Annotated in this window: 189 protein-coding genes, 3 tRNA genes and 3 riboswitches (1 of these 195 cut by a window edge); of the genes, 80 read left to right on the forward strand and 112 right to left on the reverse strand. The window is 47.3% G+C overall.

What is annotated here, in order from left to right; genetic code table 11:
- From QZT80_RS12160 to QZT80_RS12170, 3 genes are all read right to left on the reverse strand, one after another.
- The coding region (locus QZT80_RS12160; RefSeq protein WP_295122109.1) for a hypothetical protein at positions 1-325 on the reverse strand (325 nt) is incomplete at its 3' end.
- Positions 326-354: 29 nt separating this feature from the next.
- Positions 355-624, reverse strand: a complete 270-nt coding sequence (locus QZT80_RS12165; RefSeq protein ID WP_295122110.1) for a hypothetical protein — start codon at positions 622-624, stop codon at positions 355-357.
- A gap of 121 nt (positions 625-745) precedes the next feature.
- On the reverse strand, positions 746-2,344 hold the full coding sequence (locus QZT80_RS12170; RefSeq protein ID WP_295122112.1) for an ABC-F family ATP-binding cassette domain-containing protein: 1,599 nt from the start codon (positions 2,342-2,344) through the stop codon (positions 746-748).
- 271 nt (positions 2,345-2,615) lie between these two features.
- Between QZT80_RS12170 and QZT80_RS12175 the strand changes: the two genes are divergently transcribed.
- On the forward strand, positions 2,616-4,298 hold the full coding sequence (locus QZT80_RS12175) for a helix-hairpin-helix domain-containing protein (protein WP_295122114.1): 1,683 nt from the start codon (positions 2,616-2,618) through the stop codon (positions 4,296-4,298).
- 1,300 nt (positions 4,299-5,598) lie between these two features.
- Here QZT80_RS12175 and QZT80_RS12180 read toward each other — a convergent pair.
- Entirely contained in the window at positions 5,599-6,513 is a 915-nt protein-coding gene (locus QZT80_RS12180; RefSeq protein ID WP_295122116.1) for a type IX secretion system membrane protein PorP/SprF, read from the reverse strand.
- Positions 6,514-6,563: 50 nt separating this feature from the next.
- Positions 6,564-16,649, reverse strand: a complete 10,086-nt coding sequence (locus QZT80_RS12185; protein WP_295122118.1) for a Calx-beta domain-containing protein — start codon at positions 16,647-16,649, stop codon at positions 6,564-6,566.
- A gap of 663 nt (positions 16,650-17,312) precedes the next feature.
- Between QZT80_RS12185 and ahcY the strand changes: the two genes are divergently transcribed.
- Both ahcY and QZT80_RS12195 read left to right on the forward strand, forming a co-directional pair.
- A complete protein-coding gene (ahcY, locus tag QZT80_RS12190) occupies positions 17,313-18,641 on the forward strand; it encodes an adenosylhomocysteinase (RefSeq protein WP_295122119.1) in 1,329 nt (442 codons plus the stop codon).
- A gap of 105 nt (positions 18,642-18,746) precedes the next feature.
- Positions 18,747-19,478, forward strand: a complete 732-nt coding sequence (locus tag QZT80_RS12195) for a pyridoxine 5'-phosphate synthase (protein ID WP_295122121.1) — start codon at positions 18,747-18,749, stop codon at positions 19,476-19,478.
- A 76-nt stretch (positions 19,479-19,554) separates the two neighbouring features.
- On the opposite strand, the gene QZT80_RS12200 is transcribed toward QZT80_RS12195, so the two are convergent.
- The 7 genes from QZT80_RS12200 to QZT80_RS12230 all read right to left on the reverse strand — a co-directional run bounded on the left by QZT80_RS12200 (position 19,555) and on the right by QZT80_RS12230 (position 29,924).
- A complete protein-coding gene (locus QZT80_RS12200) occupies positions 19,555-21,240 on the reverse strand; it encodes a hypothetical protein (RefSeq protein ID WP_295122123.1) in 1,686 nt (561 codons plus the stop codon).
- An 11-nt stretch (positions 21,241-21,251) separates the two neighbouring features.
- Positions 21,252-22,028: an ABC transporter ATP-binding protein gene (locus QZT80_RS12205; RefSeq protein WP_295122125.1), complete on the reverse strand. Its 777-nt coding sequence runs from the start codon at positions 22,026-22,028 to the stop codon at positions 21,252-21,254.
- Between the two features lie 12 nt (positions 22,029-22,040).
- Positions 22,041-23,111, reverse strand: a complete 1,071-nt coding sequence (gene porQ / locus QZT80_RS12210; protein ID WP_295122126.1) for a type IX secretion system protein PorQ — start codon at positions 23,109-23,111, stop codon at positions 22,041-22,043.
- An 862-nt stretch (positions 23,112-23,973) separates the two neighbouring features.
- Positions 23,974-26,334, reverse strand: a complete 2,361-nt coding sequence (lon, locus tag QZT80_RS12215) for an endopeptidase La (RefSeq protein WP_295122128.1) — start codon at positions 26,332-26,334, stop codon at positions 23,974-23,976.
- Between the two features lie 258 nt (positions 26,335-26,592).
- Positions 26,593-27,204 (reverse strand): porin family protein, encoded by a 612-nt coding sequence (locus QZT80_RS12220; RefSeq protein ID WP_295122130.1) that lies wholly within the window; start codon positions 27,202-27,204, stop codon positions 26,593-26,595.
- 162 nt (positions 27,205-27,366) lie between these two features.
- Positions 27,367-28,278 carry a hypothetical protein gene (locus tag QZT80_RS12225; protein ID WP_295122132.1) on the reverse strand — a complete coding sequence of 304 codons (912 nt, stop codon included), beginning with the start codon at positions 28,276-28,278 and terminating at the stop codon, positions 27,367-27,369.
- Positions 28,279-28,658: 380 nt separating this feature from the next.
- The gene (locus QZT80_RS12230; protein ID WP_295122134.1) at positions 28,659-29,924 is read right to left on the reverse strand and encodes a metallophosphoesterase; all 1,266 of its coding nucleotides are present in this window, start codon (positions 29,922-29,924) and stop codon (positions 28,659-28,661) included.
- 330 nt (positions 29,925-30,254) lie between these two features.
- Between QZT80_RS12230 and QZT80_RS12235 the strand changes: the two genes are divergently transcribed.
- The 8 genes from QZT80_RS12235 to QZT80_RS12270 all read left to right on the forward strand — a co-directional run bounded on the left by QZT80_RS12235 (position 30,255) and on the right by QZT80_RS12270 (position 37,015).
- Positions 30,255-31,076, forward strand: coding sequence for an AAA family ATPase (locus QZT80_RS12235; protein ID WP_295122136.1), 822 nt, complete (start codon positions 30,255-30,257; stop codon positions 31,074-31,076).
- Positions 31,060-31,977: a ParB/RepB/Spo0J family partition protein gene (locus QZT80_RS12240; RefSeq protein ID WP_295122138.1), complete on the forward strand. Its 918-nt coding sequence runs from the start codon at positions 31,060-31,062 to the stop codon at positions 31,975-31,977. Before QZT80_RS12235 ends, QZT80_RS12240 begins: the two co-directional genes overlap by 17 nt.
- Complete coding sequence (locus QZT80_RS12245) at positions 31,967-32,689, forward strand: DUF5683 domain-containing protein (RefSeq protein WP_295122140.1); 723 nt, start codon at positions 31,967-31,969, stop codon at positions 32,687-32,689. The genes QZT80_RS12240 and QZT80_RS12245 overlap by 11 nt, the downstream gene beginning before the upstream one ends.
- Positions 32,690-32,741: 52 nt before the next feature.
- Positions 32,742-33,458, forward strand: a complete 717-nt coding sequence (gene dapB, locus QZT80_RS12250; protein ID WP_295122141.1) for a 4-hydroxy-tetrahydrodipicolinate reductase — start codon at positions 32,742-32,744, stop codon at positions 33,456-33,458.
- 79 nt (positions 33,459-33,537) lie between these two features.
- Positions 33,538-33,951, forward strand: coding sequence for an Rrf2 family transcriptional regulator (locus tag QZT80_RS12255; RefSeq protein WP_295122142.1), 414 nt, complete (start codon positions 33,538-33,540; stop codon positions 33,949-33,951).
- A 124-nt stretch (positions 33,952-34,075) separates the two neighbouring features.
- Positions 34,076-34,810 carry a phosphoadenylyl-sulfate reductase gene (locus QZT80_RS12260; RefSeq protein WP_295122144.1) on the forward strand — a complete coding sequence of 245 codons (735 nt, stop codon included), beginning with the start codon at positions 34,076-34,078 and terminating at the stop codon, positions 34,808-34,810.
- 30 nt (positions 34,811-34,840) lie between these two features.
- Positions 34,841-35,746, forward strand: coding sequence for a sulfate adenylyltransferase subunit CysD (cysD, locus tag QZT80_RS12265; protein WP_295122146.1), 906 nt, complete (start codon positions 34,841-34,843; stop codon positions 35,744-35,746).
- A gap of 21 nt (positions 35,747-35,767) precedes the next feature.
- Positions 35,768-37,015 (forward strand): GTP-binding protein, encoded by a 1,248-nt coding sequence (locus tag QZT80_RS12270; protein WP_295122148.1) that lies wholly within the window; start codon positions 35,768-35,770, stop codon positions 37,013-37,015.
- Between the two features lie 238 nt (positions 37,016-37,253).
- Here QZT80_RS12270 and QZT80_RS12275 read toward each other — a convergent pair whose 3' ends face one another.
- Positions 37,254-38,198: an L-threonine 3-dehydrogenase gene (locus QZT80_RS12275; RefSeq protein ID WP_295122150.1), complete on the reverse strand. Its 945-nt coding sequence runs from the start codon at positions 38,196-38,198 to the stop codon at positions 37,254-37,256.
- A gap of 190 nt (positions 38,199-38,388) precedes the next feature.
- On the opposite strand from QZT80_RS12275, the gene kdsA reads away from it, so the two are divergent.
- Together kdsA and QZT80_RS12285 are read left to right on the forward strand one after the other, a co-directional pair.
- Positions 38,389-39,204 carry a 3-deoxy-8-phosphooctulonate synthase gene (gene kdsA, locus QZT80_RS12280; protein WP_295122152.1) on the forward strand — a complete coding sequence of 272 codons (816 nt, stop codon included), beginning with the start codon at positions 38,389-38,391 and terminating at the stop codon, positions 39,202-39,204.
- 137 nt (positions 39,205-39,341) lie between these two features.
- Positions 39,342-39,728, forward strand: a complete 387-nt coding sequence (locus QZT80_RS12285) for a hypothetical protein (protein WP_295122154.1) — start codon at positions 39,342-39,344, stop codon at positions 39,726-39,728.
- 152 nt (positions 39,729-39,880) lie between these two features.
- On the opposite strand, the gene QZT80_RS12290 is transcribed toward QZT80_RS12285, so the two are convergent.
- A complete protein-coding gene (locus tag QZT80_RS12290; protein WP_295122155.1) occupies positions 39,881-40,102 on the reverse strand; it encodes a PspC domain-containing protein in 222 nt (73 codons plus the stop codon).
- A 249-nt stretch (positions 40,103-40,351) separates the two neighbouring features.
- On the opposite strand from QZT80_RS12290, the gene QZT80_RS12295 reads away from it, so the two are divergent.
- Positions 40,352-42,625, forward strand: coding sequence for an aconitate hydratase (locus QZT80_RS12295; RefSeq protein WP_295122157.1), 2,274 nt, complete (start codon positions 40,352-40,354; stop codon positions 42,623-42,625).
- Between the two features lie 55 nt (positions 42,626-42,680).
- On the opposite strand, the gene QZT80_RS12300 is transcribed toward QZT80_RS12295, so the two are convergent.
- Positions 42,681-43,100, reverse strand: a complete 420-nt coding sequence (locus tag QZT80_RS12300; RefSeq protein WP_295122159.1) for a hypothetical protein — start codon at positions 43,098-43,100, stop codon at positions 42,681-42,683.
- Positions 43,101-43,211: 111 nt separating this feature from the next.
- On the opposite strand from QZT80_RS12300, the gene QZT80_RS12305 reads away from it, so the two are divergent.
- Positions 43,212-43,838 (forward strand): hypothetical protein, encoded by a 627-nt coding sequence (locus tag QZT80_RS12305; protein ID WP_295122161.1) that lies wholly within the window; start codon positions 43,212-43,214, stop codon positions 43,836-43,838.
- A gap of 4 nt (positions 43,839-43,842) precedes the next feature.
- Here the strand turns inward: QZT80_RS12305 and QZT80_RS12310 are convergent, their stop codons facing one another.
- The 8 genes from QZT80_RS12310 to QZT80_RS12345 form a co-directional block, all read right to left on the reverse strand.
- Positions 43,843-44,919, reverse strand: coding sequence for a DUF4421 domain-containing protein (locus tag QZT80_RS12310; RefSeq protein WP_295122163.1), 1,077 nt, complete (start codon positions 44,917-44,919; stop codon positions 43,843-43,845).
- A 42-nt stretch (positions 44,920-44,961) separates the two neighbouring features.
- Positions 44,962-45,453 carry a metallophosphoesterase family protein gene (locus QZT80_RS12315; protein WP_295122164.1) on the reverse strand — a complete coding sequence of 164 codons (492 nt, stop codon included), beginning with the start codon at positions 45,451-45,453 and terminating at the stop codon, positions 44,962-44,964.
- Positions 45,454-45,474: 21 nt separating this feature from the next.
- The gene (gene hutG, locus QZT80_RS12320) at positions 45,475-46,464 is read right to left on the reverse strand and encodes a formimidoylglutamase (RefSeq protein ID WP_295122166.1); all 990 of its coding nucleotides are present in this window, start codon (positions 46,462-46,464) and stop codon (positions 45,475-45,477) included.
- Positions 46,461-47,693 (reverse strand): imidazolonepropionase, encoded by a 1,233-nt coding sequence (gene hutI, locus QZT80_RS12325; protein ID WP_295122168.1) that lies wholly within the window; start codon positions 47,691-47,693, stop codon positions 46,461-46,463. The genes hutG and hutI overlap by 4 nt, the downstream gene beginning before the upstream one ends.
- An 8-nt stretch (positions 47,694-47,701) precedes the next feature.
- A complete protein-coding gene (gene hutU, locus QZT80_RS12330) occupies positions 47,702-49,372 on the reverse strand; it encodes a urocanate hydratase (protein WP_295122170.1) in 1,671 nt (556 codons plus the stop codon).
- On the reverse strand, positions 49,350-50,918 hold the full coding sequence (gene hutH / locus QZT80_RS12335; RefSeq protein ID WP_295122172.1) for a histidine ammonia-lyase: 1,569 nt from the start codon (positions 50,916-50,918) through the stop codon (positions 49,350-49,352). The genes hutU and hutH overlap by 23 nt, the downstream gene beginning before the upstream one ends.
- 5 nt (positions 50,919-50,923) lie before the next feature.
- Complete coding sequence (locus tag QZT80_RS12340; protein WP_295122174.1) at positions 50,924-51,409, reverse strand: MarR family winged helix-turn-helix transcriptional regulator; 486 nt, start codon at positions 51,407-51,409, stop codon at positions 50,924-50,926.
- Between the two features lie 789 nt (positions 51,410-52,198).
- Entirely contained in the window at positions 52,199-52,600 is a 402-nt protein-coding gene (locus tag QZT80_RS12345) for an SET domain-containing protein (protein WP_295122176.1), read from the reverse strand.
- A 128-nt stretch (positions 52,601-52,728) separates the two neighbouring features.
- On the opposite strand from QZT80_RS12345, the gene QZT80_RS12350 reads away from it, so the two are divergent.
- A complete protein-coding gene (locus tag QZT80_RS12350; protein WP_295122178.1) occupies positions 52,729-53,598 on the forward strand; it encodes a bestrophin family protein in 870 nt (289 codons plus the stop codon).
- Positions 53,599-53,652: 54 nt separating this feature from the next.
- A complete protein-coding gene (gene mgtE, locus QZT80_RS12355; RefSeq protein ID WP_295122180.1) occupies positions 53,653-55,029 on the forward strand; it encodes a magnesium transporter in 1,377 nt (458 codons plus the stop codon).
- Here the strand turns inward: mgtE and QZT80_RS12360 are convergent.
- Entirely contained in the window at positions 55,007-55,606 is a 600-nt protein-coding gene (locus QZT80_RS12360; protein WP_295122182.1) for a histidine phosphatase family protein, read from the reverse strand. The two genes, mgtE and QZT80_RS12360, sit on opposite strands and share 23 nt — an antisense overlap.
- A 97-nt stretch (positions 55,607-55,703) precedes the next feature.
- Here QZT80_RS12360 and QZT80_RS12365 point away from each other — a divergent pair, with 97 nt between their 5' ends.
- From QZT80_RS12365 to QZT80_RS12385, 5 genes are all read left to right on the forward strand, one after another.
- Positions 55,704-58,058: a prolyl oligopeptidase family serine peptidase gene (locus tag QZT80_RS12365; protein WP_295122184.1), complete on the forward strand. Its 2,355-nt coding sequence runs from the start codon at positions 55,704-55,706 to the stop codon at positions 58,056-58,058.
- A gap of 111 nt (positions 58,059-58,169) precedes the next feature.
- Positions 58,170-61,808 carry a TraB/GumN family protein gene (locus tag QZT80_RS12370; protein WP_295122186.1) on the forward strand — a complete coding sequence of 1,213 codons (3,639 nt, stop codon included), beginning with the start codon at positions 58,170-58,172 and terminating at the stop codon, positions 61,806-61,808.
- A 139-nt stretch (positions 61,809-61,947) separates the two neighbouring features.
- Positions 61,948-63,789, forward strand: a complete 1,842-nt coding sequence (gene glmS / locus QZT80_RS12375) for a glutamine--fructose-6-phosphate transaminase (isomerizing) (RefSeq protein WP_295122188.1) — start codon at positions 61,948-61,950, stop codon at positions 63,787-63,789.
- Positions 63,790-63,806: 17 nt separating this feature from the next.
- Positions 63,807-66,005 carry a DUF4954 family protein gene (locus tag QZT80_RS12380; RefSeq protein WP_295122190.1) on the forward strand — a complete coding sequence of 733 codons (2,199 nt, stop codon included), beginning with the start codon at positions 63,807-63,809 and terminating at the stop codon, positions 66,003-66,005.
- Positions 65,993-66,565 (forward strand): DNA-3-methyladenine glycosylase I, encoded by a 573-nt coding sequence (locus tag QZT80_RS12385; RefSeq protein ID WP_295122192.1) that lies wholly within the window; start codon positions 65,993-65,995, stop codon positions 66,563-66,565. The genes QZT80_RS12380 and QZT80_RS12385 overlap by 13 nt, the downstream gene beginning before the upstream one ends.
- A gap of 110 nt (positions 66,566-66,675) precedes the next feature.
- Here QZT80_RS12385 and QZT80_RS12390 read toward each other — a convergent pair whose 3' ends face one another.
- From QZT80_RS12390 to QZT80_RS12435, 10 genes are all read right to left on the reverse strand, one after another.
- Positions 66,676-67,089 (reverse strand): septal ring lytic transglycosylase RlpA family protein, encoded by a 414-nt coding sequence (locus QZT80_RS12390; protein WP_295122194.1) that lies wholly within the window; start codon positions 67,087-67,089, stop codon positions 66,676-66,678.
- Positions 67,090-67,188: 99 nt separating this feature from the next.
- Positions 67,189-68,226, reverse strand: a complete 1,038-nt coding sequence (locus QZT80_RS12395; protein ID WP_295122196.1) for a cytochrome c peroxidase — start codon at positions 68,224-68,226, stop codon at positions 67,189-67,191.
- On the reverse strand, positions 68,223-68,978 hold the full coding sequence (locus QZT80_RS12400) for an MbnP family protein (protein ID WP_295122198.1): 756 nt from the start codon (positions 68,976-68,978) through the stop codon (positions 68,223-68,225). The genes QZT80_RS12395 and QZT80_RS12400 overlap by 4 nt, the downstream gene beginning before the upstream one ends.
- A gap of 122 nt (positions 68,979-69,100) precedes the next feature.
- Entirely contained in the window at positions 69,101-70,399 is a 1,299-nt protein-coding gene (gene fucP / locus QZT80_RS12405) for an L-fucose:H+ symporter permease (RefSeq protein WP_295122200.1), read from the reverse strand.
- 39 nt (positions 70,400-70,438) lie between these two features.
- Positions 70,439-71,221 (reverse strand): SDR family oxidoreductase, encoded by a 783-nt coding sequence (locus tag QZT80_RS12410; protein WP_295122202.1) that lies wholly within the window; start codon positions 71,219-71,221, stop codon positions 70,439-70,441.
- Between the two features lie 20 nt (positions 71,222-71,241).
- Entirely contained in the window at positions 71,242-72,060 is an 819-nt protein-coding gene (locus QZT80_RS12415) for an amidohydrolase (RefSeq protein ID WP_295122204.1), read from the reverse strand.
- 67 nt (positions 72,061-72,127) lie between these two features.
- On the reverse strand, positions 72,128-72,463 hold the full coding sequence (locus QZT80_RS12420; protein ID WP_295122205.1) for an L-rhamnose mutarotase: 336 nt from the start codon (positions 72,461-72,463) through the stop codon (positions 72,128-72,130).
- Positions 72,464-72,473: 10 nt separating this feature from the next.
- Complete coding sequence (locus tag QZT80_RS12425; protein ID WP_295122207.1) at positions 72,474-73,328, reverse strand: fumarylacetoacetate hydrolase family protein; 855 nt, start codon at positions 73,326-73,328, stop codon at positions 72,474-72,476.
- Between the two features lie 5 nt (positions 73,329-73,333).
- On the reverse strand, positions 73,334-74,080 hold the full coding sequence (locus QZT80_RS12430; RefSeq protein ID WP_295122209.1) for a hypothetical protein: 747 nt from the start codon (positions 74,078-74,080) through the stop codon (positions 73,334-73,336).
- An 18-nt stretch (positions 74,081-74,098) separates the two neighbouring features.
- Complete coding sequence (locus QZT80_RS12435) at positions 74,099-74,881, reverse strand: SDR family NAD(P)-dependent oxidoreductase (RefSeq protein WP_295122211.1); 783 nt, start codon at positions 74,879-74,881, stop codon at positions 74,099-74,101.
- A 113-nt stretch (positions 74,882-74,994) separates the two neighbouring features.
- Between QZT80_RS12435 and QZT80_RS12440 the strand changes: the two genes are divergently transcribed.
- Positions 74,995-75,687 (forward strand): M15 family metallopeptidase, encoded by a 693-nt coding sequence (locus tag QZT80_RS12440; protein ID WP_295122213.1) that lies wholly within the window; start codon positions 74,995-74,997, stop codon positions 75,685-75,687.
- A 37-nt stretch (positions 75,688-75,724) separates the two neighbouring features.
- Positions 75,725-76,591: an alpha/beta hydrolase gene (locus tag QZT80_RS12445; protein WP_295122215.1), complete on the forward strand. Its 867-nt coding sequence runs from the start codon at positions 75,725-75,727 to the stop codon at positions 76,589-76,591.
- 113 nt (positions 76,592-76,704) lie between these two features.
- Here the strand turns inward: QZT80_RS12445 and QZT80_RS12450 are convergent, their stop codons facing one another.
- The 5 genes from QZT80_RS12450 to leuC are packed head-to-tail and all read right to left on the reverse strand — an operon-like array spanning position 76,705 to position 82,142.
- The gene (locus tag QZT80_RS12450; RefSeq protein ID WP_295122217.1) at positions 76,705-78,210 is read right to left on the reverse strand and encodes a 2-isopropylmalate synthase; all 1,506 of its coding nucleotides are present in this window, start codon (positions 78,208-78,210) and stop codon (positions 76,705-76,707) included.
- Between the two features lie 33 nt (positions 78,211-78,243).
- Positions 78,244-79,323: a 3-isopropylmalate dehydrogenase gene (gene leuB / locus QZT80_RS12455; RefSeq protein WP_295122219.1), complete on the reverse strand. Its 1,080-nt coding sequence runs from the start codon at positions 79,321-79,323 to the stop codon at positions 78,244-78,246.
- A gap of 34 nt (positions 79,324-79,357) precedes the next feature.
- Positions 79,358-79,957 carry a 3-isopropylmalate dehydratase small subunit gene (gene leuD, locus QZT80_RS12460; protein ID WP_295122221.1) on the reverse strand — a complete coding sequence of 200 codons (600 nt, stop codon included), beginning with the start codon at positions 79,955-79,957 and terminating at the stop codon, positions 79,358-79,360.
- A gap of 16 nt (positions 79,958-79,973) precedes the next feature.
- Positions 79,974-80,735, reverse strand: coding sequence for a class I SAM-dependent methyltransferase (locus tag QZT80_RS12465; RefSeq protein ID WP_295122223.1), 762 nt, complete (start codon positions 80,733-80,735; stop codon positions 79,974-79,976).
- A gap of 9 nt (positions 80,736-80,744) precedes the next feature.
- Positions 80,745-82,142: a 3-isopropylmalate dehydratase large subunit gene (gene leuC / locus QZT80_RS12470; RefSeq protein WP_295122225.1), complete on the reverse strand. Its 1,398-nt coding sequence runs from the start codon at positions 82,140-82,142 to the stop codon at positions 80,745-80,747.
- A gap of 183 nt (positions 82,143-82,325) precedes the next feature.
- On the opposite strand from leuC, the gene QZT80_RS12475 reads away from it, so the two are divergent.
- The 6 genes from QZT80_RS12475 (at position 82,326) to QZT80_RS12500 (ending at position 92,530) form a co-directional block, all read left to right on the forward strand.
- The gene (locus tag QZT80_RS12475; RefSeq protein WP_295122227.1) at positions 82,326-83,879 is read left to right on the forward strand and encodes a hypothetical protein; all 1,554 of its coding nucleotides are present in this window, start codon (positions 82,326-82,328) and stop codon (positions 83,877-83,879) included.
- 222 nt (positions 83,880-84,101) lie between these two features.
- Positions 84,102-84,318, forward strand: a riboswitch (cobalamin riboswitch).
- Positions 84,319-84,439: 121 nt separating this feature from the next.
- The gene (locus tag QZT80_RS12480; RefSeq protein ID WP_295122229.1) at positions 84,440-85,411 is read left to right on the forward strand and encodes a ribonucleoside-diphosphate reductase small subunit; all 972 of its coding nucleotides are present in this window, start codon (positions 84,440-84,442) and stop codon (positions 85,409-85,411) included.
- 57 nt (positions 85,412-85,468) lie between these two features.
- Entirely contained in the window at positions 85,469-87,841 is a 2,373-nt protein-coding gene (locus QZT80_RS12485; RefSeq protein ID WP_295122231.1) for a ribonucleoside-diphosphate reductase subunit alpha, read from the forward strand.
- A gap of 341 nt (positions 87,842-88,182) precedes the next feature.
- On the forward strand, positions 88,183-89,883 hold the full coding sequence (locus QZT80_RS12490; RefSeq protein WP_295122233.1) for an arylsulfatase: 1,701 nt from the start codon (positions 88,183-88,185) through the stop codon (positions 89,881-89,883).
- Positions 89,884-89,917: 34 nt separating this feature from the next.
- A complete protein-coding gene (locus tag QZT80_RS12495; protein WP_295122235.1) occupies positions 89,918-90,409 on the forward strand; it encodes a GNAT family N-acetyltransferase in 492 nt (163 codons plus the stop codon).
- Between the two features lie 81 nt (positions 90,410-90,490).
- Positions 90,491-92,530, forward strand: a complete 2,040-nt coding sequence (locus QZT80_RS12500) for an ATP-binding protein (RefSeq protein WP_295122237.1) — start codon at positions 90,491-90,493, stop codon at positions 92,528-92,530.
- Positions 92,531-92,578: 48 nt separating this feature from the next.
- Here QZT80_RS12500 and QZT80_RS12505 read toward each other — a convergent pair whose 3' ends face one another.
- The 3 genes from QZT80_RS12505 to QZT80_RS12515 form a co-directional block, all read right to left on the reverse strand.
- Entirely contained in the window at positions 92,579-93,484 is a 906-nt protein-coding gene (locus QZT80_RS12505; RefSeq protein ID WP_295122238.1) for a leucine-rich repeat domain-containing protein, read from the reverse strand.
- Between the two features lie 99 nt (positions 93,485-93,583).
- Complete coding sequence (locus tag QZT80_RS12510) at positions 93,584-94,768, reverse strand: homoserine dehydrogenase (protein ID WP_295122240.1); 1,185 nt, start codon at positions 94,766-94,768, stop codon at positions 93,584-93,586.
- A 2-nt stretch (positions 94,769-94,770) separates the two neighbouring features.
- On the reverse strand, positions 94,771-95,949 hold the full coding sequence (locus QZT80_RS12515) for a PLP-dependent aspartate aminotransferase family protein (RefSeq protein WP_295122242.1): 1,179 nt from the start codon (positions 95,947-95,949) through the stop codon (positions 94,771-94,773).
- A 154-nt stretch (positions 95,950-96,103) separates the two neighbouring features.
- Positions 96,104-96,216: riboswitch (SAM riboswitch) on the reverse strand.
- 121 nt (positions 96,217-96,337) lie between these two features.
- Here QZT80_RS12515 and QZT80_RS12520 point away from each other — a divergent pair.
- A complete protein-coding gene (locus QZT80_RS12520) occupies positions 96,338-97,636 on the forward strand; it encodes a DUF2851 family protein (RefSeq protein ID WP_295122245.1) in 1,299 nt (432 codons plus the stop codon).
- Positions 97,637-98,115: 479 nt separating this feature from the next.
- Here QZT80_RS12520 and QZT80_RS12525 read toward each other — a convergent pair whose 3' ends face one another.
- Positions 98,116-98,523, reverse strand: a complete 408-nt coding sequence (locus QZT80_RS12525) for an OsmC family protein (RefSeq protein WP_295122247.1) — start codon at positions 98,521-98,523, stop codon at positions 98,116-98,118.
- Between the two features lie 161 nt (positions 98,524-98,684).
- Between QZT80_RS12525 and QZT80_RS12530 the strand changes: the two genes are divergently transcribed.
- Both QZT80_RS12530 and lipA read left to right on the forward strand, forming a co-directional pair.
- A complete protein-coding gene (locus QZT80_RS12530) occupies positions 98,685-99,512 on the forward strand; it encodes a hypothetical protein (RefSeq protein ID WP_295122249.1) in 828 nt (275 codons plus the stop codon).
- Between the two features lie 30 nt (positions 99,513-99,542).
- The gene (lipA, locus tag QZT80_RS12535; RefSeq protein WP_295122251.1) at positions 99,543-100,436 is read left to right on the forward strand and encodes a lipoyl synthase; all 894 of its coding nucleotides are present in this window, start codon (positions 99,543-99,545) and stop codon (positions 100,434-100,436) included.
- A gap of 779 nt (positions 100,437-101,215) precedes the next feature.
- Here lipA and QZT80_RS12540 read toward each other — a convergent pair.
- On the reverse strand, positions 101,216-101,695 hold the full coding sequence (locus tag QZT80_RS12540; protein ID WP_295122253.1) for a CPCC family cysteine-rich protein: 480 nt from the start codon (positions 101,693-101,695) through the stop codon (positions 101,216-101,218).
- Positions 101,696-101,816: 121 nt separating this feature from the next.
- On the opposite strand from QZT80_RS12540, the gene QZT80_RS12545 reads away from it, so the two are divergent.
- Positions 101,817-102,740, forward strand: a complete 924-nt coding sequence (locus QZT80_RS12545) for a phosphodiester glycosidase family protein (RefSeq protein ID WP_295122254.1) — start codon at positions 101,817-101,819, stop codon at positions 102,738-102,740.
- Here the strand turns inward: QZT80_RS12545 and QZT80_RS12550 are convergent, their stop codons facing one another.
- Together QZT80_RS12550 and QZT80_RS12555 are read right to left on the reverse strand one after the other, a co-directional pair.
- Positions 102,741-103,121 carry an SdpI family protein gene (locus QZT80_RS12550; protein WP_295122256.1) on the reverse strand — a complete coding sequence of 127 codons (381 nt, stop codon included), beginning with the start codon at positions 103,119-103,121 and terminating at the stop codon, positions 102,741-102,743. It lies immediately after the preceding gene.
- Positions 103,122-103,218: 97 nt separating this feature from the next.
- Positions 103,219-105,942: an AsmA-like C-terminal region-containing protein gene (locus QZT80_RS12555; protein WP_295122258.1), complete on the reverse strand. Its 2,724-nt coding sequence runs from the start codon at positions 105,940-105,942 to the stop codon at positions 103,219-103,221.
- A gap of 124 nt (positions 105,943-106,066) precedes the next feature.
- Between QZT80_RS12555 and QZT80_RS12560 the strand changes: the two genes are divergently transcribed.
- Complete coding sequence (locus tag QZT80_RS12560; protein WP_295122260.1) at positions 106,067-106,672, forward strand: RNA methyltransferase; 606 nt, start codon at positions 106,067-106,069, stop codon at positions 106,670-106,672.
- 45 nt (positions 106,673-106,717) lie between these two features.
- Complete coding sequence (locus tag QZT80_RS12565; protein WP_295122262.1) at positions 106,718-107,197, forward strand: TlpA disulfide reductase family protein; 480 nt, start codon at positions 106,718-106,720, stop codon at positions 107,195-107,197.
- On the opposite strand, the gene QZT80_RS12570 is transcribed toward QZT80_RS12565, so the two are convergent.
- From QZT80_RS12570 to QZT80_RS12585, 4 genes are read right to left on the reverse strand one after another with little or no spacing between them, the layout of a single operon-like run.
- Positions 107,192-107,770: a Maf family protein gene (locus tag QZT80_RS12570; protein WP_295122264.1), complete on the reverse strand. Its 579-nt coding sequence runs from the start codon at positions 107,768-107,770 to the stop codon at positions 107,192-107,194. The genes QZT80_RS12565 and QZT80_RS12570 overlap by 6 nt on opposite strands.
- Positions 107,770-108,711 (reverse strand): geranylgeranylglycerol-phosphate geranylgeranyltransferase, encoded by a 942-nt coding sequence (locus QZT80_RS12575; RefSeq protein ID WP_295122266.1) that lies wholly within the window; start codon positions 108,709-108,711, stop codon positions 107,770-107,772. Before QZT80_RS12575 ends, QZT80_RS12570 begins: the two co-directional genes overlap by 1 nt.
- A gap of 46 nt (positions 108,712-108,757) precedes the next feature.
- Complete coding sequence (locus QZT80_RS12580; RefSeq protein WP_295122268.1) at positions 108,758-109,279, reverse strand: HAD family hydrolase; 522 nt, start codon at positions 109,277-109,279, stop codon at positions 108,758-108,760.
- A gap of 52 nt (positions 109,280-109,331) precedes the next feature.
- Complete coding sequence (locus QZT80_RS12585; protein ID WP_295122270.1) at positions 109,332-110,114, reverse strand: Rossmann-like and DUF2520 domain-containing protein; 783 nt, start codon at positions 110,112-110,114, stop codon at positions 109,332-109,334.
- A gap of 211 nt (positions 110,115-110,325) precedes the next feature.
- Between QZT80_RS12585 and topA the strand changes: the two genes are divergently transcribed.
- Together topA and QZT80_RS12595 are read left to right on the forward strand one after the other, a co-directional pair.
- Positions 110,326-112,683 (forward strand): type I DNA topoisomerase, encoded by a 2,358-nt coding sequence (gene topA / locus QZT80_RS12590; RefSeq protein ID WP_295122272.1) that lies wholly within the window; start codon positions 110,326-110,328, stop codon positions 112,681-112,683.
- A 100-nt stretch (positions 112,684-112,783) separates the two neighbouring features.
- Positions 112,784-113,653 carry a transglutaminase-like domain-containing protein gene (locus tag QZT80_RS12595; protein WP_295122274.1) on the forward strand — a complete coding sequence of 290 codons (870 nt, stop codon included), beginning with the start codon at positions 112,784-112,786 and terminating at the stop codon, positions 113,651-113,653.
- Between the two features lie 339 nt (positions 113,654-113,992).
- Here the strand turns inward: QZT80_RS12595 and QZT80_RS12600 are convergent, their stop codons facing one another.
- The 6 genes from QZT80_RS12600 to prmA all read right to left on the reverse strand — a co-directional run bounded on the left by QZT80_RS12600 (position 113,993) and on the right by prmA (position 118,831).
- The gene (locus QZT80_RS12600; RefSeq protein ID WP_295122275.1) at positions 113,993-114,685 is read right to left on the reverse strand and encodes a hypothetical protein; all 693 of its coding nucleotides are present in this window, start codon (positions 114,683-114,685) and stop codon (positions 113,993-113,995) included.
- A 9-nt stretch (positions 114,686-114,694) separates the two neighbouring features.
- On the reverse strand, positions 114,695-115,672 hold the full coding sequence (locus QZT80_RS12605; protein WP_295122277.1) for a hypothetical protein: 978 nt from the start codon (positions 115,670-115,672) through the stop codon (positions 114,695-114,697).
- The gene (locus QZT80_RS12610) at positions 115,669-116,151 is read right to left on the reverse strand and encodes a hypothetical protein (RefSeq protein ID WP_295122279.1); all 483 of its coding nucleotides are present in this window, start codon (positions 116,149-116,151) and stop codon (positions 115,669-115,671) included. The genes QZT80_RS12605 and QZT80_RS12610 overlap by 4 nt, the downstream gene beginning before the upstream one ends.
- Positions 116,152-116,296: 145 nt before the next feature.
- On the reverse strand, positions 116,297-117,100 hold the full coding sequence (locus tag QZT80_RS12615; protein WP_295122281.1) for a M48 family metallopeptidase: 804 nt from the start codon (positions 117,098-117,100) through the stop codon (positions 116,297-116,299).
- A gap of 128 nt (positions 117,101-117,228) precedes the next feature.
- On the reverse strand, positions 117,229-117,888 hold the full coding sequence (plsY, locus tag QZT80_RS12620; RefSeq protein WP_295122283.1) for a glycerol-3-phosphate 1-O-acyltransferase PlsY: 660 nt from the start codon (positions 117,886-117,888) through the stop codon (positions 117,229-117,231).
- Positions 117,889-118,006: 118 nt separating this feature from the next.
- Positions 118,007-118,831: a 50S ribosomal protein L11 methyltransferase gene (gene prmA / locus QZT80_RS12625; protein WP_295122285.1), complete on the reverse strand. Its 825-nt coding sequence runs from the start codon at positions 118,829-118,831 to the stop codon at positions 118,007-118,009.
- A 181-nt stretch (positions 118,832-119,012) separates the two neighbouring features.
- Between prmA and QZT80_RS12630 the strand changes: the two genes are divergently transcribed.
- Positions 119,013-119,582 (forward strand): hypothetical protein, encoded by a 570-nt coding sequence (locus tag QZT80_RS12630; RefSeq protein WP_295122287.1) that lies wholly within the window; start codon positions 119,013-119,015, stop codon positions 119,580-119,582.
- A 28-nt stretch (positions 119,583-119,610) separates the two neighbouring features.
- Positions 119,611-120,120, forward strand: coding sequence for a YfbM family protein (locus QZT80_RS12635; protein ID WP_295122289.1), 510 nt, complete (start codon positions 119,611-119,613; stop codon positions 120,118-120,120).
- A gap of 317 nt (positions 120,121-120,437) precedes the next feature.
- Here the strand turns inward: QZT80_RS12635 and QZT80_RS12640 are convergent, their stop codons facing one another.
- From QZT80_RS12640 to QZT80_RS12650, 3 genes are all read right to left on the reverse strand, one after another.
- Positions 120,438-122,798 (reverse strand): polyribonucleotide nucleotidyltransferase, encoded by a 2,361-nt coding sequence (locus QZT80_RS12640; RefSeq protein ID WP_295122291.1) that lies wholly within the window; start codon positions 122,796-122,798, stop codon positions 120,438-120,440.
- An 86-nt stretch (positions 122,799-122,884) separates the two neighbouring features.
- Positions 122,885-123,157, reverse strand: a complete 273-nt coding sequence (gene rpsO, locus QZT80_RS12645) for a 30S ribosomal protein S15 (RefSeq protein ID WP_295122293.1) — start codon at positions 123,155-123,157, stop codon at positions 122,885-122,887.
- Between the two features lie 158 nt (positions 123,158-123,315).
- Positions 123,316-124,011, reverse strand: a complete 696-nt coding sequence (locus tag QZT80_RS12650) for a cell division ATP-binding protein FtsE (protein ID WP_295122295.1) — start codon at positions 124,009-124,011, stop codon at positions 123,316-123,318.
- A 164-nt stretch (positions 124,012-124,175) separates the two neighbouring features.
- On the opposite strand from QZT80_RS12650, the gene QZT80_RS12655 reads away from it, so the two are divergent.
- Complete coding sequence (locus tag QZT80_RS12655; RefSeq protein ID WP_295122296.1) at positions 124,176-124,538, forward strand: BlaI/MecI/CopY family transcriptional regulator; 363 nt, start codon at positions 124,176-124,178, stop codon at positions 124,536-124,538.
- 6 nt (positions 124,539-124,544) lie between these two features.
- Complete coding sequence (locus tag QZT80_RS12660) at positions 124,545-126,587, forward strand: M56 family metallopeptidase (protein WP_295122297.1); 2,043 nt, start codon at positions 124,545-124,547, stop codon at positions 126,585-126,587.
- Positions 126,588-127,385: 798 nt separating this feature from the next.
- On the opposite strand, the gene QZT80_RS12665 is transcribed toward QZT80_RS12660, so the two are convergent.
- Positions 127,386-128,564, reverse strand: coding sequence for an AIR synthase related protein (locus tag QZT80_RS12665; RefSeq protein ID WP_295122298.1), 1,179 nt, complete (start codon positions 128,562-128,564; stop codon positions 127,386-127,388).
- Between the two features lie 142 nt (positions 128,565-128,706).
- Here QZT80_RS12665 and QZT80_RS12670 point away from each other — a divergent pair, with 142 nt between their 5' ends.
- Positions 128,707-129,639 carry a bifunctional riboflavin kinase/FAD synthetase gene (locus QZT80_RS12670; protein WP_295122300.1) on the forward strand — a complete coding sequence of 311 codons (933 nt, stop codon included), beginning with the start codon at positions 128,707-128,709 and terminating at the stop codon, positions 129,637-129,639.
- Here QZT80_RS12670 and holA read toward each other — a convergent pair.
- Both holA and QZT80_RS12680 read right to left on the reverse strand, forming a co-directional pair.
- A complete protein-coding gene (gene holA, locus QZT80_RS12675; protein WP_295122302.1) occupies positions 129,626-130,624 on the reverse strand; it encodes a DNA polymerase III subunit delta in 999 nt (332 codons plus the stop codon). The two genes, QZT80_RS12670 and holA, sit on opposite strands and share 14 nt — an antisense overlap.
- Before the next feature lie 3 nt (positions 130,625-130,627).
- Positions 130,628-131,356, reverse strand: coding sequence for a ribonuclease H-like domain-containing protein (locus QZT80_RS12680; RefSeq protein ID WP_295122303.1), 729 nt, complete (start codon positions 131,354-131,356; stop codon positions 130,628-130,630).
- Between the two features lie 95 nt (positions 131,357-131,451).
- Here QZT80_RS12680 and QZT80_RS12685 point away from each other — a divergent pair, with 95 nt between their 5' ends.
- Both QZT80_RS12685 and QZT80_RS12690 read left to right on the forward strand, forming a co-directional pair.
- The gene (locus QZT80_RS12685) at positions 131,452-132,420 is read left to right on the forward strand and encodes a hypothetical protein (protein WP_295122305.1); all 969 of its coding nucleotides are present in this window, start codon (positions 131,452-131,454) and stop codon (positions 132,418-132,420) included.
- Positions 132,421-132,776: 356 nt separating this feature from the next.
- Positions 132,777-133,169: a response regulator gene (locus QZT80_RS12690; RefSeq protein WP_295122307.1), complete on the forward strand. Its 393-nt coding sequence runs from the start codon at positions 132,777-132,779 to the stop codon at positions 133,167-133,169.
- A gap of 76 nt (positions 133,170-133,245) precedes the next feature.
- Here the strand turns inward: QZT80_RS12690 and QZT80_RS12695 are convergent, their stop codons facing one another.
- The 9 genes from QZT80_RS12695 to QZT80_RS12735 form a co-directional block, all read right to left on the reverse strand.
- On the reverse strand, positions 133,246-134,886 hold the full coding sequence (locus QZT80_RS12695; protein WP_295122309.1) for an ABC-F family ATP-binding cassette domain-containing protein: 1,641 nt from the start codon (positions 134,884-134,886) through the stop codon (positions 133,246-133,248).
- A 126-nt stretch (positions 134,887-135,012) separates the two neighbouring features.
- Positions 135,013-135,834 (reverse strand): mechanosensitive ion channel domain-containing protein, encoded by an 822-nt coding sequence (locus QZT80_RS12700; RefSeq protein ID WP_295122311.1) that lies wholly within the window; start codon positions 135,832-135,834, stop codon positions 135,013-135,015.
- 176 nt (positions 135,835-136,010) lie between these two features.
- Positions 136,011-138,077, reverse strand: a complete 2,067-nt coding sequence (locus QZT80_RS12705) for a S9 family peptidase (RefSeq protein ID WP_295122312.1) — start codon at positions 138,075-138,077, stop codon at positions 136,011-136,013.
- Between the two features lie 182 nt (positions 138,078-138,259).
- On the reverse strand, positions 138,260-139,009 hold the full coding sequence (locus tag QZT80_RS12710; protein ID WP_295122313.1) for a succinate dehydrogenase/fumarate reductase iron-sulfur subunit: 750 nt from the start codon (positions 139,007-139,009) through the stop codon (positions 138,260-138,262).
- A gap of 69 nt (positions 139,010-139,078) precedes the next feature.
- Entirely contained in the window at positions 139,079-141,049 is a 1,971-nt protein-coding gene (locus tag QZT80_RS12715; RefSeq protein WP_295122315.1) for a fumarate reductase/succinate dehydrogenase flavoprotein subunit, read from the reverse strand.
- A gap of 14 nt (positions 141,050-141,063) precedes the next feature.
- Complete coding sequence (locus QZT80_RS12720) at positions 141,064-141,753, reverse strand: succinate dehydrogenase cytochrome b subunit (protein WP_295122317.1); 690 nt, start codon at positions 141,751-141,753, stop codon at positions 141,064-141,066.
- A 173-nt stretch (positions 141,754-141,926) separates the two neighbouring features.
- Positions 141,927-142,490, reverse strand: coding sequence for a hypothetical protein (locus tag QZT80_RS12725; RefSeq protein WP_295122319.1), 564 nt, complete (start codon positions 142,488-142,490; stop codon positions 141,927-141,929).
- Between the two features lie 164 nt (positions 142,491-142,654).
- Positions 142,655-143,467, reverse strand: coding sequence for an N-acetylmuramic acid 6-phosphate etherase (gene murQ / locus QZT80_RS12730; protein ID WP_295122321.1), 813 nt, complete (start codon positions 143,465-143,467; stop codon positions 142,655-142,657).
- Positions 143,468-143,536: 69 nt separating this feature from the next.
- Positions 143,537-144,391: an N-acetylglucosamine kinase gene (locus QZT80_RS12735; protein WP_295122322.1), complete on the reverse strand. Its 855-nt coding sequence runs from the start codon at positions 144,389-144,391 to the stop codon at positions 143,537-143,539.
- Between the two features lie 157 nt (positions 144,392-144,548).
- On the opposite strand from QZT80_RS12735, the gene QZT80_RS12740 reads away from it, so the two are divergent.
- Positions 144,549-146,153, forward strand: a complete 1,605-nt coding sequence (locus tag QZT80_RS12740; RefSeq protein ID WP_295122324.1) for a S41 family peptidase — start codon at positions 144,549-144,551, stop codon at positions 146,151-146,153.
- Between the two features lie 52 nt (positions 146,154-146,205).
- Here QZT80_RS12740 and QZT80_RS12745 read toward each other — a convergent pair whose 3' ends face one another.
- The 6 genes from QZT80_RS12745 to QZT80_RS12770 all read right to left on the reverse strand — a co-directional run bounded on the left by QZT80_RS12745 (position 146,206) and on the right by QZT80_RS12770 (position 151,799).
- On the reverse strand, positions 146,206-146,640 hold the full coding sequence (locus QZT80_RS12745) for a hypothetical protein (RefSeq protein WP_295122326.1): 435 nt from the start codon (positions 146,638-146,640) through the stop codon (positions 146,206-146,208).
- Between the two features lie 532 nt (positions 146,641-147,172).
- A complete protein-coding gene (locus QZT80_RS12750; RefSeq protein ID WP_295122328.1) occupies positions 147,173-147,373 on the reverse strand; it encodes a hypothetical protein in 201 nt (66 codons plus the stop codon).
- Positions 147,374-147,464: 91 nt separating this feature from the next.
- Positions 147,465-148,781 (reverse strand): ribosome biogenesis GTPase Der, encoded by a 1,317-nt coding sequence (gene der, locus QZT80_RS12755; RefSeq protein WP_295122330.1) that lies wholly within the window; start codon positions 148,779-148,781, stop codon positions 147,465-147,467.
- Positions 148,782-148,810: 29 nt separating this feature from the next.
- A complete protein-coding gene (gene era, locus QZT80_RS12760) occupies positions 148,811-149,686 on the reverse strand; it encodes a GTPase Era (RefSeq protein WP_295122332.1) in 876 nt (291 codons plus the stop codon).
- A gap of 148 nt (positions 149,687-149,834) precedes the next feature.
- Positions 149,835-149,906: transfer RNA gene (locus QZT80_RS12765), tRNA-Met, on the reverse strand.
- Between the two features lie 1,500 nt (positions 149,907-151,406).
- Complete coding sequence (locus QZT80_RS12770) at positions 151,407-151,799, reverse strand: single-stranded DNA-binding protein (RefSeq protein ID WP_295122334.1); 393 nt, start codon at positions 151,797-151,799, stop codon at positions 151,407-151,409.
- Positions 151,800-151,997: 198 nt separating this feature from the next.
- A riboswitch (TPP riboswitch) is annotated at positions 151,998-152,091 on the forward strand.
- Positions 152,092-152,214: 123 nt separating this feature from the next.
- On the opposite strand from QZT80_RS12770, the gene QZT80_RS12775 reads away from it, so the two are divergent.
- Positions 152,215-154,575 (forward strand): TonB-dependent receptor, encoded by a 2,361-nt coding sequence (locus QZT80_RS12775; protein ID WP_295122335.1) that lies wholly within the window; start codon positions 152,215-152,217, stop codon positions 154,573-154,575.
- 181 nt (positions 154,576-154,756) lie between these two features.
- Here QZT80_RS12775 and argH read toward each other — a convergent pair whose 3' ends face one another.
- The 9 genes from argH to QZT80_RS12820 all read right to left on the reverse strand — a co-directional run bounded on the left by argH (position 154,757) and on the right by QZT80_RS12820 (position 165,685).
- The gene (gene argH, locus QZT80_RS12780; RefSeq protein WP_295122337.1) at positions 154,757-156,088 is read right to left on the reverse strand and encodes an argininosuccinate lyase; all 1,332 of its coding nucleotides are present in this window, start codon (positions 156,086-156,088) and stop codon (positions 154,757-154,759) included.
- 22 nt (positions 156,089-156,110) lie between these two features.
- Positions 156,111-157,178 (reverse strand): M20 family metallo-hydrolase, encoded by a 1,068-nt coding sequence (locus tag QZT80_RS12785; RefSeq protein ID WP_295122339.1) that lies wholly within the window; start codon positions 157,176-157,178, stop codon positions 156,111-156,113.
- 2 nt (positions 157,179-157,180) lie between these two features.
- The gene (gene argB, locus QZT80_RS12790) at positions 157,181-157,972 is read right to left on the reverse strand and encodes an acetylglutamate kinase (RefSeq protein WP_295122341.1); all 792 of its coding nucleotides are present in this window, start codon (positions 157,970-157,972) and stop codon (positions 157,181-157,183) included.
- Between the two features lie 5 nt (positions 157,973-157,977).
- Complete coding sequence (locus QZT80_RS12795; protein ID WP_295122343.1) at positions 157,978-158,934, reverse strand: N-acetylornithine carbamoyltransferase; 957 nt, start codon at positions 158,932-158,934, stop codon at positions 157,978-157,980.
- Positions 158,935-158,977: 43 nt separating this feature from the next.
- A complete protein-coding gene (locus tag QZT80_RS12800) occupies positions 158,978-160,102 on the reverse strand; it encodes an aminotransferase class III-fold pyridoxal phosphate-dependent enzyme (RefSeq protein ID WP_295122345.1) in 1,125 nt (374 codons plus the stop codon).
- A 34-nt stretch (positions 160,103-160,136) separates the two neighbouring features.
- Positions 160,137-161,126: an N-acetyl-gamma-glutamyl-phosphate reductase gene (gene argC / locus QZT80_RS12805; RefSeq protein ID WP_295122347.1), complete on the reverse strand. Its 990-nt coding sequence runs from the start codon at positions 161,124-161,126 to the stop codon at positions 160,137-160,139.
- Between the two features lie 27 nt (positions 161,127-161,153).
- A complete protein-coding gene (gene argG, locus QZT80_RS12810; RefSeq protein WP_295122349.1) occupies positions 161,154-162,356 on the reverse strand; it encodes an argininosuccinate synthase in 1,203 nt (400 codons plus the stop codon).
- Between the two features lie 40 nt (positions 162,357-162,396).
- Positions 162,397-163,176 (reverse strand): GNAT family N-acetyltransferase, encoded by a 780-nt coding sequence (locus QZT80_RS12815; RefSeq protein WP_295122350.1) that lies wholly within the window; start codon positions 163,174-163,176, stop codon positions 162,397-162,399.
- A gap of 448 nt (positions 163,177-163,624) precedes the next feature.
- The gene (locus tag QZT80_RS12820) at positions 163,625-165,685 is read right to left on the reverse strand and encodes an alpha-L-fucosidase (protein ID WP_295122352.1); all 2,061 of its coding nucleotides are present in this window, start codon (positions 165,683-165,685) and stop codon (positions 163,625-163,627) included.
- 257 nt (positions 165,686-165,942) lie between these two features.
- Between QZT80_RS12820 and QZT80_RS12825 the strand changes: the two genes are divergently transcribed.
- Complete coding sequence (locus QZT80_RS12825; protein ID WP_295122354.1) at positions 165,943-167,340, forward strand: Gfo/Idh/MocA family oxidoreductase; 1,398 nt, start codon at positions 165,943-165,945, stop codon at positions 167,338-167,340.
- 76 nt (positions 167,341-167,416) lie between these two features.
- Here QZT80_RS12825 and galK read toward each other — a convergent pair whose 3' ends face one another.
- A complete protein-coding gene (galK, locus tag QZT80_RS12830; protein ID WP_295122356.1) occupies positions 167,417-168,580 on the reverse strand; it encodes a galactokinase in 1,164 nt (387 codons plus the stop codon).
- A gap of 448 nt (positions 168,581-169,028) precedes the next feature.
- Entirely contained in the window at positions 169,029-170,330 is a 1,302-nt protein-coding gene (locus QZT80_RS12835) for a sugar MFS transporter (RefSeq protein ID WP_295122358.1), read from the reverse strand.
- A 195-nt stretch (positions 170,331-170,525) separates the two neighbouring features.
- Here QZT80_RS12835 and QZT80_RS12840 point away from each other — a divergent pair, with 195 nt between their 5' ends.
- The 8 genes from QZT80_RS12840 (at position 170,526) to QZT80_RS12875 (ending at position 182,281) form a co-directional block, all read left to right on the forward strand.
- Complete coding sequence (locus tag QZT80_RS12840) at positions 170,526-171,959, forward strand: MFS transporter (protein WP_295122360.1); 1,434 nt, start codon at positions 170,526-170,528, stop codon at positions 171,957-171,959.
- Positions 171,931-172,899 carry an ROK family protein gene (locus QZT80_RS12845; protein WP_295122362.1) on the forward strand — a complete coding sequence of 323 codons (969 nt, stop codon included), beginning with the start codon at positions 171,931-171,933 and terminating at the stop codon, positions 172,897-172,899. Before QZT80_RS12840 ends, QZT80_RS12845 begins: the two co-directional genes overlap by 29 nt.
- 7 nt (positions 172,900-172,906) lie before the next feature.
- Positions 172,907-173,974 carry a N(4)-(beta-N-acetylglucosaminyl)-L-asparaginase gene (locus tag QZT80_RS12850; RefSeq protein WP_295122364.1) on the forward strand — a complete coding sequence of 356 codons (1,068 nt, stop codon included), beginning with the start codon at positions 172,907-172,909 and terminating at the stop codon, positions 173,972-173,974.
- A complete protein-coding gene (locus QZT80_RS12855) occupies positions 173,974-174,726 on the forward strand; it encodes a copper homeostasis protein CutC (protein ID WP_295122366.1) in 753 nt (250 codons plus the stop codon). The genes QZT80_RS12850 and QZT80_RS12855 overlap by 1 nt, the downstream gene beginning before the upstream one ends.
- A gap of 72 nt (positions 174,727-174,798) precedes the next feature.
- Positions 174,799-175,689, forward strand: a complete 891-nt coding sequence (locus QZT80_RS12860) for an alkaline phosphatase (protein ID WP_295122368.1) — start codon at positions 174,799-174,801, stop codon at positions 175,687-175,689.
- Between the two features lie 88 nt (positions 175,690-175,777).
- A complete protein-coding gene (locus tag QZT80_RS12865; protein WP_295122370.1) occupies positions 175,778-176,551 on the forward strand; it encodes an endonuclease/exonuclease/phosphatase family protein in 774 nt (257 codons plus the stop codon).
- 449 nt (positions 176,552-177,000) lie between these two features.
- Entirely contained in the window at positions 177,001-179,916 is a 2,916-nt protein-coding gene (locus QZT80_RS12870; RefSeq protein WP_295122372.1) for a GH92 family glycosyl hydrolase, read from the forward strand.
- 64 nt (positions 179,917-179,980) lie between these two features.
- Positions 179,981-182,281, forward strand: coding sequence for a family 20 glycosylhydrolase (locus tag QZT80_RS12875; protein ID WP_295122374.1), 2,301 nt, complete (start codon positions 179,981-179,983; stop codon positions 182,279-182,281).
- A 117-nt stretch (positions 182,282-182,398) separates the two neighbouring features.
- Here QZT80_RS12875 and QZT80_RS12880 read toward each other — a convergent pair whose 3' ends face one another.
- Entirely contained in the window at positions 182,399-182,809 is a 411-nt protein-coding gene (locus QZT80_RS12880) for a hypothetical protein (RefSeq protein ID WP_295122376.1), read from the reverse strand.
- 352 nt (positions 182,810-183,161) lie between these two features.
- Between QZT80_RS12880 and nagB the strand changes: the two genes are divergently transcribed.
- From nagB to QZT80_RS12900, 4 genes are all read left to right on the forward strand, one after another.
- Positions 183,162-185,105 (forward strand): glucosamine-6-phosphate deaminase, encoded by a 1,944-nt coding sequence (nagB, locus tag QZT80_RS12885; RefSeq protein ID WP_295122584.1) that lies wholly within the window; start codon positions 183,162-183,164, stop codon positions 185,103-185,105.
- A gap of 158 nt (positions 185,106-185,263) precedes the next feature.
- On the forward strand, positions 185,264-186,694 hold the full coding sequence (gene rmuC, locus QZT80_RS12890; RefSeq protein ID WP_295122378.1) for a DNA recombination protein RmuC: 1,431 nt from the start codon (positions 185,264-185,266) through the stop codon (positions 186,692-186,694).
- Positions 186,695-186,700: 6 nt separating this feature from the next.
- The gene (locus QZT80_RS12895; RefSeq protein WP_295122379.1) at positions 186,701-187,405 is read left to right on the forward strand and encodes a phytanoyl-CoA dioxygenase family protein; all 705 of its coding nucleotides are present in this window, start codon (positions 186,701-186,703) and stop codon (positions 187,403-187,405) included.
- A gap of 36 nt (positions 187,406-187,441) precedes the next feature.
- A complete protein-coding gene (locus QZT80_RS12900) occupies positions 187,442-188,368 on the forward strand; it encodes an NAD-dependent epimerase/dehydratase family protein (protein WP_295122381.1) in 927 nt (308 codons plus the stop codon).
- Positions 188,369-188,418: 50 nt separating this feature from the next.
- Here QZT80_RS12900 and QZT80_RS12905 read toward each other — a convergent pair whose 3' ends face one another.
- Positions 188,419-189,498, reverse strand: a complete 1,080-nt coding sequence (locus QZT80_RS12905; RefSeq protein WP_295122383.1) for an acyl-CoA desaturase — start codon at positions 189,496-189,498, stop codon at positions 188,419-188,421.
- A 262-nt stretch (positions 189,499-189,760) separates the two neighbouring features.
- Between QZT80_RS12905 and QZT80_RS12910 the strand changes: the two genes are divergently transcribed.
- Positions 189,761-190,441, forward strand: coding sequence for an amidotransferase (locus QZT80_RS12910; protein ID WP_295122385.1), 681 nt, complete (start codon positions 189,761-189,763; stop codon positions 190,439-190,441).
- A gap of 4 nt (positions 190,442-190,445) precedes the next feature.
- Complete coding sequence (locus tag QZT80_RS12915; protein ID WP_295122387.1) at positions 190,446-191,420, forward strand: YpdA family putative bacillithiol disulfide reductase; 975 nt, start codon at positions 190,446-190,448, stop codon at positions 191,418-191,420.
- Here QZT80_RS12915 and murB read toward each other — a convergent pair.
- On the reverse strand, positions 191,413-192,429 hold the full coding sequence (gene murB / locus QZT80_RS12920; RefSeq protein WP_295122389.1) for a UDP-N-acetylmuramate dehydrogenase: 1,017 nt from the start codon (positions 192,427-192,429) through the stop codon (positions 191,413-191,415). The two genes, QZT80_RS12915 and murB, sit on opposite strands and share 8 nt — an antisense overlap.
- Before the next feature lie 58 nt (positions 192,430-192,487).
- Here murB and QZT80_RS12925 point away from each other — a divergent pair, with 58 nt between their 5' ends.
- Together QZT80_RS12925 and QZT80_RS12930 are read left to right on the forward strand one after the other, a co-directional pair.
- Positions 192,488-193,159, forward strand: a complete 672-nt coding sequence (locus QZT80_RS12925) for an oxidoreductase (RefSeq protein WP_295122391.1) — start codon at positions 192,488-192,490, stop codon at positions 193,157-193,159.
- A 41-nt stretch (positions 193,160-193,200) separates the two neighbouring features.
- Positions 193,201-195,189, forward strand: coding sequence for a DUF3857 domain-containing protein (locus QZT80_RS12930; RefSeq protein WP_295122394.1), 1,989 nt, complete (start codon positions 193,201-193,203; stop codon positions 195,187-195,189).
- Positions 195,190-195,326: 137 nt separating this feature from the next.
- Here QZT80_RS12930 and priA read toward each other — a convergent pair whose 3' ends face one another.
- Both priA and QZT80_RS12940 read right to left on the reverse strand, forming a co-directional pair.
- Complete coding sequence (gene priA, locus QZT80_RS12935) at positions 195,327-197,771, reverse strand: primosomal protein N' (RefSeq protein WP_295122396.1); 2,445 nt, start codon at positions 197,769-197,771, stop codon at positions 195,327-195,329.
- On the reverse strand, positions 197,768-198,532 hold the full coding sequence (locus tag QZT80_RS12940) for a 1-acyl-sn-glycerol-3-phosphate acyltransferase (protein ID WP_295122398.1): 765 nt from the start codon (positions 198,530-198,532) through the stop codon (positions 197,768-197,770). The genes priA and QZT80_RS12940 overlap by 4 nt, the downstream gene beginning before the upstream one ends.
- 108 nt (positions 198,533-198,640) lie before the next feature.
- Here QZT80_RS12940 and mtaB point away from each other — a divergent pair, with 108 nt between their 5' ends.
- The 4 genes from mtaB to QZT80_RS12960 all read left to right on the forward strand — a co-directional run bounded on the left by mtaB (position 198,641) and on the right by QZT80_RS12960 (position 201,109).
- The gene (gene mtaB, locus QZT80_RS12945; RefSeq protein WP_295122400.1) at positions 198,641-199,921 is read left to right on the forward strand and encodes a tRNA (N(6)-L-threonylcarbamoyladenosine(37)-C(2))-methylthiotransferase MtaB; all 1,281 of its coding nucleotides are present in this window, start codon (positions 198,641-198,643) and stop codon (positions 199,919-199,921) included.
- Positions 199,922-200,118: 197 nt separating this feature from the next.
- Positions 200,119-200,193, forward strand: a tRNA-Val gene (locus tag QZT80_RS12950).
- 48 nt (positions 200,194-200,241) lie between these two features.
- Positions 200,242-200,316, forward strand: a tRNA-Val gene (locus QZT80_RS12955).
- A gap of 385 nt (positions 200,317-200,701) precedes the next feature.
- On the forward strand, positions 200,702-201,109 hold the full coding sequence (locus tag QZT80_RS12960) for a DoxX family protein (protein ID WP_295122402.1): 408 nt from the start codon (positions 200,702-200,704) through the stop codon (positions 201,107-201,109).
- Here QZT80_RS12960 and QZT80_RS12965 read toward each other — a convergent pair.
- Complete coding sequence (locus QZT80_RS12965) at positions 201,103-203,265, reverse strand: cation:proton antiporter (RefSeq protein WP_295122404.1); 2,163 nt, start codon at positions 203,263-203,265, stop codon at positions 201,103-201,105. The genes QZT80_RS12960 and QZT80_RS12965 overlap by 7 nt on opposite strands.
- A 150-nt stretch (positions 203,266-203,415) precedes the next feature.
- Between QZT80_RS12965 and QZT80_RS12970 the strand changes: the two genes are divergently transcribed.
- Both QZT80_RS12970 and aat read left to right on the forward strand, forming a co-directional pair.
- Positions 203,416-203,724 carry an ATP-dependent Clp protease adaptor ClpS gene (locus QZT80_RS12970; protein WP_295122406.1) on the forward strand — a complete coding sequence of 103 codons (309 nt, stop codon included), beginning with the start codon at positions 203,416-203,418 and terminating at the stop codon, positions 203,722-203,724.
- 1 nt (position 203,725) lies between these two features.
- The gene (aat, locus tag QZT80_RS12975; RefSeq protein ID WP_295122407.1) at positions 203,726-204,370 is read left to right on the forward strand and encodes a leucyl/phenylalanyl-tRNA--protein transferase; all 645 of its coding nucleotides are present in this window, start codon (positions 203,726-203,728) and stop codon (positions 204,368-204,370) included.
- A gap of 67 nt (positions 204,371-204,437) precedes the next feature.
- Here aat and QZT80_RS12980 read toward each other — a convergent pair whose 3' ends face one another.
- Together QZT80_RS12980 and icd are read right to left on the reverse strand one after the other, a co-directional pair.
- Positions 204,438-205,667, reverse strand: a complete 1,230-nt coding sequence (locus QZT80_RS12980) for an NADP-dependent isocitrate dehydrogenase (RefSeq protein ID WP_295122409.1) — start codon at positions 205,665-205,667, stop codon at positions 204,438-204,440.
- Positions 205,668-205,820: 153 nt separating this feature from the next.
- Positions 205,821-207,086: an NADP-dependent isocitrate dehydrogenase gene (icd, locus tag QZT80_RS12985; protein WP_295122411.1), complete on the reverse strand. Its 1,266-nt coding sequence runs from the start codon at positions 207,084-207,086 to the stop codon at positions 205,821-205,823.
- Positions 207,087-207,209: 123 nt separating this feature from the next.
- On the opposite strand from icd, the gene QZT80_RS12990 reads away from it, so the two are divergent.
- The 5 genes from QZT80_RS12990 (at position 207,210) to QZT80_RS13010 (ending at position 211,305) form a co-directional block, all read left to right on the forward strand.
- Positions 207,210-207,848, forward strand: a complete 639-nt coding sequence (locus QZT80_RS12990) for an SGNH/GDSL hydrolase family protein (protein ID WP_295122413.1) — start codon at positions 207,210-207,212, stop codon at positions 207,846-207,848.
- 546 nt (positions 207,849-208,394) lie between these two features.
- Positions 208,395-209,096 carry a DUF5668 domain-containing protein gene (locus QZT80_RS12995; protein ID WP_295122415.1) on the forward strand — a complete coding sequence of 234 codons (702 nt, stop codon included), beginning with the start codon at positions 208,395-208,397 and terminating at the stop codon, positions 209,094-209,096.
- A 48-nt stretch (positions 209,097-209,144) separates the two neighbouring features.
- A complete protein-coding gene (locus QZT80_RS13000) occupies positions 209,145-209,498 on the forward strand; it encodes a DUF4288 domain-containing protein (RefSeq protein ID WP_295122416.1) in 354 nt (117 codons plus the stop codon).
- Between the two features lie 17 nt (positions 209,499-209,515).
- Positions 209,516-210,559 (forward strand): sensor histidine kinase, encoded by a 1,044-nt coding sequence (locus QZT80_RS13005; RefSeq protein WP_295122418.1) that lies wholly within the window; start codon positions 209,516-209,518, stop codon positions 210,557-210,559.
- The gene (locus QZT80_RS13010) at positions 210,556-211,305 is read left to right on the forward strand and encodes a LytTR family transcriptional regulator DNA-binding domain-containing protein (protein ID WP_295122420.1); all 750 of its coding nucleotides are present in this window, start codon (positions 210,556-210,558) and stop codon (positions 211,303-211,305) included. The genes QZT80_RS13005 and QZT80_RS13010 overlap by 4 nt, the downstream gene beginning before the upstream one ends.
- A 2-nt stretch (positions 211,306-211,307) precedes the next feature.
- Here the strand turns inward: QZT80_RS13010 and QZT80_RS13015 are convergent, their stop codons facing one another.
- The 3 genes from QZT80_RS13015 to QZT80_RS13025 are packed head-to-tail and all read right to left on the reverse strand — an operon-like array spanning position 211,308 to position 214,286.
- Entirely contained in the window at positions 211,308-211,700 is a 393-nt protein-coding gene (locus tag QZT80_RS13015) for a hypothetical protein (RefSeq protein ID WP_295122422.1), read from the reverse strand.
- Positions 211,701-211,706: 6 nt separating this feature from the next.
- Positions 211,707-213,587: an Nramp family divalent metal transporter gene (locus QZT80_RS13020; protein ID WP_295122424.1), complete on the reverse strand. Its 1,881-nt coding sequence runs from the start codon at positions 213,585-213,587 to the stop codon at positions 211,707-211,709.
- A 39-nt stretch (positions 213,588-213,626) separates the two neighbouring features.
- Positions 213,627-214,286: a metal-dependent transcriptional regulator gene (locus tag QZT80_RS13025; RefSeq protein ID WP_295122426.1), complete on the reverse strand. Its 660-nt coding sequence runs from the start codon at positions 214,284-214,286 to the stop codon at positions 213,627-213,629.
- 132 nt (positions 214,287-214,418) lie between these two features.
- On the opposite strand from QZT80_RS13025, the gene QZT80_RS13030 reads away from it, so the two are divergent.
- Entirely contained in the window at positions 214,419-215,366 is a 948-nt protein-coding gene (locus QZT80_RS13030; protein ID WP_295122428.1) for a hypothetical protein, read from the forward strand.
- Between the two features lie 54 nt (positions 215,367-215,420).
- Here QZT80_RS13030 and QZT80_RS13035 read toward each other — a convergent pair whose 3' ends face one another.
- From QZT80_RS13035 to QZT80_RS13060, 6 genes are all read right to left on the reverse strand, one after another.
- Entirely contained in the window at positions 215,421-216,974 is a 1,554-nt protein-coding gene (locus QZT80_RS13035) for a L,D-transpeptidase family protein (protein WP_295122430.1), read from the reverse strand.
- Positions 216,975-217,290: 316 nt separating this feature from the next.
- Positions 217,291-218,151, reverse strand: a complete 861-nt coding sequence (locus QZT80_RS13040; protein ID WP_295122432.1) for a hypothetical protein — start codon at positions 218,149-218,151, stop codon at positions 217,291-217,293.
- Between the two features lie 9 nt (positions 218,152-218,160).
- On the reverse strand, positions 218,161-218,706 hold the full coding sequence (locus QZT80_RS13045; protein ID WP_295122434.1) for a heavy metal-associated domain-containing protein: 546 nt from the start codon (positions 218,704-218,706) through the stop codon (positions 218,161-218,163).
- A gap of 85 nt (positions 218,707-218,791) precedes the next feature.
- On the reverse strand, positions 218,792-219,184 hold the full coding sequence (locus QZT80_RS13050) for a hypothetical protein (RefSeq protein WP_295122435.1): 393 nt from the start codon (positions 219,182-219,184) through the stop codon (positions 218,792-218,794).
- Between the two features lie 381 nt (positions 219,185-219,565).
- Entirely contained in the window at positions 219,566-221,515 is a 1,950-nt protein-coding gene (locus QZT80_RS13055) for a putative porin (protein ID WP_295122437.1), read from the reverse strand.
- Positions 221,516-221,558: 43 nt separating this feature from the next.
- Positions 221,559-222,380, reverse strand: coding sequence for a purine-nucleoside phosphorylase (locus QZT80_RS13060; protein WP_295122439.1), 822 nt, complete (start codon positions 222,378-222,380; stop codon positions 221,559-221,561).
- Between the two features lie 159 nt (positions 222,381-222,539).
- Here QZT80_RS13060 and sucC point away from each other — a divergent pair, with 159 nt between their 5' ends.
- The 3 genes from sucC (at position 222,540) to QZT80_RS13075 (ending at position 226,600) form a co-directional block, all read left to right on the forward strand.
- Positions 222,540-223,754 (forward strand): ADP-forming succinate--CoA ligase subunit beta, encoded by a 1,215-nt coding sequence (gene sucC, locus QZT80_RS13065; RefSeq protein ID WP_295122440.1) that lies wholly within the window; start codon positions 222,540-222,542, stop codon positions 223,752-223,754.
- A gap of 143 nt (positions 223,755-223,897) precedes the next feature.
- Positions 223,898-224,932, forward strand: coding sequence for a DUF4407 domain-containing protein (locus QZT80_RS13070; RefSeq protein WP_295122441.1), 1,035 nt, complete (start codon positions 223,898-223,900; stop codon positions 224,930-224,932).
- 87 nt (positions 224,933-225,019) lie between these two features.
- Positions 225,020-226,600 (forward strand): DUF4139 domain-containing protein, encoded by a 1,581-nt coding sequence (locus tag QZT80_RS13075; protein ID WP_295122443.1) that lies wholly within the window; start codon positions 225,020-225,022, stop codon positions 226,598-226,600.
- Between the two features lie 41 nt (positions 226,601-226,641).
- On the opposite strand, the gene QZT80_RS13080 is transcribed toward QZT80_RS13075, so the two are convergent.
- The 7 genes from QZT80_RS13080 to QZT80_RS13105 all read right to left on the reverse strand — a co-directional run bounded on the left by QZT80_RS13080 (position 226,642) and on the right by QZT80_RS13105 (position 229,989).
- The gene (locus QZT80_RS13080) at positions 226,642-227,205 is read right to left on the reverse strand and encodes a hypothetical protein (protein ID WP_295122445.1); all 564 of its coding nucleotides are present in this window, start codon (positions 227,203-227,205) and stop codon (positions 226,642-226,644) included.
- Between the two features lie 52 nt (positions 227,206-227,257).
- On the reverse strand, positions 227,258-227,809 hold the full coding sequence (locus tag QZT80_RS13085; protein ID WP_295122446.1) for a hypothetical protein: 552 nt from the start codon (positions 227,807-227,809) through the stop codon (positions 227,258-227,260).
- A gap of 56 nt (positions 227,810-227,865) precedes the next feature.
- Entirely contained in the window at positions 227,866-228,492 is a 627-nt protein-coding gene (locus QZT80_RS13090; protein WP_295122448.1) for a SprT-like domain-containing protein, read from the reverse strand.
- Between the two features lie 12 nt (positions 228,493-228,504).
- Positions 228,505-228,891, reverse strand: a complete 387-nt coding sequence (locus tag QZT80_RS13095; RefSeq protein WP_295122450.1) for a hypothetical protein — start codon at positions 228,889-228,891, stop codon at positions 228,505-228,507.
- Complete coding sequence (locus tag QZT80_RS26720) at positions 228,881-229,114, reverse strand: AtpZ/AtpI family protein (RefSeq protein WP_367112867.1); 234 nt, start codon at positions 229,112-229,114, stop codon at positions 228,881-228,883. Before QZT80_RS26720 ends, QZT80_RS13095 begins: the two co-directional genes overlap by 11 nt.
- On the reverse strand, positions 229,071-229,502 hold the full coding sequence (locus tag QZT80_RS13100; protein WP_295122452.1) for a polymer-forming cytoskeletal protein: 432 nt from the start codon (positions 229,500-229,502) through the stop codon (positions 229,071-229,073). Before QZT80_RS13100 ends, QZT80_RS26720 begins: the two co-directional genes overlap by 44 nt.
- A gap of 91 nt (positions 229,503-229,593) precedes the next feature.
- Complete coding sequence (locus QZT80_RS13105; protein ID WP_295122453.1) at positions 229,594-229,989, reverse strand: hypothetical protein; 396 nt, start codon at positions 229,987-229,989, stop codon at positions 229,594-229,596.
- A 161-nt stretch (positions 229,990-230,150) separates the two neighbouring features.
- On the opposite strand from QZT80_RS13105, the gene QZT80_RS13110 reads away from it, so the two are divergent.
- On the forward strand, positions 230,151-230,686 hold the 5' portion of the coding sequence (locus QZT80_RS13110; protein WP_295122455.1) for a tetratricopeptide repeat protein. The gene runs 2,479 nt beyond the window's last position; the window shows 536 of its 3,015 coding nt (coding positions 1-536); it begins with the start codon at positions 230,151-230,153; the stop codon falls past the right edge of the window.

Genomic DNA, 230,686 nt, shown 5'->3' on the forward strand with positions numbered 1-230,686 from the left:
CACATCCTTTTAATTCTTTTAATTCAATAGCATATTCCGCACTCCACCAGTCCTTCACAAGAACAACTTCCTTTTTTTCATATTGATCCAATCCACCGGGTGTATATTCATCGCCTATAAAAATCAGTGGAAAATCACGTCCACAGAAGAACACCTGACTACCCTCCCTGTTCATTACATTGATCCAGGCGTCGCCTTCGTCGTTGGATGAATATTCGAGCTGGTTTTCGGTAACGAGGGTGTCGATGAAGTGGAGCCAGGCGGCGGGCTCATAATCATTCTCTGTATAGGTACAGGCGGTATTAATTGTTTCGGTCAGGTTCATGGTGAAATCTTTTCAATGTAAAGAATTGCTTACTGCTCGTTCTTTCTAAAAATGCGTTTAATTTTCCATATCCATTCTTTTTTTATGCCCCAAATCAGGAAGACGACACCCGTAACTGCCAGCGCCGGGGCGGGGATTTTGATCACCGAATTATAACGGCGCATGTCGTAATACTGAATAGAGCCGGCTTCTTTCAAAACTAATAGCAACGCCGAAGTAAGCAGGTATAATCCAATTAGTAAAACGATGATGTGGCCGTATTTTTTGCTCGCTTTTGTGATTGATTGTATCAGGGCCATTCTTCCATTTGTCTTGAAATAACGTTTACAAAAGTAGGCAATACAAAATTAACCTGTTAAGAGTTTAAAAGCGGAATAAGTGCTTACATAAAAAGGCAGTTCGCGGGGAACTGCCTTTTGGCTATTCTGCTAATTGCACTTCTTCTGTTATCCCCGCCTCCTCCAAAAAACCTGTATCATGCGAAATAACGATCAACGTTCCTTTATACCCGGCAAATATCTTTGCCAGCATTTGAATGTTCGTTAAATCGAGGTTGTTTACCGGTTCATCCAGAAAGATGATATCAGGCGTACGGTCCTGAAGCACCATACAACACAGGGCCAGCCTTAAGGTTTCGCCGCCGCTTAATACGGCGCAGGGTTTATCCCAACTGCCGGGCAAAAACAGGAAGTTGGCCAGCAGTGTGTGTACCATCGGCATTTCCAGTTTGGCGTCGTTAAACGCGACAGCCTGCTCCAGCACTGTCTTGTTTCTGTCTACGAGACTATAGTCCTGATCGAGCAGCAGCGTATTACAAGGTGCCAGTTGAATGTTGCCTTGTGTGGGGGCGATGTTGCCCTGCAGCAGGTTAAACAACGTTGTTTTCCCGCTGCCATTGCCGCCTGATACGGACAGGCGGTCGCCACTACGGATGGTAAGCGTTAAAGGGACAGTCCACAAAGCATGCCCCGGCCGGTAACTAAAATTGACCTCCGTTGCCTGCACCAGCACCTTACCCTGGGGCATAGGCGATTGACCGAAGTAACCTTTCATGATACGCTGCACCTGCGCCATAGCTGCTGCTTCCTGCAGGTTGGCCCGTAGTTCGCTCACTTTGGCTTTATGCACCTCTTTCAGTTTCGATGTACTTACCTCCGCTGCGTTCTTCCGCGAATTCAGTAGTATCTTTGGTCCACCGCTTTTTGCAGCTGTCCTCTTGGCCTGCGAGTCGGCCCGCTGCTTTCGTTCCATCGCCTGCTGCTGTTTTTGCCGGGCCTCTTTAAGGGCTTTTTCATGATGTGATAACTGGTGTTCTGCGGCCAATGCTTCCGATTCTTTCTGTGTTTCGTACAGATCGTAATTGCCGCCATACACTTTGACCCCATCTGCCTGTAACTCCCAGGTTGGTTCGCATACACGTAACAATTGCCGGTCGTGACTGGTGAGCAGCAACGTACATTTCGTGTGTTCCATCCAGTCGTACAGTTGCGCGCGGGCTTTGCGGTCGAGATGGTTAGTGGGCTCGTCCAGCAGCACCACCGGCGGATCAAATATATCTATCCCTGAAAGGAAAAGCCGGGTCTTCATGCCTCCGCTTAACTGCCGTAAGGGTTGATCTAAAGTAATACCTGCAATACCCCATTTCGCGAAAGCCTCTTCGCAACGGGCAGCGATGTCCCAGTTGTTCTCCAGCAGATCGTAATAATGCTGATTGGTGGCGCCGTTCTCCACTTCCTGCAAAGCGTTCAGTAATGGCGCTATGCCCAGGGCTTCTGCTACGGTAAGCTGGTTAAAGTGTCCGTAATGCTGTGGCACATAATGAAGCGGGACATTTACCCGTAAAACGCCTGTGTAGTTGGGTTCCTGGCCTGCAATCATTCTTAGCAGGGTACTTTTCCCTACCCCGTTGTTACCTACGATAGCAGCCTTATCACCCTTTTGCAGGGTAAAATTAACATCCGTAAAAAGTGGTTCGCCGTTGGGGGTGTTGTAATTGATATGTTGTGCGTTGATAAGCATGTAATGTTCGTTGTGGGTGGGAAATGAGGTGGATAGTCCATGGGCAGGATGTAAGTTTCATGTCTGTAATGTTTAATGAAAAAATGGTGTTTAATGAACAATCCTTACGGGCGGGGAAGCCTGTAATAAATCAGCGGGCGCTGTATATATGAGACGGGTTATAATTTCATGATGATGCAAAGGTAGGAATTCCGGGTAAATTGAACAAGTACCCCGCCTGTCTCTTTAGTACGGTGTTCCAACTTTTCCTTTTTTGCCCTAACTTTCCGCCATGGATAACTACGCAATTGCAGACAATTTCTCGCTCCTGGCCAAGCTCATGGACATACACGGCGACAATCCCTTTAAAGCCAAATCCTTTGCCAATGCAGCTTTCCAGATCGAAAAACTGACGGTCCAACTGAAAGAAACCACCCCCAACGACATATTCCGGATCAAAGGTATAGGCGAATCTACCGGTAAAAGCGTGTTGGAAATGCTGGCTACCGGCCGCAGTGCCATATTGGACGAATACATAGGAAAAACCCCGGCCGGCATCCTCGAAATGATGCGTATTAAAGGCCTGGGCCCCAAGAAAATCGCGACGATCTGGAAAGAAATGGAGATCGAGGACCTTGGAGAGCTGCTGTATGCCTGCAACGAAAACAGGCTGCTGCTGCTGAAAGGGTTCGGGCAAAAAACACAGGAAAGCATCCGCCAGAGTATAGAGTTCTTTTTATCGAACCGCGAACGTTTCCTGTATGCAGAAGTAGTATCGTTCGCTCAACAGCTGGAAAGCGCGCTGCAAAAACTGTTCGCTCCTGCACAGGTAGCATTGTCTGGGAGCTTCAGGCGTAACCAGCCGGTAATCGACGAACTCGATGTAGTGATCGCCGCCGGACCGGTGACCATACTCGACAAAGTAAAAGACCTGCAGGGGTTAACCATCCTCGAAAACACCGACAGTACCGTAATCGTGCGCCACGACCATGGCGTAAAGGTTACATTACACGGTGCCGCCCCACAATGGTTCGCACAGCAGTTGTTTATCACAACAGGTACAGCGGCATTCCTGGACAGCTTTTATGCCATCGCCGGCAGAGATGTCCTCACGGGCGTCAGCTCCGAGGAAGAGATATTCGCTAAAGCCGGCATGCAATTCATTGCTCCCTGCCTCCGCGAAGGCGGCGATATAATAGAGCGTGCTAAAAACCAGCAACTCCCTGTACTCATCGATGTAAAAGATATTAAGGGAATCGTACACTCGCACAGCCAGTGGAGCGATGGTCTTGAAAGCCTTGAAACCATGGCAGCCACTGCCAAAGAGAAAGGGTTCGAATACCTGGTCATCAGTGATCACTCCCGCTCTGCCTTCTACGCAAACGGCCTGTCTATCGAGCGAATAATGGCCCAACACCAGCAGATAGATGAGCTGAACGCCAGGCTTGCACCCTTTAAAATATTCAAAAGCATAGAGGCTGATATCCTTAACGATGGCAGCCTCGACTACCCCGACGAAGTACTGAAAACCTTCGACCTGGTCATCGCATCGGTACACTCTAACCTGAAAATGCCGCAGGAAAAGGCCATGGCGAGGCTCTTAAAGGCTATTTCCAACCCTTATACTACCATCCTGGGACATATGACAGGCCGCCTGTTATTAAGCCGTAACGGCTATCCTGTAGATCATGAAGCGATCATCGATGCCTGCGTGGAAAACAACGTTACTATCGAATTAAACGCTCACCCCCGCCGCCTCGACATCGACTGGCAATGGATATCTCTGGCTATCAGCAAGGGCGCGCTGCTCTCCATCGATCCGGATGCGCATGCTATCAGTGGCTATAACGATATCTATTACGGTACGCTGGCCGGGCAAAAAGGCGGCATGAGTAAAGCCGACAACCTCAGCAGCTTTTCCCTGGACGAGTTGGAAGCTTTTCTGGCGAAGCGACGTGCATTAAAGAACATATGATCCTGTATAGATAAGAAGTCCTGCAGTTGCGACTGCAGGACTTCTTCGTGTAGTATATCCCGCGAATGCGTTAGCTAACCGGAAGCCCCTGCAAAACGTTCCTACTTTGCGTTATCCGGAAACACTTTAAGCAAGCCCCATCATTAAAGGACATAAAAAAACCCTGCCGTACTACGGCAGGGTGATATATTCATTACGTGAAGTATTACCTGTTTTAATAATCAGCCCGACTTGACAATCAGGCTCTATTAATTTAACTAGTAATGCAAAGTGGATAAAATAATAGCCTAAGACGGTTTAAATGATAGGCATCTCCATTTTGCTATCAGATAAGTTAAAAAAACAAGAGCCCGACACGACCATCAGGCTCCTTCTATTTCTCCAATTTAGCTTAAGACAAAATTTTTATTCAGTAGATGTATCGGTAATCAGGTTGCTAGTACATTATAACTACTCAACACTTTAAACAGTATTACACTCTTGTCTCTCCTAAAAAAAACGGGAGCCCGACACGACCATCAGGCTCCTTCTTTTCTCCAATTTAGCTTAAGACAAAAACTTTATATCAGGAACGATAATTATAATATTGATGAGTTCAGAATTCGAACGCTACTTGTATAACACCTTTTACCACACAATTGTTTGACACTAATCTAAAAATCACATTGGCCTGATCAACCGCCGGATGTTATTTTCATCTTCTCACAAAATCATTTAAAGATCATCATTGTGTCGCTTATCCAAATCTAAAAAAAATAATTGAAAGTTTATTAGGAAGCCTAACTTTTTTATTTTCTTTTTTATCTCACCCTTTTTAATGATGTTGAAAACAGTGGCCCGATAGGACTATCGGGCCAATTAACCAAGTTAACTATTAAAAGACACAACTAATTCGAATTTAAATTATGTTGATGCCTGAAGCAACTCATCATCGCGCGATGTAGGAACTTCGAGACAGGCTATACAAAGCGTCTGTTTTAAATTGCCACCATAGCGGTAAGCAATCCCCAAATTCTGCAACAAGCAAAGAACATCATCCTGCCAGATTTCCCTCAACACCTAATCACTCATTAACAATCTTTAGGACCACTCTCTTTATATGAACGTAATTATTTCGGGTCTGGATTTAGATTCTCTAAAAAAAATATTCCTACAAATTACCTTATTAGATAATTCGTAGGAATATTATAATCAATAGTTAGGACTTCTAAGTGCGCTAAACTGTTATAGGAAAATCACTTAATGAGTAAAAAATTGAGAATATTAGGAGATAAAACTATCTGTTTTATTACCACTGCTTCTAAAAATAACGCTGCCCGAATTCCTGGCCCTTTTTCCAGGAGAAGCGATAGTTAAGCATCATTTCATGTGTGCCCGACTGTCCGCCTTTCAGGTATTTGGCCGAGGCGAAGTCGTAAGCATACGCAAACTGGAAGTTCCTGCTCACCTGCACCTGGGTAAAAACACCCATTGTTTTCTCCGTCCGCCAGGTGCCACCTACCCAAATCATATTCTTAATTAACAACGAAGCATTCAGGTCGGCCTGCACACCCGCCCCCTTTACCTGCCTTATCAGCAGCCCGGGCTTCACCTTAAAATCGTCATTTATATCGTGCAGATAGGCGCCATGCACATAAATAGCCCTTTTAAACTCCAGTTTGTTCACCGAAGTACCCATATCGAACTTCTGGAACGAGGGCGACGACAACCCGATCTGGAACTTCTCATTAAAGATCATGAACCCGAAACCCACGTCCGTTTTCCAGTAGCTCTGGTTCTGGCTGAACACGGGATCGTCGGTACCGAGGGACGTGTTATCCTCTTTTGTTTGTTCCATTCCCACCTTCAGGCCCATCGACAAGTACAGGTTCTCGTCCAGTTTTATCTTTTGAGCTACGTTGGCGTTAAGGCCCGTTTGTGTGTAAACCGTTATTTTATCCTGTATGGCGGTAAAACCAAGAGAGGTATTAGATGCCTTCAATGGGGTATAAAAAGCAAAAGTGGCCGTTTGTGGCGCGCCTTCCACTCCCATCCACTGGTTACGGGCCTGTAGCGTGGCGCTCGACGCACTGTCGGTAGCCGGATAAGCCGGGTTTATGATCATCGTGTTAAAATGATATTGCGACGTTTGCGCATTCTGCTGCGCGTTTACCTGTGCTGAAAAGCACCAGCAGGCGGAGCAGAGGATCAAAATCTTGTTAAGCTTTGTTTTCATTTTTAATAGCTTAAAATGTAACTAATTCTTTTTCGGTATACATTTTCGTCCTATCGTTTCAACACCACAAACCCTGTAGTCCGGTGTGCCTTGCCGTTATTATCGTATACAATCACTACGTAGAAGTAAGAGCCATCCGGCAGTTGGCTGCCCGCACCCATACCCGTGTTTGACTTGCCCTTAAAGGCGAACGACTGGTTATCGTACCTGTTCGATTTATATACCACTCCCCCAAACCTGTTCATCACTACTACTTCATGTTTCGGATACTTCAGGATGTTTTCGATCATCATTACCTCGTTTCCTTTACCATCGCCGTTCGGTGACAGGGCAGGGTGTACGCGGATATCGCCACGGTTGTCGTTTGTACCGCGACCATCGCGGATGTAACGCTCTGTAGCATCAGGCACACCGTCGTTGTCAGAGTCAAGGTCCAGGTAGTTCGGGATACCATCGTTATCAGTATCATCGTCTGTTGGATCGAGGTTTTTATTGATATCTTCTTCTCCGTCCGTCAATCCGTCGCCATCTGTATCGCAGGTGAGACAGAATGCATCGTCGTTCACAATTACACCTACACCCTTGTTCCATGGACCGATTGCCGGTACACTATGACCGGAAGGAACATCGGCTTTTACCAGTTTCACCGTAAAGAACTCATTCGCCTCTGGCTTTTCATCCCCGTTGATCGGTACGATAATGTCACGTTCCAGGGTCAGGGCAGGTATCACCATCGTTACGGTAGACGGATCAAAGTCCTCGCCTGCCGTTGCGCGGCGTTTATTCATTACAACACCTTCACCTTCAAATGCGTCGCTGAATGCGTAACTGAGTGTGATATCCGCAGAGCTTCTCCTGTTCAACTGTACGGTAAAGTGCATCGGACTGGTACCGCTGTTACCTTCGGTCACCTTCACAGAATCCTGTTTGAAGATGATGGTGATAGCGTCGTTATCGCGCACTTCTGTATTGGTAGTTATAGCTGTACCTCTTGCGTAGTAAGGCGTTGGCCCTGTAACGTAAGGCTGCAGTTCAAGTCTCACATAACCATTTTCATCATTGATATCATTATCCGCTACGTTCACCTGGAAGTCCACACTGGACGATCCCGCAGGTATCGTTACCACCAGGGACGGGCCGCTTGGGGTATAATTCCTGAATGCGTCGTGGTCCAGTGTGATAGTAACTGGCATATCTACCGGCACTACAGAAGATGATTTTAATGTAAAATGCACCGGATCACCTTCCGTTACGCTGGTTTCCAGCGCCGTCAACTCCATCGTGAGCAGATCATCGTCGCCGATGTTAAGCGTAGCCGAGTTAGGCGTACCAGCCTCCCACAGGATGCCAGTGAGTGCAGAGGAAATATTATCCAGTGTTACAATTACCGTTTCTGCACTTTCCTGTTGTGCGTCGTTGATCGGGTATACCGTGATAGTGGCGCTGTTATGACCCGCTGGGATCATCACGCTACCAGAGAGCGCAGTGTAATCGGAACCCGCAGTAGCAGTACCGGCAACCGCGTAATCCACTTTCACGTCCGCAGCAGCAGTGATGGCGCTGTTAGCGAATCTTACAGTAAAGTGACCGGCAGTACCAGGTTCGGCAGCATCGTCCACTTTAGTAATGATCACCCTCCTATCTGCCACATTTGCACTTTCATCGTCGGTCAGCAGCACAGTTACCGGCGTGTTATCCACCGTTACATTTACGGTATTACCATTCATGATCGTGGTAGCAGACTGCAGGCTTAAGCTGATATCCTCAGTTACCTCTACTATCTGGTCGTCTTTAACCGTCACATCCACATCCACCGAGTTTGCACCGGCCGGGATGGTTACTGTTGTTGCAGACACCACATCGTAATCGGCACCCGTAGTAGCCGTACCATTGATAACATAAGTTACCTGTACCGCTTTTGTTGCAGTGGCGCTGCCCGAAAGCCTGATACGGAAGCGGCCATTGGTGCCCGGCTCTGCCGCATCTGTCACTTTCTCTGCCAGCAATGTGTAAGATGGTACATCATCGCCTGGAATAAGTATAGAAGCACTGTTGATGGTAAACCCGGCAGAAGTACCTTCTATTACCAGGGTTTCATCGTCTTCCTCCGTATTATCCTGGATAGCCGTAATCGTGAAGCTGACTTCATTATCGCCCGCATTAATCGTAATAGTGGCAGGCAAACCGCTATAATCAGCCGCTGAAGCAGTAGTGGCAACACCAGCAGCCAGGTTAATCACAATCGGATGGTCCGCTGTAATACCGGCCGGCAGTTGCACAGTTACCTGAGCGCTGTTGCCTTCTTGCAGGGAAGTAGCGTCGATGGTTAACTGGATGTGCTGGTTAGCAGGCACCAGGCTGGTTGCATCATCTATTGTTACCGTGGTAGTGAGGCTTTGGGTATTACCGTAAACAGTAGCTGCGAGTCCGATCTCCAACGTTTCATTCGCTTCCAGCACATTGTCATCCGCAGTAGCGGTCAACGTAAAGCTCACTTTATTTACACCCTGCGGGATAGTTACCGTAGCAGGGAAGTTATATTCTGTAGCGGTCAGTGAAGAACTGGATCCAGCACCGCGCGACAGTGTAACCGTAATATCATCCGTTGCCAGTATACCCGCAGGCAGTGCTACCCAAATATCGGTAGACTCCCCTTCTTTAATACTGCTATGGTCCGGAGTGATGGTGAGCTCCGTATTATTTACATCCAGGCTGGTAACATCATTGATCGTAAGGGTGGCCGGATTAACCGTGAACCCGGTTACTGCACCTTGTACTACGATCGTTTCTGCTATTTCCAGCAAATTATCAGTATTTGTATTGATGCCCACCGCTGCAGATGCATTAGCACCAGTATTGATACGGATCGTTGCGGGCAGGCTGCTATGGTCCGCAGGAGTAGCCGTAGATGCAAAACCTTTGCTGATCGTTACATCTATATCATAACCTGCAGTGTAGCCAGCAGGCAGGCTCGCCGTAAGCGAAGTACTTGTGCCTTCCGACACGGTACCAGGTGTTACCGCCAGCGTGATAGCCGCTACATCATTATCTACTATATCAAGATCGATTGTTGATTGAGAGAAGGTATAACCAGATGCAGTTGGTACCAGTTGCAGTTTCTCCAGCAGTTCAATCACCTGGTCTGCAGATGCAGTCAGCGTGACAGAAGCATCCGCATCGCCAGCGGCGATTGTTACTGATGTCGGGATAGTGGCAGAGAAGTCTGCATCCACGGCAGCAGGTGTTACTGCACCTTTTGCAAGGTTGATTACCGTATTGCTCGCAGAGGTTACACCACCTGCGAACGCAAACGTAATCGTAGTCGAGCCGCCTTCTGTTACAGAAGCGGAGGACACTGTTACATCTATTACAGGCGTAGCTGTTGCATCAGTCACAGATACAGTGGCACTAGTAGAAGTGCCATAAAGCGTAGCATCTGCTACAACTTCCAGCGCTTCCGTAGCTTCAACACTTGCATCCGTATTAGCTGCCACATTAAACGTAGCACTGCTGCTATTAGCGGCAATCGTTACACTGGCTGGCAGCACATATTCTGATGCACCCAGTGTAGTGCCCGCACCACTGCTCAGCGCAATTACCAGCGGGGCTTCCGTAGTAATACCAACAGGCAGCGATACCGTCAGTGTAGTGTTACCACCTTCAGCAATCGTTACTGTAGCCGGACTAAGGGTGATCGCTGTATTGGCAGGGATCGTGCTGGTAACATCATCAATGGTTACAGTAGTCGCATTCACAGTGAAGCTACCCAGTAAACCTTCTATTACCAGGGTTTCTGATGTTTCAAGAATATCATCTGTAGCGGTTGTTATTGATACAACTGAAGATGCGTTTGCACCAGCAGCTATCTGGATCGTAGCAGGCAGGCTGCCATGATCACCAGCTGCTGATGTAGAAGCAGCGCCTTTGCTCAGCACCACATCCAGATCATAACCGGCCGTGTAGCCAGCAGGCAGGCTCGCCGTAAGCGAAGTACTTGTGCCTTCCGACACGGTACCAGGCGTTACTGCCAGCATTATCGCCGCTACATCATTATCTATTACGTCAATATCAATTGTTGATTGCGAGAAGGTATAACCTGAAGCGGTTGGCACCAGTTGCAGTTTCTCCAGCAGTTCAATCACCTGGTCAGCAGATGCAGTCAGCGTGATAGAAGCATCCGCATCACCCGCCGCGATTGTTACTGATGTTGGAATAGTGGCAGAGAAGTCTGCATCCACGGCAGCAGGTGTTACTGCACCTTTCGCAAGACTAATCACTGTATTGCTCGCAGAGGTTACACCACCTGCGAATGCAAACGTAATCGTAGTCGAGCCGCCTTCCGTTACAGAAGCGGAGGATACTGTTACATCTATTACTGGTGTACCCGTAGCATCGGTTACAGATACAGTCGAAGCAGCCGAAGTACTGTAAAGTGTAGCATCAGCTACCACTTCCAGTGTTTCAGTTGGTTCAACACTTGCATCCGTATTAGCTGCCACGTTAAACGTAGCACTGCTGCTATTGGCGGCAATCGTTACACTGGCTGGCAGCACATATTCTGATGCGCCCAGTGTGGTACCCACACCACTGCTCAGCGCAATTACCAGCGGAACTTCCGTAGTAATACCAACAGGCAGCGATACCGTCAGTGTAGTGTTACCACCTTCAGCAATCGTTACTGTAGCCGGAGTAAGGGTGATCGCTGTATTGGCAGGGATCGTGCTGGTAACATCATCGATGGTTACAGTAGTCGCATTTACAGTGAAGCTACCCAGTGAACCTTCTATTACCAGGGTTTCCGATGTTTCAAGAATATCATCTGTAGCGGTTGTTATTGACACAACTGAAGATGCGTTTGCACCAGCAGGTATCTGGATCGTAGCAGGCAGGCTGCCATGATCACCCGCTTCTGATGTAGAAGCAGCGCCTTTGCTCAGCACCACATCCAGATCATAACCTGCAGTGTAGCCAGCAGGCAGGCTCGCCGTAAGCGAAACACTTGTGCCTTCCGACACGGTACCAGGCGTTACCGCCAGCGTGATAGCCGCTACATCATTATCTACTATGTCAAGATCGATTGTTGACTGAGAGAAAACATAACTGCCGGAAGTAGGTATCAGTTGTAGTTTCTCTAATTGCTCGATTACCTGGTCAGGCGATGCTGAAAGGGTAATAGAGGCGGAAGTGCTTCCTGCCAGTATCGTTACTGAAGTAGGGATAGCTGCCGTAAAATCAGCATCTATCGCAGCAGGCGTCACCACTCCTTTTGCAAGACTGATCACGGTGTTGCTGGAAGAGGTTACCCCGCCTGCAAAAGTGAATGTAACCGTAGTCGAACCACCTTCCGTCACGGAGGTAGACGATACGTTTACATCGATCTGTGGAAGTGTAGTAGCATCTGCAATGGCAATAAGCGTAGACGCGTTTTCCACGTTGCCATAAACTGTTGCCTGTGCCGTCACATCCAGCTGCTCCGCACCCTCAATTTCACTATCGTTTTCAGCAGTTAATGTAAATGTGGCGCTATTGGAACCTGCATTGATCACCACTGTAGCAGGCATATCATAATCGGATGCCGCAATACCTAAACTGCTTCCTATACCGCTGCTCAGCACTACCGATATATTAGCAGCCGCCGTAATGCCTGTTGGCAATGATACGGTGATATTAGTGCTGCCACCTTCTGTAATGCTGGCCGAAACCGGCGTTAATGTAAGTTTGGTATTCAGCGGGTTCGTGCTGGTAACATCGTCAATGGTCAGTGTAGCCGGAACAACATTGAAACCTGTAACAGTACCCTCGGCAACCAGCGTTTCTGCTGCTTCCAGTACGTTATCGGTAGCGGTTGTTACGGTAACTGCGGATGAGGCATTGCTGCCCGCAGGTATTTGTATACTGGTTGGCAAACTTCCATGATCTGCAGTTGCAGCGGTAGAAGATGCTCCTTTATTAATAGTAATATCGATCGGATAGCTGGCCACCAGTGTACCTGGCAGTTTGGCTGAAACTGTTGCAGAGGTCCCCTCGTTTACTGTGCCTGGCGTAAAGCTCAGGGTAACTGGCATCGTAGCGCCTGTGTAATCTGCATCTATCACATCCAGGTCGATGTTGGTAATATCAAAGGTATAACCGCCGCCGGCAGATGGCGTGAGGCGTAATTTCTCCAGCAACTCGATAGTCTGGTCTGCGCTAGCACTCAGTGTTAAAGTGGCAGATGGATTACCAGCCAGAATGGTTACTGAGGCCGGGATAGCCACCGTAAAATCAGCATCCTCCGCAGCCGGGGTAACTGTTCCTTTTGCAAGGTTAATAGTTACATCAGTTGATGGTGCAGAAGGCAGGGTAAATGTATAGGTAATACTATTACCCTCTGTTACGGAAGCCGCTGGAACGGTTACTGCTATTTCCTGTGAGCCCACAGGATCTTCCACATACACAGCAACAATATCAAACTCGCCCGTTGTATAGTTCATCGCATACACCTGGAGCTCTTCGGTACCATCGCGCACCCCGTCATCAGTGGTGGTTACGTCAAATGATACGCCATTAACACCAGGAGGAATAGTTAAATTAGGCGGACAAACAAAATCAGTGAATGTAGCTGAACCAGCAGCCACATCATCAATATAATAATTCATACCTGTACCGGTATATACACCGGCAGGCAGGCTTAAAAAGAAAGTAAATGTTTCACCTTTTTTAATGGTCGACTGAACGGGTGTAAGTTTTAATGCCTGTTTGGTGAAATCATCGAGCGTATTATCTGCAATGTTTATTGAAGTAGAATTATCAATGAAATTAGTAGCAGATGCCTGCAACGACAAAGATTCCGTTATTTCCAGCGAATCGTCCAATACAGGTGTAAGATAAAAATCTACACTGTTGGTACCCGCCAGAATTGTAACGGTAGATACTAAACCGCTAAAGTCGCCGGTACCTGCTGTAGAACCTGGATCGCGGGTAATGGTTACAGGCATGTCGTTGCCTGTGATAGCACCGCCTGGCAAACTTACCGTCACCTTCACGGGTGAACTGATTTCGCTCACGTTCGGATTGTCGGCCACAATTGAAATAGGCTGACCGGGGGCGCTGTCGTCGCCTTCTATCCTTAACTCTACATTCGGAACGCTAAATGTGTAACCTGCCGCTGTAAAGGAAAGTCTGAGATTTTCAATCGCTTCGAACAGGTTATCGTCAATAGTATTAAATGTATAAGTAACGTTTGGCTGATTAGCCAGTATAGTTAATGATGTAGGGATGGGTTGCGTGAAATCCGCATCAACCGCCACATCTCCGGTACTGATATCACTTAAGGTAATTACCACCGGGGTCGTTTCTGTATAACCATCTAACGTAAACGTAAGTGTGCTGGAAGTACCCTCCAGTATCTGGGCAGGGCTCAAACTCACCAGGATGTTTTTAGACGGCGGCACCACAACGGTATTGGTATCTAATACTGTAACAGCACCCATCGACTGCGTTTCGGTATAACCGAAATAATCGATAGAAGCCTGTATATTCAGCGTTTTAGTACCATCTAATAAAGCATCGCCATGGAACACTACATCAAAGCTGGTATAGCTTTCATTTTTCTTGATCAGGATGGTAGCCGGAATGGTGTATTCAGACGGGTCAAGGTCGGGCGAGGTAGCCGTAAGTGTTACCACCATATCCTGTTCCGGCATCAGCCCTGAGTTCAGGTCGATGTTGACTGTCATGGTTTCACCTTCATTGTAGGTGTATGTCCAGGTATTAAAGGTGAACGGTCTTAACGCAGGGTTGGGCGACTGAAGATCTTTCACTTCAACCGTTACCGGTGTTACCGTAAAACCGGTAGCCGTTCCTTCGAGTATCATTTGCTCTGTAGGCTCGTACCGGTTATCATCTTCAAAAGTTAAAGTACCTGTAACCGAATGTTCGCCCGGAGCAATGTAAACGGTGGTAGACAAATAATTATAATCAAAGTTATCTGCCGTAGAAGCAGCTCCCCTGTTAATAGTCACCATGATCGTTTCACCAGCCACCAGGCTGCCTGGCAGGCTGGCCGTAAAGGTGACTGTTTCATCCTCGTTCACTGAAACTTTATCAACAGTGAGGGTGATGGACATACCAGGAGTATAGTCGTCATCTATAATATGTGAAGTACTTCCGTTTATGGTAAAGCCATTGGACACACCACCAAACGCAAACTCTTCCAGCAGCTCCAGTTCATTATCATCCGCTGTTGCCAGGTTATAGGTAATGGAGTTGGTGTTGGCAGGTATCACTATATCTACAGAATCGGTAGGATCAATGTTAAAATCTTCCAGAAGTGTAGTGACATGCGAAAACGCGACCCTTACAGTTACTGGTTCTTCAGAAGTAACTCCGGTGGGCAGTGCTGCGGTAAGTACCACATCGCCGCCTTCTGTTACATCGGGAGCCGAAAGGGTAATTACCTTGTTAGCAGGAATGGTGCCGGTAACGTCTGTAATCTTCATATACACCGCAAAAGTTTTTGGCAAACCTCCTACGGTAGCTGTAGCCACCAGCTGAATAGAATCCACAACTGGTTCCAGTATATTATCGGTTACTGCGGTAAAGTTAAAGGTGGCCTCTTTACTACCCGCCGGAATAGTTACGGTGAATGGGAACGTGGATGGCAGGTAGTCGCCCGCTTCCGCATTACCCAATCCACGGTTAATTGTCACTATTAAAGGAGATGATGGCGCCGGACCGTTCAACTGCACTTTTATGGAAGTAGTGGCACCTTCGGCCAGGGTGGTAACAGTCGGTATCAGTTTAATATCAGCGGCATCATCATCTTCAATGGTGTAGGTAGCTGTAGGATTGGGTCCCATTACAATATAAGGCGAACAATCGGTAGATAACGTAAGCCGGAAAGTACGGTTGGCTTCAATAATGCCATTGCCTTTTATTAATATATTACTAAGGTCAATTTCTGCCGGGGTAATATTATATGCACCACGCGGAATAATAAGGCTACCCAATACTTCATAGTCTGCACCCAATACAGCCGGATCGGCCCCTTCGGGTGTACAAAGAATTTTAACTAATAACGGAACCCCCACGATACCATCTGATATCCTGAGTTTTAAGCCGGTCAGCTTATGGTCGAGTTCTGTTTCAAAATCACCGGCACTGTCTACGGAAAATCCGATTACGGGCGGGAAGTCCTGGTACTGAAATGCGTCGAATACGGGTTCAGAAATATCAACGCTGGCAAAATCACTGTTCTCAAAACCTACCAGTATTCTCCTGTTCCTGATCTCATCACCCGGCAGGCCTGCGGGCAACGCATCTACTTTAATGGCTTTATGTACTGTAATCCCTTTCGATTCTACTGGCACCATCGATGCGTTGGTAATATCCTGAAGGCGGTAGCCATTACCCACCTTTACATCTCTAAGATCGTCCTGGGCAGCAAAATAAGAAGTAAACCCAGTAGCGGTTTTAAATACGTGCGCACCAGAAACGGGTGAGCCGCAATCTCCGGCGTCTTTATATACACCTACTATCGTGGGCAAACTAACGCCGGCACGATAGGCATCCATTGTCACATCGTTCAATTTGTAACCCAGGCCGCAATCTGCCCCTGCAATGGCAGAGTGTTCAGATAAATATAAATGTACCCAGGCCGGCTCCGCTCCTTCTGGTCCCAGCACTACCTGGTCCAGCAGGAAGTAAGCATTCCCCTGTACATATGTAAGTATGGTCTGAAACGTATATTGTTTGCCATCCTGGTCGGGCGCGTACGAAGTGGTAATCACCTTCCATGGATCACCTGCTGTACCCGTACCGGAAATGGCCGATATATTACAGGCCTTCAGGTAATGCGGGGTGGTAGAAGCAGCAGCCGTCAGGTAAGGTTCAATAATAACATAGGTGCGAAGGCCTCTGTCGTAAGCCGGATCGGCCGGATCCAGATTGGTTTCCCAATGCCCGTTCTTTTTAACCAGATATCCCGTATCTGTAACTACGATCATTAACCCGTCCGAAGCGGTATTACCACCGGTTGGATTGATAGTAACGGAAGGTGCCTGCGCCCTGGCCTGTCCGGCCAGCATCATCATGCCCGAAATTAAAAGCCATAAAGGCCAGGTGCGCAGCTTGCGTGCGAGTAGAATTTGTTTCATAGGACAGGATAGGAATACTGAATAATGGTTAAATGATATTACCTATACTAAATTTTTCTCTGTGTACGTTGTATATATCAGCCTCCCTCCTCCTTTCAACCGTTCACTCATTCTTCTGGGGAGAAAAACCCGGGGCGACTCGTTAAGCCCACCCTTATATCTTATTTTCTCTCAATTATTTACTTATGCTATCAGGTACGGCGATCTATAATATGCAAATAGGGATTACGCTTTTTCCTGTCTGTCTTTCCTGCAACAGTTGGTACTTTGTGCCTATAAGTTGGAGAAATAACATGTGGAAATAATATGTAAAACAATAATTTCCACACCTAACAATAAGCAAATCTATATTATTTATAATATTAAAACAAATAAAACAGTAAATATTTTTCATATATCAGTTTGATAAGCAGGACTTAGGAATGAAGGCGCTAAATCGGCTATAGGGAAGGGCTTGACTTGCAGCGGTAATAGTGATGCAATATTCACAATTAACTACGGGGAAAGTAAATGATGGAGGCATGATCGTGCAACAATGCCTAAAAGTGGTAGCAAACGGCAATAACACCCTGAAAATCATTTTACTCAGGTTTAACAATTGTCCCAAACAAAACACTATGTCAAAAGTTAAAATAAAGGTAGATTTGCAAAAATTAATTAAGAATGTCTACCATTATTAAATCTAACATTGACTTTGACCTCAAATATAAGGTGAAAGATATGTCACTGGCCGAGTGGGGCCGTAAGGAGATTGAACTGGCAGAAGCAGAAATGCCCGGTCTGATGGCTATCCGCGAAGAATTTGGCCCGTCTCAGCCCCTTAAAAACGCCCGTATAGCAGGTTGCCTGCACATGACTATCCAGACTGCTGTGCTGATCGAAACCCTTGTTCACCTTGGTGCCGAGGTTAGGTGGAGCTCTTGCAATATCTTCTCTACCCAGGACCATGCCGCTGCTGCTGTTGCTGCTGCCGGTGTTCCGGTTTTCGCCTGGAAAGGTTTGAATGAAGAAGACTTTAACTGGTGTATCGAACAGACTTTGTTCTTCGGTGGTGCAGACCGTCCGTTGAACATGATCCTGGACGACGGTGGTGACCTTACCAACATGGTACTGGACACTTACCCTGAGCTGATCCAGCACATAAAAGGCCTGAGTGAAGAAACTACTACCGGTGTTCACCGCCTGTACGAAAGAATGAAGAACGGCACCCTCCCGATGCCGGCTATCAATATCAACGACTCCGTTACCAAATCTAAATTCGACAACAAGTACGGTTGCCGCGAATCCTGTGTAGATGCGATCCGTCGCGCTACAGACGTGATGATTGCCGGTAAAGTTGCTGTTGTTGCTGGTTTCGGCGACGTAGGTAAAGGTTCTGCTGAGTCACTGCGTGGCGCGGGCGCTCGTGTAATCGTTACTGAAATAGATCCGATCTGCGCACTGCAGGCCGCTATGGAAGGTTACGAAGTAAAGAAAATGTCTACTGCCGTTCAGGAAGCTGACATCATCGTTACTACCACCGGTTGCCGCGATATCATCACCGGCGAACACTTCAAAGCAATGAAAGATAAAGCGATCGTTTGTAACATCGGTCACTTCGATATCGAGATAGACGTTGCCTGGCTGAACAGCAACTATGGTAAAACCAAAGTTGAGATCAAACCACAGGTTGATAAATATACCATCGACGGTAAAGACATCATCCTGCTGGCCGAAGGCCGCCTGGTTAACCTGGGTTGCGCTACAGGTCACCCTTCTTTCGTAATGAGTAACTCCTTCTCCAACCAGGTACTTGCCCAGTTGGAAATTTGGACGAATACTGATAAATACGAAAACAAGGTGTATGTACTGCCTAAACACCTGGATGAGAAAGTTGCCCGCCTGCACCTGAAAAAAATCAGTGTAGAGCTGGACGAACTTACTACCGTTCAGTCTGAATACCTTGGTATCGCAAAAGCAGGTCCTTACAAACCTGATTATTATCGCTACTAGTAATGGCTTTACTATATCGTTTGAAAGCGGCTCCTTATGGTGCCGCTTTCTTTTTTTAAGGTGATTTTATTTCATCGTGGGCCAACAATACTTTAATTTTGCGGCATGACGAAGCTGAGTGTAAACATCAATAAGATTGCTACCCTGCGTAATGCCCGCGGCGGTAATCTTCCCGACCTGTTAAAAGTAGCAGCCGATTGTGAGCGTTTCGGAGCAGACGGCATTACAGTACACCCCCGCCCCGACGAGCGCCACATCCGTTACCAGGATGTAAGGGACCTTAAACCATTGGTGACCACGGAATTCAACATCGAAGGTTATCCCTCTAAAGACTTCCTCGACCTGGTGCTGGAAGTTAAGCCGGAGCAGTGTACCCTGGTACCTGACCCTCCAGGCGCCATTACATCCAATAACGGCTGGGACACCAAACAATACCAGACCTTCCTTAAAGATGTGATCAGCACGCTGAAGAATGCGGGTATTCGTGTATCCATCTTCCTGAACCCGGATGTTAAGATGGTGGAAGGCGCTAAATCTGCAGGAGCCGACCGTATCGAGCTATATACAGGCCCGTACGCCGAGGAGTATCACAACTCACTCACACAACCGCAGAATTTCGCCCTGTTCAACGATTATAAAAACACCGCAAAAACAGCCTCTGATATTGGGCTCGACATCAATGCAGGCCACGATCTAAACCTCGACAACCTGCGTTTCTTTAAACTGCATATTCCGCAGCTTAAAGAGGTATCTATCGGTCACGCCCTCATCTGCGATGCCTTGTACTTCGGGCTGGAGAATACCATTCAGCTGTATAAACGCCTGCTGGTAGATTAATTAGCTTATTGGTAAGGATTATAAGAAAAGGCGCGGTGTTGAACACCGCGCCTTTTCTTATACAGAAAGCGAAAACTTACTCCGCCTGATCGATCTTCACCCAGCCGGTATCCCGGTAATGACTATATATCAGCCAGGCCAGTACACCCGACAACACGATGAATATGTATAATATCGGCATGCTGTAAGTTGCAAAGTAGTGCATCCCACCGAAAAAGCCCGGTACAATCAGCATCACGATACCAATCACCCATTTGTTACTGCCCTGCTGCATATTCAGCTCCTTCGAAAACGGGAACTTCTTCAGGAACATCAAAGCAAAAACCAGGCATACCACGGTGATATTCACCAATGCCAGCACCAGGCTGGGTATTACCGCCGGCCCCCATACCCACAGAATGAAGGCGCAGATAACCATGTAATACGGAACAAAAAACTTAACCATGGCCGACTTGAAGGCTCCTGTCAGAACCTGCCCCGGATGCTCCAGCGGTGCGGTATAATACACCCAGGCCGATTTATACCTGGACGAATACACGAGATTGGAAATAGCCGTAATAAAGGCGAAGCAGCTCATATACAGCAGCACCAGGTACATCCTGGTTTCGGGCAGTTCCTGCCAAACCTTTCCTGGCTTTCCATTACCACCTCCTAATATCCAGTAAGCGAAATAGATGAACGCATAGGCAAGTGAAGGATATACCTTCAGCTTAAACTCCCTGCTGCGACCTGTTAACAGCCATACAACCTCAAACGCCATCTGCTCTGTTTTGCCCTTCGAAAACCATTTTGCCAGTGTGCGGTAACCCCGCTTTCTCCCCTGCTTTACCGCTTTTACAGGAGCCTCTGCCCCACTGCCCGACATCATACCAAGGCGCTTATTAAAACTTGGCGCTAACACCCGCACTACCAGCCACAGGCTTACCAGGGGAAGAATGATCTCCGCCGCCAGTAAACCAATATAAACAGCGCTCCATTTTCCTTCTGTAATAGCCACCCAGCCACCTGCAAACCACATTGGGGGCGCCAGGTAAAGGTATTTTTTCTGCATCAGGTCAATGTCCTTCAGCGTAGCACTGTTTACCAGCCTGGGCACCAGGTAATACATCGCAAATATGGCCACCGAAAATAAAATCTGCAGGTAATTAATGATCTCCTTAAAACGCTCGGGAGTGGTAATATGCAACACCGCCAGATACAACGCATTGATCAGGAAGATGCTGAATAATGTGAGTAACACGATCAGCAATACAAATGCCAATGCACCTGCAACACCGGCCTTAACTGCGAGGAAAATAAGTGCGGGCAGGGCCATGGGCACCACGATCTTTGATACGTGTATGAGAATGTGCAGTAACCGGGAAAGCAGTACTGTACGGTCGTTTACCGGCTTTGGCAGTAAGATGTAATTATCTTTTACGTCGATGAGTACATAGGTAAAGTCCGCTATCAGCGTAAGCGCAAGCATGGTCATAAAAGCGGCGCAGTATACGAACATAGGCAGTATCCAATCGTTGCCCAGCCCGAAAACAAAGAGGTAAAAGCAACCCATCAGGAACGATATCAGGAACAGGATAAACGATCCGCCCTTGCGGTCTTTCTTCGTTTGCTGCTGCCCACGTGTGAGGGTTAACGCATTAGGCCGCCTGTCATCCATCATCAGTTTTGTACGCAGGATGATAGTCAAATGCGGTATGCTGGCGCCCAGCTTTTCCCATAAAGGGCTAAAAAGCATTACGAGCTTTAGTAAAAACTTATTCATGCAACAACGGATTATTGCCCCAGGGCGTTAATGAAATCGTCAGCTACGCCGTGCAGGTCGTTATCGCCGGTAAGGTGCGCAAATATCTTTTCCAGGGTATCTCCTTCTGTTTGGCGTAACTCCTCGAAAGTGCCGTTGGCTACGATGGTGCCGTTGTTGATGAGGATAATGCGGTCGCTTACTTTTTCTACCACATCCATCATATGCGAGCAGTAAAAAATGGTTTTACCCTCTTTCTTCAGCAGCGACATAATTTCTTTTACGATGATCACTGCATTGGCGTCAAGACCACTAAGCGGCTCGTCCAGCACCACTATTTGCGGGTTGTGCATAAGACCGCTGATGATCAGCACTTTCTGGCGCATACCCTTGGAAAAGGTATCCATACGCTGGTCTTTGTTCTCAAACAATCCAAAGGCGGTCAACATTTTCACCGCGCGTTCGTTGATCTGCTCATCTTCCATATCATACAACTTGCCCGTAAACAGCAGGTATTCCATAGGGGTAAGCATATCATATATCTCGGCATTCTCGGGTATGTACCCGATTTGCCGTTTGATCTCAAGCGTATGTTCGCGCAGGTCGCGGCCAAGCACCGATACCTGGCCTTCAAAGTCGCTTAACAGGCCGATAAGCACCTTTACCGTAGTTGATTTACCGGCGCCGTTAGGGCCAATATAGCCGATGATCTGGCCAGGATATACATCCAGGTTAATACCTTTTAATACCTGTTTAGCGCCGTAGCTTTTATACAGGTTGCGGATGGAAATAATAGGCTGGGTATCCATACAATTGTTGTTTTACCACCCGATCTTATCCCCGAATGTTCCTAAGCCGGTCCATTGGTTAAGCGGGATATTTATACCAAAATGATTAAATGCGGTAGAATTCTGGTAGAACGAGCGGGCATACCGTAATTGTAGTCTGGCCACAATCACGCCCACACCGAACGAAAAACCACTCATCCCCTTTTGCTGCAACAGCGCCAGCTCCTGCCGGCGTAAATGATTATAAGCTGCGGTAAGCTCCACATGTTTGCCCACCGTAAACTGTGCGGCCAGCACAAAGTGCCGGAATACCTTGTCTACCGCGCCAGCGTTATTACTAAGCGTATCACCGTTCTCTATTACCTGCCCTTCTTCAAAACCAGGGTCGGCATAGTTAATATTGAATTGATAAATATGATGTAAAGTAGCGGAGAGTTGCAGTGGTACATGTTCCAGCTTTTTAGACACCCCCACCTGCAGGTCAAAAGGCAAGGGCTCTTTGTCATCCGCGCCATAACTTTTAAACTGGGCCCCCATATTCTTCGCCACCAGTCCAAGCTGCCAGCCGGTAGCCGTATCCCGGTATGCCAGTCCGAAATCGGCACTGAAACCACTGCTGCGGTATTGTTGGTAACGGGAGTGGATGTATTTCAAGGTTAACCCGTACTGCCAGCGTTCTTTATAAGTTCTTGACGCGGTTACCTGCCAGCTAAGGTCGCTGGGTTTAAAAGTGCCTTCAATATTGCCCGAGGCGTCGGTTTGGGTTATATTGCCATAGTTCACGAATTGCAGGCTGGTAGCAAAGGTGGTATTAATGGACGGAGCATGGTACCCAAACATCATATGACTATAATTTACCCCGGCGAAATAGCTGGCGTAATTTACCTGCAAATGGGTATGCATCGATGGACGTAATAAAGCCGGATTGAGTGTGGCGGCAGAAATATCCTCCGTTTGCATGGCCGCGTTCATATTGCCCAGCGCCGTTACCTGCGGCGAAAGCGGCAGATCGAGGAAAGAAAACACACTTTTACCGCCCAATACCTGCGCACGGGCCTGTAACAGAGAACATAAGCAAAAGAGAAGAACGGCGATTTTCTGCATACCCCTGCAAAATACGAAATGCGGAAGATGCTACGTGTGTTTTTTACAACCTGGGATTTGCTATATATACACCGGCAGATTGTCGGTACGACTGGTCAGAACAAAGCTAGTATACATCGTTGCCTCTCAAAACAAACACCAACAGCTATGTTAACACCGATATCCATCTACCCAAAACAAACACCAACAGCTAGGTTAACACCGCTCCCCATCTACCCAAAACAAACACCAACAGCTAGGTTAACACCGATATCCAAGCAACCCAAAACAAACACCAACAGCCATCTTAACACCGCTCCCCATCTACCCAAAACAAACACCAACAGTCATGTTAACACCGCCCCCATTTACTCAAAACAAACACCAACAGCCATCTTAACACCACTCCCCATCTACCCAAAACAAACTCCAATAGCCATGTTAACACCAACACCCACCAACCTCGAATCAAATACCAACAGCCATCTTAACACCGCTCCCCATCTACCAAAAACAAACACCAACAGCCATCTTAACACCAACACCCACCAACCTCAAATCCAACACCAACAGCCGTCTTAACACCAACACTCATCTACCCAAAACAAACACCAGCAGCCATCTTAACACCAACACCCACCTACCCAAACAAATACCAACAGCTATGTTAACACCGATATCCAAGCAAACTCAAAACAAACACCAACAGCCATCTTAACACCGACACCCACCAACCTCCAATCAAACACCGACTCCACGTTCATAAAAGAACGAAGCCGCCCTTCTCAGGACGGCTTCATATAAACCCTTAAAACAATCAACATAAGTCACTTTTTCAAGTAACGTACGTGCAGGTACTGCCATGACTGGCTGCAAATGCGTTCTACTTCTTTAATAACGCAGTTTCCAGCACTTGGTTCATTTGCTTCACATAATGAAACTTCAAACCTTTAATATAGTCAGGATTAATATCCCTGATGTCTTTCTCGTTCTGCCAGCAAAGAATGATCTCTTTAATACCAGCGCGTTTCGCTGCAAGGATCTTTTCTTTGATACCACCCACCGGCAACACCTGCCCGCGAAGGGTGATCTCGCCGGTCATAGCCAGGTACGGACGCACCTTGCGGCCTGTATATACCGACGCCAGCGCCGTAAGCATGGTGATGCCCGCACTCGGACCGTCTTTAGGAACGGCCCCTTCTGGTACGTGTACATGCACACTGCGGGTGGTAAACTTCTTCGGATCAATGTTGTATTCCAAAGCATTGGCCTGCAGATAGGTGAATGCCGTGGCGGCCGACTCTTTCATCACGTTACCGAGGTTGCCCGTCAGCTTCAGATCACCTTTGCCCTCGCTTAGGGTAGTTTCTATGAACAGGATGTCGCCACCAACGTACGTCCAGGCCAGGCCCACGGCCACACCTGGAGGATTGCCTACTTTGTAGATCTCGTTGGAATAACGGCTTTTGCCCAATATCTTTTCTATCTTCTCTTCAGTCATTACATCCGGCACTTCCTCTTCCAGCGCTACATCTTTGGCCAGCGAACGCATGATGGCGGCGAACTGGCGGTCCAGTTCACGCACACCGCTTTCGCGGGTATAGTCCTGGATGATTTTACTGATGATCGGGTTGCCGAATTTTGTTTTCAGGTTCTTTAAACCATGCGCTTCCTTCTGTTTGGAGATAAGGTGACGCTTCGCGATTTCCACCTTTTCTTCTATCGAATACCCGCTCAGGTCAATGATTTCTAACCTGTCGCGCAAGGCGTGAGGAATAGCAGCGAGGTTATTTGCAGTGGCAATAAACAATACCTTACTCAGATCGAACTCTGTTTCCAGGTAGTTATCGTAGAAGGAACCATTTTGCTCCGGATCTAATACCTCCAGCAAAGCCGAACTTGGATCGCCGCGGTGGTCGTTGCCCAGTTTATCGATCTCGTCCAGTATCATTACCGGGTTAGAGGATTTTATTTTACGCAGCGACTGCACAATACGGCCCGGCATAGCCCCGATGTAGGTTTTACGGTGACCACGGATCTCGCTTTCATCGTGTAAACCGCCAAGGCTCATACGCACGTATTTACGGCCGATAGAGCTGGCAATTGAGCGGCCCAGCGATGTTTTACCAATACCCGGAGGACCTACAAAACACAAGATGGGCGATTTCATGTCGCCTTTCAGTTTCAACACGGCCAGGTACTCGAGAATGCGTTCTTTAATGCGCTCCATACCATAATGATCGTGATCGAGTATCTTTTTTGCCTTTTTAAGATCGTAGCTGTCGCTTGTATACTCCTGCCAGGGCAGGTCCAGCAGCAGGTCGAGGTGGTTGTACACAACAGAATAGTCGGGGGTGGACGGGTGCATCCTTTCCAGTTTTTCTATTCCTTTGGTGAACAGTTCTTTAGCAGCATCCGTCCACTTTTTGCCTTCTGCCTTCCGCTTCATTTCCTTCACCTCACGGTCGTTGCTATCACCGCCCAGTTCCTCTTTAATAGACTTGAGCTGCTGTTGCAGGAAGTAATCGCGCTGCTGTTTATCCAGGTCGGCCTTGGTTTTATTAGCGATCTTATTTTTCAGTTCCGCCAGCTGCAGTTCGGTTTGCAGCAGTTTCAACAAGGCCTCGGCGCGTAAACGCAGGTTGTTGATCTCCAGCAATTCCTGCTTCTCTCTCAGATCGCTGTTCAGGTTCGACGATACGAAGTGGATAAGGAAAGAAGTATTTTCGATATTCTTCAGGATCAGGGAAGCCTCCGATGGCAGGTTGGGCGACAGGGCGATAATCTGGGCTGCCATATCCTTAATGGAAGATATATATGCCTCAAATTCCTGGTCTTCCTCATCAGATATTTCATCGAACAACAGTGTGTACTTGATTTTGAAGTACGGGTCTCTGGACACCAGCTCCTGTAGCGTAAAACGTTTACGGCCCTGGATGATGATAGTTGTCCCCCCGTCCGGCATCTTGATCAGCTTCACAATTTTCGCAATCGTACCTACAGCATGTAAATCCTCCAACTCGGGTTCCTCCACATTACTGTCTTTTTGTGCAATAACGGCTATCATTTTGTCAGCCTTATATGCATCATACACTGCCTTAATAGATTTATCACGACCCACGGTAATTGGTATCACTACACCCGGGAACAGCACAGTGTTCCGTAGCGGCAGCAATATAAGTTCCTGGGGTATCTTATCGTCGTCTGAATTTTCGCCATCTTCATTTAAGGGAATTATAGGCATGTATTCGACCATGTCATCCTCCGAATTCCCTAAATAAAATTTTTGTAGTTCCATATTCATTAGCTGAGGGACAATATGTCAGGTTTAGGTGCTTCTTGCCCGTCTTTTTTAGATATATAGTATATAGTCAAGTTTGATGCCAAGGTAAGCAAAGCCCTTTAATCAAAAAAGGAGAAAAATAACGTCCGGCCAAAATGACCGTCTGCTACTTTTCTCCGTCAGCTAATTACCCTTCCGGGGATTATGATAAGGAGTTTTTTATAATGTAAACCCTACACCCAATTGAATGGACTGATTTTTCCAGTTCTCCGAGTCAACAACACTACTTGCATTCCTGACATCCGTGAATCCTATAATGTATCGTGCACTAATGTTCACGATCGGCAACTGTATCCATAACCCGGCAACACCCGAAACCTCGCCACCATTAAAAGAATCGTCGATTCCTTTAAAAACGTTCTTATCACTTACCAGCGCACTAAACTGTGGGCCTACCTGTAATTTTATACGATTCGTACCAAGTGGAATATTTGCCAGGATAGGCACACTCAGGTAATTCATCTTAATTTTCTTGCCATCATTATCTTCCAGGTTATCCGGATTATAAGTTTCATCGAATGAAGAAGTCGTCTTAACAGTTCCCGACGAAAATACCAATTCACCCTGTACGCCGAAACCCTTGTGGAAGTTTATCTGGGCAAAACCACCAATGTGGTAACCGAGGTTGAATCCATCCTTGTACCCTTTACCATCCAGTTTACCAAGGTTGGCGCCTCCCTTTAAACCGAAATGAAGTAAGCCGCTTTGCGCGCTCGCGCTGGCAATAGTCATGAACATAAGGACCGCCAGCGAAAAAAGTTGTTTTTTCATAGTTTGATACTGATTAATGTGGTTACTATAGTTTGTAATCAATTGAGGTTCTTTTTCCTTGGACCAGACGTTTCGTCATAGACGATACCCCTATTTAACTGCTAATAAATCAATTTATTGCAGTTATGTTAAGGAAGTGTTACAAAATGCGTGCTAAAAACCTTAGAAGGTATAATTTACCGATGCAGAGAAGTAGCCGAACAGGCTTTTATCATCGCCTTTAAGTGGCTGAAATACAATGTAAGAAGGGGCGATCGTCAGCTTTTTATACATGTACGAAACACGGAGCGAAACGTCTACCGCGCGGGGTTCAAATTTTGTATCAAGAATAGTTTCTTCGTCACTTAATCGGTTTATATACCGGCGTATTTGTTTGCTGCGCGTGAGGTACTGACCCGCTTTGAGATTACTGTAATAGTTAGCCGTGCCCGCGGTGATGGCCATTATCGGGATAATCATCAGGGCATCATGCTCGCAGGTAAGTTCGGGGAAAATAAAAGTATGCCTTACATCCAGCATCATATTAAAATCACTGCCGGTTATATCACGGTTAAAAAACCGGTTGATCTTTACCGTACGTTTTCCCCATCCATAATCCAGTATCAATCCCGGCTCCAGCCACCACTTACGGTAAAGGAAGTACGCAAACATTTCGTTTTGGATAGGCGTAAAGGGCATGTCGCTCGAATCGGCATAGATATACCGTGTGTAATTGATACCGGTGATGAGCTGCCTGTTTTTCGTGTAGTCGTAGCCTACAGACAGATCGGTTTCAAAAAGCGGCTTTTGCGTGGCGTTAAACATGTAATAGGTAGCAATGCTCGCGAACGCGCCGGATTTATGATAATAAGAAAGAGAAGGGGAAATGAAAGGTTTTAGCACGATGGGCCTCACCACATCTACTTTTTTTCCACCATATGCAGGATTGTTACCATAACTAAGAGACACCATAAACTCACTTTTCTCCTGCGCATTAAGCAAAGAGTCGAGCTGCCGTTGAATATCGGCCAAACCTTGTGCAGAAACGCGGAAGGTGGTCAGCAGCAATATAAAGACAAGACAGCGGTGTCGCATAATGGTGTTTACAGATATGCAATATAGCCGTTTAGCCGCAATTAACAAGGAGTGCCGGCCGGGTGCATCGGGATGACCTTTGTTAAGGCACCGTAGCTGCGTCCTGGCTATATCCTTCGAGGATCGTTGCTGAAACCTTGCTGAAAATCAGGTGTTTGTTGCTGATTTGTTGCTGTGACCCTGCTGAAACGCTGCTAAAAATGCCTGTTTGTTGCTGATTTGTTGCTGAAACCTTGCTAAAACTCAAGCTGGATGGCAACATTTAGCCAGGATACAGCAAGGATCCACGAATGATCCTCGTTCTATCGCCCATCAAAGGACCGGCCGCTGAAGGGTGTGACACAACGGCGGCCGATCAGTGAACGGATGCCCGTTCCCTGTTATGCTAAATCAATCACGGTAATTTCCGGGAGTATGCCTACCCTGCCGGGGTAACCCAGGAAACCGAAGCCCCTGTTTACATAAAGTTTCTGCTGCCCGTCCTGGTAAAGGCCGGCCCATTGTTTATAGAAGTACTGGGAAGGGCTCCATTTGAATTTCGGGATCTCTATTCCGAACTGCATGCCATGGGTGTGGCCCGACAGCATCAGGTTTACATCCGGGTACTCTTTGCGTACCTGCGCGTCCCAATGGGAGGGGTCGTGCGACATCAGTATTTTAAAAGGGATGTTTTCGGTACCGGCGTGCGCCTTTGTCATATCGCCGAAGCGGGGGAAACGGGCGTTGGCGCTCCAGTTTTCGATACCCAGCAGGGCAATCTGTTCGCCATTACGCTCGAACACCGTATGTTCGTTCAACATCAGCTTCCAGCCCATTTGAGCGTGTATACCTTTGAGTTGTTTCAGGTTATCGGCCTTCATAGCGCTATAGTGGTCGCCATCGAAGTCGGGCCAGGGATAATAGTCGCCATAGTCGTGGTTACCCAATACAGAGTAAATGCCCATAGGGGCTGTCAGGCGACTAAACACATCCTGGTACTCCTTCATTTCCATGGCGCGGTCGTTCACCAGGTCGCCGGTAAACAAAATCAGGTCGGGCTTTTGGGCCAGTATCATATCTACCCCCTTTTCCACCGCGGCTTTATCCTGGAAACTACCCGAATGGATATCCGAAATTTGCACGATGCGCAGTCCCCGGAACGAAGAGGGCAGGTTTTTGAAGTTGAGCTTCAGTTTACGGACGTGGTAATTATATTTATTAGAGAAACCGTAGATAAGCGTAGCCACCAGTCCGCCCCCTAAAGCCAGACCGGCCTTCGACAAAAACTGTGAACGGGTAATACCCTTGCGAAACCCTTCGGTACCAATATTTTCGGTAGCGGCCGACCGGAAAAAGCCGGCAATCCAGAGGATGAGCCTGCGAAGATCATCGATAGCCAGGAATAGCACCACGATAAGTTTAGCGAATAATATGGCGATGATGATGGTACGCACATAAGTGAGCAACACCGGGCTGGTTTCCGGCAGGAACCGGTAAGTGGCCGCCAGCACTAATATAGTACCCGACACCAGCCAGTAAACAAGGTTGGCGATAAAGCGCGTGCGCGGTGCGGCACCGGCAAAAGCAGTTCTTACAGCGAAAAACACGTAAATATCAACAATCAGTAAGAAGAACACCATGAAGAAATAGCCAGATCCGGATCGCATAACAAGTATTATCTATTATATTAATTTAAGTTGCAAAGGTACGGCAAGCAAACCTGTTCATTCTGAAGACGATTGCCCTGCCTGTAAATTGTAAATGGTGGAAAAAATATTAGCCCCTGATAATGAAATACTTGTATCTTTCCCACGTTAAATAAAGGCCCAACTTTAACATTTTTACAACCCACAGGCCTTTTATCCTCTGTGAATAAATAAATGTTTTGGCTGCCCTTATTTAAGGGTATTCGTTGTAATTTTGCCCGATTAGGTATGTTAAAAGGCGACAATTACTATAATTTATCCTATTTTAACCTTTGAATTCAGACAAAAACAATGGCAAGAACAATTGCAATAGCCAATCAGAAAGGCGGCGTGGGTAAAACTACCAGCGCCATTAACCTGGCCAGCAGCCTGGCTGTATTGGAATTTAAAACATTGCTGGTGGATGCGGACCCGCAGGCCAACAGTACTACAGGTCTTGGTTTTGACCTGCGTAACATTACGCAGAGCCTCTACGACTGTATGGTGAACGATGCGCAGGCGAAAGACGTGATTTTGGAATCGGACACCCCGAACCTGAAAGTACTGCCTTCACACATCGACCTGGTGGGCGCCGAACTGGAACTGATCAACCACCCGAACAGGGAAAAGGTGATGAAACAGATTATTGACCCGGTTAAGGACGACTACGATTTTATTATCGTGGACTGCTCTCCTTCCCTTGGTCTGATTACTGTGAACGCCCTGGTTGCTTCCGACTCAGTGATCATCCCCGTTCAGTGTGAGTTCTTTGCATTGGAAGGTTTAGGTAAGTTATTGAATACTATTAAGATAGTTCAGAGCAGGCTTAACACCGAACTGGAAATCGAAGGTATCTTAATGACCATGTACGATGGCCGTTTACGCCTGAGCAACCAGGTGGTAGACGAGGTGAAACAACATTTCGAGGAAAGCGTATTCAACACCATCATTCACCGTAATACCAAACTTGGCGAGGCCCCCAGCTTCGGTAAGTCGGTTATTATGTATGATGCGGCCAGCACAGGAGCGATCAACTACCTGAACCTGGCGAAAGAGATCCTGCAAAAACACAATTTCACAAAAATAAAATCAGAGGATAAGATCCTGGCTATAAACGATGACCAATCCGAATAAGAAAGAGGCGCTAGGTAAAGGTATCCGTTCGTTGTTGCAGAACATCGACACAGACCTGAAGCAAACATCCAATGCGTTGGGAGAACAGGTGGTTGCCCAGGCTACCGGTATTGAGCGCATTCCGCTTGATCAGATCGAGGTAAACCCTAAACAACCGCGCCGCGACTTTGATGAGCAGGCTTTACAGGAGTTAAGCCACTCTATCAAGTTGCATGATATTATTCAGCCCATCACCGTAGCCAGGGTAGGTAAGAAGTTCCAGCTCATTTCCGGCGAACGCCGTATGCGCGCCAGCAAAATTGCCGGTCTGAAGGACATTCCAGCCTACATCCGCCAGGTTAACGACCAGGAATTACTGGAACTTGCCCTGCTGGAGAACCTCCAACGCGAAAACCTTAACGCAATTGAAATAGCCCTCAGCTACAAACGCCTGATGGACGAGTGTACACTCACCCAGGAAGAAGTAGCCGACCGTATGGGCAAAGAAAGAAGCACCGTTACCAACTATATCCGCCTGCTTAAACTGCCACCAGACATCCAGGTTGCGGTACGCAGCGGTAAAATAAGCATGGGTCACGCCCGCGCACTCATTGGCATCGAGAACGTAGAGAAACAACTCTTCATTTTCGGTGAAGTAATGAAAGATGGTTTGTCGGTTCGCCAAACCGAAGACCTGGTGCGTAAGGTTACCTATATTGAAAAAGGTAACGTTAAGAAACCAGCTAAAAGCACCCTCCCCCCTCCTTACCAGAAAATCGAAGATAACCTGGCCACCCACTTTTCTACCAAAGTGAAACTGGACAGGAGTAAGGCAGGGAAAGGCAGCATTCTCATTGAGTTCTATTCAGATGAAGAACTGGATGCGATCCTTGAAAAAATTGAACTTTACGGTGGAAAATAACGTGGGGAAAATAACCTTGTTCTCCTGCTGTTTCCTGTTACTGGTGATACTGGTAACGGGGCCGGCCGTTTCCCTGCACGCGCAAACGCGCGATACGAGCAGCGCGGCGGCCAGGCAGTTAGCGCAGGACAGGCTAATCATCACCACTGCCGATTCGGCTAAAACAATGACCGCGGCCGAACAGAAAGACTCCATCGTGATCGATACCAAACACGAACACGATCCGCGTAAAGCAGCCTTCTACTCCGCCGTACTGCCCGGCATGGGCCAGATCTACAACCGCGAGTACTGGAAACTGCCGCTGGTATACGGCGCCCTTGGCGTATCGGCCGGCGTGTTTATCTGGAACATGGATAACTACCGCACCTTCCGCGACGCGTACCGCGTACGTATGGCCAATGCAGACAATCCAAACTTCACCGACGAGTGGACACAGAAGAACTACGATGCAGCCGACCTTAAATACCTCCGCGATGCCTACCGCCAATACGTAGATTATTCCGTACTGGTGTTTGTAGCCGCCTACGCGCTCAACATCGTGGATGCCACCGTGTTCGCGCACCTCAAGCAGTTCGACATGAGCGACGATCTGAGTATGCGCATCAGTCCCAAAGTGTTCGACAACCGCGCTTTAGGCCTGAGCATGACGTTCCAGCTGGGAAAACAGAACAAGAAAAAATATAAGCAGTCCCTGTTCGCACTTAGCAAATAGGACTGTATCCATATCACTCCCCCTTATCTATTCCAACACACAATCAATAGCCATGAAGATAGCACTTATAGGATACGGCAAAATGGGCCAGGCCATCGAACAGATCGCCATTGCTAAAGGACATGAAATATCGCACAAAGTAGACCTGAACAGCCAGCACCTGCTGGATAAGGAAAGCCTGCAAACAGCCGATGTAGCCATCGAATTTACTACGCCCGAAACGGCAGTAAGCAATATCCTCAAGTGCTTCGATGCTAATGTGCCCGTGGTATGCGGCACCACTGGCTGGCTCGACCACATGCCGGAAGTAACAGCCTCGTGCCTCGAAAAACATCAGGCATTTCTGTATGCGAGCAACTTCAGCATCGGTGTAAACATCTTCTTCGAACTGAATAAAAGACTGGCCGAGTTAATGGGCCCGCATGCCGATTACAACGTGCAGATGGAAGAAATTCACCATACCGCTAAAAGAGATGCACCAAGTGGTACCGCTATCACCCTGGCAGAAGAGATCCTCGCCAACAATGCCCGTAAAAAAGGCTGGGTAAATGAGGGTACGCACGCTGCCGACCAGCTGGGCATCGTCAGCAAACGTATCGATCCGGCCCCGGGTACACACATCATCAACTATACTTCCACAATCGACGATATTACGATCATCCACACCGCTCACAGCCGCCAGGGCTTCGCCGCCGGCGCGGTTACAGCGGCCGAATGGCTGAAAGATAAAAAAGGCATCTACACCATGAAGGACGTGCTCAACCTCTAAGCGCGTAATTCCCTGTCTGCCTTTTTCCATATATTTGCATAAGTGTCCCGTTTGGGAATGCAAACAACGCTGTTACATTATGTTATCAAAAAAGACTCAATATGCGTTTCACGCATTGGTTCATTTGGCTGAGAATATGGATAAAGGTCCGGTACTGATATCGGAAATCGCTTCTGAAAAGAATATTTCTATCAAATTCCTGGAAAATATCCTCCTGGAGTTGAAGAATGCCGGCATATTGGGTAGTAAAAAAGGCAAAGGCGGAGGTTATTACCTCCTGAAGCAACCGAAGGAAATTGCGATGGCGCGGATTATCCGCCTGCTCGACGGTCCTATCGCCCTGCTGCCCTGCGTAAGCCTCAACTATTACGAGCGCTGCGATAACTGTAAGGACGAAGCCGTTTGTGGCCTGCACGATGTGATGAGCCGGGTGAGGGACGCGAGCCTTAAAATACTGGAAAACAAGACGTTAAAAGATATTATTACAAAATAACCGCTCCCCGGGGAGTACCAGGAAGGAGAAGCAGCCGCTTCTCCTTTTTTTATGCCCAGTAAAACTTAGTCTATCTTTTATATAGGATTTATGTATTTTTGCAGTCAAGGTTTAAGGAAGTTACATGGAAGAGATCAAGAAGATGCTGGCCCAGACTGAAGATATTGCATCGGGCCTGAGATTGCTGACGGAAGAGTTTCCCGGGAAAGTGGCTTTTTCCACTTCGTTCGGGCAGGAAGACCAGGTTATTGCGGACATCATTTGGCGCAATGACTTGCCTATCAGGGTTTTTAGCCTTGATACGGGACGGTTGTTCCAGGAAACATACGACCTGATGGATCTCACGAAAGCCAGGTACAAGAAGGACATAGAGATCTTTTTCCCCGAAACCGCAGACGTGGAGCGTATGGTACGCGAAAAAGGGATGAACAGTTTTTACGATTCGGTGGAAAACCGGAAAGAGTGCTGTTTCATCCGTAAGGTGGTACCACTTAACAGGGCGCTCGAAGGTGTGAAAGTATGGATAACCGGCCTGCGGGCGGAGCAATCCGACAACAGGCAGGGTATGGAAGCCCTGGAGCTGGATGAAAGCAGGCAGCTTTTAAAATACAATCCCCTTATAGAATGGTCGTACAGCGACGTACTTGCCCATCTCGAAAAATTCAATGTGCCTTACAACAGGCTGCACGATAAAGGTTTTATCAGCATTGGCTGCGCACCATGTACCAGGGCGATAGAACCAGGCGAACACCCACGGGCCGGCAGATGGTGGTGGGAAGCGTCTAAAAAAGAGTGCGGACTGCATAGTCACTCCAATACGCAAGAGCAGATCATACAAACACCCGCGGGCTCCAGGTAAGCTACGCGGCACGGTAACTAAACTATCGATATGAACAGTATTCAATGGCAATTTCCACGGGCGCTGGAAGATGAAGCGATCTACATTCTAAGAGAAACCGCCGCCCAGTTTGAGCGTCCGGCTATTTTGTTTTCAGGTGGTAAAGATTCTATTACCATTGTGCGTTTAGCGCAAAAAGCATTTTATCCGGGTAAAATCCCCTTCCCTCTTTTACATATCGATACCGGTCATAACTTCCCGGAAACTATCCAGTTTCGCGACTGGCTGGTTGAAAAACTGGGGCTGGAACTGATCGTCCGTAATGTACAGGACAGCATTAACCAGGGCAAAGTGAAGGAAGAATCAGGTAAATACGCCAGCCGTAACGCCCTGCAAACCGTTACCCTGCTCGATGCCATTGAGGAACTGAAGTTCGACGCCTGCATAGGCGGCGCCCGCAGAGACGAAGAAAAGGCCCGCGCCAAAGAACGCATCTTCTCCGTTCGCGACGAATTCGGCCAGTGGAACGCTAAGATCCAACGCCCCGAGCTGTTCGATATGCTGAACGGTAAAATCAATATCGGCGAAAACGTACGCGTGTTCCCCATCTCTAACTGGACGGAACTGGACGTTTGGAACTACATCCGTGAAGAAAAACTTGAAATACCCACCATCTACTTCTCCCACGAAAGAGAGATCATCGAGCGCGATGGCATGTACTGGCCATTCTCTCCCTATCTCAACACCACCGAAGAAGAAAAGCCTTTCCGCTCTAAAGTGCGTTTCCGCACCGTAGGCGACATGACCTGCACCGCCGCCGTACTGTCTGAAGCCGACCAGCTTGAAGACATTATTGCCGAGATCATGGAAGCGAAGATTTCCGAAAGAGGTGCCAGGATCGACGATAAACGCTCCGAAGCAGCCATGGAAAAACGCAAACAGGCAGGTTATTTTTAATTCATTTCTCAAATTCAGATCATGGACGTTTTACGTATAACCACTTCCGGTAGTGTAGATGATGGCAAAAGCACACTTATAGGCCGATTACTGTACGATACCAAATCGATCCCCCAGGATAAAATGGAAGCGTTGCACGCCGCCAGCAAACGCAAAGGTCTCGACTTTACCGACCTTTCGCTGCTTACCGACGGGCTTATCGCCGAACGTGAACAGGGCATCACGATAGACGTGGCGCACATCTACTTTTCCACCCCCAACCGCAAATACATTATTGCCGATACACCCGGCCATTTCGAATATACCCGTAACATGGTAACCGGTTCGTCTACCGCCCAGGTGTCGCTCATTCTCATCGATGCGCGCAAAGGCATAGTGGACCAAACTTACCGTCACTACTTCATCGCCAACCTCCTGCGCATTAAACACCTGGTGGTATGCGTAAACAAAATGGACCTGGTAGATTACAGCGAAGAGCGTTTCTCCGAGATCGTGGACGATTTTAAGCAACTGACCACCCAGGCGGCGTTTAAAGGCCAGGAAGTGAAGTTCATTCCCGCATCTTCCCTGTACGGCGAAAACGTAGTGAGCAAAAGCGACAAGATCAACTGGTATGATGGTCCCACCCTGCTCGATTACCTGGAGCAGATCGACTTTGGCCATGATGAGAAGGAACTGCCTGCCCGTTTCCCGGTACAGTACGTGATCCGTCCAAAATCCGAGCAGTTCCACGACTTCCGTGGTTTTGCCGGTAAAATTGCCAGCGGCAGTTTTAAAGTGGGCGACGAGGTGGTATCACTCCCCTCCCTGCACAAAAGCAAAATCAAATCCATCGAGAAGTTCGAAACACAACTGAACGAGGCACATGCCCGCGACAGTGTGGTGATTACGCTCGAGAACGAAATAGATGTGAGCCGTGGCAACCTGCTGGTAAAAGCCGGCCAGGAACCCGAAGCGAAGAAAGAAATTACCGCGCAGGTGTGCTGGATGGACCAGACAAAACTGGTAGCCGGCAAAACATACCTGCTGCAGCATGGCATAAACCGCGTGAAAGCCAAAGTGGCCAACATTCACTCCGTAGTGGAAGTAACCACCCACCGTACCCGCGAAGATGTAAATGAACTGGGCCTGAACGATATGGGGAAAATCACCCTTAAAACCGCCAGCCCGATATTTGCAGACGCATACATACAAAACCCGGCCAATGGCTCGTTCATACTGGTTGATGAGTTTAGCAACTCCACCGTGGCCGTAGGTTTCGTAGAATAACGCACCCCATTTTATCAACTATAATCGAAAAGGAAGACGTACTGTCTTCCTTTTTTAATTTGGGGGAAACCAGCGGTGGAACTGTGATTGAGCCGCCGTTGTGTCACTCCCTTCAGCGGTTGAAACAACACTGGGCAACCTGGGTTATTCCCATCGTGGCGGTGTATACACCGCCCAACTGCAACAAAAAAGAGCAGGCCTTCGCCTGCTCTCTCATCTTCAAATCTGTATGGATGGTTTACTTCTTCAAATTCTTCAGCATATCCACCGTCATCTTCTCCAGGTCGTACTCTGGCTTCCAGCCCCACTGTTCGCGGGCAGCGCTGTCGTCCATACTCTGTGGCCAGCCGTCGGCGATCTGCTGACGGTAGTCGGGTTCGTAGCTGATGGTGAAATCAGGGATGTGTTTTTTGATTTCGGCTGCGATCTCTTTAGGGGAGAAACTCATGCCGGAAAGGTTGTATGCAGAGCGGATGCCGATCTTCGATGAATCGGCCTCCATCAGTTCGATAGTGGCGCGGATAGCGTCGGGCATGTACATCATGGGCAGATAGGTGTCTTCGCGCAGGAAACACTCGTATTTGCCCTCTTCCAGGGCTTCGTGGTATATTTCCACGGCGTAGTCGGTAGTACCACCGCCCGGGGCCGATTTGTAGCTGATAAGGCCGGGGTAACGAAGGCTGCGTACGTCGATACCATAACGGTGATTGTAGTACTCGCACCAGCGTTCGCCCGCGAACTTACTGATACCGTAAATGGTGGTAGGTTCGATGATCGTATGCTGTTCGGTGTTCTCTTTGGGTGAATTAGGACCGAATACGGCGATAGAACTGGGCCAGTAGATTTTGTCCAGGCCTTCTTCCTTCGCAATGTCCAGCACGTTCAGCAGGCTTTGCATGTTGATATGCCAGGCCAGCAGCGGGTTCTTTTCGCCGGTGGCAGATAAGATAGCGGCCAGCAGGTAAACCTGTGTAATATTATGACGGATTACCAGTACGTGCAGCATTTCCTTGTTCATCACATCCAGCGACACATAGGGGCCGCTGCCCTTCAGCAACTCATGTTCTTCGCGCAAATCGGAGGCCACCACGTTCTGATCGCCATACATTTTGCGCAACGCCAGTGTTAATTCAACTCCTATCTGGCCGCAGGCACCGATTACAAGGATCTTATCTTTCTTCATTTTTAAAAGTTAATGGGCAAATTTAGTTTGTTGGATGTAATATTAGCCGCTTCCTGAAAATATCCGATCTATGTCATTAAACCCATGACAATATGATAACAATGTGGCTGGCAGATGTTTCAATCCGGGATCTTTTTATCATCCCTTTGCCACGCTTCCGCTTTAAAGCTTAATTCCGTTATTTTGCAGTATGAAAACGTTAAAAGCATTACTGAAAGACCAATATAACCCGGACAACTTCTTCCTCATTGCAGGCCCCTGCGTGGTAGAAAGCGAGGAATTGCTGAACACCGTGGCCGAAAAAGTATCCGCCATCTGTAAAAAGCTCAACATTCCTTATGTATTTAAGGCTTCTTACCGCAAAGCGAACCGCACCAGCATCAACTCTTTTACAGGTGTGGGCGATGTGGAAGCCCTGGAACTGTTGCAGAAAACCGGCGAAAAATTCAACCTTCCTGTTACATCCGATATTCACTCTGCAGCCGAAGCTGCTATGGCCGCTGCTTATGTAGACGTGCTGCAGATCCCTGCTTTCCTTTGCCGCCAAACCGACATCCTGGTGGCAGCAGCGGAAACCGGCAAAGTGGTAAACGTGAAAAAAGGCCAGTTCCTGAGCGGCGAATCCATGAAATTCGCGGTAGAAAAAGTGAAAGGCGCAGGCAACGAGCATGTAATGCTCACCGAACGGGGTACTACCTTCGGCTACCAGGACCTGGTGGTGGATTACCGTAACATCCCCATCATGAAACAACAGGGCTGCCCGGTGATCATGGACTGTACGCACTCGCTGCAACAGCCTAATCAAACCAGCGGCGTTACCGGTGGTAACCCTCAAATGATCAGCACCATCGCCAAGGCAGCTATTGCTACAGGCGCCGATGGCCTGTTCATCGAAACCCACCCCGACCCTGCCTGCGCACTGTCAGACGGCGCTAATATGCTCCGCCTCGATTTGCTGGAAGGTTTGCTGGAAGAACTGGTAAGGATCAGGCAAGCAGTGAGATAAGCATCTTTCAACTGATAATATGGCCGGGGGTAACTCCCCGGCTTTTTAATTTCCAGGTGTCATCCAAAGTGACAGCGCCGTATTTCAACCCAAAGTAATTTTTCGTATATTCAGGTTGCACTAAACCATTTTACGTTATGATCCAGTTATCAGAATGCAGAGTAACCGACCGGGTAATAGTGAAAAACGAGGGGCAGTTGATGGAAGGCACCATTCTCGAAGTTAACCACGACGACAAACAGGTATGCGTGCTTACCAATGAGCAGCAGGAATTCTGGTATCCCCTGGAAGAAATTTTCCCCATCGTCCTGAACGACCAGGAACTGGCGAGGCTGAAGTTCCAGGAAGAGGCGCAGGACAATGGCGAGCGCCTGTTCGTAAGGGGGCCATTTTCGGTAAAATTCTATGGAAACGACCGTTTAGAGCTGGTATACCGTGATGAAACGCGCGACATCCAGGGGCCTATCACCGTTCACCAGTTGCAGAACCACTACGAACGGATGACCAAGGTGCACCTTGAGTAGTATTTCCTGAACATTAAGGGTAAAAATGTTTTCCGGCAGGCTACTGCCGGTATGGGAATGCTATTAATATTTCTCAGGACTTACAGGCAGAAAAAGATACTCCGGGCAGCGGAACTACCGGGCATGGGGAGTTATTGCACTGATTGTCAGGGCTAGAGATAGCGCAGCGGGTTACGACGGCCTTTAGTGATGTAATTCTTCATGTTCACCCAAAAAGCGAGGATCATGTAGATAATCACCGGGGAGCCCACGGTAAGAAAGCTGGTGTAGATAAAGAACAGGCGGATCCTGGAGGTGGCGACTCCAAGTCGGGCCCCTATGGCTGTGCATACGCCAAAGGCCTGCCATTCCATAAAGTCTTTTAAACGGTTCATATATCAAATTTATCCTAATTATTTCTGAAAACAAAATACCCTTCGCGCGTGTTAGTACAAATATCCGCGAAAAAAAGTGTTATCTGATTCATAGTATTTAATGGTCAATTCGTAACTTATTAGATTATTTTAACCATTTATCCCCAAAAAAGGTACATAACCTAACAATCGGCCGTCAATTCCTTGCAAAAAAGCCCTGATTTGCGTAACTTCGCGGTGCAATTTATAACCGCTTTTAAATATTTTTCCATGGTGTTTGATATTGACATGATTAAAAAACTGTATGCGGCACTCCCGGGTAAGGTGGAAGCTACCCGTAAGATGCTCGGACGACCGCTTACACTGGCTGAGAAGATCCTATACGCTCACCTTTATGCGCCTGCTACCAGTGCGTATGAAAGGGGAAAATCTTATGTCGAATTTGCACCAGATCGCGTGGCTATGCAAGATGCCACCGCTCAGATGGCGCTACTGCAATTTATGACCTGTGGCCGCGCTTCGGTAGCAGTTCCCTCTACCGTTCACTGCGATCACTTGATCCAGGCAAAAACAGGCGCTGTTGCGGATCTCGCTACCGCCAACGAAACCAACAAAGAAGTTTACGAATTCCTTTCCTCTATTTCCAATAAATACGGCATCGGTTTCTGGAAGCCCGGTGCAGGTATCATTCACCAGGTGGTGCTCGAAAACTACGCCTTCCCAGGTGGTATGATGATCGGTACCGACTCTCACACGCCTAACGCAGGTGGTTTGGGTATGGTGGCTATCGGTGTGGGTGGTGCAGATGCTGTTGACGTGATGGCAGGCCTTCCATGGGAACTGAAAATGCCCAAACTGATCGGTGTTCAACTGAAAGGTAAAATGAGTGGCTGGACTTCTGCCAAAGATATTATCCTGCAGGTAGCTGGTATCCTTACTGTAAAAGGTGGTACCGGTGCAATCGTAGAATACTTCGGCGAAGGTGCAGACAGCATGAGCGCAACTGGTAAAGCTACTATCTGTAACATGGGTGCAGAAATCGGCGCAACCTGCTCACTGTTTGGTTACGACGAAAAAATGAGCGCTTACCTGAAATCAACCAGCCGTGAAGAAGTGGCTTCCCTCGCCGATGGTGTTAGGGAACACCTCCGTCCGGATGCTGATGTATACGCTTCTCCTGATAAATATTATGACCAGGTGATCACTATCGACCTGGACACACTGGAGCCTTATGTAAATGGTCCGTTTACTCCGGACTTAGCATGGCCTATTTCTAAATTCGCTCAGGCTGTTAAAGAAAACAACTGGCCAGAGAAACTGGAAGTAGCCCTGATCGGCTCCTGCACCAACTCTTCTTATGAAGACATCAGCCGTTCTGCCTCCCTGGCACAACAGGCTATCGATAAAAACCTGGATGTTAAATCCGAGTTCACGATCACCCCAGGTTCTGAACTGGTACGTTTCACGATCGAAAGAGATGGTATGCTGAATACCTTCGATAAAATCGGCGGTGTTGTACTGGCTAACGCCTGCGGTCCCTGTATCGGTCAGTGGGCCCGTCATATCGACGATCCTAACCGTAAAAACTCTATCATCACTTCCTTTAACAGGAACTTTGCGAAACGTAACGACGGCCTGGCCGCTACACACGCGTTCGTAGCTTCTCCTGAAATCGTAACGGCGCTGGCTATTGCAGGCGACCTTACCTTTAACCCGCTTACAGACACCCTTACCAACAAAGATGGTCAAAAGGTGAAACTGGACGAGCCTAAAGGTTACGAACTGCCTCCAAAAGGTTTTGATGTGGAAGACGCGGGTTACCAGGCACCTGCTGCCGATGGTAGCAACGTACAGGTAATCGTATCCCCTACTTCTGACCGCCTCGAATTACTGGCGCCGTTCAAAGCATGGGAAGGTACCGATCTTAAAGGACTGAAACTGCTGATCAAAGCAAAAGGTAAATGTACTACGGACCACATCTCTATGGCGGGTCCATGGTTGAAGTACCGCGGTCACCTCGACAATATCTCTAACAACATGCTCATTGGCGCTATCAACGCGTTCAACGATAAATCCGACACCGTTAAAAACCAGTTCACAGGCGAATACGGTTCTGTACCTGGTACACAGCGCGCTTACAAAGCACAGGGCGTAGGCTCTATCGTTGTAGGCGACGAAAACTACGGTGAAGGTTCATCCCGTGAGCATGCGGCTATGGAGCCACGCCACCTCGGCGTTCGTGCCATCCTGGTGAAATCTTTCGCCCGTATCCACGAAACCAACCTGAAAAAACAGGGTATGCTGGCGCTCACTTTTGCTGACAAGGATGATTACGAAAAAATCCAGGAAGACGATAGCATCGATATCATAGGCCTGAACGAATTCATTCCCGGTAAAACGCTGACAGTGGTACTGAACCACAAAGACGGCAGCAAAGACGAAATCATTGTTAACCACACTTACAACGAACAACAAATTCAATGGTTCGTTGCTGGTGGCGCACTTAACGTGATCAGGGCTGAGTTTGCGAAACAACAACAATAATAGCCTTTTCGCTATATAAAGGAAGCCCCGGCCAAAGTGCCGGGGCTTTTTGTTTTTACCAGCTGTATGCAAAGTTCATACTCACATAGCCCTGGTAAGACAGGTCTACATCATAAATGAACCGCGGTACCGAATAAGTATTGTTGTAATAGAACGGCAACGACCTGCCCTCAATCGTAGCCGTAACATTATTGGAGAAATAACTCCAGCTCGAAATCGCTATATGATAACGGCCGGCAGGAACGGATACCGACGTATAGGTGTACGGGTTAAACGAAAACTCATACGAATCGCCGGTAAACTCACCCCATTCATTGGTAGCATAAAACGTGACTGTAAAGTATTCGCCGGTACTCACCTGTACATTCACATAGGTGTCTGTAAGTGACTGTACAGCCGGCATGGAAGCTGCTTTCACAGTATTGAAGCTGAAACCTGCCATCAGGGTCAGCAACACAAATAAGGTCTTCTTCATAACAAGATTTTAAGGTAATTGAATAAAAGTCTTGTAAGATGAGAAATCAGGCTGCGGCCATAACACAGTGTTTTATACGCCGAATGTGTTATCTTATGGAAAATTTAAAAGATGCAGCATATTACCGGACAGGTATGGCAACAACTGGCATCGGCCTATCCTTCCCATCAAACCCTTTTTGAATCGGCATTTAAACACATTAATGAGCGTTATAGCGGTAAAGACAGGTTCTATCATAATATGCAGCACCTGGGGCTTATGCTGGAATTACAACAGGAATATAAAGAGATGATCGACGACCACGAGAGCATGTCGTTCGCCATTTTTTATCACGACATTGTATACAACGCCAGTAAACCGGACAATGAAGAGAAAAGTGCGGTAGAAGCTGCCAGCTTCCTTCATCAACTGACATATGGCCCTGCTGGCATTAATAAGGTCACATCCTGGATAAACGCCACAAAAAACCATGCTAACCCAACAAACGACAGCGACCTTAACTACCTGCTGGACTTCGATCTGAGCATATTTTCTGTACCCATTATGCAATATGTAGAATATGCGAGGCAAATACGGCAGGAGTATCACATGTACCCTACCCTGCTTTATAACCCGGGCCGTAAAAAGGTATTAAAACATTTTCTCGACATGCCTTACATCTACAAAACAGAGGTGTTCAGGGCGATGTATGAACACACAGCAAGGGAGAATATCAAATGGGAGATCGGGCAGTTATAAGGGTCTATTCTTCTTTCTTTTCAACACTGCTTAACACAGAGCCGGGTTTAATCCAGGGCTTCTTTAAACCGAAGCGGCGGCCAATACTTACACGGAAAGTGCCTGCGCCGAAAGTTTGATAGGTGCGGGCAATGGGCGATTGACCACGCGTGATATTTTCTACATAGGTAACACTGGCGAAGTACCTGTCGGAATTATAACCGGCTGCCAGGCGAACGGTGTTATTGAACTGCCAGCCTATTTCCTGCAATTTATCGTCGCTGTCTTCATACTTCATGGCGGTGGAGTTCACACCAAGGCCGCCAGATAGAGAACCGGAAAGGTAAAAGTGTTGCTTTACGACCAGGGTGTAGGCATATCCCACATTACCCACTACCGTAAAAATAGAGCTCTTGTTAAATGTGTTACCATCAAAAAACTCGGGATTACCGCTGGGTATCAGGTTGGAGTCGCCGCGCATCGACATCCTGTAAATTTCCCCACCTGCCATAAATGAGCCCGCACTGCGCTTCTGCCATTCGTTTTGCACAAATGCCGCACGGTAAGAAAACTTTGAATCATTAAAGATGTACTGAACATTAGCGCCGATGTTGGTATGGTATAAATCCCCGCGTTTGGGATAACCATCACTGGATTGATAACCGGGAACAAATCCCGCAGGATTATCGATATAAAACCCTTTATAAAAGTTACCGTAAAGATCGATAGCCAGTTTACGGAGGTAAAGATGCGTTTGTAAGTCGATGAACTTCGTTTTCCCGCGTTCATCATTATCCTTGTTAATGAACGGCAGGTTAAACACCAGGTTAAGGCCCAGCAGCTCGTAGTTAGCGCCTACACCTACCGTGATATTGTTATTAGGTCTGTATAACAGTTCCTTATCCTGGCCATGGTCATTAAGATCATAGTAGGAATATTTACGCTGACCAAGCATCCGCAATGTAACATCTGTGAGGTATTGCGTAACATACACTGTATCGTTTTCTGTTCGCAGGGCACGTTTGATAAAACTCTCCTTCTTTTGTGCGGAGGCACTAAAAGTAACAGCGAACAAAAGCGACAGAAGCAGGTAATTACGCATTGAATAATCCGGGTGAATAGACAAGATAGTGAATAAAGTAAATTATCGCGGCAGCTCGATTACGTCCAGCTGCGATATATTGCCACTGTCCAACACAAACCGTACCAGCGTTTTCACCTTATGCCAACCCTGTTGCCCACAGGCACCCGGGTTGATATGCAGCAGGTTCAGTTTAGGATCGCGCACCACTTTGAGGATATGTGAGTGCCCGGTAATATAAAGATGCGGCGGATATTTTTCGAGGATGGGCTTAATAGCAGGTGCATAACGCCCCGGGTATCCACCAATATGGGTAATCCAGACCTTCACATCTTCGAGTATAAAACGGTTGATCTCGGGGTAACGCACACGAAGGTCGGCACCATCTATATTACCCCATACGGCACGGAAAGGTTTGAAGGCCTCCAACTGGTCGGCCAGTTCAGCATTACCAATATCGCCGGCATGCCATATTTCATCAACCTGGTCAAAATATTTAAACACCTGCGGGTGCAGGTAATTGTGAGTGTCCGACATTAAACCGATGCGCTTCATATGAGCGGCAAGATAATTACTTTACTGCTGAAAATAAGCGCCCACCACTTCAAATAACAGCGAGGCCGCCAGCTTAGCGGTACGGTTATCGAAGTCGTACGAGGGATTCAATTCTGCGATATCAACACCCGCCAGCTTGCCACTGTACAGTATTTCGCGGTAACACTCGAGGAACAGCGCATCGGGCTGTATGCCGTTATAAGCGGTAGCGCTAACTCCCGGTGCAAAGGCAGCGGAAAATACATCGAGGCAGGTGGTGAGGTATACTTTTTCTACATTATCCAGGAAGAGGTGGATGTTGCGCAGCAGCGCCTCTCTTTTTAATACATGAAAATATTCGCCGGGCAGGTGCATAACACCCAGTGCATCGGCCGTATCAAAAAGCCGGCGGGTATTACTGTTTTGCTGGATGCCCAGGGCCAGGTAATGATAGGGCCTCTCTGTTTGTTTACAATCCTCTGCCAGTTGCCAGAAGCCAGTGCCAGAACTGGCGCCTTCCGTACCAGGTGCGCGGAGATCGAAGTGCGCATCGAAATTTATCAATCCTATTTCTTCCTCATAACTATCGTAAATGCCACGCGCATGACCATACGTGATTTCGTGCCCACCACCCAGCAGCAGCGGCAGGTATCCGGCCGCTATGATCAGTTTAACAGCAGCGGCCAGTGCCTGTTGTGCGCTGGAAAGATCTTTGTCTAAACACACTACATCACCACCATCGATAAACAGGTGGCCTTCGAAATGTACCGGGAAAGATGCACAACTGCGCCGCAATACCAGCGGGCCCTGTGATGCACCTGCACGGCCTTTATTACGGCGCACACCTTCATCGCTGGCAAAACCCATCAGCACAATACCCTTTTGCGAAGGAGCCAGTGCAGGCAAAACCTCCGTGCTTAAATCAACGGTCTGTATCACCTGGTGCCAGCGCAACAGCGAGGGATCATTACCATCTACCCTGCCCTGCCAGTTTTCGCGCACGGGCGCTTTGTAATACGCTGACTTCATCATAACATGGTGATTTTTTTCCCCCGCTTCCAAACGGTAATGGGTTTCATTTTGCCCTGGTAGTATAAAATATCGCGGTAGTCGCTGGTGGCATATGCCTGAAAGTCGGCCTCCATGCCCACCTGTAGCGCACCTCTGTCTGTAAGACCAAGCGCTTTTGCAGCACGCACCGTAAGACCGGCATACGTTTCTGCCGCACTCAGCTTTTCTGCGGCGCTGATCACCGCCGCCTGCATCAGCAAGTCACCCATAGGCGCCGAACCAGGATTCCAGTCGCTCGCTATGGCCACACTGGCCCCGGCATCCAATAAACGGCGGGCAGGAGCATACGGCATACCAAGGCCTAAGGAGGCTCCGGGAAGTACCACCGCTACCGTATCCGAACCAGCCAGTAATGCGATCTCCTTATCTCCACTGGCTTCGAGGTGGTCGGCCGACAAGGCTTTTACCTTTACGGCTACCTCCGTTCCCTGTGCGGTAAACTGATCGGCATGTACAGTGATATCAAATCCCATCTCAGAGGCGGCCTGCAGAAACGGAGTGGCTACGCTGGCGGTGAAGGCCGTTTCTTCGATGAATATATCTACCCGTTTTGTTAAATCATTTTCCTTCAGCAACGGCAGCAGTTCATGCAATACCCATTGCAGGTAATCTTGCTCCGATCCTTCAAAGTCGCGCGGTTTCATGTGTGCGGCCAGGCAGGTGGAAATCAACGTGGAAGGCGTATGAAAAGCCGCGATGGCAATAGCGCGCAGCATCTTTATTTCAGATGCCATATCCAGTCCGTAACCGCTCTTCACTTCTATCGTGGTAACCCCTTCCTGGAAGTGACGGTTGGCGCGCTGTACGGTACTCTCCATCAGCGTCACCTCTTTTACTTCGCGGGTTTTGGTTACCGAGTCCCATATACCACCGCCTGCGCGGGCAATATCCAGGTACGACTTTCCCGCTATCCGCATGGCATAATCGCGGCTGCGGGTGCCGTCGAAACAGATGTGTGTATGGCAGTCGACAAAGCCCGGTAACAATACAGATGGCTGCATGGGTTTATCCATATCAATATCCGGATGGGCAGCCAGGAGATCGTCGTAAGCGCCTATCGCTACTATCTTTCCATCATCTGTTACCACACCGCCGTTTTCTATAATTTCCAGTTGCCCGTCCTGCAATGCTCCTTTAAGCGGCAGGCCGGCCATGGTGAGTATTTGTGCAAATGGTCCTGTTAAACGCATGCGCTAAATTAAAACTGTAGATTGAAATCCTGCTGCCATTGTTGTGCTTTTTCGTAACCAGCATCGGCATGCCTGAAAATACCCAGTGCCGGGTCGTTGTGCAGTACCCGGGTAAGACAGGCGGCTGCACGATCGGTACCATCGGCCAATACCACCATACCCGCATGCTGCGAATACCCCATACCTACACCACCGCCATGGTGGAACGATACCCAGGTAGCGCCGCCGGCGGTGTTAGACATCAGGTTGAGTAAAGTCCAGTCAGATACAGCATCAGAGCCATCCTTCATGGCCTCTGTTTCGCGGTTAGGCGAGGCAACAGAGCCGCAGTCGAGGTGATCGCGGCCAATAACGATGGGCGCCTTCACCTTACCGGTGCGCACCAGCTCATTAAATATCAGGCCCGCCTTTTCCCTTTCGCCCATGCCTAACCAGCATATACGGGCGGGGAGGCCCTGGAACGCCACACGCTCCTGCGCTTTCTGCAACCAGTTATGTAAAGGTTTGTTATCCGGAAAAGCTTCCATCAACGCACGGTCGGTGGTGTATATATCTTCCGGATCGCCGCTTAAGGCTACCCAGCGGAACGGGCCTTTACCTTCGCAGAACAGCGGGCGTATGTAAGCGGGTGTAAAACCGGGAAAGTTAAATGCATTGGGCTCACCCCCTTCGCGGGCAAACTCGCGCAGGTTATTACCATAATCAAATGTAACGGCACCACGCTGCTGCATCTCCAGCATAAACCCAACATGGCGCGCCATGCTTTGCAGGCTGCGTTGTTTGTAGGCCGCTGCATCTGCCTTACGTAAATCCGCTGCTTCCTGCAAACTCATGCCATTCGGAATATACCCGTTAATCGGATCGTGTGCAGAAGTTTGGTCGGTAAGGATATCGGGGATGATATTATCCTTCAGTAAACGCTCCAGCAGATCGCCCGCATCCATCACCACACCAATAGAAATAGCTTCCCCTTTGGCTTTAGCGTCCATGGCCCATGCAATAGCTTCTTCGTACGAATGCGTCATGCGGTCGATGTACTTTGTATCGATACGTTTCTGGATGCGCGTAGCATCAACATCGGCACCCAGGAAAGTAGCACCTGCCATGGTAGCGGCCAGTGGCTGTGCGCCACCCATACCGCCGATACCGGCCGTTACCAGCAGTTTGCCGGACAGGCTATTGTTAAAGTGCTGGCGACCGCATTCCACAAAGGTTTCGTAAGTACCCTGCAATATGCCCTGCGTGCCGATATAGATCCAGCTACCTGCGGTCATTTGTCCGTACATCATCAGTCCTTTCGCACGCAGTTCATTAAAGTGTTCCCAGGTAGCCCACTTCGGCACCAGGTTACTGTTAGCCAGCAATACACGTGGCGCCTGCGGATGCGTGCGTACGATACCCACCGGTTTACCCGATTGTACCAGCAGCGAATGCTCATCATCCAGCTGTAAAAGTATTTCAATGATCTTCTGTAAAGCTTCCCTGTTGCGGGCGGCCTGACCAATACCACCGTACACCACCAGCTCATCCGGGTTCTCGGCTACTTCGTGATCGAGGTTATTGAGCAGCATGCGTAACGGTGCTTCTGTTTGCCAGGATAGGGCATTGAGCTGTGTGCCGCGCGGGGCTTTATAGTGCGGGTGTGCCGCGTAAGTATTAAGAAAGTCGGAATGTTTCATGATAAAGTCCGTTAAGGTCTATTTGTTGTGAATGGGCCACGTGGTTAGCTACACGAACGATGGAATGATCGGCCACGATGGTATGTAGAGCTTTGATATCAGTGGCGAAGATGCGGTCGGCAGATGCGAAACTTACCTTTTCGCGGGTGAAGCGATGTACCGCTTCAATGATGGCCGCCGAGCGGAGCGGCCGCCTGAAATCCACCGCCTGTGCGGCGTACAGGAGTTCAACGGCCAGTATGTATTCAAGGTTGCCCAGTACCTGGTGCAGTTTACGACCGCTGATAGAGCCCATCGACACATGATCTTCCTGCCCCAGGGAGGTAGGCACGCTATCGGCACTGGCCGGGAAACACAATGTTTTATTCTCTGTTACCAGCGCGGCAGTAGTATACTGCGGGATCATAAAACCAGAGTTCAGGCCGGCATCCTGTATCAGTAATTTAGGCAGGCCATAACGACCTTCAATCATCATATAACAACGCCTGTCGCTGATGTTGCCCAGTTCTGCGGCGGCTACAGTGGCGTAATCCAGCGGCAGTGCCAGTGGCTGACCGTGAAAGTTACCGCCACTGATAGTGTCTTCGGCGGAGAAGATGATCGGGTTATCCGTCACCGCATTCAGTTCTATCGTAGTCAGTTCCTCCAGGTGTTTCCAGGCAGTACGCGAAGCGCCGTGTACCTGCGGCATACAGCGAAGTGAGTACGGGTCCTGCACACGACCGCAGTCTATATGCGAAGCCATGATCTCCGAAGTTTCCAGCATCGTTTTTAAACGGTGCGCTACCAACTGGTTACCTTTAAACGGACGGATATCGTGCAGGCGTGGATCGAAAGGTTTGTGCGTGCCCATCAGTCCTTCGAGCGACATAGCACCAATGATGTCCGCAGCTTCGAGCAGGTTATGGAAACGTTGTACCGCTTTCACAGCGTGGGCGAGTATGAACTGTGTACCGTTAATCAGCGCCAGGCCTTCTTTGGGGCCTAACGATACCGGCTGCAAACCGTTCTGCTGCAATACTTCCCCCGCCGCCATCTTCTGCCCCTTATACCAAACTTCTCCCAACCCGATTAAAGGCAGAAAGAGATGTGATAAAGGCGCCAGATCGCCCGAAGCGCCCACAGAACCTTTCTCCGGTACCAGCGGTGTAACGTGATGATCGATATGCCAGATGATACGTTCGATGGTTTGCAGGCTGGCACCCGAGTAACCCTGCGCCAGGGCATGCACTTTACAGATAAGCATGAGGCGCGCAATCTCTTCGGCAATGGGTTCGCCTACGCCTACACTATGACTTTGCAGGATGTTGTATTGCAGTTTACGGGTATCCTCTTCCGATATCTTCGTATCGCAAAGCGGCCCGAAGCCGGTGTTTATACCGTACACCGTGGTATGCTGTGCAACAATTTCCTGTACATAACCGTGGCTGGCCTTAATACGCCCGGCCGTTTCATCTGTAATTACACCTTTGATATGACCCGCTGCTATTGCCAGTGCTTTTGCTACCGTAAGCTGGCCGGAACCATAATGGAATACCTGGTCCATGTTGATTATTTTTCGAGTTCTTTAAATATCCTGTCGGAAAGGGATTGTTGTGTAAGAGAGGCTTCGAGGCCGGAGAGCGCCTGTAGTAAGAGTTTGCTGTGTTCATCTTCCTCCGCTACGTTCTTCATGATCACGGCAATAGCCTCCCATATGGGTTTCACGGTGGCCAGTAATGCTTTGCCCTTCACGGTAAAGGTCACCAGTTGCCGCCTGCCATCTTCCTCACACTTCTGCGTTTTTACCAGGCCCTTCTTTTTTAACCCGGCAATTAACTGACTAACGGCCGAATGCGACACTTCCAGTTTCGTGGCGATTTCCATCAGCGTTAGCGAAGGCTGTTCCGCAAGCAGGTAAAACACCGGGAACCAGCTGGCATCAAACGGGATGCCTTCGTACTCGTACACTTTATTGACCTCTGCGAGAAAGTACTCGCTAAGACGGCGAAGGCGCGTACCAAAAATCAGGTAACCAAGAGAAGGGTAAAAACTCATGTTCGTAAATTATATAAGCACTTATACAATTACAATATTAGGGAATTTACAGAACATGAAAGAAAAAAATGGGACAAGCTGGGGAACAAAGCCCAGCCGCCGTTGTGTCACTCCCTTCAACTGCATCAATACTAATGATCAGCTTCCCGGGCGGTGTATATACCACGCGCCACACCTCTGCAGATCGTTCACCACGGCGGCAGGCAATGACCCTGTAAAGGCCGCTGCTTTTATCCATCTTTTAAACCAATATGTCAAAGAACTTCGTGGGTTTGGCATGGGCGGCTTTTCCGCCCGGTACTGTCCCACAACCCTGTTCAGAAGCATCTTTCGACGGCCTGCCAGGGCTATAAATACTGACGAACAGATCCTTTTGATCGTTCGAAAAACAAAGGTACGGTCGTGAAATGCCGATTTGGCGGACAATGGGGTGAAGCATATAGAAGCTTGGGACGAAGGATAGAGAAGCCTGGGACGAAGCCCCCTGCATTCCGCTGTAAGCCTCTGCCAGCAAGGGAATACACCGAATAGTAAATATATAAATATAAAGAATAATGAAAATCAATCCACTGACTTCCGGTAGCCATAGGGAGTATTATGCAACATATGGCGAAGGTATATCGATCCTATATCGATCCTATAATAGCCGTCACCACCAGCGCGGGTTTCAGCGAAAATGGATATAGGATCGATAAAGGATCGATATAGGATGAGCGATGGGAAATGGAACTTCCGGGAATAACAAAGCCGTTCGTGTTTCCACGAACGGCATAAGTAATATGGAGTATACTATACTTTCTTCTTAGCTTTCTTTACATCGAACCAAACGGGAGAGTCGTCTTCCACATCGCCGTTATAGTTGATGAACAGCTCCTCCCCTTTTTTGATAGCACGGCGGGTAATGATGCTCATGGTTTCTTCTTTGAAGTCCATTTCATACTCGCAGTTAGGTTCGTAAGCGTGGTTGTAAACAGAACAGAAACCCAGCGCTACGCAGGATTTAGTTTCCTTTTTACCCCAGAGAAAAATGTAGTTGTGCAGGAATGTTTTATCAACCTTTTCGGTATCGTCGTACGATAATACCAGCACAGGAGATGTTTCGATACGGGTGCCTGCCGGAATGCGCTGACTGGTGTAAACACCACGACCCTTGCCGGGTGACTTTTCGATGTACAAGTATGGCTTGATCATAATTAAGATAAAGAGCTTCGCGCCCTTAGGGGCGTAAAGTAACATTAAACAAACAAGTTATCAAAATTTCATTGTTTAACGACAAATCCCAAAACCCTTTATATTTTTGCGCAAACAATGATCGTGGTATGATTAACTATAACCCTAAAGAGTGGTTCACTTTTATATTCAGGTTACATAAGGCAGATACCGTACGGAAGTTAGCCCCGTTGTCTATCGCCCTTGCGGCTTATTCTGCCCTGGTAGCCTATCTTGAACTAAATGTATTCAAACTCTCGGATAATAGTCATTTAAAGAACATAGTACTGATGCACGGCCTGCTGGGCTTTGTGATATCGTTATTACTCGTGTTCCGTACCAATACTGCTTACGACCGCTGGTGGGAGGGCCGCAGGCAATGGGGTACGTTGGTGAACATGAGCCGCAGCTTAGCTATCAAACTACAGGCCATTCTACCGGAGGGCCATCATGCACGTAAGTTCTTTCGTAATATGATCCCTAATTACGCCTTTGCACTGAAGCAACACCTGCGTAATCAATTCCACCCTGGCGAACTGGAACTGGACGGACATGAGGAAACCATTACCCATGAGAAACACGTGCCTAACCAGTTAGCGGCCCAGATGGCAAAGAAGGTACAACAATTGTATGCGGAAGGAGTGCTGACGGGCGACCATCTCATCACCATAAATGAGGAGATCCGTTCGTTTACAGAGGTATGTGGCGCCTGCGAACGTATTAAAAACAGTCCCATCCCCTTTTCGTATAGTGTATTCATTAAGAAGTTCATCTTCTTTTATGTAATGACGCTGCCACTGGGTTATGTGTTTAGCGTGGGTTACATCATCATACCCATGATCGTTTTTATATTTTATGTACTGGCCAGCCTGGAACTGATCGCAGAGGAAATTGAAGACCCTTTTGGCGCGGATGCCAACGATCTTCCTACAGACACCATCTGTAATAACATCCGCCTGCACGTGCAGCAGGTACTGTAACCAGCAAACACGCCCGCTGATTATTTATGCTTATTTTCGCGAAGTGTCAGGTTTATGGAAAATGAAGCATTATTAGAGAAATACGAAGAGCTTGCCGGGCAAAAAGCCTATGGGGAGCTGCATACCTACCTGGACGATCAGTTGATCACCGATATCGCCGACCTGATAAATGAATTGCCCGACGAAGGGGCCAACATCATTCAACAGCTTACGATAGGCCGGGCAGCAGCAGCCTTCAGGATATTGGAGTTCCCGGCACAGGAAGAAATTATCAGGGAATTACCCCCTTCAAAAATAGCGGAGCTCATGAACGAGCTGCCGCCTGATGACCGTACCTCCTTTTTGGGCGAGTTACCAAGCGAGGCCGTAAAAGAGCTGATTAAACTACTGGACCCCGAAGACCGCAAAGTAACCCTTGCCCTGCTGGGTTACCCAGAAACGAGTGTAGGCCGTATCATGACACCGGACTACCTGGCCGTTAAATCCAGCTGGACGGTACAACACGTACTCGATCACATCCGCAACCACGGCCGCGACAGTGAAACGATCGACGTAATTTATGTATTAGACGAATATGGCAAACTGCTGGACGACTTCCGTATACGGGAGTTCCTGTTGGTTTCGCCCAACACACTGGTGAGTTCCCTGATGGACGATCGTTTTGTGGCCCTGCATGTACACGACGAGCAGGAAGAAGCTATCCAGGAGTTTCGCCTGGAAAACCGCGTGGCCCTGCCCGTTACAGATGACAAAGGCATTATGCTGGGCATTGTGACCATTGATGACATGTTGTGGATCGCGAACGAAGAGCATACGGAAGATATTCAGAAGATCGGTGGTACCGAGGCGCTGGACGAACCTTACCTGGATATGCCTTTGTTCAAACTGCTGAAAAAACGTGTAGGCTGGCTGATCATCCTGTTTATTGGAGAGATGTTAACGGCTACCGCGATGGGCTTTTTCGAAGACGAGATAGCCAAAGCTGTAGTGCTGGCCCTGTTTGTTCCACTGATCATTTCCAGCGGCGGCAACAGCGGATCACAGGCATCAACCCTTATTATACAAGCCATGGCGTTGGGTGAAATAAGCATCAGCGACTGGTGGCGTGTGATGCGCAGGGAATTAATATCCGGAATATTACTGGGTAGCATATTAGGGCTCATCGGCTTTATCCGCATCCTGTTATGGAACCAGTTTTTCGATACCTATGGCGAACATACGATACTGATAGGCACGGTAGTAGGCCTTTCGCTGGTAGGTGTTGTGTTATGGGGCACCTTATCAGGCTCCATGCTGCCCCTTATCCTGAAACGACTCGGGGCCGATCCGGCTACATCGTCCGCACCATTCGTAGCTACGCTGGTAGACGTTACCGGGTTGATCATCTACTTCTCTGTAGCATTTGCATTTATGAACGGGGTTTTGTTGTAGGCTGTGCAGGCTTCATCTGCGGTCCTTTAGCATCGGCAGCATCGCCGTAAAAGCCCACCTTCACCGTTCCTCCATCTCTCCTCTTTAAAATAGTAAAGAGATAATTGAACTTTTTATCGCCGATAGAGTCTACCGGCGGCTTAACGCCAAGACCTTCCATCAGCGGTATCAGCGTATTGCTATGGCCTACCACCAGCAGGCGTTTGCCCCAGTCGTGGCGGCGTGTGATTTCATAGATCAGCGACTCGCCGGTGGTGTCTGGTATATACATAGCCGTATCTATCTTCCCAAAAATCCTTAATGAGTCGGCCGTTTGCCAACTGCGGATATAAGGGGTGCAGTATATTTTCTGAATGCCGGAGTCGCGGAGCGTGCGGTACAAATCGCCGGCACGCTGGTACCCTTCGGCAGTGAGCGTAGAATCGGCCCCAGGGTTCTTTTCAGCATGACGCACCATAAAGATCGTACCCGTTAAGAAGGTACTGTCTTCCGAAACAGGGATGATCGTTTTAGGTTTTTCCTGCGCCTGGCAGGAAGCCATCAGCCCAACCATTGCTACTAATTTGCCTAATTTCATGGGTACCGTTAATTATATTGCATAATATTAAGCGATTAAAACCAAATCGTCCAAACTTTCAACAGGAACAACAAAACACTAAACCTTTTTAATACGTATGCTTTTCCCAAAACGGGCCATCGCCCTGTTGATGCTGTCATCAGCCACCTCCTTGCAGGCGCAGCAGCTTACGCCGCTCAGTGTAGAAAAAATTATGCGCGATCCAAAATGGATAGGCACCTCGCCCACCGGCGCTTTTTGGGGTAAAGACAGTAAAACGCTTTACTTTTCCTGGAACCCGGATAAGGCACCGGCCGACTCGATGTATTACATGTCCACCAGCGACCGAACACCGCGCAAAACAGCAGCAGCGGAAAGAAGCAATATCCGCGCAATATCCGGCGGAAGCTGGAACACCGCACGTAACCTTTACTTGTATAACAAATCGGGCGACCTGTACCTGCTGGATGTTAAAACCGGCAAAGAAACCCGCATTACCAATACCGCCGCCTACGAATCGGGCCAGCAGTTCGCGTTTAACGACACGCGTATCGTTTACCGCAATGGCAGCGATTATTTTTCATGGAACAGGAGTACTGGCGAAACGGAGCAGTTGACCCGTTTTGTACCTGGTAACAAACCTGAAGAAAAAGAGGATAAACTTACGCCGCAGGAAAAATGGCTGAAGGCACAACAGCTGGAACTCATAAAAGTATTAAAAGAACGGAAAGATAAAAGAGAGGCCGCCACTGCTTTTTCCAAAAGCCTGCCTAAAACCCGGGAACTACGCCCGTTGTACCTCAGCGGCAAACAACTGTCGGACGTGGCACTCAGCGACAATGGCCAATACGTAGCGTATGTGCTGGTGAAAAGTGCGGAAGATAAAGAAACCGCCGTTCCCAATTATGTAACCGAAAGCGGTTTTACCACAGATATTCCTGCCCGCGCAAAAGTAGGCGGTGAGGGGCAAAGCAGCTGCTTCCTGTACCTCTACGACAAGCAGCGCGATACGGTATATACCATCAACACCGACCAGCTGCCTGGCCTTACCGACAAGCCTGACTACCAAAAGAACGACACCACGAAAAAAGCCGTTAAACGCGACTTCAGGGTTAACCACCTGGAATGGAGCCCGAACAATAAATATGCGTTAGTTGACATTCGCTCCAACGACTTCAAAGACCGCTGGCTGCTATTACTGGATGCCGCTACCGCACAATTAAAACCACTGGACAGGCAACGCAACGAAGCCTGGGTAGGTTATGCGCTGGTGGGTGATATGGGCTGGCTGAACGACAACACGATCTGGTACCAGTCAGAGGCCACCGGTTACGCACATCTTTACACCCAGGACGTAAACAGCGGAGCAAAGAAACAACTGACCTCCGGCAAATATGAAGTTAAACAGGTAAGCCTGTCCAACGATAGAAAACACTTTTACCTGCATACCAATGAAGTACATCCGGGCGTAGTGGAGTTTTACCGTTTACCGGCGGCCGGTGGCAAGGCAGAACAGATCACCAGCATGGAAGGCTCGCACGAAGTAACCCTTTCGCCCGATGAAAAATGGATAGCGTACCGTTATTCGTTCTCCAACAAACCATGGGAACTGTACCTGCAGGAAAACAAACCCGGCAGCAAACCCGTTCAGATCACTACCCTGGCACAGTCCGAAGAGTTTAAGTCTTACCCATGGCGCACACCTGAAGTAATCACCTTTGCCGCCCGCGATGGTGCTAACGTATATGCGCGTATCTATACACCTGAAGCAGCGAAGAAAAACGGGGCCGCGGTGATATTCGTACACGGCGCCGGATACCTGCAAAACGCACACAAATGGTGGAGCAGTTACTTCCGCGAGTACATGTTCCATAACCTGCTTACCGACATGGGCTTTACCGTACTGGATATGGACTACCGCGGCAGTGCCGGTTATGGCAGCGAATGGCGTACAGGCATTTACCGGCACATGGGTGGTAAAGACCTTACCGACCAGGTAGACGGCGCCCATTACCTGGCACAGCAATACGGCATAGATCCTAAACGCATTGGCCTTTACGGCGGCAGTTACGGTGGGTTCATTACCCTGATGGCCATGTTTACCACGCCCGACGAATTTGCCGCAGGCGCCGCACTACGTTCTGTTACCGACTGGGCACACTATAATCACGGTTACACAGGCGATATCCTGAACGAGCCATTTACCGACAGTATCGCCTTTACACGATCTTCACCCATCTACTTTGCCGAAGGCCTGAAAGGTCATTTGCTGATGTGCCATGGCGTGGTAGATACCAATGTACACTTCCAGGACATTATCCGCCTGAGCCAGCGCCTGATAGAACTGGGCAAGGATAACTGGGAACTGGCTGTATATCCCGTTGAAGATCACGGATTTGTAGAACCCTCCAGCTGGACGGACGAATACAAACGAATACTGAAACTGTTTACCACAAACCTGCTTACCGAATAATACCGACCGGCGGGCCTTTTAACAAGGCCCGCCGGTGTTTTTAGCCCTAGCCCCCACCCCGTTTGTATACCACCCGTAATGCTTATATTTACAATCCCTAGCCCTTTTTTTATGATGAACTTGAGAAGTAGTTTGACCGTCTTTCTGTGTTTCCTGCATTGTATTGTTTGCTCCGCACAATCCAAAGCAAAACCCACCGTTGCCCCCGCTCCCAGGTACCAGGGACTGTTATGGGAAATCAGCGGGAATGGATTAAAAAAGCCATCGTACTTATTCGGGACCATGCACGTAAGCTCCAAGCTGGCGTTTAACCTGAGCGATTCCTTTTATCATTGCATCCGTAATGTGGACATTGTTGCACTGGAAACCAATCCGGAGCAGTTGCAGGAAGACTTTTCGAAGTCGGGTATGCTGGGTGCGAATGCAGGCGTAAATGGCGGCGCCGGTATGCTGGACAGGAACGCGTTTACCATATCCGGGTATTCAGATGTACTGCGCGCGGCATTTGGTTACAAACCCGAAATGATCAATCACCTGTTGTACCGCAGTTATGCGTCCAGGGAAGATTATGAAGAAGATACTTTCCTCGATATGTATATCTACCAGGTGGGCAAACGTTATGGCAAGCGGGCTACCGGTGTTGAGAACTTCCAGGAATCGGAGAAACTAATGATGGAAGCTTACCGCGATGCTGCCAACGAACGTAAAACACGCAGAAACGTAACCCGCGGTGTAGAGCTTCGTGATGGTACGGCGAGTCTTACCGACGCATACCGCCGCGGCGATCTCGACATGCTCGACTCCATTGCCAACAATCCGAACGACTCACCCGGCTTCCTGGAAAAGTTTATGTACAAACGTAATGAGAACATGGTAACAGCCATCGATTCCATTGCCCGCCGTGAAAGCATTTTTGCAGGTGTAGGCGCTGCCCACCTGCCCGGCGAAAGAGGCGTGATCAACATGCTGCGCAAAATGGGTTACAAACTTCGCCCGGTAACTGTGAGCAACCGTGACAACAAACAAAAGGAAGATGTAGAGAAGATGACCGCCAAAGTAGTGTTTCAGCCTTACACCTCGCCCGATAAACTGATACAGATGGAGATACCGGGTAAACTGTTCAACTTCACCGGCATTTCTCTCCTTAACCAGTTACAATACGCCGATCTGGCCAATGGTGCCTACTACCTCACCAGCAGGATCAAAACCAATGCGCTGGCACTGGGGCAAAAGGAAGATGATGTGTTAAAGAAGATAGACAGCCTGTTGTACGAAAACATCCCCGGCAAAATCATCCAGAAAGAAAACATTACCAATAACGGTTATAAAGGTTTTGATATTACCAACCGTACACGCCGCGGCGACCTGCAGCGTTACCAGTTATTCGTTACGCCGTTTGAAGTTTTGATGTTTAAAATGAGCGGTAACAAAGATTATGTGGCGGGCGAAGAAGGCAGGCATTTCTTCTCTTCCATTAAACTGTCAGCCCCCGCTACAGGCCAGTGGACAAGTTACACCGCCCCTAATAATATGTTCAGTGTAAAACTGCCGCACACACCGCATGCAGGCGACAATACACCAGCCAGGAGCCGGGTTAAAAGAGCAGAGTATGAGGCGTATGATAAAACAACCGGTAACAGTTACATGATTACCCTTCGCCATGTGCGCAACAGTGCTATGCTGGGCGAAGATACTACCGACCTCAGTTTTGCGGAAGAAAGCCTGCAGCTCTCCGACTTCGTAAAACAGCAGGAGAGCCGCAAAATGACAAGCTATCGTGGTTATCCCTGCCTGGAAATAGTAAACCTGAATAACGATAACAGTCATACCCGCAGCCGTATTATCTTACAGGGCATACACTACTACGTATTGAGTGCGCGGTACAAAAAAGACAAATCATCTACCCAACACTTTTTCGACTCATTCATACCTGGCACCCCGGTATATGAACAATACACCAACTATACCGACACCAGCCTTTACTTTTCAGTGAACACCGCCGTGCAACTGAAGGACGAGCCTATGAACGCTATCCTGCGGATGGACATGCCTAATACAAACGAAGAAAATGACTTTTCCGGATATCGCAGAATTACCAAAGCCTTTACCTCCGACAGCACCGGAGAGGAAGTAACCGTAACGCTGCGCCGATATGGCAAATACTTTTCCGTGAAAGACAGCGCAGGCTACTGGAGCAGGCTGATTGACGAATTGAGCAACGATGGCGACTTCGTGGTTAAATCGCGCGAGTACCAGCATACAACAGCCTGGGAAAGTGTGTTACTCACCATGCGCGACACAAACAGTTCGCGCAGCATGATAAGGAAAGCGATACTTAAGAACGGCGCTATCTATACCCTCACCGCACTTACCGACACGCTAGAAAAACCTTCAGGGTTTATCAGCACCTTCTTTAAAACATTTACCCCGGCCGATACCATCTTTGGCAGTTCCATTTATACCAGTAAAGCACCGTTGCTGTTTAATGATTTTTACAGTACCGACAGCACCACCCGCAAACAGGCCCGCAACCTTTATACCGTGGCAATTTATGAAGATAAAGATGCGGATACCCTGATCAATATGTTGCGTAAATGGAACGCATCAGAGAAGAACTATCTGGACATTAAAGCCGGCCTCATTGGCGAACTGGGTGCATTAAAGCACGACAGCATTGTACCTTACCTGCACAATGCATACCAGCACAGCAACGACACTTCAAGACTGCAATACGCCATTTTACGCGCGCTGTTACAGCAGAAAAGTACGGCAGCCTACAAAACCTTTAATGAATTAATGCTGAAGGAGATCCCCATCTTCACCAATGAATCGACCATTTACGGGCTTACCCGTACCATGCGCGATACATTGGGATTGGCCGCCACCCTGTTCCCCGACCTGTTACAATTAACGGCCCTTGCAGATTATAAAGAAGGCATTTACAGTATGCTGGCTACTTTGGTAGACAGTAGCCGTATTAATCCCGCCATATATGAACCCTACATCGGGCAAATTGCTTTTGAGGGACGCATTGTGCTGCAAAAAGAAATGGCTTCAGAACTGGAAAAAGAAGAGGAGGAGGATGATAATAACCCCGCACGCGGGCAGCGCATGTATAGCACCAACGGCCTGCTGAACGATTATGCAGTATTGTTACTGCCCTACCGCCAGCAAAATAAAAACGCCGCACGGTTTTTTGAAAGGTACGAGCGCTATAAGAATCCCGCGGAGCAAATACAACTCGCCAGCCTTTACCTGCGGAACAACCTGCCCGTGAAAGACAGTGTGCTTAACAATATCGCCCATCAGGATAAATACCGGGTAAAGTTATGGTCCGAATTAAGCAGCATCGGCAGGCTGGATAAGTTCCCTGCCAAAGAACGTAAACAGGAAAACATAGCCAGGAGCCTGCTGTATGGCATGCAGCAATACAACACCCGTTTCGATACCATCGTATTTGTAGCCAGGCAGGCGACCAGCTACCGGTTTAAGAAACGTACCGTATATTTCTTCAAATACAGGCAGAAAGACGATACCAACTGGTATATGGCCATTGCCGGCCCTCAGCCGGAGAATACTGCCGAATACTCCGACGAAACAGGCCTCACCGCCCTTACCGGCCAAACTTTGCGCGACGATAAACCCGCGCTGGAACAGTTCAACAAGGTCTTAAAACAGCTCAAATACCGGTACCGCAGCCGTTATAACAACGATTATAGCACCGTGGCAATGATAGACGAGGAAGAATAAACGTTGCGTGTTATCACACCTACCGGCTACATTCTCAGTTTTTATTAAGATATTGCAGGCCAAAACCAATAAAAGAAGTAGAAGAAAAGTCAATTAAGTAGAAGAAAAAATCAACAAACCTCAATTAGTTATTATTCTTATGTGTGGAATCGTTGCCTATATCGGTCAGCGGGAGGCCTATCCCGTGGTTTTAAAAGGATTAAAAAGGCTGGAATACCGCGGTTATGACAGCTCCGGCGTAGCCCTCATCAATGGAGAAGGGTTAAAAGTATACCGGAAGAAAGGAAAAGTGGCAGAACTCGAAGAATTTGTTACCGGCAAAAACATGAGCAGCCATATCGCTATTGGTCACACCCGCTGGGCTACCCATGGCGAACCAAGCGACCGTAATGCCCACCCTCACCTTTCCGGCGACGGCAAACTGGCGATGGTGCATAACGGCATTATCGAAAACTATGGCCAGTTAAAACAGGAGTTGTTAAGCAAAGGCCACGTTTTTAGCAGCGACACCGATACAGAAGTACTGGTGCACTTTATCGAAGAAATTCGTAATGCGAACAAATGCGGTACCGAAGAAGCGATGCGTATCGCCCTTAAACGCGTAGTAGGTGCTTATGTAATTCTCATCGTTGACCAGGACAATCCCGATACCCTGCTGGCCGCCCGTAAAGGCAGCCCATTAGTAATAGGCGTGGGTAAAGGCGAACACTTCCTGGCTTCCGACGCCTCGCCTATCATAGAATACACGAAAGAAGTAGTGTATGTAAACGACTATGAAATAGCGATCCTGCGCGCCGATGAGCTGATCCTCAAAAACATATCGAACGAAGTTCAAACTCCTTATATCCAGAAACTGGACATAGAACTGGCAGCCATTGAAAAAGGCGGTTACGACCACTTTATGCTCAAGGAAATATTCGAACAGCCACAAACGATATTCGACAGTCTCCGTGGCCGCCTGGATGCAAAGAAAGGCACGCTTACCCTGGGCGGTATTCGTGGTGATTACGAAGAAATGCTGAAAAACGCCAACCGTATCATCATTGTTGCCTGCGGTACCTCGTGGCATGCCGGCCTGATTGCTGAGTACGTGATCGAAGAGCTTTGCCGTATACCGGTAGAAGTGGAGTACGCCTCAGAGTTCCGATACCGTAACCCCGTAGTGAACAAAGGTGATGTGATCATTGCCATTTCACAAAGCGGTGAAACGGCGGATACCTTAGTAGCAATGGAAGCCGCCAAAGAAAAAGGCGCTATCATCCTCGGTGTTTGTAACGTGGTAGGCTCCTCCATCGCCCGTCTTTCACACGCCGGTGCTTACACGCATGCCGGCCCTGAAATTGGCGTAGCAAGCACGAAAGCGTTTACCGCACAGTTGGCAGTATTATGCCTCATTGGTCTTAAACTGGCTAAGGATAAAGGAACGATCACTACCCAACGCTTTCAGCACCTGCTCGATGAGCTGGATGCGATAAGCGACAAAGTAGCCATCGCGCTGAAACTGAATGACGAAATAGCTATTATCGCCGCTAAATATAAAGACGCCCGCGACTTCCTGTTCCTGGGCCGTGGTTACAACTTCCCGGTAGCACTTGAAGGCGCACTGAAGCTGAAAGAACTTTCTTACATCCACGCAGAAGGTTATCCGGCAGCAGAAATGAAGCATGGTCCTATTGCACTGGTAGACGATCAGTTGCCGGTTGTATTTGTGGCCACCAAGGATAGCTATTATGAAAAAATCGTTTCCAACATACAGGAGATCAAAGCCAGGAAAGGCAAAGTAATTGCCGTTATCACCGAAGGCGACGAAACTATCCGCTCGATGGCCGATGATGTGATCGTAGTACCGGAAGCCGATGAACTGGTAGCGCCCATCCTATCCGTTATTCCTTTACAACTGCTGGCTTACCATGTAGGCGTGCAAAAGGGACTTGACGTAGATAAGCCGCGCAACCTGGCGAAATCGGTAACTGTGGAATAACGCATAATTAATAGCGAATGAATCATATCCTTAAAAGGCCACTCACCGAACTTGGTTACAACTTCGTGGACGCGGCTCAACTTCCCGACGGCAAAACGGAATACTATCTCCGCGATCAGCAACGGTCTACGAGCATTGTGTACCGCAAACTTTCCGCGCAGGAACTGGAAACGCTGGTGCGTAACGACAACACCTCCGACGATTGGAATAACATCCTGGTATCGGACGAGTTTAATGCGCAACTGGTACAACACTGTCACTTCTTCGGGCTGATACGTATCGGCAAACTGGAATCCTACTACCTGGAGTTCCATAACCTGCGCCAGCCTGTTGGTTTATATAACAGCACCATTGCCTCCTGTGATTTTGGAGATAATGTGTCTGTTCACAACGTCAACTTCCTTTCGCATTACATTATCGGTAACGAAGTAATTATCGCCAATGTAAGCGAGATGGCCACTACCAATCATGCTAAATTTGGTAATGGTATTTTGAAGGAAGGCGAATCAGAAAGCATCCGTATATGGCTGGAGTTATGTAATGAAAACGGCGGTCGCAGTATATTGCCGTTCGACGGCATGTTACCGGGCGATGCTTACCTGTGGACCCGCAACCGTAACGACACCGCGCTGCAGCAACAGTTTGCGGCCTTTACAGACAAGCAGTTCAGCAAACAACTGGGTTATTACGGTATGGTGGGCGACCGGTCGGTGATCAAGAACGTTAAGATCATTAAAGATGTAATGATCGGTACAGATGCTTACCTGAAAGGCGCTAACAAACTAAAGAACCTCACCATCAACAGCAGTGCGGAAGCACATTCGCAAATAGGCGAAGGCTGTGAAATGGTGAATGGTATTGTGGGATACGGCTGCCGTGCGTTTTATGGCGTAAAGGCCGTACGTTTCGTGATGGCCTCCCACTCGCAGCTGAAATACGGCGCGAGGCTCATCAACTCCTATCTTGGTAATAACTCTACCATCTCCTGTTGCGAAGTATTGAATTCACTCATTTTCCCGGCGCATGAACAGCACCATAACAATTCGTTTTTATGTGCGGCGCTTATCATGGGACAAAGTAATATGGCCGCCGGCGCCACCGTTGGCTCCAACCACAACTCCCGCGGGGCAGATGGTGAAATTATTGCAGGTCGTGGCTTTTGGCCAGGCCTGTGCGTTAGCCTGAAGCACAACTCCATGTTCGCCACCTTTACGCTTATTGCCAAAGGCACTTATATGAGCGAGCTGAATGTGCGGTATCCGTTTAGCCTGGTGAGTAATGAAGAAAGCACGAACACGCTTAAAATCATGCCCGGCTATTGGTTCATGTACAACATGTACGCACTGGCCCGCAACAGCTGGAAATATGTAGACAGGGATAAACGTACAGAACGTATCCAGCATATAGAATACGACTACCTGGCCCCCGATTCGGCCGAAGAAATATTACAATCGCTGGAATTGATGGAACTGGCTACGGGCAGGGCTTTACAACAAGGCAAAACGCTGGACGAAAAAGCATTTGTACAACAAGGCCGCCAACTGCTCACCGAAAATCCCTCGCAGGCAGAACAACTGGAAATATTGGCAGAAGAAGCAGAAAACAGTCGCCGCAAAGCGTACCTCTTAAAGGTACACAAAGCCTATCCGCTGTTCCGCGAACTGATTGTTTTATATGCTGCCCGCAACATCCTTTCACACGCAGCCACCTTTGGTATCGATTCCCTATCTTCCTTCCAGACCTTCGCTAAAGGCGCCAAACGCAGCGCCTGGCAAAACATTGGCGGACAACTGATGAAAGCAGATACTGTAGAGGGCATGAAGGACCGCATCAGGAAAGGAAAAATAAGCAACTGGCAACAGGTACACGATGTGTACGAACAGGCTGGGGAAAGTTATACAAAAGATAAATTGCAACACGCCATTGCCTGCCTGCTCGACAACCAGCAACTGACTTCCAAAACACTTACGGGCGAAAAGTTGAAGAAGTTCCTGGAACAGTCGGTAAATACACTTAGCACCATTACCGATAACATCTATCGTTCGCGCGAAAAGGATTATAAAAACCCGTACCGCCTGATGGTGTATGAAAGCGAAGAGGAAATGGAAACAGTGATCGGCAAACTGGAAGACAATGGTTTTATACAACATACCGTTGCCGACCTTAAAGCTTACAAAAAACGGGTGAAAGAAATCATTAAGAAATGGGAGCTGTAGAAAAATCAAGATGTATCTGGTGTACGAAAGACCAGCTATACAAAGATTATCATGATGAGGAATGGGGCAACCCCAGCCATGACGACCAGCATTTATTCGAAATGCTGAACCTCGAAGGCGCACAGGCCGGCCTGAGCTGGTACACCGTGCTTACCAAACGTGAAAACTACCGTAAGGCATTTGACAACTGGGATGCGAAAAAGATATCGAAGTACACCGATAAAAAGATCGCATCACTATTAGAGAATCCTGGTATTATCCGCAATAAATTAAAGGTCAACGGAACTGTGTCTAACGCTAAAGCCTTCCTGAAAATACAGGAGGAGTTTGGCAGTTTTGACAAGTATATATGGCAGTTTGTGGGTGGTAAACCTGTGCTGAATAAGTTTACCAGTTACGGCCAGGTGCCTGCCAAAACAGCGATCTCCGACGCCATGAGTAAAGACCTGCTGAAACGCGGTTTTAAGTTTGTGGGTTCTACTATTTGTTATGCTTATATGCAGGCAACGGGTATGGTGAACGACCATGTGGAGGGGTGCTGGAAGTTTAAAAAGAAATAAAAGAGAGAGGGCTGTTCCGCGGAATAGCCCTCTCTCTTTTATATACCCTGCAGAATAAAAACAAAAGGCGCCCCTGAGAGCGCCTTTATAAATTTCTTTATGTTGATCGTTTAACTTGCTGCCTGTACAATAGACCTCATCATGCTATTTACGAACGACTTCGACACCACATCCACCTTTACACGGGTGAGACCGCGATTAAAGAAATCGAGTTTCCTTGCGGCGGACTGTGTAAGGTCGACAATGCGCGAATTAGCGGCATGCAGGCGGTCGGTTACCTTTACGATTACCCATTTATTGTTACGGAGATTAGTCACTTTGATATAGGTGCCCATCGGTAGAGAATTATGGGCAGCGGTCATAGCGCTATTATCGAATGTTTCGCCGCTGAATGTTTTGCGGCCATTAAACTTATGCGCGTAAAAACTGGCAATACCCTCCGTTTTAGCGGGCTTCTGCTGTTGCTGAGCGTTTACAGAAGTGGTAGCGCCGAACATCAGTAAAAATATGGTAAGTAGCTTCATGCCGCCATATTGGCAAGAACCATTCCATAAAGGTATGGTGATTATTACCGGGCTTAAATCGTGCTGATTTATAAGCATTTAGAGAAAGTCAGAAGTTTGTCAATCGTTGACAATTATCTCTTTTAACGCTTCATTATTGATATAATTCATGTCCGTAAGCGTCATCAGGAAGAAATAAAGCTCCCGTTGTTCCTTGTCGCTCAGGGGAATACCGCTCTTCAGTATAGGATCAGGGTTCGCATTTTCGAAGATGCCGCTGTCATAATGCTCGAACACCAGGAAAATATCGTAGAAGCGGCCGTCGTGCATATAAGGCTGACTGCGGAGTATATTGCGGAGAGAAGGCACTTTAAACTTCATATAGTCTGCCGTGCTGTTGGTGATCTTCATGCGGCCTACATCATTCAGAGAAGGATTGTAAGGCATACCGTTGCTACGGAAGCTGCCATCCGTAAACAAGGGCTCTTTATGACAACTGGCGCATTTTGCCTGGAACACCGCATAACCGTTCTGTTCCTCTGCCGTAAACGTTTTCTCCCTGCGCATCACACTATCGTACTTCGATTCGAACGAGTTCATCGTAGCCATGAACTGCGCGAGGGCTCGGAAGGTGCGTTGGGTAGTTACCTCTTCGCTACCGAAAGCTGCTTTGAACATTTTGCGGTATACCGCATTTGACTGCAGTTTATCTACCACGCGCTGCAGGTCCTCTCCCATTTCATTAGGATCGGTAAGCGGCGTGAGCGGCTGTATTTCCAGGTTATTCACCCCGCCATCCCACATAAAGTCTTTCTGGTAAATAAGATTGAAGAGAGCAGGCACCGTGCGCGTACCCGTTCTGTTTTCGACACCATGACTCAGGGGGTGATCGTAATGCGAGAAGGCCGCGAACTGCTGGTGGCAGAAACCGCAGGAAACCGTGCTGTCTTTTGAAAGGCGGTTATCGTAGAAAAGTCTTTTACCAAGTGCAATGCCCTCATTGGTGAGCGGATTTTGCGCCATATCGTACACGGTTGCCGGAAAGTAAGATGGCAGTTGTAAAGTATAGGGAGTTGGTGCAGGCGCGCGTACATCCGTTTTACGGCAGGCCCACAAAAGAAACAGGAAAACAACGATATAAATGATTTTTCTAATCATTCAGCAACGGTAAAGCTCGTAAACATCTTACTGTAGTTATCGGCTATTTTATATGCGTCCGCCCCGGGAACGTGAATAGCTGCGATATTTTTAAAGCTAACGGCATTAGGCTGACCGAACCATTTGGCTGCATCGGCCACGAGCGTGATATGCGCTTTGGCCGGTACATTGATCCCGGCAGTAGCAATGGTTACATTACGCAGTGAATTATATTCTCCTTTAAAACCACCAATGTGAAACACCAGTGAGTGATCGTTCGCAACAGATACAGGAGAAGTACCTTCAAACTTCGCCATGATGTACCCGCTGTTCCAGCTCCAGAACATGCCGTTTAAAGGGTCTAAAGCACCGGTTTGCGCGCCGCTAACGTTACGCACGCTATCAACTCCCACCGTGAACGATACGCTTTTGTAATCGCCCAATGGCACTTTATTTATCGATATTGTTTTCGATTCGCTTACCGCTTCGTTCACGAGGTAGTATTTACCCGGGAATTTAACAACTGAACCGTCGGTGTTGGTGAAGCTGAAGTTGCTGAGGTAGTATTTAAAAGTAGTAACGGTAAACTGCTCGCCGGAAGCGTTGGTATAGGTGTTGGTCGCCAGTACGAGCGGCTGTGAATTTACCTGGTGTTGAAGTGAAATCTTAATGGTCCCTGTGGCTGTTTCGTCCTTTCCGTCTTTCTGGCAACCTGCGGCAAATACCAGCAACAGGAAGAGAAATAAGGTACAGCGGTTAGCAAGCTGCGTCATAATCTCTGATTGTGTACTGAAGTTACGATGAATTTGCCGGATTGGATGCCTCCGTTTGCCGATAAAAAAAGCGCGCCTGCCGATGTTTTTCCGGCAGGCGCGTTATTATATGGGAAACAGGCTTATAGTGCCCTGTCCAGCTTATATCCTTTTATACCGAACCAGGCTACCACCGCAAAACAAACCAGCGGCACGATGTAGGCCATCTGGATATTGGAAGCGTCAGACACCATGCCCATCAACGGAGGACAAATAGCGCCACCAACGATCGACATGATGATGAGGGAAGAACCGAATTTGGCATCCGTTCCAATTCCTTCAATACCAAGCGAAAATATAGTAGGGAACATAATAGACATGAAGAAAGGAACAGCCAATACTGCCCAAACAGCCACATCTCCCTTAACCGTCATCGCCACCACTAACAACAGCAGGTTCACAAAGGCGTAGATAGCCAATAAACGATGCGGTTTGATGACACGCATCAACCCAGTACCAACAAAACGGCCGATCATGAAACCACCGCCGGCCACAGACCCCAGTAATATAGCTGCATCCTGCTCGTTAATACCTGCAGAGAATTTGGCGAAACGAATAAAGAAGGCATTTACACCTACCTGGGCGCCAATGTAAAAGAATTGCGTAACAACCGCTGCAATCAGGTGTTTATGCCTGAAAATGCTGCCTTTACTGCCCGTATTATCGATCGCAGGATCTTCCTGCTCTTTTACATCGGGCATTTTGGTGAAGATGAATAATATTGCTACCAGTACTACCACAAAACCGATGATCATGTACGGCATTTTAACCGTAGCGGCCTCGCTGGCCAGGTATTGCTGCAAATCTGCAGGCGCCATCCGTGCCAGTTCTTCTTTTGTATGCTCGTTGCCGGAAAGAATGAATTTAGCTCCAATAATGGGCCCGATCATCGCACCCACCCCATTAAACGACTGCGCCAGGTTCAGCCTGAAGGCGGCTGTTTCTGGCTTGCCAAGTACGGTAACGTAAGGATTGGCAGCTGTTTCCAGGAAAGTTAAACCGGTAGCGATCACAAAAAGCGCCACCAGGAAAAATGCGTACTGACCTGAATTGGCAGCTGGTATAAATAAGAATGCACCTGCCGCATACACGATCAGGCCGAAAATAATACCCGACTTATAACCGAACTTCTTCATCACATAACCTGCCGGCATGGCCATCACGAAGTAAGCAAGGAAGATGGAAGAATCGATGAAAGAAGATTGCGTATCTGTAAGCTGACAGGCTTTTTTCAGGTGCGGAATAAGTACGGGACTCAGGTTGTGAATGAGTGCCCACAGGAAAAACAAACTGGTAACGAGTATAAAGGGAAACAGGTAGTTGCCCGCTTTATTGCCGCCAGTGGTGGTATACGTGGAATTGCTTGCTGCGGTTCCGGCCATAGATGTTGTTTTTAGTATTATAAGGATTTGTATCAGCTACTAACTAATCGACCTGTCAAGGTGTGTGTAACCACCATCTACGTAAATGATCTGGCCTGTGGTGTGTGCAGAACGATCGCTCAGCAGGAATACGGTCATACCGGCAATTTCATCGGAAGTGGTCATTCGTTTCTCCAAAGGAATTTTGGAAACGATGGATGCCAGTTTCTCTTCGGAATTGGGTAAAGAGTTGATCCAGGTTTCGTACAACGGGGTCCATACTTCGGCAGGGATCACTGTATTTACGCGTACGCTGAATGGCACCAGTTCTACTGCCCACTCGCGGGTTAACGCGTTGATAGCACCTTTGGAGGCGGCGTAACCGGAGGTATTACCCTGACCAGTATCGGCCACTTTAGAACCAATGTTTACAATATTGCCTTTAGCGGCTTTAAGGTAAGGCAACGCATAATGCGCCAGGTTATAGTAATGCGATAAATTGTTTTGTAAAGAAGCCATGAACTTTTCGGGACTACCGCTTTCCAGTCCTACACCATCATTAGCGCCGGCATTGTTCACTAACGCATCGATACGGCCGTAAGCCGCTACCGCTACATCGATCACTTTTTTACAGTCGCCTGGTTTACCCAATTCGGCTGTTACACCCAGCGCTTTACCGCCCGCGTTATTAATTGCTGTAACAGTCTTTTCATTGTCCGCCTCATTTCTTCCTGCAATTACAATGATAGCCCCTTCTTCAGCCGCCAGTCTTGAAATGGCTTCGCCAATACCTTTGGCACCACCGGTAACGATCACCACTTTATCCTTCAATCCTAAGTTCATTACTTATTGTTTTGTTGTGTTTATAGCTTGTAAAAAGTCCTTGCATTGCCACCCATGATCATGCCTACTTCCGAATGGGAGAACCCGGAAATATAGTGTTCCAAAATGCCTTTCACCTGTGCGTAATCGCCAGCCAGCAAACATACCGGCCAGTCGGAACCAAACATCACCCTGCTGGAGCCAAAGGCGGTAAGCACTACTTCCAGCATGGGATCAAAGTCTTCCTGCTTCCAGTGCGCCCAGTCGGCCTCGGTTACCATACCGCTTAACTTGCAATACACATTTCGGTGATGGGCAACAGCGCGCATATGTTGCGCCCAATCATGGTCCAGTTCCTTTTTAAAGTCGGGCTTTGCGAGGTGATCGATCACGAAACGCTGTTCGGGGAATTTGCTTACAAACTCCAGTACGGCAGGCAACTGGTGCGGGAACACCAGGATATCATAAGTGAAATTGTATTTAGCCAGTTTGGCAATGCCATTGCAGAAGTCTTCGCGCAGCAGGAAACGATCGTCGGCCTCTCCCTGTACGATGTGGCGGAAGCCTTTGAGAACAGGGTATTGAGAGAAGTGTTGCAGCCGTTCTTCGATGTTCTCCGCACGCAAATCTACCCATCCTACCACGCCTTTAATAAACTCGTGTTTAGCGGCCAGGTCCAGTAAAAATTGGGTTTCTGCTTCGGACTGATCGGCCTGCACGGCTACACAGGCTTCCACGCCATTGGCAGCCAGTACGGGTCCCAGGTCTTCGGGCAGAAAATCGCGTTGTATGGCAGCACCCATCCAGGTATCGCGTACCGCGTTGTACTGCCAGAAGTGTTGATGTGCATCAATGATCATACGTGAAATGCTGTTTTAAGCCCGGCCCCTACCGGCTGCGAATGAATAATAGACCACGTGGTGTTACTTACAGTTCGAATATTTTATCCATGAATAACCACTTTTCTCCCGGTTTAGCTACGGGCAGGGCCTGCTGATATTTCCACATCAGCTGCTCCCACTCCTGCACCTTCGGATTAGCGGCGTCCATAGCGTTCTTTCTTTCAAAAGAAAAGGTTTCATCTACTTCCATGATCATGAACAAACGGTTCATGAGGCGGTAGATCTCCATATTTGTTACGCCTGCCCCGGAAATACTGGCTTTGATCTCGGGCCATACATTGCGGTGGTACTGCTCGTACTCCGCAATTAAAGCCGGATCATCCACCAGGTCCAGTGCCAGGCAATATCTCTTAACGCTCATACCTGTTAGTTTACTTTGTCCATTCAACCGCCTGCTGCCGCGAGGTGCCCAAACCGTCGATACCTAATTCGATTACATCGCCTGCTTTGATGTATACCTGCGGATTCATACCCAAACCTACGCCTGCAGGAGTGCCTGTAGAAATTACATCACCCGGAAGCAGGGTCATAAACTGGCTGAGGTAAGATACAAGGAAAGGTATTTTGAAGATCAGGTTAGCGGTAGTACCGTCCTGGTATTTTTTGCCGTTAACGGTTAACCAGAGGCGCAGATTGTCTACGTCTTTGATCTCTTCTTTAGTAGCTAACCAGGGACCCAGTGGTGCGAAGGTGTCATTACTTTTACCTTTTACCCACTGACCATTTCTTTCCAACTGAAACTCTCTTTCGCTGTAATCGTTGTGCAGGCAGTATCCGGCAATGTATTCTTCCGCATCTTTTTCGTCGATGTAAGAAGCCTTTTTACCAATTACTACGGCCAGTTCCACTTCCCAGTCGGTTTTAACGCTGTTACGCGGAATCACCAGGTTGTCGTTTGGCCCTACCAGTGCGGTAGTAGATTTGAAGAAAACGATCGGTTCTTTTGGAATAGCAGCATTCGTTTCCCTGGCATGGTCGGCGTAGTTAAGACCAATACAGATGATTTTAGAAGGACGCGTAACAGGCGAGCCTAAACGTGTGCCCTCAGCCACTTTGGGAGCAGATGCGCCATTAGCGCTCCACCATTTTTCCAAACGGGCCAAACCGTCTGTTTCAAAGAATTTCTCTCCAAAGTCTTCACCGAAAGCAGATACGTCAAACATACCTTCGCTTGTTGCCACTCCCGGTTTTTCTGCACCGGCTAAACCGAACCTTATCAGTTTCATATCAGTTATTTAAATTTTAATTTCCTAATCGTTTTTGTTTCGAGTCTGCCGTTCCTGATGCGGATCGACATGGCTTCTTTGAACTCGTTGTTCATTTTAAGGCCGAAGTATACAAAGTCGTCCTGCGCTACCGTGAGGAAAGCCTCTGCCACGCTGGATGGCACTGCAAATCCTTCCTGTTCTGTAATACCGCCAAATTTGTAATGCAGTATCACCGAATCTTTTCCTGCCTGTTCTATTTCCACGTTAAAGTCATCGATGATAGCGCCCGACTTGATATTCTTGCTGAACTTCTTCACCAGCGGCTGGTTTTTCAGGAAGGCACCGAGGCCCAGTACATTCTCCGTATACTCCCAGATCTCTTTAGGTGGTGCTGCCGACCAGCGTATGCGGACGAAGGGGCTGTCAGTTATCGCGTGATAGTAACGCGTTTCCTTGTTACTTTTGATCACACCTACGTATGCGCTGTTAGGTTTATCCCACAGTATGCGGTACAAAGCCGTATCGGCGCCCTGTTGTAACAGGTCTACTTCAAACACCTCTTCTACTTTCGCTTCTCCTATCTGGAACTTAATCCTTACCAGTCCCGTATCCTTATCGCGGTTTTCAAGATTTACGGAAATGGTACCTGCGGGTGTGGCAGGGGTAATGGTGTTTACCTCTCCTTTCTTATCGCCCTTTTTTCCTGACGTGTTACAGGCGGTGGCGAATGCGGCTAAAGCCAGTCCTAATATTATAACGTTGCGTTTCATAGGGTGGAAAAGTACGAATTAATTATTCAGCCTGATGAACCCTCCATCAATTGCGTAATCCGAACCTGTAATAAATCCGGCCTCATCTGAGCAGAGGTACAACGATTGCCAGGCCACTTCGTCCGGCTTAGCCATACGGCCAATAGGCTGTGTTTTAGACAGTTTCTCGAACATCTCTGCTTCGCGGCCGGGATAATTTTTGGCGATAAAGCCATCCACGAACGGCGTGTGTACGCGGGCGGGAGAAATGCAGTTACAGCGGATGTTATCGCCTATATAATCTTTCGCCACCGACAACGTCATGGTAAGCACAGCGCCTTTACTCATGGAGTAAGCGAACCTGTCAGGTATCCCCACGCTGGAAGCGATAGAAGCCACGTTAAGGATAACACCCCCACCCTGCTTCTTCATTTGACCAACGCTGGCGAACATGCAGTTGTAAGTGCCTTTCACGTTTACATTGTATACCCTGTCCAGGTCTTGTTCCGATGTAGTTTCCAGTTTACCAATGTGTGCAATGCCGGCGCAGTTCACCAGGATGTTAAGCGAGCCCGAAGTGGCTACTACTTTGTCCATCACAACTTGTACCGCCTGCTGGTCGCTAACATTCACACCGTGTACAAAACCTTGTCCGCCTTCGGCGTTGATGCTGTTCAATGTTTCCTGGCCTGCAGCTTCATTAAGTTCCAGGATATGCACTACAGCGCCCTGGGCGGCAAATACGCGCGCCACGGCCTGTCCTATTCCGCTACCACCGCCGGTTACAACGGCAACTTTTCCATCTAATCGAAACAAGTTCATCTTTTCTTAATTTAAGGGTTCTAAAGTACCTATTTTACAAAGGCGATTACGATCCTTTTTTACCCGTATTAAATACAATCTTCGCTATTGAAGACTCATTCAAAACATTTTCAGTGAAAAATATATTCATTCTGCCCTTATTTCTCGTCTTTTTATCGCTTAAAGCGCAGGACATACCGCTTAACAAATATGGGCTTAAAGTGGTGAATGATATCAGTTTATATCACCAGCTGGTAGCAAAAGACAGTAATATGCAAATGGTGGATGCGGAGAAGCGGATACCCAGACTGAAAAAGGACATCCGGTACGCCACTGTTAACAATTTTACGAAACAGCAGCTATATAAACAAGCCCGTATATTCCTGCGCCTCCCTGCTGCCAATGCCTTATTGGCCGTGCAACAGGAGCTTAACCGGTTAGGCATGGGATTGAAGATATTTGACGGCTACCGCCCCTACACCGCCACGGAGAAGATGTGGGCGATCGTACCAGACGATCGTTACGCGGCAGACCCATCCAAGGGATCGGGCCATAATCGTGGTGCGGCTGTAGATCTTACTATTATAGACCTGAAAACGGGGAAAGAGCTGCGCATGCCCACCGACTTCGACAACTTTACCGAAAAAGCACATCACGATTATCCGTTAACAGACAGTACCGTGGCGGCTAACAGGAGGTTGTTAAAAACAGTGATGGAGAAACACGGCTTTGTGGCCCTGGAAACGGAGTGGTGGCATTACTTCCTTAAAGATCATAAACTTTATCCCCTGATGGATATTCCCTTTGAAGAGCTGGATAAACGATAAAGGCACAATTTTCGTTATAAAGGAACAAACTGTTGATATGAGGATAACCCTGCTACTTTTCTTTTTCGTGATAACAGGCCTCACCGCCTGCAAAGACACTACCGATGGTTCTCCGCTACCGGTAACCACGCAACAGCGGATCAGAGATGTTTCCTACGGCCCCGATCCACGTAATAAAATGGATGTATACCTTACAGCTAACCGTACAGGCGAGGAACCATTCATGTTGCTTATCCATGGCGGCGGCTGGGTTGGCGGCAGTAAGAACGATATGAATGGGGTACAGGAGGCGATGTTAGCACAGGGTATCAGTAGTGCATCTATCTCTTATCGTTATGTAAGTACAACCGTTCACGGCGATGCATTAATGGAAGATGTGGGTAAAGCCCTGGACAAGGTACTGGCTAACTCCACCACCTGGACCACCCGCAAAACGAAGATCATTCTTTGCGGTGCCAGCGCCGGCGCGCATATGTCACTTTTATACGGCTATAAACAAGATGCGGCGAACATCATCGGTGGCGTTATTTCACTGGCAGGCCCGACAGATCTGACACAAACCGCATTTCTCGATTATGCGGCCGCTATAGGCGCCAAATCTGCCATAGAAAACCTCGCAGGCGCTCCTTATACCACAGGCCAACCCATCAACAGTAAATTCTCAGAAGTAAGCCCTGTCAGCTACTTAAAGAATGTGCCATCATTGCTGATCCATGGCACGGCAGATAATGTGGTGCCCTATGTCCAGGCAACGATATTAGAAGGAAAATTAAAGGCCGCAGGATATACGCATAAATTGATACCGATCCCGAATGCAGGGCACGATTTGGGAGTAGCGCAACCGTTGGTATTGCAGATGATTTTGAATGAGGTGACTGCCTGGGCGAAGGCGTATGGTAAGTAGGAATCGGCACAAAAAAACCGGATGCATGCAAGCAGCGGCAAACCGGGAATAACACAACAAAAAGGCCGGGCACTTATGGCCCGACCTTCGTCTATACGTTGGCTGATTATGTCTTAGTAGATCTTGTTCAGCGCATCCACATAAGCCAGTACCGAAGCGTTCACGATATCGGTAGAATAACCGAAACCATAGTACGATTTACCGGCATGTTTTACGTGCATGTTCACTTTACTTACATCGGTGCTACCGCCATGCATCGCCTGAATGCTGAATTCATCCAGTTCGATATCATCCTTAATGATTTCATGAATAGCGTTGATGGTAGCGTTTACAGGACCGTTACCGGCTGCACTCGCTTCCTTCTCTTCACCATTGATCCTCAACTTAACCGTCGCCATAGGACGCAGCGGGTCGCCGCATACTACCTGCAATAAAGTTACTTTAATTGCCTTTTCGTCGTAGTTTTTTTCTTCACCATCGCCCATCAGCATCTGAAGGTCGTGGTCGCTTATTTCTTTTTGTTTATCGGCTACGATCAGGAAGCGCTGGTATACTTCATCCAGGTTCACCTTGTCAATTTTATAGCCCAGTCTTTCGAGGTGGTGCTTTAACGCATGACGGCCGCTACGGGCAGTGAGGATAATTGAGTTAGGGTTGATGCCCAGATCTTCCGGATCAAGGATCTCGTAGTTTTCGCGGTGCTTCAGTACGCCATCCTGGTGAATACCAGAGCTGTGCGCAAAGGCGTTACGGCCAACAATAGCCTTGTTCGCCTGCACCGGCATACGCATCATTGTAGATACCAGGTTACTGATATCATAGATACGTTTAGAATTGATACCGGTAGTATATCCCAGGGCATGGTGCGTTTTCAGGATCATGGCTACCTCTTCCAGGGAAGTGTTGCCCGCCCTTTCACCGATACCATTAATGGTACATTCTACCTGCCTGGCACCGTTCATTACACCCGCAATGGAGTTAGCCGTAGCCAAACCGAGGTCGTTATGACAGTGAACAGAAATGATGGCCTTATCGATGTTGGGCACATTATCCATCAGGTATTTGATTTTAGCACCGTACTGGTCGGCAAGGCAATAACCGTTGGTATCCGGAATGTTCACTACCGTGGCACCTGCAGCGATCACCGCTTCGATCATACGGGCGAGAAATTCATTGTCGGCACGGCCGGCATCCTCTGCGTAAAACTCAACGTCATCCGTGAATTTACGCGCATACTTTACAGCGTCTACACCACGACGTAATATCTCATCACGTGTGCTATTGAACTTGTATTTGATGTGCATATCAGACGCACCGATACCCGTATGGATACGGCTACGTTTGGCAAAACGCAGGGCTTCTGCGGCAGCATCAATATCTTTGGTATTAGCACGGGTAAGGGCGCATATAACAGGCTCTGTTACAGCTTTGGATATTTCCACCACGCTCTGGAAATCGCCAGGGCTGGATATGGGGAAACCTGCTTCAATCACGTCCACTCCTAAAGCCTCCAGCTCTTTCGCCACTTCGATTTTTTCCACGGTTGTCAGCTGGCAACCAGGTACTTGTTCGCCGTCGCGGAGGGTGGTATCGAAAATATAGACTCGGTTCTTATCCATGTTTGTGTTGTTTTTCGAATATTATATGGGTTGTTAGTTCAGGTTGTCTAATACTTTAGCGCCCATCGCATCTGTACCCAGTACAAATTGATTAGGCGTTTGTTTGGTGGCGATGTCCATGGTGCGGTAGCCCTGGCGCAGGGTAGCGTCAACAGCTCTGATCACACGCTGGGCCTCGTCTTTAAGACCGAAGGAAATATCCAGCAGCAGTGCGGCGCTCAGGATAGAAGCCAGCGGATTGGCAAGGCCTTTACCGGCAATATCGTGTGCAGAACCGTGTATGGGTTCGTAGAAACCGATGGTATCACCTACGGAAGCCGATGCCAGCATACCCATAGAACCTGCGATCTGCGAAGCTTCATCGGTAAGGATGTCGCCAAACAGGTTGCCTGTTACTACCACGTCGAAACGTTTAGGGTCTTTAATCAGCTGCATGGCTGCGTTGTCGATAAACATATGTTCTGTTTCCACATCAGGGTACTCTTTTGCAATTTCCTGCACTACTTCTCTCCAAAGGCGGGAAGCTTCGAGTACGTTGGCTTTATCTACAGAACATAATTTCTTGCGACGGGTACGTGCAGCTTCATAAGCCCTGCGGGCAATACGTTCTACTTCATATTTGTGATAAATCATCAGATCGGAAGCAGAAGAGCGATCTTCACTGCGTTTCTTTTCACCGAAATATACATCGCCTGTTAACTCGCGGAAGAAGAGAATATCGGCGCCCTGGAGAATTTCAGGTTTGATGCTGGATGCGTGCAGCAGATCGTCGAACAGTTTAATGGGACGCAGGTTGGCGTAGAGGCCAAGTTCTTTGCGGATTTTCAGCAAGCCTTGTTCAGGTCTTACTTTCAATGTAGGATCGTTATCATACTTAGCATGACCGATGGCGCCGAAGAGGATAGCATCGCTCTTCCTTGCTTTTTCCAGTGTTTCATCGGGCAACGGGTTGCCTGTAGCCTCAATAGCCACGTGCCCCATAATGCCTTCGTCGAAGGTAAACTTGTGTTTAAAGTTCTCTGCAATTGTTTCCAGTACCCTTTTACCCCACGAAGTCACTTCCTGTCCGATGCCGTCGCCGGGTATTACCAGTATCTTTTTTTCTACTCCCATTGTTTGTAACAGTGCTAGGTTGTATAAATGATGATTAAAAATTAAATGGTCTTGATGTTTCGTATTGTTCGATCTCGTTACGCAGGCTCAGCAGGTAATCGATATCATCGTACCCGTTAAGCAGGCATGTTTTTTTATACTGATTAATGTCGAATGATTCTTTTTCTCCTGTGCTTTTAATCGCAATAAACTGTTCCTCCAGGTTTACTTCTACTGCTGCTTTAGGATCGGCTTCCACGGCCTGGAATATCTTGTGCAGGAACGCATCACTAACGGTAATAGGCAGTATAAAGTTGTTAAGTGCGTTATTTTTAAAGATATCTGCAAAGAAACTGCTCACTACCACCTTCAGACCGAAATCGCCGATAGCCCAGGCAGCATGCTCACGGGAGGAGCCGCAGCCGAAGTTTTTACCTGCTACCAGTACCTGACCGCTGTAGATAGGATTGTTAAAAACGAAGTCCTGTTTAGGCTGGTTGTTTTCGTCGAAACGCCAGTCGCGGAACAGGTTTTCGCCAAAACCTTCACGTGTGGTGGCTTTCAGGAAGCGCGCCGGGATGATCTGGTCGGTATCGATGTTTTCTATTGGCAGTGGTATCACGGTCGACACCAGGCTTTTAAATATCTTACTCATAATTAAATACTGAATTTTAGAGAGATGCGGACGCCTTAACGGCCGATACCCTTAATCGTTTGTAATCAGCTATCCACTTACCATTCCTGTGATGCGTGGGCTCCATGAGCCGCTGCGTTTCTTCCAGGATGGCGGTACGTTCGTCGGCAGCCATATTCACAAAGAAGTGCGAACCAAACATTTCGAGCCAGCGGATAATACCGTTATCTGAGTCTTTCAACGTGGTTTCGCGATCGAAATAATGCACACGGTTTACGCGGAAACCAGCATTTTCCAGCACAGTCGTATATTCAGCTACCGAGGGAAAATACCAGAAAGGTTTATACTGATGACCGTACTTCGCCATTGCCTTTTCCAGCGCCTGCGTAATACCGGCCACGTTGTTTTTACCTCCCATTTCGAGTACCAGGCGCCCACCGGGTTTCAGATGTTTGAACAACTGCGCGGCCGCTTTCTCTTTCTCCCTTACCCAATGCAGGGTAGCGTTAGAAAAAATAGCATCGAAACGTTCGTTCAGTTCGAAGTTCGCGATATCCGCTGTTTCGAAGTCCAGACCAGGATAGTGCGCTTTGGCGCTTCTGATCATGCTGGCCGACTGGTCGATACCTTTTACCGAAGCGCCGCTGGAGGCTATTTCGGCAACCAGTTCGCCCGTACCGCAACCCGCGTCCAGTATGCGCTCTCCTTCTACCGGCTGAAGCCATGAGAGCAGGTCGCTACCGTACTGGAATACGAAGCTGTGCTGATCTTTATATAATCCTGCGTCCCAGGTGCTCATATACTTGGTTTAAATCATTTCTCTTACGTCGGATACAATACCGGTAATGGCGGCAGCGGCTGCAGTGAGCGGGCTGGCCAGGAAGGTACGGGCGTTAGGGCCCTGCCTTCCTTCAAAGTTCCTGTTGGAAGTGGATATGCAGTATTTGCCTGCGGGGATCTTATCCTCATTCATCGCCAGGCAGGCAGAGCAGCCGGGTTGACGGAGCTGAAAACCTGCTGCTTCAAATACTTTATCAATTCCCTCCTCTATCGCCTGCGCTTCTACCTGTTTTGAACCAGGTACGATCCAAACGGTTACATCGTCGGACTTCTTTTTGCCTTTTACAAAGTCGGCCACCAGGCGAAGGTCTTCAATGCGGGAGTTGGTACAACTGCCGATAAACACATAATCCACTTTTTTGCCCAGCAGCTGACTGCCAGCCTCGAGACCCATGTATTCGAGCGATTTGGTGAAAGACGGGCGTTCGCCATCTTCTATGTCGCTTAAACCAGGAATGTGTTCGGTAACACCCATGCCCATACCGGGATTGGTGCCGTAGGTAACCTGCGGTTCAATATCTTCGGCCTTAAACACCAGCACTTTATCAAATTCGGCATCTACATCTGTGTAAAGCGTTTTCCAGTAGTCGAGTGCCTGGTCCCACGCGGCGCCCTGTGGGGCGAACTCGCGCCCCTTGATATAATCAAAGGTAACATGATCGGGAGCAATGAGGCCACCGCGGGCGCCCATCTCGATGCTCATGTTACAGATCGTCATCCGTGCTTCCATGCTCAGACTGCGGATAGCCTCGCCGGCATATTCCACGAAGTAGCCGGTAGCACCGGAAGCGGAGATTTTGGCAATGATATAAAGGATGATGTCTTTAGACAATACGCCTTTTTTGAGTTGACCGGTAATTTCGATTTTCATGCGCTTCGGCTTGTATTGCAGGATGCACTGGGTTGCCAGTACCTGCTCTACTTCGGAAGTACCGATACCGAAAGCGATAGCGCCAAATGCGCCGTGAGTTGAAGTGTGACTGTCGCCACACACGATGGTCATACCCGGCAGGGTAATACCCAGTTCGGGCCCGATTACGTGTACGATACCCTGGTAGCGGTGCCCCAGACCATACAGTTCTACGCCAAATTCGGCCGTATTTTTAGTCAGCATCTCTACCTGGTGGCGGCTCAGCGCTTCCTTAATGGGCAGGTGCTGGTCTACCGTAGGTACATTATGATCGGCTGTTGCCCTGGTTTTGTTCGGGCGAAATACAGGTATATTGCGTTTACGCAGCCCGTCAAAAGCCTGGGGACTGGTAACCTCATGTATGAAATGGGTGTTGATGTAAACGGCGTCCGGGTGACCTGGCCTGCTCGTCACAACATGGCCGTCCCAAATCTTATCAAATAGTGTTTTTCCCATCCGTAATTATCTTTTATTTGTTGCGTTCCTTATTTTTGTATCCACCTCTTCTGATTTATACCTTCAAATCTAGCTGGTACGCACTAAAAGACTTTGGCTAAATTTGAACCATTTACGATCCGCAAAGCGGGATTATTTCGCCTAAATTATTGAAAAACAGCACTATACAATCATAATTCAACGATGCCCAACACTATTAACGATGCGCTTTTCATATTAATAAAAACACTTACTAAAGCCGAAAAGAGAAATTTTCAGCTCGCTTTCAATAAAAACAACGACAAGGAAGACGTTCTTTTCATCCAGTTGTTCAACGTGATGGACAGGATGAAGGAGTACGACGAGGAACAGATCCTGAAGAAAATACCCGATATCAAAAAGCAACAGCTTTCCAACGTGAAAGCCCATCTCTATAAACACCTGCTTACCACCCTGCGCCTGCTGTACAAGCAGAAAGACCCCCTGATAGAATTACGGGAACAACTCGATTATGCCAGGGTATTATACAACAAGGGGCTTTACACCCAGAGCCTGAAATTGCTGGCCAAAGCCAAATCCAGCGCCAGGGAGCAGGAAGAAGTGATGCTTTGTTACGAGATCATCGAGTTTGAAAAACTGATCGAGTCGCGGCACATTACCCGTAGCCTCGAGAACCGGGCGGAGGAGCTGAGCGGCGAGTCGCAGGAGATCAATGCCCACCTTACCCACGTGAGTAAGTTGTCCACCCTCTCCCTGCGGATGTACGGCCTGTACCTGAAACTAGGCCACGCGCGCGACGAGAAGGACCACATCATGCTAAAAAGCTATTTCGACAGCAACCTGCCCGGGCAGCCCCTGCCCAACATGAGCTTTTATGAGAAGATTTACATGTACCAGGCCCACTGCTGGTATTACTATATACTGCAGGACTTTGCCATGTACTACCGGTATACCCAGAAATGGGTCGACCTGTTCACCGAGTACCCCTCGCTGCTTAAAACGGACCAGGACATGTACGTGAAGGCCATGCACAACCTGCTGACCGCCCACTTTTACACCATGAACCACGCTAAGTTCGTGGAAGTACTGGCGGCATTTGAGCGTCACATCGACGAAAACCAGGAGAACTTTAACGAGAATACCCGTACCTCCTCCTTCGTATACCGTTACACGTCGCGGCTGAACCGGCACTTCCTGGAAGGAACGTTTACCGAGGGACTGGCCATGGTACCCGAACTGGAGCAACAGATAGCAGAACACCAGCTAACAGTCGACCAACACCGTGTGCTGGTATTTTATTACAAAATCGCCTGTTTATACTTCGGGAGTGGGGATAACAACAACGCCATCGTGTACCTGAATAAGATCATTCACTTAAGAATTGGCAATTTACGGGCTGATATACAGTGTTTTGCACGCATCCTCCATCTTATTGCCCACTATGAGCTGGAAAATTACAGCCTGGTGGAATACCTGATCAAGTCCGTATATCACTTTATTGCCAAGAATAAAGACTTAAGTGGGGTGATGGAAGAGATATTAAAGTTTTTACGCAAGAATATGTATGCCCATCCCAAGGCATTACTGGAAGCATTTAAAGATTTAAAGCACAAACTGGTCACTATTTCACAAGACCCGTACGAGAAACGGTCATTTCTGTACCTGGACATCATTTCCTGGCTGGAGAGCAAAATCGAAGGAATCCCTGTCCAGGACATCATCCGCAGGAAATTCGCGAACAAGGAGAAAAGAATATAAAAGTGTAACGCACTTATAATCAGCGGTACTTTTGCACTGCTGAAATCGTGCAGTACCTTCTACACTTTTCGATAAAAAATATGTGTATTTCGTGTTAAAAATGGTGCCAAAAAACCGATAACGTTCACCACAGGGAATCTACAAATTCACACACTACTTTTTCCACACCTGTTAGCAACTTTTGGGGGATACCCATCTCCTGCTTCTTACATTTGCAACAGTTCTTGACATTGTTGATTTGGTTTGTGCCGGACGCGTTTCCGGTTCAATTAATAGGGAATCGTGTGAGATTCACGAGCAGACGCGCTACTGTGATTCCCAGGCCCGTGCAGAAACGGTTCAGTTTTGTTTCCAACACCCCCATTGCCACTGTGTAAAAACGGGAAGGCCGGAAACAAAAGGGAAAGCCAGGATACCTGCCAGAACAACATACTTGTCAAAACCTTCGCGTATTAAGGTATTGGCGAAAGTAACCTCAACCGGTAACTACCGGGATAGTTATCCGCCGTCGTACCCAACTGATTATCGCACATTGCAAACCATTATAAATTAACTGATTGATGAACACCGAGAATGAAATCCTGCTGAAGGAGAACAAGGACAGGTTTGTGCTATTACCAATTAATTATCCCAAGGTTTGGGAAACGTATAAAAGGCATGAAGCCAGCTTCTGGACCGCTGAGGAAATAGACCTTAGCGCCGACCTGAAAGACTGGGCTGCGCTTAACGACGGTGAGCGCCACTTCATTAGCCATGTGCTGGCATTTTTTGCTGCGAGCGACGGTATTGTGAACGAGAACCTGGCAGTGAATTTCATGAGCGAAGTACAGATACCGGAAGCACGTTGCTTCTATGGTTTCCAGATCATGATGGAAAACATCCACTCTGAAACCTATGCGTTACTGATCGATACATACGTTAAAGACCCGGCTGAAAAAGACCGCCTTTTCCACGCCATCGAAACCGTACCTGCTGTTAAGAAAAAAGCAGAATGGGCACTTCGCTGGATAGATAACGGTACGTTTGCCGAAAGGCTGGTAGCATTTGCAGCGGTAGAAGGCATCTTCTTCAGCGGTAGCTTCTGCTCTATCTTCTGGTTAAAGAAACGTGGCCTTATGCCAGGACTTACCTTCTCTAACGAGCTGATTAGCCGCGATGAAGGCCTGCATTGCGAATTTGCCTGCCTGTTGTATAGCATGCTGCAAAACAAAATGACCGAACAGGAAATTCACAATATCATCAGCGACGCCGTAGCCATCGAAAAAGAATTTATTACGGAAGCTTTACCAGTGGCCCTTATCGGCATGAACGCTGACCTGATGAAACAATACATCGAGTTTGTGGCAGACAGGTGGCTCAATGAATTAGGTGTTAGCAAAATATATAACACGGCTAATCCGTTTGACTTTATGGAGATGATTTCGCTGCAGGGCAAAACCAACTTCTTCGAAAAACGTGTGGGCGATTACCAGAAATCTGGTGTAATGGGCGGAAAAGATAACCAGACGTTCAGCCTTGATGAAGATTTTTAGAAAAACTCATAGGACAGAATATACTTACTAATATTAACCACCAATAAATTCGAGCAAATGTTTGTTATAAAAAGAGACGGTAAAAAAGAGACCGTAAAATTTGACAAGATCACTGCACGCGTTGAGAAGCTTTGCTACGGACTCGCTCCTGAGTACGTAGACTCTATCGACGTGGCCAAAAAAGTGATACAGGGATTGTATGACGGCGTAACTACAAGCGAACTCGATAATCTGGCTGCCGAAACAGCTGCATCGCTTACTACAAAGCATCCTGACTATGCTTTGCTGGCTTCGCGTATTGCTGTAAGCAACCTGCATAAAAACACGATCAAGTCTTTCTCCAAAACAGTGAAAGACCTGTACGAATATCTCGATCCGAAAACGGGTAAATCTGCCGCACTGATTGCCGACGACGTATACGAGATCATCAGGAAGAATGCAGAGATACTGGACTCTACCATCATTTACGACCGCGATTTCGGTTTCGACTATTTCGGTTTTAAAACACTGGAACGTTCTTACCTGCTGAAAATTGACGGTAAGATAGCAGAACGCCCGCAGCACATGTTCATGCGTGTATCTGTTGGTATCCATAAAGAAGATATCGAATCTGCCATCAAAACTTACCACCTGATGAGTGAGCGCTGGTTTACACATGCCACGCCTACCCTCTTTAACGCTGGTACACCTAAACCTCAGATGTCTTCCTGCTTCCTGCTGACTATGCAGGGCGACAGCATCGACGGTATTTATGATACACTGAAACAAACCGCCAAGATCTCTCAGAGCGCTGGTGGTATTGGCCTCAGCATCCACAACATCCGCGCTACCGGCTCTTACATCAGCGGTACCAATGGTACTTCTAATGGTATTATCCCAATGCTGCGCGTGTTTAATGACACTGCACGTTATGTAGACCAGGGCGGTGGTAAACGTAAAGGCGCTTTCGCTATTTACCTGGAGCCATGGCATGCCGATGTGTTTGAATTCCTGGACCTGCGTAAGAACCACGGTAAAGAAGAGATGCGCGCCCGCGACCTGTTCTATGCCCTGTGGGTACCCGACCTGTTCATGAAACGTGTAGAAGAAAACGGCGACTGGAGCCTGTTTTGTCCTCACGAAGCACCAGGACTGGCTGAATGCTGGGGTGAAGAATTCGAAGCGCTGTACACCGAGTACGAAACAACCGGCCGCGCCCGTAAAACCGTAAAAGCGCAAGACCTCTGGTTCGCTATCCTCGATGCACAGATCGAAACCGGTACACCTTACCTGCTGTATAAAGATTCTGCCAACCGCAAATCAAACCAGCAGAACCTGGGTACGATCAAAAGTTCCAACCTGTGTACAGAAATCATCGAGTATACTGCTCCTGACGAAGTAGCGGTATGTAACCTGGCTTCCCTCGCGCTGCCACGTTTCGTGATCGACGGCAAATTCGATCATGAGAAACTGTATGAAGTTACTTACCAGGCTACCCTGAACCTGAACAAAATCATCGATAATAACTATTACCCGGTTGAAGAAGCTCGCCGCTCCAACATGCGCCACCGTCCTATCGGTTTGGGCGTACAAGGCCTGGCCGATGCCTTTATCCTGATGCGTTATCCGTTCGAAAGTGCAGAAGCGCGCCAGCTGAACAGCGAAATATTTGAAACGATTTACTTCGCTGCTATGACCGCTTCTAAAGATCTTGCCGTACAGGATGGTCATTACGAAAGTTATCCAGGCTCTCCGATATCAAAAGGCATTATGCAGTTTGATATGTGGGATGTAACACCATCTGCACGCTGGGACTGGACCGCACTGAAAGCTGAAGTTAAAAAATCAGGCGTTCGTAACTCCCTGCTGGTAGCACCGATGCCAACTGCATCTACCTCCCAGATCCTTGGTAACAACGAGTGTTTTGAACCATACACTTCCAACATTTACACCCGCCGCGTACTGAGCGGTGAGTTTGTAATCGTGAACAAACACCTGCTGAAAGACCTGGTAGATCTCGGCCTGTGGGATAATGATATGAAAAACCAGATCATTGCCAACAACGGTTCTATCCAGAAAATTGAGCAGATCCCTTCACAACTGAAGGAACTGTACAAAACAGTTTGGGAAATCAAACAACGTACGATCATCGACATGGCAGCCGATCGCGGCGCGTTCATCTGCCAGTCACAGTCGCTGAACCTTTTCGTAGACACTCCATCTGCCGCCAAACTTACTTCCATGCACTTCTACGCCTGGAAAACCGGTTTGAAAACAGGGATGTATTATCTGCGTACACAGGCAGCTACACAAGCGGTACAGTTCACCGTGGAAAAACAAGGCGGCCAGCAAATGCAGCCTGTTATTCAGCAAACCGGCGAAGCAGAACTCGAAGTTCCTGTGGGCGCAGTTTGTACCATGGAAGAAGGCTGTGTAACCTGCAGCGCGTAATGGTCAACTCAAATTCAATACTTTCCGAAAAGGAGTGCTCCACAAGGCACTCCTTTTTTATTTCCCTGGTATACAAAGATCGCTTATCAGAGAGGCGAAAAATTGTCCCCAAAGCAGAAAAAATTGTCCTGAAAGCAGAAAGTTTTTAACGGTAATAGGATTTTAACAATTTGGCGCGAGTATAGCTGAAGAGTACCTGAAGTATACCTGAAAGCTAGGAGAAGAGTACCTGAGACCGGGTAATATAATACCGCTTCCACCCCTGGCATAAATAAATGTATTTTTCACGCTAAACGATTTATATTAGTTCTCACGTCATTACCATATAAATCGAACACGTCATGAGAATTTACCAGATAGGGATGGCCGCTATCATTACCGGTGCCATCATCACAGGTGCCATGTCCTGGAAACCCGCTACAGTATTACCTCCCAAAGCCCCTCGTCCAAACATTATTGTTATACTGGCCGACGATCTTGGCTACTCCGACCTCGGCTGTTATGGTGGTGAAATACACACGCCGAACCTCGATTACCTGGCCGGCAACGGACTTCGTTACACGCAGTTCTACAATACCTCCCGCTGCTGCCCTACGCGCGCCTCTTTGCTTACAGGCCTCTATAATCAACAGGCAGGTATCGGAAAGATGACAGAGGCGGAAAACGAACCAGGCTACCGGGGTGCGTTGACAGATAATACAGTTACGCTGGCCGAAGTGCTGAAGTCGGCCGGATACCGTACTGCCATGTCCGGCAAGTGGCATGTATCCAATACGAACGGGCAGGCAACACCGCAGGCGCAGCTCGACTGGCTCAACCATCATACCTCGCATCCCTCCTTCTCCCCCATTTCGCAATACCCCACCAGCAGAGGTTTTGAAAAGTATTTCGGTACCATCTGGGGCGTGGTCGATTTCTTCGATCCTTTTAGCCTTGTGAGCGGCACGCAGCCGATCAAAGAAGTGCCGGCAGGTTATTATCATACAGATGCGATTAACGACACAGCTGTCGCTTATATCAGGGAATATGGGAAAGGGAAAGATCCTTTCTTCCTGTACGTAGCCCATAACGCACCACACTGGCCGTTGCAGGCATTGCCGGAAGATATTGCGAAATACAAAGACACATATAAAGAAGGCTGGGAAGCTATCCGCAAAAAGCGGTACGATAAAATGGTGGAGATGGGACTCATCGATCCTGCCACTACTAAACTATCGCCCAGGTGGCAAAGTGAATTAAGCTGGAAAGATAATCCGGATAAAGAATGGGATGCTGCCGCCATGGCCGTACACGCCGCTATGGTCGATCGGATGGACCAGGGCATTGGTCGTATCATCGCAACGCTAAAACAAACCGGCCAACTCGACAATACACTCATCCTGTTCCTCTCTGATAACGGCGCCAGTGCTGAAAACTGCGCCAATTACGGGCCTGGGTTCGACAGACCCAGTGAAACACGCGATGGCAGGAAGATTATTTATGCAACAAAAAAAGAAGCGATGCCTGGCCCGCAAACTACCTACAGCTCTATCGGACAACGCTGGGCCAACGTGGTGAACACGCCCTTTGCGTACTGGAAGGAACAGTCGTTCGAAGGCGGTGTATGCACGCCCTTCATCGCTTTCTGGCCCAAAGGTATTACCGCTAAAAAAGGTGGCTATAGTGAGCAAAGAGGCCATGTAATGGATTTGATGGCCACGTTCACTGATCTCGCGGGCGCTGATTACCCCGCTACTTACAACGGCCATCACATTACACCCACCACCGGGATCAGCCTGAGCCCATCTTTCTACAATAAAAAAACAGAAGGCCATAACACCTTATTTAACGAGCATTTCGGCGCCCGTTATGCCCGCAAAGGCGACTGGAAACTGGTGAGCCTGAGTAACGATACCACCTGGCAACTGTTTAATCTTGCAGCAGATAAAACAGAAACCAATAACCTCGCTGCCCAACATCCCGAAAAGGTGCAGGAACTTGCTGTACTATGGCGTAACTGGGCACAAACGCACCAGGTATTTCCGAAACCGGGAAGAAGATAAAAATTGACAGGGCTGTTTTGCGAAACAGCCCTTCTTGTTATATTTGAGCGTGATTTACAGGACTATAAGAAAGGAAGACAATGAACGACTGGCCGCTATCATCCGCGCCGGCATCTCTGAATTCGACGTGCCTAAAGAAGGCACCGCGTTCACCGATCCTACCACCGATGACCTTTATGAACTATTCCTCACGCCCCGCTCCACCTACTGGGTAGCGGAAGAAGATGGAATTATTTTAGGGGGATGCGGTATTTTTCCCACACCGGGCCTGCCACCTGGTTGTGGCGAACTGGTAAGGTTCTTTCTCGCGGCAGAAGCGCGTGGTAAAGGCATCGGTTACACATTGATGAAAAAATCGTTCGAGGCAGCTAAAGCATTAGGATACGAAAAGCTCTACATCGAATCGTTCCCGGAAATGATGAGGGCGGTATCGATGTACGAGAAAGCGGGTTTCAGGTACCTGGATGCAGCGTTGGGGAACTCGGGGCATTACGCGTGTAATGTTTGGATGTTGAAGGATTTATAAAGGCAATTTTAGCGGGCAAATAGATTTCGCTATTACTAAATAAATTAGTAACTAGCATTAAGTATAAATACAGTTTTTCAAATGAAAGAAAAAGTTTCAGTTACCGATAGTGGAATACAGTCTTCCGGCTTGCCGAAAGACTACATGGAGGCTGTAGCTGAATATATCTGGAACGGCTTCGACGCTTCTGCAACAGAAGTTGAGCTTATTTTCGACACTAACGAAATAGGCTCGATTAACAGCATTTCCATTCGTGACAATGGTACAGGTATCGACGCATCCATTCTTTCAGAAACCTTCGGGAACTTTAACGATTCTATTAAAAGAAATTCATTTCAAAAGTCATCTTCTAATATCAAGGGAAATAAAGGCAGGGGACGGTTTTCTTTCGTTGCTTTCGGTGGTAAAGCTATCTGGGAAACAACCTATCTTGACGTGCAATCAAACAAATATATAGAGTACGACATCACCATTTCCCGAAATTCGAAGGACTTTTATGATCCACAAAATCAAAAAGTTTCTGCGCGCAAGGTTTCGGGTACCACTGTTACCATTATCGATCTATTTGATGTTACTGGCTTTTCCTTTCAATGTGAAGAATTTAAAAGCTATTTGGCAAGAGAATTTGGATGGTTCCTTTTGCTAAATCAGGAGAAGGATTACCAGCTCAAGATCAACAATGTCCCTATTGACTATTCAGGTATCATCATCGAAAAAGAGGTGCATGTGATGCCAATTAAAGGTGCGGATGGTCAGGATAATATATTCAAAATAACTTTCGTCAGATGGAAAGAGAAGATAGGCGACAAGTTCTATTTCTACTTCCTCAACTCGCAACAGAAAGAGATTTTCAAAGATCTTACGTCATTCAATAATAATGCGATCGGCTTTAATCATAGTGTATATGTAGAGTCCCGCTATTTCGACAGATTTAATGCAAATGATGAACAACATTCGCAGAATTTATTTGAAAACAACAGGCAGAACGGCGTTTTTAAGGCGTTGATGGTTAGTTTGCACAACGTTGTTCGTAACAAGCAGAAAGAGTTCGTGCATGGAGAGGCGGCTATGAGGCTTATTGATACGTACGAAAAGAACGGGGCAATCCCTCCATTCAAAAACAATAAATACGATCAGGCCCGCAGAATAGATCTCATATCTGTTGTGAAGAGCCTTTACTGCATAGAACCCAAGATTTTCCAGGGCTTAAATAAGGAGCAGCAAAAGGTTAGCATCGGCTTAATAAATATACTGCTCGATACCGACGAACGGGAAAATATCCTTGAGCTGATCGGACAGATTATCAATTTAACATCAACTGACAGGCAGCAATTACTCAACGTGCTAAGGAAAACAACTGTTAGCAAAATAGCAAAAACAGTAAATCTTATCGAGAATAGATTTAAAACGATCGAATTACTGAGAGCATTGGTGTTCGATTTGAAAAAATTCACAACGGAGCGCGATCATTTACAGAAAGCGATAGAAGAAAACTATTGGATTTTCGGAGAACAATATGCATTGGTTTCAGCAAATGAAGGATTTAACAGATTATTGGCCGCATATACTGAATTCCTCCAACAAGGGAATGCCGGAGGCAAAAAGAAAGTATCATCCAAAGAATCCAATAAACGTCCCGATATTTTTGTAGCCAGGAAAAGAGCCATTGATGATAGTGAAGACAGTCAGTATCTTATGGAAGAAAACCTGATTGTGGAGTTAAAACGCCCTGATGTAGTAATTGGAAAAGAACAACTACGGCAAATTGAAGATTACCTTGATATTATTCGCAACGATCCTTCCTTTAATTCTCAAAAAAGATCCTGGAGGTTTTTCGTTATCGGTAATACTATCGACAATTACGTCCATGACCAATACTTGTCTCAAAAAGAAAAAGGGAAAAGGTTCCTGGTTAAGTCGGTACAAAATTTCGAAATCTATGCTTATACCTGGGATGATATATTCATGATGTTTGACTTGCGTCATAAGTTCCTTGTTGACAATCTGGAGTTTGATAAAAATGTAATAAAAAAAGAATTGATTGAAAAAGGAATTGATCTTTTTGGCGATTCTAAAGAAGCTGTAAATACTATTATACATGAATTAGTGAACGTAAAATAGATTCGCTAACGTACGATCTTATTTAACTGCTCATAAATAAACCCGGCCCTAGAAGTCAGCGGCTGTAATAACGCCACACTCCTTCCATACATAAGCCTTCTGATACAGCTCCTTCGTACCCTTTGGTACATTCAACGTTACGTCTTTTAACGGCGTTTCATAAAAGGGATAGTCTTTAAAATAGCCCAGTTCTTTCCAATCTGCTGGAATGTACAACGGTGTTTCCCATTGTACGGTAATCTGCTTCAGTGAGTAACAGAAATCAAATGCATGTTCACCGATCTGCTTTACGGCAGCGGGAATGGTAATGGCTTTTAAGCCGGTTTGCTTAAATGCAGATTCACCGATAACAGTTAATGTAGCAGGTAGTTTTATGGCCGTAAGTTGATAACATTCCCTAAAACTATTGGCAGGTATCACCGTTAGTGATTCAGGCAGCTTCACTTTACTTAATTGCCGGCACTCATGAAAAACACCTTCGCCCATCATGTTTACACCCTCAGGAACGATCAATGCAGCTAACGCCGAACATCTGCCAAAAGCGCCATCCCCCAACTCTTTTACAGTAGCCGGAATGTTTACCTGCAGCAGGCTGTGACATTTATAAAATGCAGCTATACCAATAGAAGTGATCGTATTGGGCAATACTGCCTTCGAAAGCATCTCAAAGTACTCCGTCTTCTCTGCATCAAAAGCGTTATTCCCGATCGCAGTGACTTTGTAGGTAACATTCTTATATACCACGCTGGATGGTATTGTTACGCCGGCGCGGTAAAAATCGAAATAATAGCTGGCGGGCTTTGTGAAATAAGCCTTATCACCATAAGTTACTTCTACCGTTTTCGTGTTCGGGATAATGTTGTAGAAGATACCGTTCTGCACAAAATCATGCGCCTGTACCTTTCCTATAACAAACAATATAACCCCAAGAAGGGTTGCCATTCTTTTTATCATTCGTCAGTTGCTTTACGGCAATACTACAATGTTTCAACAAAAAAAAGAAGACCCGGCCATAGTAGCCAGGCCTTCTATATGGTCTGAATTGCATTTACATTATTGTTCCAGCACCAGCAGGTTCACCTCTTTATTCTTCAGCCACTCCGCATCCTTCAGCTTATCGAGATTGATCACACCCACTACATAACGGAAGGTAGGCGATTCGTATTTCTCAGAAATGTTATAGAAGGCCGACAGATCAACCTGATCAGGTGTTTTGTAACGCAGGTACACTTTTAACTGTACGTCGTTCGTGAAGATAGGCGCATTGTTCTGCTTGATCTTTTTGTACTCGTAACGGTAGTTGTACAGCAGTGCAGAAATGTCGCTCAGTACGGCGCTGCCGGTAGCAGTACCACCTGCGCCCTTACCTACGAAAAACTGTTTATCGGTGAACGCGCTCTCCAGCAAAATACCATTGTACTCGTTGTATACATCGTACAACAGGTTATGCTCTTTAATGAGATGTGGAAGCACGTAAGCATGTACATGGCCGTTAGACCTGCGGCAGGAGCCGATCAGCTTCACGGTGGAGTTACGTTGCTTTGCGAACTGGATATCAAAATCGTTCAGGTGACTGATACCGAAGTTGAACACCTCTTCTGGTTTTACGAACGTACCGAAAGCGTGCAGCAACAGGATCACGATCTTAAATTTAGGATCGTAACCTTCGATGTCGAGCGTTGGGTCAGTTTCTGCGAAACCTAAGTCCTGCGCCTGTTGCAGGGCAGTTTCGAAGCTGAGGTTATCTTCAAATATTTTAGTGAGAATGTAGTTGGTAGACCCGTTACAGATACCTTCCACTGCATTCAGCAGGTCGTTATCGTAGTACTCTTCCAGGTTACGGATGATGGGAATACTTGCGCAGCTGGAAGCTTCGTACAGGAACGGTGCTTTGTTCTCTACCTGCAACTGGTACAGTGCGGGCAGGTTCTCAGCGATCATACGTTTGCTGGCGCTTACTACGGCTTTACCGTTACGGAGCGCTTTGCTTACGATCTCGAAAGCATCTTCCGTATTATTGATCAGTTCAACTACGACGTCAATGGTAGGATCGTCGAGAATTTCGTTTGGATCTGTCGTAAAATAACTGGCATCGATCGGGCGCTGTTTGTTAGGGTCCTTGATGCAGATTTTCTTAATACGGGCATTGATACCTTTTGTCCTGTTTAATACTTCGTATAAACCCTGGCCTACACAGCCGAATCCGAAAATACCCAGGTTAATGATCTTCTTTTCCATACTTATTGTAATACAGTGATTTGTTTACCTAATGGTTGGTTTAATTTATCGAGTGCTTGTTTGAGGTCGTTGATCAGGTCTTCCACATCTTCGATACCTACTGACAAACGGATGCAGCTATCCTGCAGACCAGCCTTGCGGCGGAACTCTTCGGGAATAATGCGGTGCGTCATGGTAACAGGGTGGGCGAGCATACTTTTAACACCGCCGAAGCTTTCCGCCAGTTTAAACAGTTTGGTACTGTTTACAATGCGGATGGCGTTTTTAATATGATCTTCTTTCAAAGAAAAACTCACGATACCGCCGTAACCTTTTTGTTGTTTACGGGCGATGTGGTGGTTTTTGTGCGTGGCCAGGCCCGGATAAAATACTTTATCGATCGCCGGATGTTCGTTGAGCCAGCTCGCAATCGCCATGGCATTGGCGCATTGTTTTTCCAGTCGCAGTGCCAGTGTTTCTATGCCACGGATGGTAAGCCAGGCTTCGAAAGGACTGAGAATGCTACCGGAAATGTTCTGGTTAAACTTCAGCTGATCGGCCAGTGGTTTAGAGTTTACAACTACCAGTCCCGCGATTACGTCCGTATGCCCTCCCAGGTATTTGGACGCGCTGTGAATAACGATATCGGCACCCATTGGTATTGGCTTTTGCAGCAGTGGTGTGGAGAAAGTGTTATCCACTACCAGCAGTATTTCATGCTGCTTGGCAATTTTGCTGATCGATTTGATATCAGAGATCTTCAACGTTGGGTTGGTAGGCGATTCGAGCCAGATGATCTTAGTTTTGGGCGTAATTTTTTCGAGCACCTTATCGATATCGCTGGTGTCTACGAAGTTCACTTTAATACCAAAACGTTCGAACATCGAGTGAAAGATCTGGAAGATGCCGCCATAAGTGTCTTCCACCGCCATGATCTCATCACCGGTTTTCAGCAACTTCAGCACAGCGTCTATAGCCGCCATGCCGCTGGCGAAAGCAAAACCTGCATAACCGTCTTCCAGGCTGCAGATAAGGTCTTCCAGCACCTTACGTGTGGGGTTGTTGGCGCGCGAAAATTCGAACCCCTTGTTAATACCGGGCGACTCCTGCACGAAGGTGGACGTCTGGTAAATCGGCACTGATATAGCGCCGGTCAGTTCGTCTACCGGAATGCTGTGAATCAATTGTGTGGATGGTTTCATAAACGGCTGAAAAATGATTGGTATGATTTACGAAAACGGTCGTTCTTATGTAAAAAATATCCAGGTGCGGCGGGAGGTAGGGGCATAAAAAAAGCCCTTCCTTGTGTTGGAAGAGCTTTATGCATTTATAGTGCAATAAATTAGAATCTCTGCCAACTTATCTTTCCCCGGTATAAAAACCAGGGCCGGAATTAGCACCTTTTCCCGTTACCAGGATGGTTGCTAAGGCTTCGCAGGGCCAGTACCCTCTGCCTTTCTGGATAAGTAATTATTTAAGAACTGCGGTGCAAAGGTAATGGATGGTGAAGGATATTTCCAAATCGTATCGGGTGATTTTCTAAAATCATGAAAAAAACAGTACCTTTTTGTTATAATGTGATAGTATTTTATGAAAGTGAATGTTAACCCAGTCCTCACCGAGGAACTGCTCCAGTATATCTGGCAGGCAGGCCTTTTTAACCAGGAGGACCTTACCACCATTACCGGCGAGCCGGTACGCATTCTTAAAACCGGCACACTTAACCGCCATACCGGGCCTGATTTTTCCGGTGCCCTGATACGCATCGGCAACATTATATGGGCAGGCCACGTGGAACTGCACCTGCAAACTTCCGGCTGGCATAAGCACCGGCATCACCTCGACAAAAACTACCAGAACGTAGTGCTGCATGTAGTGTTTGAACAGGATATGGCGGAAGAGCGGCTGCCCAACATGCCCTGCATCGAATTGCAGAACAGGGTCCCGAAAATATTGCTGGAACGTTATCACCACCTGATGCGCACTGCCTCGTTCGTGCCCTGCGGCAACATGGCGCAACAGGCGCCTGCCCTTATCTGGCAAGGCTGGAAGGAGCGGCTTTTGGCGGAGCGCTGGGAACGTAAAGCCGCCGTGTTCCGCGAGTGGCTGCAGCAAACCCGTTACAATTGGGAAGAAGTATGTTTTCGTGCGGTGGCGCAGGCCCTGGGTATGCCCGTGAATGCTGCCCCCTTCCTGCAACTGGCCGGGAGCCTGCCCCAGCAGGTACTGGCCAGGCACAAACCACAACTGTTCCAACTGGAAGCATTGTTATTCGGCCAGGCCGGACTGCTGGGCGGCGCCTTACCCGATGCCTATTCGCAAAAGCTGGCGCAGGAGTTTGCATTTCAGCAACACAAATACCAGCTTACACCCATGCCCGTACACCTCTGGAAGTTCCTGCGCATGCGGCCTTCCTCCTTCCCTACCCTGCGCATTGCAACGCTGGCGGCTATTATCCATCAAACAAGCCACCTGTTTTCCCGCATCCTCGAAACCAATGATATCACCGAACTGGAAAAGCTGTTTTTCGTGCAGCCTTCGCCGTACTGGCAGCAGCATTACCGCTTCGGCAAAACCATGGATAAACCTGCGGGCATTGGTACAACCACCATCCGCAATATCATCATCAATACCGTGTGCCCGTTACTGTACCTTTATGCACAGCACAACGGCATACCACACCTGCACCTGAAAGCACTGCGCTTTATAGAGGCCCTGCCCGCAGAAAACAACCATACTACACGCAGTTGGGAAGACCTGCACATTGCTATCGAAACAGCCATGGACTCGCAGGCCTTACTTCAACTTAAAACTCACTATTGCGACCACCGTAAGTGCCTCGATTGTGCCATTGGCGTAAAGTTGTTAAAGATGGGGGACCAGCATTAGGCATCCTTATCAGCCCCCGTTGTGTCACTCCCTTCAGCCGCAAACCGCTGACCAGGCGGGTGAAAATACCATCATTTTCAGTGTATCGACCGTCCGGCTATCCTATATCGATCCTTTATCCATCCTATATCCAAATCTTCTGAAACCCTTTGTGGTAGTGACGGGTATTATAGGATGGATATAGGATCGATATACCTTCGATAAAGGCATGCCCTATGGTGGCGGGTTTGAACCTAATACTGGAGGAGAAGCACTGGCCCGGGAACAAGGCATGATTGTATATTATTAACCTTCCTCTCCTTTTGCCTGGTAAAGACATGCGGGACGACCACGGCCCGCCCGGTACATGTGCTGCCGCTGAAGGGAGTGACACAACGGGGGCCGGGCTTAGTACTGCTGTTGGTACCCTCACCCCGGTTATAAAAGACAAAACCGCCCTGCAGTACAGGAGCGGTTTTGTTAATGCGTTGTTGGTTGGATTACCAGTTGAACTTCACATCCTGCACGATGTCGGGATGGATGCTTTTAGCCACCGGGCAGGTAAGCGCCGCTCTTTCGAGGATGGTGCGTTGCTTTTCGCCCAGGCCATGACCATCCGGGAAGGTAAATTCTACGTTAATACCAGTGATCCTGCGTGGCTCTGTACCCATTATTTTCAGGATGCTCACTTTGGTACCTTCGATGTTCCAGCCCTGTGTGCGGGAAGTGATGCCCATAATAGTAAGCATACACGAACCCAGTGCGCTGGATACGAGGTCGGTGGGCGAAAAACGTTCGCCTTTTCCGTTATTATCTACTGGGGCATCCGTTTCTACTACGGAGCCGGAACGTACGTGGGTGGAGGTTGTCCTCAATTCGCCATTGTATACTATCTCTGCGGTTTGCATTGCCTTACTTTTGGATGTAAAATAAAGGGAAAAAACGGAGATACGGGCAACGTTTTACTCCTTTTTGCCGTCCTTTAAGTACCAACTAATTTCTGTATGTTTGTATAGGAATAAAACATAAAACGTAAAGGCACGTTTATATAAATATAATCCACCCGACTGTGAAAAAAACATACTTAATCTTACTGTTATTGCTCGCCGGAGGCACCATACAGGCTCAAAGCAGCAAGCAGACTAAAAAGGAAGAAAAGGAGCAGAGGAAACTTAAGAGGATTTCGCTTTTTAAAGAAATAGAAGAGGGTGAAAATACCTATAACCGTGAATTTTCGATGGGTGGCCGTCTTAATACCGATGGCTGGAGCGGTTTCTTTGAACTGGGTTATAAAAAATCCAGGAGTACCACTAACTACTTCCAGTTTGAGTTAGCGGAAAAGAAACATCCTAAGCAGGACCGTGCCACCAACCAGATTACTACCTCTCTTGGATGGTTTAATACCAATCCATATGTATACGGCAAACAGAATAACTTCTTCCAGGCTAAATTTGGTGCTGGTCAGCGTAAGCTCATTGGCGGCAAAGGCAATAAAAACGGCGTGGAAGTAACCGGTGTATATTACGGCGGTCTTTCCCTCGGACTGATGAAGCCTTATTACCTCGACCTGATGGAAACGGCCAACGACATCAATACCCGTAAACAGGAAACCTATACAGAAGCCAACCGCGACCGCTTCCTGAACCGCGATCTGATTTACGGCGGCGGCGGCTTCGGCAGAGGATGGGGAGAAGTGAAACTGAACCCCGGGTTACACGCCAAAGGGGGCATGCGCTTCGACTGGGCCCGGTTTAACGACGTAATCAGCGCCCTGGAAGTAGGTTTAAACGCCGAATATTACGCCAAAGAGGTGCCAATTATGGTGGAATATGATCCTAAACGCTTCTTTTTCAACGCTTATCTATCTTTACAGTTCGGAAAGCGCTGGAATAAGTAACTTTGTGTTTTCTAAAAGCTAGGAATTGAGATGCAAGAACTACCCGTTATAGCAGCCGAACCAGCTGCGCCAAGAGTGAAAAAGCCCGACTGGCTTCGTGTGAAGCTTCCCATCGGAGAAAGTTACAGGCAGGTAAGGAACCTGGTAGATACTCATAAATTACATACGATCTGCGAAAGCGGCAACTGCCCTAACATGGGCGAATGCTGGGGAGCCGGCACCGCTACCTTCATGATATTAGGAAATATATGCACCCGTAGCTGCGGCTTCTGTGCAGTAGCCACGGGCCGCCCCGATGCTGTTGACTGGGACGAACCCCAGCGTGTAGCGGAAGCGATCCTGCTCATGAAAGTAAAACATGCTGTAATTACGTCGGTAGACAGGGACGAACTGAAAGATGGCGGCTCCATCATTTGGGCCAGCACCATTAAAGCCGTACGCGCCCTGAACCCAAACACTACCATGGAAACCCTGATCCCCGACTTCAGGGGCCAGTGGGAAAACCTCCAGCGCATCATCGAAGTAGCGCCGGACGTAGTATCGCACAACCTGGAAACGGTAGAACGCCTTACCAAACAGGTAAGGATACAAGCCAAATACCACCGCAGCCTGGAAGTGATCCGTCGCCTGAAAGAAGGCGGAATGCGCACCAAAAGCGGCATCATGCTGGGCCTGGGCGAAACCAAGGAAGAAACCCTCCAGAGCATGCAAGACCTCCGTGATAACGGCTGTGACGTTATTACACTGGGCCAGTACCTTCAACCTACTCCCAAACACCTCCCCGTAGTACGTTTCGTACACCCGGACGAATTTGCTGAACTGCGCGAAGCTGGTTATGCAATGGGGCTTGACTATGTGGAAGCAGGCCCGTTGGTGAGGTCATCTTACCATGCGGAGAAGCATATTTTTAGTGGCAGGAAGTAAATGCTGCTGACACATATTGGAAAGGCCGGAACGATGAGTTCCGGCCTTTTTTTAGCAGGCGTTTCCCCGGTCGTCATGGCGAACGAAGTGAAGCCACCCGTCGCTACAGTCTACGCTACAGTAAACCTTGAGTTAATTGAAGTGAATTCGATGCAACATACATTATGGTCGTAACCTGCGTTATCGTTACTGCGAGCCTCCCCCGGCCGTCATGGCGAACGAAGTGAAGCTATCCGTCGCTCCAGTTTACGCTACAGTAAACCTTGAATTAATTGAAGTGAATTCAAACATACATTGTGGTCGTAACCTGCGTTATCGTTACTGCGAGCCTCCCCCGGCCGTCATGGCGAGGAACGAAGCCATCCTCGTGTGTAGTCATTGCCTGCAATAATTGGTTGTTAGGATGGCGGGCGACGTTACCGGCTTACTTTCATGGGGATAGCGGTGCCTGACGAAATTGTGGATGCGTTACCCGTACTTATTCGCTGGTACGCATAGCTTTACTGACGCGGAGACTGCGCACGAGGATGGCTTCGTTCCTCGCCATGACGGCCCGAGAAGCGTTGCTTCGGTAACACTACCTGGATATAATGCTTTTTTACTGAAGCGACGGGTGGCTTCGTTCCTCGCCATGACGGCCGGGGGTAAGCGTTGCTTCGTTAACGCTACTCGTGTACCCTGGTGTATTTGTCGGAAAGAGCGATACACACGGCCAACATATAGCAGGAATAGTTGCATATGGCATTACAAGTAAAATATTTGCTTTTATACAGTTGATGCTATCTCAAAAACTGTTCCGGCTCCTCCGTTACATTAATCTTGTACTTCAAATCAAACACCCCCCACTCCTCGAAGTTTCTTTGCGCTTCGCTTAGTGTCATTGCGTTTTCTTCGCTGTAGCGTTCGGGTACGCAATCACCATCATCTTCCCAGAAACATACGGGGCATATTTCGAGGTGGGCTTTACGGGCAATGGTGCGGTAGCCGCAGCAGCAGCAGGGTAAATGAGGTAAGGGATCGCCATCGATCTCTATTTCTTCGTTGTGAACGCGGGAAAGGGTTTTGGCGAGGTATTCGTTGCTTACGGCCAGTAATTGCGAACGGAGGTAATGTACTGCATCTTCCCCCAGTGATAAATTCTCTTCATCTGCCAGGCCGGTTGTAATGGCTATTACACGTTTCTCTGCACCGGATAACTGCGTGAGCCTGTATTTGGCGAGCAGCACTTCCGCTTCTTCCCTTGATATGCGTCTTTTCATGTAACCTGTGTATATATTTCCGGAAAATTAGCCATTTTCGGCCAACCGCTGTTATATTAAGCCTTCCTTTTATTTTATGAACGGGGGCAATAGTTGCTACCGGCGTGCTATTTTAGCGGTTATGAGAAAAAACGTCCTCGTCATGGCCGCGCTCTTTTGTACGGCATCTTCCCAGGCTCAGTTGCGCTGGCATCTGTCGCAACACAACAATACTTTACCCAAAAGCGTGCGGGTGTACGAAACCACCGACTCGCTTGATGGTAAACCTTTTCGCGCCTTTTATCTTACAGCGGATTTAAAAGATAGCAACCTCGATTTCGTTACCCGTGTTGGTAACGGCAAACGTTACACGCCTTCGCAATACGCGGAACAGGAAGGGCCGAAAACCCTGGCGGTCATCAACACTACGTTCTTTTCCTTTGCTGATAACAGCAACCTCAACATCGTGATGCACGATGGGAAAGTGCTGGCGCCAAACCCGAAAGGATACTACCAGAAACGATCTAAAACAGATAGCGTGCTGGTATATCCCACCCGGGGAGCCTTTGGCATATCCAAACGTGGAAAGCCGGATGTAGCTTGGGTATACAACGTGGGCAAAGAGCAACAGCCTTATGCATACGACTTGCCTAACACCGAAGCGAGAGAACCGGGCAAATATTCGCCCGCAGGCGCTCACGCCTGGAAAATGGATGAAGCTATAGGTGGCGGACCGGTATTATTGAAAGACGGCAAACCCTTTATCACTGCCAAAGAAGAAGACCGGGCAGGTGGACTGGAAGCAATGCACCCCCGCACTGCCATTGGTTATACGAAGAAAGGCAAACTGATTATACTGGTAGTGGAAGGCCGGAACAAAGGTGTGGCCGAAGGTGCTAACTTTCCACAGATGGCGAAGATATTTAGAGACCTGGGGTGTGAGGAAGCGTTGAACCTCGATGGCGGCGGATCGTCGTGTTTGTGGGTTAACGGCACCAATACCATTAAAGTATCGGATGGGATGCAAAGGCCGGTGCCCGCAGTATTCATCATCAGAAAAAAGTAATTATTTACCCTCTCTCCTATGCCCGTCCTCATCGAAGGTTTCGTGCAGGTACCACTCTGTGTAACCAGCCATCAGTAAGGCAACGATAATAACGGGACCAATAGTGAGATAAAGAAAGATATCGGTTTGTTTGTCGAAGATGAAGCCGAACATCAGCCCGATCAATAACAACACCAGTCCGGCGCGACGTGAGAAGTAAGCGGCATACCTGTTGGCGCAGTCCCACATCTCTTTGTTTTGGGTAGAAAGAAAGGTGCGGTAACCATACCATGTTTTGATGGTTTTGGGAGGGAACCTGCGGATAAGCATGCCCATTGAGAAGAATAACAAACCAGCCAGGATGCTGGCATTAAACCAGGGGTTTTGCACAATTGTTTCCATCGTGGATATCGTTTAAGACGCCTTTAAAAACGAATGTCCCTTGTATAGGTTGTACAAGGGACATTTGTTTCAAAGCGCTATCTTAAATTACGACAAATTATTGGTTTTTAGCACTGTCGGCCGGAGCGGGTTTCTTTTTGATCAGCCCGTTGAGTGCGCCCTTAATACTGCTGCCGGCTGCTTTGCCAGCATTTTGCAGGTTGCCGCCAGTGGCTGTAGAATCTTTTTTACCAAGCAATTGGTTTTTCACCTCATCTTTCACCGCAGTAATTGCCTGGTTCTTCACCGATGTAAGCGAATCTTTCACTACCGCTTTGGCCGAATCTACTTTCGCTTTCACCAATGCAGTAGCCTGGTTCTTCAGGTTAGTAGCTACACCGGAAACAGATTCCTGCAAATCGGTTTTTAACGAAGGCTTCATAATGCTACCACCCATCGCTACCTGCAAATGCACGCTGTCGCTCAGCTTCACCGGAATACCTTTATTGTTTGCCTGCAACACCAGGTTATCGATCAGCGAAGTGCCTTTTGCACCGATCACACTGCGCGGTAATGCGATCTGTAACGTGTAATCCATCGTTTGGTCAAAGCCATGTGAGCCACCTACCAGCATGTTCATATTCGCGATCTTAACACGGAAAGGATTTACGGTTACACGGCCGTTCTGGAACGCGATATAGTTCTTGATGTCTTTAACAGAAATATCCTGCAGGGCAGTAACGTTCAGCGTAGAAGCCAGTTGGTCCAGCGGGGCAAACTTTTTCAGTACACCCTGTATCAGTAACAGGTTGCCTTCACCGTTAAGGGTGTTTAACACCGGACTCATATCTTCGCCCAGTTTACCATTTACAGTTAACTGCGAGGTTACTTTACCACCGAGGAACTGCGCGATCGGCATTAGTTTCTGAACGGTATTAAAGGCGAGGAAAGTTTGCTGAATGTCCAGCTCTTTCACATTATAAGTAAGTGCGATCTCCGGGTTCTTTTTACTGTTTTTGGTTGAATAGCTACCGCTGATATCCATCGTACCCTGCAATGCGTTACCCTTGATATGATCGAGTATAACGGCCTGGTCGGCGATCTTTAAGTTACCGCTAAGATTGGTAAGGTCTACTTTATCGTAGTGTACCTTATCCACTTTGGCAGTAATTAAGAAATCGAGATTGTTAGGCACCACGAAAGGTTCGGAAGCTAAGGTATCCGCAGCTGCTGCGGTTTTAGGCGCCTCGCTGCCTGTTGCCATCCATTTGTCGAGGTTAATGTTATCGGCTTTAAGGTCGAGGTGACCATTCAGCGGGTCGTTTTTCAGTACATAAGCCAGTACGTTATTTACTTCACCGGTGGCATTAAAGTTGCTGCCGAGGTACTGACCTGCGAATTGTTTTACGCTCAGGTTTTTAGGTGTGAACTGCAGTAGCAGGTCGCTCACCTTTACACCATCCGGATAATCTTTGCTGGCGTACAACATATCTTTCAACACCAGCGTACCCTGTGCATCAAACTTTTCGTACTGAGACTTTTCGATGGCGGAGAGGTTGCCTTTGGCGGCAATGTCTGCGTCCAGCAAACCTGCCAGTTTTGTACCGGCTTCCAGTTTATAAAACTGGTTTACTTTAGAAAGATCCAGTTTGCCCTTGGCGGCCGCATCTATGTATAGATCAGATACCGGTGTTTTCAGCAACACACGCATATCCACCGGTGCATCGTCCATTTCAAGATGCGCGGTAGGCATGTTCACAACTGTATGATCAGGAACACCATCGGGGTTAGATATATCTACCGTTAACTGGATATTTTTAACTGGTTTGGGAAGATCGGGATATTGGAAGAAACCATCTTTGATGGCCAGTTTGATACCAAAGCCAGGCATGGTAGTCGGTGTATACTCCCCTTTCACGAAACCGCTGAAGGTAGTAGTACCACTGGTCTTGATCTTGGAGAAGTCGGCCTGGTAAATACTTGGCACCAGCGACAGGATATCTTTAAAGTCGGTAGAAGGTGCTTTAAAGCTGATATCCATACCATAAGTAGTATCGGTTATCAACCTGATAAAACCTTCTGTTGCAATTTTCAGGTTGTTGATCGCGATCTGATCGGTTTTGAAGGAGTATGTGCTGGTTTTGTTATCCACCTTTACGTCCGCATCCATACTCACTTTAGTATTGTACAGGTAAGGAATGAGGCCGGACAGGAAATTTACGCCACCTACGGTAGTTTTTGTATTGATCGTAAATATATCCTGCGTAAAGTCTCCTTTACCAGAGTGGTCGAGATCATCGATTTGCAGGCTCATATTCCCCTGGCGGTCTACATAACTGATGTAGGCATCCTCTATCGCATATTGCTGCAGGCTTAATGCGAAGGAAGATGAATCAGATGATTCCTTTTCAGGCGTTGCCGCAGTAGCTGTATCTGGTTTCATGATATCCCAGTTCACACGACCATCGGGGTTTACGATAGCGTGTATACGAGGTGTTTTCACCAGTACGCTGTATACTTTAATATTTTCACCTTTGATAGCGCTCATCAGGTCCATCGCCGCTTCGAGGCGGTGAATGGAAATAAGCGTATCTCCCTCAAAAGGCGCCAGCCCTGTAATGTGGAAGTCCTCCAACGCCACGGCCAGGCGGGGGAAACGGCGGATAAGGCTGATGTCTACGTCTTTAAAATCCACTTTGGCATTCAGCTGCTTGTTCAGTTCATCTTTTACTTTCGCTATAATTTTACCCTTAAACAAATAAGGAATGGCGATAAGCAGGGCGATTAAAACGACGAGCGTAATCCCGGTCCACTTAAATATCTTTTTAAGTTTCAGCTTCATAGGTATGCTTGATTTTTCCAATAATGCATGAAGATATAACAATTTCCCTGTAAACGGTAAACCGCAAAACGTATTGCGGTGTGCGGGCAATTCGTACTTTTGCACGAGATCAGTTTACAAGCCAATGACTCCGGAACGTAGTGAAAGATTAACAACCGTTTTAAACAGGCGGCAGCCTGACCTTACCGTGGTGCTGGAAAATGTGGAAGACCCGCATAATATATCTGCGGTGATGCGTACCGCCGACTCTGTTGGCATCCAGGATATTTACGTATTGACCACCCGCATACCGCGGCACAAAAATTGGGGGTTCCGTAGTTCATCGAGCGCCAGGAAGTGGCTGACGGTACATGAATTCGATAATACAGAGGAATGTATGGCCGCCCTGCGCCAGAAATATAACAAGATCTTAACCACGCACTTAAGTTCAGACGCGGTTAGTTTATACGATATCGACTTTTCGGGCTCCATTGCACTGGTATTTGGCAATGAAAGGTTTGGAGTAAGCGAGGAAGTACGTAAGCATGCGGACGGCAACTTTATTGTGCCGCAGCTTGGCATCATTAAATCGCTGAACATTTCGGTGGCCTGCGCCGTTAGCATATATGAGGCAATGCGCCAGAAAACACTGGCCGGTCACTACAACGAAACCCGCCTGCCCGGGGAACAATACAACACCCTGCTGGCCGAATGGGGCTTTAAAATGGAAGAAGAAGGCAAAGAAGAATAGTTATATACAGCACAGAGAGAACAGTAACCATTAAAAGTGCATGAGATGAAAAGAAGCAGTTTGCTAGCAGCCATGCTGTTGAGCGCCGGTATGGTGTTCGCACAGCGATCCATCCCCAGTCTTAAAATAGACGACCTCGAAAAACTGGTACAGTCGGGCGACAGCGCGTACGTGGTAAACCTTTGGGCCACCTGGTGTGCGCCCTGCATACAGGAAATACCTGCCTTCGAGAAACAGGCGAAAGCGCTGAAGGGGAAACCGGTAAAATTCATCTTTGTAAGCCTGGATATGAGCGACGCCTATCCGGGGGATATCCAATCTTTCGCTAAACGCAGGAACATGCGTTCATCCATCGTATGGCTGAACGAGCCAAATGCCAACTCCTTCGCCTCGCGGATAGACCCACGCTGGAAAGGCAGCATTCCCTGCACGATTTTCATCAACCCCAAAAAAGGATACCGGAAATTTGTAGAGGGCCAGATGAGTAAAGAGGCCTTGCAGAAAGAGGTAGATGCTTTATTATAGATAAGGCAACTTCTCCAGCTCTTCCACCACATTACTGATGGGCAATCCCATCACATTATAAAAACAACCATTGATCTTATCGATGCCCACTGCACCTATCCATTCCTGGATAGCGTAAGCGCCTGCTTTATCATAAGGTTTGTAATGATCTACATAATACTCGATCTGCGAACGCAGCAGCGGTTTGAAATGCACTTCGGTAATCTTCGAGAACTCTTTATTACCGTTTTTGTGGCGGATGACTACCCCGGTAATTACTTCGTGCGTTTGTCCTTCGAGAGAGCTGAGTATGGAGATGGCATCGTCGCGGTCTTTAGGTTTACCGATAACGGTGCGGTTAAGCACTACAATGGTATCGGCGGCGATGATGATATCGTCTTCGGAGCAGAGTTCCATCACCGCATCGGCCTTTTTACGGGCGATATGTACAGGTATGGAAGATATCGGGAGCGTTGGAGGATAGGTTTCCGCAGTTTCCACAACTTTCACTTCGAATGGTACACCGGCCTGTTCCAGCAACTGCTTGCGGCGGGGCGACTGGGAGGCCAGGATGACAGGCTTTCCTGAATACATTACAACAACAATTTAAAGAATATCATGGATAAGATACCGGTAAGCATCAGCACTTTTACCAGTGAGCTTACGCGGTGATAATGATCGGGCAGGTGTGCCTGCTGCAATAAACGCAGGATATACAGGATGGGCAACTGAACGAACAGCACCAGGTAAGCAATGGCCCAATACCATCCCATCACCCCAATTCTTATTTCTACCAGTATAATTAATACCTGGAGGCCCAGGAGTAATCCGAAACACAGGCGTTTGGCCGGGGCCACACCCCATACAATGGGAATAGTGCGGCAACCATCTTTGCTGTCGCCGATCATATCTTCCAGGTCTTTCACCACTTCGCGCACCATTGAAATTACGAATGCGAAGATGGCGTATACACCGATGATCTGTATCAGCTTACGTCCTGCCGGCGACATGATGGCCTCGAAGCTTTCGTATATCTGCCTTTCATAAAAGCCCACCACTACCACCGAAAGGGCAGTAAGGAACGAGATGACCACGTTGCCGATAAGCACCTGGCGTTTGAAAGAAGTAGAATAAAACCAGAGTAATAAAGAAGAAAGTACCTGCACAAAGCCCAGGTAAATTTGCCCGATCTTCCAGGCCAGTATAAAACCCATCGACACGCCCGCCATATTAAGAAGGGTATGCCAGGCCATCGCCCAGCGACGGCTGATGATTTTATCCACCACCATTTTATCGGGCTTGTTTACGATATCAATATTAATATCGAAATAGTCGTTGATGATATACCCTGCCGCGGCTACAATGACAGTACTGAGTACCAGCACAACAAAATAGTATACAGGCAACGAAGGTTCGCTGCCATTGTGACGCAGCACGGGGGCCACTACACAATACTGCAGCAGGAACTGCGTAAGCGCTATATAAATGAGGTTCGGATACCTGATCAGTCGTAAATATGCTGCCAGTAGCTTCATAATGTGTTTCCTTTCCTAAACGGTTGCAGCAAATGTAAGTTAAAAATTACTTGGAGGCGATGCTGTCGTCGATCACCCAATGGCCATTCAGTTTCAGCACCTTTTCGATCACGTCGCGTACGCAGCCATTGCCACCCGTGTTAGGCGAAATGTAGCGCGATATGCTCTTGATCTCGGGGCATGCATCGGCAGGACAGGCAGCGAGGCCTACCAGTTTCATCGGTTTGTAATCCGGTATATCGTCGCCCATGAACATCATTTCCTCCCAGCGGAGGTTGTGCATTAAAGCATATTCTTCCAACTGTTCCCTTTTATCGTATACGCCGGTGTATATATCTTTTATACCCAGTCCTTCGAGCCTGCTCACCACACTTTCAGATTTACCGCCGGAGATGATCACCACACGGTAGCCCATTTTTACGGCCAGTTGCAGCGCATAACCATCCTTAATATTCATTTTGCGCGACAGTTCGCCACCGGGCATAAGCTGCACGGTACCGTCTGTAAGTACGCCATCCACATCAAATACGAAAGTCTTTACGGGCTTAAAAAGTTCTAGTACATTCATCTGCTTCGGTCTGTTCTCTTTTGCTGAGTGGGCAAAAATATGGTTTTAGCGGCTATTTTTCTTCGCCTGATTGCAGGCGGTGAAAGTTATAAATGCTTTGCGACATTAAAGGATAGATTTGCTGCATAAATGGATATAAAGCCAGTTGTTGCTGATGCAATTCCATGGTTACCTGGTCGTTACGCAAAGCCGGCCCCGTTTGTACCTGGTCGGGCGCAAACTTTTCCAGTCGGGAGAACGTTTCGCGGATAATAGGTTGCAGCAATTGAAAATCCAGTTGCTCCTGCTCACAGTACGATTTGGCAAGGGCAACGAGGTGGTTGGTGAAATTGTTGCAGAACACGGCGGCCAGGTGCATTTGCAGCCGTTGCGCCGAATCCATCACCGTAATTTGCCCTGAAATACTTTGCGCCAGTGATTGCAGCCGTCGCAGTACATCGTCGGCCGAAGCCTCCAGCAGCAGTGGCATGGTGGGATAATCCTTCGTTTCCTTCCGGATAGACTGTAGCGGGTAAATAACGCCGGTGGAGGTAGATATCTTGTTGATAGCGTCCAGTGGCACCGCACCGGCAGTATGTGCCACAATACGGCGACCAAGGCGTAGTTTGTCGTTCAGTTCATGTATCACGGTATCGCCTACGGCCAGGAGGTATACATCTGCCTCCATATTTATATCCAGCAGGTCGGCGGTATGAGAAGCGCCAAGTAATCCGGCCAGAGCCGAAGCATTTTCCTTTCTCCGGCTGATGACCTGCTTTACCGGGTGGCCATGCAGCTTTAATAAATGACCAAAACAATGGGCAATATTACCGGAACCTATAATAACTATATCCATTTCGGTTTATTTTAAAATATTATATACCCATCCGATCAGGTGCCAAGGAGGGCCATGGAGCAGGCTTAACCACAGATATACGTCCAATTTACGACCCTTTGCGATTTCCCCGCTATTTTTTATATCAACCTACTTTTATATACTTGCAAAATCCGGATGTGTCTCTTTTCCCGATATTTTCCGTATTTATATATAATAAAGCTGGCGTTTCATGGCAAAAAATCTGGTAATAGTAGAGTCCCCGGCGAAGGCTAAGACTATCGAAAAGATACTGGGCAAAGATTTTGAAGTTACTTCCTGCTTCGGTCACATCCGCGACCTGGAGAAGGATGATATGGGCATCGATATCAAAAACAACTTCAAGCCTAAATATATTATCCCTGAGGAGAAAGAAAAAGTGGTAAAGGACCTCAAGAAGATGGCCAAAGAAGCCGATGAGGTTTGGTTAGCAACGGATGAGGACCGTGAGGGTGAGGCTATTTCCTGGCACCTGGCCGAGGTATTGGGCCTCGATCCGGAAACCACGAAACGTATTGTATTCCATGAGATTACGAAGCCAGCCATCGAAAAAGCGGTAAACCAGCCCCGCTTTCTCGACATGAACCTGGTGAACGCCCAGCAGGCCCGCCGTATCCTCGACAGGATCGTGGGTTTTGAATTATCGCCCGTGTTGTGGAGAAAAATGAGCATGCGCAACTCACTGTCTGCCGGCCGTGTGCAGTCCGTGGCCGTTCGCCTGATCGTAGAACGTGAAAGGGAAATCAACCACTTTACCTCCACCAGCGCCTTTAAACTCGAAGCATTTTTTACCGCTAAAGATATATCCGGCAAGACCGTTACCTTCAAAGCCGACGGCCCTTCCCGCTTCAAAACATCCGATGATGCCGAGAAGTTTCTCCAGGCATGCGTAGGTGCTGCCTACTCGGTGAAAGACATCCAGGTTAAACCTGGTAAAAAGTCGCCAGCCGCCCCCTTCACCACTTCTACCCTGCAACAGGAAGCCAGCCGTAAACTCGGTTACAGTGTTTCTAAAACCATGTTGCTGGCGCAGAAGCTGTACGAAAGTGGTAAAATCAGCTACATGAGGACCGACTCCGTGAACCTCTCTGAAACCGCCATGGCCGATATCAGCAAAGAGATCACGGGACAGTACGGTGAAAAATACCTGCAAACACGTAAGTACAAGAATAAAAACGAATCGGCACAGGAAGCGCACGAAGCCATCCGCCCCACTTATATGGAAAACCATACGGTGGAAGACAGCGACCTTCGCCGCCTGTATGAACTGATCTGGAAACGTACCATCGCCAGCCAGATGAGTGATGCAGAACTGGAGAAAACGATCGCGAAGATCGATATATCCACCAACCACGAAGAGCTGACCGCCAGCGGTGAGGTGCTTAAATTCGACGGCTTCCTTAAAGTATACCGCGAAGACCGCGACGATGAGGACCTGCACGAAGAAGAAGAACAGGAAGGCGTACTGCCACCACTTAGCATTAAACAAGTGCTGGACCTGCGCGAAATGAAAGCGACAGAAAGATTTACCCGTCCTTCGCCCCGTTACACGGAGGCAAGCCTGGTAAAAAAACTGGAAGAACTGGGAATCGGTCGCCCCTCTACCTACGCGCCTACCATTACGACTATTCAGAAACGCGCCTACGTAGAAAAACGCGATAAGGAAGGAGTTAAAAGAGAGTTTCGTATCTTAATATTAAAATCAGACAAGATTGAGAAAACAGCTGATGCCGAAAATACCGGTGCAGAGAAATCAAAGCTGTTCCCAACTGATCTTGGCATGATAGTTACGGACTTCTTAAACCAGTACTTCGATGCTATCATGGATTACGGCTTTACCGCCAAAATCGAAGGCGAGTTCGACGAAATCGCCAATGGCAAGAAGGTTTGGAACAATATGCTCACCGAGTTCTATAGTCCTTTCCATAAAGATGTGGAAAACACGCTTGAAAACGCGGAAAGGGTAAAAGGAGAACGTTTGCTGGGCGAAGAAGCCGGTACAGGCAAACCGATTACGGCACGCATGGGACGCTTTGGCCCTATGATCCAGATAGGCAAGGTAGAAGACGAGGAAAAGCCACGTTTTGCCAAGTTAAAGAACACCCAGAGCATCGAGACCATTACGATGGACGAAGCGATGGAACTCTTTAAACTGCCCCGCAACCTTGGTGTATTCGAAGGCGAAGAAGTAGTGGTGAACATCGGCCGCTTTGGCCCTTACGCCTCACACGCCAAACAGTTCTACTCCCTGAAAAAGGAAATGGACCCGTACACCGTGGAACTGGAAGAGGTAGCACCGCTGATCGTTGAAAAACGCACTGCAAAAACCGAACGTACTATTAAGGTATTCGAAAAAGAAAAGATACAGATCCTCAAAGGCCCATATGGCCCGTATATTAAACAGGGACTCAGAAACTTTAAGATCCCGAAAGAACGGATAGACGCTGCTGCCGATATTACCGTGGAAGAAGCAAAAGCCATCATTGAAGATGTAAAGGCCAATCCTCCGAAAAAGAAAGCTGCAGCGGGAAGAAAGAAGAAATCTGAATAGTTGACGGATGAAGTTGATGGTTAACTGTTATAAACACAACAGGACTCGTTGCCCTTCACCTGCCAATTGTTTATAGTTTGAACCATTATCCAACGAACGCATGCATGAAACGAAAGAAATAAACGCCTTGTTCCATCTCCTGGACGATCCCGACCAGGAAGTGTTTGACACTGTGTCCAGTAAGATACTGCTGTTCGGAAAAGAAATCATACCCAACCTCGAACATCTCTGGGAAAACACGCTGGACGAGCATATCCAGGAAAGGATAGAACTGCTTATTCACCGCGTTCACTATATGGACCTGCAGGAATTGTTTACAGATTGGGCCAGTGTGGATTCGCCAGACCTCATGAAAGGCGCCATACTATCGGCCCGCTACCAGTTCCCTGAACTTAGTCCGGCACCGATCATTGCAGAAATAGAACGTATTAAGCGTAACATATGGCTGGAACTGAATAATTACCTCACCCCGCTCGAACAGATCAATGTACTCAACAGCATGATCTATAACTACTTCGGGCTTAAAGGCGAGGAAATATCCTACCAGCGTAAAAACCAGTTCTTTATTAACCAGGTGGTAGAAGCCAAAAAAGGTAACCCGATTACCAACGGCATTATTTACCAGAGCCTCTGCGCCATGCTCGACCTGCCCGTATATGCTGTAAATATTCCCAGGCAGTTCATACTTGCGTATTACGACAGCTTCTACGACTTCTCCGAGCCGGCGAACGACGATTTCCGCATCCTGTTCTTTATCGATCCCATACAGGGGCAGATTTACACACAGCAGGACGTGGAAACCTACTTCAAGCGCGTTTCAGTTCACCCGCTGCCCTCGTATTACAGGCCGCAGTCCAACAAACGCATCATCCAGTTATTGCTGGAGGAGCTTGGCAAGTGTTTTCAGAGCGATAAGGACCAGTACAAGTACAACGAACTCCTGAACCTGGGTCAGATCGTTCAGCCTTAAAAACAAGCTTATTTGACATAATAAAGGGAACACGGTGTAGGCCATGTTCCCTTTTTAGTTTTTGGACAAGCTTTAGTAGTACTATTCAGCCACCGTTGTGTCACTCCCTTCAGCGTTGGTAACAACATTGGGCACGTTCAGTTATTCCCATTGTGGCGGTGTATAGACCGCACTATAAATCCAAAGGTAACTCCCTTCAGCAGCAACCTAATACCCGGCAATGAGGTAGGGGCGGGCATTTCAAAGTCTGTCAGGGCGAGGAACGGAGCCATCCTCGTTCGCAATCTCCGCTGCAGTATAAAACTCACCGTACGAATAAGCCGGTATATACCCCAGCTCCTACTCCCGCTTAAACCGCTTTAACGTACCATCCACATTAAACTCAATCCCATACCGCTCCCTGCTTCCGTTGATGCTTAACGGGTACCACCGCACCTTACCATCCCATACGATCAGGTATATCGTTGTTGCTGCCTCTGCTCCTTCTATCTCTGCTGCTTTCTCTTTAAATACTTTCTGAATATTGGCTACTGCCATAAAATGAATATCGTTTAGCGAAACACTTTTTGTACTCAAACGCTCTTCATCCCTCACACTTAGCTGCACAGGCTTAGGCTCCGACCACTTACCATCCCGGTAATGGTAAGCATCCACGTAACGGGGGTTCTGCGGTTGGCGAAGGTTCAACATAATGCGGCCATCATCATAAAAATGAGCACTGTTATACAGGAACAACTCCCTACCATCAAACTGTGGCAGGCTCTTAAGCGCTGCTTCTGCTTTAACCAACCGCTCCGCATCGCCCAAAAAACCCGCCTTCGCCCGCTCCCGTGCCGAAGTGGTTGTAGTTGTTGTACTGGTAGAGAAACTAACGCTTACCTGCGTACGCGTTGTTTCGGCAACCGCTGCTGGGTTTGGCCTCACCGCCAACACCGGCCTGTCAGGCTCGAACGTTTCTTTAATACTGTTCGCTACAGGATCGCAGCCCGCAAAAGCAACAGTAAACATCGTAAGTATAAATAGCTTTTTCATTGATTCATTTTAATCCAGGTCACTCGCAAAGGCTACTAGTTCTGGTTTCTCTTCCAGGTAAAAAATATCGGCCTGTTCCTGCTTTACGGTACCGAGGTCCAGCAGGTTTACGATCTTTTTAACACTGGCCCGGCGTATGTTTTGGTTACGATCGGTGTATTCCAGTTCGAACTTTACCATCGGCTGCTCGTTCACATAAAGCCCTGTTTGCGAGGCGTTGATCAGCCTCGCGGTGGTCCTAATACCTTTGAACTTAAGCAATGCGTTGTTACGTGCTGTGCCTCCGCCTAACCTGCTGAAAATAAGGCCAAACAGTCCACGGTAAAATAGTAGTACCAGCGGGCAAATAACCAGCGGGTGACCGAAACCGAGGAAACGCCAGCCCATACCATGACTTTCAAATTGATACGAGAAAATGTAATAACCGATAACAGCGGCTATGATAGCCAGCCAGCCCAACACCAGCAATACTATCCGGCTTTTCTTCACTTCCGCTTCTGCTGTTTCAAACATGAAGTAAGGAATGTTTTTCACCTCCTTATCAATCACTATGCTCACGGTTTTGCCTGTATCAAAACGTCGCTCGTACGACTTGGTATCGTTTACCTGCGTTACCTGTTCAATGGCACTGCCGGCCAGGTTGTTAAAACCCAGCTTTATCTCGTACGTTTCGTAGGTAGCGCCTGGCTTCGATATGTTTACGGAGCTCAGTACTTTTGCATCTCTCCTCACGCCTTCACTTTGAATTTGCGAAATGTTTTGCTTCACTACAAACACATTCACTATCCATCGCTTTAACCATGTTGCCAGCAATACCAGCCATGCTATTACCGATATGCCCAGCAGTGTCAGCGATACCCATGGGTTTCTTTCCAGTGTCATACTATCATCATACCCGCTTGTTATAGCGTAGTATAGTATCATTGGAAAAGGTATGGCGAAAAAGAGCATGTACAGCGTCCAGAAAATTACTGCGCCTCGTTTCATATGGCTGACGTTTGTCCGGGAGGTGCTACCATAGCCTTTTTTACAGCGGGGTACTCCTGGAAAGTTTGTGTGACTGTTTGAAAAATATTCACTTCGCTGTCCTCTCCCATTTTAGCATCGAACGCCAATGGCCCGGTTCTGAAATCCTTTTGTTTGATCAGCGCAAGCCACGACGCAGGCAGCGCAAAATCGTTGCGTTGTATATAATCACGTAAGAGATTGTTGAAGATCACTTCCCCGTCTGTATAGTACGCCAGCTCCATTATCCGCTCACCTGTATATGGATTGATACGATCTAAAGAAGTGGCCACTATGCCCGTACAACCATGTATGTAATCCGCGAGTTGCGCTCTTAACGCCGGTGTATATATCCCTGGTTGCTGAAACTGCCGGATAGAAGGGTAAGCAGCTGTTTGCGTTTCAACCATTTCTTCTATAAAAAACGGGACAGTACGTGTATTCCATTCCGTAAAATTCATTGGGCTGCAGGTGGTTTAACTTAGTTCGGTTTTTCAATTACACCGGGGCTCTTCTCTCTTTAAAGTTGCAAACTTTCCGGCACAGCACCAAGTATAAAAAAAGGCGCCCGTTGTGCGGACGCCCTTCGTATAGCTAAAGATGTTATTACTTCTGCGGGGTATAATACTTCATTGCCTGGGGCAGCAAACGCTGGATTTCGGAAATACGCCTTTCGTCACTTGGGTGCGTGCTAAGTATTTCTGGTGGCTTGCTACCGCCCGATGCTGCGGCCATACGCTGCCAGAACGATACCGCCTCGTTAGGGTTGTAACCTGCCAAAGCCATGAATATAAGGCCCAGTCCATCTGCTTCCAGCTCGTTCTGACGAGAGTAAGCGTTCAAGCCTAAAGGACCACCGATGTTGAATGCCTGCATAAAGATGTTCTGCGCCTGTACGTTTTTGCTTAACGCAACAGAACCTGCTACCTGGATGCCCTGCGCTACCATGCTCTGACTCATACGTTCGTTACCATGGCGTGCAATAGCATGCGCAATTTCATGCCCCATTACACAAGCCAGTGCCGTTTCATTTTTAGTAACCGGCAACAAACCAGTGTACACCACTACCTTACCACCAGGCATACACCAGGCATTCACCTGATCGTCCTGCACGAGATTAAACTCCCATTTATATCCTTCAATTTCTTTCTGATGACCGTTCTGCGAAAGGTAAGTGGTAACCGCTGCAGCAATACGCTGGCCAACACGTTTCACCATTTCAGCATCTTTGCTGGTAGATGCGGCTACTGTTTTGTTCTGGGAAAGGAAAGTCTGGTACTCGGTTAAGGCCATGGATTGCATGGTGCTTTCCGGTATGAGGTTCAACTGCTTTCTGCCTGTAATGGGCACGCGGGTACATGCTACTGCAAGTGCCGCCGCTGCTATCAGTAATAGCGCTGCTTTTTTCATGATACTAGTTTATAGAGCAAAGGTGTGTAAAAATAAATTAATCCAACAATAGGTATGTTGGATCAATTTAAATCTTTTTATAGAGGATGCACATTTTGTGCCAAACCTTTTCCAGTAAGTTTTATCGTTTATTCTTCGTCGCGGCGGCGGCGGAGGCCTCTGCGGTTCTTGAAGAGAGGGACCTTACTTTCGGTGCCGGTAAGTAACCTGGCAATGTTTTTCTGGTGAGTAAGCACCACCATCAGGGCCACCGCAATCGCGAATATGCGGTAGTACAGCTCTTCTTCCTTAAAAATGAACAGGATCAATACAGGGAAGGCTATGCTAGCGATGATGGAACTGAGGGATACGTATCTTGTAAGGAATAAGATCAGCAGGAATACACCTACACAGCTCAATGCTACAAACGGCTGAATGGCCAATACCATCCCGAAAAGGGTAGCAATACCCTTACCGCCCCTAAAGCCAGCCCATATCGGGAACACGTGACCTAATACGGCAGCAAGACCCAAACCTATCTGTAAGTTAACCAGCTGGGTCAAATGTTCCGGAGCCTGGTAGTATGGAATAAGCAGTGATAATTTAATGGCGAGGATACCTTTCAACATGTCCACCACCATTACGAACGTACCTGCCTTAGGGCCCAGTACGCGGAAAGTATTGGTTGCACCGGCATTACCGCTTCCGTGTTCACGGATGTCGATACCGAAAACCCCTTTACTTACCCATACGGCGGTAGCAATGGAGCCTATGAGGTAGGCACATACTAAAAGCAATAATTCAATCATCAACAATAAGTTAGAGTGCTAAGATAGTAAATTAGTTGTTAAAAAGAAGCGAAAAATTAAGATTTTTATAATACAATCAATAATCAATCAGCTTATTAAATATACAAATAAATACACATTAATTTCCAGAAGCCTTAAACTGTATGGCTAACCAATTCTCTTTCTGTGCTTTACGCTCAAAAATAAAGCCGTTTGCTAAAGCGCTGTTGGTAATGATCTGCTCGTCGTCTGATAAAATGCCACTCAGTAATAAAAGTCCGTTCTTATCTATTAACCTGCGCATATCGCTCATAAAACGCAGTAATATATTCCGGTTAATGTTGGCCAGCACTACATCGTAGGTGCCATCCAGCTGCTCCAGGTTGTCTGCCTGCCAAACCTTCACCTGTTGTGTATGATTAGTGGCTACATTCTCGATCGAGTTATTTACCGCCCATTCATCATTATCAATTGCATCGGCCTTTGCAGCCCCCAGCTTTTCGGCCAGTATGGCCAGTATGCCGGTACCTGTTCCAAAATCAAATACTGTTTTGCCCTTAAAGTCTACATCTTCCATCAACCGTATCATCGAATACGTAGTGGCGTGATGACCTGTACCGAACGACATTTTAGGCGTAATCACGATCTCATGCTGTACTTTATCACCCATGGGCTCGTGAAAATCGGCCCTGATGCCGCAAAAACCTTCTACCTGCACGGGTTCGAAATTACTCTCCCATACGGCGTTCCAGTTAGTATTGGCAATGGCCTCCTTTGTGTAGTTCAGTAAGTGTGGTGCTAAAACTTCGTTTAATGCCTGCTCATTGAATAGCTTCTCTGGTATATAGGCCACCAGTTGCTCGTGCGTTTCTTCAAATCCTTCGTAGTCTGCATCCGATAATTGTGCTACGAGTATGTCTTTCAGCTCTTCCGGCAGAGATATGGTTATTGCAATGTGCGACATGATTAATGCAAATATAATAATTTATTGGCTGCTGTCAAGTATGTGTACTTTCTGTATATGTTCGAAGTATCATAAACAGCTATTTATCAATATTAAATTAACTACAAAAAAATCTACCTGGGAAAACATGCACATATAAGCACATATTATTATATTTGATACTGTAAAATAACCTTATCCTATGAAAAAGCTCATGTCTTTATGCCTGGGTGTGTTGTGCTGTTCGGCTATATCGGCGCAAAGCCTGATCAAAATCGAACCGCAGGAATCTGCCGACACGCTCACCTACACTACCCGGAATACCGTACTTACTATTTTAAAGGAAGATGTGGACAGCTATCTTAAAACGCTGGACTCTGTGTTGAAAGAAAGAAAATACCAGCACTCGGCCTACCGCAACATCCAGTTCCTGCCACTTAAACCGGATGAAGTACGTACGCACTATAACCTCGTGAATAAATTCTGGAATACTTCGCGTAGTAATGCTCTTAATTATAATGTAGATAAGTTTTCTTTATTCTGGAGTGAAGATGAAAACATCCTGCTGCCCTACCTCGACGAAATGCTACCTGACTTACTGACTTATGGCCGGGTGAAAGTAACGGAGAAGGGCAAATTGCCTGTGGCCTCTTACCAGGTGTTTTACGAGGATATAGAAGGCCAGACGTTCCGCTTGTTTAAACTGGCCAATGGCAAAGTGATCTGGCGCGAAAGTGAATACTTCCTCGAACACTTTGCAGGCAAGCGTTAACCTATATACTCATGTAATTTTTCCAATTATGGCCATGATCATAAATCTCCTGCAGGTTCAGGCAACTGAACTGGAAGCCATACTCCGGAACCCGGGGTTGCTGGAACTCAGGGTGAACGAAGATAAAGAGGACAACGGTGAAGGCAAAGTGGACTTAGACAAGGCCTGGGATGGCCTGCTTTACCTGCTTACCGGTTACGGTATTATGGATATCGAAAAGGCAGAACAGCTGCTGTCGCAGGCGTTATTTAGCGGACAGATAGTGGATGAGGCCCAAGATCTTGGACTGGGACCGGCACATTACCTTACGCCCATACAGGTGCGCAATGTATACAATCGCCTGGAACGAATTACGGAACAGGACTTAAGGGGACGTTTTAACCCCGGGCAAATGAGTGAGCTGCGCATTTACCCGCGTATGTGGGACGATGCAGACGAGGATGCCTTTGACTATCTCCGTAATAATTTTCATGTGATGAAGGACTTTTATAAAAGTGCTGCAACAAGGAGGAATGGAATGATCACCTTTTTGAACTGATATGGGGTTGGGACTAACACTTCCTGTGATGATAACAGGCCTTCTGTTACTGCTGGCTTTCAGTGATTCGAAGCCTCTGAGAAACGTGATTTATGTTTTTGCCTGTATCTGCTGCGCGGGCATTATACTCGGTGGCAGTGCGTGCATTATCTATGCAGTGGCCTTAACGCTGCTGTAATAACCGGGGTACTATTTGCCATAGTATACTTTAGATTAAGGGAGGGGCTGGCATCTGCCGGCTCTTCTTATCTTCCCGGAAACAACAAGGGCCGGCCATCAGGCCAGCCCTTGTTTATTTTGGATAAGTTCTGTTTAAACTATTCCTGGTCGTCAAACTTCATTGCCTGACCTTCCTGACCACCTGTAGGTCTTGGGCCACGGTCGCCGCCACGGTCGTTACGATCGCCACCACGGAATCCGCCACGGTCACCACCACGATCTCCGCCTCTTCCGCCGCGGTCGCCACCACGGTCTCCACCGCGATCACGGAATCCGCCACGGTCGCCACCACGATCACCGCGGTCGCCACGATCTTCGCGTTCTTCCCTTTCTACGTAACCTTCCGGTTTAGGCATCAGCACTTTACGGCTCAGCTTAAACTTACCGGTTTTAGGATCGGTACCAGTGAGTTTTACTTTAATTTTCTCCCCTTCAGAAAGTATACCTTCCATTGTTTCCAGACGTTTCCAGGAAACTTCAGAGATATGCAGCAAACCTTGTTTGCCAGGCATGAATTCTACGAACGCACCATAAGGCATGATTGACTTAACGGTAGATTCGTATGTTTCGCCCACTTCAGGTACAGACACGATGCCTTTAACCCATGCAAGCGCTTTTTCAAGACCTTCTTTTTGTGCAGAGAAGATGCTCACTTCGCCGGTTTGACCAACTTCTTCGATGTTGATCGTAGTACCGGTTTCGCGCTGGATCTCCTGGATTACTTTACCGCCGGGTCCTATTACGGCACCGATAAATTCGCGGTCGATCACCAGTTTCTCCATACGAGGAGCCTGTGGTTTAGGTTCAGGACGGTACGCTGGTTGTACTTCGTACATCGCGTTCAGGATGTGCAGTCGGCCTTCGCGGGCTTGTGCCAGTGCCTTACGCATCACGTCCATGCTCAGACCATCCACTTTAATATCCATCTGGATACCGCAAATACCATCGCGGGTACCTGTTACTTTAAAGTCCATATCACCCAGGTGATCTTCATCACCGAGGATGTCGGTCAATACCGCCCATGCACCATCGGACGAACGGGAGATAAGGCCCATTGCCACACCGGAGATGTGTTTCGGTAAAGGAACACCTGCGTCCATCAGGGCCAGTGAACCTGCGCACACGGTAGCCATTGAAGACGAACCGTTAGACTCCAGGATATCAGACACCACCCTTACTGTGTAAGCGTAGTCGGCGCCTGGCATCATTACCCTTAAGGAACGCATAGCCAGGTTACCATGACCAACCTCACGACGGCCGGGACCGCGCATTGGTTTTACTTCACCGGTAGAGAACGGAGGGAAGTTATAGTGCAGGATAAACTTAGTATAGTTGGAAGTGGCAGCGCTTTCGATCAGCAGTTCGTCCTCCGGGGTACCCAGGGTAACGGTGGTGAGCGATTGCGTTTCGCCGCGGGTAAACAGTGCGGAACCGTGCGGAGAAGGCAGGTAATCTATTTCCATGGCCAGCGGGCGCACCTGGTCGAGAGAACGGCCATCGAGGCGTACTTTCTGGTCCAGGATCATGTTACGGATCACTTCTTTTTCCAGGTCGTGCAGGTATTTACCTACCAGTGGTTTGTCTTCTTCGGGCAATTCAGTACCGAGGAATTCCACCAGTTCTTTACCGATAACTGTAAAAGCATCGCTGCGATCGTGTTTAGCGAGGGCAGATTTAGCTACTTTCAGAATTTTTTCTGAAGCGAAGCCTGCGATCTTAGCTTTCAGTTCTTCGTTAGCGTATGGCTTGGTGTATTCGCGTTTAGCGCCGGCACTGATAAGGGCACGAAGCTCTTCCTGTGCTTTAACCTGAACGCGGATAGCAGCGTGAGCAGCTTCAATAGCGCCGATCATATCTTCTTCGCTACATTCCTTGCTTTCGCCTTCCACCATCATAATATTCTTTTCAGTGGCAGCAACGATGAAGTCCATGTCGGCCCTGGCAAGATCAGTACGGCTTGGGTTGATAACAAAATTACCATCGATACGTGCTACCCTTACTTCAGAAATAATTTCCTGGATGGGTACATCGGATACTGCGAGAGCGGCTGATGCGGCCAGACAAGCCAGCGCATCGGGTACTACTTCATTATCAGAAGAAACGAGGGTTACCAAAACCTGTACTTCGCAGAGATAATCGTCGGGGAACAAGGGGCGCAGTGCGCGATCGATCAAACGTGAGATCAGTATTTCATAATCGGAAAGGCGGCCTTCGCGTTTAAAGAATGAGCCAGGAATACGGCCCGCGGAGGCGAATTTCTCATTATAGTCCACCGTCAGGGGGAAGAATGACTGACCGGGTTTAGGCTCTTTAGAAGCCACAACCGTAGCAAGCAGCATTGCATTACCCAGGCGAACCGTTACCGAACCATCGGCCTGACGGGCCAGTTTGCCCGTTTCGATGGTCACAATACGACCATCACCTATATCAAATTTAACCGAAGTAGGTGTGAGATTCATAATTCGAGAGAGTTAAAAGGTACACATACAAAAAAACTATTCCCAACTATAAATAAGTTGGGAATAGCGCTATAATAACATCCAGATTACTTTCTGATACCTAACTTCTCAATCAGGGCACGATAGCCGGTGAGGTTGGTTTTAGCCAGGTAAGAGAGCAAACGCTTTCTCTGACCTACCATTTTCATCAGTCCGCGGTGCGTGGAGAAATCTTTTTTATTTTGCTTCAGGTGAGCAGAAATGCTAGTGATACGCTCTGTTACCAACGCGATCTGCGCTTCGATAGAACCAGTGTTTTTTTCGCTACCACCGAATTCTTTAAAAATATTAGCTTTCTTTTCTACAGTTAAGTAAGACATCTTGATAAAATAAATAATTTTTTTAGTCGCTATTTTTCCGGTGCAAAGGTAAGAAGTTATATTTCAAGTTCAAAATTTTTAAATCGAACCCTAACCCCCTCCTCCTTAACACATTACAAATACCAACTAAGCAAGCATTTAGCTATGTTAATAATTGATTATACAAAGTTTACGGCCGCGTTATCGATCACCTGCCCGTTTTCTGTACGCAATACCCGGGAAGGGAACTTTTGCAGCACGATATAGTCATGCGTAGCCATTACCAGCGCCGTACCGTCCTCCCGGCAAATACGGAACAGTAGCTGCATAATGCCGTCGGATGTTTCAGGGTCCAGGTTACCGGTAGGCTCATCGGCCAGTATCAGTTTAGGGGAATTAAGCAATGCACGGGCTATGTCCACACGCTGCTGCTCGCCACCCGAAAGTTCGTAAGGCATTTTAAACCCTTTCGTTTTCAATCCCACCTTGTCCAGCACATCATTGATCTTTTCCTCCATCTGCTTTTGGTCCTGCCAGCCTGTAGCCTTCAGTGCAAATTTCAGGTTGTCGTGTACATTACGGTCGGTCAGCAGCTGAAAGTCCTGGAACACCACACCCAGGTTACGGCGGAGGTACGGTACCTTCTTCCAGTCCATCTTCTTCAGATCAAAGCCCACTACATGGCCATGGCCTTCGCGCAGCGACAGGTCGCCGTACAACGTTTTCAGTAAACTCGACTTTCCGGTACCGGTTTTACCTATCAGGTACACAAATTCGCCCCGGTTGATCGTAATGTTTACGTCAGAAAGGATCAGGGAATTGCCCTGGTAGATATTAACATTCGTCAGTTGTACTATGGGTTGATCTGCCATCATCGCCTATGAATATTGGGTTTAGTCGGACAAAAATAACCATTTAAAAAATAACTCTTTGTCCTCCTTTTTTATTTTTCTAACTAAAAATTAAGTTTGAAAACTAAAACCATAGTTATATATTTGTGAGAGCAGGGCGATAAGCTCTCTGCCTAAACGCGACGATTATGAAAACACTGACTAAAGCAGAAGAGCAGATCATGCAGGCACTATGGAAGCTGGGGCCCTCTTTCGTTAAAGATATTATAGATGAGTTGCCGGAACCTAAACCGCATTACAACACGATCTCTACTTTAGTAAAGATACTGGTAGAGAAAGGTTTTGCCGATTTTAAGGCCTATGGTAAATCGCACCAGTACTTTGCGCTGATATCGAAAGACGAGTACAGCAGCAAAACCATGAAAACCTTTGTGAAGGGCTATTTCGAAGGCTCTTTCAGTAACATGGTTTCCTTTTTCGTAAAAGAGAAAGACCTGAGCGTTACCGAACTCGAAAAACTACTGGAACAGATCAAGGACACTAAAAAATGATGACCCATGACTCCTTTTATAACCTACCTGCTAAAGGTAATCGTATGCTCGGGAGTACTGTATGGTTATTATTACCTGGCATTACGCAACAATAAATTCCACCAGTGGAACCGCTACTACCTGCTGTTTACCACGCTGCTTTCGCTGGTAATCCCGCTGTTGAAAATACCGATCCCGTTCACCGAAGCAGATACTGCTTCCCCGGTATATACCTATACTGCCCAGCTGGTAACGCTGCGCGAAAGCGTATTACCAGCCGCCAAACAGGTAAACTATTTTGAATGGAGTACCTGGATTTACCTGGTAGTGATCGGCGTATTACTTAGCCGCATTGCTTATGGTTGCTGGCGCATTATGTCGATAGCCCGTCACAACCCGGTACAGTATGTAAAACCTTACTGGTTCGTGGTGAGCGAAAAGGTGTTATCACCTTTCTCTTTCTTCCGTTACATTTTCTGGAACCGCGAAACCAACCTGGATAGTGAAGAAGGGCAACAGATACTGCAACACGAACTGGCGCATCTTACCGAAAGGCATAGTATAGATAAACTGGCCCTGGAAATCGTGACCGCCCTGTGCTGGATCAACCCGTTCTTTCACCTGGCCAAACGCGAGCTGGCACTGATACACGAATTCATTGCTGATAAAAAAGCCGCTGCCAATGGCGAAGTAGCAGGTTATGCCCGCACAATACTCCAGATGGCCCTGGGTTCCACTCAATTTACGTTAACCAACAACTTTTTCCACCCACCGATTAAAAGAAGAATTCTTATGCTTACACAATCCAAACAACCCAAGTTCAGCTACCTGCGCAGGATTATGATACTTCCGCTGGGTGCTGTGATCTTTGCTTCTCTTTCTTTTGTGGTAGATAAATCAGATATCGCCGGACTGAAAGCTGCCTTCACTCCATCCGCCGTTATGGAGAAAACTACTACGCCGGCCACTGCGCCGAAAGTTGAACCCGCCTTTTCCTCTACCAGCATTCAATTGAAAGAGGAAACCCGCGGCAGATCATTAGATGGCACCGTACTTTTTAACGGAGCGCCGGTGAAAAATGCGACCGTGCTGGTAAAAGGTACCACCCGTGGAACTATTACCGATGAAAACGGAGCATTTGAGCTTACCGACCTGCCGGAAAATGCTGTTATCGCTATTTCCTGTGTAGGGTACCGCAGTAAAGAACTGCCTGTGGGTAAAGGCTACGACGGCACCAGCAATATTTTAATCCAGCTCGAACGCGACAATAAGGCCATGGATGAAATAGTGGTAGTTGGTTATGGCAACGCGACTGACACGGTGCCTGAAAAACCGGCAACCGGCAAAAAGAGCGATAATAATGAAATATTCAGCTTTGTAGAACAGCCGCCTAAATATCCGGGGGGCAGTGCGGAACTTAATAAATATCTCGCCCGGCACATCCGATATCCGCAGACTGCGGTGAAAAACAATATCCAGGGTACCGTATTTGTTTCTTTTGTGGTAGACCAGGACGGAACCATTACAGATGTTCGCACCGTTGGTAAGGCCAGGGGAGCGGGATTGGAAGAAGAAGCGATTCGCGTGGTAAAAGGTATGCCGGCCTGGACGCCTGGCATGCAGAACGGTCAAAATGTGTCTGTGCAGTTCAACCTGCCTATCCGTTTTGCGCTGAATACCGGGGATAAAACCGCCGCCCCTGCAAAACCAGCTACCACTACAAAAGTTAATCAGACTCCCGATGCAAATGGCGTGTATACGTTCGTTCAGCAAGCTCCCACCTTCCCTGGTGGTGAAAAAGCGATGATGACCTATCTCGGCAAAACCGTCCGCTATCCTGAAGAGGCAGTGAAAAATAATAAGAAAGGCACTGTATTCGTAACTTTTATTGTGCGGGAAAGCGGTAACATCACTGATGTAGCCACAGTTGGTGCTAAAAAAGGCTTTGGTCTCGACGAAGAAGCTATCCGCGCCATAAAAGGAATGCCTGAATGGCAACCCGGTACGCAGGATGGCAAACCAGTGGCTGTAAGGTTTAACGTACCGGTCAATTTCCAGCTTAGTAAATAAGATAATTACTTAGATAACAATATGAAATACGGCCGGCCTTATTAAAGGCCGGTCTTTTTTTGGGGGATGAACCGATCATGAACCGACGATGAACCGACAGAACACCGGTGATTTTCCAATGAAGCCCTAATTATGCATCGATCATACACGATCGATACGCTTCGTAGAGACTGTCGCAATCACCCCCGCACGCCTAAAATCCACCGTTATTTAAGCATTGCTGAAACGCCCTGTGGACAAGGACCTACTTAAGACCCTTCGTACATCCTTCTTAACTTCTTCTTGAAACCCTCGTAAATCAAGGCTTTATTAAGAAGGATGTAAGGAGGATGTTCGAAAGATCTTAGAAGGATGTTGCGACGCTGGCCAGCGCAAATCCATCATTACCCAAGTACAAAAAAGCATTAAAATTGTCCTTATCACCCAATACCCATCCTATATCGATCCTATATCGATCCTATATCGATCCTATATCCGTTTTCGCTGAAACCCGCGCTGGTGCACACGGCGAGTATAGGATGAGTATAGGATGGATATAGGATCGGCGAAGGCATGCCTGATTCTAAAGGGTTTCAGGGGATTTGCAGAGGCGAGAATCACAGGAGGTATTTTTATTAAGTGATGCTATTTTAACGTATTTGGTGTATACACCGCAAACTCTAATACGTTGGCGGCAAACGGTAAGGGCGGTGTATATACCAACACCTGATGACGTTGCAAAGCATTGTTTCCCCATCCCCCAAAAGAAAAAGCCCCGGCAATTACTTACCAGGGCTTCTATTATCATTATTGAATTATCTATTCATACACAAATTCACCAAACTCGCTCTTCACCGTTACCTTCTTAGCCGGGCTATCGGTTACACGACCCACGACCTGTGCATCGATGTTAAAACTTCTGGAAATGGCAATAATATCGGCAGCAGCCGCTTCAGGAACATATAGTTCCATACGGTGGCCCATGTTAAACACCTGGTACATCTCTCTCCACGAAGTACCCGACTGCTCCTGGATAAGGCGGAACAACGGAGGGGCTTCGAACAGGTTGTCTTTGATCACATGCAGTTTATCGATGAAGTGGAGCACCTTCGTTTGCGCGCCGCCGCTGCAATGTACCATACCATGCACCTGCGCACGGTGCGATTCCAGTATTTTCTTGATTACCGGGGCATAGGTGCGGGTAGGCGATAAAACCAGTTTACCAGCGTGTACAGCGCCAAACCCGGGGATATCGATATTGTCGGTAAGACCTTTACTGCCACTGAACACTACCTCGGAAGGTATGCCCGGGTCAAAGCTTTCGGGGAACTTGCCGGCGATGGTTTTATTGAATACGTCGTGACGTGCAGAAGTAAGCCCATTGCTACCCATACCGCCATTATATTCCCTTTCGTAAGTGGCCTGCCCCGAAGAGGAAAGTCCCACCACTACGTCGCCCGCCTGTATCGTGTGGTTCGATATGATATCCGAACGTTTCATGCGGCAGGTTACGGTAGAGTCAACGATAATGGTACGCACCAGGTCGCCTACATCGGCGGTTTCACCACCGGTGGAGTAGATGCCGATACCATAAGAACGAAGCTCTTCCAATATCTCCTCGGTGCCGTTGATGATAGCAGCGATTACCTCGCCTGGCACCAGGTTCTTGTTACGACCGATGGTGGAAGAAAGCAGGATATTATCGGTGGCGCCTACGCAAAGCAGGTCGTCGGTGTTCATGATAATGGCATCCTGGGCAATACCTCTCCATACGCTAATGTCGCCGGTTTCTTTCCAGTAGATGTAAGCGAGGGAAGATTTAGTGCCTGCACCATCTGCATGCATAATATTACACCACTCCGGGTCGCCGCCCAGAATGTCAGGTACTATTTTACAGAAGGCTTTGGGAAATAATCCCTTATCGATGTTTTTGATCGCGTTATGCACATCTTCCTTGCCGTGCGACACACCACGTTTGGCGTAAAGGTTCTGATCCACGTTATTTAAGTTTGATTGCGGCTGTTGCCGCGGAATATGAAGTGCAAAAGTAAAAGATTCTGCCCATACCCGCGCCTTTACCCTTTGGTTTCGGTGCAAAACGTTTAGATTTGCACGGCATTTGTCGTTACGAATAAGAGTTATGCAGGTTCACAGAGATTTAGAACAACTTCCGGAATTTCGAAATTCGGTTATTACCATCGGCACCTTCGATGGCGTACACCTGGGTCACCGCCACATCCTGCAACAGCTGGAGCAGGCGGCTGCGGCCTGTAACGGCGAAAAGGTGATCGTTACCTTCGATCCGCACCCGCGTGAGGTACTGGTACCCGAAAAGAATCCCATCCACCTGCTGACAACACTCGACGAAAAAATCAAACTGCTGGCCCTGCAGGGCATCGATCACCTGGTGGTAGTGCCTTTCACCAAAGCCTTTTCTCAGCTTTCTGCTACAGAATACCTGGAAGAATTCCTGATCAAACGTTTTAAGCCACATACCATCATTATTGGTTACGACCATCGTTTTGGCCATAACCGCGAAGGCGGCCTGCCCTTACTGGAAGCAGAACAACATAAGTTTGGCTTCGAACTGCTGGAAATACCGCAGCAGGTGGTACACGACCTTACCGTGAGCAGCACCAAGATCCGTAACAGTTTACTGGAAGGCAGCGTGCTGCTGGCAAATGAATTACTGGGTTACCCGTATTTCGTAAATGGAACGGTAGTGCATGGCGATAAAATGGGCCGTAAATTAGGCTTCCCTACTGCCAATATTTCTTTACACGACAGCCGTAAACTGGTGCCGGCGCAAGGTGTATACGCCGTTAAAGTAGCATTGGCTTCCGGTCTTTGGAACGGGGCATTAAATATTGGTACCCGCCCTACCTTTAACGGTAAGGAGTTACGGGTAGAGGTGTATATTTTTGATTTTGACGAGGATATTTACGATCAGCCTATCACCGTACAATTCATCGATTACCTGCGGGCAGATATGAAGTTTGATAACGTTGACGACCTCGTGGTGCAGATGCATAAAGACACCGCCAAAGCCAGGGAAATACTTAGCGGGTCATAATACGGAACAGCATTTCTTTCAGCAGTTCACCGTCTTCTACCCCACTATCGCCAATACCAATACTGCGCAGGTTATACTGCTGTAATAAAAGTATGGCCCTTTCTGCATCGGCAGCGCCATACTTGCCGGCAGCGGCTATGTAATCTTTTACAAAGAAGGGATGTACACCCAGGGCAGTGGCCATCTCCTTTTCTCCCCCTTTCACCCCAAACACGAGGTTAATTTTCGCGAAGAAGTTATATAATGCCGGGATGGTCATTTGAATAGGCGAAGCTTTAGGGTTGGCGGCAAAGTACTTCACGATCTTCATCACCTTACCCATATCTTTTTGTCCTACGGCATTTTGCAGTTCAAATACATTGTACTCTTTGCTGATGCCCACGTACTTCTCAATATCACCTTCGTCTATTTTCTTTTGTGCGGGCAGGTTAACCAGCAGTTTATCTATTTCATTCGCGATACGGGAAAGGTCGTTACCGATATGATCAACCAGCAGTATACAGGCTTTTTGGGTGATAGATAAACCTTTACTGTGTACAAAAGCTTCTACCCAGGTGGGCAGCTGGTTATCGTACATTTTTTTGGTGGAGAGGATAACGCCCTTTTCCTTGATGAGCTTTGCCATCTTACTCCGCCCATCTATCTTACCCTGTTTATGTGCCACCACAAACACGGTAGATTCCAGCGGCTGATCTATATACGGCTCCAGCTTCAGGAGATCACGCATAGCCTGCGCTTCTTTCAGGATCACCACCTGTTTTTCGGCGAACATGGGATAACGGCGGCAGTTATTGATAACAGTGGCCCAGTCGGTATCCTTACCATACAGCACCGTAAGGTTAAAGCCGCGTTCCGCCTCGTCGAGCAGCTGGTGTTCCGCGTAGTTTACCACCTGGTCTATAAAAAACTCTTCCTCTCCTTCCAGCCAGTACAGGGGCCGGAACTTCTTTTGCTTCCATTCTTTTATAATATCCTGGTACTCCATCCTTTAGTATTTTACAAATTCCACTTCCTGCTGCTGCAAAAGCGGTAATCCTTTGAATTTCAAAAGCAGTTGCGCCACCGTTAACACGTCTTTCTGACAATAATTAGCGATACGCGGAAGGTCATTATCTTCCCAATATACCCTGCCCACCATGCTACCATCGATATCATCCTTGGGCGTGGGCACTCCCATTACGGCGGCCAGCAGCTTCAAAGATGTATAGTTCCTGAAATCGCCAAAGCGCCAAAGCTGCATGGTATCCAGCACTGGCGACTCCCAGGGCTTGAAGTTATTGACTTGCAGGGGATTGGGTATAGCGAGACCTTTAATGAGGGCGCGGCGGCAAATATAGGGAATATCAAATTCCTTTATATTATGCCCGGATAACAGAAATCTTTGATATTTTGCATAAAACTTATTTATCAATTCAAGAAAATCTGTGAGTACAACTGTTTCATCATCATTGAAAAAAGACTTGATCCGGAGATGATAAGTACCGTTTTCAACATAAAAAAAGCCAACTGAGATACAGATGATTTTCCCGAATTCGGCAAAGATCCCGGCCCGTTCAGCAAAGGTTTCAGGTATATTTTCTGAATCTGGCAAAGTTTTTGTAATCTTCTCACTCCAGAGCGCTTTCATCTCTTCGGAAAGGTGATCAAAGGCGGCAACGGCAGGCGTAGTTTCAATATCAAGAAGAAGTAACTGATCGAGAGCGACGTTTTGTAGCACGATGAAAAGCGTTTAAAGACTGAAGGTAACTTAAGTCTCAAAGTTTCGAAAAAATTTTACCCATATAACAATCTAAAAATAAAAACAACAACACTATGGCGGACAACACCTTTAACACTGGAACGCCCAGCCCTTCCGGACCTGAAAAACCAAAAAGTAATAGCAAAAACGGTATCATTTATGGCGTACTGATCGCCGCGTTGGTGGGCACATGGGGATACATGTGGTATGCCAATAATAAAACGAACGAACAGCTGGTAGCAAAGGACATTACAGTGGATTCACTGACTACGTCCCGCAACGAACTGCAACAGGAATATGAGGCCACTAACGCACGCCTCGACGACCTGATTTCAGAAAACAGCCGTATGGACAGCCTGGTTAAAACCAAAGACAAAGAACTGTCTGATATTAAAGCCAGGATATCCACCATCCTTTCTAACAAAAATGCTACACAGGCAGAATTGGCCGAAGCGCGCAGGCTCATCGAACAGCTTAAATCAAGCGTGGAAAACTACAAAGCCACTATTGAAAGACTGGAAGGCGAGAAAATCGTGATCGCCGGTGAAAGGGATTATGCACGTAAAGAAAGAGATTCTGTAGGTTCTATTAAGGACAGCCTTAACAGGAAAGTAGATCTGGGTTCTGTACTGCATGCTTCCAATATCAAACTGGCACCCATCAACCTGAAAAAGAACGGTAAAGAAGTAGAAACTTCTAAAGCCAAACGTGCTGATATGATGCGCGTTTCTTTCGACCTGGACGATAACCGTATTGCACCAAGCGGTAACAAAGAAATATACGTAGCCATTACTTCTCCCGACGGCGCTCCGCTGGCAGTAGAAGCACTTGGTTCAGGCAGGTTTACCCTGGAAGACGGTACCGAAAAACTGTACACCGTTAAGAAAAGCGTAAGCTACAGCACCGGTGAAAAACAGCTGGTATCGATGGACTGGAAACAGAATTCAGACTTCAAAGTTGGCGACTATTCAGTTGAAATTTACCACGACGGTTATAAAATCGGCGCAGGTAAAGTAACGCTGAAAAAAGGCGGCATCTTCTAGTAAAAATATTATTATGGCAAGCGAAAGCAGGCTATCTCTGAACAGGGGTAGCCTGCTTTTTTTATGGGTTTATTATTTTTATCCACATTTCCTGCTGCGCCAATGCAGCACCTAAACCTTCACTGGTGTATACTTTACGACGCCAACCTATCTAGTATACATTGTTAATAAATGGTTATTGGGATAAATACATATATGAAATAAATAAAAAATAACAATCTTTGTACCGGAATCAGGAGAACCTATGCAGCACCTTAAGTAACTACAATCGGCTCTTAATGAAAAGCGTTTACCAGCCATTTTATTAGAAAACCTTATACTCATTGCAAAGTTTCCCATAAACAATTAACCTAAGTATGGATAATACGCCTAAGCTTGTATACGTGATAGATGATGATGAGATTTTCCATTTCATTGTGAAGAAGATGTTTGGATTGCAAGGCTGGGATGTTGAGATCACTTCATTTTTATGTGCAGAGGAAGCTATTGAGGAACTGAATACCGCCCCTTCCGACCTGCCACAACTGATTATACTGGATATGAACATGCAGCGCATGAACGGCTGGGATTTCATAGAAGCTTACCGCGAATTAAAGCCAGAGTTAAAACAGCAGGTGCCTATCATTATGTGTTCATCCTCCATGAACATTTCCGACATGGAAAAAGTACGCCGCACACCTGAGTTAAATGCTTATATCACGAAGCCGCTGGACAACTCCAAACTCAAGCTGATTGAGTCTTACCTTTGATCTTACACTACAGTTGATGATATAAAAAAAGGAGTTCTTACGAACTCCTTTTTCTTTTTATGTATGCCTGGAAATGTTATGCCATTACGCCGGTACCGTACATCTCTTCACGCATCGTTCTCACGCGATCGTCTGCCAGGTATTCGTCGAAGCTCATTAGCCTGTCGATAATACCTTTAGGGGTGATTTCGATAATACGGTTAGCAACTGATTGCATGAAAGTATGGTCATGCGTGGTGAACAACACGATACCTTTGAAGTTGATCATGCTTTCGTTGAAAGACTGGATGCTTTCGAGGTCCAGGTGGTTGGTAGGCTCATCGAGTATCACCACGTTAGGGTCCTGCAGCATCATGCGGGAGGTCATACAACGTACTTTTTCGCCACCGCTTAATACGGAAGTTTTCTTCATGATATCGTCGCCGCTGAACAGCATTTTACCGAGGAACCCGCGGAGGAAAGGTTCGTCTACGTCGGTTACGTGCGGTGGCACGTACTGGCGCAGCCATTCCATGAGGTTGTAATTAGTGGTAAAGAACTCAGAGTTATCGTTGGGCAGGTAGGCTTTGGTAACAGTGGTACCCCACTCGAATTTACCGCCATCCGCCTGATCTTCTCCATTAATCACCTGGAAGAAGGTGGAAAGGGCCACATGGTCCTTAGCCAGGAATGCGATTTTATCGCCTTTATTTACAGAGAAGGTAATGTCTTTGAACAGCGGGCGGCCATCGACAGATTTCTCCAGCTTTTCTACGTTCAGGATCTGGTTACCAACTTCGCGGAGTTGTTTAAATATGATACCCGGGTATTTACGGTTAGAAGGCTGAATATCTTCTATAACCAGTTTTTCCAGGGCCTTTTTACGGGAAGTAGCCTGTTTACTTTTAGAAGCGTTGGCAGAGAATCGGGCGATGAAGTCCATGAGGTCTTTACGCTTATCTTCCATCTTCTTGTTTTTATCGCTGGCCTGGCGGGCAATCAGCTGGCTGGATTCGTACCAGAAAGTGTAGTTACCGGAGAAGATCTGGATCTTAGAACGATCAACATCGGCTACGTGTGTACAAACAGCATCGAGGAAGTGACGGTCGTGGGAAACAACGATTACGATGTTCTGGTAATCGGCCAGGAAGTTTTCGAGCCAGCCGATAGTTTCCACGTCGAGGTCGTTCGTAGGCTCATCGAGCAGCAGGATATCCGGGTTACCGAACAGGGCCTGTGCCAGCAGCACACGCACTTTAAGACTACCTGCCACATCTTTCATCAGCACACTGTGCATTTCTTCTTTCACGCCGAGGTCGCCCAGCATTACACCGGCGTCGCTTTCGGCAGTGTAACCACCCATTTCACCGTATTCCGCTTCCAGTTCGCCGGCACGCATACCGTCTTCTTCTGTAAAGTCGGCCTTGGCGTATATTTCATCGCGCTCTTTGGCTATTTCCCAGAGTTTTTTGTTTCCCATGAGTACGGCATTCAGTACCGTGATCTCATCGAATTCAAAGTGGTTCTGTTTCAGCACACTCATGCGCTCGCCGGGCGTAATTTCCACCGAACCCTTGTTAGGTTCGATTTCGCCAGACAATATTTTCAGGAAGGTAGATTTACCGGCTCCGTTGGCACCAATAACGCCATAACAGTTACCCTTGGTAAAGTTGAGGTTTACTTCGTCGAACAGAACCCTCTTTCCGTACGATAGTGAGACATTTCTTACGCTGATCATGCTGAAACTGCAAATTTTGAAGCCGCAAAGTTACGGATAGTATGGTAGCTTTCCAATTAGTTGGACAAGTAGATGAATAGCATTATTCACTAATACCTAAGCCGTTTACCAGGGGCCGGTTATAACTTACCACGAATTCTGGGGGGCCAGTTTAGTGCTTACCGGGGCCTTCATACCGTTGGTAATAAGCGCCAGTTGTATCTTCTGGTGCAGGTCGTAGTACACGTCCCAGTAGTTTTCCATGTCTACAAAGGGCTTAACGGCAATATTCATGAAGTCGCCATCGAAGTCGAGTACCGATACTTCCGGCTCAGGGTCTTTCTTGATACGCTCGTCCTTTTCCAGTGTTTCCCTGATGATTTCCCTTACCCGCTTAATATCCTCACTGGCGGACATCTTTACGACCAGGTCGATGCGCAGGTGACCACTTTTGCTGGCGTTGATGATTGTACCGTTAGATACGGCCCCATTGGGCAGAATAGCCACTTTACCGTCGCCAGTGGTAAGGATGGTGCTGAATATCTGTATTTCGCTCACAATGCCCGTAATGTTCTGAATCGTCACCAGGTCGCCCACCTTAAATGGTTTAAACAGGAGGATGAGAACACCGCCGGCCAGGTTGGCGAGGCTGCCCTGTAGCGCCAGACCGACAGCCAAACCGGCTGCAGCAAGAACTGCTGCCATAGACGTGGTATTAAAGCCTATCATACCGGCGACCGAAATGATCAGCAATATTTTCAATCCAATGCTCACGATACTCTTTAGGAAAGTTTGCAATGAATTATGTGCGTCTCTTCTCGCCATCGCTTTTGTCATCATCCGATCGAGCCATCGGATGACGAAGAGGCCTGCTATAAGTACGATGATAGCGCCGATTAACTTAGGTGCAAATTGACTGGCCCATATAACAAGGTTATTCCAAAACGTTTCTACTTTGTCAATATTCATAATCCGATATGGTTAGTTGCCTTAAAAGAAACAAAGTATGTGCCGGGCGGTGAAAGCAGGCAGGACAAGTGTTTTGGTGATCATTTGGCAGTCGTGATGTGTGATTATGGCGACAAACTGGGGCAAAAACAAACAGGGGAAGCTATTGCCTCCCCTATTCTCATATCTACTTAAAACTACTTTTCTATACCTTCTAAAAACAACAGGAACCCATACTGGCGGGCAACGTCCTTTAACGCCTTAAAACGCCCGGAAGCGCCGCCATGACCGGCCTCCATATTAGTATACATTAAGAGCACGTTCTTATCTGTTTTTAATTCACGCAGCTTGGCTACCCATTTCGCCGGTTCGAAATATTGCACCTGCGAATCGTGCAGGCCAGTGGTAACAAGCATATTAGGATAGTCTTTCTTTTCTACATTATCATAGGGCGAATAAGACTTCATATACTCGTAACTGTCTTTGTTCTTAGGGTTACCCCATTCATCAAACTCACCGGTGGTAAGCGGGATGGTTTCATCGAGCATCGTAGTTACCACATCAACAAAAGGAACTGCTGCAATTACCCCATGCCAGAGGTCAGGACGCATATTTACCACAGCGCCCATGAGCAATCCACCGGCACTGCCGCCCATGGCGTACAGGTGTTGTTTGGAGGTGTAATTATTTTTGAGCAGATACTCCGCACAGTCTATAAAATCGTTGAAGGTGTTTTTCTTTTTAAACATCTTTCCATCTTCGTACCATTGCCTGCCCATTTCTTCGCCACCACGAATGTGAGCAATGGCATAAGCAAAACCGCGGTTTAACAAACTTAAGCGGGTGGAACTGAAACTGGGTTCCATAGAAGCGCCATAGGAGCCATATCCGTACAATAATAATGGCATCTTACCATTCTTCTCAAATCCCTTTTTATATACGATAGAGATGGGCACTTTCACACTATCCCTGGCTATAGCATACACTCTTTCTGTTACGTATTCCGCGGGATTGTAACCACCCAGTACTTCCTGACGCTTCTTCAGTTCTTTCTTTTCAGCCTCCATATCGTAATCGTAAGTAGAGGCTGGCGTAGTCATGGAGGAATAACTGTAGCGCAGAATTTTGGTATTAAACTCAGGATTTACCGAAGGATAAGCCACATAGGCCGCTTCCCCAAAATCGAGGTAGTGTTCCTTTTTATTATTGTCGATAACACGCAGTTGTGTAAGACCGTTTTTCCGTTCGCTGATTACCATATAATCTTTAAACAGCTCAAAGGATTGCAGCAGTACGTCGGGTCGATGCGGAATGGTTTCTTTCCAGTTATCCCTGGTCGTTTTATCCAGCGGGCACTCCATCATGCGAAAGTTAATAGCGTCCCAGTTGGTAACGATATAAAACTTATCGTCCTTATGATCGATGGCATACAGCATATCCTTCTGGCGTGGCTGAAATACTTTAAATGCACCATCAGGCTGACTGGCGTCGAGTATACGGTATTCGTCAGAAAGCGTGCTGCCGCTGCTGATAACGATGTATTTCTGCGACTTCGTTTTATGCACACCGACATCGAACGTTTCATCTTTCTCGTAATACACCTCTTTATCCGTACTGGCCGGCTGTCCCAGTTTATGTTTGAAGATGCGCTCTTCGCGTAGTGTAACAGGATTTTTACGGGAATAGAAGATAGTTTTATTATCCGCAGCCCATACAGCACTGCCATCTGTTTCGGGCACCTGGTCGGGCAGTATTTCGCCGGTTTCGAGGTTCTTGATGTACAGGGTATATTTACGGCGGCTCACTGTATCTACCCCAAAAGCTGCCAGTTTATTATCAGGGCTGATGTCGAGGCTCGCCACCTGGTAATAGCTATGCCCTGCGGCCATTTCATTTACGTTGAGCATTACTTCTTCTGAAGCTTTCAGGTTCTCCTTTTTACGGCAGTAAATCGGGTATTCCTTTCCTTTCTCAAAGCGGGTATAATAGAAATAGCCGTTCTCGAAGTAAGGCACACTTTCATCATCTTCCTTAATCCTGGCCTTCATTTCATCGAACAGTTCTTCCTGGAGTTTTTTGGTAGACGAAAGTACCGTGTCGAGGTATTTGTTTTCGGCGGCCAGGTAGGCCAGCACCTTTTGATTTTCGCGTTCGTTCAGCCAGTAGTAATTATCGATACGTGTGTCGCCGTGGATAGTCATTTCTTTCGGCACTTTCTCCACTTCAGGCGTTTTAATATCGATCCATGCTTCGTTTATATTCATACTATGCGTCTTTTTTTCAACTTTAGCCTGGCACCCTATGCAAAACAGGGCGAGGAAACCAATATGGTAATGCTTCATGGCAGGAGTTTTTGGGATGACTAAATATAACGATTTCCGTCCGATTACGGGAGGGCATAAAAAAAGCTGCCTTTGCAGGCAGCTTTTCTATAATCACGGTTTGTTTAGTCTTCTTTGCTAAATCCGGCGCCAATAAACTCGCGGTTAAGGCGGGCGATATTGGTAAGGGAAATACCTTTAGGACACTCTGCTTCGCAGGCACCAGTGTTGGTACAGCTGCCAAAACCTTCTTTATCCATTTGCGCTACCATGTTAAGTGCGCGCTCTTTACGTTCTGGCTGCCCCTGTGGCAGCAAAGCCAGCTGGGATACCTTGGCCGAAACGAACAGCATGGCCGAAGAGTTTTTACAAGCCGCTACGCAGGCACCACAACCGATACAGGCTGCTGCTGCGAAAGCCGCATCTGCATCTGTTTTGTTGATGGGAATAGCGTTAGCGTCTACAGCGTTGCCCGTATTTACAGAGATGTAACCACCCGCTTCAATGATACGGTCGAACGAGCGACGATCAACCGTAAGATCTTTAATAACAGGGAAAGCACCAGCTCTCCATGGTTCTACGGTAATAGTATCCCCGTCGTTATAGGCGCGCATATGCAGCTGGCAGGTAGTAGTTTCGTCCCATGGTCCGTGAGCACGGCCATTGATATACATGGAGCACATGCCACAGATACCTTCGCGGCAATCGTGGTCAAATGCGACAGGTTCTTTCCCTTCGTTGATCAAGCGCTCGTTGAGAATATCGAACAGTTCGAGGAACGACATGTCTTTAGACACATCAGCTACTTGGAAACTTTCGAAATGCCCGGCATCGCTCGCATTTTTCTGGCGCCAAACTTTAAGAGTAAGATTCATAACTTTAATCGTTATTCGTTAATGGCCAGTTGCCCGGCCTGAAATGTTGTTTTCCTTATCAGACCTTAATTACTTGTAGTTACGTTTGCTTGGATGCACAATTTCGAACACCAGTTCTTCTTTATGCAGTTCGTAATTGCTCTGACCTTTAAATTCCCATGCAGCCACGTAAGCAAAGTTGTCGTCATCGCGCAGTGCTTCACCTTCATCCGTTGATTCTTCACGGAAGTGGCCACCGCAGGACTCTCTACGATTCAGTGCGTCGATACACATCAGTTCACCCAGTTCCAGGAAGTCGGCAACACGGCCGGCCTTTTCCAGTTCAGGATTAAACTCGTCGAGCGTACCTGGCACCCGCACATCTTTCCAGAACTCTTCGCGCAGGGCTTTGATTTCTTCGATGGCTTCTTTCAGGCCCTGTTCGTTACGGGCCATACCGCATTTATCCCACATAATTTTGCCGAGGGCTTTGTGGAAGTGATCTACGGAGTGTTTGCCTTTGATATTGATGAATTTTTCCAGTATCGCTTTTGCACTGTTCTCTGCTTCTACGAATGCAGGGTGGTCAGTAGATATTGCTTTAGTCTGGATATCGTCTGCAAGGTAGTTACCGATAGTGTAAGGGATTACGAAGTAACCATCTGCCAGGCCCTGCATCAGTGCAGATGCGCCCAGGCGGTTAGCACCGTGATCGGAGAAGTTGGCTTCGCCGAGACAATACAAACCAGGGATAGTGGTCATCAGTTCATAATCTACCCACAGGCCGCCCATGGTATAGTGCACGGCAGGGTAAATACGCATCGGTGTTTCGTAAGGGTTTTCGCCGGTAATTTTCGCATACATGTCGAACAGGTTACCGTACTTTTCCTTTACTACCTCTTTACCCATGCGGATAATTTCATCTTTCGGCACGTTCGTAAGACCGCGTTTACCTACTTCGATTTTGCCGTAACGTTCTATCGCTTCCGCATAATCGAGGTACACAGCGAGTTTGGAAGCCCCCACACCGTAGCCGGCATCGCATCTTTCTTTAGCTGCGCGGGAGGCTACGTCACGTGGAACCAGGTTACCGAAGGCAGGGTACCTTCTTTCGAGGTAGTAATCCCTTTCGTCTTCAGGAATATCTGAAGCTTTACGATTGTCGTTTTGTTTTTTAGGTACCCAGATGCGGCCGTCGTTACGGAGCGACTCAGACATCAGCGTAAGCTTAGACTGGTGGTCGCCGGAAACAGGGATACAGGTAGGGTGAATTTGGGTGAAACATGGGTTACCGAAGAAGGCACCTTGTTTGTGGGCTTTCCAGGCAGCTGTTACGTTAGAACCCATGGCGTTGGTAGACAGGTAGAACACGTTACCATAACCGCCGGTGCAAAGCAATACGGCATGGCCAAAGTGACGTTCGATTTTACCGCTGATCAGGTCGCGGGCAATGATGCCGCGGGCCTTACCATCTACTTTTACCACTTCCAGCATTTCGTGGCGGCTGTAAAGTGTTACGTTACCGAGGGCCACCTGGCGCTGCAGGGCCGAGTAGGCACCTAACAACAGCTGCTGACCGGTTTGGCCTGCTGCGTAGAAGGTACGTTGTACCTGTGTACCACCGAAGGAACGGTTGCTCAGCAATCCGCCATATTCGCGGGCAAAGGGAACACCCTGGGCCACACACTGGTCGATAATAGCGGCACTTACTTCGGCCAGGCGGTGTACGTTACCTTCACGGGCGCGGTAGTCACCACCTTTTACGGTATCATAAAACAAACGGAACACAGAGTCACCGTCGTTCTGGTAGTTTTTAGCGGCATTGATACCACCCTGAGCAGCAATACTGTGCGCACGGCGTGGGCTATCCTGGAAATAAAAAGCTTTAACCTTGTAGCCCAGCTCTGCCAGCGATGCGGCTGCAGATGCACCGGCGAGGCCTGTACCAACCACTATCACTTCAATCTTACGCTTGTTGGCAGGGTTTACCAGCTTAACTGTGCTTTTATATTTGCTCCATTTAGTTTCGAGCGGACCAGCAGGAATTTTTGCGTTCAACATATATCCTTACTTTTCTAGTATTGTTTAAAGAAAATAACTACGGGAATCAGGGCAAAGCCAGCGGGAATAAGGATTCCGAAGAACCAAACACCGATGAAGTTGATGATGCCGTTATATTTTTTATGATTGAGGCCAAAAGTCTGGCAGGCGCTCTTAAACCCGTGAATGAGGTGAAAAGACAGGCCGATCATGCCTATAACGTAGATGATTACGTTATACTCGTGCGTAAATGCCTGCTGCACCACGAGGTACAGGTCTCTGTACTCTTCGGTGCCACCATAACTGGCTGTTGGTACGTCTACCCCATAGTGCATAGCCCACCAGAACTGTGCAAGGTGTACCACCAGGAAGATGAACAGGATGCTGCCCATCATCGCCATTTGGCGGCTGAACCAGGAAGATGTTTTGTTACCAGGCTTCACCGCGTACTTGACAGGACGCGCGGCCAGGTTCTTAAATGTGAGTTGCAGGGCCAGTATGGCATGCAATAAGATAACCACCTTCAGGCCCCAGGCTATAAACTGGATAAGGCCATTGTGGCTCATAAACGTGGCGTAAGTGTTAAAGGCGTGACCTTCGTCGTTATACAGCAGTGAAATATTGCCCGCAAGGTGGACAATCACAAAGCTGCAAAGGAAAAACCCGGTTGCACCCACTAATAACTTCTTACCAATCGAGGTATTAAAGAATTGTGACCATTTCATAAGATAAGTTCTAAGCTCCCTTTAGATAAAAAATGAATATTTGAAATGTTCGGGCAAATTTAAAGCATGAAAAATTAAAAGCAAATGATATTTATCACCAAATGACAGTATAATAACGGGGATAACCGGCTATTGTTCAGGGCCGGCAACAGGTAAAAGAGACGAAAAAGGGCTTATTCGAGCCTTCTCATCATCCAGTTATCTACCAGGTTAAAAAAATGCTGAGGCTGGAAAGTACGCCATTTAGCCTCGTCCAGCAGGTGAATATAGTTAGTTAACCGCGACCGCTCGAAGTCGTACTGTGTTTGTTGAGGCATGTTTATAGCCACTATCCATCCGCCCTCATCCTTAATATCATCCCACCATTCTTCGTAATAACAATCGTCGTCGGCAAAGAAATTAAGTACGTTTTCAGTGATGAGGATGAATTTATAGATGCCTTTGGCAATCAAAAGGTCAATAATTTCCCGCTTGAGGGTCATGATATTGTTCTCGACCGCATCGTTCCACTCTCCGAGCATTTCGATGATCGCATAGTTATACTGGTAGTCGGCGATCAATATCTTCATATAAAGATTGGGTGCGCCAAAGTCGTCCCATTGCGGGTGGACATAGTAATTGTATACGGTATTTGAAAACTCAAACTCGCTATACTCACGCCCATAAAAGGGCGATTGTTCATCTTCTTCGGCGGTGTATAAATGTCGCCAGTTATAAAAAGGTTCTATCTCGTGCATACCTGTAAATACCGGGTTATCAGGGGCAAGTTAAAAAATTATCTGGTATTAAAATTTTTGCTGAAATCGTCTTTTTTCTTTAAAATAATATGGCGAAAGTCAAAGTGGCATTGCAACGGCGCGAGCCATGCAATGCCACTTTCTTATTTTTTAAACAAACGCTTTTACCTTATTGCTTCCACGGCCTTTTTCACACTACCATGCTGCAGCAGTAATGCTTTGGCGGCATCGTAATCCTGCATGTCCAGTCTTTCCATCAGCATTTTAATGCCACGGTCTACCAGCTTTTCGTTGCTCAGCTGCATGTTCACCATTTTATTATCCTCTACCCTGCCCAACTGGATCATTACAGCGGTAGATATCATGTTCAAGACCAGTTTTTGGGCGGTACCGCTTTTCATACGGGTGCTGCCGGTTACGAATTCAGGGCCTACCACCACTTCGATGGGGAAGTCGGCTTCTGCGGATACGGGAGAGCCCGGGTTGCAGGAAATGCTACCGGTAACGATGCCACGTTTGCGGCACTCACGGAGGGCATTGATTACGTAAGGCGTGGTACCGCTGGCTGCGATGCCTACCACAACGTCATTATTAGTTATTTCGTATTTCAGAAGATCTTCCCAGCCCTGTTCGCGGCTGTCTTCCGCAAACTCAACCGCTTTACGGATGGCGCTGTCGCCACCGGCGATGAGACCTATTACCAGGCCGTGAGGAACACCAAATGTGGGCGGGCATTCTGAGGCATCTACGATACCCAGGCGGCCGCTGGTGCCAGCTCCGAGGTAAAAAAGCCTGCCACCCGACAACATTTTATCGGAAACGGCGGTAATCAGCTGTTCAATCTGCGGCATGGCCGCCTCCACCGCTACAGGAACGGTTTTGTCTTCGTTATTGATGTTTTTCAATAATTCCGGTACACTCATTTTCTCCAGGTGCCGGTACTGAGACGGTTGCTCGGTAATTTTTTTAAATTCCATGTTGGATGACAAATGACCGGGATTAATTCCCTGGTCTCTTTAATATTGATATCAAATAGTTTGCCGGTGTTAATCAGCCTGGTGATATGCTACCAGCCCGGCCATAGGACTCTTAATGATCTTACCCAATTGCAGTTCGTACAGTTGGCATAGCTCTTCCAGTACATCCTTATAATACCAGGCAATACTGCCTGTGAAGTGCAAAGGTACGGTCCAGCTTTGAGGGTATTTATAAATATGATTAAAAAAGAACTCGTTTAATCCGTCTTCCAGTATATTTTCTATCATAAAATGCCCCCTGTTCTCGGCCAGGAAGGTCGCAAACGATGCCAGGTAACGATTGGGCAGCGGTTGGCGGTATACATTATCAAGAATATCGTCTTTGGTGACGTTAAACTTCTGATCGAAGCGAAAACGCAACTCGTCATCAAATGTATGATAAAGATAATATTGCAGAATTTTTTTACCTAAGAAAGTTCCGCTTCCCTCATCTCCCAACACATATCCCAGCCCAGGGTTGTTCTTTTCTATCTCCTTACCATTATAATAGCAGGAATTAGAACCTGTGCCCAGGATGCTGGCTACACCGGGCGAGCGGCCGCAAAGTCCACGTGCAGCGCCCATCAGGTCGTGCTGTACTTCGTTGGCCGAGTTGGGAAATACCGCATTTAAGGCGTCAAGCACCTTTTGGCTGTTAATCGGGCTTGCACAACCGGTGCCATAGAAGAAAACTTCGTCTATCGCCGTTCCCGCTGGTAATTGCGGCTGCAGTTCACCGCTAAAAATCCCGGCAATTTGTTCCAAAGTCTGGAAGTATGGGCTGACACCCTGTGTATGGATAGTAGTCTGGTTTTCTCCGTTCAACAGACACCACTCCGTTTTAGTCGATCCACTGTCTGCTATCAGCTTTGTCTTTGCAGGCATTACTTTGGTTATTGTTTAGGAAAATTAAATAAGATGAATGGATGATGTTTGCTCGTGAATATGCTATTTTTGTCACAAGTTAAGGAAAACGCTTTCACTAAAGCAAATTATAAAACCAGTAACCGGGACCAAACTAAAGCGGTTAATCAAAGTTTTTATGCCGAACAACAGAAGGTTGAATGTATTCTTACCCTTGTTATTTGCGATTGTACTAGCACTGGGAATGTATCTGGGACACAAAATGCCGGCCGCGAGGAACAGCGATTCTGCCATATTTTTCAGGCAGAATAACAGGGGCACCGTTCAGGAAGTGCTGGACCTGTTGAAATTCAATTATGTAGATACACTTGATGTAAACGATATACAGCAGGAAGCGATCGAGGGGATGTTAAGTCACCTGGACCCCCACTCCATATATATACCACCCGCACAGGTACAGTCAGTGAACGAAGACCTGCAGGGAAACTTTGAAGGTATTGGTGTGGAGTTCAACATCACCAACGATACGGTGAATGTGGCCGGGGTAATACCGGACGGTCCTTCATCTGCAGCAGGTGTACTTACCGGCGACAAGATCATTAAGGTAGATGACTCGTTGATCGCAGGTAAGAAAATCACCTCAGAGAACATCCGTAAGCTGCTGCGAGGTCCTAATGGCAGTAAAGTGAAAACCACCATGCTGCGCGATGGACAAACAAAGGACATCGTGATCAAAAGAGGACTTATACCATTGCTGAGCGTAGACGCCAGCTATATAGTGGCACCAAGCACCGGTTATATCAAACTGAACAAATTCTCTGAAACCAGTTATGACGAATTCCTGGCTGCGGTGCGTAAACTCACCAAACAGGGCATGACCAAACTGATACTCGACCTTCGCCAAAACAATGGCGGACTGTTGGATGCCGCAACCCGTATTGCCGATGAGGTACTGGAAGACCGGCAGATCATCGTGTACACACAGGGTAAAGCTTATCCACGCCAGGATTATAAAACGCAGAAGCCCGGTTCATTCGAGAAAGGCGGCCTCGCCGTTCTTACTGATGAAGGCTCCGCCTCTGCGAGTGAAATTCTGGCCGGCGCCATCCAGGACTACGACCGTGGAGTGATCATTGGTCGCCGTACTTTCGGCAAAGGCCTGGTACAGGAACCCTTTGAACTCAACAACGGTGGCACCCTGCGCCTTACCATCGCCAGGTACTACCTGCCATCCGGCCGCAGTATCCAGAAATCTTACAAAGAAGGGCGTGCCGCTTACGACGAAGACCTGACCGAGCGTTATAACCATGGCGAATTCCTGAACGGCGACAGCATCCGCCAGGCCGATACCATGAAATACCAGACAGCCAAAGGCCGTATCGTTTATGGCGGCGGCGGTATTACACCAGACATCTTTATTCCGTTCGATACATCGCGTTACTCCTCTGGTTTAACCGAACTGTATACCCGTACGGTACTATCCGACTTTGTATATAATTATTATATTAAACACCGCACACAGTTCGACGGGTACAAGTCGCCGGAAGACTTTAACAAGCAATTTTCCGTAAGTCCTGACCTGTACAGAGAGTTTCTTGCCTATGCAGAAAAAGAAAATGTGAAGGTAAAAACATTAACTTCCAGGGATGAACCCGAGGTTAAGACAAGATTAAAGGCTATGTTTGCAAGACAATTGTGGAGAACGGAAGGCTTTTACCAGGTAAGCAACGGAAACGACCCGGTAATTAAAAAAGCAATAGAGGAGTTACAAAAGAGCAAGTAAGTACGAACAAGCATAAAAAAGGGAGAAACGATGTCGTTTCTCCCTTTTTGTTTTAATAAGCTTCTTTGACTGCCACAACAGCATCTGGTTTAAGATCGTAAAAGATAATACAACCTTCGATCGCCAGGATATAGGCACCATAAATCCAGAAATTGAACGAGTCGGGCGACATATTGCCCGAGCTCACAGAGATCAGGAAGAAGGGCACATAGGCGTACACGATGCCCAACACCAACAAGATAGCCTTGATAGTGAATGGATTAGAATAGCGTGCATTGAGCCAGCGGGTAGAGAAGTACAGCAGTACCCATCCCGGAATAGAAAAAAGTGTTCCCCAGATAAAGGCCAGAGCAACAAACAGCAGTGATACTTCGCTGGTTACGTTAAGTCCTCTTAAAAGCATAAAGGCCATGTAAATCAAGGGAGTGAGTCCGAAGGCTGTAAGCCATACGTTTGTAGCGTACTCGAATGAATTGGTACGGTTCATAGGGATTCGTTTTTAGGACTGCGTCAGCAGCCAGTAGGTGTAAAATTCAGGTATACGGTCTGTTTTAAATCAATAGGTGACTGTCGCCAGTTCAAGTGCAAAGATATGGTGAAAACATAAAATATTAAAGCAGGGGCCGGCTGGGAGGGGTCAGCATTTGGTTAAGATGAGCGATAAGAAGATATCCTTCAGTTAATTATAGCAGTGTGTGATTTTCGTGTTATAGGAAGAACTGATGGTATTTTAACAAAGGTGTTGGAGCTACCCCGGAGTGTGGAAAAGAGTATGAAGAGAGCTAGGTTAGAGTGTAGAGCAGAGAGGTAAGATACCATCAAAAAACTAGCTATTGTGATATAAAAGGCTGTTTATCATCCTGTTGTTCTGACATCAGCGATGAAGATGGCGGGGTGGCGGCAAGGAATTACCACTTGGCAGGATGGATAGGGGTAAGCATTAAACAAAAATCCCCTCCGCAGGGCGAAGGGGACTAATACTTCTTGCAAGAAAGTTATCGTAAAACGATTTTTCTTGATTAGTGGTGTGCAGCAGCGCTGTCAGCAGGAGCAATAGCTGAAGAATCAGTAGCAACTGAAGAATCAGCAGGAGCAGTAACTGGAGCTTCGATTGGAGCAGCAGGAGAATCCAGTTTAGTGGTATCACCTGTAGTAGAAGCAGCATTGTTACAAGCAGCGAAAGATGCAGCTGCGAAAGCGAGTACGAATAATTTTTTCATGTGATTTTTTAAGTTTAAATCGACGCAAAGCTATTCAATTTTTTGAATATACAAACTATCAAAAAATATAATAAATAGATTTTAGCCCTATTTATTTTTTGCGGAAGAAGATCTTTACCGGAACACCTTGGAAATCAAAGTGACTTCTAATCTGGTTTTCCAGGTAATTTCTATATGGCTCCTTAATATCGTCCGGCAGGTTAGCAAAAAAGGCAAAAGCGGGCGTATAAGTCGGCAATTGTGTTACATATTTAATTTTGATAGGTGTACCACGGACTACAGGTGGCTTGTATGACTCTATCGCCTTGAGCATCACGTCGTTAAGCTTAGAAGTAGGGATTTTCTTCACCCTATTTTCAGCCACCTGCAGAGCCACTTCGATAGCCTTGAAGATACGCTGCTTTTCAGGTACAGAGGTAAAGATGATGGGCACATCCACGAATGGGGCCATCCTTTTCTTCAATTCCTTTTCATAGTCGCGGGCAGAGTTGGTTTCCTTATCATCTACCAGGTCCCACTTATTAACCAGCACTACGAGGCCTTTACCTTTACGGGCGGCCAGGCTGAAGATGCTAAGGTCCTGAGCGGTAATGCCCTTTTCGGCATCCAGTAGCAGCAGGCAAACATCAGCCTCATCCATAGCACGGATCGCGCGGATCACGGAGTAGAACTCCAGGTCTTCGTGCACTTTAGACTTACGACGGATACCAGCGGTATCGATCAGTATAAAGTCCTTCTGGAACATCTTATAGCGGGTATGAATGGTATCTCTTGTTGTACCGGCAATGTCGGATACAATGTTACGCTCCTCGCCTATCAGTGCATTAAGGAGCGATGATTTACCGACATTCGGCTGACCGATGATCGCTATTTTAGGGATTTCGCCTGTTTCTTCGGGGGCATCAAGATCGTCTGTGTAATGTGACACTACATCGTCGAGCAGTTCGCCGGTACCGCTACCGGTGATAGAAGACAGGAAGTGCGTGTGTTCAAAACCGAGGCTGTAAAACTCGGTAGCGTCCAGTTGGCGTTCTCCATTGTCTACTTTATTCACTACAACGTAAACAGGCTTGTCTGTACGACGCAGCAGGTCGGCCATGCTGGCGTCGAGGTCAGTGATGCCGGTGGTCACATCGCACATGAAGAGGATCACATTCGCCTCATTCATGGCTACTGTTACCTGCTTGCGGATCTCACGCTCAAATATATCATCACTACCGACAACGAAACCGCCGGTATCTATTACGTTAAACGTTTTGCCGTTCCAGTCTGCCACGCCATATTGCCTGTCGCGCGTAACACCGCTAAAATCGTCTACAATTGCTTTTCTTTGCTCGAGCAGACGATTAAACAGCGTAGATTTACCCACATTCGGACGTCCAACAATAGCTACAGTAAAACCAGCCATGGTATTAATTCTTTTAAATTTTCAGTTAATCAGCTAAATCCGTATTCTTTCAAATACGTATCATTATCGCGCCATTTATTGCGCACTTTTACAAACAGTTCAAGGAACACTTTACGTCCGATGAATGCTTCTATATCTTTTCTGGCCTGTGTTCCCAGTTCACGGATAGATTTACCACCGGCACCGAGGATGATCGCTTTCTGCGTTTCGCGTGTAACGATGATCTCTGCGGTTATCTTGGTAAGTGTGTCCTTTTCCTGGAACTGTGTAACGACCACGGTTGTGTGATAAGGGATTTCCTCATCATACAGATAAAATATTTTTTCACGCACCATTTCCGCTACGAAGAAGCGGGTGGAACGGTCTGTCAGTGTATCTTCCGGATAAAACGGTTCGCTTTCGGGCAGGAAAGAAACGATCGCTTCTTTCAAGTCCTTCAGGTTCTTTTTCTGCATAGCAGAGATGAACAGGATCGTTTTAGCTTTGCCCCATGCCTTGCATTTTTCGTGCAATGCTTCAATCTCTTCCTTGCTCAATACATCCATTTTGTTGATCACCAGGATAAGGGATGGCGCTTTGAGTTTAAGTTCAGCGAACATCTCCAGGCTTTCGTCCACGTTATCACGTGGGTCGATCATGAGCAGGGCAACATCTGCATCTTCGAGCGCCGACTTTACCGCTCCCATCATACGTTCGTGGAGTTTGTATTTAGGATCGATGATGCCAGGGGTATCTGAGAACACGATCTGGTAGCCAGGCTCGGTAACAACGGCTGTGATGCGGTGCCTGGTGGTTTGCACCTTTGGCGACACAATAGCCAGCTTTTCGCCCAGCAAAGCGTTCAGCAGGGTACTCTTACCTGCATTAGGCTTACCGAAAATGTTTACAAATCCCGCACGGTGCATGTTGGTTATTTAAGTTGATGAGTTATATGGAAAAGACGGGGATAACAACTTGTAACTCCAGCCCACAATGGATGTATTTCTTTTGCAAAGATCCTTGAATCATTCCAAATAAAAAAAGCCGAAACAAGTTCGGCTTTTTTCTCTTCTGTAGCGAGGAGAGGATTCGAACCTCTGACCTTCGGGTTATGAGCCCGACGAGCTACCTCTGCTCTACCTCGCAATGTGGATGCAAATATAGGTTGATTTTCATTGCTGCCAAATCTTTCTTTAAAAAAAACAGAACGGCATCTTTACATCATTGTCTGAAACTCTTTACTACAAAGGCTTACAGCGATCAAATATTTTTTTACAAAAACTTAATACGCATTACTTCGCTTGAATAATTGTTTCGATTATCAATGTGTAAGTGGTACAAAATCGGTGTCTGTTTAGCGAATGAAATATGAAAATATTTTTAATACAATTGATATGGGGCGTGTTGATTACTCAATGTTTTTGTTTTCTGAACAACGGTGGAATAGTTTGCCGTGAGGCCGGTAGAGATATCTTATCAAAAGGCGGATATATAACAAAAGTAAAAATGCAGCAAACACATGTTAACTAGCGAGATGGGCACAACTGCCTGATGCGATGACACAGATCTGCGGCTCAACTGTTTTTCCAATGATGAAAAAGTTGCCCGGAAATGATTCTGAAACAGAAACGAGTGACAGCACACGTTGTATCCACCCTTCGAATTAATTAGCAGAACCTACTAATAGCGTTACTACCGTTGAAGTAGTTGATCTTTTGTTTAGAATATGAAACTGAGTTGAGTGATGGCACACGTTGTATCCACCTTCTAATGAATTAGCAGAACCTACTAACAGCGTTAGTGCCGCTGAAGTAGTTGATCTTTTGTTTAGAATCTGAAACTGAGTTGAGTGATGGCACACGTTCTATCCACCTTCGAATGAATTAGCAGAACTCTACTAATATCGTTACTGCCGTTGAAGTAGTTGATCTTTTGTTTAGAATCTGAAACTGAGTTGAGTGATGGCACACGTTGTATCCACCTTCTAATGAATTAGCAGAACTCTACTAATATCGTTACTGCCGTTGAAGTAGTTGATCTTTTGTTTAGAATCTGAAACTGAGTTGAGTGATGGCACACGTTGTATCCACCTTCGAATGAATTAGCAGAACCTACTGATAGCGTTACTGCCGTTGAAGTAGTTGATCTTTTGTTTAGAATCTGAAACTGAATTGAGTGATGGCACACATTGTATGCACCTTCGAATGAATTAGCAAAACCCACCAATAACGTCACCGTCGTTGAAAGCAGTTAATCTTTAGGTTTATAATGTCGGTATATACACCGCACATAAAGATATAGGCTGAAGCTCCCAGCAGCGCTACTACCGCTGAAGTGAGTGACTGTAAGATTTACAGTACGATATATACACCGCCTGGATGGATAACTGAACGTTTGCCCAAGGTAGTTGCAGCCGCTTAAGTGAGTGACACAACGGCGGCTGAATAGAGACCAAATGCCTGTTCCCCCATCTTTCAAACTATTCAACATTCAACCATAAAGCGAAGCATCCTCATCCGGCGGTGTATACTTTATTCTTCACTTTACATAGTTGCGCTATTAGTACGTTCAACAGTACAGACGTTTTCAAAAAAGGCAACAGTAATTGAAACACGTTACCATGCTTCAATTACTGTACCGCTGATGTTAGAATGGTAAATCATCGGCTGTTTGCGGCCCATAAGCTACGGCTTGTTCTGGTTGTACCAGACCATCTCCATCACGTTTACTACCGCCAACAAGGCTTAACTTGTTTACCAATACCCTTAGCGCAGCACCGGCGCTGCCGTCCTTTGCAATGTAAGCTTCAACCCGTGGATTGCCCTCAATGTACACCTGCACACCTTGTGTGAGGTACGGACCCACGTTGGGCTGGTTCCACAGCGCACAATCGGCCCATATGGTACGCTCACAAGGTTTACCAAGTGCATCTTTAAAGCGCTCGTTATAAGCAACACTAAAGTTAAGTACACTTTTACCACTTACTTCTTTTAAAACGGCATTTTGGCCCAAATGCCCAATCATCTGAAATTTGATCATTGGATATGATATTAAAGGTTAACGAATAAAAAAATCTGGGCTTCTTTTTGTGCGGGGGAATATGAAGTTAAGTAATTCTCAGAAGCCGCAAAATATTTTTTCCGTTTTTTTATTTATCCAGTGCTACCTTTGCATTGGAAACCGGTTGTAGACACAATCAGCCGGCAAGGCAGCAAACCAATTTAATTTACGGCTGCCGGTTTCACCTCGGGGTGCCTTACTATCAGGCTGAGATCAGACCCGTTGAACCTGGACCAGGTAATGCTGGTTAGGAAAGGCAGGGAAAAGTTTTCCTTACCTGTTATGTTTTTGATAGTTGCCATGTACCGGATGTACATGCTTCGTGTATTTGCTGTTCGCCTTTGTGCGACTGCATTACATGCTATTTATTAAATTGATTAAACAGGAAATAAAGATGAAAAAACTCATGCTCCTGGCGCTGCTGTTTATTACAGTCGCCGCACAGGCACAGGTGGTGGTGAATGGCACTATTACCGATAAAAACTCCGGCAGACCTATTGAAGGTGCTACCGTGAGCATTCTTTCCAATGGCGCTCATACCGACAATAAAGGTCATTATCGTATTACACTCCGCGAAGCGGGTAACTATACTGTACTGGCCAGTTTTCTAGGCTACAAATCCTATAAGGCCTCAGCAACCCTCAGCGCCGGCAATAACACGCTTGACATAACTATCGAAGAAACAGGGCTGTTCGTGAAACCAGTGGAAATCAGCAGTCTGCGTGCAGGCGCCAAAGCGCCTTTCACCAAATCGACGTTGAACGCGGAAGACATCCGCCAGCAGAACCTTGGACAGGATTTACCGCTGTTACTGAACCAATTACCAGGCGTAGTAACGAACTCTGATGCTGGCGCCGGCATTGGTTATACTAACTTCCGTGTACGTGGCTCGGACATCACACGTGTAAATGTTACTGTAAACGGCATTCCTATTAACGACGCGGAATCGCAGGGTACTTTCTTCGTAAACATGCCCGACTTTGCATCGTCTGTAAACAGCATACAGCTGCAGCGCGGTGTTGGTACATCTACTAATGGTGCAGGTGCTTTTGGCGCTTCGCTCAACCTGAGTACCAATACTTTCAATGATAAGGCATATGGTGAAGTAGATAATAGTTTCGGCTCGTTCAACAGTTGGAAACATACGGTCAAAGCGGGTTCAGGATTGATTAACGATCACTTTACCATCGATGCCCGCCTCTCTAAAATTACTTCTGATGGCTACATAGACCGCGCCAGTTCAGACCTGGAATCGTTTTATACTTCGGCCGCTTACATCGATAAGAAAACTGCGATCCGCCTGAACGTATTCGGTGGTAAGGAAAAAACTTACCAGGCATGGAATGGGGTGGATTTTGCTACACTTGATACCAATCGCACTTATAACTCAAGTGGCACTGCAAAACCAGGCAAACCATACGACAATGAAACGGACAACTATCAGCAAACGCATTATCAACTGTTTCTCAACCAGTCGATCACCAGTAATTTGAACTTCAACGTAGCCCTGCACCTTACACGTGGCAAGGGTTATTATGAAGTTTATAACGCGGAAGAAGCTTATGGCGACTATGGTATAACACCGCCTGCCGGTCAAACGGAAACGGACATGATCCGCCAGTTGTGGCTAGATAACTACTTTTACGGTGGCGTATTTTCGATCAACCAGAACCTTAACAAGTTCGCCTGGAGCCTTGGTGGCGGTTGGAACCGCTACGACGGCGATCACTACGGAAAAATCATCTGGGCGCAAAACGGAGGTATCGATAAAGATTACAGGTGGTACGACCTTGATGCGAAAAAAACAGACTTCAACATCTACTGGAAAGGTGAATACAGCATTATAGAGAAGCTGAAAGTATTTGCAGACATGCAATACCGCCATGTGGGCTACGACATCAACGGCTTCCGAAAAAATCCGGATGTGGTGCAGAATAACAAATACGATTTCTTCAACCCGAAGGTGGGTGTTACCTATAACGTGAGCCCGAATCAATATGCGTACGCTTCGTTCGCGATCGGCAATAAAGAGCCCAACCGCGACGATTTCGAAGCGGGTGTTGCCAACACACCCAAAAAAGAAACATTGCGTAACCTGGAGGCTGGCTATGTATACGCCGGTCAGCACGCAGGCATACAGGCTAACGTGTATTACATGAACTACAAAGACCAACTGGTGCTTACCGGCAAGGTGAATGACGTAGGCGCTTACACCCGCAGCAATATTCCTGAAAGCTATCGCCTCGGCCTGGAGTTGCAAGGTAATGTTGACCTTGGCAACTACTTCGCACTGGCAGCAAACGTTGCCTTAAGCCGTAATAAAATCAAAGATTTTTCTGAGTACCTCGACGACTACGATAACGGCGGACAAAAGATAGAAGCACATGGCGAAACGGACATTTCGTTCTCCCCTGCCCTCACCGGCGGTTATACGTTCACGATTAAACCGCTTAAAAGCCTCCATTTAGACCTTTTAGGCAAATATGTGAGCAGACAGTACCTCGACAACACATCGGATAAAAACAGGAGCCTGGGCGACTACTATACGCAAGACGTGCGTATCAATTACGCCGTACCACAAAAACTGTTTAAAGAGCTGGGCTTACAATTAATGTTGAATAACATCTTCGACCGCATGTATACACCGAATGGTTATACTTTCAGCTACATCGAAGGCGGCAGCACGCAGACCTTCAATTACTACCTGCCAATGGCCGGATTTAATTTCATGGCCGGCGTTCACATCAGTTTCTAACCAACGTCCTGATAAACTGAGAGCATCCACTTTATGGTGGATGCTTTTTTTATGCTAGAAAAGCATTTGCGTTACGACAGATGCTTTCAGTGTTGAGATGTTATTCCCTGAAACTATCCCCTCCTAAAACTAAAAAGCATCTGCCCCACGACAGATGCTTTTTAGCTTACTACTAATATTTTTATTTAACAAGACTGTCTACTGCTTTGTGGACACTTTCGAAATTAAAATCGCCGAGTACTTTATCCATCATCCCCTTAATCTGTGCGGTGCAAAGGTTGCCAATGCTGCCTTCGTGCGTATGATTCACTTTTGTATCGGTAGTAAAAGTTCCGTTTTCGATATCGTACCCAACTTTTTTGTAGGCTTCGCGGAACGGGGTGCCTTCGAGTACGAGGTTGTTCACCACTTCCACACTAAAAAGATATTTGTACTTCTCATCTTCAAGGATACCATCTTTCACCTTCACATTTTCGATCATCAGTTTCGCCATGTGAATGCAGGCAGTAAGCTGACCGAATGCAGGAAACAGGTTTTCTTTTAATAGCTGTAAATCACGGTGATAGCCTGAAGGAAGGTTCACCGTCATCATGGCAATTTCATTTGGCAGGGCCTGAAGTTTGTTGCAATGCGAACGGATCAGCTCCCAAACATCCGGGTTCTTTTTATGAGGCATGATGCTGGAACCGGTAGTTAGTTCATCCGGGAAACTGATGAAGCCGAAGTTCTGGTTCATGAACAGGCACGCGTCCATCGCCATTTTAGAAAGTGTGGCAGCAATACCGGAAAGCGCAAATGCTACGATCTTTTCTGTTTTGCCACGGCCCATTTGCGCATACACTACGTTATAGTTTAAATCTTCAAAGCCCAGCAACTGCGTAGTCATGGTACGGTTGAGGGGGAAAGATGAACCATAACCGGCAGCAGAACCCAGAGGGTTTTTATTGACGGTTTTATAGGCACTTTGCAATACGATCAGATCGTCGACCAGGCTTTCTGCATATGCACCAAACCATAAACCGAAGGAAGATGGCATGGCGATCTGAAGATGGGTGTAACCTGGCAGCAGGTGGTTTTTATACGCTTCGCTCTGTGACTGCAACAGGTCGAACAAGGCTTTCACCTCTCCTACCAATACTTCCAGCTCATGGCGAAGAAATAGTTTCAGGTCCACTAAAACCTGGTCGTTACGGGAACGGCCACTATGTATCTTTTTACCTACTTCACCCAAACGGCGGGTGAGCAATAATTCCACCTGTGAGTGAATATCTTCTACTCCATCTTCCAGTTTAAAATCACCGTCTTGTATCTCTTTATAAATATTCTTCAGTTCCCGTTGCAATACCGCCAGTTCATCTGCCGTAAGCAGGTTAATGGATTGCAGCATGGCAATATGCGCCAGCGATCCCAGCACGTCGAAGGGCGCAAGGTAGGTGTCCATTTCCTGGTCCTTTCCTACAGTGAACTTTTCTACAGCGGCAAGGGCTGCCTTATCTTTTTGCCATAATTTCATATCGCTCGTGTTACAGCAAACGCTACGCGTTCACCATGGTCAATAATCTGATATAAGTATCGATTCCCTGGCGTATTTCGTCCAGGTAAATAAATTCGTCGGCAGTATGCGAACGGGCAGAGTCGCCGGGACCAATTTTAATAGAAGTCGCCGGTATCAGCGCCTGGTCAGAGGTGGTAGGCGATCCGTAATGTTTTTTACCGATGCTTAAACCTGCCTGCACAAAAGGATGATCTAAAGGAATAGAAGATGGGCGCATACGCATAGAGCGGGGTTTTACTTCACACTGCACGTTCTGCTTCACCGTTTCCAGTATTTCTTCTAACGTATATTTATCCGTAGCCCTCACATCCACCACGAACGAACAATCGGCGGGCACTACGTTGTGGGCTTTGTTTGAAGTTTGAATAACCGTCACGCTCATCTTCACCGGACCCAATGTTTCAGATACTTCAGGGAAACGGTAATCGCGGAACCATTCTATATCCTTCACTGCTTTGTACAATGCGTTCTCCCCTTCTTCTCTCGCCGCATGTCCGGCCTTCCCATTACTGGTACAATCCAGCACCATCAACCCTTTTTCTGCTACGGCCATATCAGTTAAAGTAGGTTCTCCTACAATGGCAAAGTCTATTGACGGCAAATCTTTTAATATGCTTTCAATTCCGTTTACACCGCTGATCTCTTCCTCGGCAGTGGCTGCCAGCACAATATTGTACCGCAAATCTTTCTCCTCATAGAAGTGCGCAAAGGCAGCGATCAGGCTTACTAAACAGCCGCCGGCATCGTTGCTGCCAAGACCGTACAATTTACCATCCACTACATCCGGAGCAAATGGATCGCGGGTATATTGCGGGTTAGGCTTTACGGTATCGTGGTGAGAATTTAGGAGGATGGTGGGTTTGGCGGGATCAAAGTATTTGTTGAGCGCCCAAACATTATTGAGGTGTTGTTGATAAGTAACGCCCCTGTTCTCCAGGAATTGCGCAATAGCGGCAGCTGTTCCCTGTTCTTCCCTGCTAATGGAAGGAATGGAGATCAGCTGTTGTAAAAGTTGTACTGCATCGTCATAGCGTTGTTGGTCCCACATAGTCAGCGTATTAATGTACCGGCTACGGCCCCGGTGGTATTCAGCAGCACATCGTTCGCATGTCCAATCAGCACTTCATTCACTCCGCTCCCGATCGCTGAGAAAGCGTTTTCCAGCTTTGGCAAAATACCGTCCGATAAAATACCGTCTGCCAGTAACTGTGTATATATTTCCCGGTCTATCAGGTTGATAACCGCGTTGTCGTCGTTCGCATCGCGCAGCACCCCTTTCTTCTCAAAGCAATAAATCAGTCGCACCGTAAAGTGAGCTGATAAAGCTATAGCGAGCGAAGAAGCGATAGTGTCTGCATTTGTATTCAGTATCTGCCCTCTACTATCATGTGTAAGGGGAGAAAAAACCGGGGTGAGACCAGCAGCCAGTATGGCTTTAAGCGGTTGTACGTTCAGCTGTGCAGCATCCACATCTCCCACAAAACCATAATCAATCGTTTTTACCGGGCGTTTTACAGCAGGAATAATATTAGCGTCTGCACCGGTTAAACCGATCGCATTACAGCCATTAGCCTGCAGTTTGGCTACCACCTGCTTGTTCACCAATCCACCGTACACCATTGTCACTACATCAATGGTATCTGCATCGGTAATGCGGCGACCGTCAACGTATTTAGACTCGATGCCCAGTTTGTCGCCAATGCGGGTGGCTATTTTACCGCCACCATGTATCAGCACCTTATGGCCCTTTATATTCGCAAAGTCGGCCAGGAACCGGTCCAGTAAGGCGGGATTGTCTATAACATTCCCGCCTACTTTAATCACATACAGTGCATCCGCCATAAATACTATTTTCCGTTCTTAAGGATTTCGCTTAATACAGCCTGTGCTGCCCATACACGGTTGCCCGCTTCCGGAATTACGATGGAATTAGGCCCGTCGAGCACCTCGTCCGCAATTACTACGTTACGCCTAACAGGTAAACAGTGCATAATTTTCGCACTGTTTGTATTTTTCAGGCTGTCGTTCGTTACCATCCAGGCTGGGTCGGAGTTGATGATCTTACCATATTCCTGGTAAGATGACCAGTTTTTCACGTATACGAAATCAGCGCCTTCAAGTGCCTTTTCCTGGTTGTACTCAATTCTAGCGTTGCCGCTGAATTTCGGGTCCAGTTCATAACCTTCGGGATGCGCGATCGTGAAATCAACCTCGCCCCAGGCGTTCATCCACTGTGCAAAGCTGTTGGGCACCGCCTGCGGAAGGGCCTTTACATGCGGCGCCCAGGTCATTACCACCTTAGGTTTGCGCGCTTCGCTCCAGCGTTCTTTAATCGTGATCACATCGGTAAGGCTCTGCAAAGGATGCAGTGTAGCGCTTTCGAGGCTCACGACCGGAACACCGGCGTATTTAATGAACTGGTTGATGTATTTTTCGGAATAGTCTTCCTGTTTATCTTTTAAACCCGGAAAAGTACGGATGGCCATGATATCGAAATACTGTCCCATCACTGCCGCGGCCTCTTTCACATGTTCTGAAGTACTGCCGTTCATGACAACGCCATCGTTCATTTCCAGCTGCCAGCCCTCTTTATCGATGTTAAATACTACTACTTCCATGCCCAGGTTTCGCGCTGCTACCTGGGTACTAAGGCGGGTACGTAAACTGGGATTCAGAAATATCATCCCCAACGTTTTGTTTTCACCCAAACCTCTATCCTTGTGTGGATTCTTCTTGTAATCCAGGGCTATGTCCACTATCCGCGGGACACCCGGTACATCTTCAACTGAAATGAATTGTTTCATGCTGATGGTAATGTTAAGGCCTTTCGGCCTGCGCGTTTGATAATTATACTAATTCCTGTTTCAATGCGGACAAAAACTGGTCTGCATGTTCCTGTGTAAGGGCCAGTGATGGCAGCAACCTGATTACATTAGGTTTTGCTTCACCGGTGAATATTTTGTGTTTCGCTAACAGGTTCTTCTTAACATTCGAAAGCTCCTCCGGCAAATCGATGCCTATCATCAATCCCCTGCCCCTTACTTCTTTTATTTTAGGCAACCCTTTCAGTTCATTGATAAGATAGTTACCTATCTTTTCCGCATTAGCGATCAGCTGCTCCTGCTCTATTACTTCGAGCACGGCCAATGCTGCGGCACAGGCCAGGTGGTTACCACCAAAAGTAGTGCCCAGCATACCATAAGAAGCCTGGAATTTAGGCGAAATGCTGATGGCACCTATCGGGAAACCGTTGCCCATACCTTTTGCCATGGTATAGATGTCGGCATTAATACCCGCGAAGTCGTGAGAATAAAACTTACCGCTCCTGCCATAACCACACTGCACAGAATCTGCAATGAAAGCTGCATTGTGTTCATCGCAAAGTGTCCGTATCTTCTGAAGAAAACTATCGCTGGCCACGTTAATGCCGCCAACACCCTGTATGCCTTCTATAATTACAGAAGATACTTCGTATTGTTTAAAAGCTGCTTCCAGTGCCACCTGATCTTCCCATGGAAGGAACACCACGTTATCGGTTTCGTTCACCGGCGCAACGATCTTCGGATTGTCCGTAGCCGCTACTGCCAGCGAAGTTCTGCCATGGAAAGCTTTCTTAAAAGCAATGATCTTCTTTTTCCCGTTATGGAAAGATGCGAGTTTAAGTGCATTCTCATTCGCTTCTGCACCAGAGTTGCAGAGGAACAGCTGGTAATCGGCTTTACCGGATACCTTGCCCAGTTTTTCGGCCAGCTCCTGCTGTAATGGAATTTTTACGGAGTTGGAATAAAAGCCAACTTTATTCAGTTGGTCGGTGAGCCTTTTCACATAGTGAGGATGTGTGTGGCCGATGGAAATTACGGCATGACCGCCGTACATATCGAGGTATTGCTGGCCTTTGTCGTCCCAAACGTTGGAGCCAAAAGCTTTATCAATATTTATATCATTAATCGGATAAACGTCAAACAGTTTCATTGTGCTGGTAGATTACCGGTTTGCACCGGCTGATTTAAAATACGATTGATTTCAGTTTCAATCCTGCTGTTTCCTCAAAACCGAACATCAGGTTCATGTTTTGCACCGCCTGTCCGGACGCGCCTTTCAGTAGATTGTCCTCGATCGAATGGATCACAAGTTTATTACCTGTTTTTTCCAGTTGTATGAGTACTTTATTGGTGTTCACAACCTGTTTCAGATCTATCTGCTTATCGCTTACATGTGTAAATGCAGCATCAGCATAAAAATCCTTGTACAGTTTTAAGGCTTCTTCCAGTGAAAGATCGCAGGAAAGATAAGAGGTGATCCAGATGCCGCGCGGATAGTCGCCGCGAACAGGCACAAAATTGATCTCCCCGCCAAATGCAGGCTGCAGTGCCTGCAAGGTTCGTCGTATTTCTTTCAGGTGCTGATGGGTAAGCACTTTGTACGTAGACACGTTGTTAGCCCTCCAGGTAAAGTGCGAAGTAGATTGTAAGCTTTGCCCCGCACCTGTAGATCCTGTAATACCGGTCGTATGCACTTCATTCAGCAAACCGGCTTTTGCCAGTGGCAGCAGGCCTAACTGAATAGCGGTAGCAAAACAACCGGGATTGGCGATGTTAGCCGCCGTTTTAATAGCTTCCCTGTTGGCCTCCGGCAAACCGTACACAAATTCCCTTCCCGCCACGCTTTCGCCTAAACGAAAGTCCTGGCTCAGGTCGATGATTTTTGTGTGTGCTGCTATCGGTGTAGCCTCCAGGAACTTTTTAGATTCTCCGTGACCGAGGCAAAGGAAGAGTACATCCACTTCCTGCATGTCAGCCGCGAAAGTAAGTTCAGTTTCGCCCAGTAAATCGGCATGCACTGCGTACAGCGGATTGCCTGCATTACTGCGGCTATGCACAAAGCTCAGCTCCATATTTGGATGGTTCAGCAATAACCGGATGGTTTCACCACCGGTATATCCCGCGCCGCCGATAATGCCGGCTTTCACTTTGTTATGTTGTGTTTGTTCTTTCATCTTTAAAAACCGGAACTTAAGTCCCGCTTATTTGCCACCTTCCAGTGATTCTTTCACCTGGTGCCAAATCATTGTTTGGTTACCGAATATTTTAGTGAAGCCCCTAACGTCTTCTCCTGTCCAACCCTGGTTCATTTCGCCATATTTGCCAAACTTAGCGCTCATCAGGTCGTAGTCAGATTTGATACCAGTTACCTGGAAGCGGTAAGGCTGCAGGGTAACGAATACATCGCCGGTTACATTTTCCTGTGAGTGCGTAAGGAACGCTTCGATGTCGCGCATCACCGGATCGAGGATCTGACCTTCGTGCATCCAGTTACCGTAGAACTGCGCCAACTGGTCTTTCCAGCTAAGCTGCCATTTAGTTAGTACGTGTTTTTCCAAAGCGTGGTGCGCTTTAATGATCACCATAGGTGCGGCGGCTTCGAAACCTACGCGGCCTTTAATACCAATGATCGTATCGCCCACATGTATATCGCGGCCCAGTGCAAACGCGCCTGCAATGTTCTGCAGGTAAGTGATCGCATCGGTAGGATGATCAAATTTTTTATCGTTGATGCCGGTGAGTTCTCCTTTTACGAAAGAGAGTTTCACTTTCTCTGCGTCAGTTTTTGTAAGCTGTGTGGGCCATGCTTCTTCTGGCAAAAAGCCGTCGGAAGTCAAGGTTTCTTTACCACCTACAGATGTGCCCCAGATGCCTTTGTTGATAGAGTACATCGCTTTATCAAAGTTCATCTGTACCCCTTTGTTCTTCAGGTAAGAAATTTCCTCTTCGCGGCTCAGTTTCAGATCGCGGATGGGAGTGATAATTTCTACCCCGGGAATCATGATATTAAAGATCATGTCGAAGCGAACCTGGTCGTTACCGGCGCCGGTGCTACCATGTGCTACGGCGGTTGCACCTGTTTCCTTTGCATATGCTGCAATGGCCAGGGCCTGGCTCATACGCTCGGCGCTAACGCTCAGCGGGTAAGTATTATTTTTAAGGATGTTACCGTATACGAGGTAACGGATCACCTTGTCGTAGTAGGACTTCACGGCATCTACCGTTTTGTGGCTTTTTACACCCAGGCTGATAGCGCGTTTCTCGATTTCCTGCAGCTCTTCCGCAGAAAAACCGCCGGTATTAACAATTACAGAATGTACTTCATAACCCTTTTCTTCCGAAAGATATTTTACGCAATATGAAGTGTCCAATCCACCGCTAAAACCCAGAACTACTTTTTTCATGGTGATCCTATGTATGTTTTTAAAAATGATGTTGAATTAATTACCAGCTAAAGAGGCTGAAGAGGAAAAAACGCTTCTTACCTACCATGGCTCCACCTTCTTTTCTTAATTTCAGGAGTATGAACCGTTTGTAACGCATCCAGCGTTCAAACAGTTTGAAGTTAGTTTTAAAACTCCGCTTTCTTCTCAGCGCTGCTGTTTCTCTTCCGTTAAGTTTTACGATCTCGGCCACTTCCGAACCTGCCAATTCCGGTTCTTTCGGCGCCTGATCTTTCTCCTTATCGGCCGGATCGTAGAGCATAGCTGTACAAAGACAGTTCTTTCGTTCTTTGGCAGTAAGAATATCGAAGTTCACACAGCTGCGGCAGCCTTTCCAGAATTCTTCGTCGTCGGTAAGCTCAGAGTAAGTAACGGGTTCGTATCCTAGTTCCGAATTGATCTTCATCACCGCCAGACCTGTAGTAAGGCCGAATATTTTCGCATCGGGGTATTTCTCCCTCGACAGTTCAAAGATTCTCTTTTTGATGGATTTAGCCACACCATGGCCTCTGAAGGCGGGGTTTACAATAAGACCGGAGTTAGCAACAAACTTTTCATGACCCCAGGCTTCGATATAGCAAAACCCAGCCCACTCGCCATTTGCGCCAAGCGCAATAACCGCCTTACCCTCGTCCATCTTCAGCTTAATGTAGTCGGGAGAACGTTTGGCAATACCTGTTCCCCTGGCCTTTGCTGAAGACTCCATCTCGTCTGTAATGGTGGTAGCATATTCGTAATCGTCAGCAGTAGCCACCCTGACGATGATATCCTGATTTTCCAATTTCTTCTAAATTGAAAACGTTAGCAATAAATGATAATAAATTTGGATAAAATCCATTGCTGGAGTGCTCCCCCTCATCAAAGGAAAGATAAGGAGGTGATAGCTAAACAGAAATGATGCCAGCTATCAAATACGAGGTCGTCGGGAAAGGTATCTAAAGACATTGTTCCCAATAGTATACAAGCCCTCTGTGAGAGAAGGATGGAAAGGTGAGATCTTATGGGACTCAAAGTTTTTCAACTTCAGTAAACGATTAAATTGTTATGAATCTTGTTGCCTTTAGTTTTAGAATAACCGCAAAGTTATAACAATATTTATTACCAAGGGCTTTTTTTTTATGTTAAAATTCGGCGCTCCTCTCAGGGCCACAGCGGGATTACATATAATAAAAAAAGAGAAAGGGTGATGATTCCCTTTCTCTTTTCTCTATTCATTTTTTGATTAATAATCATTTGGTTATGACACCCAGCTCGGCAATGCTGGTCCAATGTTGTTGCTCATAGGCGGCGCGGAGTGCCACAAGTCGGATGTATTGCGCTTTAACAGTTTTGCCAAAACGCAGCTCCTGCTTCACCGGACTGTTCACGATATTGGCAAAAGAACCCTTTGCTACAGGCTCTCCCCAGCTTTTCCCATCTTCGCTTACGTAGAAGGCATAATCTACGAAGGTGCCGCTGGCGTTCTGGTTAGTACGCGGCAGGTACGAAAAGCCTTTAAGATCAAGCACTTCGCCCAGGTTAACCTGAATTTCGTGCGGATAACCTTTTGCCCCGGGTGCCATGATCGTACTCCAAACTGTTGAAGGATCACCATCGATCGCACGCTCGGGGCCCTGGTTGCGGGCCGAGCTGTCGGCATAGTGAATGCTCCATTTCACGGGAGCCACATCAAAGTTCATCGTGATGGTATTACCTCCTTTGGCGCCGCCGCCTACAAAAGCCTTGGCCTTTACAATCCCCCCCTGCACAAATGGCACAGGAGCAGTGTATTTCGGGGATTTAACAGTTGGTTCGCTACCATCGAGCGTGTAATGCAACACGGGATCAACAGAAGGGGAACTGATCACCAGGGCGCCATTCTTATCTCTTTTAATCACCGCATCTTCCAACACTTCTGGTGCCTTAAACAATTGTATTTCATTGATAATGGCTGCTGCTTTGGCGTCGAGTATGATCACGCGCATTTTACTGGCGGTAGTCATTGGCAAACGGAGAATACGCTTGTAGCCGATAGTGGTTTCGCTGGCCAGCTCTTTATAAGCGCCAGCCTCCAGCACTTCGACCTTAAACGCTTTTACACGCTGCCCGCGCACAATATCTTCCTGTATCTGGAAACGGTTAAAGGTCACGGGCTTTTTAAAACTGAGTTCTATCACTGCATTTTGCGCTGTGGCTGCCTGCCACGAAGTTTCTTTTTTACCATCCACTACCGCTGCTACCGTTTTACCGCCAGTAGTTGCTACAGCATCTATTGCCAGGTTGGATTTAAAAGTCTGATCTAACACTCGGCGCAACTCCATCAGCCGGGTAGAATCGTTGGCGTGTATACGGCCACGACGATCTACCGGTACGTTCAGGAGCAGGTTGGCATTGCGGCCAACAGAACCATAGTAGATATCCAGCAGGTGTGATAATGTTTTCACCTTATCGTTGGTAGACGGGCTGAAGAACCATCCCGGGCGGATAGACACATCGGCCTCTCCGGGCACCCAGTCGGCACCTGTTTCCACACCTTCATTCAGATAATGCTCCAAACCACCTTTACCGGGAAACACTTCCGAGCGGTTAATAGTACTCCAGTTGGTAGCACCTGCAATGCCGTTCTCGTTACCTATCCAGCGGCAACCGGGGCCGCCATCACTAAAGATGATGGCGTTGGGATGATATTTATAAACCGTACCATTAAATAATGTCCAGTCGTACACCTGCCTTTTACCATTCGGACCTTCGCCATTGGCGCCATCAAACCATTGTTCAAACACATCGCCGTATTTGGTATGCACTTCTGTAAGCTGGTTTACAAATACCTGGTTGTAACGCTCCGTTCCATAATCAGGATGGTTACGGTCCCAGGGCGATAAGTATACACCGAACTTCAAACCATATTCTTTACAGGCGGCCGATAATTCAGCCAGTACATCTCCTTTCCCGTTTTTCCAGGCGCTTTCCCGTACGGTATGTTTACTGTATGCGCTCGGCCAAAGGCAAAAACCATCGTGGTGTTTAGCGGTAATGATAATTCCTTTCATACCCGCAGCCCTGGCTGTACGCGCCCATTGGCGCGCGTCAAGGGCAGAGGGATTAAATACTTTCGGGTCCTCATCACCATGCCCCCATTCCTTGTCCGTAAATGTATTTGGGCCAAAGTGAATGAACATATAGTATTCCATCTGCTGCCAGGCCAGTTGCGCCTTTGATGGCACAGGACCTACGTTGGCAGGAACAGACTGTGCCTGCACCGCGGTGAGTGATGAAAAAAGCAACGAAAAGAGTAGCGTGGATGTCTTCATATGAGAGAAGTATGACTTGGTCTGAACTAAAAGTAATCCCTTCATTCCTAATTTAGACCTGCTGCTGAAAATATACTCATTGTCTGCTAAAATACTATGCTAAACCGTTTGTCCCCCCGATACGAGATAGTACGCAGGTTTTTAGCACCAACTATCACATTAATGTCACAAAAAAAAGAGGAGGCTTGCATTTACGATAGGTATTTAGCTATTTTTAAACCATCTATGTTCACCGTTTATTAATCGTTACTTAATTTATGAATAAGCAACTGCATCGCAGGAACTTCCTGAAGAACTCAGTAGCAGCGGGCGTGGGCCTGTCGTTGCTGAACAACCCGGCAAAATTGTTTGCCGCGCAAAAGAAAGATAAGGTGCGTGTTGGCCTTATTGGCGTTGGCGCAAGAGGCAGCGGACACCTTGATCTTTGTTTGAAACGCAGCGACGTTGACGTTGTTGCCATCGCCGACCCGGATACGGTAAAGGCGATCCCGGAATGCCGTAAAATGATTGAGAAGGCATACGGTACCAAAAAGAAAGTAGCCGAGTACACCAAGGGACCCGAAGATTATCTGAACATGCTGAAGCGTGGCGACATCGACGCGGTGATTATTGCCACTCCATGGGAATGGCATACCCCTCAGGCCGTAGCAGCTATGAAGGCCGGCATTACCCCAGCCGTAGAAGTTTGTGGCGCCTCTGATGTGCAGGAGTGCTGGGACCTGGTAAACGCCAGCGAAGCTACCCGCATCCCTGTTTTCGCTATGGAAAACGTATGTTACCGCCGTGATGTAATGGCTGTACTGAGCATGGCCCGCCAGGGTTTGTTCGGCGAGTTGCTTCACCTGCAGGGCGGTTATCAGCACGACCTCCGCGCGGTGAAATTCAATGACGGCAAAGGCATTTACGGCGGCGGCGTTGAGTTTGGCGACAAAGCTATCTCTGAAGCTAAATGGAGAACGAATCACTCGGTTCACCGCAACGGCGACCTCTATCCTACCCACGGCCTTGGCCCTGTAGGCACCATGATCGACCTTAACCGCGGCAACCGTTTGCTGTCGCTTACTTCTGTAGCTACTAAAGCACGCGGCCTGCACAAATATATCCTCGAAGGTCCTAACGGCGGCCCTAACCACCCTAACGCAAAAGTGGAATTCAAACTGGGCGATATCGTAAGCACACTGATCAAAACCGTTAACGGTGAAACGATCATGCTTAGCCACGATACCAATCTGCCCCGTCCTTATTCCTTAAACTTCCGCGTACAGGGCACCAATGGCCTATGGATGGATGATATCGACTCTATACATATCGAAGGTAAAAGCAAACCGCATAGCTGGGAAAAAACCGGCGATCCTAAAGATGCGGAAAGCTATTTCGCCAAGTATGAACACCCACTCTGGAAACGTTATGCGAACGACGCTTCCGGCGCTGGCCATGGTGGTATGGACTGGTTTGTGATCAACTCCTTCATCGAGTCTATCAAACGCGGCGCGCCTTACCAACTGGACGTGTACGACCTAGCTACCTGGTACGCTATCACCCCGCTCAGCGAACAATCTATCGCCGAAGGTGGTTCCGTACAATACATCCCCGACTTCACCCGCGGTTTGTGGATGAACAGGAAACCGATTTTCGCTCTCGACGAACAGTACTAATTAAATACATGAATACTAAAAGCCCCGGCAACTCAATATTGCCGGGGATTTTTTTATGTTATAATTATGCTTAGGATTAATGTACCGGCTCTTCCGCAAACACGGTCACACCTGCTTCAATACTGGTTACATAAACCTCCATGGTTTCATCAAATTTCTCGCTGTACAATTTCTTCATGTTGGCTACAAAAGCATCGGCCCTGGCTGCTTTCACCAGGTTGATGGTACAACCGCCAAATCCGCCCCCCATCATACGCGCGCCCGCCACATCTGGGTTGTCACGCACCACATCTACCAGAAAATCCAGTTCGGGGCAGCTCACTTCATACAGCTTGCTCAAACCATCGTGCGAGCCGTACATCAGTTTACCAAGACCTTCAAGGTTATTGTCTTTCAGGAAAGCCGTGGCCTTTACCACGCGCTCGTTCTCTTGTGTAACGTACAGGCAGCGGTCGAATATTTTACCCGGCAGTTTATCGCGGTATTGTTCCACCTGTTCAGATGTAATATCACGAAGACTATTAATTCCCGGGATGAATTCTTTCAATATCTCTACGCCCTTTTCACATTGCTCACGACGCACATTGTACTCCGAAGAGGCCAGTGAATGGTGCACCATAGAGTTGCAAAGTACGATTTTATAAGTGTCCGAAAACTGGAAAGGGAAGTACTGGTATTCCAGACTGCGGCAGTCGAGCAGCATTACTTCATCTTTACGGCCGTGGAGGTTGGCAAACTGGTCCATGATACCACATTTCACACCTGGGAAGGTATGTTCCGCTATCTGTCCTATTTTCGCCATCTCCATTCTTTCCAAACCAAAGCCCAGCAAGGTATCCAGTGCGGCTACCAATCCACCTTCCACTGCTGCGGAAGATGACAGGCCAGCGCCAACCGGGATATCGCCATGGACCACACAATCGAAACCTTTCACGTCGTACCCACGCTGCTGCAGGTGATATACTACCCCAAGCAGGTAATTGATCCAGCCCGAAGTTGGTTTTATATTTTTAAGAGAAAAGGAAACCTTCTCGCCCGTAAACGTAGCGTATGCATTGCATGTGTCGGTACCGTTAAGGGCTACCGCATAAACGATCTTCTTATCAATCGCGGCGGGCAATACAAATCCTTCATTGTAATCCGTATGCTCCCCTATAAGATTGATCCTTCCGGGTGAAGTAACGATGAGTGGCGTTTTTCCATATAACTCGTGGAATCGCAGTTTTGCTTCGTGGATCATAAAACTCTAATAAACGTATTTTGTACACATAAAAATAGGAAAAGAGTTGAGATATTCGCTCAATCAGCCAAAAAAAATATTAGGAAGGGAATAATTTAGTTAAACTAAGCGATAATACTGCTATTGGGCCGCCGTTGTGTCACTCCCTTCAGCCATTAGACCAACACTGGGCAAGGGGCCGTGTCGTAAATCCCCCTCTCCTGCCAATCTACGTCCTGCCGTGCGCCAATCTCCGCTTTACCACACCCGCTGTTCAGTCTTTCCCTTCTGTCCGGTATACCACAAATCCCGGGCTAGATATCCGGTAAATAGCAAACTGGTGTATAAAAGGCATCCGGATGGTTCAGTGATGGTTGGGTGATGGTTCAGTGATGGTTGGGTAATGGCTAAAAAAGGCCGTACGGAGCGTCCGTACGGCCTTTTGAAAAGCTTTAACAAGGTAATTACGTTATGCCATGGCCAATTTTGGCAGGCCCTTTTTGTGCCCCGCTACAGCGAAGTACAATATATAAAGATAGCAGGGGATCATAATTGCATAAGGCATCTGCAGGTTATGCGTAGCATCCGCAATGGCGCCATACACCAGCGGCACCAGGGCGCCACCTGCAATACCCATGATCAGTAAGGCCGAGCCCAGTTTCGTAAAACGCCCAAGTTTATTAATTGCCAATGGCCAAATGCCAGGCCACATCAGCGAATGGGCAAAGCTCAGCAAAATCACGAACACGATAGAAGTCATACCTGTAGTAACCAGGGCGCCGATTGTAAACAAGATGCCCAATACCGCAGACATGATCAACCCGGTTTTTTGCGACATGTATTTGGGAATGGTCACAATACCTATAATATACCCTACGGTGAACCCGATCAGGCTGTAAATGCTAAAATTGTTCGCTACATCTTTAGATATGCCGTTATGCTCGCCATATAGGGTAAGAGAGTCGATGGCCAACACTTCTACACCCACATAAAGGAACAGGCAAAGCACGCCCAGCATGAGGTAAGGAATTTGAAATACAGAGGAGCGGCCGTAAAGATCGGCTTCAGCTGCTGCAGTTTTATCATCTTCTTCAGGGTTAATTTCGGGAAGATGCGCTTTACGCACCATAAAGGCCAACAGCAGCAGTACGCCGGTCATGATCGCATAAGGAACGATTACACGCGAAGCCAGCAGGTCTAACTCTGCTTCTTTAGCAGCACCGGTAAGACTTTCAATTTTTATAGACAGTTCTTTGGTATCGCTGAACAGCAATTTACCCAGCACCAGGATACCCATCATCCCAGCTATCTTATTACAGATACCCATGATGCTAATGCGTTTAGCTGCACTTTCGATAGGCCCCAGGATAGTTACATAAGGATTGGATGCCGTTTGCAGAAGTGCCAGACCAGTACCCTGAACGAACAAACCGAGCAGGAATAACGGGAAAGTACGCAATTGCGCCGCCGGTATGAAAATAAGCGAACCTACTGCCATGGTCACCAGTCCTACCGACATTCCATTTGCAAACCCGATCCTTTTCAGGATACCGGAGGATGGAATGGCCATCACAAAATAAGAAATGTAAAAGGCGAAAGTCACAAAAAATGCCTGTAATGCCGAAAGCTCACATGCTTGTCTCAGGAAGGGAATCAATACGCTGTTGAGCCAGGTAACGAAGCCGAAAATGAAGAACAAAATGCCAATAATCGCCATTGCTTGTTTGTAACCACCCTTTGGCGCAGCCATGTTAGCAGTGTTACTTGTCATAGATCCAATAAGTTATGTAATAAATAAAAGAAAATTTCATGAAGCCTCTAACTTACCTAACAAAAACGGATTTTCATAGTTATTTTAGCTAAAACGTTTTTGCTTTAACGAAATAAGGCCTTACATTTGATTTTTCCATGTTCCGTAAAAAAGTTTTTATACATTTATTTCTCAAATTTTAACATTAACAGGACTATGTCGTCGTCGCAGCAAATTAAACGGGGTACCTCTCCGTCGTTCTTTGTGCTGGTAATGGTTTTCTTCTTTTGGGGTTTCGTCGCAGCCTCAAATGACATACTGATTCCACTGTTCAAAGAAAAATTCCATTTAGAAGCCTGGCAATCACAATTAGTTGGATTTGCCTTTTACATCGCTTATTTCGTAGGCGCCATCATCTACTTCTTAGTGTCCAACGCACTTAAAACTGATCCACTTAACAAAATTGGTTATAAGAACGGTATTATTTACGGGCTTATATTTTCGGGTCTCGGCACACTTATCTTCTTCCCGGCCGCGCAGTTGCAATCTTTTGCACTGATGCTGACGGGCCTGTTCGTGGTGGCATTGGGTTTCTCGCTGCAACAAATAGCAGCCAACCCATTTGCTATTGAGCTGGGCGATCCCGCAGATGGTGCTAAACGCCTTAACCTGGCGGGTGGTATCAACAACTTCGGCGCTACCTTGGGGCCGGTGTTGGTGAGTATGGCGATATTTGGCGACATACATCCTGAAGCTGCGAAAAACGCGACCATCAACGATGTGAAAATTCCTTACCTGGTATTAGGCGCGCTTTTTATCCTGGTGGCTATCATCTTCAAATTCTCCAAACTTCCTGTTATCAAGAATGACGAGAAAGTGGAAAAAGGCCTGGGCGCATTAAAATATCCTCAGCTGGTACTTGGTATGGTCGCCATCTTCACTTACGTAGGTGTTGAAGTAACCATTGCCGCTAACCTCGGCGAATATCTGCATCAAACACAAAACCTCGACTCCGCTAATATCTCTCAGTATGTTTCCCTGTTCTGGGGCAGCATGATGATCGGTCGGTGGACAGCTGGGGCAAGCGCATTCAACCCTTCTGCACAACTGAAAAGAATTCTTACTGTAGTAATTCCTTACGTAGCATTCGGTGTTTATCTCGCTATTAACTACATGCGCGGTACCGACATCAGCGATCTTTATGTATACGCTTACTGCATCCTCGCACTGATACTTGCGTTCTTCCTGAGCCAGGATAAACCAGCGAAACAACTGTTGATCTTTGCTTCTTTCGGAATACTGGCCATGCTTATCGGCCTGTTCTCTACCGGTAAAGTTGCGCTCTTCGCGTTTATCAGCGGTGGTTTGTTCTGTTCTGTAATGTGGCCTTGTATTTTTACACTGGCAACCGCAGGTTTGGGCAAATATACCAGCCAGGGTTCTGCATTCCTCGTTATGATGATACTCGGTGGTGCTGTTATTCCTGTAGCACAGGGCAGCCTCGCAGGTGTTCCCTGGATCGGTATTCACCATTCTTACTGGTTAGCGGTACTGTGTTTCGCTTACCTCGCATTCTTCGCAATCAAAGTTAAATCCATACTAAAATCTCAAGGCATAGATTATGAGTCAGCAATTAGCGGTGGGCATTGATATTGGAGGGACCAATACTAAATTCGGCATTGTAGATCGCCGCGGTAATATTATTTCTGATGGAAGGATGCTCACCGGCGCACACCCGGAAGTATCTATGTTCATCGATGAACTTTACGAACGCCTGATGGAGCTGATTAACGCAGCAGGCGGCATGGAACATATTAAAGGTATAGGCGTAGGAGCCCCCAATGGCAACTACTACACCGGTAACATTGAATATGCACCCAACCTTCGCTGGAGCGGTGTTATTCCTTTGGCCGATTTGCTTACACAGAAGTTCGGTGTACCTACAAGGCTCACCAACGATGCTAATGCAGCGGCTATAGGTGAAATGTCTTATGGCGCTGCACGTGGCATGAAAGATATCATTATGATTACACTAGGTACTGGTGTAGGCAGCGGTATCATTGCCAATGGCCAGATGATTTACGGTCATGATGGTTTTGCGGGCGAACTGGGCCATTGCATTGTAGTACCTGGCGGCAGGCTGCACCCGGGTACGGGCATGCGCGGCTCGCTGGAGTCTTACGCATCGGCAACCGGCGTTACCAATACAGCTATCGAGTTCCTTACCGAACGTACGGAAGAAAGCGAATTGCGTAAATTTGCCAAAGAAGAGATAAATTCGAAAGTGATATTCGATGCCGCTATGGCAGGCGATCCCCTGGCACAGGAAGTGTATGCGTACACAGGCAAAATTCTCGGAGAAGCTTTAGCTAACTTCGTGATGTTCTCAAGCCCTGAAGCTATTATCCTGTTCGGCGGACTTACAAAAGCAGGAGATCTTATTATGAAACCTGTAAGGGAGCATATGGAGAAAAACCTGTTGCCTATATTCCAGAATAAAGTGAAACTGATGTTCTCTGAACTGAGAGAAAGTGACGCAGCTATTCTTGGTGCAAGCGGGCTTGCATGGGAGATACAAGATCAGAACTGATTGATATATGCAAAACAGACGTAATTTTTTAAGCAGCGCCCTAGTTGGCGCTGCTGCCTTTTCACTAGGCGTGTCCGGTGCAGAAGCACAGGACAAAAAGAAGAAAAAGCGCAGCTCAGGCAAAGCCGCCGGTCCTATTGTAATATCTACCTGGGACTTTGGCCGCGCCGCCAACCGCGCTGCATGGGACGTTCTTAAAGCCGGCGGCCGGGCATTGGATGCCGTGGAAGCAGGCGTTAAAATACCCGAAGCAGATCCCAACAACCATACTGTAGGTTACAGTGGTTTTCCCGATCGTGACGGCCGTGTTACACTCGACGCCTGCATCATGGACGAAAAGGGCAACTGTGGTTCCGTAGCCGCCCTCGAACACATTATGCACCCAATTTCGGTGGCACGCCAGGTGATGGAGAAAACACCGCATGTAATGCTGGTGGGCGATGGCGCTTTGCAATTCGCCCTGGCACAGGGATTCGAAAAAACCAACCTGCTTACGCCCGAGTCAGAAAAGGCGTGGAAAGAGTGGTTGAAGAAAGCGGAATACAAACCCGTTATCAACATAGAAAACAAATCGTACGATACGAAAGGTGCCACCGCCTTTAACCCGCTTATGCTGCCGGGCAACGTGTACAACCACGATACGATCGGCATGGTAGCACTGGACGCCAATGGCAACCTGTCCGGCGCCTGCACTACCAGCGGTATGGCCTTTAAAATGCACGGCCGCGTTGGCGATTCCCCTATCATCGGCGCTGGTTTATATGTAGATAATGAAGTGGGGGCCGCCACTTCTACTGGTTTGGGCGAAGAAGTAATTCGCGTGGTAGGCAGCTTCCTCGTGGTAGAACTGATGCGCCAGGGTTATTCGCCGGAGGATGCCTGCAAAGAGGCAGTAACACGTATTGTGAAAAAGAACCCGGAAAGAGCCAAAGGCATTCAAATCGGTTTCCTGGCACTGAATAAAAAAGGTGAACACGGCGCTTACTGCCTGCAGAAAGGTTTTAACTACGCTGTTTGCACCGGCGATACCGAAGATAAAAACACCCTCATCGACGGTAAGACTTACTTTAAATAATGAAGATCACTCTTGAAATATGTGCCGCATCCGTTGCTTCCTGTGTAGCTGCACAGGAAGGCGGTGCGGATAGAATAGAACTGTGCGACAACCTGCTGGAAGGTGGCACCACACCCAGTTATGCCACCATTTCCCTTGCCAGGGAGAAAGTAAAGATCGCCATCTACCCTATCATACGCCCCCGCGGCGGCGATTTCCTGTACAGCGGCCTGGAATACGAAACCATGAAACGCGACATCGTAATGTGTAAACAGCTCGGCTGCGATGGTGTTGTGATCGGCCTGCTTACGCCTGATGGCAAAGTGGACATTCCCCGTACAAAAGCCCTGGTAGAACTTGCCTGGCCAATGGGTGTAACGTTTCATCGTGCGTTCGACATGACGGACGATCCCATGCAGGCGCTGGAAGATGTGATAGCCACGGGCTGTGAACGTATCTTAACTTCCGGCCATCGTAATACTGCGGTAGAAGGAATTGAACTGCTGGCCGAACTGGTTAAAAAGGCCGAAGGAAGGATCGCCATCCTTGTCGGTTCCGGTGTACGGTCGACCAACATCGCACAACTGATTAAAGAAACCGGCGCACAGGAGTTTCATACCACCGCAAAGGCTTATATCGAAAGTGGCATGCAGTACCGCAATCCCAATGTGAGCATGGGCGGCATTCCCGGCGTTCCTGAGTACGGCATTTCCCAGACGCAGGCCAGCGAGGTGAAGCTCATCCTCGAAATCGCCGGCCAAACTAATAGCTAAAATCCACTGATCAATATTTTACATTAACTAAACTTTGTTTAGCTTAGCTTTACATAAAGTTTAGTCAATATCATGAAAAATTGGTTCGTAACGGGCGCTATCCTGCTTGCCGCCTGCATCTCCACTACCGCCCAGGTAAAAGGAGTTAAACATGTGATCGTAATAGGTATGGACGGATTGGGCGCTTATGCATTCCCAAAATCAGATATTCCTCATATTAAATCTTTGATGAACGAAGGCGCCTGGTCGTTAGAAGCGCGTAGCGTACTCCCTTCCTCGAGCGCTGTAAACTGGGCGTCGATGGTGATGGGCGCCGGTCCGGAGTTGCACGGCTTTACCGAATGGGGCAGCCAAAAACCGGAACTACCTTCCCGCGAGCTCGACCAGTACGGTCTATTTCCATCAATTTATACCTTACTTCGCCAACAGCAGCCTAAGTCCGAAATAGGCGTGATCTTCAACTGGGGCGGCTATGGTTATCTTTTCCCCAAAGCGGCGGTAAACACCTGGGCAAATCCTGCCGACACTTACCTCACTATCGACTCCGCCATTACCTATCTCAGTACAAAAAAGCCCGACCTTTTATTTATCCATCTGGATGAGCCTGATCATGTTGGGCATAATATTGGTCATAATACACCTGCTTATTTCGAACAGGTACATAAAAACGACAGCCTGGTTGGTAAGGTAATTGCAGCTATGAAAGAGGCAGATATGTGGGATAACAGCATTATCCTTCTTACAGCCGACCATGGAGGGATAGATAAGGGGCATGGCGGAAAAACCATGCAGGAGATGCAGATACCATGGATCATACGCGGCAAAGGCATCAGGAAAAATCATGAGATAGGGCAAAGTATTGTGACATATGATACTGCTGCTACCCTCGCCTGGATTTTCGGCTTAAAAACGCCACAGGTATGGGTTGCACGACCAGTAACAGAAGCATTTGAGAAGAGATAATTATAAGATGCCGGGCCCGCGATGTTAGCTGAAAATCTTTACATTTATATATCATCTAACCGGACCGGCATCTAAATCAACTATTATTATGAAGCATTTGACTTTCATTTTGTTAACGCTAACAGGAACAGTGACGATCGGAATGGCGAAAGCGCAGCAACACATCAAAGTACTTACTTACAACATCCATCACGGCGAAAATGTAAAAGGTGAGCAAAACCTACAGGGCATCGCAAATGTAATATTAGCTACAGATCCCGACCTGGTGGCCTTGCAGGAAGTAGACAGTGTTACCAGGCGGGTTAAGATGGCAGACCAGATGAAAGAACTGGCCGCACAAACCGGTATGTATATTTACTTTGGAAAAGCTATGAATTACGATGGTGGCGGTTATGGAACCGGTATTTTATCCAAGTTCCCTATTAAAGACCAACGTTCTATCGCATTACCGGCGCATGGTACAGGCAGTGAACCCCGTGTAGCTGCTATGGTTACATTACAGCTTCCGGGTGATAGCCTGATCCAGTTTATCAGCACCCACCTCGATCATCTCGACGATCCTGCCGCACGTATACAGCAAATAAATCTGCTGTTACAGCACGTCAAAAATGCTCATCCGCTGATTATTGCAGGCGATTTTAATGCTGCTCCCGACTCTAAAGAGATAGGTTTAATAAAAGCGCATTTTTCAGATGCGACGGCTAGCTTAGGCGCTACCTGGCCCTCTGAAAAACCAGAGAAGAAGCTGGATTACATCTTTTTGTCGGGCAAAGGCAATTGGGAGGTGAAGAGAGCAGAAGTGATCGGAGAAGCTATTGCATCAGATCACAGGCCGGTGTTGTGCGAGCTTGATTTAAAATAGGTGCGGCTGATATCATCGACCGCCGTTACGTTCATGAGGTGCAGATAATCAACCGTTACCCCTTTAACGTGAAGCATTACGACGCATTCCGTCATACAAATTCCATATGTTTATAAGCGCATAAAAATCCCTTATAGCTACCAGGAATAACTGACTGATTTGAAATTAACACAGCTACTCTATCGTGCTAAAGAAAAATGAACCATTAGCAACCTACAAATTACTGGTAATCAAAAAGATAAATAGCAATCTACCGTCAAATCAAAAACAAATTTTGTTCTTATAATGGTACTATCTTCTCTGCGATACGACTTCCTGCCAGTAACATCGCCGACAGCACAACAACTTAAACGTTTTAGCCTGTCTATTTTAGCACCCTAATCTTTATCTTAGCCAATTATTAATAACCAAAAGGCCGAGGGCCTCTGTAAAGGCAAAACTTTGTTAGAATGAAAAAATGGTTGGTTGCGCTAACCTTTGGGTTGGTCTCTGTAGCACAGGCACAGCAGAAAGATTATTCCACGATCGTGAACCCGTTCATTGGAACAAGCGGTCACGGCCACACTTATCCCGGCCCAAGTATGCCTTTTGGCATGGTACAATTAAGTCCGGACACCCGCCTGAAAGGCTGGGACGGATGCAGCGGTTACCACTACTCCGATTCTATTATCTATGGCTTCTCCCACACCCATCTTAGCGGTACGGGCATTGAAGATTATTGCGACATTCTCGTAATGCCTACAACCGGCACTTACGAATGGAACAACGAGAAATACGCCTCTCCGTTTTCTCACAAAAATGAAAAAGCATACGCTGGCTTTTACAGTGTGAAACTGGATAAATACAATGTACAGGCCTCGCTTACCGCTACCAAACGTGTTGGCTTACACAAGTACGAATTTGCCGCTGGCACCAAAGAGGGCAATGTATTGCTGGACCTTTACCACCGCGACATCGTAAAAGACTCCCGCCTGAAAATCATCAACGATTCTACAGTAGTAGGCATGCGCCGCTCTACGAGCTGGGCGCAAGACCAGGTAGTTTACTTTGCCATGAAGTTTTCGCGCCCGTTCAAAAAGCACACGGTAGCGCAGGACAACAACGACAAAGGCGCGCTGAAAGAAGCCCAGGGCACCAATATCAAATCGTATTTCACTTTTGATATTAACGGACCATTGTATGTAAAAGTGGCCATCTCCGGTGTTAGTGAAGATGGCGCGATGCGTAACCTGGATGCGGAGTTAAAAGATTACAACTTCGACAAAGTGGTGGCCGACGCCAAAACCGCCTGGAATAAAGAATTAGGAAAGATTGAAATTAAAGGCGGCACCGCCGATCAGCAAACGATCTTTTACAGCGCATTATATCATGCCTGCCTTAATCCAAACCTGTATATGGATGTAGACGGCCAGTTCCTCGGTACTGACAAGAAAGTACATAAAGCAGAAGGCTTCGAAAACCACAGCGTATTTTCTCTCTGGGACACCCACCGTGGCCTTCATCCTCTAATGACCATCATCGATCAGAAAAGAACAAACGACTGGATTAATACCTTCCTTGCGCAATATAAATACGGTGGCATGCTGCCCGTTTGGGAGCTGAGCGCAAATGAAACCTTCTGTATGATTGGTTATCATGCCATTCCTGTAATGGCAGATGCTTACCAGAAAGGGATTCGTGGTTACGATGCAAAATACGCAATGGAGGCGATGAGAAGCTGGGCAGAAAGTGACCGTTTTGGTATACAGGATTACATCCGCCAGGGTTACCTGAATACGGAAACCCAGGCAGAATCGGTATCGCGTATATTGGAATATGCCTATGACGACTGGTGTATTGCACAAATGGCGAAACTACAGGGCGATAAAGAAGTATACAATCGTTATACACAAAGAGCGCAGTATTACAAAAACATCTTCGACGCCTCTACCGGTTTTATGCGTGGCAAAACAGGCGGGCGCTGGTTTTCTCCCTTCAACCCAACTGAAGTAAATAACTTTTTCACAGAAGCTAACAGTTGGCAATACAGCTTTGCGGTACAGCAGGATGTGAGCGGTTTGATTAAGTTACAGGGCGGCAAAGCAGCCTTCACCGCCAAACTGAATAAACTGTTTACAACTAACGAAGTCCTCTCTGGCCGCGAGCAATCGGACATTACTGGTTTAATAGGACAGTATGCACATGGCAACGAACCAAGTCATCATATAACTTACCTGTTTAACTATGTTGGTCAGCCATACCGTACGCAGGAGCTGGTACACGAAGTACTTACTACCCTGTATCACAACAATCCCGATGGCCTTAGCGGTAACGAAGATTGCGGACAGATGAGCGCATGGTATGTACTGAGTTCTATGGGCTTTTACTCCGTAACACCCGGTAGCGGCATATATGCCATAGGCACTCCCTTATTCGATGAGGTGAAAATCAACCTTGAAAATGGTAAAACCTTTACCATTAAAACGAATAACAGGACGGCAAAGAACTTTTACATTACATCTGCCAAACTGAATGGCGCTAATTATACCAAAAGCTACTTTCAGCATGCAGATATTATGAACGGCGGCACACTGGAATTTAACATGAGCGCTACCGCCAACAAGCAATGGGGCGCGGCAACAGGCGACGTACCTGTAAGCAGCATTACTGAAAACCTGATTGTTCCTGTTCCTTACGCTATTGCACCTTCCGACAGGTTCCATAACACCACGCCGGTTACGCTTAAAACAGTAGAACCTGGTGCTATAATTTACTATACACTGGATGGCAGCCAGCCTACTACATCTTCTAAAAAATATACGGCCCCCATAGTGATCAAAGAAAGCTGCAAACTGAAAGCTGTTGCATTCAAAGCCGGCCAGTACAGCAAGGTGATGGAAAGTGACTTTTACAGTATTCCGACCGATAAAACAATTACTATCCTCAGCAAAATACATCCGCAATACACAGGTGGCGGCAACGATGCCCTTATCGACGGCATCCGTGGCAAAAGTGACTTCAGGCTGGGTGGCTGGCAAAGCCATTATCCGGGCAACCTCGAAGCCATTGTAGATCTGAAGGCACCACGTAAAGTGAACAAAGTGTCGCTCGGTGTGCTGCAGGACCTTGGTGCATGGATCTGGTATCCTACCCAGGTGGAATTCTTCGCTTCTGCTGATGGTAAAAACTTTACCTCACTCGGTGTAGTTAAAAATACGATCTCCGATAAAGAATATGGCGGCCTTACGCAAGTACTGAGCCTACCCGTGCAAACCACTACCCGTTATATTAAAGTAGTAGCCAAAAACCACGGCACCATCCCGGAATGGCATCCTGGCAAAGGCGAAAACGGTCACCTGTTTGCAGATGAGATCATTATTGAGTAGTTTGAATGTTCCTGGAAAATTAATACAGACCATTACTGACAATAACCAAATATTGCAATACACTATGAGACTAAACTCTTTTCTACGTTTATTGATGATCGCTGTTACCATGGGTGCGGCCGCCTGTAGCAATACCGGCAAACAGTCGCCCAAAGGCACTATACATGCCCTTATCCCGCTTCCGGCAGAAGTAAAGGAGAATGCAGATTCGTTCCTGATTGATAAACAAACCACGATTGTTGCCGCCACTGCGGAAGACAAACAATCCGCAGCTTTGTTTAATGCATACCTGAAAGAACTGACCGGGTACGAACTGACGGTTGCTGACAATGGTGATAAAAACGCCATCGTACTGAAAACCGGCAACGATACCACCGCCAAAGAAGGATATCGTCTTTCCGTTAAAAATGACCTGGTGACCATTAACGGCAACAGCGGCGCGGGTACCTTTTACGGCATCCAGACTCTTATTCAGCTATTGCCGGTGGAAAAAGGCAACGCACTATTGGTACCTGGTGTAGATATCGCAGACCAACCGCGTTTTTCTTACCGTGGCCTGCACCTGGATGTGGGTCGCCACTTCTTCCCGGTAGATTTCATTAAAAAGTATATCGATCTGCTGGCGATGCATAAAATGAATACGTTTCACTGGCACCTTACGGATGACCAGGGCTGGCGTATAGAAATTAAGAAGTATCCCCGCCTACAGGAAGTGGCTTCCAAACGTAAGGAAACCATGGCCGGCCATTATAACGACAACAAGTATGATGGCAAACCTTACGGTGGTTATTACACCCAGGAAGAAGTGAAAGATGTAGTGAAATATGCGGCAGAACGTTTTGTAACGGTCCTTCCTGAAATAGAGATGCCCGGCCACGCACTGGCGGCGCTTACTGCATTTCCCAGCTTTGGATGCACCGGTGGCCCGTACGAAACAGGCACCCGTTGGGGTGTTTACGACGATGTATTTTGCGCAGGCAACGATTCCGTTTTCTTCTTTTTACAGGATGTGATAGATGAGATATTGCCACTGTTCCCGAGCAACTACATTCACATAGGCGGCGATGAAAGCCCGAAAGTGCGTTGGGAGAAATGCCCGAAATGCCAGAAGCGTATTAAGGACGAGCATTTGAAAGACGAACATGCGTTACAGAGCTACTTTATCCAGCGCATGGAAAAATACATCAACAGCAAAGGCCGTCGCATTATTGGCTGGGACGAGATCCTGGAAGGCGGTTTAGCGCCCGATGCTACCGTGATGAGCTGGAGAGGTACCGAAGGTGGTATTGCCGCGGCACAACAAGGTCACGATGTGGTGATGACCCCAGGCAGCCATGTATACTTCGATTATTATCAGTCTAAAGGAAAAAATGAACCAGTAGCCATAGGCGGATTTTTACCAGTAAGCAGGGTTTACAGCTTTGAGCCTGTACCCGATGCCTCGCTGCTGGACCCGTCAAAAGCCAAACACATTATTGGCGCACAGGCCAACCTGTGGACAGAGTACATTAAAACTCCCGAACACGTAGAATACATGGTGTATCCACGCGCAGTGGCATTGGCCGAAGTAGTGTGGACCAAACCTGAATTGAAAAACTACGACAACTTCCTCGAAAGGTTAAAAGTACACCTGAAACGCCTCGACATCAAAAAAGTAAACTACGCCAAACACATTTTCATGGTAACAGGTGTGGTAGAAAACGATGAAAAAGGCAATATGCAGGTAAAACTGAGCAGCGAACTGGATGGTAGCAAAATCGTGTACACCCTTGACAGCAGCGCGCCTTCCGTTAATTCCACTGCTTACACAACTCCGGTAGCCATTACTAAAAGTGGTACTTTCCGCGGCGTGGTATTGCAGGATGGCAAACCGTTCGGCGATGAGTTTGAACAAACTTTCTCCTTTAATAAGGCTACCGGCAAAACCGTTACGCTGAAAAAAGCGCCACATGAGAAATACAATCCAGGCAGTCCCTTCTCCCTGGTGAATGGTATCCAGGGCGTAGAGAAGTTTAACGATAACCAGTGGTCGGCCTTCCAGGGCGACTTTGAAGCTACGGTAGACATGGGCGACAGCACAGATATCAGTAAATTCGGATTGAGCATCCTTAAGTACAACGACCAGTGGATATATCAACCTAAGGAAATCGTGTTTTATGTGTCTAACGACGGTAAAATCTGGAAAGAAGTAGCCAAAACCAGTTCTTTCCCTTCCAATGGTATTAATAAAGTAAGACTGGCTGTTAACGGCGTAAAAGCCCGTTACGTGAAAGTATTCGCGAAACACTTCGGTAACATTCCGAATGGTGCGCAGGGCGCGGGTAATCCCTCCTGGCTGTTTGTAGACGAAATCGTAATAGACTAACATACAAAAGGGCGGCATTCAAATGCCGCCCTTTATTCTTACCCACTTTTCATTAAGCCGGGTATGCTTGCCGGCCTGCATTCTAACATTTGACTATGACTCGCACAGTCCCCATCATTACATTTTATTTACCCACAGGTTCCATTTAGCGTCGAATTTGTACCACTCGCCTTGTGGGCCTTCCCATTTCCACTCAGGTGCTTCGCTCCATTTTTTACCTTCGTCGGCACTCCACCACAGTTTACCATCGCCAATTTTCAGCCATTTGCCGTCTTTATCGGCCCACATGCCGCTTTCTACCGCAGCCCATTTTTTACCGTCGGTGCTCCACCAAAGTTTGGCGCTTTTGTCCAGTTTATACCAATAGGTTTTACCGTCCATTTTGCCTTCCCAGGTACCAGTGGCGCTCTTTTTGAAGTCGGCCAGCTTGGTTTCATTAGTTACATTATTAACAGCAGCATTTGCAGAATTTACGTTTAGGGCAAGCAGCATACAGATCGCTGTTGCAGCGAATAACAACTTTTTCATTGGATCAATAAATTTAAAATAGATTAATTAAGATGATATGTAGCGACAACGAAGCAATCCGGATATTTGATGCGCTGTTGCTTACCTTTTCTCCTGTAGTTGCCGGCTTTCCGGACCGGCAATCAGTTTACATGCATGTTTCTGAGCGGAGGTACTTTAATAAACGGAGAATAAATACACTTGGATTGCAAAACACCATAACAAGTTTTAGCAGGGCACAGAAATCCGTTCAAACATTGCCGTTTTTCCTTTATTATTTTCTAAGTATATCGTTGTACATTAAATAATTCCGAAATTACTCAGAGAATCGCGGGATTTTCTTTAATTTTCCGGCTCGTTTTTTCAAACGCATATCAAAAAACAATACGTCATGACCATCAATCACCAGGAAATTGAACTGATAGACAGTTTTGAACAGATTGTCGTGGACATTCATCCCTCCGCAAAAGAGGGTTCCAAAGCCGTTGCCGCCGAAATCGCGGAATTGATCCGCCAGAAAGCGGCCGCTAAAGAACCCTGCGTGCTGGGACTGGCCACAGGCTCTACACCTAAGTATTTGTATGCAGAGCTGGTACGCCTGCATAAAGAAGAGGGACTTAGCTTTAAAAACGTTGTTACGTTTAACCTGGACGAGTATTACCCGATTGAGCCGGATGCCTTACAGAGCTACAACCGTTTCATGAAGGAGCAATTGTTTAATCATATTGATATACCAGAAGGCAACTACCACGTTCCGGACGGCACACTGCCGAAGGAGAAGATGAAGGCCTATTGCGAAGAATACGAGCGCAAAATCGAAGCGGCCGGCGGTTTGGACATCCAGATCCTGGGAATCGGTAACAACGGGCACATCGGCTTTAACGAGCCGGGTTCCAGCATTAACTCCCACACCCGCCTTATTACCCTGGACAATGGCACCCGTATCGCTAACGCTTACGAGTTCCCGAATATGAGCCAGGTACCTCGTTTGGCCATTACCATGGGCATTAGCACCATTATGAGAGCCAAACGTGTGATCCTGATGGCATGGGGTTCTCACAAATCCAAGATCGTTCGCAGGTCGGTAGAAGGTCATAGCACCGACCAGGTGCCCGCTTCCCTGTTACAACAACACAGAAATGTGAAGTTTGTCGTGGACGAACAGGCTGCCCACGACCTTACCCGCAACAAGGAGCCGTGGCTTACCGGTGATTGCGAATGGACGCCCGCCCTTATCCGCAAAGCCGTTACCGGCCTGGCGATGAAGCTGAACAAAGCTATCCTCATGCTTACCGATAAGGATTACAATGAGAATGGTTTGAACGACCTGGTAGTACAATATGGTTCGGCTTACGAACTGAACATCAAAGAATTTAACGCCATCCGCGATACCATAACGGGCTGGCCCGGCGGTAAACCAGGCGCACAGCTGCCTAATCACCCCGAGCGCTCAGAGCCTGCTAAAAAACGTGCCCTTATCTTCTCTCCTCACCCAGATGATGATATCATCTCCATGGGCGGTACTTTTATCCGTTTACACGAGCAGGGGCACGATGTACATGTAGCTTACCAGACTTCCGGTAACATTGCCGTAACCGACGAGTTTGTGCTTCGCTTTATCGACTTCGCCGTAGGTTTCGAAGGCATGTTCGATATCAGCAACAAAAAGAGCAGTGAGATCCTGGAAGAAGCAAAAGCGTTCATCAGAACTAAGAAAACAAGTCAGAAAGATACCCCGGAGATCCGCGCTATTAAAGGCCTGATCCGCCGTTGCGAAGCCAAGGCTACCTGCCGTTACGTAGGTATCAAGGAAGAAAACGCGCATTTCATGAACCTGCCGTTCTACGAAACTGGCCTGGTAGAAAAGAAACCCATGGGGCCTGAAGATGTGGAACTGACCGTTGCTCTGCTCCGTAAACTGAAACCACAGCAGATCTATTGTGCAGGCGACCTCGCCGATCCGCATGGTACGCACAAGGTTTGCCTGGACGTGATCTTCGCCGCTCTTGATATCCTTAAAGATGAAGATTGGGCTAAAGATTGCTGGGTATGGCTGTACAAAGGCGCATGGCAGGAGTGGGATATCCACGAAATCGAAATGGCGGTACCAATGAGTCCCGACCAGATCGTGCAGAAACGCCTCGGCATCTTCATCCACCAGAGCCAGAAAGACGTAGTGCCTTTCCAGGGTACCGACCTTCGCGAGTTCTGGCAGAGAGCCGAAGACCGTAACGCCAACACGGCTGATCTCTATGATCGCCTGGGATTACAGAAATACGCCGCTATCGAGGCTTTCGTACGTTACCACTTCATGTAAACGCACAAACGCCTTACAATATATTAACGCCTCTGCACCGCAGGGGCGTTTTTGTTACGGCACATTTACAATAATGTGCATAGAATGTGCGTTGCACTATCATCGCATTGGTTAACTTTGAAATTGCTTATAACACTCGTTAAACACCACGTAACCATATGAACGTGACCCTCATTCTTACCCTGGTGGCCGGGCTGATAGCCGGTAGCTTTGCAGGCTATCTTATCCTCCGCAACCTTTTATTAAGGCATTATGTGCCCAAAACCGAAGCCGACCAGCTACGCCTCGAAATGGCCCGGGGCCTTACCCGCGAGCAGGTAGAAGAACGTTATGTATTACGTGAACTCCACATCAGCCTCCAAAATAACCTGCGCGAAAAGGATCATGAACTCAATGATCTTAAAAATGTGATCTTTAATAAAGACAATCACATACTGGACCTGAGTACTGAAAAAACTGCCCTGCAAAAAGTAAACGAGCATCTCGAAGACAAACTGGATAATGCAAAAAAGGAGCTGGACGCCATTCTTGTCAATTCTAAAGAACAGTTTAAACTGCTGGCCGAAGAGATCGTAAAGGAGAAAGGGAAAGATTTGTCTGATGCCAATAAAGTAACGCTGGACGCACTGCTTAATCCTCTTAAAACGGATATTAACAATTTTAAGAAAACGATAGAAGATACACGTAAAGAAGATATACAGGACCTTACTTCGCTGAAGAAAGAAATTGAAGGCCTGCAAAAATTAAACATCCGGTTGAGCGAAGATGCACAACGCCTGGCGGGTGCCTTACGAAGCGATGTAAAGGTACAGGGCAACTGGGGCGAAGACAGGCTGAAACTGATTCTTGAATCGGAAGGCCTGCAGAACTACATCGACTTTACCAACCAGGGCACTTACCGCGACGAGGAAGAAGGCCAGAACCGCCGTCCGGACTGTATCCTGCGATTACCAGATGGCAAACACCTGGTGATTGACAGCAAGGTATCGCTTAACGCTTATGTAGAATATTTCAACGCCTCCGATCCCGGGCAGAAAAAGGAATCGCTGAAACAACTGGTCCGTAATATCACCGACCACATTGATATACTCGCTAACAAAAACTACCAGGCACTGGCAGGACTGCAAACACCAGATTTCGTGTTTATGTTCATGCACTTTGAATCGGCCCTCACGCTCGCCATGAACGAAAGCCCTGATATATTCAACAGGGCCCTCGCACGTAAAATCGTGATCATCACCCCCACTACTCTTGTGGCTACTATGAAAGTTGTAAAACTGCTGTGGCAAAAAGAAAACAGGGTAAAGAACGTGGAAGAGATTTTCCGCCAATGTGGCTTACTGTATGATAAGTTCGTGATGTTTACCGAAGAAATGCAAAAGGTGGGTAAAAGTCTGGGGGATGCCAGCAGGGCTTATAAAGATGCGATGGACAGGCTGCGTGATGGCACGCGCAAAGGCGATACCATCATCGGTAAATTTCAACTGATCCAAAACCTGGAAGCAAAAACCACCAGGAAACTACCCGATAATATACTGAATGAAATTTCTATGCTGGATGATGATATTTATCCGGTGGTGAACAGATAGCTAGTCATGGAACAACAAATACGGGAACAGGGATTCACGATAGTAAACGATATATACACCGCGGAAGAAGTAAAAGAAATGTTAACTGCCATCCATCAGGCAGACAGCTCCCGCTCCACTTTTCGCCAGACAGACGATTTATTCGCCATCAGACAGGCACTGAAGGAAATACCTTCCCTATCTCCCATCATCTTTAATTATCGCCTTAAAACGCTGATAAAGGAGGTTTTTGGCGGGAGATACTTTGTGGTGAAGTCAATTTACTTTGATAAACCCGGTAAATCCAACTGGTTTGTAGCCTGGCACCAGGACCTCACCATCTCCGTAAAAGAAAAAACGGACGTAGAAGGCTACGGCCCCTGGACGGTGAAACAGGATCAGTATGCCGTGCAACCACCTCTTTCCATACTGGAACAAAACTTCACAATTCGTATACACCTCGACGATACAAACGACCAGAATGGCGCGCTAAAGGTGGTGCCAGGTTCTCACAAGAAAGGAATATACCGGCCTGAAACAATTAACTGGCAGGAAGAAACAGCGGTAAGCTGCCCCGTACCACAGGGAGGCATTATGATCATGAAGCCCTTGCTGTTGCACGCTTCTGGCCGCACACTAAATGAAAAGAACCGCCGCGTACTGCACATAGAATTCAGCCAAACAAGCCTCCCCGAGCCTTTCCAATGGGCCGAAAAAACAACCACCATTTAAAGAGCATCATCCCTTATCTTTATAGAAAATAAGAAGATGCAAACAATACTTGGCGCAAATGGGGTAATAGGAAAGGAACTGTCGAAAGCACTCGTTCCCTACACCTCCGCAATTCGCCAGGTTAGCCGTAAGCCTCAAAAGGTAAATGCCACCGATGAAGTGTTTGCCGCCGACCTCACTGACTATCAGCAAACCTTAAAGGCAGTGGAAGGATCTTCTGTTACTTATCTTACTGTAGGACTCCGTTACCACTATAAAACATGGCAGCGCTTATGGCCACTGATCGTGCAAAACGTTATCAATGCCTGTAAAATAAGCGGTTCTAAACTGGTATTTTTTGATAATGTGTACATGTACGGTAAGGTAGATGGATGGATGACAGAGGAAACGCCGTACAGGCCGGCAAGTAAGAAAGGAAAGATACGCACGATGATCGCACAAACGCTGCACGACGAAATGCAACGTGGCGCACTACCTGTTATAATAGCCAGGGCAGCCGACTTCTACGGACCTGGCGCAGAAAACAGTATACCTAATATACTCGTACTCAACAACCTGAATAAAGGTGCTAAGCCGCAATGGATGGGCGATTCAAACACCCGTCACTCTTTTACTTATACACCGGATGCCTGCCGGGCAGTAGCCCTCCTGGGCAACACACCATCGGCCTACAACCAGGTATGGCACCTGCCCACTGATAAAAATGCGCTTACCGGCAAAGAATTTATACGCGCCGCCTGCGAGATATATGGGAAAGAGACTAAATTCTCGGTATTACCCACCTGGATGCTGCGTTTAGCGGGCCTTTTTAAAGCAGAAATGGGAGAATTGGTGGAAATGATGTACCAGTACGACTACGACTATCTGTTTGACAGTTCGAAGTTTGAGAATGCCTTCCAATTTAAACCCACTACTTACCAGGAAGGCCTGAGAGCAACGGCTGCCCTTATGAAAAAGCATTAAGCAAAAAGCCCGCTGCATGGCAGCGGGCTTTTTGCTTATATATGTTATACTCACGCGAAAGCGGGCTTTTTACCTAATTCTTTTAAAAACCTGAAGTGGGATACAACCGCACTTGTCATCGTTGGCATGCAATGGTAGTCAAGGTTATGCTTTTTACATTCGGCTGCTACAATCTTACTTAACGCAGGATAGTGTACATGGCTGATACGGGGGAACAGGTGATGTTCTACCTGGTAATTTAAACCACCTACGTACCAGGAAATGATTTTATTGTCGGGAGCAAAGTTCGAAGTCGTTTTGATCTGGTGTACTGCCCACTCGCTCTCTATCTGTGTATCGGCAATACCTGCCACCTCAAACTCTGTTTCTTCCACCACATGCGCCAGCTGGAACACTACGGCAAGTGTAAACCCAAGGGTAATGTGCATAGCGCTAAATCCTACAAGCCAGGCTTTCCAGCCTACTAATACGATTGGCAGCGCTACATAAAAAGCCACGTATAAGATTTTGCTAAGCCAAAAAAGGAAATGGTCCTGGGCCGACATTGTTTTAAGTGGTGTATTGTGTACTTTTTTGCCGAGGTATTTCTGGAAGTCGTTGATGAAAGTCCAGGCGAAAGAGCTGATAGCGTACATTAAAGGTACATACAGGTGCTGTATGCGGTGTACCGGCACCCAGCGCTGCGTTTGGCAATGACGCATAAGCGGGCTTTTCGCGATATCATCATCTATACCATCTACGTTAGTGTACGTATGGTGAATGATGTTGTGTTTATGTTTCCAGATAAAGGAATTACCACCAAGGGCGTTCAGGGTGAGGCCCAGGGTGTCATTTACCCAGTTTTTTGTAGAATAACTGCCGTGCAAGGCATCATGCATTACATTAAAGCCGATGCTCGCCAGTATAAGGCCCAGCATGGAGCAGAGCACGATACCCACAATCGCTGGCATGCTAACAGTAAGCACCACCACATAAATGGCAATAGCAGCAGGGATAAGTATAGCCGTTTTATGATACAACCTCCAGTTGCCTGTCCTTCTCAACTTCGTCTCCTCAAAATATGCATCAACAGACGCTTTCAGAGATTGAAAAAAAACCGCATTCTTGTTGTTAAAGGTAACTTTTGACATTTGTAACAATTGGACCGGCATTGCTGTATTTTACCGGCATTAATAATTCAGGTTTTTGTAAGGCTAGTTAGCTTGACTCTCTCTGGTCTCCACCATCAATAAACTGCGCAATCTAAATATCCTACAAAGATAGTATTTTAATCCTATGTGAAGATTATTTACCTATGAATTGTGATTAAATTAACAGCCATTGTACGACTTTATTAGCAGGTAAACATCCTTAGGATTGGTATCTTTGATAACGCAAAATAAAGGAGACTAAATGCACATTCATTATTTTCAGCACGTTCCCTTCGAAGGGCTCGGTTGTATTGCAGACTGGATAAGCCGTAAAGGTCATAAAGTAAGCGTAACCCGCTGGTATGCCAACGATACCCCTCCCCCATTGGCCGAAACAGACTGGCTTATTATAATGGGAGGCCCAATGGGAGTTTACGATCAGGACAAATACCCCTGGCTCGAAACCGAAAAAAACTATATACGTGATGCCATACAACAAGGTAAACGGGTACTGGGCATTTGCCTGGGCGCTCAGCTTGTTGCAGCGGCACTGGACGCCAAAGTATATCCCAATCAGCAAAAAGAAATAGGCTGGTTTCCGGTACACTTCGAAAAAACAGCACCACTGGCCGATTTCATGCCTGTTACGGCTACCGTTTTCCACTGGCATGGCGATACATTTGACCTGCCCGAAAATTCGGCACTGTTTGCTTCTACACCCGCCTGCCGCCACCAGGCCTTCGTTTACGGCGATAAAACGGTGGGACTCCAGTTTCACTTTGAAGCTACAGAGGCTTCTGTAGCAGAAATGCTGGAACACGGACAGTCAGAACTGGTGGAAGATACTTATATTCAGCGTGCGGAAGAGATAGTAGCGGGCAACGGGCACATTGCGCTCAATAACCAATTGATGTTTAGTTTGTTAGACAGAATGGAGAAATAACAATATGAAAAAAGTACAGTTACTGATCGTTGGCGGAGGGCCTATCGGACTGGCCTGCGCACTTGCAGCACAAAAAGAGGGAATTGATTACGTGGTGATTGAAAAGGGCTGCCTGGTAAACTCGCTGTACCACTACCCGCTTAACATGACGTTTTTCTCCACTTCTGAAAGACTGGAAATCGGCGGCATACCTTTCGTATCCATCAACCCTAAACCTACACGCCCCGAAGCCATGGAGTATTACCGGCGCGTGGCGACTTCCAAAGAGTTGAATGTAAACCTGTTCGAAGAAGTACAAGAGGTAACGCCCAAGACTGACCACTATATCGTCAGCACCTCGAAGGCCACCTACGAAGCACAGTTCGTGATCATCGCCACCGGCTTCTATGATATTCCAAACCTGTTAAACGTACCCGGCGAAGAATTGCCGAAGGTAACACACTATTATAGAGAACCTCACTTCTACGCCATGCAGCACGTACTGGTGGTGGGCGCTAACAACTCCTCTGTAGATGCGGCCCTGGAAACCTATCGCAAAGGGGCACACGTTACCATGGTCATCCGCGAAGGCGAAATCGGCAAAAGAGTAAAATATTGGGTAAAGCCGGATATTGAAAACCGTATCAGCGAAGGCTCGATTACAGCATACTTCCATTCTTCCCTCACCGCTATCCGTGAAACAGAAGTAGATATCACCACGCCAGGCGGTGTTGTGACTATCCCGAACGACTATGTGTTGGCTATGACGGGCTACCAGCCCAACTTCGCTTTCCTTGAAAAATGTGGAGTGCAATTATCGGCTGACCTTAAGAAATACCCGACCTATAGCAGCGAAACCATGGAAACCAACCTGGGTAACATTTACCTGGCCGGCGTGGTTTGCGGTGGTATGGACACACACGTATGGTTCATCGAAAACTCGAGGGAACATGCCGACAGGATACTGGCTAATATTGCTGATAAACTCGGGCTTAAATAATATTCACTTCCCGCTCCAGGTCTACGCCGAACTTGGCTTTTACCGTGCTTAATACGTAAGTAGAAAGATCGTATATCTCAGATCCCGTGGCATTGCCGTAATTCACCAATACCAGCGCCTGTTTGGCGTGTACACCGGCATCGCCTGTACGGTATCCCTTCAGTCCACACTGATCGATAAGCCAGCCTGCCGCCAGCTTGTAATGTCCGCCAGCCAAAGGATAAGCTACAACATCAGGAAAAGCGGCTTTTAAGGTTTCGTATTGCGCACTGCTGATCTCCGGATTTTTAAAGAAACTGCCTGCATTCCCAATCTCTGCCGGGTTAGGCAGTTTGGAACTTCGGATATTGATCACCGCCTGACTGATGGACTGTAAAGACAACTGGGTGATGCCCATGTGTGCCAACTCCTGCTCAATGGCGCCGTAAGTGGTATTAAAATGATGTTTTTTATGGAGACGGTACACCACCGACATAATCGCGAACTGGCCTTTGTACTGGCGCTTGAACACACTTTCACGATACCCGAAATCGCAGGCGTCCTTGTTAAAGTTCACTACCGCATGATCGTTCATGTGATAAGCCGACAACTCGTAGAACGTATCCTTAATCTCTGCGCCATAAGCCCCTATGTTCTGCATAGGACTGGCACCCACGTTGCCAGGAATAAGTGAAAGATTTTCGAGTCCGGCGAGGTTGTGCTGGATGCAGTACTGCACAAAGCCGTGCCAGTTTTCACCAGCTCCTGCCTGTATATACACATGCTCATCGTCTTCCTTTATGGCATGAATACCTTTAATATCATTCTTCAGCACCAGGCCGTCAAAGTCCTTTGTGAGCAATATATTACTGCCGCCGCCCAGTATCATCCGGGGTACATCTTTCCATTCTTCACTCTCCAGTATTTCCCGAAGGGCCTCTTTGGAGTCAAAACTGGTAAAATAGCGTGCTTTGGCATCAATGCCGAAGGTATTGTAAGGTTTCAGCGAAACATTTTGTGATATCGTCATAAAGGCGCGTTCAAAAATCCTATCTTTAGTAAACCAGACAAAGATAATTAACAAAACTATGTCACACACAGCCATTGTGATAGGCGCCACCGGGCTCACCGGCAGCTGCCTGGTAACCACACTTCTGAGCGATCCTGCGTTTTCCGTAGTAAAAGCTGTTGGCCGAAAGCCGATGCCGCTGGAACATCCCAGGCTGCAAAACATTACATTGTCTTTTGCAGATACTGCCGCGCTGCAGGAAGCATTGCACGGCGATGCTCTCTTTTGCTGCATAGGTACCACTATTAAAAAAGCGGGCAGCAAGAAAGCCTTTATGGAAGTAGACCTTGATATACCGCTTCGTTGTGCCGAAGTGGCAAAACGTAATGGCGTAAAACAGTTCCTGCTGATTTCGGCTATTGGCGCTAATGCCGCTGCCCGTAATTTCTACCTTCGTATAAAAGGTCAGACAGAGCAGGGCGTGGCACGCAGTGGATTCGAAAGCACACATATCTTCCGCCCGTCTTTTATCCTCGGCGAACGCCAGGAATTCCGCCTGGGTGAACAGATAGGGAAAGGACTGATGGCCATGACCACTTTCCTGCTCCAGGGTAAATTGAAAAAATACAGGGGCATTGAAGCAGCGGTGATTGCCGATGCCATGCGAAAAATTGCGCTGCAGCAGGTAAAAGGCACCCATATCTACGAATCAGACGAAATACAGTCTATTTCAGATAACAGTCCTGCTTAATGACCTTTTTTCCTTAATTTGACGCAGCTTTGGAGACGCGTATGAAGAAACTTATCCTAAACATTGCCTGCCTGATATGCCTTGCGCTGCCCATTACCCTGCAGGCCCAGATTAACCGGTATTTGCCCGGCACCTGGAAAGACAAGGTGGCACCCACCGTTATCACCGATAGTTCCCTGTTAAGCGACGACTTCACCATCCTGAACTACAGCGTGGTTTGCAGCTTTGTGCTTACACCTAACGAAGAAGAGGCAAACGTAACCTATAGCCGCTACGAATACCGGCACATACGTATCAATACCGTAAAAGCATCGGACAGCCTTACGAACATTATTATCACGATTCGCCCAAATGAGTCGATAAACTATATGCGCGGCCGCATTATTAAGCCTAATGGCGAAATCAGCGAGCTGGCCGGACAAATGGATTATGTCAAAAGCGGCAACGGCGTAACAAATGGTATACTTACCATCGACCCAATGGAGCCTGGCAGCGAGTTAGAATACGAAACCAAAATATTTGTTACCAAAGACTTCGCAGGCTCTGAATTCTTTCAGAGCGATTATCCCATGCTGGAATCGCACTTCAAAATTCTCTATCCAAAAAAATATGCCATAAGAACGGTTAGCCGTAATGATTATCCCGAGCCGAAAAAGAAAACGGGCGCAACTTACGACAGTTACGAGGCCTCCACAGGTTATGTAGCACCCAAAAAAGTATATACTTACAACTATCGCACGCCGCTGTTGAAGGGCATTGACTTTTCACTGTACCGGTTTGTAACCAATACAGAACGCAGGCGGAACGATACGTTGGATTATACCTGGCAGCAATTTGGCGACGAGCAGTTCTACAAATACTTCTATCTCGAAAAAGCGGAGTTTGCCAAATTGCAGAAAGAACTTGACAGTTGGGCTTTTCTGAAACAGCAAAAGTCACTGCCACTACTGGTTTACCAGATCGAACATTTTATCAAAAATAAATACACGATACTTGAAACGGTAGATACTCCGCAACTGTCAGACATTACCTCCATTCTTCGTAACAAATATGCGAGCAGGGCGGGTATCACCAAACTGATGGCCGCAGTATTTTACATGATGCAGATCCGCTGCCAGCTGATGATTACTGCCGATCGCGACCAGGTACCGCTGGACAGCAATATTGCACGTTACGGAGATGCCAAAAATGTATTACTTTATTTCCCCGATATCAAACAGGCCATGGCACCGGGCGAAAAAGCCTATCAAACGCCCTACTATCCGCCTATGTGGAGCAATATAGAAAGCGTGGTATGCAGCGATACACTTATAGACAACGTATCGAAAGTAAAAGTAAGTTTCATGAAAACACCGTTGCCCGACTACGCCTCCAGCGGTATGCGCAACGAAACTGAAATATGGCTTACAGACACGCCGGGCACGGCCAGATTGCGCACAGTGCAACAGTTTTCGGGCTTTGCAGATGCACAGGTTAAAACCGTCATTGCAGATGTGGAAGTTGATCCTAAAACAAGTTTTAACGCCTTCATCCTGTTAAAGCCAGAACGGAATAACATCATTAGCGTAGAACCTCAAAATATGAAATGGTCGCCGGTGAGCATGAGCGCCCCTTTCACACTTAACAGCACCTATCTCATGCCATCATTTGCACTGGAAATGAACGGCCTTCTTACGCTCAGAACGGGCGCACTGCTGGCTTACCAATATCAGCCTACACAGAAACTGCCACCGGCCGGCGAACCGGTAAACCTGATGTACCCCTGCTATTTCGAACGAAAAGTAATCGTTCATTTACCCAAGGGCTACAAGGTGAAAAATGCGGCGGAATTCAATGCCGATCTTTCCAACATCGATCCTAATACCGGCCTTAAATGTACTATCCGCCAGGATGGCAACGTGGTCACCATTTTCATGATGGAATGGTACAAACATTCTTTGTTGGAAGGCAAATCACGCCAGGCATTTGACAAAATAGCCAATACCGTTACAAGTTATAGGCTGAAAGACCTGGTACTGGAAAAAGAATAATTAAGGGGAACAGGCAGCAGTACACTATTCAGCCGCCGTTGTGTCACTCCCTTCAGCGGCTATAACAACATTGGGCAATGTGTACCGGGCTAACTTTCCTAATCCGTATCAGCGATGTATATACCGCCACCAAGCACCTACACATAATCTACATCGGGTAAAATAACCACGGAACGGAACTGCTTTTCTGTTTGCAGTTTAATAAAGTATTCTTTCAGCAACTCTTTTATGCGCATGATAGATTGCGAGTCGCGGGGAAGTTTGACCATCATTTCCTGCAGGTAGTTGCCGCGTACACGGCTTACCAGTGGCGTTGCCGGGCCCACCAGTTTATCGCCCAGCTGCGGCTGCAGCCAATTACCCAGTACCTGGGCGGCTCTTTCCACGGTTTGTTCATTTTTATGACGCATCGTAATACGCAGCATCCTTACAAACGGTGGGTAACCAAAGTATTGCCGTTCGGCTATTTCGGCGTCGTACATCGCGCGGTAGTTGTGGTCCACCACGTATTGTAACACCGGGTGCCGGGTATTGCTGGCCTGAATCAGCACCCTGCCCTTACCATGCTTCCGGCCCGAACGACCACTCACCTGCTCCATCAACTGGTAAGCACGTTCATTCACCCTGAAGTCGGGGTAACTTAACAGGCTGTCTGCACTTAACACCCCCACCAAATCAACGTTTTCAAAGTCAAGCCCCTTTACCACCATCTGCGTACCTACCAGTATATCGATCGTACGCTGCTCCAGCGCCTGGATCATCTTATTATGACTGTCCTTGTTACGCACACTGTCCACGTCCATACGGGCAATCCTAGCATCAGGGAAGGTTTCACGCAGATCGTCTTCGATCTTTTCGGTGCCGAAACTTTTGGGTAATAGGGTCTGGCTGCCACAGGCAGTACAGGTGTATATGTAAGGATAACGCGTGCCGCAATAATGGCAGTGCAGTTTATCCTGTTGTTTATGATAAGTAAGCGATACGTCGCATTGTTTACAATGTGGTATCCATCCACAGGTGGTGCATAACAGGAAGGGCGCATAACCACGCCGGTTCTGGAAAAGGATCACCTGCTTTTTATTGGCGATAGTTTCCCTGATGGCCGTTTCCAGGGCCTCGGTAATATTGCCCTTCATCTTTTTAGCCGCCAGCTCGGGCTTGATGTCTACAATTTCGATAGCGGGCATTTCTATACCGCCGAACCTTTCACCTAAATACACCAGTCCGTATTTGCCCTGCTGTGCATTAAAGTAAGATTCAACAGCCGGGGTGGCAGATCCGAGTAATACTTTCGCCTTAAACAATCCGGCGTAATAGATTGCCGCATCACGGGCGTGGTAACGGGGAGCTGGTTCCTGTTGTTTAAAAGAACCATCGTGCTCTTCGTCAAGAATAATTAATCCGAGATCGCGAAAAGGCAGTAACAGGCTGGAACGGGCGCCCAGTACGATGCTGATCTCGCCGCTTTTAACTTTGTTCCATATTTCTACCCGCTCGTTGTTGTTAAATCGGGAATGATAAATACCGATTTTACCGGCAAAGTGTTTCTGCAGGCGACGGATAATCTGGGCCGTCAGCGCTATTTCAGGCAGCAGGTACAATACCTGTTTGCCTTTGGCTAGGCAGTCCTCTATCAGTTTTACATATATCTGGGTTTTACCGCTGGAAGTTACACCATGCAGTAAAGTCACCTGTTTCTGGTCGAAGCACTGGTATATTTCCGATAAGGCCTTCGCCTGGGCGGTACTCAGTTCAAAATCCACCTTAATCTCTGCTTTTCCCATTTGCACACGGTCCACGGTGCGCTTCTCTACCCAAAGGATATTTTTATCCACCAGCCCCTTCAGTTGTGCCGCGTTGGCGCCCGACTTCTTCAGCAATTCGCTTTGCAGCACATCGCCCTGGGTTTTGGATAAGTGCAGGTAGGCAAGCAGCAACTCCATTTGTTTCGGCGCCCGGGAAAGCTCATCGAACAGAGGGCCCAGTTGCTCATCCGTAGCGTACGAGGGGTTCATTTGCACGTAGTTCTCTTTCTTCTCCCGGTAAGCTTCTTTCATCTCCTCATACACAAGGCATACCCGCTTCTCTATCAACTGTTTAATGACGGAGTACACGTCCGCCTTGTCAAGTATCATCTGGATTTCCGCGATACGCAGCTCCTTACGGATCTGGAGCGCTTCTGCCAGCATATACTCATCGTCAGACAGCATGGTGTAATCATCACCAAACGCCTCGTTATATTGTAAAACTGTTTCGCTGCTAAGTTTAAGGTGGGCGGGCAGGGCTGCGTTAAGCACCTCGCCTTCTGTACACATATAATACGATGCCAGCCACGACCAAAAGGCCGTTTGGGTAGGGTACACCACCGGCTCTTTGTCAAGCTGGTCCATGATGGGCTTACATTTGTAAGCGCCGGGGGCCTGACTGTGAATGGCTTTCACAATACCAGCATACTTCTTCTGTTTACCCAGCTGTACCGCCACACGGCTGCCCACCTGTAAAGTGGCCTCCATTTCAGGTGGTACTGCGTAGGTGTAATTCCGGGGCAGGGCCAGCGGTATTATGACATCGGCAAACTTCATGCGGGTTGTAAACTGGGATAGGTGTGATATTTTCTTAATTCGGCGTCCATCATATCGTACACCTTTTTCTTCAGTTCTGGCAAATCGGCCATAGTAAGACCTTTTACCGAAACTTTAGGCAGCCACACTACCCTGTTTTGACCAGGTGTAAGCGACAGCAGGCCTTTAGCGCGCAGCCGGTGGTTGCTGTCTACATATAAAACGGGGCGTATGTCTGTTTCCATTTCTATGGCCATACGAAAAGCGCCGTCGTGAAAGCTGCGTAAGGGCTGGCCGGTGTAATTGGTCGTTCCTTCAGGAAAAACCAACATAGACACGCCTTCTTTAAGGGTTGCCTTCATGGTGCGTACGCTATTGGCGCGGGCCCGGGCGTTTTTACGGTCTACCAGTACTACCGACTGGCGGTAGATAAAACCGAAGGCCGGTATTTTTACCATTTCTATCTTCCCGAGCGGACGGAAGGGCAAACGCATCACCTTTACCGCAATGGCAGCGTCCAGGTAAGAAAGATGGTTGGCCACATAAATAACCGGCTCCTTATCTTCTGCCTCGTACCTGATGCGTTTAAACCAGATGCCCACCAGCGGAAACCAGGTATGGGCCCAGAAACGCAGGAAGTAAAACACCATATTCCCTCCCCGGATCTTACCGAACAGGGAAACCAGGAAAATACCCGGCAGTATGAGGAACATGATGCCGATAAACCAGATGGCGGCGTGAATGTTGTAAATGGCAAGGAGAATATTCCGGATTAAACGCATAGTTAGGTGCAAGTAAACAGCAAAATGCGAAAATAAACAAATTGAAGTGATCCTTCCCCTTTTCCTTACCATGCCATGACATAAAAAGTTCCTACCTTTGCCATCCTTATGACACGGGCTAAATCAGTAGCATTTCACACATTGGGCTGCAAGCTTAACTTTTCCGAAACCTCCACTATTGGCAGGATGCTGGAAAACGATGGATTCGTTAAAAAAGATTTTGACGAGCAGGCCGACGTATATGTGATCAATACCTGTTCGGTAACAGACAATGCAGACAAGGAGTGCCGCCAGTTGGTACGCCGTATACAACGCCGCGCCCCGGAGAGCCTGGTGGTGATTACCGGTTGTTATGCACAACTCAAACCACAGGAAATTGCAAGTATAGAGGGGGTTGACCTGGTGCTGGGCGCTGCCGAAAAGTTCAATATCGTAGATCATCTTAAGGAGCTTACTAAGGGCGACAGTGCTAAAATCTGCTCCTGCGACATAGAAGACGTTAACACTTTCCATTCCTCCTACTCCGTAAACGACCGCACCCGTACCTTCCTGAAGGTGCAGGACGGCTGCGATTACAATTGCAGCTTTTGCACTATACCCATGGCCCGCGGCATCAGCCGTAGCGATAGTGTGGCTAATGTACTGATAAACGTACGCGAACTGGCTGCCAGTGGTGTAAAGGAAATAGTACTTACCGGCGTAAACCTCGGCGATTTTGGCAAGGGGCTTATCGGTGGTAAAAAGAGAGAAGAAAGTTTTTACGAGTTAATACAGGAGCTGGACAAGGTTGAAGGAATTGAGCGTTACCGCATTTCTTCCATCGAACCCAATTTACTGAGTAATGAAATCATAGAATTTGTGGCGAACAGTAAAAAGTTCATGCCGCATTTCCATATTCCGCTGCAAAGCGGCAGCAACGATGTACTGGCTTTAATGCGCCGCCGTTACCGCCGTGAATTATATGCAGAAAAGGTAGCACTGATCAAACAATTTATGCCGCATGCCTGCATTGGCGTAGACGTGATCGTTGGCTTCCCGGCAGAATCTGATGCGCACTTCGACGACACTTACCAGTTCCTTCACGACCTGGATGTATCGTACTTCCACGTGTTCACTTACTCAGAGAGAAGTAATACGCATGCCCTCGAAATAAAACCGGTAGTACCGGTTAATATCCGTAACGAACGTAACAAAGCCCTTCGTAACCTAAGCCACAAAAAAATGCAGTACTTTACAGCACAGCATGTTGGCCAAACACGTAAGGTATTGTTTGAACGTCACAGTAATAAGGATGGTATGATGGAAGGTTATACCGATAACTATATCAAGATTACCACCCCGCATCGGAGCGAATGGGAGAACAATCTTGTAGACTGGGAAATCAGGTAAGATTTTTCCTCTAATGAGATGAAACATTCCCACCCTTTGTGGTTAAAGGAATGAGCCGTTTTTCAGGCAATTGGGCACTTCGTTTTCAGCAGGTTATTTCAGAAGATTTTTAAAAAATATTTGGTGAAATAAAATAAGTTTCTACCTTTGCAATCCCAACGAACAAAAAGTGTTCTGCTAAAAAGGGAAAGAGATTAGGGAGTTTAGCTCAGCTGGTTCAGAGCATCTGCCTTACAAGCAGAGGGTCGGCGGTTCGAACCCGTCAACTCCCACAAAATACCCGATCGGGTTTTTGTTCTTAGAAAATAGAAAATTGGTATGGGAGTTTAGCTCAGCTGGTTCAGAGCATCTGCCTTACAAGCAGAGGGTCGGCGGTTCGAACCCGTCAACTCCCACAGAAAAAGGTTATCAGAAATGATAACCTTTTTTGTTTTATGGCACTCTGAAAACACATTTCTTCACGGCCTCATCGACAATTTCTCTTCCCCACTTCTAAATTATATGTAACGCCAAATACCTGGTCAACCAGCAGCTTCATCGCAGCACATGATTGATAAATACCAATGTTATCGCTTTGAGGTTTCTACAAACAGGTAAACAACTTTTGATAACTATCTCACTCCACATTTGCATCAATCATAAGAAGAATTATGGTAAGAAGTCCTGATGGAGAGAAAGGAATTATCGGACTGATATTATTGCCCCACACTGATTTATTTCCGGCCTTTTCACTCATGGCAACATATTTGCAGCACGGTTTATACACATACCTGACTATATATGAACCATCGCTATCTCGCATTTGCACTGGCACGTATTACGCTGGGCATTAACTTCCTGGGTCACGGACTTGTAAGACTCCCAAAACTGGACGCCTTCCGCACCGGGATGGTAAAAGATTTCGAACGTACTTTTCTGCCCGGCCCTATTGTATCCGCATTCGCCACTGTACTACCATTTATTGAGTTTGCACTTGGTCTTTTCCTTATCATCGGCATCTTTACCAAACAATCGCTGGCGGGTTGCGCTATACTGATGATGATACTGTTGTTCGGTACCTGCATGAAAGAAGCCTGGGATTCCGCAGGTTCTCAGATGCTGTACGCACTATTTATCGCCTTCCTGTTATTCAACCTGGAATACAACTCCCTATCCATCGACACCAGGAAAAAACCTTCCACCTACTGATCTTCGGGTTTAGGAGGATTTTTAAAGATACGTTTCACTGCCTTTCCTATCTTATTAAGGTTGGTAATCTGTTCCTGTATAGGCGTAAGCGTGAGATCAAGCGCCTGTACACCGGGCTCGATATTTTCCAGTTCTGTTTGTTCGGGATAGATCAGTAAAAGATTGTTATCCTTGAAATGACGCGCCAGTCTTCCCGGAAGATTTTCCATGTAAGCACTGTACGACAAAGTGCCTTTCCTGGCGGTTACCATAACCAGCAAATCGTCGCGCGAAATACTACGGGCCAGCACCAGGAAGTCTTCCATATTATCGAAGCGATGGAACGTTACGTCCATCGTCGTTTTGGTTAAACGCATTAATTCGTTCACCGCTCCACCTGTGCGTTCGGTACAGTAAAGCTGCAACCTCGCCCCCGCCTGCTTTGCCAGCCGCATCATCTTTTGCATGTAATGGGCAAAACCAAGCTCATATTCGGCGTTTTGAGGCAACATCAACACCAGCCTGCGGGCGGTATTTAACGGGTGCATTAACTGGCAGATATACACGGTTTCCCAAACACCCTGCAACACATTTTCCGACGTGGTACCGAATAATGTGCCGAACAGGCGATCGGTGGTAGTGTTCTTATCGCTCCAGGCCAGCACTACGTCCGTGACCAGTAACTCTTTTACGGTCCGCGAAATCCCATCGGATACGTTGAGGTCCACGCGTGCTACCATCTGTATGTTGTTTTCCGTGGCAGCAGCGTTTATCAGCGCCTTCTCCATCAGTTTATTACTGAGGAATATCTTTTCCCGGGCCTCCTCGTCATCTTTCACGATGACCAGCGGGTGAATAGGACTGGCTACTGCCGGGTTCCGCATCATCATAGAAAAATCCAGTAAAGGTTCCAGCTTATCGAAATTAGAAATGGGAATAAGCGTACGTTCTGGACCTGTTGGTATTTCAGGTATCTTCTCCGACTCTACGATCGCCAGTTTTCGCCCGGCATTTTGGGTGACGAACGAGCCTACCATACAGGTAATCAGGATAAGGATAACGGTACCGTTCAATACATGTTCGTCAATGATCCCCATATTATAACCAATGAGTATCACCGCAATTGTTGCTGCTGCGTGGGAACTGCTCAAACCGAAAATAACGTTACGCTGTGCCGGTGTATACTTAAACACGAGCTGCGTAAAAAAGGCTGCCAGCCATTTACTGAACAAGGCCATTATTGTTAAGGCACCTGCAATAAACAGCGCCTGCTGCCCCTTCAGCAATACCCGCAGGTCTACGATCATTCCCACACTGATCAGGAAGAAGGGAATGAACAACGCATTACCCACAAACTCGATCCTGTTCATCAGGGAAGAAGTATGAGGGATGAGCTGATTTAACGCCAGGCCCGCCAGGAAGGCCCCGATAATGCCTTCCACACCTGCCAGTTCGGCCAGGAAGGCGGCCAGGAATACCAACGCCAGCACAAATATGAAGTGCGAGGTTTTATCATCTTTTATCTTCCTGAAAAACCACCGCCCTATTGCCGGAAATACCCATAATATAATAGCGGCAAACACCACTACCGAAATACCTAACTTCAGCCAGAACGCGGTATTGAGGTTGCCCTGCTGCGCGCCGGTAATCACCGCCAGTATCAGCAGTACCGCAGTATCGGTAATGATCGTTCCTCCCACTGCCACCGTTACGGCCTCGTTCTTGGTAATTCCCAGTCTGCTCGCCAGCGGATAAGCCACCAGTGTATGGGTAGCAAACATGCTCGATACCAGCAAAGTGGCCATCAGGTTAAAGTGTAGCAGGTAGGTACATACAAAGTAGCCTAACAGTATGGGTATAAAAAAGGTAAATGCGCCAAACACAAGACTACGATGCCTGTTCTTCCTGAACTCGGTCATATCCAGCTCCAAACCAGCCAGGAACATGATATACAACAACCCAGCCTTACCAAACAGATCGATACTGCCTTTCTCGATCAGGTTAAAACCATGACCACCAATAGCCATACCGGCGAGTATAAGGCCGATAATACTGGGTATGCGGAACTTGCGCAGGATTATAGGCGCAAGTAAAATGATGAATAAAACCAGGGATAAAATGGGAATAGGATCCTTCAAAGGCAGTTTAAAATCCATTAGTAGTACACTTCCAATCATAACTCGTTAATTTTCTATCGACTGCTTATAACCTCAATACTGCAACTTACAAATTTCCGGAGGCTCCCGGAAGATAAAAATTTATCAACGGCCCCTTGAACCGTGCGAATTATGTTTAATTTTGTAATAAAGCTAAACACCCGGTTTAAAATGCACCACCAAACAAAAACAGGCGAACAGATAAAGGAATTGGAAGATGTAATGGTAGCGGAGGATGAAGAATTTCCCTACAGCCTCGTCGTTTGGAACGATGAAGTAAACTCCTTCGACTGGGTAATCAAATCCCTGGTGGAAGTATGCGGCCATACTGAAGAACAGGCCGAACAGTGCGCCATTATCATTCACCACAACGGTAAATATGCCGTTAAAATGGGTAGCTACACTGACCTCCGCCCCATGTGCCTGGCCCTTTTAGACAGAGGCATCAGCGCCAGTGTCGAAGAAACCGTGCCGCTGTAACATGCCGGTATTCGAACTCGACAAAACACTCGTATTTCCCCCGGTACACCTGGCCGAACCTGATGGCCTGCTGGCCTACGGCGGCGACCTTCGCCCCGAACGCCTGCTGCTGGCCTATCGCTCCGGCATATTTCCCTGGTATTCGGAAAAACCCATCCTCTGGTGGAGCCCCGATCCCCGTTTCGTACTCAGGCCTGCCGACCTTAAAGTATCGGCCAGCATGAAACAGGTCCTTAAAAAAGGGATCTTTAACATTACCGTTAATAAAGACTTTAGCGCGGTGATGTCCAACTGCGGCCGTATAGCCCGCCCCGGCCAGGATAGCACCTGGATTACCAAAGAAATGCTGAAAGCTTACGAAAAGCTACATGAAATGGGCCATGCCGTGTCCGTGGAATGCTGGCAGGAAAACAAGCTGGTAGGCGGCTTATATGGCATCAGGATCGGTAAATGTTTCTTCGGCGAATCAATGTTCGCCAAAGCAAGTAATGCCTCTAAAGCTGCCTTTATCACCTACGTACGGCAGCTCCAGGAAGAAGGTATTGTGCTTATCGACTGCCAGGTAGAAACGGAACATCTGGCCTCATTGGGCGCAGGTTTCATGAGCCGGAAGGATTTTATACAAACGATTCAGGAGAACTTTTAGAAAAGCAAACTCATAAAACGGGAAGAGCCCCGCCGGTTGGCAGGGCTCTTCCCATTTATTTTCAGGCTTATTGCAGTTTCGCTTTCAGTGCTGCATCCAGCGCCTCCAGGAATTCCTCGGTGTAGAGATAGTGTTTGCCATGCTCTACTTTGTTACCGTGGATACAAACGGCCAGATCTTTAGTCATTTTACCGCTTTCTACTACTTCGATACAAACTTTCTCCAGGGTCTGGCAGAAGTTGATCAGCTCCTGGTTGTTGTCCAGGCGGCCACGGAATTCCAGGCCGCGTGTCCAGGCGAAGATAGAGGCAATCGGGTTGGTAGATGTTGGTTTACCAGCCTGGTGATCGCGGTAGTGACGGGTTACTGTACCGTGCGCTGCTTCTGCTTCCATGGTTTTGCCATCGGGCGTAACCAGGGTAGAAGTCATCAGACCCAGTGAACCGAAGCCCTGGGCAACGGTGTCAGACTGTACGTCGCCATCGTAGTTTTTACAGGCCCATACGAAGTTACCATGCCATTTCAGTGCAGAAGCCACCATGTCGTCGATCAGGCGGTGTTCGTACACCAGGCCGTTTTTCTCGAACTCAGCTTTGAACTCTTTCTGGTAGATGTCTTCGAAGATATCTTTGAAACGACCATCGTATTTTTTAAGGATGGTGTTTTTGGTGCTCAGGTACAGCGGCCATTTTTTAATCAGCGCCTGGTTGAAACATGCACGGGCGAAGCCTGTGATAGACTCGTCGGTGTTGTACATAGACAGGGCAACGCCATCACCTTTAAACTGGTAAACTTCATGCTCGATAACGGTACCGTCTTCACCTTCAAATTTGATGGTGAGTTTACCTTTACCTTTTACTACGAAATCGGTTGCACGGTACTGGTCGCCAAAAGCGTGACGGCCGATACAGATAGGTGCGGTCCAGTTAGGAACTAGGCGCGGTACATTGCTCATCACGATAGGCTCGCGGAACACGGTACCGTCCAGGATGTTGCGGATAGTGCCGTTAGGGCTCTTCCACATCTGTTTCAGTTTAAACTCTTCTACACGGGCTTCATCGGGGGTGATAGTAGCACATTTGATACCTACGCCATATTGTTTAATAGCGTTGGCGGCGTCAATAGTCACCTGGTCGTTGGTCTCGTCGCGGTACTCAACACCAAGGTCATAGTATTTAATATCGAGCTCCAGGTAAGGCAGGATCAGTTTGTCTTTGATAAATTTCCAGATGATGCGTGTCATCTCGTCTCCATCCAGTTCTACCACCGGATTTGCAACTTTGATTTTTTGAGACATTGTTTACAGTTTCAGGTTTTTATAAAGGTAATTTATACATAACGGGAACATGATACGCAGGCAGGCGGACCATGTTCCCGAATTGGCTAAAATACAAACTTTCTATTTATCCTTCATAACCAATTAATTGCTTAACCGGTTAACCAGGATTTTTTACATATGTTTGATAATCTCGTCGGCAAACTCACTACATTTTACCAGCGTGGCATCGTCCATCAGTTTATAGAAGTCGATGGTTACACGCTTGCGCATGATAGCGGTGCTGAGGCCATGAACGATAATGTCCGCGGCTTCTTTCCAACCCATATATTCCAGCATCATTACACCAGAAAGTATAACAGACGAAGGGTTCATGGTGTCGGTATTAGCGAAACGCGGTGCAGTACCGTGTGTAGCTTCAAACACGGCATGGCCGGTAGCGTAGTTAATGTTAGCACCCGGAGCGATACCAATACCACCTACTGCTGCTGCCAGCGCGTCGGAAATATAGTCACCGTTCAGGTTCAGGGTGGCGATCACGGAGTAATCCTGCGGCGCCAGTAATATCTGCTGGAGGAAGTTGTCGGCGATCACATCGTTGATCAGGATCTTTTTGTGCGCCAGTTCAATCTTCATTTCTTTATTGGCCTCTTCTTCACCTTTGGCTTTTTTGGTAGCCTCCCACTGTTCCCAGGTATATACTTTATCGCCAAACTCACGTACCGCCAGTTCGTAGCCCCAATTCTTGAAGCCACCCTCGGTGAATTTCATGATGTTGCCTTTGTGAACGATGGTTACAGATGGTTTGTTATGGTCTACCGCGTACTGGATAGCCGCGCGCACCAGCCTTTCGGTACCCTGGCGGGATACGGGTTTAATACCAAATGAAGAAGTTTCAGGGAAACGGATTTTCTTAACACCCAGCTCCTCCTGCAGGAATTTCAGCAGTTTGTCAGCTTCGGGCGTACCGTACATATATTCGATACCGGCATAGATGTCTTCAGTGTTTTCACGGAAAATCACCATATCCACCTTTTCAGGGTGTTTAACGGGAGAAGGCACTTTGTTAAACCAGCGGATAGGACGTACGCAGGAATAGAGGTCCAGCTCCTGGCGCATGGCCACGTTCAGGGAACGGATACCGCCGCCTACCGGAGTACCGAGGGGACCTTTAATAGATACCAGGTACTCTTTCAGATCGCGCAGCGTATCTGCTGGCAACCATTCGCCGGTTTGCTGGAAGCTTTTTTCGCCCGCCAGTACTTCTTTCCATTCAATCTTACGGCCATTTCCATACGCCTTTTCGATTGCAGTGTCGAACACACGCACACTGGCGCGCCAGATATCAGGCCCAATACCATCACCTTCTATAAAGGGAACGATCGGGTGATTAGGTACCTGGATCTGTCCATTGCTCATCGTTATTTTTTCTGCCGGCATAAAATCAGTTTATTGATGCATTACGAATATTTAATCAGCAGCGCAAAGGTAAGGCTTTTAGGGATTCGCTTAGCCCTTTTTGCCAGCCGCAACTATAGCCTAAACAGATAAAAATTCATACGGATGTTACGATTAATGCTATTTTCGACCCTGTTTTTATCCACCATCAAACCATTAGAAAAATTGGAATTTTCTTACCTCGCACTGGGCGATAGTTATACTATAGGCGAAGCCGTACCCGCCAACGAACGCTTCCCGGCACACCTGGCCTCTGTTTTAAATATCAGCGAACCTAAGATAGTTGCCGTTACGGGCTGGACTACCGACGAACTGGCCGCCGGCATTCAGGCGGCTGATATTAAAGGCACTTACGACCTGGTGACCCTTCTCATCGGCGTAAATAACCAGTACCGTGGCCGCTCTCTTGAAGAGTACCGCGAACAGTTTACCAGCCTGCTTAAACAGGCCATCGCCTTCGCCGGTAACGACGCCTCGCACGTAATCGTAGTATCTATCCCCGACTGGGGTGCTACTCCTTTTGCTGAAGGCCGGGACCGGGCACTGATCGCCAAAGAAATAGACGCTTTTAACGCCGCCAATAAAGAGATTGCCCTCGCCTATAAAGCCCAATGGGTTGATATCACGCACTTTACCCGCGAAGCCGCTCACGACCCGGCCCTGGTAGCAGAGGACGGCCTGCACCCTTCCGGGAAGGACTATAAACGCTGGGCTACCGCCATAGCACCATTGGTAAAACGATAATAATAATCAGGTTACCGGCGGTTGAATCTCCGTTCAGCCGCCGTTGTGTCACTCCCTTCAACGGCCCTAACAACATTGGGCAACAGTTTGGTTATTCCCATACCGGCGGTGTATACCCCCTACACTAGTCCTAAGGGACTCTTACGGCTAAATAGTATCATCTTTCAGTCCATCGCAACCTCAAAAAAGTGAAAAATATCAACATAACTACATAATAACCAATTACATAATCACTATACCTTGTGCAAAAACTGCCGTTAATTCATTCTAAATCAAGCGAATAAGCACATCAAGTCCGCCTCATATCCACGTCAAATCCGCCTCATCTCCCATTATATTGGTGTTATATTAGCTTTATACTGGTCTTACCTATATCTTATCCTCCTGTTTCGCCATTACTTCCTCTCAGTGTTCCTCCGGTGAAAAATATGGCATCCCATTTCACCGGTAATTTCCCTGCTTTTACCGGGTTTTGTCTTCTTCCTGCCTAAAGCGCATTGCCTGCCCTTACAACAAACAATAATTTTGAGGCATAAAATAAAATATATGAACAGGTATAATCGTCAACAAGAAAGAACAAGTGGTATGTGGGGTGGTTTAATCCTCCTGGTGGTAGGTGTATTTATGTTACTTAAACGTTTAGATCTCTCCCTGCCGCACTGGCTGTTTTCCTGGGAAATGATCGTGATCGCTATCGGTTTGATCATCGGTGCTAAAAGGAACTTTACCGGCGCAGCATGGATCATTCTCGTAGCGGTAGGCAGTATCTTCCTGCTGGATGATATTTTGCCATGGAACATACACCTGTCGCGCTTCGTATGGCCGCTGGCATTTGTGGTGGCAGGTATTTTCCTGATCGTTAATTCAACGGAAAGAAAACGCCAGCTCTTCATTCCTGAAGGAGATAATGTGGAGGACTACCTCAATATCAACTCCTTCTTCAGCGGTGCGAAAAAGATCGTACTCTCTAAAAACTTCCGCGGCGGTAATTTATCTACCACCTTTGGCGGTGCAGAAATTAACCTTTCGCAGGCCGACTTTTACGGCACCGCGGTATTAGATGTACAGTGCCTGTTCGGTGGCGTGGAAATCATTGTTCCTCCGCATTGGGAAGTGAGGGTAGATGTAAGTGCCATTTTCGGCGGTATCGACGACAAAAGGGTACAACCGCTTGCCGTAAACCCAGACAGGGTGCTGCTGATCAAAGGTTCCTGCACCTTCGGTGGTGTAGATATCAAAAGCTACTAGTATCGTTGCTAAACTTATTGTGCCAATTATCTTTTTAAACTGTATTATATGACTTGGTTTGTTGCTAAAATCGTTTACCAGATTATCTGCGGGCAGGGTATCCACGCGCCACAGTACGATGAACAGCTGCGCCTGATAAGCGCCACTACCAGGCAGGAAGCCTTAACCAAGGCTGCAGCCATCGGGCAGCAGGAGCAATACTCTTTCCTGAACCAAAAAAGAGAACTGGTGGAGTGGCGCTTCATCAATGTATCCGAACTAAATACCCTGGACGATCTGAAAGACGGTATGGAACTGTATTCGCGCGTGGAAGAACCTGAAAACGAAGCCAATTATGTGGCGCTTTTGCAGATGAAAGCATCGCAATTGCAGGCACAAAAGGTTTTTGAGCTTAACTTGTAGGAAAATAAACCGGCAAATTGGCAACTCCTCTATCTTCCGCTAAATCGTTCCGCTTCGCTTTTACCACCACCTGGATGGCGAGTGTGATGATACAAACAGCGATACTGTACTACTGGTTTGGTTTCGACCTACACCCCTCTTTCACCGACGCCTCCATACAATGTACGCTGATAGCGGCCGCCACTATGCTCATTAGCCATAACCTGGCTTACTACAGGCCCACGAAAGGACGTTACTTTTTCATCCTTACGCTAAATGCCACCCTCGCCGTCGCCTGCATTTATGCCTGCTACTGGTTACTGGGACTGCTCTTTCGCGATTCCGCAACGTACTTCCCCTGGTTACAGGCCTCGCTGCCGGTCCGTTTCATCATTATCTGGATATTTCTTTCTGCCATTAGTATGCTCAGCATTTTCTGGTACGAAATGGAAGACCAGAAAGAAACGATCGCCCGCAAAGAGAACGCTGAAAAACTAGCCCGCGAGGCGGAACTGTTTAAGCTGCGGCACCAGTTACAACCGCACTTCCTGTTCAACAGCCTCAATTCTATTAACGCGCTTATAAGTCTGCGCCCGGAAGAAGCGCGGCAAATGGTGCAGAAACTCTCTGACTTTTTAAGGGGCACACTTAAAAAAGAAGACCAGAGCTGGACTACTCTTAAAGAGGAAATACAGTACCTGCAATGGTACCTCGATATAGAAAAAGTAAGGTTCCGCCATCGCCTGAGTACTGAGATTATCGTGAGCGAAGGATGCGATTCCTTACAAATACCTCCGATGCTGCTGCAACCCGTAGTAGAAAACGCGATCAAGTTTGGATTATACGATACGATCGGTGAAATAACCATCCGCATCAAAGCCTGGACTGCAGACGATATGCTGCTGATAAGCGTAGAAAACCCGTTTGACCCGGAGTTACAAAACTCTACCAAGGGCACCGGCTTCGGACTTTCATCCATCCAGCGCAGGCTGTTTTTATTATTCGGCCGCAGCGACCTGTTAACCACCGACACACAAAACACCATTTTTACGACCTATATTAAAGTACCGCAACCAAAATGATAAAAGCCGTAATTATTGATGATGAGCCACTGGCCCGGGAACTGGTACTGGAGTACCTTCGCAACTGGCCACAGGTAACCGTTATGCAGGAATGCAACGATGGCTTCGAAGGACTGAAAGCCATTCAGCAACATCAACCCGAACTTATTTTTCTCGATATACAAATGCCGAAGATCAACGGCTTCGAAATGCTGGAACTGGTAGAAAAACTGCCCGCCGTGATATTTACCACCGCCTTTGAAGAATACGCCCTGCGTGCCTTTGAAGTAAGCGCAGCCGATTATCTGCTCAAACCTTTTTCCCGTGAGCGTTTCGATAAAGCCATGCAGAAGCTGGCCGATAAATTATCGAGCGCAACTCCCGAACCTGCGCCCGTAAATGATTTGCTGGACGTAGCAGCCCGCGAAATGCCTGCACAGCATAACCGCGTGGTGGTGAAAATAAACGGCAAGATCAAAATCATCCCCATGGCCGATATCCATTATATCGAAGCGGCCGATGATTATGTAAAAGTGGTAACGCAGGAAGGCGGCTTCCTGAAAAACAAAACCATGGCGTTTTTCGAGAAAACACTCGATCCGCAGCAGTTCATCCGCGTACACAGAGGCTACATCCTGAACGTTAGCCAGATAACGCGACTGGAGCCATACGAGAAGGAAACTTACCTCGCTATTTTGAAATCGGGCAGTAAAATACAGGTGAGTAAAACGGGGTATCCAAAACTAAAAGAAGTACTGGGACTATAACATTATGAAAAGCTGGAAAACAATCTTTCCAGCTTTTCTTTTTTCAATATCTTTTGCGCCTGCTCGCCGGTGGCGATTAAACGCTCTCCTACACGGGCTTCGTAAGTGCAGATAATTTCATTTTTGTTGATGGATTTGATCGTTGCTGTAAACTCCACCGTTATGCCTTCCGGAGCGGGTGAGTGATGATGTACGGTAAGGCTGGTGCCTATCCCCTCTTCATCTTCTTCCTTCATTTCGAGTACAAACAAGCGGCAACACCATTCCGCATCGCGGGCTAAAGCAAAGGTGGCGTATACGGGATGTACGTTACCACTCTCGAAAGTAGCGCAATCTTCCGCACGCACTTTGCGTGTAAACTGCCTTACATCACCCGGTTGAAACCTTTGTTCCATAAGCTTTTATTGAACTACCAGTACTGGAATACTCACATAGTGGCGCACAAAATTCACCGTTTCGCCGTACAGCCAGTCCTTGATCCCCTTGTGCCCGTGGCCGCCAAGAATAAGTAAGTCTGCCTGTTGCTCCTGCACTATTTTTACAATTGACTTAGCACGGTGTTTATAGCCCAGCACTCCTTGTGCATTAATATTTCTTTCTTTTAACAGCGCAACGTATAAATCGAGCTGCTCCTGGTCCTGCTGTGTTTCATGGTCGGCAGAGTCGTTACCGAAGTAGCGTGCGGATGGACTTTCCACGATATGAATGAGAATGTATTCAGTATCGGGGTTGCCTTGAGCCAGGGCGTTTGACAGTACTTTCTCGTCGTGTTTACTAAAGTCAAGCGCCAATGCAATACGTTTGTATACGGGCTTCTCAAGGTTACCCAACGTACGCGGCGGCGTGTGCATGTTTACTGACGCGTCGCGGTTACGATAGCCAAGTAATGGGTAGATAACAGTGATGACCAATAACGTGAGGAAACCTGCGCAAAGCACCATTACCAGCGCCGACATCCACCACGACTCTGCCCCTGTTATGAGGTTAATTACTTCATCCAATACCAAACGTACGTTCAGGTATACCAGTATTATCGTAATCAGCCATCCTGCTATTTTCGTCCAGGTACCGATGGCGAACTTGCCCATTGTTTTTTTATCACTCACAAAGTGAATGAGTGGAATAACCGCAAAGCCGAGCTGCAGACTTAACAACACCTGGCTAAATACCAACAGTTCTCCTACCTTTTCTTCACCATAAATAAGTATCACCAGTAATGCAGGCACAATAGCCAGCAAACGCGTAAGCAGTCTGCGCAACCATGGATTAATACGTAAACGCAGGTAACCTTCCATTACGATCTGGCCCGCCAGGGTACCGGTAACGGTGGAGCTTTGCCCTGCCGCTATCAATGCCACCGCGAATAATATGGGTGCCATTTTGCTGCCCAGCAAACCTTCCAGCATATGGTGCGCCTGGCTAATGTCTGCCACTTCCGTATGCCCGCCTTTGTGAAACACCGTTGCGGCAAGTATAAGGATAGCCGCGTTTACGAAAAACGCGAGGTTCAATGCAATGGCGCTGTCCGCAAAGTTCAGTCTCAGCGCCCTTCTTATCCCCTTATCATCTTTACTGATCTTACGTGTTTGCACCAGTGCAGAGTGCAGGTAAAGGTTATGTGGCATCACCGTGGCGCCAATAATACCGATGGCGATATACAACGCCGTTTCGTCGGGCAGGGTGGGTATAAATCCTTTTACCACTTCATTCATCTGCGGTTTGGAGATGATAAGTTCTATAAAAAACGAAATACCCACAATGGCTACCAGCGCAATAATGAACGCTTCCATTTTACGAATGCCGTAACGTTGCAGCACGAGCAGCAGGAACGTGTCCAGCACCGTAAGCCCAACGCCCCACATCAGCGGAATGCCTGATAATAGCTGCAGACCAATGGCCATACCCAATACTTCGGCGAGGTCTGTAGCGGCAATGGCGATCTCGGCGAGTATATACAAAAGGAAGTTAACGACGGGCGGATAGGTTTCCCGGTTGGCCTGTGCCAGATCGCGGTTACGAACGATACCCAGGCGGGCGCTGAGACTTTGCAGCAGCAGGGCCATGAGGTTACTCATGAGCAGCACCCATAAAAGTGCGTATCCGTACTTACTACCTCCTGCCAGGTCGGTGGCCCAGTTGCCAGGGTCCATATAGCCCACACTTACAAGGTAAGCTGGTCCAAAAAACGCCAGCAACGTGCGCCAGCGCGATCGGGGTTGGGTGGTGTCCACGCTTTGATGCACTTCACTTAACGAGGCGGCCGAATCCTTTATCCTGCTCATATATCTGTCTTTTGTCTGGTTGTAGGCTTCATGCTTTGGTTATAGTGGCCTTACAAGTATGTTTTTAGAAACCTGCTCGCTAATGGTAAAAGCGGGCTGGTTCTTTATTTTTATTTCTACTGAATTGTCGAATTCATATCGCTCTATCACTTCTATCTGTGTACCCAAACGAATGCCTTTGGCGTTCAGAAATTCCAGCAACGCGGTACTCTGATCGTTTACGGCAGCTACTTCCAGTCTTTTGGCGGCGGCTTTATCAAGGGGTTGGAGAGAGCGTATCTTGTTCATTTTACCCTGGGCGTCCGGAATAGGATCGCCGTGCGGGTCGGTAGTGGGGTTACCCAGGAAATCGCTGAGGCGGGTAGTTAACTTTTCACTGCGCACATGCTCCAGTTCTTCGGCCAGTTCATGCACTTCTTCCCAGCTAAAAGAGAGTTTATCTACCAAAAAGCACTCCCACAAACGGTGACGGCGAATAATCTGCAAGGCGATCTTCTTTCCTTCCGCGGTTAAGGTAATACCATGGTACTTTTCATAATCGATCAGTTTCTTCTCTTTCAGCTTCTTCGCCATGTCCGTAACCGAGGCTGGTTTTGTGTCCAGTTCGTAGGCTATAGCGTTGGTAGACACGGTTTCTGTGCCTTCCTGCAGTTTAAAGATCGACTTGATGTAATTCTCTTCCGCAATCGTCAAATTCATAAATACTTAAAATAAAGTTTAGACAAATCTAAATATTTTGTTTGACTATCGCAAATGGAAGGGGATATTTTGTGTGATGCAGTGATAATGAACCAAATAATATTTAACTTTTCGTTCAATTTAGAGCAAATTATGAGCAGACTCCGCATCCTGTTAATGGTAATGGCATTGGGCGTATTAACCGCCTGTAAAGACAAAACGAAGAAACCGGGCGATGAAGATCGTCCTCTTACATTTGCAGAATTCGGTGAATTATTTCCTGCCTCCAAACTTCCTTATAGAATTTCGCCAGAGCTGCTGAAGGAAAAAACGCCCGACTCGCTGGCGTTAAAGCCTAAAATAACCGCGCAGTTTTTACCGGATACGCTGGCGAACGATAACTTCAATGCGAAAGAGAAACTCCGCATCTTCCCCCTCGCTTATTTTAAAAGTTCCGACCTGCATTATGTACTGGTAAAGGCAACGGGCAAATCGGGCAGCAGTGCTTACATCTGTTTATTTACGCCAAAAGGCCAATACCTGAACAAGTTGTCAGCTGGTGTGATTAAAACAGGTGCGGCAAAAGAAATTACTTCCAGCATAGACGGACGTTATAATATTAAAGTGAATACTGCTGAAAAACGCACGTCAACTTATACAGCCACCCGTGAAGATACTTACGGCGCTTATGCCGACGGCAGCATTGCCCTCATCATGACTAACTCTACCGAACCTGCCAGTACCGGCCTTTACAACCCAATAGATACTTTTGCCCGCAAACATAAATTCTCCGGTGATTATACTGCAGGTGAACACAACCTGGTATCTATCCGCGATGGCGAAACGGCAAAAGAGTTCCAGTTCTTTGTTAGTTTTTCCAAAGATAAGGGCAGTTGCCATGGCGAACTGGATGGAACTGCACGTTTTACCAGCGCTACTACCGGCCAGTTCCGTGATAAGGACAGCGAATGTATCCTCGAATTTAAGTTCACCGCAGGCCGTGTAACGCTGAGCGAAACAGGTTGCGGCGCTTACCGCGGCATCAAATGTATGTTCGAGGGTAGTTTTACCAAAAAGAAAGAAGTCAGGAAAAAGAAATAAAAAAACGGCGGCCTTCTTTAACAAGAAGACCGCCGCCGTTATATAAGGTTGATTTTATTTGTACCCAAGGAACTTCCGCATCACTTTGTCTTCCGCATAAATATCATCGTAGAACTGTATCTTTCCATCTATCCCTTCTGCTGTAAAATACCTGATGTAAATCGGCATTCTTTGTGTCAGCATCACCATCTTCTTCTCTCCCCTGTCTAACCAAATCCGTAAACTATCGTGCGATTTAACGTCGCGGCGAACGAGGTAATGCGCCAGGCTATCCCACTGCTGTACCCGCACGCAGCCGTGGCTGAGAGAGCGGAAAGCATTGGCAAACAGGCGGCGGTTATTGGTATCGTGCAGGTACACGCTGTACTTATTGCCAAAGTTAAATTTCATGATGCCGAGTGAGTTGTCCAGCCCGTCCATTTGCCTTAACACATAAGGAAAATGGCCTTTACCCAGCCTGCTCCAGTCGATAGAATCGGGGTTTACCACCTGGTTATCTTTATCAACCACCTCCAGATTTTTGTTGGCCAGGTATTTCACATCTTTTTTAATGGCGGGCAGCATTTCCTTAAATACAATACTGTATGGTACACGCCAGTAAGGATACAACACGAAGTTGGTCATGCTGCTGTTAAGAATGGGCGTACGCGTACGCGGTGTTCCCACGATTACGCGGGAGGTTAACTGCAACGTATCGTTCTCAAACACATCCATACGATAACCGGGAATGTTTACCCAGATGTAGCGGCGCGTCATGGTATCGGGCAGTTTACGCCAGCGGTCCATGTTTACGGCCGCCTGCGCTACCCAGTCACTCAGCGGGCGGTTTAATGCCTGGATGGTACGTTTACCTGCCACCCCATCCGCATAAATATTGAACTCCTTCTGAAATGCTTTAACGCCCTGCTTTATCACCACAGTATCCACCACAATGCCTGTAGTATCGAGGTGATGTGTTTGTACCAGGCGGTTAACGAGGCGGTTGCGGAAGTCGAGTGTATCGGTGTATGTTTGCGGCAACGTATCCCATGGCTGGCTGTATTGAGCTTTGAACGATGCAAGTGCTTCTTTTAAAGCCTGGTAACCTGCGTGCTTAGGCTCCAGGTTATGCAGGACGGTCAACACATGTCGGTTAGCCAGTGCGTCCTGCAGCATAGCCACTAATACGGTATCGGAAAAAGTAGAATCGGTGCGGAAGGTTACACTGTCGCGCGGGGCAACGCCGTAATGCAGGTGAGTGGCCAGTTTAAAAAAGGCGTCGGTAAGCATTACATCCATTCTTGCCCACAGCGCTGCATCTTTACGGGCCTGCGGATTTACAGACAGTTCGTGTAAGCCGGCGCTTAATGCGCGTTCGTGATAGTTAGCAGGAATTAATCCATAATTGTCTGCCCGCTGAATGAGGCGGATCAGCGAATCCATGTTGGCACTAACTGCCCCGCTTTTAGACCATTGTGGTGCTTTACCGCCTGGCTGGTAACTCATTTCGAGTGCGGTAACGCTGTGTACGGGCACGGAGTCCTCCAGCTGCTTTTCACTGGCAGCATAATCAAGTCGTTCCGCAATATTCTCTTTTATAACTTGACCCAGTTCCCGTTGATCTGTCACAATCTGTTGTTGCCGGGGCGACTTTTTGTGACCGCAAGCTGTTATAACTAATACTATAAATAGTGCTAAGTGTCTGACAATCTTTTCCATGTATGAAAACAGCTGAATAGTAAGGTTAGCTAAAATTAGCATATTTGCAAATACCGTGCAGCAATACGAAGGTTAATTTATCACCATACAACTAAAATGCGCCGATGTTTATATACACCGGCGCATTAATGGTCATAATATGTTATTGCGTATTTACTTACAGCAGTTTTTCTTAACGAATAACGACTGTATGAATTTCAGTACACCGATCACCACCTTTGCCATATTACTTTCGTTTAAACGCATTAAAGATATTATGCTCCATCCTTACCGTAAAGGAATTGGGCATATTACGCACCATATTGCCCGACACCTCCCATCGATAGGCCAGGTCGAGCCGGGTAGTACTGTTGAAGATAAACTGAATGGCCGGTGCCACATCTATGTAATTCCCCCTGCCCTGGTCCATATTGGCTTTGCCGAGAAACTCCACGTACAGGTTCATATTGGTTTGTTCGTAACTTTTATACGTTATGGGCAGGGTAAGGTAACCGAATGACAGGCTGTAATTGAGCATGTTTTCAGAGAACCCGTCGGGCAGGTTGGTTTTGATATTGTTCAGGAACCGGTTGTAACCGAGCGTTCCGGAAACGGCCAGTTTGTGCACCAGTTTGGTAGCAATAATACCACCGGAAACACCTGATGCCATGCCTTCCAGGTCCAGCTCCCTGTTCGCGTACACCGTTTCGTCACTATGTTCGGGATCTACTTTCGGCTCGAATGGATTATCGATCACTGATCCTTTAACATAAGCCGCCATACGGAAATGGGAATGAGGCTCATCCTGCGAAAAGAAACGGTACTTGGCGTACACCGAACCGCCTTCAAAACGTACGTTCTCCTGCATCGCATTGGCCATATACCCGGTAAAATGCAACATCAGGTTACGGTTGATGCCGAACATTACTTCTGGTTCAAAACGAAATCCAGTACGGTTTTCATGCTCCATCTTAAAAAACTTGTTCGTAAGCCGCAGGCCCAACGAATTGGCGGGCATATTACTCGCCGGTTCGGCCGACACATACAGCTCCTGGGCCTGAACAGTGAAAGCGAAACAGGTGAAGAAGAGGACAATAATACTTCTCATAAACAAAGGTTAGATGGTTACGTGAATCACGCGTTTAGATGCCGCGGAGCCGGAAGGCTTACAGCAGTCGGCCATGGTGCCTGTTTTGTAGCAGGCCATCTTCACCTGTTCGCTATATTTTTTATACTGTTTGGCAGAAACAAAGGCTTTATCGACAATCGTAATGTCTTTTTCGCCCTGCAATACCTGGTCTTTTACATTTACGAAATGCAGCGTTTGACCGGCATAATTAACATGCGCATCGTTAGTTACTTTCAACTTGTCAAAATCAGCGGTCATCACGAGTTTAGCTACGAAAAACCCTGCATCTTCCACCTTTTTACCAATGGCATCGATGTTTACAGCGGTATTGGGTTTAAAGTGAAGGATAAAGGAAGTGGCATTGAGATCGGTATCGATCTTATCCACGAAGGGCAGGGTTTCCAATGCTTTGAGCGTGGCGCGGGAACACATGGCGCAGGTAAGGCCGGATGCTTGTAATACTGCTTTTTTATACTGGGCCTGGGCAGAAAAGCTCAGGGCGATAACACTAAGGAATATGAAAAACGTTTTCATGATCTGATAAATTTAGAATTGAAATAATAATACACGTAGATGTGACTACACATGGCAGCACATCAGCATAAACACTATATTAAAATCAGATCAGGAAAACGCAGTTACGCAGAAAGAGGGGCCGTTCAGAGACGAGCGGCGGCGCGTTGGGGTGATAAGCACTGTGAATACTGGCAGTTACCGGCACCGGTGCCTGGAAAATGGCAACGGGCAGGTTGAGGTCCATAGCGAACAGTGCATGCGGGGCAAACACTTTAGCCGCCTGGTGCGACTGCTCTACTTTCAGGAACTTATGAACGTCTTTGCAGCAATCGCCTCCTTTGGAGCCGGGTTTACCGCATTTACCACAGGCATCGTTATCCGAAGCATGGAGCTTAACAGAAGAGATCTTACCCATGCAATAATGCACGTTCACCGTGAAGCCACTGGTAATGGCCACGTATAAAACGGCAATAATGATGGTAAGCAGTTTCTTCATATCGATACAAAAGTAGGCATTTTATCCAAAATGGACGTCAGTACAAACCCGGAACCCGGAAACTAACAGGCAATATAATACCACTTACATAGGGATTAGCAGCATATTGACACGACGTTAGTGTAGGAAAGCTGTAGGAAAACTGTAGGAATGATGCAGAATAACTGTAGAATAACACAGGGAGAGATAACGATAAGTATAAGGCATAACAAGGCTTTACACACTGGTGGGCTAATCCGGAAAACGGTTTATACCTGCAGCTATTTCCCCTCTAATTTACACCTATCCCAAAAGTAGCAAAAATGGTAGTATTTAAACATCCATTCAAATATTGGCGGCACAGCATTACCTGGCGACCGCCTCTACCGTAAATGACAGCCTTTAGTTCACGAACCACCAGCGGATACCTACGCGGAAAGCGAAATTATTACGCGGGTACAGCGGGGCCGACAGGTTGTTATCCCACAAAAAGGCATTCAGGTTTTCGCCACGCACAAAGGCGTTGAACGACTTGATGCGGAAGTGTACAAAGGCATGAACATCAGGATAGTTAGATATCCTTTCGGTGTTTTGCGTGAAGAACTGGCCGAGGATCGGCGAATAGTTATCGGCATTGTAATCGGTGTTGTAAGAGCCTTCCAGACCCATTACCAGGTTCAGGTTCTTGTACAACACGTCTTCATAAGTGAAGCGGTGGCGCGTCCAGATGGTGGGCAGTTGCAATGGTGAGTTGCCGTGCACCTGCTGGAAAGCTATATCTGCGTACCAGTGCAGGTGTTGGTTGGCAGAGAAACGTTTGCTGAAAACGACCTGCAAAAGGTTAAACAGGGAGCTGAACTGTTGCGCGTCCTTAAAGCCTGCGAAGTAATTTAGCTTATTGAAGATGAAGTAGTTCGCTGCCAGTCGATACTGTAAACGGTCGTTATTGGCCGCAAACTGGAACTGGGTAATGTTCTCCTTCCCAAGATCGTCGTTGGATACCAATGTGCCCTGATTGGTGCCGAAGTACCGGTACACATAGGATGGTTCGCGGTTTACGTTGCGGAACATCAAACTCACATTACCCAACGTCGGGTTAAAGTACCGGCTCAGCACACCACTTACGGCATAATCGCCTGCGTTCTCCCCCGCCAGGTACAACTCTCCCTTAGCCGAAAGGTCCCATTTCTGGTTCTTCGTTTTATTCCGGTATTCGCCATGTATACTTAAGTTCTGGAAAGTAATGTTCCGCGATGTGTCCAGGAACTCGCCTATCGTATTATCGAACCGCGCGCCAACACTGATAAAGTGCGCCTGGTTACCCCGCAGCGGGAACTGGATAAGCGACAGGTCGTTGGAAATCGTGCGCCAGTAATGATTGGAACGCAGCGTATCGCCCTCCGGAAAAACAAGTCCGTAGGCATTGGTGTAGTAAGCTGTATCCGTTTGCTCGTCTATAAACTCATACCTGGACGATGTATAGGTTAAAGTATGCTGCACACGGAAAAACGGGTCGTACTGCCAGTAATCTGTGGTATCATTAATATGTATCGTATCGCCCTTCCCCCAGTCGTAATGGTGTAATAACCTTATGCTGGCTTCTTTATACGCGGTTTTGGTAGGTATTTTATTATTGAAGTACGAGAACGATCCTCCACCTGCACCGCCCAGGAATACCGGGATAATACGACGGCGTTTATAATCAGGACTGGAAAGGAACGAATCGTTCACAATGCCGCCATTTTCGCCGCCGGTGATCTTGTTATTATAGAAGCTGACGAAAGCGTGGTAACGTTTGTTTTTGGTATTAAACCTCGCCGTAAGTCTTACGGCGTTATGATCGGTGTTCTGGTTCTTGAAATACCCTGGGGCGCTCACTTTGCGGTACTCGAAGTTAAAGTTGAAACGCTCCGTACGGTTTTGTGTATGCTGGGCGTTGATCAACTGCTCCTGCATACTTCCTATCAGGTAACCCAGCTCCGTGTAAGGGCGGTTCGTGTAAAAGAAGCGGGCGTTATCGTGGGTAAAGCGGTAAACATCGTATGCGTGAAAGCCGGCATCGAAACCAGCGGTCATACGCGGGGTATAAATAATATTACGGGCAGCGGCGCCACTGTTGCCAAGGGTAACATAGCTGGCCGGTACCTGCAGGTAACTCCTGTACCAGTCGTTCATCGACGAGTCGATGGTAAAATCGGTAGGCTCGCCCAGGAAACGGTAGCGGATGGTAAGGGTATCCGGCTCGTGGTCGTGTTTAGAGGTGTCGCGCGTCATGGTGCCACCGCCGCCGCTCATTCCGGAAAAACGGCCGCTATTGAACTGCGCCAGCAGTGTATGACTGCAAAGTGTCAAGAAAATTATAATCCCTAAATGCCTCATCCTTTGTTACTGCTAATTACAATTGTGCTATCAATTCCCTGAAAATCAACGTTAATTTAGGCTCTGCCGCGTTGGCTGCCTCCAGTACTTCCTGGTGCGTAATCGTATTTTCTTCCTCCCTTATTCCAAGGTCGGTAATTACGCTCATGGCAAATACCCGGAGACCGGCATGCGCTGCCACAATCACCTCCGGCACGGTACTCATACCTACGGCATCGCCGCCGATGATGTGCATAAACTTATATTCTGCGCGTGTTTCGAAAGTTGGCCCCTGAACGCCTACATATACGCCGGTGTGTACAGGAATATTGTTTTGGGCGGCAATGCTTTTCGCTTTGGCCACCAGTGTTTTGGCATAAGGCTCACTCATATCCGGGAAACGGGGTCCCAGGGTATTTTCGTTCTTACCTCTTAAAGGATGTTCGGGTTGCAGGTTGATATGATCTGTTATGATCATCAGGTCGCCCACGTTAAAGGCGGCATTCATGCCACCGGCCGCATTACTCACCAGCAGGGTGGATATACCCAGTTCTTTCATCACCCTAACCGGGAAGGTCACCATTTGCATGCTAAACCCTTCGTAGTAATGGAACCTGCCTGCCATGGCCACCACTGGTTTTCCTTTGATGGTACCCAATATCAGTTTACCATGGTGCCCCTCTACGGTAGATACCGGGAAGTGCGGGATGTCGCCATAAGGGATTTCCTTAGGATTGTCGATCTCCTTCGCCAGGTTCCCCAGGCCGCTTCCTAAAATAATGCCCGTTACCGGCGCCTGCTGGCCAAATTGCCTGATATAGTCAGCCGATTCCTTTATTTGCTGTTGTAATCCGATCATACGCGGGTTGACACTAATTTAATAATACGGCCGGAAAGGACTCCCCTTCCGGCATGCCGGCAAAGTTAATCCTATAAACCATACTAAAAATCCGAATTCAGAAATATGGTGCCGTTTTTCGATCATAAAACGCTATTTTAGCACCCAAATTTTATTCCGATGAACTTACACGAGTACCAGGCGAAAGAACTGTTGAAAAAATATAATGTACCGGTACAGGAAGGTATACCTGTAGATACTCCGGAAGCAGCGGCAGAAGCATACAAACAACTGAAGGTGCAGTTCGGTAACGAATTTGCGGTAGTAAAAGCTCAGATCCATGCCGGTGGCCGTGGTAAAGGTAAAGTGAGAGGTACAGAGCAACGCGGTGTGGCTGTTGGTAAAAATTCTGAAGACGTTAAAACAATTGCAGGCAATATACTCGGCGGTACACTCGTAACCATCCAAACCGGCGAAGCTGGTAAACTGGTGAACAAGGTACTGGTAGCTCAGGATGTTTACTATCCGGGCGCTAATCCCGTAAAAGAGTTCTACCTCTCTGTTCTGCTGGACAGGGCTACAGGCCAGAACGTAATCATGTATTCTACAGAAGGTGGTATGGACATTGAAGAAGTGGCCCACAACACCCCTGACAAAATATTCAAAGAGGGGGTACACCCGGGTGGTGGCCTGCAAGGTTTCCAGGCGCGTAAAATCGCTTTCAACTTCGGTTTAAGCGGTGAGGCGTTCAAAAACATGGTGAAGTTCGTAACCAGCCTGTACAACGCTTACGTAGGACTGGATTGCGCTATGCTCGAAATCAACCCGCTGTTCAAAACCAGCGACGAGAAGATCATTGCGGTAGACTGTAAAATGAACCTGGACGATAACGCCCTGATGCGCCACGCCGACCTGGAAGCGCTTCGCGATATCTCCGAAGAAGATCCTACAGAAGTAGAAGCCAGCAAATACAACCTGAACTATGTTAAACTGGACGGTAACGTAGGTTGCATGGTAAACGGCGCTGGTTTGGCTATGGCTACCATGGATATGATCAAATTAAGCGGTGGTGAGCCTGCTAACTTCCTGGACGTGGGCGGTACCGCTAACGCACAAACCGTAGAAGCTGGTTTCCGCATCATCCTGAAAGATCCTAAAGTTAAAGCGATCCTCATCAACATCTTCGGCGGTATCGTTCGTTGCGATCGTGTTGCCCAGGGTGTTATTGATGCTTACCAGTCAATTGGCAACATCGAAGTACCGATCATCGTTCGTTTACAGGGTACCAACGCTGCTGAAGCGAAAGCCCTCATCGAACAGAGCGGCCTGAAAGTACAATCTGCCATCCTGCTGAGCGAAGCTGCGGCACTGGTTAACAAAGCTGTAACTGCGTAATTAAACGCATCAAGATAAAAAACGCCGTGGTGTTCTGCATCACGGCGTTTTTGTTTTTATACTATCCCTGATAATTCTGCGTTTTTTAAGTAACTTGGGCCCATCCATCCTGCCTTTTTATTTACTGATTTATTCATTACCAGATGCAACGCATTCGCAGATTCTTTTTATTCTGTTCCGGCGCGCATATCCCTATGCTCGAACGCGCGCCCGTAGAAACCAACAAGTACGCAGGTATTGGTGGTACGATCTTCTTTACAGGCCTGTTAGCCGCCCTTTCGGGCGGGTATGCCCTATGGACCGTCTTCTCCCAATGGTGGGCAGCTATTTTATTTGGATTGATATGGGGATTGATGATCTTCAACCTCGACCGCTACATTGTGTCGAGCATGAAAAAGAGAGAACGGTTCTGGGACGAGTTTAAGATGGCCCTGCCGCGGTTAGTACTGGCCGTTATCATCGCCATGGTTATTTCCAAACCACTGGAACTAAAGATATTCGACAAAGAAATACAGGCCGAACTGGTGATCATGGAACAAAAAACCTTCAAAATCCAGGAAGATAAGGTGAAGGAACGCTACCAGGCGCGCCTGAACGAATTGAATGCCTCTATCGATAAAGCCAAAAAAGAAGTCATTACCCAGGGCGCCCGCCGTGATACCCTGATGTTATTTGCCCAGCAGGAAGCCGATGGTACCGGCGGCTCACGCATCCGTAACCTTGGCCCTATTTATAAAGCCAAAAAAACAGATGCGGATAATGCAGCCAGGGCCTACGACACCCTCAGCGCCCGTAACCAGCAGCTGATTGCAACTTACCAGTCCGAAATAGATCGTACCGACTCCACCATCAAAGCCACTATACAGGAGCTTAAACGTGGTGCGCTCGACGGATTTGCCTCCCGCATGGATGCTTTGGGGCACCTTACGGACAGTAGTGCACCTATCCGTTACGCCAGTTGGTTTATCATCCTCCTTTTTATTGCCATTGAAACAGCACCCGTATTCGTTAAACTCATATCGCCCCGCGGCCCTTACGACGAACTGCTGGAGCAGCACGAATACGCATTTATCATGCTGAAAAAAGAAAAGAAAGCCAAACTCACCCTCGAAACAGATGAACGCATTACCATCGCTACTGCCCAAAGCGAAAAACGCGTGCAGGAAGTGACGGAATAAAATATTTCCCGGTCGCCATTATGGAATTGACTACGTACCGCGCATCTGAAAGAAAAGCGAAGTATGAAATCAATACATCTATCTATAATGGCGACCTTATTACTAAACACCACAGCAATTGCCCAAAAGAAACAAACCGTTAGCACCATTATCGACAAGGTGACCGTGTTTACGCAGGGCGCACAGGTTACCCGCTCGGCCAATACCAGCATCACTGCCGGCAACACCATCCTTGTATTCCAGGATGTATCGTCCCAACTGGTAGAAAACAGCATCCAGGTAAACGGGCAGGGCGAATTCACGATACTGTCTGTATCCACCGAAAAAAACTACCTCAAAACGCAGCAAAACCGGGAAGAGATCAGCAAACTGCAACAGCAGGAAGAAACCCTGCTGGACAAACTGACAAGGGAAAAGAATAACCAGAAGGTATATACACAGGAAGAAGCAATGCTGATGAAAAACCAGGAGATTGGCAGCACGCAAACCGGGGTTAAAACGCCAGAGCTGCGCGAGGCGATGGACTTTCACCGCGCGCGCCTCGGAGAAGTGCTGGAGAAGCAGGCGGCGGTAGCAAAGGCGATCAGCAGTATTCAAAAAGAATTAACGGCTGTACAGGTACAACTGGCAGCACTTAATAACAACGGAACACAACCCACCTCCGACCTGCTGGTGACCATTTCTTCAAAGGAAAATATCAACGGTAAATTCACCATCAGTTACCTGGTAAACAATGCCGGCTGGACACCCGCTTACGACCTGAAGGTAAAGGACATCAGCCATCCGATGGAGCTGGTGTATAAAGCGAATGTGTATCAGTATTGCGGTGAAGAATGGAAAAATGTTAAGCTGTCGCTATCTACAGGTAACCCTTCGCAAAATGCCACCATGCCCCAGTTGCAGCCATGGTATCTGGGCTTGGATATTCCCCGTTACCAGACGTTTGCCGCACCGGTAATGGAAGAAAAAGAATTGAACGAGGTAGTGGTGGTGGCTTCCGGTGTGCAGGACAAAGCAAGGAAAAAGATGACGACCATCCAGGTAACAGAAAGTTTTACCCCTACCACCGTTACATTCGACATTGCCCATCCCTATACCATTGTTTCCGATGGTAAGCCCTATACAGTTTCAATTAAGGAAGTGGAAGTGCCGGCAGAATACAAATATTACGCGGCACCTAAACTGGACAAAGCAGCCTATCTGGTGGCCGGTATTACCAACTGGGAAACACTGAACCTGCTGCCCGGCGAAACCAGTATCTATTTCGAAGATACTTACCTTGGTAAGTCGCACCTCGACTTACAAAACGCAGGCGACACATTACAGGTATCCCTCGGCCGCGACAAAGGCATTGTAGTAAACCGTACTTTACAAAAAGACTTCTCGCAACGTCAGTTCCTCGGCAGCTCCACAACCGTTACCCGCCACTTTGAGCTGAGTGTAAGGAACAACAAACGCCTGCCCATTCACCTCGTACTGCAGGACCAGCTGCCTGTATCTGTTTCAAAAGAAATAGAAATTATGAAGGTAGATGTGGGCGACGCCCTGCAAGATGAAACCTCGAAAATGGTTTCCTGGAATCTGAATGTAGAACCCGGGAAAGATGCGAAGAAGAATTTAAAGTACGCAGTGAAGTACCCGAAAGGAAAAGTATTGAACCTGGATTAACTACCATCAAAAAAAAGCGGAGGCCATTTGCCTCCGCTTTTCTATTGAAGATCTTCGTATTTATAAGGTCGTTGGCGTTGTCCGCTTTTGACCTCAGCTATAATTGTTTGTAACACCTGGTTAATGCCGTCGTCGGGAGAATGTACCAGTGCGGCTGCGATGGTACGTTCCGCATTTTCCACCTCTCCGTTCAGCAGGTAAGATAACGCAAGATTACCCATTAAACCAGGATTGTGATGGTCGAGAGAAAGTGCGTGCAAAGAAATCGTTACCGCCTCCTGCCCTTTGCCTAAATATCCGCAGGTAATTGCCAGTTCTCTGGCTACATCGGGATTTTCGTCATTCAATTCAAACGCCGTTACAAATTCAACGTACGCCTTTTCCTGTAGCTGCAAAGCCTGGTAAGCTTTTCCCTTTATCCAGAAAGCGGCAAAGTTACCTGGCGTTAGTTCTGTAACTTCATCCAGCATACCTATTCCACGAAAAATGGCTATTTCTTTCTGTGCCGGATCTGATGAAACATTACCGGCAATAAAAATATAAGGCTCTATAAGCGCCACTCCGTTACGAAACAATGCTTCCGGATTTTGTGCTGATTGATTCATGACTTGTTCTATTGATTCTTTAAACTTACAGCAGCCATCCGAAGGAGAATTGTCAACTGTCTTTTTTCTTCTTTACAAATATCCGTTCTAATGTTTTTATGTACTGGCTGTTGGCATCTACACGGGTAATATCATCCAGCGAAAGCATAATATATCTTCTGTCAAGTGATACCTTGGTCCCAAACTCGTACAACACCAGTGTTTCGTTATCCAGTTCATGAATTTCACCGATGAAACAGATATCATCTTTCACATCCTGTACATGAATGGTAACGCTGCCAAAACGCTCGTTAAACATGCGCAACATATCTTCCAGGGGCGCTATTTCCACGGGATTGTCGCCATCTTCGCGTTGCGAAGGGTCGATGAGTTTGGACACGCTTGTAATTTCATTGCCACCCCAGCGGATGCGTGAAATACGATCGCGCATCAGCAGGCTGAAGCCATCATATAAACCTTCGCTGTCGAAACGTTCGAGCAGCAAAAATTCATCGTTATAATCAACAATAAACCCGAAATCGAAATCATCGTAACGGTCTATACTTACATCTACAAAAGTCTGGTAATGTTTTAATTTACCCAGGTACTTGGACTCTACACTCATGATCGTTCAGTTTTGGTATAAGGGACGCAGAAGTTGCTTTCTTTTATACTCTATAGTTATGCAGTTTCGGATGGTATTTCCACTTCATAAACAGGACTAAAAAGATACATTTTCTTAGTAGCCACTTCTTCGCATTTAAATCTTTTCCTCACCTTCTCACCGCGACGGAATATGCGGCCGTCTTTCGTACGGAAGAGTTGGTGCAGTGTTAATTGTTCTATAAGATAATGATTTTCTTTCTTTCGATCATAATTACGTAATACACGCATTAAATTTTCATCGGCGCAGGAGCTTGCTGCGAGATCGTGCAAACTGCTGCGGAGCGCGGTTTCCACGTCGGGCGGTAAATAACCGCGGCCCAGGAATTGGCGTAGTATTACAGCAAACTCGTGTTTCCATTCTTTGCCATGTGCAGCTACAGAATGGGCATACAGATTAAAAGTAACGAGGTGAGCCAGTTCGTGTAGTAACGTAATGAGGAAAGCGAATTTGTTCAGGTTGCCATTCACGCTGATGCGGTGGCCTTTCCCCTGGTAAGGATGACGATAATCGCCCAATACAGAGGCTCGTTCGCGGGTTAACGTAAGATGAACTTTGTAGTCCGTTAAATAGGCTGCTACCTGCTCGAAGGTGCCCTCGGGCAGGTAGGTAGCCAAAGCACTTAAGGGATGCTCCTTTTTCACTGATCCAATCCTTTATTTTTTACGCCTGAGCAATTTCTGCAGGCTGAACGTTTCAAAAACAGTATAAACTACATACAGCCCCATCAGCAAAAAGATGGTCGATTTGCTGATCTGGCTTCTGTTGACAAGAACATAAATGCCTATGCCAAACAGGCACAGCATCAATTTGGCCAATGTAGATGCGTACACGCTGCGTACGAAGGCGTTGTTATTATCCTGCCCAAGGCCGCGGCGGGTAAGAAAATAAGAAAGCCCGGTGATGATGGCCAGTAATCCATTACCGGTCACCAATACCCACACGTGGTTACCAGCGGTGATGAGCTGGTTCTTAAACAAAAAAATTAAACCATTCAGTATAGCGAATACGGAAATCAGGTTCCAGAAAAACTTATCGGTCATGCTTGCTGGTATCTTTTACAATTCGCCACAAAAGTAGGCCTATTGCCAGTAAAGACAAAACAATCATGAACAGGGGAAACCGTAAACCGGTCCACTGGTCAATTTTGTACCCTGCAAACAGGGCCACACCTATAAGCGCAATGAGTTGGAATCCCAGCCCAATGTAACGCAGGTAAGCGTTAGACTGTTTCTTCCTGAACTTCTGTGACGCGGGATCTTCCATTTTTATTTTCCTTGTTTTCTACTGGCGCTTCAGTTGGATCCATGTAACAACGGCCATTGAACTTCGCTGTAGGCTCCATTTCGAAATGGGCGGTGTAAATATCGCCTTTGATTAAAGCATTGCCTTTCAGGAACAACAGTTCTTCTACTTTGATAATACCAGTTACTTTACCCAGGATGTCGGCACTGTTACAAATCAGATCGCCCACGATCTCTCCTTCGGGACCTACTACGATTTTTGCTCTGGTAGATACCAGGCCGTTTACCTGGCCATCAATGCGGATGTCGCCGTCACAATCAATGTCACCATTAATAGTGGTACCGTTACCGATGATGTTGATGTTGGATGTGGGCAATGAGCCTTCACTCTTAGCGTTACGGTTAAACATAGGTTGCAAGGTTTTTCGTGTTAAGAATATGATTTGCTGTTAAGATAGTAATTTTATTTAACATATTAACAATATGATTGTTATGCACTGACTAATAGGTACTGTTGTCTACTTTAGGCAACTTCAACATGTTGGTATCCAACTTCATAGGTACGTTTCCGTTAATTACCTGTTTCATATTATCCAGGTATTGATCTCTTGCGATCACTGCTTTCTGCAGGGAATCTGTTTTCACTTTCAGCTGCATGAACTCCTTACGTTGCTTTAAGTCGCCATAACCTGGAATGTAGTAACGGAGTGGTGTAAATACTACTGTTGCCACGGTAATAGCCACCAGGAGTACGAAAATAGTACTCATTGCCACATATACACTCATCCTGGATAAACGGAATGCTGTTACTTCTTCGTATGTATCATCATTCATAATTACCAGGCGGTACTTGTGCTTAAGCCGGTCGAAGTTCCTTTTATTGTCTGCCGCGGGCATATTTTTTTCTGATGTGGTTAAAGCCGGTAATATCCGGGCCGATAAAGTTAAACAATAAATCCAGCGCGAAGTAAAGAAAAAAATTATCCTATCTTTAAAATATTTAGCTGCCTGTTACAGTTAAATATATATTAGCTTTTTATATTTCGCCCTTAGCATACATGACTTGCTGCAAATCTCTATTCTTACGCGCCTGCATAGCCGGCCTTCTTTTTTCAGGCCTTGGCTTACAAGCTGTAAACGCTCAAAACCAAACCGGGAAAAGCAGCCCCAAGCCAGACGACAGGCGTACCCCGTCTGAAAAACTGGCTGCCAAACGCTTTGATTTCCGACGTAAAGTGTACCAGAACCTGGTTACACGGTATAACTATTACTTTAATGCCAAAATGAAGCTGGAGAATACCCTCAAGGGCATACAGCAGCAGCGGCAGGAAAACTTCAACGTATATCTTCCCTTCTACCCCTATACCATTGAGTCGCTAAACCTTAACCAGGCAGAGCTCGACTCGGTAATTTTAAAGGGATCGCTGGCCGTGCAACTGCACGACCCCAGGGGTAAATGGATAGACGATTGTTACCTGCTGATCGGCAAGGCTTACTACTACAAAAGCGACTGGGAAAATGCCACGGCCACTTTCCGGTTCATCAATACTGCCTTTGCACCCAAAAAGAAAAAGGAAAAAGACCTGGAAACCAT

The sequence above is a fragment of the uncultured Chitinophaga sp. genome, from assembly GCF_902168175.1.
In the GTDB taxonomy this organism is placed as follows: domain Bacteria; phylum Bacteroidota; class Bacteroidia; order Chitinophagales; family Chitinophagaceae; genus Chitinophaga.

What these genes read in the sequence shown, in the direction of transcription:
- QZT80_RS12165 (WP_295122110.1), bottom strand. Translation starts at nt 624, where the DNA reads ATGGCCCTGATACAATCAATCACAAAAGCGAGCAAAAAATACGGCCAC.
- QZT80_RS12170 (WP_295122112.1), bottom strand. Translation starts at nt 2,344, where the DNA reads ATGCTTATCAACGCACAACATATCAATTACAACACCCCCAACGGCGAA.
- QZT80_RS12175 (WP_295122114.1), top strand. Translation starts at nt 2,616, where the DNA reads ATGGATAACTACGCAATTGCAGACAATTTCTCGCTCCTGGCCAAGCTC.
- QZT80_RS12180 (WP_295122116.1), bottom strand. Translation starts at nt 6,513, where the DNA reads ATGAAAACAAAGCTTAACAAGATTTTGATCCTCTGCTCCGCCTGCTGG.
- QZT80_RS12185 (WP_295122118.1), bottom strand. Translation starts at nt 16,649, where the DNA reads ATGAAACAAATTCTACTCGCACGCAAGCTGCGCACCTGGCCTTTATGG.
- ahcY (WP_295122119.1), top strand. Translation starts at nt 17,313, where the DNA reads ATGTCTACCATTATTAAATCTAACATTGACTTTGACCTCAAATATAAG.
- QZT80_RS12195 (WP_295122121.1), top strand. Translation starts at nt 18,747, where the DNA reads ATGACGAAGCTGAGTGTAAACATCAATAAGATTGCTACCCTGCGTAAT.
- QZT80_RS12200 (WP_295122123.1), bottom strand. Translation starts at nt 21,240, where the DNA reads ATGAATAAGTTTTTACTAAAGCTCGTAATGCTTTTTAGCCCTTTATGG.
- QZT80_RS12205 (WP_295122125.1), bottom strand. Translation starts at nt 22,028, where the DNA reads ATGGATACCCAGCCTATTATTTCCATCCGCAACCTGTATAAAAGCTAC.
- porQ (WP_295122126.1), bottom strand. Translation starts at nt 23,111, where the DNA reads ATGCAGAAAATCGCCGTTCTTCTCTTTTGCTTATGTTCTCTGTTACAG.
- lon (WP_295122128.1), bottom strand. Translation starts at nt 26,334, where the DNA reads ATGCCTATAATTCCCTTAAATGAAGATGGCGAAAATTCAGACGACGAT.
- QZT80_RS12220 (WP_295122130.1), bottom strand. Translation starts at nt 27,204, where the DNA reads ATGAAAAAACAACTTTTTTCGCTGGCGGTCCTTATGTTCATGACTATT.
- QZT80_RS12225 (WP_295122132.1), bottom strand. Translation starts at nt 28,278, where the DNA reads ATGCGACACCGCTGTCTTGTCTTTATATTGCTGCTGACCACCTTCCGC.
- QZT80_RS12230 (WP_295122134.1), bottom strand. Translation starts at nt 29,924, where the DNA reads ATGCGATCCGGATCTGGCTATTTCTTCATGGTGTTCTTCTTACTGATT.
- QZT80_RS12235 (WP_295122136.1), top strand. Translation starts at nt 30,255, where the DNA reads ATGGCAAGAACAATTGCAATAGCCAATCAGAAAGGCGGCGTGGGTAAA.
- QZT80_RS12240 (WP_295122138.1), top strand. Translation starts at nt 31,060, where the DNA reads ATGACCAATCCGAATAAGAAAGAGGCGCTAGGTAAAGGTATCCGTTCG.
- dapB (WP_295122141.1), top strand. Translation starts at nt 32,742, where the DNA reads ATGAAGATAGCACTTATAGGATACGGCAAAATGGGCCAGGCCATCGAA.
- QZT80_RS12255 (WP_295122142.1), top strand. Translation starts at nt 33,538, where the DNA reads ATGTTATCAAAAAAGACTCAATATGCGTTTCACGCATTGGTTCATTTG.
- QZT80_RS12260 (WP_295122144.1), top strand. Translation starts at nt 34,076, where the DNA reads ATGGAAGAGATCAAGAAGATGCTGGCCCAGACTGAAGATATTGCATCG.
- cysD (WP_295122146.1), top strand. Translation starts at nt 34,841, where the DNA reads ATGAACAGTATTCAATGGCAATTTCCACGGGCGCTGGAAGATGAAGCG.
- QZT80_RS12270 (WP_295122148.1), top strand. Translation starts at nt 35,768, where the DNA reads ATGGACGTTTTACGTATAACCACTTCCGGTAGTGTAGATGATGGCAAA.
- QZT80_RS12275 (WP_295122150.1), bottom strand. Translation starts at nt 38,198, where the DNA reads ATGAAGAAAGATAAGATCCTTGTAATCGGTGCCTGCGGCCAGATAGGA.
- kdsA (WP_295122152.1), top strand. Translation starts at nt 38,389, where the DNA reads ATGAAAACGTTAAAAGCATTACTGAAAGACCAATATAACCCGGACAAC.
- QZT80_RS12285 (WP_295122154.1), top strand. Translation starts at nt 39,342, where the DNA reads ATGATCCAGTTATCAGAATGCAGAGTAACCGACCGGGTAATAGTGAAA.
- QZT80_RS12290 (WP_295122155.1), bottom strand. Translation starts at nt 40,102, where the DNA reads ATGAACCGTTTAAAAGACTTTATGGAATGGCAGGCCTTTGGCGTATGC.
- QZT80_RS12295 (WP_295122157.1), top strand. Translation starts at nt 40,352, where the DNA reads ATGGTGTTTGATATTGACATGATTAAAAAACTGTATGCGGCACTCCCG.
- QZT80_RS12300 (WP_295122159.1), bottom strand. Translation starts at nt 43,100, where the DNA reads ATGAAGAAGACCTTATTTGTGTTGCTGACCCTGATGGCAGGTTTCAGC.
- QZT80_RS12305 (WP_295122161.1), top strand. Translation starts at nt 43,212, where the DNA reads ATGCAGCATATTACCGGACAGGTATGGCAACAACTGGCATCGGCCTAT.
- QZT80_RS12310 (WP_295122163.1), bottom strand. Translation starts at nt 44,919, where the DNA reads ATGCGTAATTACCTGCTTCTGTCGCTTTTGTTCGCTGTTACTTTTAGT.
- QZT80_RS12315 (WP_295122164.1), bottom strand. Translation starts at nt 45,453, where the DNA reads ATGAAGCGCATCGGTTTAATGTCGGACACTCACAATTACCTGCACCCG.
- hutG (WP_295122166.1), bottom strand. Translation starts at nt 46,464, where the DNA reads ATGATGAAGTCAGCGTATTACAAAGCGCCCGTGCGCGAAAACTGGCAG.
- hutI (WP_295122168.1), bottom strand. Translation starts at nt 47,693, where the DNA reads ATGCGTTTAACAGGACCATTTGCACAAATACTCACCATGGCCGGCCTG.
- hutU (WP_295122170.1), bottom strand. Translation starts at nt 49,372, where the DNA reads ATGAAACATTCCGACTTTCTTAATACTTACGCGGCACACCCGCACTAT.
- hutH (WP_295122172.1), bottom strand. Translation starts at nt 50,918, where the DNA reads ATGGACCAGGTATTCCATTATGGTTCCGGCCAGCTTACGGTAGCAAAA.
- QZT80_RS12340 (WP_295122174.1), bottom strand. Translation starts at nt 51,409, where the DNA reads ATGAGTTTTTACCCTTCTCTTGGTTACCTGATTTTTGGTACGCGCCTT.
- QZT80_RS12345 (WP_295122176.1), bottom strand. Translation starts at nt 52,600, where the DNA reads ATGATCAAGCCATACTTGTACATCGAAAAGTCACCCGGCAAGGGTCGT.
- QZT80_RS12350 (WP_295122178.1), top strand. Translation starts at nt 52,729, where the DNA reads ATGATTAACTATAACCCTAAAGAGTGGTTCACTTTTATATTCAGGTTA.
- mgtE (WP_295122180.1), top strand. Translation starts at nt 53,653, where the DNA reads ATGGAAAATGAAGCATTATTAGAGAAATACGAAGAGCTTGCCGGGCAA.
- QZT80_RS12360 (WP_295122182.1), bottom strand. Translation starts at nt 55,606, where the DNA reads ATGAAATTAGGCAAATTAGTAGCAATGGTTGGGCTGATGGCTTCCTGC.
- QZT80_RS12365 (WP_295122184.1), top strand. Translation starts at nt 55,704, where the DNA reads ATGCTTTTCCCAAAACGGGCCATCGCCCTGTTGATGCTGTCATCAGCC.
- QZT80_RS12370 (WP_295122186.1), top strand. Translation starts at nt 58,170, where the DNA reads ATGATGAACTTGAGAAGTAGTTTGACCGTCTTTCTGTGTTTCCTGCAT.
- glmS (WP_295122188.1), top strand. Translation starts at nt 61,948, where the DNA reads ATGTGTGGAATCGTTGCCTATATCGGTCAGCGGGAGGCCTATCCCGTG.
- QZT80_RS12380 (WP_295122190.1), top strand. Translation starts at nt 63,807, where the DNA reads ATGAATCATATCCTTAAAAGGCCACTCACCGAACTTGGTTACAACTTC.
- QZT80_RS12385 (WP_295122192.1), top strand. Translation starts at nt 65,993, where the DNA reads ATGGGAGCTGTAGAAAAATCAAGATGTATCTGGTGTACGAAAGACCAG.
- QZT80_RS12390 (WP_295122194.1), bottom strand. Translation starts at nt 67,089, where the DNA reads ATGAAGCTACTTACCATATTTTTACTGATGTTCGGCGCTACCACTTCT.
- QZT80_RS12395 (WP_295122196.1), bottom strand. Translation starts at nt 68,226, where the DNA reads ATGATTAGAAAAATCATTTATATCGTTGTTTTCCTGTTTCTTTTGTGG.
- QZT80_RS12400 (WP_295122198.1), bottom strand. Translation starts at nt 68,978, where the DNA reads ATGACGCAGCTTGCTAACCGCTGTACCTTATTTCTCTTCCTGTTGCTG.
- fucP (WP_295122200.1), bottom strand. Translation starts at nt 70,399, where the DNA reads ATGGCCGGAACCGCAGCAAGCAATTCCACGTATACCACCACTGGCGGC.
- QZT80_RS12410 (WP_295122202.1), bottom strand. Translation starts at nt 71,221, where the DNA reads ATGAACTTAGGATTGAAGGATAAAGTGGTGATCGTTACCGGTGGTGCC.
- QZT80_RS12415 (WP_295122204.1), bottom strand. Translation starts at nt 72,060, where the DNA reads ATGATCATTGATGCACATCAACACTTCTGGCAGTACAACGCGGTACGC.
- QZT80_RS12420 (WP_295122205.1), bottom strand. Translation starts at nt 72,463, where the DNA reads ATGAGCGTTAAGAGATATTGCCTGGCACTGGACCTGGTGGATGATCCG.
- QZT80_RS12425 (WP_295122207.1), bottom strand. Translation starts at nt 73,328, where the DNA reads ATGAAACTGATAAGGTTCGGTTTAGCCGGTGCAGAAAAACCGGGAGTG.
- QZT80_RS12430 (WP_295122209.1), bottom strand. Translation starts at nt 74,080, where the DNA reads ATGAAACGCAACGTTATAATATTAGGACTGGCTTTAGCCGCATTCGCC.
- QZT80_RS12435 (WP_295122211.1), bottom strand. Translation starts at nt 74,881, where the DNA reads ATGAACTTGTTTCGATTAGATGGAAAAGTTGCCGTTGTAACCGGCGGT.
- QZT80_RS12445 (WP_295122215.1), top strand. Translation starts at nt 75,725, where the DNA reads ATGAGGATAACCCTGCTACTTTTCTTTTTCGTGATAACAGGCCTCACC.
- QZT80_RS12450 (WP_295122217.1), bottom strand. Translation starts at nt 78,210, where the DNA reads ATGGATAAGAACCGAGTCTATATTTTCGATACCACCCTCCGCGACGGC.
- leuB (WP_295122219.1), bottom strand. Translation starts at nt 79,323, where the DNA reads ATGGGAGTAGAAAAAAAGATACTGGTAATACCCGGCGACGGCATCGGA.
- leuD (WP_295122221.1), bottom strand. Translation starts at nt 79,957, where the DNA reads ATGAGTAAGATATTTAAAAGCCTGGTGTCGACCGTGATACCACTGCCA.
- QZT80_RS12465 (WP_295122223.1), bottom strand. Translation starts at nt 80,735, where the DNA reads ATGAGCACCTGGGACGCAGGATTATATAAAGATCAGCACAGCTTCGTA.
- leuC (WP_295122225.1), bottom strand. Translation starts at nt 82,142, where the DNA reads ATGGGAAAAACACTATTTGATAAGATTTGGGACGGCCATGTTGTGACG.
- QZT80_RS12475 (WP_295122227.1), top strand. Translation starts at nt 82,326, where the DNA reads ATGCCCAACACTATTAACGATGCGCTTTTCATATTAATAAAAACACTT.
- QZT80_RS12480 (WP_295122229.1), top strand. Translation starts at nt 84,440, where the DNA reads ATGAACACCGAGAATGAAATCCTGCTGAAGGAGAACAAGGACAGGTTT.
- QZT80_RS12485 (WP_295122231.1), top strand. Translation starts at nt 85,469, where the DNA reads ATGTTTGTTATAAAAAGAGACGGTAAAAAAGAGACCGTAAAATTTGAC.
- QZT80_RS12490 (WP_295122233.1), top strand. Translation starts at nt 88,183, where the DNA reads ATGAGAATTTACCAGATAGGGATGGCCGCTATCATTACCGGTGCCATC.
- QZT80_RS12500 (WP_295122237.1), top strand. Translation starts at nt 90,491, where the DNA reads ATGAAAGAAAAAGTTTCAGTTACCGATAGTGGAATACAGTCTTCCGGC.
- QZT80_RS12505 (WP_295122238.1), bottom strand. Translation starts at nt 93,484, where the DNA reads ATGATAAAAAGAATGGCAACCCTTCTTGGGGTTATATTGTTTGTTATA.
- QZT80_RS12510 (WP_295122240.1), bottom strand. Translation starts at nt 94,768, where the DNA reads ATGGAAAAGAAGATCATTAACCTGGGTATTTTCGGATTCGGCTGTGTA.
- QZT80_RS12515 (WP_295122242.1), bottom strand. Translation starts at nt 95,949, where the DNA reads ATGAAACCATCCACACAATTGATTCACAGCATTCCGGTAGACGAACTG.
- QZT80_RS12520 (WP_295122245.1), top strand. Translation starts at nt 96,338, where the DNA reads ATGAAAGTGAATGTTAACCCAGTCCTCACCGAGGAACTGCTCCAGTAT.
- QZT80_RS12525 (WP_295122247.1), bottom strand. Translation starts at nt 98,523, where the DNA reads ATGCAAACCGCAGAGATAGTATACAATGGCGAATTGAGGACAACCTCC.
- lipA (WP_295122251.1), top strand. Translation starts at nt 99,543, where the DNA reads ATGCAAGAACTACCCGTTATAGCAGCCGAACCAGCTGCGCCAAGAGTG.
- QZT80_RS12540 (WP_295122253.1), bottom strand. Translation starts at nt 101,695, where the DNA reads ATGAAAAGACGCATATCAAGGGAAGAAGCGGAAGTGCTGCTCGCCAAA.
- QZT80_RS12545 (WP_295122254.1), top strand. Translation starts at nt 101,817, where the DNA reads ATGAGAAAAAACGTCCTCGTCATGGCCGCGCTCTTTTGTACGGCATCT.
- QZT80_RS12550 (WP_295122256.1), bottom strand. Translation starts at nt 103,121, where the DNA reads ATGGAAACAATTGTGCAAAACCCCTGGTTTAATGCCAGCATCCTGGCT.
- QZT80_RS12555 (WP_295122258.1), bottom strand. Translation starts at nt 105,942, where the DNA reads ATGAAGCTGAAACTTAAAAAGATATTTAAGTGGACCGGGATTACGCTC.
- QZT80_RS12560 (WP_295122260.1), top strand. Translation starts at nt 106,067, where the DNA reads ATGACTCCGGAACGTAGTGAAAGATTAACAACCGTTTTAAACAGGCGG.
- QZT80_RS12565 (WP_295122262.1), top strand. Translation starts at nt 106,718, where the DNA reads ATGAAAAGAAGCAGTTTGCTAGCAGCCATGCTGTTGAGCGCCGGTATG.
- QZT80_RS12570 (WP_295122264.1), bottom strand. Translation starts at nt 107,770, where the DNA reads ATGTATTCAGGAAAGCCTGTCATCCTGGCCTCCCAGTCGCCCCGCCGC.
- QZT80_RS12575 (WP_295122266.1), bottom strand. Translation starts at nt 108,711, where the DNA reads ATGAAGCTACTGGCAGCATATTTACGACTGATCAGGTATCCGAACCTC.
- QZT80_RS12580 (WP_295122268.1), bottom strand. Translation starts at nt 109,279, where the DNA reads ATGAATGTACTAGAACTTTTTAAGCCCGTAAAGACTTTCGTATTTGAT.
- QZT80_RS12585 (WP_295122270.1), bottom strand. Translation starts at nt 110,114, where the DNA reads ATGGATATAGTTATTATAGGTTCCGGTAATATTGCCCATTGTTTTGGT.
- topA (WP_295122272.1), top strand. Translation starts at nt 110,326, where the DNA reads ATGGCAAAAAATCTGGTAATAGTAGAGTCCCCGGCGAAGGCTAAGACT.
- QZT80_RS12595 (WP_295122274.1), top strand. Translation starts at nt 112,784, where the DNA reads ATGCATGAAACGAAAGAAATAAACGCCTTGTTCCATCTCCTGGACGAT.
- QZT80_RS12600 (WP_295122275.1), bottom strand. Translation starts at nt 114,685, where the DNA reads ATGAAAAAGCTATTTATACTTACGATGTTTACTGTTGCTTTTGCGGGC.
- QZT80_RS12605 (WP_295122277.1), bottom strand. Translation starts at nt 115,672, where the DNA reads ATGAAACGAGGCGCAGTAATTTTCTGGACGCTGTACATGCTCTTTTTC.
- QZT80_RS12610 (WP_295122279.1), bottom strand. Translation starts at nt 116,151, where the DNA reads ATGAATTTTACGGAATGGAATACACGTACTGTCCCGTTTTTTATAGAA.
- QZT80_RS12615 (WP_295122281.1), bottom strand. Translation starts at nt 117,100, where the DNA reads ATGAAAAAAGCAGCGCTATTACTGATAGCAGCGGCGGCACTTGCAGTA.
- plsY (WP_295122283.1), bottom strand. Translation starts at nt 117,888, where the DNA reads ATGATTGAATTATTGCTTTTAGTATGTGCCTACCTCATAGGCTCCATT.
- prmA (WP_295122285.1), bottom strand. Translation starts at nt 118,831, where the DNA reads ATGTCGCACATTGCAATAACCATATCTCTGCCGGAAGAGCTGAAAGAC.
- QZT80_RS12630 (WP_295122287.1), top strand. Translation starts at nt 119,013, where the DNA reads ATGAAAAAGCTCATGTCTTTATGCCTGGGTGTGTTGTGCTGTTCGGCT.
- QZT80_RS12635 (WP_295122289.1), top strand. Translation starts at nt 119,611, where the DNA reads ATGGCCATGATCATAAATCTCCTGCAGGTTCAGGCAACTGAACTGGAA.
- QZT80_RS12640 (WP_295122291.1), bottom strand. Translation starts at nt 122,798, where the DNA reads ATGAATCTCACACCTACTTCGGTTAAATTTGATATAGGTGATGGTCGT.
- rpsO (WP_295122293.1), bottom strand. Translation starts at nt 123,157, where the DNA reads ATGTCTTACTTAACTGTAGAAAAGAAAGCTAATATTTTTAAAGAATTC.
- QZT80_RS12650 (WP_295122295.1), bottom strand. Translation starts at nt 124,011, where the DNA reads ATGATGGCAGATCAACCCATAGTACAACTGACGAATGTTAATATCTAC.
- QZT80_RS12655 (WP_295122296.1), top strand. Translation starts at nt 124,176, where the DNA reads ATGAAAACACTGACTAAAGCAGAAGAGCAGATCATGCAGGCACTATGG.
- QZT80_RS12660 (WP_295122297.1), top strand. Translation starts at nt 124,545, where the DNA reads ATGACTCCTTTTATAACCTACCTGCTAAAGGTAATCGTATGCTCGGGA.
- QZT80_RS12670 (WP_295122300.1), top strand. Translation starts at nt 128,707, where the DNA reads ATGCAGGTTCACAGAGATTTAGAACAACTTCCGGAATTTCGAAATTCG.
- holA (WP_295122302.1), bottom strand. Translation starts at nt 130,624, where the DNA reads ATGGAGTACCAGGATATTATAAAAGAATGGAAGCAAAAGAAGTTCCGG.
- QZT80_RS12685 (WP_295122305.1), top strand. Translation starts at nt 131,452, where the DNA reads ATGGCGGACAACACCTTTAACACTGGAACGCCCAGCCCTTCCGGACCT.
- QZT80_RS12690 (WP_295122307.1), top strand. Translation starts at nt 132,777, where the DNA reads ATGGATAATACGCCTAAGCTTGTATACGTGATAGATGATGATGAGATT.
- QZT80_RS12695 (WP_295122309.1), bottom strand. Translation starts at nt 134,886, where the DNA reads ATGATCAGCGTAAGAAATGTCTCACTATCGTACGGAAAGAGGGTTCTG.
- QZT80_RS12700 (WP_295122311.1), bottom strand. Translation starts at nt 135,834, where the DNA reads ATGAATATTGACAAAGTAGAAACGTTTTGGAATAACCTTGTTATATGG.
- QZT80_RS12705 (WP_295122312.1), bottom strand. Translation starts at nt 138,077, where the DNA reads ATGAATATAAACGAAGCATGGATCGATATTAAAACGCCTGAAGTGGAG.
- QZT80_RS12710 (WP_295122313.1), bottom strand. Translation starts at nt 139,009, where the DNA reads ATGAATCTTACTCTTAAAGTTTGGCGCCAGAAAAATGCGAGCGATGCC.
- QZT80_RS12715 (WP_295122315.1), bottom strand. Translation starts at nt 141,049, where the DNA reads ATGTTGAACGCAAAAATTCCTGCTGGTCCGCTCGAAACTAAATGGAGC.
- QZT80_RS12720 (WP_295122317.1), bottom strand. Translation starts at nt 141,753, where the DNA reads ATGAAATGGTCACAATTCTTTAATACCTCGATTGGTAAGAAGTTATTA.
- QZT80_RS12725 (WP_295122319.1), bottom strand. Translation starts at nt 142,490, where the DNA reads ATGCACGAGATAGAACCTTTTTATAACTGGCGACATTTATACACCGCC.
- murQ (WP_295122321.1), bottom strand. Translation starts at nt 143,467, where the DNA reads ATGGAATTTAAAAAAATTACCGAGCAACCGTCTCAGTACCGGCACCTG.
- QZT80_RS12735 (WP_295122322.1), bottom strand. Translation starts at nt 144,391, where the DNA reads ATGCCTGCAAAGACAAAGCTGATAGCAGACAGTGGATCGACTAAAACG.
- QZT80_RS12740 (WP_295122324.1), top strand. Translation starts at nt 144,549, where the DNA reads ATGCCGAACAACAGAAGGTTGAATGTATTCTTACCCTTGTTATTTGCG.
- QZT80_RS12745 (WP_295122326.1), bottom strand. Translation starts at nt 146,640, where the DNA reads ATGAACCGTACCAATTCATTCGAGTACGCTACAAACGTATGGCTTACA.
- QZT80_RS12750 (WP_295122328.1), bottom strand. Translation starts at nt 147,373, where the DNA reads ATGAAAAAATTATTCGTACTCGCTTTCGCAGCTGCATCTTTCGCTGCT.
- der (WP_295122330.1), bottom strand. Translation starts at nt 148,781, where the DNA reads ATGGCTGGTTTTACTGTAGCTATTGTTGGACGTCCGAATGTGGGTAAA.
- era (WP_295122332.1), bottom strand. Translation starts at nt 149,686, where the DNA reads ATGCACCGTGCGGGATTTGTAAACATTTTCGGTAAGCCTAATGCAGGT.
- QZT80_RS12770 (WP_295122334.1), bottom strand. Translation starts at nt 151,799, where the DNA reads ATGATCAAATTTCAGATGATTGGGCATTTGGGCCAAAATGCCGTTTTA.
- QZT80_RS12775 (WP_295122335.1), top strand. Translation starts at nt 152,215, where the DNA reads ATGAAAAAACTCATGCTCCTGGCGCTGCTGTTTATTACAGTCGCCGCA.
- argH (WP_295122337.1), bottom strand. Translation starts at nt 156,088, where the DNA reads ATGAAATTATGGCAAAAAGATAAGGCAGCCCTTGCCGCTGTAGAAAAG.
- QZT80_RS12785 (WP_295122339.1), bottom strand. Translation starts at nt 157,178, where the DNA reads ATGTGGGACCAACAACGCTATGACGATGCAGTACAACTTTTACAACAG.
- argB (WP_295122341.1), bottom strand. Translation starts at nt 157,972, where the DNA reads ATGGCGGATGCACTGTATGTGATTAAAGTAGGCGGGAATGTTATAGAC.
- QZT80_RS12795 (WP_295122343.1), bottom strand. Translation starts at nt 158,934, where the DNA reads ATGAAACAATTCATTTCAGTTGAAGATGTACCGGGTGTCCCGCGGATA.
- QZT80_RS12800 (WP_295122345.1), bottom strand. Translation starts at nt 160,102, where the DNA reads ATGAAACTGTTTGACGTTTATCCGATTAATGATATAAATATTGATAAA.
- argC (WP_295122347.1), bottom strand. Translation starts at nt 161,126, where the DNA reads ATGAAAGAACAAACACAACATAACAAAGTGAAAGCCGGCATTATCGGC.
- argG (WP_295122349.1), bottom strand. Translation starts at nt 162,356, where the DNA reads ATGAAAAAAGTAGTTCTGGGTTTTAGCGGTGGATTGGACACTTCATAT.
- QZT80_RS12820 (WP_295122352.1), bottom strand. Translation starts at nt 165,685, where the DNA reads ATGAAGACATCCACGCTACTCTTTTCGTTGCTTTTTTCATCACTCACC.
- QZT80_RS12825 (WP_295122354.1), top strand. Translation starts at nt 165,943, where the DNA reads ATGAATAAGCAACTGCATCGCAGGAACTTCCTGAAGAACTCAGTAGCA.
- galK (WP_295122356.1), bottom strand. Translation starts at nt 168,580, where the DNA reads ATGATCCACGAAGCAAAACTGCGATTCCACGAGTTATATGGAAAAACG.
- QZT80_RS12835 (WP_295122358.1), bottom strand. Translation starts at nt 170,330, where the DNA reads ATGACAAGTAACACTGCTAACATGGCTGCGCCAAAGGGTGGTTACAAA.
- QZT80_RS12840 (WP_295122360.1), top strand. Translation starts at nt 170,526, where the DNA reads ATGTCGTCGTCGCAGCAAATTAAACGGGGTACCTCTCCGTCGTTCTTT.
- QZT80_RS12845 (WP_295122362.1), top strand. Translation starts at nt 171,931, where the DNA reads ATGAGTCAGCAATTAGCGGTGGGCATTGATATTGGAGGGACCAATACT.
- QZT80_RS12850 (WP_295122364.1), top strand. Translation starts at nt 172,907, where the DNA reads ATGCAAAACAGACGTAATTTTTTAAGCAGCGCCCTAGTTGGCGCTGCT.
- QZT80_RS12855 (WP_295122366.1), top strand. Translation starts at nt 173,974, where the DNA reads ATGAAGATCACTCTTGAAATATGTGCCGCATCCGTTGCTTCCTGTGTA.
- QZT80_RS12860 (WP_295122368.1), top strand. Translation starts at nt 174,799, where the DNA reads ATGAAAAATTGGTTCGTAACGGGCGCTATCCTGCTTGCCGCCTGCATC.
- QZT80_RS12865 (WP_295122370.1), top strand. Translation starts at nt 175,778, where the DNA reads ATGAAGCATTTGACTTTCATTTTGTTAACGCTAACAGGAACAGTGACG.
- QZT80_RS12870 (WP_295122372.1), top strand. Translation starts at nt 177,001, where the DNA reads ATGAAAAAATGGTTGGTTGCGCTAACCTTTGGGTTGGTCTCTGTAGCA.
- QZT80_RS12875 (WP_295122374.1), top strand. Translation starts at nt 179,981, where the DNA reads ATGAGACTAAACTCTTTTCTACGTTTATTGATGATCGCTGTTACCATG.
- QZT80_RS12880 (WP_295122376.1), bottom strand. Translation starts at nt 182,809, where the DNA reads ATGAAAAAGTTGTTATTCGCTGCAACAGCGATCTGTATGCTGCTTGCC.
- rmuC (WP_295122378.1), top strand. Translation starts at nt 185,264, where the DNA reads ATGAACGTGACCCTCATTCTTACCCTGGTGGCCGGGCTGATAGCCGGT.
- QZT80_RS12895 (WP_295122379.1), top strand. Translation starts at nt 186,701, where the DNA reads ATGGAACAACAAATACGGGAACAGGGATTCACGATAGTAAACGATATA.
- QZT80_RS12900 (WP_295122381.1), top strand. Translation starts at nt 187,442, where the DNA reads ATGCAAACAATACTTGGCGCAAATGGGGTAATAGGAAAGGAACTGTCG.
- QZT80_RS12905 (WP_295122383.1), bottom strand. Translation starts at nt 189,498, where the DNA reads ATGTCAAAAGTTACCTTTAACAACAAGAATGCGGTTTTTTTTCAATCT.
- QZT80_RS12910 (WP_295122385.1), top strand. Translation starts at nt 189,761, where the DNA reads ATGCACATTCATTATTTTCAGCACGTTCCCTTCGAAGGGCTCGGTTGT.
- QZT80_RS12915 (WP_295122387.1), top strand. Translation starts at nt 190,446, where the DNA reads ATGAAAAAAGTACAGTTACTGATCGTTGGCGGAGGGCCTATCGGACTG.
- murB (WP_295122389.1), bottom strand. Translation starts at nt 192,429, where the DNA reads ATGACGATATCACAAAATGTTTCGCTGAAACCTTACAATACCTTCGGC.
- QZT80_RS12925 (WP_295122391.1), top strand. Translation starts at nt 192,488, where the DNA reads ATGTCACACACAGCCATTGTGATAGGCGCCACCGGGCTCACCGGCAGC.
- QZT80_RS12930 (WP_295122394.1), top strand. Translation starts at nt 193,201, where the DNA reads ATGAAGAAACTTATCCTAAACATTGCCTGCCTGATATGCCTTGCGCTG.
- priA (WP_295122396.1), bottom strand. Translation starts at nt 197,771, where the DNA reads ATGAAGTTTGCCGATGTCATAATACCGCTGGCCCTGCCCCGGAATTAC.
- QZT80_RS12940 (WP_295122398.1), bottom strand. Translation starts at nt 198,532, where the DNA reads ATGCGTTTAATCCGGAATATTCTCCTTGCCATTTACAACATTCACGCC.
- mtaB (WP_295122400.1), top strand. Translation starts at nt 198,641, where the DNA reads ATGACACGGGCTAAATCAGTAGCATTTCACACATTGGGCTGCAAGCTT.
- QZT80_RS12960 (WP_295122402.1), top strand. Translation starts at nt 200,702, where the DNA reads ATGAACCATCGCTATCTCGCATTTGCACTGGCACGTATTACGCTGGGC.
- QZT80_RS12965 (WP_295122404.1), bottom strand. Translation starts at nt 203,265, where the DNA reads ATGATTGGAAGTGTACTACTAATGGATTTTAAACTGCCTTTGAAGGAT.
- QZT80_RS12970 (WP_295122406.1), top strand. Translation starts at nt 203,416, where the DNA reads ATGCACCACCAAACAAAAACAGGCGAACAGATAAAGGAATTGGAAGAT.
- aat (WP_295122407.1), top strand. Translation starts at nt 203,726, where the DNA reads ATGCCGGTATTCGAACTCGACAAAACACTCGTATTTCCCCCGGTACAC.
- QZT80_RS12980 (WP_295122409.1), bottom strand. Translation starts at nt 205,667, where the DNA reads ATGTCTCAAAAAATCAAAGTTGCAAATCCGGTGGTAGAACTGGATGGA.
- icd (WP_295122411.1), bottom strand. Translation starts at nt 207,086, where the DNA reads ATGCCGGCAGAAAAAATAACGATGAGCAATGGACAGATCCAGGTACCT.
- QZT80_RS12990 (WP_295122413.1), top strand. Translation starts at nt 207,210, where the DNA reads ATGTTACGATTAATGCTATTTTCGACCCTGTTTTTATCCACCATCAAA.
- QZT80_RS12995 (WP_295122415.1), top strand. Translation starts at nt 208,395, where the DNA reads ATGAACAGGTATAATCGTCAACAAGAAAGAACAAGTGGTATGTGGGGT.
- QZT80_RS13000 (WP_295122416.1), top strand. Translation starts at nt 209,145, where the DNA reads ATGACTTGGTTTGTTGCTAAAATCGTTTACCAGATTATCTGCGGGCAG.
- QZT80_RS13010 (WP_295122420.1), top strand. Translation starts at nt 210,556, where the DNA reads ATGATAAAAGCCGTAATTATTGATGATGAGCCACTGGCCCGGGAACTG.
- QZT80_RS13015 (WP_295122422.1), bottom strand. Translation starts at nt 211,700, where the DNA reads ATGGAACAAAGGTTTCAACCGGGTGATGTAAGGCAGTTTACACGCAAA.
- QZT80_RS13020 (WP_295122424.1), bottom strand. Translation starts at nt 213,587, where the DNA reads ATGAGCAGGATAAAGGATTCGGCCGCCTCGTTAAGTGAAGTGCATCAA.
- QZT80_RS13025 (WP_295122426.1), bottom strand. Translation starts at nt 214,286, where the DNA reads ATGAATTTGACGATTGCGGAAGAGAATTACATCAAGTCGATCTTTAAA.
- QZT80_RS13030 (WP_295122428.1), top strand. Translation starts at nt 214,419, where the DNA reads ATGAGCAGACTCCGCATCCTGTTAATGGTAATGGCATTGGGCGTATTA.
- QZT80_RS13040 (WP_295122432.1), bottom strand. Translation starts at nt 218,151, where the DNA reads ATGAGAAGTATTATTGTCCTCTTCTTCACCTGTTTCGCTTTCACTGTT.
- QZT80_RS13045 (WP_295122434.1), bottom strand. Translation starts at nt 218,706, where the DNA reads ATGAAAACGTTTTTCATATTCCTTAGTGTTATCGCCCTGAGCTTTTCT.
- QZT80_RS13050 (WP_295122435.1), bottom strand. Translation starts at nt 219,184, where the DNA reads ATGAAGAAACTGCTTACCATCATTATTGCCGTTTTATACGTGGCCATT.
- QZT80_RS13060 (WP_295122439.1), bottom strand. Translation starts at nt 222,380, where the DNA reads ATGATCGGATTACAACAGCAAATAAAGGAATCGGCTGACTATATCAGG.
- sucC (WP_295122440.1), top strand. Translation starts at nt 222,540, where the DNA reads ATGAACTTACACGAGTACCAGGCGAAAGAACTGTTGAAAAAATATAAT.
- QZT80_RS13070 (WP_295122441.1), top strand. Translation starts at nt 223,898, where the DNA reads ATGCAACGCATTCGCAGATTCTTTTTATTCTGTTCCGGCGCGCATATC.
- QZT80_RS13075 (WP_295122443.1), top strand. Translation starts at nt 225,020, where the DNA reads ATGGCGACCTTATTACTAAACACCACAGCAATTGCCCAAAAGAAACAA.
- QZT80_RS13080 (WP_295122445.1), bottom strand. Translation starts at nt 227,205, where the DNA reads ATGAATCAATCAGCACAAAATCCGGAAGCATTGTTTCGTAACGGAGTG.
- QZT80_RS13085 (WP_295122446.1), bottom strand. Translation starts at nt 227,809, where the DNA reads ATGAGTGTAGAGTCCAAGTACCTGGGTAAATTAAAACATTACCAGACT.
- QZT80_RS13095 (WP_295122450.1), bottom strand. Translation starts at nt 228,891, where the DNA reads ATGACCGATAAGTTTTTCTGGAACCTGATTTCCGTATTCGCTATACTG.
- QZT80_RS26720 (WP_367112867.1), bottom strand. Translation starts at nt 229,114, where the DNA reads ATGGAAGATCCCGCGTCACAGAAGTTCAGGAAGAAACAGTCTAACGCT.
- QZT80_RS13100 (WP_295122452.1), bottom strand. Translation starts at nt 229,502, where the DNA reads ATGTTTAACCGTAACGCTAAGAGTGAAGGCTCATTGCCCACATCCAAC.
- QZT80_RS13105 (WP_295122453.1), bottom strand. Translation starts at nt 229,989, where the DNA reads ATGCCCGCGGCAGACAATAAAAGGAACTTCGACCGGCTTAAGCACAAG.